Origin of the sequence: Shewanella bicestrii, assembly GCF_002216875.1 — a bacterium.
In the GTDB taxonomy this organism is placed as follows: Bacteria; Pseudomonadota; Gammaproteobacteria; order Enterobacterales; family Shewanellaceae; genus Shewanella; species Shewanella seohaensis.
In genome coordinates, this window is sequence record NZ_CP022358.1 from 3,919,488 (window position 1) to 4,150,173 (window position 230,686).

The 230,686-nt window shown below is 48.1% G+C and carries 207 protein-coding genes, 4 tRNA genes and 1 riboswitch (2 of these 212 only partly in view); of the genes, 76 read left to right on the forward strand and 135 right to left on the reverse strand.

Annotated elements, in window-relative coordinates; translation table 11 throughout:
• Positions 1-485, reverse strand: partial view of an ADP-ribose diphosphatase gene (nudF, locus tag CF168_RS17135; protein ID WP_011623974.1) — the 5' portion only. It extends 127 nt beyond the left edge of the window; 485 of the gene's 612 nt are visible here — the first part of the coding sequence; its start codon is at positions 483-485; its stop codon lies beyond the left edge, outside the window.
• Positions 486-728: 243 nt separating this feature from the next.
• On the opposite strand from nudF, the gene tolC reads away from it, so the two are divergent.
• On the forward strand, positions 729-2,036 hold the full coding sequence (gene tolC, locus CF168_RS17140) for an outer membrane channel protein TolC (protein ID WP_011623975.1): 1,308 nt from the start codon (positions 729-731) through the stop codon (positions 2,034-2,036).
• A 72-nt stretch (positions 2,037-2,108) separates the two neighbouring features.
• On the opposite strand, the gene CF168_RS17145 is transcribed toward tolC, so the two are convergent.
• From CF168_RS17145 to CF168_RS17155, 3 genes are read right to left on the reverse strand one after another with little or no spacing between them, the layout of a single operon-like run.
• Positions 2,109-2,846, reverse strand: a complete 738-nt coding sequence (locus CF168_RS17145; RefSeq protein WP_089068451.1) for a TIGR04219 family outer membrane beta-barrel protein — start codon at positions 2,844-2,846, stop codon at positions 2,109-2,111.
• A gap of 2 nt (positions 2,847-2,848) precedes the next feature.
• A complete protein-coding gene (locus CF168_RS17150; protein WP_011623977.1) occupies positions 2,849-3,817 on the reverse strand; it encodes a DUF2333 family protein in 969 nt (322 codons plus the stop codon).
• 11 nt (positions 3,818-3,828) lie between these two features.
• Positions 3,829-4,311: a copper chaperone PCu(A)C gene (locus CF168_RS17155; protein ID WP_011623978.1), complete on the reverse strand. Its 483-nt coding sequence runs from the start codon at positions 4,309-4,311 to the stop codon at positions 3,829-3,831.
• Positions 4,312-4,345: 34 nt separating this feature from the next.
• Here CF168_RS17155 and CF168_RS17160 point away from each other — a divergent pair, with 34 nt between their 5' ends.
• Positions 4,346-5,083 carry an enoyl-CoA hydratase-related protein gene (locus CF168_RS17160; protein WP_011625227.1) on the forward strand — a complete coding sequence of 246 codons (738 nt, stop codon included), beginning with the start codon at positions 4,346-4,348 and terminating at the stop codon, positions 5,081-5,083.
• Between the two features lie 138 nt (positions 5,084-5,221).
• Here CF168_RS17160 and CF168_RS17165 read toward each other — a convergent pair whose 3' ends face one another.
• The 8 genes from CF168_RS17165 to CF168_RS17210 form a co-directional block, all read right to left on the reverse strand.
• Positions 5,222-5,422: a PspC domain-containing protein gene (locus CF168_RS17165; protein ID WP_089068452.1), complete on the reverse strand. Its 201-nt coding sequence runs from the start codon at positions 5,420-5,422 to the stop codon at positions 5,222-5,224.
• Positions 5,423-5,567: 145 nt separating this feature from the next.
• Entirely contained in the window at positions 5,568-5,861 is a 294-nt protein-coding gene (locus tag CF168_RS17175; RefSeq protein WP_011623981.1) for a hypothetical protein, read from the reverse strand.
• A gap of 208 nt (positions 5,862-6,069) precedes the next feature.
• A complete protein-coding gene (gene dusA, locus CF168_RS17180) occupies positions 6,070-7,092 on the reverse strand; it encodes a tRNA dihydrouridine(20/20a) synthase DusA (protein WP_089068453.1) in 1,023 nt (340 codons plus the stop codon).
• Between the two features lie 373 nt (positions 7,093-7,465).
• Positions 7,466-7,951, reverse strand: a complete 486-nt coding sequence (locus CF168_RS17185) for a hypothetical protein (protein ID WP_089068454.1) — start codon at positions 7,949-7,951, stop codon at positions 7,466-7,468.
• Between the two features lie 2 nt (positions 7,952-7,953).
• Complete coding sequence (locus tag CF168_RS17190) at positions 7,954-8,481, reverse strand: type II TA system antitoxin MqsA family protein (protein WP_240520036.1); 528 nt, start codon at positions 8,479-8,481, stop codon at positions 7,954-7,956.
• A gap of 77 nt (positions 8,482-8,558) precedes the next feature.
• Positions 8,559-8,810, reverse strand: a complete 252-nt coding sequence (locus CF168_RS22735) for a hypothetical protein (protein WP_430980747.1) — start codon at positions 8,808-8,810, stop codon at positions 8,559-8,561.
• 1,077 nt (positions 8,811-9,887) lie between these two features.
• Positions 9,888-10,562, reverse strand: coding sequence for a Fe2+-dependent dioxygenase (locus tag CF168_RS17205; RefSeq protein ID WP_089068455.1), 675 nt, complete (start codon positions 10,560-10,562; stop codon positions 9,888-9,890).
• 75 nt (positions 10,563-10,637) lie between these two features.
• The gene (locus tag CF168_RS17210; RefSeq protein WP_089068456.1) at positions 10,638-12,833 is read right to left on the reverse strand and encodes a TonB-dependent receptor; all 2,196 of its coding nucleotides are present in this window, start codon (positions 12,831-12,833) and stop codon (positions 10,638-10,640) included.
• 569 nt (positions 12,834-13,402) lie between these two features.
• Here CF168_RS17210 and CF168_RS17215 point away from each other — a divergent pair.
• Positions 13,403-13,867: a chemotaxis protein CheX gene (locus CF168_RS17215; protein ID WP_086901993.1), complete on the forward strand. Its 465-nt coding sequence runs from the start codon at positions 13,403-13,405 to the stop codon at positions 13,865-13,867.
• A 154-nt stretch (positions 13,868-14,021) separates the two neighbouring features.
• Here CF168_RS17215 and alr read toward each other — a convergent pair whose 3' ends face one another.
• Positions 14,022-15,098 (reverse strand): alanine racemase, encoded by a 1,077-nt coding sequence (gene alr / locus CF168_RS17220; RefSeq protein WP_089068457.1) that lies wholly within the window; start codon positions 15,096-15,098, stop codon positions 14,022-14,024.
• 76 nt (positions 15,099-15,174) lie between these two features.
• Positions 15,175-16,581: a replicative DNA helicase gene (gene dnaB, locus CF168_RS17225; protein ID WP_011715877.1), complete on the reverse strand. Its 1,407-nt coding sequence runs from the start codon at positions 16,579-16,581 to the stop codon at positions 15,175-15,177.
• A gap of 125 nt (positions 16,582-16,706) precedes the next feature.
• Here dnaB and CF168_RS17230 point away from each other — a divergent pair, with 125 nt between their 5' ends.
• The 8 genes from CF168_RS17230 to hydF all read left to right on the forward strand — a co-directional run bounded on the left by CF168_RS17230 (position 16,707) and on the right by hydF (position 26,253).
• Complete coding sequence (locus tag CF168_RS17230) at positions 16,707-18,905, forward strand: S46 family peptidase (protein WP_089068458.1); 2,199 nt, start codon at positions 16,707-16,709, stop codon at positions 18,903-18,905.
• A gap of 635 nt (positions 18,906-19,540) precedes the next feature.
• Positions 19,541-20,773 carry an iron hydrogenase large subunit HydA gene (hydA, locus tag CF168_RS17235; protein WP_089068459.1) on the forward strand — a complete coding sequence of 411 codons (1,233 nt, stop codon included), beginning with the start codon at positions 19,541-19,543 and terminating at the stop codon, positions 20,771-20,773.
• Between the two features lie 12 nt (positions 20,774-20,785).
• Complete coding sequence (gene hydB, locus CF168_RS17240) at positions 20,786-21,106, forward strand: iron hydrogenase small subunit HydB (RefSeq protein WP_023268564.1); 321 nt, start codon at positions 20,786-20,788, stop codon at positions 21,104-21,106.
• Between the two features lie 13 nt (positions 21,107-21,119).
• A complete protein-coding gene (locus CF168_RS17245) occupies positions 21,120-21,803 on the forward strand; it encodes a cytochrome b/b6 domain-containing protein (RefSeq protein ID WP_089068460.1) in 684 nt (227 codons plus the stop codon).
• A gap of 70 nt (positions 21,804-21,873) precedes the next feature.
• Positions 21,874-23,313 (forward strand): [FeFe] hydrogenase H-cluster radical SAM maturase HydG, encoded by a 1,440-nt coding sequence (gene hydG, locus CF168_RS17250; protein ID WP_089068461.1) that lies wholly within the window; start codon positions 21,874-21,876, stop codon positions 23,311-23,313.
• Positions 23,314-23,952 (forward strand): hypothetical protein, encoded by a 639-nt coding sequence (locus tag CF168_RS17255; RefSeq protein WP_089068462.1) that lies wholly within the window; start codon positions 23,314-23,316, stop codon positions 23,950-23,952.
• Positions 23,952-25,031 (forward strand): [FeFe] hydrogenase H-cluster radical SAM maturase HydE, encoded by a 1,080-nt coding sequence (gene hydE / locus CF168_RS17260; RefSeq protein WP_089068463.1) that lies wholly within the window; start codon positions 23,952-23,954, stop codon positions 25,029-25,031. The genes CF168_RS17255 and hydE overlap by 1 nt, the downstream gene beginning before the upstream one ends.
• Positions 25,015-26,253, forward strand: a complete 1,239-nt coding sequence (gene hydF / locus CF168_RS17265; RefSeq protein WP_167373668.1) for a [FeFe] hydrogenase H-cluster maturation GTPase HydF — start codon at positions 25,015-25,017, stop codon at positions 26,251-26,253. Before hydE ends, hydF begins: the two co-directional genes overlap by 17 nt.
• Positions 26,254-26,416: 163 nt before the next feature.
• Here the strand turns inward: hydF and rplI are convergent, their stop codons facing one another.
• The 4 genes from rplI to rpsF are packed head-to-tail and all read right to left on the reverse strand — an operon-like array spanning position 26,417 to position 27,854.
• Complete coding sequence (gene rplI, locus CF168_RS17270; protein WP_011623996.1) at positions 26,417-26,869, reverse strand: 50S ribosomal protein L9; 453 nt, start codon at positions 26,867-26,869, stop codon at positions 26,417-26,419.
• A gap of 36 nt (positions 26,870-26,905) precedes the next feature.
• Positions 26,906-27,133, reverse strand: coding sequence for a 30S ribosomal protein S18 (gene rpsR, locus CF168_RS17275; RefSeq protein WP_006083042.1), 228 nt, complete (start codon positions 27,131-27,133; stop codon positions 26,906-26,908).
• Positions 27,134-27,144: 11 nt separating this feature from the next.
• Positions 27,145-27,450 (reverse strand): primosomal replication protein N, encoded by a 306-nt coding sequence (priB, locus tag CF168_RS17280; RefSeq protein WP_011073673.1) that lies wholly within the window; start codon positions 27,448-27,450, stop codon positions 27,145-27,147.
• Positions 27,451-27,458: 8 nt separating this feature from the next.
• Entirely contained in the window at positions 27,459-27,854 is a 396-nt protein-coding gene (gene rpsF / locus CF168_RS17285; RefSeq protein ID WP_011715868.1) for a 30S ribosomal protein S6, read from the reverse strand.
• A gap of 224 nt (positions 27,855-28,078) precedes the next feature.
• On the opposite strand from rpsF, the gene CF168_RS17290 reads away from it, so the two are divergent.
• Positions 28,079-28,822, forward strand: a complete 744-nt coding sequence (locus CF168_RS17290) for a DUF481 domain-containing protein (protein WP_041412545.1) — start codon at positions 28,079-28,081, stop codon at positions 28,820-28,822.
• Positions 28,823-29,003: 181 nt separating this feature from the next.
• Complete coding sequence (locus CF168_RS17295; RefSeq protein WP_089068464.1) at positions 29,004-30,428, forward strand: MFS transporter; 1,425 nt, start codon at positions 29,004-29,006, stop codon at positions 30,426-30,428.
• A 57-nt stretch (positions 30,429-30,485) separates the two neighbouring features.
• Here CF168_RS17295 and CF168_RS17300 read toward each other — a convergent pair.
• From CF168_RS17300 to zapE, 9 genes are all read right to left on the reverse strand, one after another.
• Positions 30,486-31,702 (reverse strand): IS3 family transposase gene (locus tag CF168_RS17300; RefSeq protein ID WP_089067288.1). Its coding sequence is split into 2 segments (ribosomal slippage): positions 30,486-31,354 and positions 31,354-31,702, totalling 1,218 coding nucleotides; the frame shifts between segments, so codons are not numbered across the junction.
• A gap of 103 nt (positions 31,703-31,805) precedes the next feature.
• On the reverse strand, positions 31,806-32,546 hold the full coding sequence (gene rlmB / locus CF168_RS17305) for a 23S rRNA (guanosine(2251)-2'-O)-methyltransferase RlmB (protein WP_086901989.1): 741 nt from the start codon (positions 32,544-32,546) through the stop codon (positions 31,806-31,808).
• On the reverse strand, positions 32,547-34,976 hold the full coding sequence (rnr, locus tag CF168_RS17310) for a ribonuclease R (protein ID WP_089068465.1): 2,430 nt from the start codon (positions 34,974-34,976) through the stop codon (positions 32,547-32,549).
• 39 nt (positions 34,977-35,015) lie between these two features.
• On the reverse strand, positions 35,016-35,672 hold the full coding sequence (gene motX / locus CF168_RS17315) for a flagellar protein MotX (protein ID WP_011715863.1): 657 nt from the start codon (positions 35,670-35,672) through the stop codon (positions 35,016-35,018).
• 108 nt (positions 35,673-35,780) lie between these two features.
• Complete coding sequence (locus CF168_RS17320; RefSeq protein WP_089068466.1) at positions 35,781-37,076, reverse strand: adenylosuccinate synthase; 1,296 nt, start codon at positions 37,074-37,076, stop codon at positions 35,781-35,783.
• 66 nt (positions 37,077-37,142) lie between these two features.
• Complete coding sequence (locus CF168_RS17325; protein ID WP_011715861.1) at positions 37,143-37,331, reverse strand: DUF2065 domain-containing protein; 189 nt, start codon at positions 37,329-37,331, stop codon at positions 37,143-37,145.
• Between the two features lie 111 nt (positions 37,332-37,442).
• Positions 37,443-37,835, reverse strand: coding sequence for a 30S ribosomal protein S9 (gene rpsI / locus CF168_RS17330; protein WP_006083052.1), 393 nt, complete (start codon positions 37,833-37,835; stop codon positions 37,443-37,445).
• 14 nt (positions 37,836-37,849) lie between these two features.
• Positions 37,850-38,278, reverse strand: a complete 429-nt coding sequence (gene rplM / locus CF168_RS17335) for a 50S ribosomal protein L13 (RefSeq protein ID WP_011073682.1) — start codon at positions 38,276-38,278, stop codon at positions 37,850-37,852.
• A 296-nt stretch (positions 38,279-38,574) separates the two neighbouring features.
• Positions 38,575-39,687, reverse strand: coding sequence for a cell division protein ZapE (zapE, locus tag CF168_RS17340; protein WP_089068467.1), 1,113 nt, complete (start codon positions 39,685-39,687; stop codon positions 38,575-38,577).
• A 455-nt stretch (positions 39,688-40,142) separates the two neighbouring features.
• Here zapE and degQ point away from each other — a divergent pair, with 455 nt between their 5' ends.
• Positions 40,143-41,495 (forward strand): Do family serine endopeptidase DegQ, encoded by a 1,353-nt coding sequence (degQ, locus tag CF168_RS17345; RefSeq protein ID WP_011624007.1) that lies wholly within the window; start codon positions 40,143-40,145, stop codon positions 41,493-41,495.
• A 125-nt stretch (positions 41,496-41,620) separates the two neighbouring features.
• Entirely contained in the window at positions 41,621-42,703 is a 1,083-nt protein-coding gene (gene degS / locus CF168_RS17350) for an outer membrane-stress sensor serine endopeptidase DegS (protein ID WP_011625166.1), read from the forward strand.
• Between the two features lie 165 nt (positions 42,704-42,868).
• On the opposite strand, the gene CF168_RS17355 is transcribed toward degS, so the two are convergent.
• The 3 genes from CF168_RS17355 to CF168_RS17365 are packed head-to-tail and all read right to left on the reverse strand — an operon-like array spanning position 42,869 to position 44,604.
• Positions 42,869-43,309 (reverse strand): PaaI family thioesterase, encoded by a 441-nt coding sequence (locus CF168_RS17355; RefSeq protein ID WP_089068468.1) that lies wholly within the window; start codon positions 43,307-43,309, stop codon positions 42,869-42,871.
• A 33-nt stretch (positions 43,310-43,342) separates the two neighbouring features.
• Positions 43,343-43,747 (reverse strand): hypothetical protein, encoded by a 405-nt coding sequence (locus tag CF168_RS17360; protein ID WP_089068469.1) that lies wholly within the window; start codon positions 43,745-43,747, stop codon positions 43,343-43,345.
• Positions 43,744-44,604, reverse strand: coding sequence for an alpha/beta hydrolase family protein (locus CF168_RS17365; RefSeq protein WP_089068470.1), 861 nt, complete (start codon positions 44,602-44,604; stop codon positions 43,744-43,746). The genes CF168_RS17360 and CF168_RS17365 overlap by 4 nt, the downstream gene beginning before the upstream one ends.
• Positions 44,605-44,684: 80 nt before the next feature.
• Between CF168_RS17365 and CF168_RS17370 the strand changes: the two genes are divergently transcribed.
• Positions 44,685-45,263: a TetR/AcrR family transcriptional regulator gene (locus tag CF168_RS17370; protein WP_089068471.1), complete on the forward strand. Its 579-nt coding sequence runs from the start codon at positions 44,685-44,687 to the stop codon at positions 45,261-45,263.
• Between the two features lie 98 nt (positions 45,264-45,361).
• On the opposite strand, the gene murA is transcribed toward CF168_RS17370, so the two are convergent.
• From murA to mlaF, 7 genes are read right to left on the reverse strand one after another with little or no spacing between them, the layout of a single operon-like run.
• Entirely contained in the window at positions 45,362-46,621 is a 1,260-nt protein-coding gene (gene murA, locus CF168_RS17375) for a UDP-N-acetylglucosamine 1-carboxyvinyltransferase (protein WP_011621482.1), read from the reverse strand.
• A 12-nt stretch (positions 46,622-46,633) separates the two neighbouring features.
• The gene (locus tag CF168_RS17380; protein ID WP_011621481.1) at positions 46,634-46,885 is read right to left on the reverse strand and encodes a BolA family protein; all 252 of its coding nucleotides are present in this window, start codon (positions 46,883-46,885) and stop codon (positions 46,634-46,636) included.
• Between the two features lie 16 nt (positions 46,886-46,901).
• On the reverse strand, positions 46,902-47,186 hold the full coding sequence (locus CF168_RS17385) for an STAS domain-containing protein (protein WP_089068472.1): 285 nt from the start codon (positions 47,184-47,186) through the stop codon (positions 46,902-46,904).
• A 5-nt stretch (positions 47,187-47,191) separates the two neighbouring features.
• A complete protein-coding gene (locus CF168_RS17390) occupies positions 47,192-47,845 on the reverse strand; it encodes an MlaC/ttg2D family ABC transporter substrate-binding protein (protein WP_089068473.1) in 654 nt (217 codons plus the stop codon).
• 11 nt (positions 47,846-47,856) lie between these two features.
• Entirely contained in the window at positions 47,857-48,330 is a 474-nt protein-coding gene (gene mlaD / locus CF168_RS17395) for an outer membrane lipid asymmetry maintenance protein MlaD (protein ID WP_011715852.1), read from the reverse strand.
• A 54-nt stretch (positions 48,331-48,384) separates the two neighbouring features.
• Entirely contained in the window at positions 48,385-49,170 is a 786-nt protein-coding gene (gene mlaE / locus CF168_RS17400; protein ID WP_089068474.1) for a lipid asymmetry maintenance ABC transporter permease subunit MlaE, read from the reverse strand.
• On the reverse strand, positions 49,167-49,985 hold the full coding sequence (gene mlaF / locus CF168_RS17405; RefSeq protein WP_011715850.1) for a phospholipid ABC transporter ATP-binding protein MlaF: 819 nt from the start codon (positions 49,983-49,985) through the stop codon (positions 49,167-49,169). Before mlaF ends, mlaE begins: the two co-directional genes overlap by 4 nt.
• A 561-nt stretch (positions 49,986-50,546) precedes the next feature.
• On the opposite strand from mlaF, the gene CF168_RS17410 reads away from it, so the two are divergent.
• From CF168_RS17410 to mgtE, 11 genes are all read left to right on the forward strand, one after another.
• A complete protein-coding gene (locus tag CF168_RS17410) occupies positions 50,547-51,524 on the forward strand; it encodes a KpsF/GutQ family sugar-phosphate isomerase (RefSeq protein ID WP_011715849.1) in 978 nt (325 codons plus the stop codon).
• The gene (gene kdsC / locus CF168_RS17415) at positions 51,524-52,075 is read left to right on the forward strand and encodes a 3-deoxy-manno-octulosonate-8-phosphatase KdsC (RefSeq protein ID WP_089068475.1); all 552 of its coding nucleotides are present in this window, start codon (positions 51,524-51,526) and stop codon (positions 52,073-52,075) included. Before CF168_RS17410 ends, kdsC begins: the two co-directional genes overlap by 1 nt.
• Positions 52,072-52,632 carry an LPS export ABC transporter periplasmic protein LptC gene (gene lptC, locus CF168_RS17420; protein WP_011715847.1) on the forward strand — a complete coding sequence of 187 codons (561 nt, stop codon included), beginning with the start codon at positions 52,072-52,074 and terminating at the stop codon, positions 52,630-52,632. Before kdsC ends, lptC begins: the two co-directional genes overlap by 4 nt.
• Positions 52,619-53,170: a lipopolysaccharide transport periplasmic protein LptA gene (gene lptA, locus CF168_RS17425; RefSeq protein ID WP_088211738.1), complete on the forward strand. Its 552-nt coding sequence runs from the start codon at positions 52,619-52,621 to the stop codon at positions 53,168-53,170. Before lptC ends, lptA begins: the two co-directional genes overlap by 14 nt.
• Positions 53,167-53,898 carry an LPS export ABC transporter ATP-binding protein gene (gene lptB, locus CF168_RS17430; protein ID WP_089068476.1) on the forward strand — a complete coding sequence of 244 codons (732 nt, stop codon included), beginning with the start codon at positions 53,167-53,169 and terminating at the stop codon, positions 53,896-53,898. Before lptA ends, lptB begins: the two co-directional genes overlap by 4 nt.
• A 105-nt stretch (positions 53,899-54,003) precedes the next feature.
• Complete coding sequence (locus tag CF168_RS17435) at positions 54,004-55,479, forward strand: RNA polymerase factor sigma-54 (RefSeq protein WP_089068477.1); 1,476 nt, start codon at positions 54,004-54,006, stop codon at positions 55,477-55,479.
• 28 nt (positions 55,480-55,507) lie between these two features.
• On the forward strand, positions 55,508-55,795 hold the full coding sequence (gene hpf, locus CF168_RS17440) for a ribosome hibernation promoting factor (protein ID WP_007650503.1): 288 nt from the start codon (positions 55,508-55,510) through the stop codon (positions 55,793-55,795).
• Between the two features lie 2 nt (positions 55,796-55,797).
• On the forward strand, positions 55,798-56,241 hold the full coding sequence (gene ptsN / locus CF168_RS17445) for a PTS IIA-like nitrogen regulatory protein PtsN (protein WP_011621469.1): 444 nt from the start codon (positions 55,798-55,800) through the stop codon (positions 56,239-56,241).
• Positions 56,238-57,092 carry an RNase adapter RapZ gene (gene rapZ, locus CF168_RS17450; protein WP_011073702.1) on the forward strand — a complete coding sequence of 285 codons (855 nt, stop codon included), beginning with the start codon at positions 56,238-56,240 and terminating at the stop codon, positions 57,090-57,092. The genes ptsN and rapZ overlap by 4 nt, the downstream gene beginning before the upstream one ends.
• A complete protein-coding gene (locus tag CF168_RS17455) occupies positions 57,079-57,354 on the forward strand; it encodes an HPr family phosphocarrier protein (RefSeq protein ID WP_011621467.1) in 276 nt (91 codons plus the stop codon). Before rapZ ends, CF168_RS17455 begins: the two co-directional genes overlap by 14 nt.
• Before the next feature lie 210 nt (positions 57,355-57,564).
• Positions 57,565-58,929, forward strand: a complete 1,365-nt coding sequence (mgtE, locus tag CF168_RS17460) for a magnesium transporter (RefSeq protein WP_011627202.1) — start codon at positions 57,565-57,567, stop codon at positions 58,927-58,929.
• A 74-nt stretch (positions 58,930-59,003) separates the two neighbouring features.
• Here the strand turns inward: mgtE and CF168_RS17465 are convergent, their stop codons facing one another.
• Both CF168_RS17465 and CF168_RS17470 read right to left on the reverse strand, forming a co-directional pair.
• Positions 59,004-59,831, reverse strand: a complete 828-nt coding sequence (locus tag CF168_RS17465; RefSeq protein ID WP_089068478.1) for a molybdate ABC transporter substrate-binding protein — start codon at positions 59,829-59,831, stop codon at positions 59,004-59,006.
• Between the two features lie 239 nt (positions 59,832-60,070).
• A complete protein-coding gene (locus CF168_RS17470) occupies positions 60,071-60,763 on the reverse strand; it encodes an OmpA family protein (RefSeq protein WP_089068479.1) in 693 nt (230 codons plus the stop codon).
• 655 nt (positions 60,764-61,418) lie between these two features.
• Between CF168_RS17470 and CF168_RS17480 the strand changes: the two genes are divergently transcribed.
• A complete protein-coding gene (locus CF168_RS17480) occupies positions 61,419-61,652 on the forward strand; it encodes a transposase (RefSeq protein ID WP_011621463.1) in 234 nt (77 codons plus the stop codon).
• A gap of 722 nt (positions 61,653-62,374) precedes the next feature.
• Here CF168_RS17480 and CF168_RS17485 read toward each other — a convergent pair.
• Together CF168_RS17485 and CF168_RS17490 are read right to left on the reverse strand one after the other, a co-directional pair.
• A complete protein-coding gene (locus tag CF168_RS17485; RefSeq protein ID WP_011715841.1) occupies positions 62,375-63,232 on the reverse strand; it encodes a PA4780 family RIO1-like protein kinase in 858 nt (285 codons plus the stop codon).
• Positions 63,233-63,502: 270 nt separating this feature from the next.
• Positions 63,503-63,844, reverse strand: coding sequence for a hypothetical protein (locus CF168_RS17490; protein WP_089068480.1), 342 nt, complete (start codon positions 63,842-63,844; stop codon positions 63,503-63,505).
• Between the two features lie 201 nt (positions 63,845-64,045).
• Between CF168_RS17490 and CF168_RS17495 the strand changes: the two genes are divergently transcribed.
• Positions 64,046-64,594 (forward strand): DUF2799 domain-containing protein, encoded by a 549-nt coding sequence (locus tag CF168_RS17495; protein WP_089068481.1) that lies wholly within the window; start codon positions 64,046-64,048, stop codon positions 64,592-64,594.
• Between the two features lie 52 nt (positions 64,595-64,646).
• Here the strand turns inward: CF168_RS17495 and CF168_RS17500 are convergent, their stop codons facing one another.
• Positions 64,647-65,417: a phosphatase PAP2 family protein gene (locus tag CF168_RS17500; protein ID WP_089068482.1), complete on the reverse strand. Its 771-nt coding sequence runs from the start codon at positions 65,415-65,417 to the stop codon at positions 64,647-64,649.
• A gap of 205 nt (positions 65,418-65,622) precedes the next feature.
• Here CF168_RS17500 and CF168_RS17505 point away from each other — a divergent pair, with 205 nt between their 5' ends.
• On the forward strand, positions 65,623-67,563 hold the full coding sequence (locus CF168_RS17505; protein WP_089068483.1) for a bifunctional diguanylate cyclase/phosphodiesterase: 1,941 nt from the start codon (positions 65,623-65,625) through the stop codon (positions 67,561-67,563).
• Between the two features lie 173 nt (positions 67,564-67,736).
• Here CF168_RS17505 and nrfA read toward each other — a convergent pair whose 3' ends face one another.
• The gene (gene nrfA, locus CF168_RS17510; protein WP_089068484.1) at positions 67,737-69,140 is read right to left on the reverse strand and encodes an ammonia-forming nitrite reductase cytochrome c552 subunit; all 1,404 of its coding nucleotides are present in this window, start codon (positions 69,138-69,140) and stop codon (positions 67,737-67,739) included.
• 241 nt (positions 69,141-69,381) lie between these two features.
• Here nrfA and narQ point away from each other — a divergent pair, with 241 nt between their 5' ends.
• Positions 69,382-71,175 (forward strand): nitrate/nitrite two-component system sensor histidine kinase NarQ, encoded by a 1,794-nt coding sequence (narQ, locus tag CF168_RS17515; protein WP_089068485.1) that lies wholly within the window; start codon positions 69,382-69,384, stop codon positions 71,173-71,175.
• The gene (locus tag CF168_RS17520) at positions 71,168-71,797 is read left to right on the forward strand and encodes a response regulator (protein WP_011621455.1); all 630 of its coding nucleotides are present in this window, start codon (positions 71,168-71,170) and stop codon (positions 71,795-71,797) included. The genes narQ and CF168_RS17520 overlap by 8 nt, the downstream gene beginning before the upstream one ends.
• Positions 71,798-71,885: 88 nt before the next feature.
• Here CF168_RS17520 and CF168_RS17525 read toward each other — a convergent pair whose 3' ends face one another.
• Complete coding sequence (locus CF168_RS17525; RefSeq protein WP_086901968.1) at positions 71,886-72,260, reverse strand: YacL family protein; 375 nt, start codon at positions 72,258-72,260, stop codon at positions 71,886-71,888.
• A 180-nt stretch (positions 72,261-72,440) separates the two neighbouring features.
• Here CF168_RS17525 and CF168_RS17530 point away from each other — a divergent pair, with 180 nt between their 5' ends.
• A complete protein-coding gene (locus tag CF168_RS17530) occupies positions 72,441-73,406 on the forward strand; it encodes a zinc transporter ZntB (RefSeq protein WP_089068486.1) in 966 nt (321 codons plus the stop codon).
• 54 nt (positions 73,407-73,460) lie between these two features.
• Here CF168_RS17530 and CF168_RS17535 read toward each other — a convergent pair whose 3' ends face one another.
• From CF168_RS17535 to CF168_RS17545, 3 genes are all read right to left on the reverse strand, one after another.
• The gene (locus tag CF168_RS17535; protein ID WP_089068487.1) at positions 73,461-74,576 is read right to left on the reverse strand and encodes a succinylglutamate desuccinylase/aspartoacylase family protein; all 1,116 of its coding nucleotides are present in this window, start codon (positions 74,574-74,576) and stop codon (positions 73,461-73,463) included.
• Between the two features lies 1 nt (position 74,577).
• Positions 74,578-75,933 (reverse strand): lysine-sensitive aspartokinase 3, encoded by a 1,356-nt coding sequence (gene lysC / locus CF168_RS17540; RefSeq protein WP_089068488.1) that lies wholly within the window; start codon positions 75,931-75,933, stop codon positions 74,578-74,580.
• Between the two features lie 143 nt (positions 75,934-76,076).
• A riboswitch (Lysine riboswitch) is annotated at positions 76,077-76,251 on the reverse strand.
• Positions 76,252-76,493: 242 nt separating this feature from the next.
• Complete coding sequence (locus tag CF168_RS17545) at positions 76,494-76,928, reverse strand: DUF3293 domain-containing protein (RefSeq protein WP_089068489.1); 435 nt, start codon at positions 76,926-76,928, stop codon at positions 76,494-76,496.
• A gap of 586 nt (positions 76,929-77,514) precedes the next feature.
• Between CF168_RS17545 and arcA the strand changes: the two genes are divergently transcribed.
• On the forward strand, positions 77,515-78,231 hold the full coding sequence (gene arcA / locus CF168_RS17550; RefSeq protein ID WP_007644695.1) for a two-component system response regulator ArcA: 717 nt from the start codon (positions 77,515-77,517) through the stop codon (positions 78,229-78,231).
• 333 nt (positions 78,232-78,564) lie between these two features.
• On the opposite strand, the gene CF168_RS17555 is transcribed toward arcA, so the two are convergent.
• Entirely contained in the window at positions 78,565-80,856 is a 2,292-nt protein-coding gene (locus CF168_RS17555; RefSeq protein WP_089068490.1) for a S9 family peptidase, read from the reverse strand.
• Positions 80,857-81,152: 296 nt separating this feature from the next.
• Between CF168_RS17555 and CF168_RS17560 the strand changes: the two genes are divergently transcribed.
• The gene (locus CF168_RS17560) at positions 81,153-82,145 is read left to right on the forward strand and encodes a class 1 fructose-bisphosphatase (protein ID WP_089068491.1); all 993 of its coding nucleotides are present in this window, start codon (positions 81,153-81,155) and stop codon (positions 82,143-82,145) included.
• A 309-nt stretch (positions 82,146-82,454) separates the two neighbouring features.
• Positions 82,455-83,660, forward strand: a complete 1,206-nt coding sequence (locus CF168_RS17565; protein WP_089066614.1) for an IS256-like element ISSod5 family transposase — start codon at positions 82,455-82,457, stop codon at positions 83,658-83,660.
• Between the two features lie 429 nt (positions 83,661-84,089).
• On the opposite strand, the gene CF168_RS17570 is transcribed toward CF168_RS17565, so the two are convergent.
• The 3 genes from CF168_RS17570 to CF168_RS17585 form a co-directional block, all read right to left on the reverse strand.
• A complete protein-coding gene (locus CF168_RS17570) occupies positions 84,090-84,839 on the reverse strand; it encodes a hypothetical protein (protein ID WP_089068492.1) in 750 nt (249 codons plus the stop codon).
• A 1-nt stretch (position 84,840) separates the two neighbouring features.
• Entirely contained in the window at positions 84,841-86,031 is a 1,191-nt protein-coding gene (locus CF168_RS17575) for an AAA family ATPase (RefSeq protein WP_089068493.1), read from the reverse strand.
• 515 nt (positions 86,032-86,546) lie between these two features.
• Entirely contained in the window at positions 86,547-87,116 is a 570-nt protein-coding gene (locus CF168_RS17585) for a DUF7010 family protein (protein ID WP_089068494.1), read from the reverse strand.
• Between the two features lie 743 nt (positions 87,117-87,859).
• On the opposite strand from CF168_RS17585, the gene CF168_RS17590 reads away from it, so the two are divergent.
• Together CF168_RS17590 and CF168_RS17595 are read left to right on the forward strand one after the other, a co-directional pair.
• The gene (locus CF168_RS17590) at positions 87,860-88,348 is read left to right on the forward strand and encodes a TIGR00645 family protein (protein ID WP_011621445.1); all 489 of its coding nucleotides are present in this window, start codon (positions 87,860-87,862) and stop codon (positions 88,346-88,348) included.
• Between the two features lie 407 nt (positions 88,349-88,755).
• On the forward strand, positions 88,756-89,226 hold the full coding sequence (locus CF168_RS17595) for a hypothetical protein (protein WP_086901960.1): 471 nt from the start codon (positions 88,756-88,758) through the stop codon (positions 89,224-89,226).
• 62 nt (positions 89,227-89,288) lie between these two features.
• Here the strand turns inward: CF168_RS17595 and CF168_RS17600 are convergent, their stop codons facing one another.
• The 5 genes from CF168_RS17600 to CF168_RS17620 form a co-directional block, all read right to left on the reverse strand.
• A complete protein-coding gene (locus CF168_RS17600; RefSeq protein WP_089068495.1) occupies positions 89,289-90,539 on the reverse strand; it encodes a dicarboxylate/amino acid:cation symporter in 1,251 nt (416 codons plus the stop codon).
• Between the two features lie 390 nt (positions 90,540-90,929).
• Complete coding sequence (locus CF168_RS17605; RefSeq protein WP_089068496.1) at positions 90,930-91,802, reverse strand: DUF7281 domain-containing protein; 873 nt, start codon at positions 91,800-91,802, stop codon at positions 90,930-90,932.
• A complete protein-coding gene (locus CF168_RS17610; protein ID WP_089068497.1) occupies positions 91,790-93,010 on the reverse strand; it encodes a phosphoenolpyruvate carboxylase in 1,221 nt (406 codons plus the stop codon). The genes CF168_RS17605 and CF168_RS17610 overlap by 13 nt, the downstream gene beginning before the upstream one ends.
• 42 nt (positions 93,011-93,052) lie before the next feature.
• Positions 93,053-93,706 (reverse strand): condensin complex protein MksE, encoded by a 654-nt coding sequence (locus CF168_RS17615; RefSeq protein ID WP_037422308.1) that lies wholly within the window; start codon positions 93,704-93,706, stop codon positions 93,053-93,055.
• Between the two features lie 11 nt (positions 93,707-93,717).
• Complete coding sequence (locus CF168_RS17620; protein WP_089068498.1) at positions 93,718-97,389, reverse strand: ATP-binding protein; 3,672 nt, start codon at positions 97,387-97,389, stop codon at positions 93,718-93,720.
• 557 nt (positions 97,390-97,946) lie between these two features.
• Between CF168_RS17620 and CF168_RS17625 the strand changes: the two genes are divergently transcribed.
• Entirely contained in the window at positions 97,947-98,846 is a 900-nt protein-coding gene (locus tag CF168_RS17625; protein ID WP_089068499.1) for an intradiol ring-cleavage dioxygenase, read from the forward strand.
• Positions 98,847-98,959: 113 nt separating this feature from the next.
• Here the strand turns inward: CF168_RS17625 and CF168_RS17630 are convergent, their stop codons facing one another.
• Both CF168_RS17630 and CF168_RS17635 read right to left on the reverse strand, forming a co-directional pair.
• Complete coding sequence (locus tag CF168_RS17630; protein WP_089068500.1) at positions 98,960-99,580, reverse strand: response regulator transcription factor; 621 nt, start codon at positions 99,578-99,580, stop codon at positions 98,960-98,962.
• The gene (locus tag CF168_RS17635) at positions 99,577-101,592 is read right to left on the reverse strand and encodes a sensor histidine kinase (RefSeq protein WP_240520038.1); all 2,016 of its coding nucleotides are present in this window, start codon (positions 101,590-101,592) and stop codon (positions 99,577-99,579) included. The genes CF168_RS17630 and CF168_RS17635 overlap by 4 nt, the downstream gene beginning before the upstream one ends.
• A gap of 217 nt (positions 101,593-101,809) precedes the next feature.
• Here CF168_RS17635 and dsrO point away from each other — a divergent pair, with 217 nt between their 5' ends.
• From dsrO to CF168_RS22665, 4 genes are all read left to right on the forward strand, one after another.
• Positions 101,810-102,565, forward strand: coding sequence for a sulfate reduction electron transfer complex DsrMKJOP subunit DsrO (dsrO, locus tag CF168_RS17640; RefSeq protein WP_089068501.1), 756 nt, complete (start codon positions 101,810-101,812; stop codon positions 102,563-102,565).
• Positions 102,555-103,649, forward strand: coding sequence for an NrfD/PsrC family molybdoenzyme membrane anchor subunit (nrfD, locus tag CF168_RS17645; protein ID WP_089068502.1), 1,095 nt, complete (start codon positions 102,555-102,557; stop codon positions 103,647-103,649). The genes dsrO and nrfD overlap by 11 nt, the downstream gene beginning before the upstream one ends.
• Before the next feature lie 50 nt (positions 103,650-103,699).
• Positions 103,700-106,807: a tetrathionate reductase subunit A gene (locus CF168_RS17650; protein ID WP_089068503.1), complete on the forward strand. Its 3,108-nt coding sequence runs from the start codon at positions 103,700-103,702 to the stop codon at positions 106,805-106,807.
• Positions 106,808-107,098: 291 nt separating this feature from the next.
• Positions 107,099-108,397 carry a methyl-accepting chemotaxis protein gene (locus tag CF168_RS22665; protein ID WP_089068504.1) on the forward strand — a complete coding sequence of 433 codons (1,299 nt, stop codon included), beginning with the start codon at positions 107,099-107,101 and terminating at the stop codon, positions 108,395-108,397.
• Between the two features lie 368 nt (positions 108,398-108,765).
• Here the strand turns inward: CF168_RS22665 and CF168_RS17660 are convergent, their stop codons facing one another.
• Positions 108,766-109,467 carry a DUF3581 domain-containing protein gene (locus CF168_RS17660; protein ID WP_089068505.1) on the reverse strand — a complete coding sequence of 234 codons (702 nt, stop codon included), beginning with the start codon at positions 109,465-109,467 and terminating at the stop codon, positions 108,766-108,768.
• Between the two features lie 259 nt (positions 109,468-109,726).
• Here CF168_RS17660 and CF168_RS17665 point away from each other — a divergent pair, with 259 nt between their 5' ends.
• Entirely contained in the window at positions 109,727-111,910 is a 2,184-nt protein-coding gene (locus tag CF168_RS17665; protein ID WP_089068506.1) for a TonB-dependent receptor family protein, read from the forward strand.
• A 68-nt stretch (positions 111,911-111,978) separates the two neighbouring features.
• On the opposite strand, the gene CF168_RS17670 is transcribed toward CF168_RS17665, so the two are convergent.
• The 11 genes from CF168_RS17670 to CF168_RS17720 form a co-directional block, all read right to left on the reverse strand.
• Positions 111,979-112,209 carry a hypothetical protein gene (locus CF168_RS17670; RefSeq protein WP_011715813.1) on the reverse strand — a complete coding sequence of 77 codons (231 nt, stop codon included), beginning with the start codon at positions 112,207-112,209 and terminating at the stop codon, positions 111,979-111,981.
• 118 nt (positions 112,210-112,327) lie between these two features.
• Positions 112,328-112,738, reverse strand: a complete 411-nt coding sequence (locus CF168_RS17675) for a DUF2391 family protein (protein WP_011621427.1) — start codon at positions 112,736-112,738, stop codon at positions 112,328-112,330.
• Between the two features lie 623 nt (positions 112,739-113,361).
• A complete protein-coding gene (locus CF168_RS17680) occupies positions 113,362-114,015 on the reverse strand; it encodes a hypothetical protein (protein WP_157705981.1) in 654 nt (217 codons plus the stop codon).
• 327 nt (positions 114,016-114,342) lie between these two features.
• On the reverse strand, positions 114,343-115,365 hold the full coding sequence (locus CF168_RS17685; protein ID WP_089067897.1) for an IS110 family transposase: 1,023 nt from the start codon (positions 115,363-115,365) through the stop codon (positions 114,343-114,345).
• A gap of 287 nt (positions 115,366-115,652) precedes the next feature.
• Positions 115,653-116,651 carry an alpha/beta hydrolase gene (locus CF168_RS17690; protein ID WP_089068508.1) on the reverse strand — a complete coding sequence of 333 codons (999 nt, stop codon included), beginning with the start codon at positions 116,649-116,651 and terminating at the stop codon, positions 115,653-115,655.
• Positions 116,652-117,260: 609 nt separating this feature from the next.
• Positions 117,261-117,698: a hypothetical protein gene (locus CF168_RS17695; RefSeq protein ID WP_089068509.1), complete on the reverse strand. Its 438-nt coding sequence runs from the start codon at positions 117,696-117,698 to the stop codon at positions 117,261-117,263.
• Positions 117,699-117,867: 169 nt separating this feature from the next.
• Complete coding sequence (locus CF168_RS17700) at positions 117,868-118,146, reverse strand: peptidylprolyl isomerase (RefSeq protein ID WP_011627235.1); 279 nt, start codon at positions 118,144-118,146, stop codon at positions 117,868-117,870.
• 77 nt (positions 118,147-118,223) lie between these two features.
• Positions 118,224-120,518: a penicillin-binding protein 1B gene (gene mrcB / locus CF168_RS17705; protein WP_011715809.1), complete on the reverse strand. Its 2,295-nt coding sequence runs from the start codon at positions 120,516-120,518 to the stop codon at positions 118,224-118,226.
• Positions 120,519-120,595: 77 nt separating this feature from the next.
• A complete protein-coding gene (gene hrpB / locus CF168_RS17710; RefSeq protein WP_089068510.1) occupies positions 120,596-123,103 on the reverse strand; it encodes an ATP-dependent helicase HrpB in 2,508 nt (835 codons plus the stop codon).
• 169 nt (positions 123,104-123,272) lie between these two features.
• Complete coding sequence (locus tag CF168_RS17715) at positions 123,273-125,279, reverse strand: TonB-dependent copper receptor (RefSeq protein WP_089068511.1); 2,007 nt, start codon at positions 125,277-125,279, stop codon at positions 123,273-123,275.
• A 205-nt stretch (positions 125,280-125,484) separates the two neighbouring features.
• On the reverse strand, positions 125,485-127,671 hold the full coding sequence (locus tag CF168_RS17720) for a putative bifunctional diguanylate cyclase/phosphodiesterase (protein ID WP_089068512.1): 2,187 nt from the start codon (positions 127,669-127,671) through the stop codon (positions 125,485-125,487).
• 170 nt (positions 127,672-127,841) lie between these two features.
• Between CF168_RS17720 and thpR the strand changes: the two genes are divergently transcribed.
• Positions 127,842-128,414, forward strand: a complete 573-nt coding sequence (gene thpR / locus CF168_RS17725) for an RNA 2',3'-cyclic phosphodiesterase (protein WP_089068513.1) — start codon at positions 127,842-127,844, stop codon at positions 128,412-128,414.
• 120 nt (positions 128,415-128,534) lie between these two features.
• Here the strand turns inward: thpR and CF168_RS17730 are convergent, their stop codons facing one another.
• Positions 128,535-129,314, reverse strand: coding sequence for a tetratricopeptide repeat protein (locus CF168_RS17730; protein WP_089068514.1), 780 nt, complete (start codon positions 129,312-129,314; stop codon positions 128,535-128,537).
• Between the two features lie 422 nt (positions 129,315-129,736).
• Here CF168_RS17730 and crp point away from each other — a divergent pair, with 422 nt between their 5' ends.
• The 4 genes from crp (at position 129,737) to CF168_RS17750 (ending at position 132,782) form a co-directional block, all read left to right on the forward strand.
• Positions 129,737-130,372 (forward strand): cAMP-activated global transcriptional regulator CRP, encoded by a 636-nt coding sequence (gene crp, locus CF168_RS17735; protein WP_011070954.1) that lies wholly within the window; start codon positions 129,737-129,739, stop codon positions 130,370-130,372.
• 82 nt (positions 130,373-130,454) lie between these two features.
• Positions 130,455-130,802: a PepSY domain-containing protein gene (locus tag CF168_RS17740; RefSeq protein WP_011621417.1), complete on the forward strand. Its 348-nt coding sequence runs from the start codon at positions 130,455-130,457 to the stop codon at positions 130,800-130,802.
• Entirely contained in the window at positions 130,783-131,457 is a 675-nt protein-coding gene (locus CF168_RS17745; protein WP_011621416.1) for a response regulator transcription factor, read from the forward strand. Before CF168_RS17740 ends, CF168_RS17745 begins: the two co-directional genes overlap by 20 nt.
• Positions 131,454-132,782: an ATP-binding protein gene (locus tag CF168_RS17750; protein WP_011627242.1), complete on the forward strand. Its 1,329-nt coding sequence runs from the start codon at positions 131,454-131,456 to the stop codon at positions 132,780-132,782. Before CF168_RS17745 ends, CF168_RS17750 begins: the two co-directional genes overlap by 4 nt.
• Positions 132,783-132,899: 117 nt before the next feature.
• On the opposite strand, the gene tnpA is transcribed toward CF168_RS17750, so the two are convergent.
• The 30 genes from tnpA to orn form a co-directional block, all read right to left on the reverse strand.
• Complete coding sequence (gene tnpA, locus CF168_RS17755) at positions 132,900-133,337, reverse strand: IS200/IS605-like element ISShes4 family transposase (RefSeq protein WP_089067186.1); 438 nt, start codon at positions 133,335-133,337, stop codon at positions 132,900-132,902.
• Between the two features lie 181 nt (positions 133,338-133,518).
• The gene (locus CF168_RS17760; protein ID WP_011621414.1) at positions 133,519-134,322 is read right to left on the reverse strand and encodes a DUF1338 domain-containing protein; all 804 of its coding nucleotides are present in this window, start codon (positions 134,320-134,322) and stop codon (positions 133,519-133,521) included.
• Positions 134,323-134,486: 164 nt separating this feature from the next.
• Entirely contained in the window at positions 134,487-135,950 is a 1,464-nt protein-coding gene (gene astD / locus CF168_RS17765) for a succinylglutamate-semialdehyde dehydrogenase (RefSeq protein ID WP_089068515.1), read from the reverse strand.
• A gap of 9 nt (positions 135,951-135,959) precedes the next feature.
• On the reverse strand, positions 135,960-136,979 hold the full coding sequence (gene astA / locus CF168_RS17770; RefSeq protein WP_089068516.1) for an arginine N-succinyltransferase: 1,020 nt from the start codon (positions 136,977-136,979) through the stop codon (positions 135,960-135,962).
• Between the two features lie 127 nt (positions 136,980-137,106).
• Positions 137,107-138,324 (reverse strand): aspartate aminotransferase family protein, encoded by a 1,218-nt coding sequence (locus CF168_RS17775; RefSeq protein ID WP_011621411.1) that lies wholly within the window; start codon positions 138,322-138,324, stop codon positions 137,107-137,109.
• 308 nt (positions 138,325-138,632) lie between these two features.
• Entirely contained in the window at positions 138,633-139,544 is a 912-nt protein-coding gene (locus tag CF168_RS17780) for an alpha/beta hydrolase (RefSeq protein ID WP_089068517.1), read from the reverse strand.
• Between the two features lie 55 nt (positions 139,545-139,599).
• Entirely contained in the window at positions 139,600-140,745 is a 1,146-nt protein-coding gene (locus CF168_RS17785; RefSeq protein ID WP_089068518.1) for an HDOD domain-containing protein, read from the reverse strand.
• A gap of 199 nt (positions 140,746-140,944) precedes the next feature.
• Positions 140,945-143,425, reverse strand: coding sequence for a S9 family peptidase (locus CF168_RS17790; protein WP_089068519.1), 2,481 nt, complete (start codon positions 143,423-143,425; stop codon positions 140,945-140,947).
• A 450-nt stretch (positions 143,426-143,875) separates the two neighbouring features.
• On the reverse strand, positions 143,876-144,457 hold the full coding sequence (locus CF168_RS17795) for an anthranilate synthase component II (protein ID WP_089068520.1): 582 nt from the start codon (positions 144,455-144,457) through the stop codon (positions 143,876-143,878).
• Positions 144,458-144,613: 156 nt separating this feature from the next.
• Complete coding sequence (locus CF168_RS17800; RefSeq protein WP_011715796.1) at positions 144,614-145,051, reverse strand: ClpXP protease specificity-enhancing factor; 438 nt, start codon at positions 145,049-145,051, stop codon at positions 144,614-144,616.
• Entirely contained in the window at positions 145,051-145,680 is a 630-nt protein-coding gene (gene sspA / locus CF168_RS17805) for a stringent starvation protein SspA (protein ID WP_011715795.1), read from the reverse strand. The genes CF168_RS17800 and sspA overlap by 1 nt, the downstream gene beginning before the upstream one ends.
• A 96-nt stretch (positions 145,681-145,776) precedes the next feature.
• Positions 145,777-146,475, reverse strand: coding sequence for a cytochrome c1 (locus tag CF168_RS17810; RefSeq protein ID WP_086904177.1), 699 nt, complete (start codon positions 146,473-146,475; stop codon positions 145,777-145,779).
• Entirely contained in the window at positions 146,475-147,689 is a 1,215-nt protein-coding gene (locus CF168_RS17815) for a cytochrome b (protein WP_011715793.1), read from the reverse strand. The genes CF168_RS17810 and CF168_RS17815 overlap by 1 nt, the downstream gene beginning before the upstream one ends.
• The gene (gene petA, locus CF168_RS17820) at positions 147,689-148,279 is read right to left on the reverse strand and encodes a ubiquinol-cytochrome c reductase iron-sulfur subunit (RefSeq protein ID WP_011715792.1); all 591 of its coding nucleotides are present in this window, start codon (positions 148,277-148,279) and stop codon (positions 147,689-147,691) included. Before petA ends, CF168_RS17815 begins: the two co-directional genes overlap by 1 nt.
• A gap of 367 nt (positions 148,280-148,646) precedes the next feature.
• Positions 148,647-149,540: a protease modulator HflC gene (hflC, locus tag CF168_RS17825; RefSeq protein WP_086904175.1), complete on the reverse strand. Its 894-nt coding sequence runs from the start codon at positions 149,538-149,540 to the stop codon at positions 148,647-148,649.
• A gap of 3 nt (positions 149,541-149,543) precedes the next feature.
• The gene (gene hflK, locus CF168_RS17830; RefSeq protein ID WP_011715790.1) at positions 149,544-150,689 is read right to left on the reverse strand and encodes an FtsH protease activity modulator HflK; all 1,146 of its coding nucleotides are present in this window, start codon (positions 150,687-150,689) and stop codon (positions 149,544-149,546) included.
• A 36-nt stretch (positions 150,690-150,725) separates the two neighbouring features.
• Positions 150,726-152,033: a ribosome rescue GTPase HflX gene (gene hflX / locus CF168_RS17835; RefSeq protein WP_086904174.1), complete on the reverse strand. Its 1,308-nt coding sequence runs from the start codon at positions 152,031-152,033 to the stop codon at positions 150,726-150,728.
• Between the two features lie 24 nt (positions 152,034-152,057).
• Positions 152,058-152,330: an RNA chaperone Hfq gene (hfq, locus tag CF168_RS17840; RefSeq protein ID WP_011070934.1), complete on the reverse strand. Its 273-nt coding sequence runs from the start codon at positions 152,328-152,330 to the stop codon at positions 152,058-152,060.
• Between the two features lie 92 nt (positions 152,331-152,422).
• The gene (miaA, locus tag CF168_RS17845) at positions 152,423-153,349 is read right to left on the reverse strand and encodes a tRNA (adenosine(37)-N6)-dimethylallyltransferase MiaA (protein ID WP_089068521.1); all 927 of its coding nucleotides are present in this window, start codon (positions 153,347-153,349) and stop codon (positions 152,423-152,425) included.
• On the reverse strand, positions 153,342-155,333 hold the full coding sequence (gene mutL, locus CF168_RS17850; RefSeq protein ID WP_430980679.1) for a DNA mismatch repair endonuclease MutL: 1,992 nt from the start codon (positions 155,331-155,333) through the stop codon (positions 153,342-153,344). The genes miaA and mutL overlap by 8 nt, the downstream gene beginning before the upstream one ends.
• Positions 155,290-156,681: an N-acetylmuramoyl-L-alanine amidase gene (locus CF168_RS17855; RefSeq protein ID WP_089068523.1), complete on the reverse strand. Its 1,392-nt coding sequence runs from the start codon at positions 156,679-156,681 to the stop codon at positions 155,290-155,292. Before CF168_RS17855 ends, mutL begins: the two co-directional genes overlap by 44 nt.
• 8 nt (positions 156,682-156,689) lie before the next feature.
• A complete protein-coding gene (gene tsaE / locus CF168_RS17860) occupies positions 156,690-157,148 on the reverse strand; it encodes a tRNA (adenosine(37)-N6)-threonylcarbamoyltransferase complex ATPase subunit type 1 TsaE (protein ID WP_011621395.1) in 459 nt (152 codons plus the stop codon).
• Between the two features lie 79 nt (positions 157,149-157,227).
• Positions 157,228-158,727, reverse strand: coding sequence for an NAD(P)H-hydrate dehydratase (locus CF168_RS17865; protein WP_089068524.1), 1,500 nt, complete (start codon positions 158,725-158,727; stop codon positions 157,228-157,230).
• Between the two features lie 244 nt (positions 158,728-158,971).
• A complete protein-coding gene (locus CF168_RS17870; RefSeq protein ID WP_011621393.1) occupies positions 158,972-159,427 on the reverse strand; it encodes a hypothetical protein in 456 nt (151 codons plus the stop codon).
• Positions 159,428-159,521: 94 nt separating this feature from the next.
• The gene (locus CF168_RS22335) at positions 159,522-159,665 is read right to left on the reverse strand and encodes a hypothetical protein (protein WP_157705983.1); all 144 of its coding nucleotides are present in this window, start codon (positions 159,663-159,665) and stop codon (positions 159,522-159,524) included.
• Positions 159,666-159,986: 321 nt separating this feature from the next.
• Positions 159,987-160,062: transfer RNA gene (locus CF168_RS17875), tRNA-Gly, on the reverse strand.
• Positions 160,063-160,106: 44 nt separating this feature from the next.
• Positions 160,107-160,182, reverse strand: a tRNA-Gly gene (locus tag CF168_RS17880).
• 123 nt (positions 160,183-160,305) lie between these two features.
• Positions 160,306-160,381 (reverse strand) — tRNA-Gly (locus tag CF168_RS17885).
• A gap of 33 nt (positions 160,382-160,414) precedes the next feature.
• A tRNA-Gly gene (locus CF168_RS17890) sits at positions 160,415-160,490 on the reverse strand.
• Positions 160,491-160,686: 196 nt separating this feature from the next.
• Positions 160,687-161,232 (reverse strand): oligoribonuclease, encoded by a 546-nt coding sequence (gene orn / locus CF168_RS17895; protein ID WP_086902935.1) that lies wholly within the window; start codon positions 161,230-161,232, stop codon positions 160,687-160,689.
• A 112-nt stretch (positions 161,233-161,344) separates the two neighbouring features.
• On the opposite strand from orn, the gene rsgA reads away from it, so the two are divergent.
• The 5 genes from rsgA to CF168_RS17920 all read left to right on the forward strand — a co-directional run bounded on the left by rsgA (position 161,345) and on the right by CF168_RS17920 (position 168,277).
• The gene (gene rsgA, locus CF168_RS17900; RefSeq protein ID WP_089068525.1) at positions 161,345-162,409 is read left to right on the forward strand and encodes a small ribosomal subunit biogenesis GTPase RsgA; all 1,065 of its coding nucleotides are present in this window, start codon (positions 161,345-161,347) and stop codon (positions 162,407-162,409) included.
• 80 nt (positions 162,410-162,489) lie between these two features.
• Positions 162,490-163,368, forward strand: coding sequence for an archaetidylserine decarboxylase (gene asd, locus CF168_RS17905; protein ID WP_089068526.1), 879 nt, complete (start codon positions 162,490-162,492; stop codon positions 163,366-163,368).
• Positions 163,369-163,436: 68 nt separating this feature from the next.
• Positions 163,437-164,267, forward strand: coding sequence for a DMT family transporter (locus CF168_RS17910; protein ID WP_240520101.1), 831 nt, complete (start codon positions 163,437-163,439; stop codon positions 164,265-164,267).
• 68 nt (positions 164,268-164,335) lie between these two features.
• On the forward strand, positions 164,336-167,539 hold the full coding sequence (locus tag CF168_RS17915) for a mechanosensitive ion channel domain-containing protein (RefSeq protein WP_089068528.1): 3,204 nt from the start codon (positions 164,336-164,338) through the stop codon (positions 167,537-167,539).
• Between the two features lie 15 nt (positions 167,540-167,554).
• Complete coding sequence (locus CF168_RS17920; protein ID WP_089068529.1) at positions 167,555-168,277, forward strand: glycerophosphodiester phosphodiesterase; 723 nt, start codon at positions 167,555-167,557, stop codon at positions 168,275-168,277.
• Positions 168,278-168,300: 23 nt separating this feature from the next.
• On the opposite strand, the gene CF168_RS17925 is transcribed toward CF168_RS17920, so the two are convergent.
• Positions 168,301-168,636, reverse strand: a complete 336-nt coding sequence (locus tag CF168_RS17925; RefSeq protein ID WP_011621386.1) for a DUF3392 domain-containing protein — start codon at positions 168,634-168,636, stop codon at positions 168,301-168,303.
• Positions 168,637-168,726: 90 nt separating this feature from the next.
• Here CF168_RS17925 and CF168_RS17930 point away from each other — a divergent pair, with 90 nt between their 5' ends.
• A complete protein-coding gene (locus CF168_RS17930) occupies positions 168,727-169,659 on the forward strand; it encodes a D-2-hydroxyacid dehydrogenase (RefSeq protein ID WP_089068530.1) in 933 nt (310 codons plus the stop codon).
• Positions 169,660-169,777: 118 nt separating this feature from the next.
• Here the strand turns inward: CF168_RS17930 and CF168_RS17935 are convergent, their stop codons facing one another.
• Complete coding sequence (locus CF168_RS17935) at positions 169,778-171,352, reverse strand: methyl-accepting chemotaxis protein (protein WP_089068531.1); 1,575 nt, start codon at positions 171,350-171,352, stop codon at positions 169,778-169,780.
• 247 nt (positions 171,353-171,599) lie between these two features.
• Here CF168_RS17935 and CF168_RS17940 point away from each other — a divergent pair, with 247 nt between their 5' ends.
• Positions 171,600-171,791 (forward strand): bacterioferritin-associated ferredoxin, encoded by a 192-nt coding sequence (locus CF168_RS17940; protein WP_011715776.1) that lies wholly within the window; start codon positions 171,600-171,602, stop codon positions 171,789-171,791.
• A 208-nt stretch (positions 171,792-171,999) separates the two neighbouring features.
• On the opposite strand, the gene CF168_RS17945 is transcribed toward CF168_RS17940, so the two are convergent.
• Both CF168_RS17945 and CF168_RS17950 read right to left on the reverse strand, forming a co-directional pair.
• Entirely contained in the window at positions 172,000-172,656 is a 657-nt protein-coding gene (locus CF168_RS17945) for a thiopurine S-methyltransferase (protein ID WP_089068532.1), read from the reverse strand.
• Positions 172,657-172,763: 107 nt separating this feature from the next.
• Positions 172,764-173,102 carry a hypothetical protein gene (locus CF168_RS17950; protein ID WP_086902944.1) on the reverse strand — a complete coding sequence of 113 codons (339 nt, stop codon included), beginning with the start codon at positions 173,100-173,102 and terminating at the stop codon, positions 172,764-172,766.
• Between the two features lie 247 nt (positions 173,103-173,349).
• On the opposite strand from CF168_RS17950, the gene CF168_RS17955 reads away from it, so the two are divergent.
• The gene (locus CF168_RS17955; RefSeq protein WP_089068533.1) at positions 173,350-175,158 is read left to right on the forward strand and encodes a protein kinase domain-containing protein; all 1,809 of its coding nucleotides are present in this window, start codon (positions 173,350-173,352) and stop codon (positions 175,156-175,158) included.
• 40 nt (positions 175,159-175,198) lie between these two features.
• Here CF168_RS17955 and CF168_RS17960 read toward each other — a convergent pair whose 3' ends face one another.
• The 3 genes from CF168_RS17960 to CF168_RS17970 form a co-directional block, all read right to left on the reverse strand.
• Positions 175,199-177,601: a zinc-dependent metalloprotease gene (locus tag CF168_RS17960; protein ID WP_089068534.1), complete on the reverse strand. Its 2,403-nt coding sequence runs from the start codon at positions 177,599-177,601 to the stop codon at positions 175,199-175,201.
• 83 nt (positions 177,602-177,684) lie between these two features.
• Positions 177,685-181,395 carry a response regulator gene (locus CF168_RS17965; RefSeq protein WP_011627269.1) on the reverse strand — a complete coding sequence of 1,237 codons (3,711 nt, stop codon included), beginning with the start codon at positions 181,393-181,395 and terminating at the stop codon, positions 177,685-177,687.
• Positions 181,396-181,615: 220 nt separating this feature from the next.
• Entirely contained in the window at positions 181,616-183,010 is a 1,395-nt protein-coding gene (locus CF168_RS17970) for a PhoH family protein (RefSeq protein WP_011627270.1), read from the reverse strand.
• A 402-nt stretch (positions 183,011-183,412) separates the two neighbouring features.
• Here CF168_RS17970 and rapA point away from each other — a divergent pair, with 402 nt between their 5' ends.
• Together rapA and CF168_RS17980 are read left to right on the forward strand one after the other, a co-directional pair.
• Entirely contained in the window at positions 183,413-186,319 is a 2,907-nt protein-coding gene (gene rapA / locus CF168_RS17975; RefSeq protein ID WP_089068535.1) for an RNA polymerase-associated protein RapA, read from the forward strand.
• Positions 186,320-186,557: 238 nt separating this feature from the next.
• Entirely contained in the window at positions 186,558-187,550 is a 993-nt protein-coding gene (locus CF168_RS17980; RefSeq protein WP_089068536.1) for a DUF3530 family protein, read from the forward strand.
• Positions 187,551-187,614: 64 nt separating this feature from the next.
• Here CF168_RS17980 and CF168_RS17985 read toward each other — a convergent pair whose 3' ends face one another.
• Entirely contained in the window at positions 187,615-188,421 is an 807-nt protein-coding gene (locus tag CF168_RS17985) for a crotonase/enoyl-CoA hydratase family protein (RefSeq protein ID WP_089068537.1), read from the reverse strand.
• Between the two features lie 578 nt (positions 188,422-188,999).
• Here CF168_RS17985 and CF168_RS17990 point away from each other — a divergent pair.
• On the forward strand, positions 189,000-189,995 hold the full coding sequence (locus tag CF168_RS17990; protein WP_089068538.1) for a response regulator: 996 nt from the start codon (positions 189,000-189,002) through the stop codon (positions 189,993-189,995).
• Between the two features lie 18 nt (positions 189,996-190,013).
• Entirely contained in the window at positions 190,014-190,988 is a 975-nt protein-coding gene (locus tag CF168_RS17995) for a GGDEF domain-containing protein (RefSeq protein ID WP_011621373.1), read from the forward strand.
• Between the two features lie 57 nt (positions 190,989-191,045).
• Here CF168_RS17995 and rraB read toward each other — a convergent pair whose 3' ends face one another.
• The 6 genes from rraB to CF168_RS18025 all read right to left on the reverse strand — a co-directional run bounded on the left by rraB (position 191,046) and on the right by CF168_RS18025 (position 195,653).
• A complete protein-coding gene (gene rraB / locus CF168_RS18000; RefSeq protein WP_011715766.1) occupies positions 191,046-191,453 on the reverse strand; it encodes a ribonuclease E inhibitor RraB in 408 nt (135 codons plus the stop codon).
• A 43-nt stretch (positions 191,454-191,496) separates the two neighbouring features.
• Positions 191,497-192,240 carry a 1-acylglycerol-3-phosphate O-acyltransferase gene (locus CF168_RS18005; protein WP_041412535.1) on the reverse strand — a complete coding sequence of 248 codons (744 nt, stop codon included), beginning with the start codon at positions 192,238-192,240 and terminating at the stop codon, positions 191,497-191,499.
• 183 nt (positions 192,241-192,423) lie between these two features.
• The gene (locus CF168_RS18010; protein ID WP_089068539.1) at positions 192,424-193,203 is read right to left on the reverse strand and encodes a metal ABC transporter permease; all 780 of its coding nucleotides are present in this window, start codon (positions 193,201-193,203) and stop codon (positions 192,424-192,426) included.
• Positions 193,204-193,207: 4 nt separating this feature from the next.
• On the reverse strand, positions 193,208-194,116 hold the full coding sequence (locus tag CF168_RS18015) for a metal ABC transporter solute-binding protein, Zn/Mn family (protein WP_089068540.1): 909 nt from the start codon (positions 194,114-194,116) through the stop codon (positions 193,208-193,210).
• Positions 194,100-195,281 (reverse strand): membrane protein, encoded by a 1,182-nt coding sequence (locus CF168_RS18020; protein ID WP_011715763.1) that lies wholly within the window; start codon positions 195,279-195,281, stop codon positions 194,100-194,102. Before CF168_RS18020 ends, CF168_RS18015 begins: the two co-directional genes overlap by 17 nt.
• An 81-nt stretch (positions 195,282-195,362) precedes the next feature.
• Positions 195,363-195,653, reverse strand: a complete 291-nt coding sequence (locus tag CF168_RS18025) for an ABC-type zinc uptake system zinc chaperone (RefSeq protein WP_086902952.1) — start codon at positions 195,651-195,653, stop codon at positions 195,363-195,365.
• Between the two features lie 255 nt (positions 195,654-195,908).
• On the opposite strand from CF168_RS18025, the gene CF168_RS22670 reads away from it, so the two are divergent.
• Entirely contained in the window at positions 195,909-196,034 is a 126-nt protein-coding gene (locus CF168_RS22670) for a hypothetical protein (RefSeq protein ID WP_011621366.1), read from the forward strand.
• Between the two features lie 80 nt (positions 196,035-196,114).
• Here the strand turns inward: CF168_RS22670 and CF168_RS22695 are convergent, their stop codons facing one another.
• The gene (locus tag CF168_RS22695; protein WP_011621365.1) at positions 196,115-196,444 is read right to left on the reverse strand and encodes a hypothetical protein; all 330 of its coding nucleotides are present in this window, start codon (positions 196,442-196,444) and stop codon (positions 196,115-196,117) included.
• Between the two features lie 220 nt (positions 196,445-196,664).
• Here CF168_RS22695 and CF168_RS18040 point away from each other — a divergent pair, with 220 nt between their 5' ends.
• Positions 196,665-198,320 (forward strand): mechanosensitive ion channel family protein, encoded by a 1,656-nt coding sequence (locus CF168_RS18040; RefSeq protein WP_089068541.1) that lies wholly within the window; start codon positions 196,665-196,667, stop codon positions 198,318-198,320.
• Positions 198,321-198,399: 79 nt separating this feature from the next.
• On the opposite strand, the gene CF168_RS18045 is transcribed toward CF168_RS18040, so the two are convergent.
• A complete protein-coding gene (locus CF168_RS18045) occupies positions 198,400-200,112 on the reverse strand; it encodes a formate--tetrahydrofolate ligase (RefSeq protein WP_089068542.1) in 1,713 nt (570 codons plus the stop codon).
• Positions 200,113-200,340: 228 nt separating this feature from the next.
• Between CF168_RS18045 and CF168_RS18050 the strand changes: the two genes are divergently transcribed.
• Complete coding sequence (locus CF168_RS18050) at positions 200,341-201,231, forward strand: aldo/keto reductase (RefSeq protein ID WP_089068543.1); 891 nt, start codon at positions 200,341-200,343, stop codon at positions 201,229-201,231.
• A 54-nt stretch (positions 201,232-201,285) separates the two neighbouring features.
• Here CF168_RS18050 and CF168_RS18055 read toward each other — a convergent pair whose 3' ends face one another.
• Positions 201,286-202,116, reverse strand: coding sequence for a MaoC/PaaZ C-terminal domain-containing protein (locus CF168_RS18055; RefSeq protein ID WP_084796712.1), 831 nt, complete (start codon positions 202,114-202,116; stop codon positions 201,286-201,288).
• 659 nt (positions 202,117-202,775) lie between these two features.
• Between CF168_RS18055 and CF168_RS18060 the strand changes: the two genes are divergently transcribed.
• Positions 202,776-203,561, forward strand: coding sequence for a methyltransferase domain-containing protein (locus CF168_RS18060; RefSeq protein ID WP_089068544.1), 786 nt, complete (start codon positions 202,776-202,778; stop codon positions 203,559-203,561).
• 159 nt (positions 203,562-203,720) lie between these two features.
• Here CF168_RS18060 and CF168_RS18065 read toward each other — a convergent pair whose 3' ends face one another.
• Positions 203,721-204,617: a TraB/GumN family protein gene (locus CF168_RS18065; protein ID WP_089068545.1), complete on the reverse strand. Its 897-nt coding sequence runs from the start codon at positions 204,615-204,617 to the stop codon at positions 203,721-203,723.
• A gap of 48 nt (positions 204,618-204,665) precedes the next feature.
• Between CF168_RS18065 and CF168_RS18070 the strand changes: the two genes are divergently transcribed.
• Together CF168_RS18070 and CF168_RS18075 are read left to right on the forward strand one after the other, a co-directional pair.
• Entirely contained in the window at positions 204,666-204,974 is a 309-nt protein-coding gene (locus CF168_RS18070) for a prephenate dehydrogenase (protein WP_086902958.1), read from the forward strand.
• 138 nt (positions 204,975-205,112) lie between these two features.
• Positions 205,113-206,864 carry a GGDEF domain-containing protein gene (locus tag CF168_RS18075; protein ID WP_089068546.1) on the forward strand — a complete coding sequence of 584 codons (1,752 nt, stop codon included), beginning with the start codon at positions 205,113-205,115 and terminating at the stop codon, positions 206,862-206,864.
• Positions 206,865-206,886: 22 nt separating this feature from the next.
• On the opposite strand, the gene CF168_RS18080 is transcribed toward CF168_RS18075, so the two are convergent.
• A complete protein-coding gene (locus tag CF168_RS18080) occupies positions 206,887-207,411 on the reverse strand; it encodes a DUF3016 domain-containing protein (RefSeq protein WP_089068547.1) in 525 nt (174 codons plus the stop codon).
• A gap of 270 nt (positions 207,412-207,681) precedes the next feature.
• On the opposite strand from CF168_RS18080, the gene CF168_RS18085 reads away from it, so the two are divergent.
• Together CF168_RS18085 and CF168_RS18090 are read left to right on the forward strand one after the other, a co-directional pair.
• Positions 207,682-207,990, forward strand: a complete 309-nt coding sequence (locus CF168_RS18085; protein ID WP_086902961.1) for a hypothetical protein — start codon at positions 207,682-207,684, stop codon at positions 207,988-207,990.
• Positions 207,991-208,139: 149 nt separating this feature from the next.
• Complete coding sequence (locus tag CF168_RS18090; protein WP_089068548.1) at positions 208,140-208,454, forward strand: hypothetical protein; 315 nt, start codon at positions 208,140-208,142, stop codon at positions 208,452-208,454.
• 6 nt (positions 208,455-208,460) lie between these two features.
• On the opposite strand, the gene CF168_RS18095 is transcribed toward CF168_RS18090, so the two are convergent.
• Positions 208,461-208,970 (reverse strand): DUF4240 domain-containing protein, encoded by a 510-nt coding sequence (locus CF168_RS18095; RefSeq protein WP_089068549.1) that lies wholly within the window; start codon positions 208,968-208,970, stop codon positions 208,461-208,463.
• A 125-nt stretch (positions 208,971-209,095) separates the two neighbouring features.
• Between CF168_RS18095 and CF168_RS18100 the strand changes: the two genes are divergently transcribed.
• The 4 genes from CF168_RS18100 (at position 209,096) to CF168_RS18115 (ending at position 211,753) form a co-directional block, all read left to right on the forward strand.
• Positions 209,096-209,479: a hypothetical protein gene (locus CF168_RS18100; protein WP_086902963.1), complete on the forward strand. Its 384-nt coding sequence runs from the start codon at positions 209,096-209,098 to the stop codon at positions 209,477-209,479.
• 74 nt (positions 209,480-209,553) lie between these two features.
• A complete protein-coding gene (locus CF168_RS18105; RefSeq protein WP_086902964.1) occupies positions 209,554-210,351 on the forward strand; it encodes a response regulator in 798 nt (265 codons plus the stop codon).
• Positions 210,352-210,497: 146 nt separating this feature from the next.
• Positions 210,498-210,770 (forward strand): HU family DNA-binding protein, encoded by a 273-nt coding sequence (locus tag CF168_RS18110; RefSeq protein WP_011621350.1) that lies wholly within the window; start codon positions 210,498-210,500, stop codon positions 210,768-210,770.
• A gap of 290 nt (positions 210,771-211,060) precedes the next feature.
• Positions 211,061-211,753: a TorF family putative porin gene (locus CF168_RS18115; RefSeq protein ID WP_089068550.1), complete on the forward strand. Its 693-nt coding sequence runs from the start codon at positions 211,061-211,063 to the stop codon at positions 211,751-211,753.
• Between the two features lie 43 nt (positions 211,754-211,796).
• Here CF168_RS18115 and rimK read toward each other — a convergent pair whose 3' ends face one another.
• From rimK to CF168_RS18135, 4 genes are all read right to left on the reverse strand, one after another.
• Positions 211,797-212,702: a 30S ribosomal protein S6--L-glutamate ligase gene (gene rimK / locus CF168_RS18120; protein ID WP_011621348.1), complete on the reverse strand. Its 906-nt coding sequence runs from the start codon at positions 212,700-212,702 to the stop codon at positions 211,797-211,799.
• 166 nt (positions 212,703-212,868) lie between these two features.
• Positions 212,869-214,587, reverse strand: coding sequence for a putative bifunctional diguanylate cyclase/phosphodiesterase (locus CF168_RS18125; RefSeq protein ID WP_089068551.1), 1,719 nt, complete (start codon positions 214,585-214,587; stop codon positions 212,869-212,871).
• A 9-nt stretch (positions 214,588-214,596) separates the two neighbouring features.
• Complete coding sequence (locus CF168_RS18130) at positions 214,597-215,031, reverse strand: response regulator (protein WP_089068552.1); 435 nt, start codon at positions 215,029-215,031, stop codon at positions 214,597-214,599.
• Complete coding sequence (locus CF168_RS18135) at positions 215,028-217,181, reverse strand: CHASE domain-containing sensor histidine kinase (RefSeq protein WP_089068553.1); 2,154 nt, start codon at positions 217,179-217,181, stop codon at positions 215,028-215,030. The genes CF168_RS18130 and CF168_RS18135 overlap by 4 nt, the downstream gene beginning before the upstream one ends.
• A 314-nt stretch (positions 217,182-217,495) precedes the next feature.
• Between CF168_RS18135 and CF168_RS18140 the strand changes: the two genes are divergently transcribed.
• Entirely contained in the window at positions 217,496-217,672 is a 177-nt protein-coding gene (locus CF168_RS18140; RefSeq protein WP_011621344.1) for a PA3496 family putative envelope integrity protein, read from the forward strand.
• A gap of 104 nt (positions 217,673-217,776) precedes the next feature.
• Here the strand turns inward: CF168_RS18140 and CF168_RS18145 are convergent, their stop codons facing one another.
• Complete coding sequence (locus tag CF168_RS18145) at positions 217,777-218,739, reverse strand: PDC sensor domain-containing protein (RefSeq protein WP_023268836.1); 963 nt, start codon at positions 218,737-218,739, stop codon at positions 217,777-217,779.
• A 280-nt stretch (positions 218,740-219,019) separates the two neighbouring features.
• On the opposite strand from CF168_RS18145, the gene CF168_RS18150 reads away from it, so the two are divergent.
• Complete coding sequence (locus CF168_RS18150; RefSeq protein ID WP_086902970.1) at positions 219,020-220,375, forward strand: flavohemoglobin expression-modulating QEGLA motif protein; 1,356 nt, start codon at positions 219,020-219,022, stop codon at positions 220,373-220,375.
• Positions 220,376-220,442: 67 nt separating this feature from the next.
• Here the strand turns inward: CF168_RS18150 and CF168_RS18155 are convergent, their stop codons facing one another.
• The 7 genes from CF168_RS18155 to CF168_RS18185 form a co-directional block, all read right to left on the reverse strand.
• On the reverse strand, positions 220,443-220,814 hold the full coding sequence (locus CF168_RS18155) for a hypothetical protein (protein WP_240520040.1): 372 nt from the start codon (positions 220,812-220,814) through the stop codon (positions 220,443-220,445).
• Between the two features lie 132 nt (positions 220,815-220,946).
• Positions 220,947-222,389, reverse strand: coding sequence for an MBL fold metallo-hydrolase RNA specificity domain-containing protein (locus CF168_RS18160; protein ID WP_089068554.1), 1,443 nt, complete (start codon positions 222,387-222,389; stop codon positions 220,947-220,949).
• Positions 222,390-222,507: 118 nt separating this feature from the next.
• Complete coding sequence (locus CF168_RS18165; RefSeq protein WP_240520041.1) at positions 222,508-223,377, reverse strand: DUF2927 domain-containing protein; 870 nt, start codon at positions 223,375-223,377, stop codon at positions 222,508-222,510.
• A gap of 7 nt (positions 223,378-223,384) precedes the next feature.
• Positions 223,385-224,647 (reverse strand): organoarsenical effux MFS transporter ArsJ, encoded by a 1,263-nt coding sequence (arsJ, locus tag CF168_RS18170; protein ID WP_089068555.1) that lies wholly within the window; start codon positions 224,645-224,647, stop codon positions 223,385-223,387.
• A 9-nt stretch (positions 224,648-224,656) separates the two neighbouring features.
• Positions 224,657-225,670, reverse strand: a complete 1,014-nt coding sequence (locus tag CF168_RS18175) for an ArsJ-associated glyceraldehyde-3-phosphate dehydrogenase (RefSeq protein ID WP_089068556.1) — start codon at positions 225,668-225,670, stop codon at positions 224,657-224,659.
• Positions 225,671-225,734: 64 nt separating this feature from the next.
• On the reverse strand, positions 225,735-226,754 hold the full coding sequence (arsB, locus tag CF168_RS18180) for an ACR3 family arsenite efflux transporter (RefSeq protein ID WP_089068557.1): 1,020 nt from the start codon (positions 226,752-226,754) through the stop codon (positions 225,735-225,737).
• A 35-nt stretch (positions 226,755-226,789) separates the two neighbouring features.
• The gene (locus CF168_RS18185) at positions 226,790-227,134 is read right to left on the reverse strand and encodes a metalloregulator ArsR/SmtB family transcription factor (RefSeq protein WP_011627301.1); all 345 of its coding nucleotides are present in this window, start codon (positions 227,132-227,134) and stop codon (positions 226,790-226,792) included.
• A 317-nt stretch (positions 227,135-227,451) separates the two neighbouring features.
• Here CF168_RS18185 and CF168_RS18190 point away from each other — a divergent pair, with 317 nt between their 5' ends.
• A complete protein-coding gene (locus CF168_RS18190) occupies positions 227,452-229,560 on the forward strand; it encodes a TonB-dependent siderophore receptor (RefSeq protein WP_089068558.1) in 2,109 nt (702 codons plus the stop codon).
• Positions 229,561-229,626: 66 nt separating this feature from the next.
• Here CF168_RS18190 and CF168_RS18195 read toward each other — a convergent pair whose 3' ends face one another.
• Together CF168_RS18195 and CF168_RS18200 are read right to left on the reverse strand one after the other, a co-directional pair.
• Positions 229,627-230,514 (reverse strand): radical SAM protein, encoded by an 888-nt coding sequence (locus CF168_RS18195; protein ID WP_089068559.1) that lies wholly within the window; start codon positions 230,512-230,514, stop codon positions 229,627-229,629.
• Between the two features lie 26 nt (positions 230,515-230,540).
• On the reverse strand, positions 230,541-230,686 hold the 3' portion of the coding sequence (locus CF168_RS18200; protein ID WP_011715727.1) for a putative quinol monooxygenase. 181 nt of this gene lie beyond the right edge of the window; 146 of the gene's 327 nt are visible here — the last part of the coding sequence; the start codon falls outside the window, past its right edge; the stop codon is at positions 230,541-230,543.

Here is a 230,686-nt window from a genome sequence, read left to right on the forward strand (position 1 = left end):
CGAATATCTTCGTGTTCGTCAGCTAATCCGTGCAGACCTTGCGCCTGGGATGAATCCACCTCGGCCCAATAGAAATAGAAACGTTCCGTACTGCCACCTGGACTTGCCAAATAACTATTCACAAAATGCATATTGCGAGCGGTTAAGCCTGTTTCTTCGAGCAGTTCGCGGTGTGCGACATCCTGTGGCGTTTCGTCGGGCGCAATCATACCCGCGACCAACTCCATTAGCCAAGGAGATTTAGAGGTCGCTAATGCAGGAAAACGAATTTGTTCAATCAAAACAATCTTGTCACGCGCGACATCATAGGGAAGAACCACCACGGCATGGCCGCGTTCAAACACTTCACGGGTCACAGGTTGGCTCCAACCACCGGCAAAAAGCTTATGCTTGAAAGTAAACTGCTCCAAGGCAAAAAAGCCCTGATACAGCGACTTTGTCTCGAGAATTTCAACATCTGTTTTCGAAAAACCAGCAGGCTTCATATTTCAATCCTTAACCGTTAAATTTTCGCCTATTATCAAGGCAATTTGGCGCATTTTTAAAATAAAATCTGTTACACTTCGCAGTTGACTTGAACGTGTGGGAGTTTTTAGACTCTACGACATTAAGTTTTAGCTGTATCGGGAAGCGTCGGGAAGCGCAAACCGCCTTGGTAAAGGCATTACTTAGTCTAAACGAAGTTACATATTTCTCCTTTTGGAGAATTTGTCTAATAAGGACAGCAAATGAAATTTAAGATCCGTTCTCTATGCGCAGCATTAACTCTCGCGGCTTCCGCTCAAGCGGTTCAAGCAGATGATTTACTGCAAATATATCAACAAGCACTGACGAGCGACCCGCTAGTATTACAAGCACAAGCTCAACGTAATGCCTTGTTTGAAAAGATCGAACAAAACCGTGCACCACTGTTACCGACAATCAGCGCTAACGTGGGTTATGACAAAGCATGGAATGATCCTAAGAGCGATACCAGTGGATTAACCGGTAGCCTAAAGCTGAACCAAGTGATCTATGATCACAGCGCTTGGGTTGGTTTAAGTCTGGCCGAAAAAGCCGCTTCTCAAGCCGATTCAAACTACGCTTCTGCCCTGCAAAATTTAATCACTCGTGTGACTAAAGCCTACTTTGATGTGTTAACGGCAAAAGATAACTACGAGTTCCAAGGCGCAGAGAAACGTGCGATTGAACGTCAACTCGAGCAGACTAAACAACGTTTTGCCGTAGGTTTAACTGCGATTACCGACGTACATGAAGCGCAAGCTCAGTATGACTTAGCCTCGGCTACTGAAATTTTGGCTGAAAACACGTTAGCCAACAGCTACGAAGCCCTGCGTGAAATCACAGGTATCGATCACAAGACCATTAACGTGCTCGACACCAACCGTTTCTCTGCGGTAACACCAGCACCTACCTCATCGAGTGAGTGGCTAAAGATTGCTGAAACCAACAGCGTCGATCTGATGACTCAACGCATCGGTAAAGATATCGCCCAAGAGACCATCAGCCTCTACAAAGCGGGCCATATGCCATCTCTTAGCCTAAACGCTGGCTATAACAAAGGGTTAGAGCAAAAAACGGGCGACGTCAATGAGCCTGATTTTGACAATGTGAACGTTGGTGTGAACTTAAGCATTCCTATTTTCGAAGGCTTTAAAGTCACCTCACAGGTCAAAGAAGCACAATTCCAATACGTGGAAGCAAGCGAGAAGTTAGAGCAAACCTACCGTAGTGTGGTGAAAAACGTTCGTAATAACTACAACAACGTAGGCGCTTCTATCAGCTCAATCCGTGCTTATGAGCAGTCAGTGATTTCATCTGAAAGTGCGTTAAAGGCTACACAAGCGGGCTTCGAAGTCGGTACTCGTACTATTGTTGACGTACTGAACCGTACCCGTGACCTGTACGACTCAAAACGTAAATTGTCGGATGCACGCTATAGCTACATCAACTCAATTATTGCGTTGAAACAAGCTGCAGGCACCTTAAATGAAGACGATGTTATCTCTATCAACAACGGTCTAAAAGCCGAATAAGATAGCGATACATCCCATAAAAAAACCGCCTAAATGGCGGTTTTTTTATGGCTGATTCATTAGCGTTAACGCTTAGAAATCAATTTCTACACCCGCGAAATAACCGTCAAACTTAGTATCGGCGCTGATGCCAGAGAAATTATTCACATCAAAGGCAAACTCACGGTAACCAACGCGCACACGGGTATCCACCGCCACGCCGTCAAACTCCCAGCCTAAGCCGATGGCATAGTCATGTACGTTAGACTCGTTTACCCCAAGCATTAAATCCGCAAAACCGAATAAGCCTAGGCCTGGCATGCTCACATGCGTGCTGGCATAACCCATCACAATGCCGCTATCGACGTCTTTCTCTTCAGGGTGACCTGCGTCTTGAACGCGCAGAGAGCCGTTCATCAGCTTGTAGGCGGCACCGAGATCCAAAGACAGAATGTCGTTATCCAGCAACTCGTAATACAGCACAAAATCGGTATTGCTCAGATCGGTATAGCTGGTCACATTGCCAGTAAAATCATGACCATTGAAGGTAAAGTCTGCATTCGTCAGACTGCCCTTCTGATCTAAGCTATTTTCACGAATTTTAAGGTTCGGGATAAATGGTAGCGGATGCTCAACCGCAACCCAATAGCTGCCTTGTGCCGATGAGCTATAGTCAAAACCTTGTTGTGGTTGACCTTTTTCGGCAAAAGTACCGCTGGTATCGGCGCGCCAGTAATCACCACCAATTTTGAATCCAACCACAGTAGCCGCTTGGGCTGAAGTGGCCATTAAGCATCCTAATACCGCACTGGCGAGGAGTGTTTTTTTCATAATTAACCTTGAGATAGCAAGTTCGTTAAATCAATCACCGCGGCATTTGCACGGGACACATAGTTAGCCATAACCAATGAATGATTAGCGACTAGACCGAAACCACTGCCATTAAGTACCACAGGGCTCCAAACCGTTTGTTGAGTTGCCTCCAGCTCACGAATGATCTGTTTCAGGCTGACCTCAGCATTTTTCTTTTTCAATACGTCAGCAAAGTCGACTTCGACTGCACGCATAAAATTCAGCAGTGCCCACGAGGCACCACGGCTCTCATAGAACACATCATCAATTTTCCACCAGCTGGTTTTCACCTGATGGCTGGCTAAATTCGGGGTCGATTGGCGCGCAGCATTGTCGCCGGCTAAATCGGTATTTAATCGCTCCTGCCCGACACTCGCCGATAAACGTTGAGACATGCTACCTAAACGTTTTTGGACTTCTTTGAGCCACTCGTTGAGGTTGTCGGCACGGGCGTAAAACTGAGCATCCTGATTGTTTGGATCCATCATACGCGCGCGATATAGCTTGAGCAGCTTAACGCCATCGCGGTATTCGCTCTCGGCGCTAGGCACTAACCAACTGGTATGGTCGATGTTTAGCTTAGCCTGCGCTTCACTTAGATCCTTATCCGCAGCGGATTGGGACTGGGAGCGGCTAAATTCTTTACGCATAATCAGTGCTAAATCACGAACTTGCTCTAAAGCGCCGTACTCAAACGCGGGCATGTTATCCATAAAAATTGAAGGGGGCATCACATCGTTTGATAACCAACCACCCTGCTTATCCAGCAATGTTTCAACGGTCAGGATCAACGACGTGGTGGTGGCATAACCCACGACATTCTTCTCTGTGGCCGTCAGCTGTTGTGGAGTCAGGGTATCAGGTTCGATACTCCACCACACACTAACTAGATAACCAATTAAAACAACAAATAAACCAACTCCGGTGACCTTCTTCCATGTTATTTGCATCAAGTGACTCCTTAATGATGGTGATGATGCTCATGTTCAGCAGCATTCTCGGCCTGCTTAGCAACAGGCAATGTAATCGTTAGATTCTCGCCATCGTCAAACGCTAACTGCAGTTTAACTTGCTGATCTAGGGCTAATGGGGCTTTGAGTCCGATGAGCATCACATGCTCTCCAGACGGCGAGAGGGTTAATTTTCCGTGGGAGGGAATATCGAAACCTTCAACATGGCGCATCTTTACCATGCCTTGTTCTTCGATGATGGTATGTAATTGTGCTTCCTTCGCGACCTCAGTCGTCACACCGGTGAGGCGAACCGTTTTATCGCTATGGTTCTCCAGCGTAAAGTAAGCGGCGGTATTTGGTACTGTATCAGGCATTGCACGGACATGACCTTCGGTCATCACTACGTTCGCGAAAACAGAAAATGAGGCACAGGATAATGCGACAAAATTAAACATCTGTTTGAATATCGGTTTCAATGTCTTAAACTCCATGTCTACCCAATGTCGTCGTAAAGGAAAACAACCCATGAGTCATATACAGGTTCGGGATGATCAGGGCGTTCGTATTATCAGCTTTAATCGCCCAGATAAACGCAATGCACTTGATCTTAATATGTATAAACAACTGACAGAATACCTGATCGAAGGTGAAGCAGACAACGACATTCGTGCCTTTATGCTCCATGGCGAAGATAATTGTTTCACCTCGGGCAATGATGTTGCTGACTTTTTGAAAAATAGTGACTTAGGTCCAAATCATCCTGCGGTGCGCTTCCTATTTTGCCTATTGGAACTCAAAAAACCGCTGGTTGCCGCCGTCTCTGGTGCCGCCGTTGGCATAGGCACAACGGTACTGCTTCACTGTGATTTGGTTTATGCCGACAACACAGCTAAATTCCAACTGCCCTTCGTGAATTTGGCCCTAGTGCCCGAGGCTGGCGCAAGCTTACTCTTACCCGAATTGGTGGGTTATCAAAAGGCGGCGGAGCTCTTATTACTCGGCGAAAGTTTTGATGCAAATACTGCACACAGGCTGAATATCATTAACGATGTGATCGCCCAAGAAGAGTTACTCGGTTACGCCCTGAGTCAGGCCAAGAAATTGGCGAATCAGCCACCGCAAGCACTGCAAATCACCCGTCAGTTGATGCGACCACATAAAAACCGCGTGCAACACCAGATGCATCAAGAATTAGAACAATTTAGTGCAAGACTCAAAAGCGATGAAGCAAAAGCCAGATTTCAGGCTTTTCTTAAAAAGTGATGCTCACTTAAACAGTGTTCACTATTGGCATGAGGGTCGATGTGCCCTCTTGTTGATAGCATCCCGATAAAGACTGTGTCCATAAACTTGCATCGGCAATTCCATTCACGTCCCCAGATTGAGGGAGTAAAACGTGGGTTAAATCGGTCTTTTCCATTGGTCCACAAGTAAGGCCAACACAAAGTAAACCAGCAGACTCACACCCGGCATAAACAGAATCGCGCCGGCCCACACGACACGAGTCCAAAAACAGGACCAATCAAATTGCCACGCCATACCGGAGGCAACACCACAAACTAAACGTTCTGAATTGTCCATTCGCATTTGCGCTCGTTTCATTTTGAACTCCAATCGATGAATAACTTATTTATCGCTGACACTGTGCCACTGAAACCAGCAGATAATTCCTGAAAACAACGCGAGGCTAATCACTGGTAGCAGTAGCAGAGTCATAAGAGGCGCTACAAACCACATAGGCAGCTCCTTACTTGTTTGCGCTGTATTCGCCTGAGGTGACAGACTCACCTTGGTTATCCGCGCTCAGTGTTAGCTGGCTATTGAAGTCGTAGATACTTTCAGCTAATTGTGTTTGCAGTGATAACACCAGTTCACGCTTAGTGTTAACCAACAACTCCTGCGCTTGGGTGCTTAGCGTTTGCTCGATGGCACCCACTACATCAGATACAGGTGCAGCTTCGGCGTGTACAGAAACACTCGCCATTAATGCACCAAATAACACACTCGCTTGAACTGATTTTTTAACGTTTGAAGTAAACATGATGTCGTCCCTTTCCGATTGATTAACTTGACATAGGGACTATTACAAAGGGCGTGCCAACTTATCAAATCACTCTTAACACACTAATTTAATTAGATTTAAAAATTTATTTTAAGCTATAACGAGATAAGCGGGATATTTAGGAAAGGTAAAGTGGTGAAAAATACTACAAGCATTAGTCAATCTCACCACTTTTTAAATCGAATAATTATTGAGCAGATATTTCACTCTGAATACTTTGGTAAGCCTGCTTGACCACCTCAATGCCAGCACCATTTTTATGGGCGTTCTCGCTCAAATAACGACGCCACGCACGGGCACCCGGTAAGCCTTGGAATAAGCCTATCATATGGCGAGTGATATGATTTAAGCGCCCGCCAGCCTGCAAGTGAGCCTCGATATAGGGCAACATGGTCTCAATCACTGCTTCACGGCTAATCACCGCCTTCTGGCTGCCGCAGAGCAGTTGGTCAACCTGCGCCAGAATATAGGGATTTTGGTAAGCCTCACGTCCAACCATCACACCATCTAAGTACTGCAAGTGGGTTTTGGCCTGTTCAAGGCTCGTTATGCCACCGTTAATGCTGATATTGAGCGTCGGGTAATCACGCTTAAGCTGATATACCCGATCGTAGTCTAAGGGCGGGATCTCGCGATTTTCCTTCGGACTTAAGCCCTGTAACCACGCTTTACGCGCATGGATAATAAACTCACCACAGCCTTTAGCCATGACAGTATCAATAAAGTGAGTCAAAAACTCATAGCTATCCTGCTCGTCAATGCCGATACGCGTTTTTACTGTCACAGGAATATCCACCATTTGCTTCATGGCATCGACACACTCGGCCACCAGCTCGGGTTCAGCCATCAAACAGGCACCAAAGCGACCATTTTGCACGCGATCGGAAGGACAGCCCACATTGAGGTTCACTTCATCATAACCGCGCTCGGCGGCAAGTTTGGCGCAGCGAGCAAGTTCAGCAGGATTCGAGCCCCCCAATTGTAATGCAAGGGGATGTTCTTCTTGGTTATAGGCAAGATAATCACCACGGCCATGCAAAATCGCCCCTGTCGTCACCATCTCGGTATACAACAAGGCATTGGCCGACATTAAGCGAGCAAAATAACGATAATGACGATCCGTCCAATCGAGCATGGGCGCAATGGAAAAGGTTCTATCTATTGATTTCTCTTGAAATTTATTAATTTCAATGGGTTGTTCTAAATTCATTGAATTCCGTTAATCAAATATTCTTACTAATTTTTGCTTATTTTTAAGTATTCTGCAGTCGTTTTACTGCATCGGGGAACCAATAGTGATCCCAAAAAAATTGGATTTTAAGGTTTAAAAAACAATAAAAAAGCACCAAATAGCATGCAAACACGCAAGAAAAGAGACGGTTCAATTCACCATCACTACTCAATACGCTTTAAAGAAAAAGGTAAAGTATTATACACGGGGCCGACTGCCTTTACCAAAATAGGAGCTACGATTGGGTTGGAGCAAACTCAGGAATTGCTTAAACCATGCTCACAAAAAACGGCTTAACCCAGAAACATAAAAGGCACCTTCATGGTGCCTTTTATAAAATGGTAAAGGCAATCTATCTAGTAGGGCTTTTAAAAAATGGAATCGCAAATGTAGGAATCTGAGCTTTTTGGCAAGTGCTAAAAACATGTTCTCTCCAGAATGACCAACAGTTATGCACAGCATTAAACTCACAGAATGCTTTAATAGATTCTTCTGGAATAGTCTTCTTTATTAGGTATTCAAGTCTGTATGTAGCACCAATTTTTGCTAGTTCAACAGCATCTTCATTAGTGTTTTGTGATGATTTTTCATTTGGTGATTTTTGAATATATCGAGTGCCAAAAGTAATTTCTACTTGCAGCATTTCAGCAGTTGAATTAGTTACTATGTCCCCTGCAAAACTTACCACTTCAGCTTCCACATGCCACAAACTTTGTTGTTGCATATCAGTTCTGACAACACCATCAATCGCATCTTTAACTTGGAACTCAGAACTCCTAAGCTTTATGTTCAAAAGCTCAAGATTATCTATAGCTTCTTTTACAGCTTCCATATCCATTTTTAAGTTCCGTATTGCAAATCACCAAAAGTAACAACTTTACGAACACCTTTAACTCCAGCAATCTTTGTAGAGAAATCAGGAATTTCACGATCTGATATAAACACATCTGCAATTTCTTTAGCTGAACTTCCAACATTACGCACAATTAACCGCATGTTCTTTTTTGGTGGAGCGAGATCAAGTCGGTTAATTAATTCTAAGTGCTTAATATAAATACTATTATCAGAGTAACAAAGCCTAACTAATTTATCTAAGCTGTCACTTTGAGTAACCTCACCTCGTTCGTATTTAGAAAATGAGTTAATTCCGCCGCCAAAAACAATGGCAGCTTGTTGTTGGGTCAGCCCTAAAGATATCCTGATGTTTTTCAGAAAATGCCTTCCTAGTAAACCATCATGCTCCTTCTTTACTTCACGCATTGCAATGTCATTTTCAGCTGCTTGTTCAGGCAGTTCAAATTCTTCACCACAGCTTTCGCATACAGTGAACTTACTTATGACATTTAGTTGAGAATTTTTGTATCTCATTGGCAGTTCTTCAGATAACTCTTTCAAATTCTTAGAGTTACAAGAAATGCAGGTGCACGTTTTCATATCTAGCCCGTTTATCTGTCACTGTGAAATGACAACACTTGAAGTATCAACTGTTGGTTTGAACCTATATAAAATTTGATATACAGATCATCAGGATGTTCCTGCCCATTCAGTAAATAAGAAATTTTGTAGGAGTCGGCCGGATGCGGCTCATAGTCATATGTCTTGTGAAACTGGTCTTCACTTAGACCAAGTATACACGCTTGGACATCAATCATTTCATAGCCAAGGTTTGTCCTATCTCTTCGGCTACTTCGGCTCATGACTATGTTAAGCGTGGAAATAGCCAATGCTTTTACTGTATTTAAATCATAGTGTGGCACTAGCTATCTCCAATATCAACCATAATGGTTGATTTTCGAACGTGAATTCTAGGCAGTTTTAAGAACATATGCAAACAGCCAAGGTAAATCACACAATTTTTACACAAGGTTAACGCCTGCGATTCAAAATTCAAGCAAAAATAACACATTGTAATTTAAGTAGTATGCACTGACTTGTTATCTAATATCTTCACGCAGGAGCTCAATCAGCCTATTAATCGAGGCCACCAGAGCAGCGGCTTTGCAGTGCAACCACTGGCATTTCCAGTGCCAAACTTTGTTGCCAAGTCGAGCCAGCTAAATTGTTATTGGCATATCGCCTACCATTCTGCAGATCACGGAACCTCTATTAGCGTCTAACAATAACCCGTTTGCGCTCACTCTCAGGCTTAGCAATCTCTCGCCCTACCCGTTGTCTGTCGATAAAGCTACTTTTCTATTGTTTACAGGAATCATCACAAGGGTCTGCCTAGTATTTACCATCGGCACATTTGTAGACTTCGGCATTCACCGAAAAAGAAAGGATTAGCGTCGCGATTGTTACAAGAATAGCAACCTGTACAGCTAGAGATTTTCTATCCATAGATCACCTCAACGTTGATAAAACCATCATATCATCAGCGGGGAACCATGAAACAACTATTTAAAATCGGGGAACCAATAGGGAACCACACGTTTTACGTATTAAACAAAATCAATTAGTTAAATTTAAATCTTACCTATCCAACATGGGCGCAATGGAAAAGGTGCGGTCGAGCTGTAGACCATCATTAAGATTATTTTTCAACACGTGACTATCGACTCAAGTAATTAGAATTTGCCAGTAAGTTCATGCTTTGAGGGATAAAGCGCCTTAATTTAAGCTGCAGATGAGCCATGCAGCGCCAGCGTAAAAATACAAAAACAGTAAACGAGTTAACGTTTACTGTTTTGTTGCCCCTCGGAGCTGGCGGGATTATACCCTAAACCGCCCGCTTTGGGGAGATGAAGCAGGGACAGAAGCCTAGCTTAGAATTACTACAACTCGCTCCAACGTCTTAGCAAGTTATGGTAAACCCCCGTCAGATTAAACAACTCTTGTTCTGGCGCGGCCTGTGCCGTCAGCGCTTGAATCGATTGGTCGAGTTGAAATAGCAAGCGGCGCTGCCCCTCATCGCGCACCATACTCTGCAGCCACATAAAAGCGGCGGTGCGTTCACCCGAGGTAACAGGAGTGACTTGATGCAAGCTCGTTGACGGATATAACACCAATGAGCCCGCCGCGAGCTTTATGCTTTGCTGGCCATAGGTATCTTGGATCACCAGCTCACCACCTTGATAAGTGTCTGGTTCACTTAAAAATAAAGTTGCTGACAGGTCGGTGCGTACCATGCCTTCGCTCGTCGAGCGAATCGCGTTATCAATATGATAGCCAAAGGTTTCGCCGCCTTGATAACGATTAAACAAAGGAGGATAAAACTGTAATGGCAGCGCCGCCGACACAAATAAAGGGTGGGCCAACAAACGCGCCATGATCAGCTCGCCGATTTGCAGTGCAACAGGGTCATCTTTGTCTAACTGCTGGTTACGTTTGCGGGTACTCGCCATCACGCCCGAGGTCTGATTGCCATCAATCCAAGTGCGGGCATCGAGCTCTTGCCTTAGCTGATTGACTTCTTCTTTAGAAAAAACATTCGGAATTTCAATAAGCATTTCAATATCCTATTGGAATAGCATAAACATCAAAGGCAGCCCTAGGGCTGCCATTCAGATCTCGATTAATATTGCTTAGAAGTGCATATCGGCACTTAACATCACTAAGCGACCAGCGGCCATATTGGCAAAGTGCGCGGTATACGCTTTATCGTAATAACGCTCATCCGTTAGATTTTGCACGTTCAGGCGTAAGGTCAAGAATTCACTCATTTTATAAGATGAAGTCAAATCAAAACGCCAGTAGGATGGAATCGACAGCGTGTTAGCCGTATTACCATAAACTTTACCCATGTAGTACGCGCCCGTACCAACAGTAAAATCCTCAGTCACATCGTAAGTCGTGAATAAACTTAAGCTATTTTTAGCGGTATTAGGGAAGCGGTTACCATTTTGTGCTTGGTTATAACCATTGCTTTCCAAGGTCGCATCCAAATAGGTGTAACCGCCAAAACCATGCCAATGCTCAGTAAAGTCACCGGAGAAGCCAAGTTCAAAACCTTTCACCTTTTGCTCACCGACGTTTTCCTGCGGCGAATTACGATCGCCAGAGGTCGCGACCCGAGCGTTGTTTTTCTCGATTTGGAATACCGAACCATTCAAAGATAAACGTCCGGCAAAGAAGTCCCACTTAGTGCCTAACTCATAGCTTTCAGTATCTTCTGGCTCTAGATCGGCGTTGGTACTGCCGAGACGATCCGCGCCATCACCATTTGAGGTCCCCGGAGGGTTAGAAGAAGTGCCCCACGCAGCATAAATACTGCCGTTTTCAGCGGGCTTATAAAGTACCGATAATTGATAGTTAAAGAAGTCAGTATCATTGCTAAATTGAGAAGTCGAGTTCTCAGCACTGGTGCTGTAATCATCCCAACGGATCCCGGCGTTCACCATCCACGCTTCAGTTAACTCAATGGTGTTAAAGGCATAAAGCGAGCGAGTATCGGTTTCTGTAACTGTCGCATCGGTGCCGAGGGTGATAGTACCAACCCAAGGATCGTGCGGATTTGGATTATCCAGCAGCGTACAGTTGTAGTTGTCCAGCATCGCCTGATCACAACCCGCGTTGCGGCCATTACCCGTATCGACGGTGTAACTTAAATTACTAGTACGTTCGTTACTGAGTTCAGTACCGACGGCAAAACGGTTAGTCATCCCCGCGAGTTTTGCTTCACCCGAGAGTTGTAATTGAGTGGCTAGTGTCTTAGTAACCGAATGGCGCGACTTAGTGTTTCGCCAAACATAACCATTAGCCACGTTGCCCGTAGTGTCGTCCGGGTTGGTCACAATATAGTAATTGCTGTTACGGCTATAGATGGAGGTCGAAGTGAACTGCATGTCGTTATTAAAATCATGGCTTATCAACACTGACGCCGTATCATCCATAGTGTCGCGGAAATCTCGAGACAACAGACCATAGAAGTTGTCGGGGTCGACATCGGCAGGCTCCCCCGAGGCCTGATCGTAGGGAATACCATAATCAGGAATGTCATGATTTTCAAAGTGATAATATTCGAGCGTCACTTTCGTTGGCGTGGTTAAACCAAAGGTCACCGAAGGTGCTACGCCCCAACGGTTACCCGTGACTTCATCGCGTCCAGGGGTATCGGCATCGTGGGCCATCATGTTAATACGGACCGCAGCCTCATCGGCAATCACATGGTTAACATCGACGCTGGCGCGTTTAAGGGAATCCGTTCCAACGGCAACGTCGGCATTAATAAAATCTTCGGATTGCGCTTTTTTGGTCACAATATTGATGCTACCACCAACGGCGCCACGGCCGTTGTAAACAGAGCTTGGGCCTTTCAGGACTTCAATTTGTTCAATGTTAAAGGTTTCGCGGCTTTGAGAGCCCACATTACGCATACCATTGATAAAGGTTGAAGATTGGGCATCATAACCACGGATGAAAGGTCTATCACCGTAGGGGTTGCCACCCTCACCTGTACCTAAGGTAATACCAGGAGTTGCACGTAGCGCATCGGTAAAACTTTGGGCGCCCATGTCTTTGATTAAATCTTGATTGATAACGGTAACGGTTTTAGCGGTATTGAGCAGGTCTTCGGTAAATTTACCCGATTGCACTTTACGGGTGTTGTAACCTAAGTACTCACCGTTTACTTCAATATGCTCGACTTTCTTATCAACGACTTGCGTTTGCCCTTCCGTTGCCATCGCGGGAGTGGCCGATACCGCCATCCCAATCGTTAACGAACCTAAAACATGAGCACCGAGTGCGACTCGGCCATTACGACGTTTTGCAAATTTCATCAAAAACATTCCTGTTGCGGACTAAACCTGTAACAGATGTCCCCCACCTGTTAATCGCCGCTAATATATTCAAAACACAATTTGCAATCAATAATTATTATCATTTACATTACAATTTAATCTTTATCACATTATCAACAGCGATTGAGTGCTAGGTCTCAATTAGCAAGATATGAGGAAAAACATTTGCACGAATTGAATTTAACAATATGAAAATAAAAGAAATTCAGTAATAAATGGGAAATGCTGCGCTTGCAAAGTGCTGAATAATCAAGCTTCTCTCGAAAAATGATGGCTAAATCATTGGAAAGGTATAAGAGGCCGAATGGACCCAAATCAACGGCCGTTGCGCTAAGCAGATGGATTCAGAAGCGCAAGATTAAAGGACAGAGTCTTGAGCCTCTGCACGGATAAACAACAATAAAATCGTGAAATTAACCTCACATTTCCATTTGTGTCATCTAAGCTGATAGAGTGTGATTAAGATTGCTGTGGTTCAGCCACTTTTCGTCTAACCTTAATGACATGGTGACCATAAGGCTTAAGTTCATAAGAGGAAACACTGAAGCATGAACGTCAATTTTATTAACCCTTTTCTGCAATCCCTGCTCAATGTCATTTCGACGATGGCAAGCATGGATCTCACTCCGGGCAAGCCCCAAATTAAAACTGACAACTTAGCCAAGGGTGATGTGTCGGGGTTAATTGGTATGGTTGGGCCGCAGACTAAGGGATCGTTATCTATTACCTTTGAACAAAAGCTGGCACTACAGATCATGCAAAATATGCTTGGGGAAAACCCAGGTAAGATAAACGAAGAAGTCACCGATCTCGTGGGTGAAATTACCAATATGGTCACGGGTGGGGCAAAAAATCTTTTAGGGCAAAAGGGTTATGAGTTCGAAATGGCAACCCCTATGGTGGTCTCGGGTAAAGGGCATACCATTTCCCATAAAGCGAACGGCACCAAAATTATCATGCCCTTCAGCAGCCCATTCGGTAACGCCTTTATTGAAATCTGCTTCGAGAATTAATTCATATCGTTCATGTCGCTCTGCAAGTTTGATTATCGCTTCAAAGGCTTAATAACCAAGTGCAGAATGGCGGGCAGCAAACCACTCAATCTCCCGCTTCTTAGGGCATAAAAAACGGCGCAAATGCGCCGTTTTTTATTTCTACTCTGATGGCTTATGCAAGACACACCGCCACCCTTGGGGTGAGTTTAGTCACTAACTCATAGGCGATGGTGCCAATATGTTCGGCGACTTCCTCAACGGGCAAGGCGGCGCCCCAAAGCAGGGCTTCATCGCCAACTTGGTCTGTCGCATCGGCGCCTAAATCAACGGTTAACATATCCATAGAGACACGACCAACAATCGGCACTCGGCGACCATTAACCCATACAGGCGTACCTTCTGGCGCATTGCGCGGATAACCATCGCCGTAACCAATCGCTACGACACCAAGGCGAGTATCTTGTTTCGCCGTCCAATAACAACCATAGCCAACGGGTTGTCCCGCCTTGTGATCGCGCACCGCAATCAAACGCGAGACTAAATTCATCGCCGGGATCAGGCCATGATTGGCGCCACAATCCCCCGTTACAGGTGAGACACCATAAAGTGCAATCCCTGGGCGAATCCAGTCCCCTTGGCTCTTAGGCCAATAGAGGGCGCCCGCTGAATTGGCTAAGGTTCTGAATCCTGGCAAATCCGCGGTTAACTGGTTAAAGGTTTGCATTTGCACTTGGGTGTAATGATTTTCAGGCTCATCGGCACAGGCAAAATGAGTCATCAAATGTATGGGCTTGGCGACATTTTCACAGGCCATCAAACGCGCATACACCTGCGTAAATTGCTCAGGCGTCACACCTAAGCGATGCATGCCAGAATCCACTTTCAACCATACGGTGACAGGTTTTGATAGCGTCGCCTGCTCTAACATCTCGATTTGCGACTCGTGGTGCACCACAGTATCGATATCGTGGGCCACCAACAGAGGTAAATCAGTGCTGCGAAAGAAGCCTTCAAGTAATAACAGGCGCGCCTTCACGCCACCGGCGCGCAGTTCTAAGGCCTCTTCTAAACGGGCCAAGCCAAAGCCATCGGCAGTGTGTAAACAGTTGGCGACATTTAATAATCCATGACCATAACCATTGGCTTTCACCACCGCCATCACTTGGCTGCGACTCGCCTGTTGACGCAAGACGGCGAGATTGTTTTGCAGTGCACTACTGCTAATTTCTGCTCGGGGAAAAGGTTTCAAAATTTGCCTTGTCTATTTGAAAAGTCGGGAAATAAAAAAGAATACATAAGCAGTGCTTAGCTTCTAACACCAGAAATTAATCTTCTTCAAACTGCGGGCCAGCGTAGTTATCAAAACGGGAAAACTGGCCTTGGAAGGTCAAGCGCACACGCCCAATGGGGCCGTTACGCTGCTTACCTATGATGATTTCCGCCGTGCCCTTATCGGGAGAATCGTTGTTATACACCTCATCACGGTAAATAAACATGATGAGGTCCGCATCCTGCTCAATAGAACCCGATTCACGTAAATCCGAGTTTACGGGGCGCTTATCGGCACGTTGTTCGAGCGAGCGGTTAAGCTGGGAAAGTGCAATAACGGGGATCTCTAACTCTTTAGCCAATGCCTTGAGAGAGCGAGAAATTTCGGCGATTTCTAGGGTACGGTTGTCCGATAACGCCGGCACTTGCATCAGCTGCAAGTAGTCGACCATGATCATCGATAAGCCGCCATGTTCACGGGCGATACGGCGGGCACGGCTGCGCACTTCGGTCGGGGTTAAACCTGAACCATCGTCGATATACATCTTGCCCTGCTCGAGCATGATCCCCATGGTCGATGACACCCGCGCCCAATCCTCATCATCAAGCTGTCCGGTACGAATTTTGGTTTGGTCGACGCGGCCCAAGGAAGCCAACATACGCATCATGATCTGTTCTGAGGGCATCTCGAGACTGAAAATCAGCACAGGCTTGTCTTCATTCATCGCCGCCTGCTCGCAGAGGTTCATCGCGAAGGTGGTTTTACCCATAGAAGGACGCGCTGCGACGATGATCAAGTCGCCGGATTGGAAGCCCGCAGTCATACGGTCAAGATCGCTAAAACCGCTCGACACCCCTGTCACACCGTTGTGCGGGTTGTTATATAGCTGCTCAATCTTATCGACGGTTTTTTCGAGAATGGTTTTAATGCCTTCGGGACCTTCGTTGGCATTGGTGCGCTGCTCGGCAATCTTAAAAACTTTACTCTCGGCTAAATCGAGCAAGGCGCTGGAGTCACGTCCCTCGGGATTGTAACCCGCATCGGCAATCTCATGGGCGACGCGGATCATCTCCCGCACCACGGCGCGCTCGCGCACAATCTCGGCATAGGAAACAATGTTACCTGCGCTCGGAGTGTTTTTGGCAATCTCGCCTAAATAAGCAAAGCCGCCCGCTTCTTCGAGTTGGTTTTCAACTTCAAGTTGTTCAGAAACCGTAATTAAATCGATGGGTTGACCACTTTCGACCAAACGGTGCATGGCCGCAAAAATCATTCGGTGGGAGCGGGAATAAAAATCCTCTTTCACCACAGTCTCGGCCACTTTATCCCAAGCGTCGGCGTCTAACATTAGGCCACCTAAGACCGATTGTTCAGCCTCAATCGAATGCGGCGGCAGCTTTAAGCTATCGACCTGCACATCTGTCGGCTTATTCTTAGGTTTAAACGCACCTTGTTGTGACATTAACACTCCCGATTTCCAACAACTTAACAAAATATGATATAAAACCCGCGTCAAGCAAACAGGCCGTTTACATTCGCCTGTTACTTCATTCCAACGGACACTCTAACTAAAAATAAGGAAAGAACATGCGTATTGCATTGGTTGCAGCCTTAGTACTGACCTCTGGCGTAGCAACAGCCGATGAAGGACAATGGCAACCTTATCAAATGCCTTCAATTGCAGACAAACTCAGCGCGCGTGGAATCGATATTCCCGCTGACAAATTAGCCGATCTCACCAGTTATCCAATGAATGCCGTTGTTGGGCTGGGCTATTGTACCGCCAGTTTTGTCTCGCCCCAAGGGCTAGTTGTGACAAACCATCATTGTGCCTACAAGGCGATACAATATAACACTAAGAAAGAACATAACTATCTCGAACAGGGCTTTTTAGCCACCTCGATGGATAAAGAACCGTCGGCAGGTCCGAACGAGCGTTTATACATCACCGAAGCCGTGACCAATGTCACCAGCGATGTCACCAAAGACCTAAGTCAAGATCCGCTCAAACGCTACGAAGACATTGAAAACCACAGCAAAGCCTTAATCAAAAGCTGTGAGGCCGATGATAACTACCGCTGTAACGTGCGCAGCTTCCACAATGGCTTGGAATATTACCTCATCAAGCAATTGATGATCCGCGATGTGCGCTTGGTGTATGCGCCACCAGAAAGCGTTGGCGCTTACGGCGGTGATATTGATAACTACGAGTATCCACGCCACTCGGGCGATTTTGCCTTCCTGCGCGCCTATGTAGGTAAAGATGGCAAGCCTGCGGCCTACAGTGAAGATAACATTCCTTACACGCCAAAGAGTTACCTGAAAGTGAACGCCGATGGTGTGAAAGCGGGCGACGGCGTGTTTGTGGCGGGTTACCCTGGCACCACCAGCCGTTATAACCTCACCAGCGAGCTTAAATTTGCCAGCGACTGGCTGTATCCAACTCAGGCAAAACGCTATCAATTACAGATTGATACTATCGAAGCCATGGGTCAGGAAGATGCCGATATCGCTATTAAATATGCAGGCAATATGGCGTCGATGGCGAACCGGATGAAAAAACTCAACGGTCTGCTGGCTGGCTTTAAAGCCACGGATATCGTTGGTATTAAACAGCAACGCGAAGATGATTTTCTGGCTTGGTTAAAGAAAAACCCTAGCCTTAATCAAAACCTTATCAGCGAGCTAGAAGTTTTATTGGCCGAGCAGCAACTGCAAACCCAAACCAATTATTACTTCACCAATGCCCAATCAAGCACACTGCTCACTGCGGCCAATAGCCTCTATCGCTTAGCCAAGGAAAAGCAAAAGAGCGACGCCGAGCGTGAAATCGGTTACCAAGAGCGTGATCTTGCCATGTTCAGCTCGCGCCTGAAGCGTATCGACTCCAGCTTTGACGTTAAAGTCGATAAAACCCTGTGGTTACAGGACTTAAATGCCTACTTGTCACAACCCAACCGCGTTGCAGCCTTAGACAATATGCTGAATCTAGACGACAAAAACGTCAGTCTAGAAGCAAAACTCGACGGCCTGTATTCGCTCACGACGCTGACAGACCAAGCGCAACGTCTGGCGTGGATGGATGCCGATGCGAAAGCTTTTGAAACCAGCAGCGATCCATTTATCCGCCTCGCTGTCGCGTTGTACGACACTAATATGGCTCAGGAAAAGGCAGAAAAAATTCTAGCGGGTAAACTATCTACCGCTCGCCCTGCGTATATGGCCGCCGTTATCGACTACTACAAAGCCAACAACTGGCCTGTGTATCCCGATGCAAACGGTACCCTACGTATCAGCTACGGAATGGTCGATGGTTATCAATCCCGTGACGCTCTGTACAAACAGCCATTTACTCGCCTCGATGGCATCGTAGCTAAGCACACAGGTGTTGAGCCCTATAACGCTCCGAAAAAACTGCTCGATGCAATCCATGAGCAGCGTTTTGGCGATCACTTAGTGAAATCTGTCTACCAAGATCCACGCGGCTGGATTTGCCGTCTGTTCTCTTGCTTGGACAAGCCTGAAGAATTTAACTCTGTGCCAGTTAACTTTCTGTCGAGTGTCGATACCACGGGTGGTAACTCTGGCTCACCAGTCTTTAACGGCAAAGGCGAACTAGTCGGCCTGAACTTCGATTCCACCTATGAAGCCATTACTAAGGACTGGTTCTTCAACCCCACTATCACCCGCGCCGTACACGTAGATATTCGATATATCCTGTGGATGATGGATGAAGTGGACCATGCCGATAATTTAATTAAAGAACTCGATTTAGTGAGAAATTAATATTTAATTAATATTCAGAATTAATTTATAATAATATTAGCTGATATTTATTCTATTAATTTAATCGACATAAATTAAGCATCTTTTAAAACCGTTCAAAGAATATTCTTTGGACGGTTTTTATTTTAAGCAATTTGCTAATTTGTGATCTATCACATTATCCATTCGCCATAATCATTCCTAAGCTATCTTAATTAGCATTATTTAAACCAAGAGCATTTATGGACAATTTGTCCAAACACAAAATCCAAACGAGTGATAACATCCTCATAATGCAATAAATCACACCGCAAGCCTTTAAAATACAACAAACAGTGTTAGGCGACCGACGACGTCACCATAACGCGCTGTATATAAAGAACAAATTAAATATAACCTGATAAAACACAAACACAAAAGTCTATTTTTATTTCTAAAAATTTATCAAAAACGTCTAATAAAACCATTAAAAACGCCTGTTTTATCAAAAAGAATAAAACTTGATCGTTCTCAAGTTTTTTCCAGAATCAATTTCCTATTATCCAGCCGTCTAAAACTTACCAATACGCTTTTGCCATAGGCATAAGCTGCCAAACAAATACATTAAATAACACTGAAAATATAATTCAGGTTGAAAATGAGGAACGCGAAATCCTATGACAGCGACAACTTATCAACCGGGAGAAATCCAAGGGCTGATCAAGATAAATGCATCTAAATGCAAAGGATGTGATGCCTGTAAACAGTTCTGCCCAACCCACGCCATTAATGGCGCCTCGGGTGCTGTGCACTCTATCGATGAAGATAAATGCTTAAGCTGCGGCCAATGTTTAATTAACTGCCCCTTTAGCGCCATTGAAGAAACCCACAGCGCCCTTGAAACCGTCATTAAAAAGCTCGCCGATAAAAATACTACCGTCGTCGGTATTATCGCCCCTGCCGTACGGGTCGCAATTGGTGAAGAATTCGGTCTAGGCACGGGCGAACTCGTGACGGGTAAGCTCTATGGCGCGATGAATCAGGCAGGCTTTAAGATTTTCGACTGTAACTTTGCCGCCGATCTCACCATCATGGAAGAAGGTAGTGAGTTTATTCATCGCCTCCATGCCAATGTCAAAGGTGAAGAAAATGCAGGTGCGCTGCCGCAGTTCACCTCCTGCTGCCCTGGTTGGGTGCGTTACCTCGAAACCCGCTATCCAGCGCTACTGCCTAACCTGTCCACCGCTAAATCTCCCCAACAAATGGCTGGAACGGTCGCCAAAACCTACGGCGCTAAAGTGTATCAAATGCAGCCAGAGAATATTTTCACTGTCTCTGTGATGCCTTGTACCTCGAAAAAACTCGAAGCCTCACGCCCCGAATTTAACTCGGCTTGGCAATACCATCAGGAACATGGGGCTAACACGCCTTCGTACCAAGATATTGATGCAGTGTTGACCACCCGAGAAATGGCTCAATTGCTCAAACTGCTCGATATCGATCTCGCTAATACCCCCGAGTATCAAGGCGATAGTTTGTTCTCTGAATACACTGGCGCGGGCACTATCTTTGGTACCACTGGTGGCGTAATGGAAGCGGCATTACGTACCGCCCATAAGGTACTTACAGGAACTGAAATGGCTAAGTTGGAATTTGAACCCGTACGCGGGCTAAAAGGCGTCAAATCGGCTTCCGTCAGCCTGTTTGATACACAACTCAACCAGAATGTAACCGTCAATGTCGCTGTAGTACACGACATGGGCAACAACATCGAACCCGTGCTGCGCGATGTAATGGCTGGTACTTCGCCCTATCACTTTATCGAAGTGATGAACTGCGCTGGCGGCTGCGTCAACGGTGGAGGTCAACCTATTGAAGGTAAAGGCTCTTCTTGGCTTGGTAACATTTAACAGGAAACAAAAATGAACAAGAAAAAACACCTATTTGCCGAGGACAGTTTCTTTCTGTCACGCCGTAAGTTTATGGCCGTAGGCGCTGCCTTTGTCGCCGCCTTAGCCATTCCTATTGGTTGGTTTACCAGCAAGCTTGAGCGCCGCAATGAGTACATTAAGGCCAGAAGCCAAGGGTTATATAAGGACGACAGCCTAGCGAAAAAGCGTGTCAGCCACGCCAACCCTGCGGTAGAGAAATACTACAAAGAATTCGGTGGCGAGCCATTAGGACATATGTCCCATGAGCTGCTGCACACCCACTTTGTCGACCGCACCAAATTAAGCTCTTGATTGGAGATGAAAAATGCATCAAGAACATGATATGAGACCCATTTTAAAACATCCGCTAAACATCAGGATCTTCCACTACATTCTGCTGCTCAGCTTTTTGCCGTTAGCCGCGACGGGGTTGTTATTGTTTTTTAAACCGCTTTCCCAGGAAGGCATGCAACTAACCTATGATGTGCACATCATTGCGGGGATTGTTATGGCCCTCGATGCCGTGGCATTTACCGTCATGGCATTCGACCGAGTGGTGCTATTTATCGCCCGAGTGTTCAGCTTCTCAGGGCGCGACGTGAAATGGTTTATGGTGTTAGGCGGTTACCCACAGAAATTCTTACTGGGTAAAAAAGTGCCAATCCCTCCAATGAATAAATACAACTCAGGCCAAAAGCTATTTGGTGCCTGCGTACTGATTGGCGGCACAGTGCTTATCCTCTCCGGTTTAGTGCTGTGGCTTACCCCCCACGCTGCGCCGCGGGATACAGTGTGGTTTTTAGGTCAAGCCCATTTGGTCTCAGGCCTAGTGTTAACCGCCTTCTTACCCGTGCATTTATTCCTCGCGGTGTACCGCTTCGATGATTTCAAAGCCATGATGATCCACGGTAATGTGCCCTACCATGATGCCGCCGAGTACACCCCGCTATGGGTCAAAAATGAAATTGCCCCCGTCGCCACTAACGGCGAACAACTGACCAGCAAATAGCAAGGTCTCCTGCGGCAGTTGCTCAACAACTGTCGCATTTTCGCATTCATATTCAAGGGCATAGATAACCATGAGCACACACGAGCATCATTCCATTACCGTCTCTGACTATAATCCCAACGTCAGCTTTATTGACGATCAGGCGATTTGGCAGGCCATTGAAGACGCAAGTCATCCGAGTCGCGACCAAATCCAAGCCATTCTCGAAAAGGCGCGCCAATGCGAAGGCTTAAGCATTCGCGAAACCGCTCTCCTGCTACAAAATCAAGATAAAGCCCTGGATGAAGCACTCTTTGCCGTCGCCCGTGAAATAAAAAACACCATCTACGGCAATCGTATAGTGATGTTTGCACCGCTCTATGTGTCCAACCACTGTGCCAACAGTTGTAGTTACTGTGGCTTTAACGCCGATAACCATGAGCTGAAACGCAAGACCTTAAAACAGGATGAGATCCGCCAAGAGGTCACCATCCTCGAAGAAATGGGCCACAAACGGATCTTGGCCGTTTATGGCGAGCATCCACGCAACAATGTGCAAGCCATTGTTGAAAGTATTCAAACCATGTACAGCGTTAAGCAGGGCAAAGGCGGTGAAATTCGCCGAATCAATGTCAACTGCGCGCCAATGAGTGTGGAAGACTTTAAACAGCTAAAAACGGCGGCGATAGGCACTTATCAATGTTTCCAAGAAACCTATCATCAAGACACTTACAGTAAAGTGCACCTAAAAGGTAAAAAAAACGACTACTTATACCGCCTCTACGCCATGCACAGGGCGATGGAAGCAGGAATCGACGATGTTGGTATCGGTGCGCTCTTTGGCCTGTATGACCATAGATTTGAGCTGCTCGCCATGCTCACCCATGTTCAGCAACTCGAAAAAGACTGTGGCGTTGGCCCGCATACTATCTCCTTCCCGCGGATAGAACCCGCCCATGGCTCTGCCCTTAGTGAAAAGCCCCCCTATGAGGTTGATGATGAGTGCTTTAAGCGAATCGTTGCTATCACTCGCCTAGCCGTACCTTATACCGGGCTGATTATGAGCACACGGGAGAGCGCTGCGCTGCGTAAAGAATTGTTAGAGCTCGGTGTTTCACAGATCAGTGCAGGCTCACGTACCGCCCCAGGAGGCTATCAAGATAGCAAACAAAATCAACATGATGCAGAACAATTTAGCCTTGGCGATCATCGCGCCATGGATGAGATCATCTATGAATTAGTCACAGATTCGGATGCCATCCCCTCCTTCTGTACGGGGTGTTACCGTAAAGGGCGCACAGGCGATCACTTTATGGGATTAGCCAAACAGCAGTTTATTGGCAAATTCTGCCAGCCCAATGCCTTGATCACCTTTAGAGAATATCTGAACGACTACGCCAGCGATAAAACCCGTGAGGCAGGTAACGCCCTGATAGAGCGAGAGCTCGCCAAAATGAGTCCATCACGGGAACGTAACGTACGCATCTGCCTGAAAAAAACCGATGCGGGTGAGCGGGATATCTATCTATAAATGACCCATTCTTTACTTTCAAAGCCCGGCGTGAAATTGCATTTTGGTTTGAATACGCACGCCTTACTCGAGGCAATAGCACAAGCCAATGACATAGTGTTGCACGCGGCCATTTACAGTAATTTTGCCGATAATGCCGTGGGGCAATTACTTTTACAGCGCTTACAAAGCGCAAGCTTCAAGCAACTCACCCTTATAAAGCTTGAGCCCACAGGTTCTTGGCGGGATGAATTCGCCACTATCCTACGTCCCGAAATGCCGCTTTGGGAAGTGGAACGACTCTATGAAAACTCCCGCCACTGGTGCGCCGAACTAAAGAGACAATTTCCTGAAACTGTCAATTTAGTCTCGACCCAAGCACTGCCACTGCAACCTATATTGCTGATTGGCGATAGACTCTTTGTCGGTCACTACGCCCATAGCCATACCACTTCGGCTCAGGGGCTTTGGATAGGGTTTGATGTTATTGCTTTAGGCCTTACACCCAACAGCTTAATCGATTGGTTTTATTCCGGCGTCACCACAGAGCAAGACTCGCCGGTGGCAATAACCCTTGGCCGTTACGTGGAAGAATGTCGCCGCGCCGTAGGCGATCTCTGGTATCAAAGTGTGATTGCGCTGGATAAGGAGCGTCACTGATGCATGCCTGTCATATCCCAACCATTCAGCAAACACCTTCCTGCACGCAACCCAGTTTGCTCAAACCTATAGCGCTCAGTTATGCGCAAATCCTTGAGCTACTCCAAGGCCAGGACGATGAATGGCTGTTTAGCCGCGCGCAGCTCGCCACTGAGCTCGAATTTCAGCTACAGGTTTATTTACGCGGCATTGTTGAATTCTCGAATCATTGCCGTAACCACTGCCATTACTGTGGACTGCGTAGCGAAAATAGGCAGGTAAAGCGTTATCGGCTCTCGAACGAAGCAATCCTCAGCGCGGTGAATAACATAGCTGCACTCGGCCTCGGCACTGTGGTGCTGCAATCGGGGGATGATTTTAGCTACAGTTGCAAGCGCATCAGTAGCCTTATCAGTGAAATTAAGCAGCGCCATAACCTGGCAATCACCCTCTCCCTTGGCGATCGCAAACATCATGAATTGGAAAACTGGCGAGAGGCGGGAGCCGATCGCTATTTACTCAAGATGGAAACCTTCGACCGCGCCCTCTTTGCTCGTTGTCGCCCGAAAGCCCATTTCGATGAGCGCATCGCAAGACTTGCACACCTTAAGTCACTCGGCTTTCAGACAGGTTCCGGCATCATTATCGATTTGCCAGGAATGACAGATGTTATCTTAGCCCGCGATATTCAATGCTTAACTGAACTACAGCTCGATATGTTAGCCTGCGGCCCCTTTATCGCCCATGCGCAAACTCCATTTGCCACATCGCCCAATGGCAGCGCCCTTAAGAGTCATCGAGTGAGCGCTATTTTGCGACTGATGAATCCTGGGGCGAATATCCCTGCGACCAGCTCCCTCGATGCCCTAGAAAAAGGCGCTCGAGAACAGGCACTAAAGCGAGGCTGCAATGTGATTATGCCCTCCTTCACCCCAACACAAGTGAGTGCCGATTACAGCATTTATCCGGGAAAAAACCAGCAACAACATCCGGCAGCAGAGCGACTTAATCAAGTCTGCCAGCAAATTCAAAGCCATGGGCTAATCCCCTCCTTTAGCCGCGGTGATTCCAAAAGGAGCCAATATGTGTCAAGGCATTAATCCACAAGAGCATTCCCAGAGCCAATCAGCACCACGGGGCATGCGTTACCATATTGCCTTAGTCGGTCGACGCAATGCAGGTAAATCTTCTCTGCTCAATATGATCGCAGGACAACAAATCTCCATTGTGTCCGATATTAAGGGCACTACGACAGATGCCGTGGCCAAGGCCTATGAGCTGCAGCCCCTAGGGCCAGTAACCTTTTACGACACGGCAGGGATCGATGATGGCGGAGAATTAGGTGCTATGCGGGTAAAGGCGACTCGCAAAGTGTTATTCCGCTCCGATATGGCACTCTTAGTGGTGGACGAACAAGGGCTTTATCCATCGGATATCGCCTTAGTGAACGAAATAAGGCAGATGCGAATGCCGATACTGGTGGTATTCAATAAAGCCGATATCTGTACGCCTAAAGCCGAGGATATCGCCTTCTGCCAACAGCAATCCCTGCCCTTTATTGTGGTCTCTGCCACCACAGGCCTTGCGACCAAAATGCTTAAGCAGCTGATTATCGATTTAGCGCCCGCGGAATATAAGCAAGAACCCATGCTTGCGGGCGATCTCTATCAAGCGGGGGACGTTATTCTCTGCGTCGTACCTATCGATATGGCGGCACCGAAAGGACGCTTGATCCTGCCGCAGGTGCAAATCCTTCGGGAAGCATTGGATCGCAGCGCGATCGCTATGGTGGTGAAAGAAACAGAATTAGAGAAGGCATTATCCGTCGTCACACCCAAACTGGTGATCTCAGATGCTCAGGCGATTAAACAAGTCGCCGCCCTAGTGCCAGCATCAATTCCACTCACGACTTTCTCAACCCTGTTTGCGCATTTTAAAGGGGATTTGGCCACCCTTGCCGCAGGCGCCGAGGCGTTGGATAAATTGCAAGATGGCAATAAAGTGCTCATCGCCGAAGCCTGCAGCCACAATGTACAGGAAGATGATATCGGCCGAGTCAAACTCCCCTACTGGATAAATAGCTACACGGGTAAGCAACTCGAATTTATCGTGACATCCGGCCACGATTTTCCCGATGATTTAGAGCAATATGCCCTCGTCATCCACTGCGGTGCCTGTATGTTTAATCGTAATGAAATGCTCCGTCGCATCCACGAATGCCAACGTCGTAGTGTACCTATCACTAATTATGGAGTTGCAATTTCAAAGCTACAGGGCGTACTGCCACGGGTGCTTGCGCCTTTTAATCGCAGTTCTCAGTAATAAAGTATTGAGCCTTAGCGTCAGGCTTGGCTGCAATGAAGTAGCTAAGCCTGTTTATCCTTGATGCTTGACAAACAACCACTTGCCCAGCAATTCGAGCTAAATCGCGCCCATAAAAAAACACCGCCGAAGCGGTGTTTTTTTAGTTTAAAGCAGTTGGTAATTAAGCTTCTGCAACAACAGATACTTTAACAACAGCTTTAACTTCAGTGTGTAACTGAACTTCAACTTCGAAGTCACCAGTAGTACGCAGAGCGCCTAATGGTAAACGAACTTCAGCTTTAGCCAGTTCAACGCCAGCAGCAGTTACTGCATCAGCGATGTCACGAGTGCCAACTGAACCAAACAATTTGCCTTCATCACCAGCTTTAGAAGCGATAACAACAGCTTCCAGAGCAGCGATTTTCTCAGCACGTTGGTTAGCAGCAGCCAGATCAGCAGCTAATTTAGCTTCTAATTCAGCGCGACGAGCTTCAAATACTTTAACGTTGCTTTCGTTAGCAACAACAGCTTTACCTTGTGGCAGCAGGTAGTTACGAGCGTAACCAGCTTTAACTGCAACTTGGTCACCCAGGTTACCCAGGTTAGCGATTTTATCAAGCAGAATAACGTTCATTATCAAATCCTCTATATTCGATTAGGAATACTGCAATTACTGATGTAAATCAGTGTATGGCAGTAGAGAAAGATAACGAGCACGCTTGATTGCGCGAGCTAGTTGACGCTGATATTTAGCACTAGTACCAGTGATACGGCTTGGAACGATCTTGCCGCTTTCAGTGATGTAGTTCTTTAAAGTAACGATATCTTTGTAATCAATTTCTGCAACACCTTCAGCGGTGAAACGGCAGAACTTGCGACGACGGAAATAACGTGCCATTTGACAGTCTCCTAAGTTTTCAATTCGACATTTTCGGCATGGATGACTAAGCGATTTTGGCCATTTCGCCCCTGTTGAAGCGTCATAAAACCTTGAACTTGTACTTCCACACCTGCTTTCAGATTGTCTGCCACGCTTTCAAAGCGTGGGCCACTCAATATCACTTGTATTTGTACGTAGACGTTGCGGAGCATATCTGCTTCATAACGCTGCGATTTGTGTTCTAGCATTATCACACTGTGTGCGATGCCTGCCGGGCTTTTAAAGCGTCTGGAACGGGTTATGGTTCCTGACAACACCAAGTTATTGGTGGTCACAGATAAACTTACTCAGCGATTTCTTCAGCGTTAGCTTCATCATATGAGCGGTCGCCAGCTGGGCCACGACGTGAATCGCGCTCATCTTTAGCTTTCGCCATTGGAGATGCTTCAGTAACGGCAACTTTAGTACGCATTACCATGTTACGCAGAACTGCGTCGTTGAAACGGAAAGCAGTTTCTAGCTCTTCAATCGTCTCTGCTGGTGCTTCAACGTTCATCAGAACGTAGTGAGCTTTGTGCAGGTCTTGGATTGGGTAAGCCAGTTGACGACGGCCCCAATCTTCTAAACGGTGGATTTTGCCGTTAGCTTCGGTGATTGCACCGGTGTAACGCTCAATCATACCTGGTACTTGTTCACTTTGATCTGGGTGAACCATAAATACGATTTCGTAATGACGCATTTATTGCTCCTTACGGTTATGTAGCCTCGTTATTGGCTCAGTCAGACCAAGTGGAGGCAAGGAACGAAAATAGTGACTGATTCGAGCGCGAGATAGTACAGAAAGCAGACGCGAAACTCAAGCAATAACTTTGCCTCAACCCTCAATACGGGTATGATGACGCCTCACCCCTATTCGGATATCAAACATCAGCCACTCAAGAACCCAGACTAATGTTACGAGCAATGCTAAAAGTTATCGCCCCTTTGAGTTTGTTTTGCCTATCTTTTCCGGCACTTGCGCTTGTACCTCCCGATTATCAGGAACCGCCAAGCGATTTTACTGCAGAAGTCGAAGCCGGCTTACAATTGAACACGGGCAATACCGAGTCGAGCAGTTTTAATGGTCGCACCCAGCTGATTTACGATGCCAAGCAAACGAAACAAGAAGCCACGCTAAAAGCGTATTTTGCTTCAGAGAAAAACCAAACCACCTCAGAGAAGTACGAACTCCAGCTGCAGAGCAACTATAAACTCACTAAGGGTTATATCTTTGGCCGTGGTGACTTTACTTGGGATCAGTTCGGTAGTTATACCCAAATCTCAACCCTTTCTTCGGGTTATGGTTTTAATGCCATCAGTACCTATAAGACCAAACTCAGCCTCGAAGTCGGTCCGGGTTATCGATACAACCTGCCTGCAGAATCGGTAGCTGAGCCCGATCCCGCCGCCGAAAAGGATGTGATTTTACGTACTGCGGCAAAGTTTTCGCAAAAATTGCAAGAATACACCAGTATCAATGCCGATCTCACCGCCGAGGTGGGCGAGAATAACAATACTCTCACCCTCGACATGAACTACAAGAACTTAGTGTTCCAGGATTGGGCATTTAAAATCGGCATGAACGTCAAGTACACCGAAGTGGTTCCCGAAGGCAGTAAGCAGACTGACACTGTCACCACCTTTAACTTGCTCTACACCTTTAGATAATAGAGGTACTCAGTGGTTTGGCTGAAAACAGGTTCATCCTCTCAGCCAAATCCCATTTCAGTCGAATTGAGTGACCCACACACAAAAATGATAACTCAGTCATTAAATCCCAACATATTGCAACACGGAATAAACACTAACTCCTGATATACTCTCCCTGCAACCATACAAGGAGTAGTTAATGGCAAATCCGCTACGCACTTTCGCCTCTTTATATAGCACGACTCTATTAACTGTATTGGCAGGCGGTTTACTCACCACCTATTTAGGCCTGCGCCTGTCGGTGATGCACGTTCCACAGCTATGGATAGGCGGCATGATGTCGGCCTATTACGTCGGTCTGGTGGCGGGCTCTAAGATAGGTCACCGTTTGATTGCCCAAGTCGGGCATATTCGCGCCTTTGTCGCCAGTGCAGGGATAGTGGCCGCCTCCGCACTCGGCCACGCCTTAGTGGATGAGTTAGCGGTTTGGATCCTTTTAAGGCTTATCGTCGGTATGGGCATGATGTGCCAATACATGGTGCTTGAAAGCTGGCTCAATGAGCAGGCCGAAAGCAGCCAACGCGGCACTGTGTTCGCCAGCTACATGATAGTCTCGTATTTCGGTTTGATATTGGGCCAAGGTGCCATCAGCCTCTATCCTGAACTCGGCCTAGAGCCGCTGTTACTGATCGCCATCTGTTTTGCCCTGTGTATTGTCCCCATTTCCTTGACCCGCCGTATTCACCCTGCGCCACTGGTACCCGCGCCCTTAAAAATCGCCCATTATTGGCGCAAAGCCCCGCAAGCACTGACGACTATTGCGATAGGTAGCATGATTGTCGGCTCCTTTTACGGCTTGGCGCCCGCCTATGCCAGTAACTTAGGTTTACCGCCCGAGAAAGTCGCCACCTATATGACGGCCACCATTCTCGCGGGTCTGCTAGCGCAATGGCCGATGGGGAAATTATCCGACATCATGTCCCGCAGTCGGCTTATCCGCATTAACTGCGTATTGCTTGGGATCTTAGCGTTAGCTATCGCCCTCACGCCTTACCATCCCACACTCTCACTGGTGATGACGTTTCTGTTCGGTATTCTTGGCTTTACCTTCTACCCTTTGGCAACAGCACTGGCCAACTCCCGTGTCGAGCAGAGCGAAAGGGTCGGTCTGTCGGCCACCATATTACTGACCTTCGGTCTTGGCGCCAGTATCGGTCCGCTTATCGCATCCACCCTAATGCAATGGCTCGGCAACAGCATGCTCTATGGTTTTATGTCGGCCTGTACCTTAATTCTGTTTTTACGCCTGCGTTATGTTCACTCACAACAAAAGGCCGAAACCAATGTGACTCAAGACTACATCATGGCAACTGGTGACTTAGTCTCATCCCCACTCGCGGCCGCGCTCGACCCAAGGGTTGATGTCGAATCGGTGCAGGAGCAAATGACCCCAACGCCCAGCGACGATGAAGAAGATTTAGGTGCCGATGCCCTCGAAGATGATGACACTGACAACGAACAACAGCTGACATTCGAGTTTGACGTTAATCCAGAGCCGACTTTTGTTGAGGCAAAAAGTCACGACTTAGAAGAGTCTAATCTCGATGCGGTGAAAACCGCTTAAGAGGGATTTCAGTAATTAGAGTGTCTCGTCCTGAAATAAGTTGACACTTATTTCCACCTAAAACGCTCGATGAACCTCATCGGGCGTTTTGTATTTTAAGGCCAAATGTGGCCGCCGTTGATTATAGATGGCTACCGCTTCTGTCACCATTTGTCGCGCCTCCTCCAGCGTTGCGGGCTTATGTGTTAAAAACTCCTGCTTCAAGATGCCATTCACTCGCTCTGCTAAGGCATTTTGATAGCAGTCATATCCGTCTGTCATTGAGCATGTCACGCCATGTTGTGCGTGAACCGCTTGATACGCGTTTGAGCAGTACTGTATCCCTCGGTCTGAGTGGTGTATCAGCGGTTTACTTTTATCTTGTCGCTGCTTCAGCGCCCGTTTGTAGGCCGTTAGCACCCCGTCTGTTTTAAGATTATCATCAACATGATAGCCCACGATTTTTCGTGACCAGGCATCGGTCACCAAGCTTAAATAGGCTTCATTATCTTGCAGTGGCAGATAGGTAATATCCGCCACCCAGACTTGCTCTGAGCGGCTGATGTCTACTTGCTGCTCGCTGGGCTTAAGCAAGTTGGGATGACACCTAAATCGATGATGGCTATGGGTCGTTTTATGGTACGCCCGCTTAGGCGTGACCAACAAACGATGCGCCCTAAGACAGCGAAATAACCGGTCTCGTCCTATCACTATTTGATGCATTTTGTTGAGTAAATACTGCAGTTTACGCGTACCGACTCGCGGTTGAAGTAGCCGTTCATATTGTACCATTTGCACCACCTGTTGCTCCCTTTGCTCCCATTCTGTTTGCCGCTGGCATTGTTGATAATACGCCTGGCGACTGATGCCAAGGTAACGACAGCATTGGGTGACGCCATAACCTATGGCCGTTTTTTCTTGGAGCGTTTCGCGGGTGGCTTTTTTACGACGGATATCCCGTAGTCAGTTCTGAGTTTTTCGACAATGGCTTCGAAGAACGCCGCTTTCATGCGGGTATCTTCCAGTTCGGCTTCGAGGGCTTTTATCTTTTGCTCGGGGGTGAGCGTGGTGGGTTCAGTCATCAACTGTCCTCGCATTGATGTTGGCGGCGTCCCTAGGGACCAATCCAGTTTGCCATGCTTGCGTAACCACACTAACACGGTGGAGCAACCTTGAATACCGTACTTGTCTTGCGCCTGCTTATAGGTCAGCTCGCCTTTTTCCACTTGGTCGACAACCGCCAATTTAAAAGCGAGGGAATAATCGCGTTGAGTTCGTTTAATTGTTGAAGTCATTACACTCTCCAAAATGAGTTTGAAAAGTGTCAACGCTATTTAGGACGGGTCAGAGACAATAAAAAAGACGGGCTAGCCCGTCTTTTTTATGGAAAGCTATCGATTAGCTACGGCGTTGACGCACGGCTTCGAATAGGCAGATGCCCGTTGCGACCGACACGTTTAAGCTAGAAACGCTCCCCGCCATCGGAATCGACACTAAAGTATCGCAACATTCACGACTTAGGCGGCGTAAGCCTTTGCCTTCGGCGCCCATCGCAATCGCCAGTGGCCCTTTAAGATCCGCTTGATATAGCTCGCAATCCGCTTCGCCCGCCGTGCCGACAATCCACACGCCCTTTTCCTGCAGATGACGCATGGTTCGCGCAAGGTTAGTCACTTGGAATAAGGGTACAGTTTCGGCGGCGCCGCAGGCCACTTTGCTTACCACAGCCGTTAAGCCAACTGAATTGTCCTTCGGCACAATAATGCCCTGCACACCCGCGGCATCGGCGTTACGTAGGCAAGCACCTAGGTTATGCGGATCGGTAACACCATCTAAAATCAAAAAGAATGGTAAGTCGGTCTTAGCTAACAACTCATCTAAGTCATGCTCACCAAGGATTTTAGCCGCTTTAACACGGGCAACAATGCCTTGGTGCTGAGCACTCTCGGCTTTATCATCCAACACTTTGCGTGAGGTCACTTGGATACTAGTGCCAAAAGCTTTGGCCTGACGGATCAGCGGCGTTAGACGCTCATCTTCACGGCCCTGCAACAGCCAAAGTTCAATAATGCGCTCTGGGCTATGTTTTAACAGCGCTTCAACTGCGTGGATCCCAAAAATAATATCTTGTTTCTTCATTTACTTCTTTCTCGTGCTCCGCTTCGCGGCCTTTGGCTTTTTCGCCGAATTTTTTACGCTTTTCTTAGGCTTAGCGCCTGCTTTAGACTTGGACTTACTCGCCCCAGCTTTATCTGAACCGGCTTTCGATTTCGCGCCTGTCGATTTAGCCGCCTTAGCCATTTTGGCGCCTTCACGGTTTACCCGCTCACGTGCCGTCATCGGTTTTTCTCGACTTGGCGCAGACTTACGGCGACCGCCTTTTCCGCTGTCGCCGAGCATGACTAAGTCAATCTGTCTATCATCCAAGTTTACCGCGGCCACTTTTACCGTGACGGGATCACCCACTTGATAGATTTGACCCGTGTGCTCACCAATCAATCGCTGACGCATAGGATCGAACTGGTAATAATCGCTACCCAGGCTAGAAATATGCACTAAGCCATCGATAAATAAGTCATTTAAGCGAACGAATAAACCAAAGTTAGTGACAGAGGCAATAACCGCCTCGAAGGTGTCACCCACATGGTCCTGCATAAATTCACATTTCAACCAGTCGCTTACATCACGCGTCGCTTCATCGGCACGGCGCTCGGTGTTCGAACATTCTTCGCCTAAGAGATCCAACTCATCGAGCTGATAATGGTAGCCACCATCGGATGTCCACTTTTCATTGGCTTCGCCTTTTTCCTTCGCCAATAAATAGCGGATCACGCGGTGAAGCACTAAGTCAGGATAACGGCGAATAGGCGAGGTGAAGTGCGCATATTCTTCGAGTGCTAAACCAAAATGACCTTCGTTATCAGGTGTATAAATAGCTTGGCGCATTGAGCGCAGCAACATCACTTGAATAAGCTCGGCATCGGGGCGATCGGCGATTTGCAGCATCACATTCTGGTAATCCGCAGGCGTTGGCTCAAGTCCACCGCCCATGCTTAAACCACGTTCGGCCAGAAACTCTTTAAAGTTTGCCAGCTTCTGCTCAGAGGGCGACTCATGCACGCGATAGAGGATTTCACCCTTGTGCTTTTTCACAAACTTAGCGGCCGATACGTTGGCCAAAATCATACATTCTTCAATGATTTTATGAGCTTGATTACGCGCTCTTGGCACAATCTTATCGATCTTGCGCTGGTCGTTAAAAATAAACTGCGTTTCTAAGGTCTCAAAGGCAATCGCACCACGCTCGGCGCGTTGTTCATCGAGCGCTAAATAGAGTGACTGCAAACATTGCAGATGCGGGAATAGCGCCTCATGCTCTGGCGCAATCGGTCCACCTTCGAGCATGGCTGCCACTTGGGTATAAGTGAAGCGCGCATGTGAATGCATCACCGCGGGATAAAACTTATAACCAGAAAGCTTACCGCGGGCCGAAATCGTCATCTCTGCGACCATACACAAGCGGTCGACATGGGGATTAAGCGAACACAGGCCGTTAGAGATTTTCTCCGGCAGCATAGGGATCACTTGCGACGGGAAATACACAGAGTTACCACGGGCACGGGCTTCGGTATCTAAGGCCGAATCGGTACGCACGTAGTAGCTCACATCCGCAATCGCCACCCACAGACGCCATCCACCACTAGGTTTGACTTGAGCATATACCGCATCGTCAAAGTCGCGGGCATCTTCGCCATCGATGGTCACTAAGGGCAGATCTCGCAGATCGACGCGGCCAACTTTATCGGCTTCGGTCACTTCATCGGGGATCCGGCGCAGTTTTTTCTCAATCACCGCCGACCAAGTGTGGGGTAAATCGTAATTACGCAGGGCAATTTCGATTTCCATTCCCGGCGCCATTTGCTTGCCGAGCACTTCAGTGACTTTACCGGCAGCTTTAACGAATCGGCCTGGACGACGGGTTAATTCAACCACGACCACATCGCCTTGACGGGCGCCATTGCGATCTTCGGTGGCGATTAAGATTTCTTGGGTAATGCGTTTATCATCGGCAATCACAAATGCCATGCCACTGTCGACATGGAATCGCCCCACAATGGCGGCACTGCGAGGTTGGATCAAGCGAACGATACGGGCCTCGCGGCGGCCTTTACGGTCCATACCGGCTTTTTGTGCCAGTACTTTATCGCCATGGAAATACATCAGCATGTCGCGATTTGAGATAAATAAATCGTCGCCACCTTCGTCAGGTTTAAAGAAGCCATAGCCTTCTCTGTGCCCAAGGACAGTGCCGGAAATCAGATCCATTTTTTCAGGTAAGCCGTAGCTTTGACCGCGGGTAAATACCAGTTCACCGTCACGCTCCATCGCCCGTAAACGGCGACGCAGGGCTTCTAACTGTTCTTCATCGTGGATCTGCAGTGCAACAGCAATGCTGTCACGGGTAATAGGTGATTTTTGAGAACGTAAGTACTCGATAATATACTCACGACTTGGGATAGGGTTTTCGTACTTATCCTGTTCACGCTCGAAATGAGGGTCTTTGATCATTCAATATCCAATATTTCTGTCTCAATCAGTAGAGACAACTCAACGGGTTCGCAAGTGCTCTTGCTGGGCCCGCGCCACTGCACTGGCGGGCATTTTAGCGGCTAACACCTGCAGTAATGACAAGGCTTTTTTCTTGGTCGCCTCATCGGTAAAAACATTGTTGTATAACCAGTTATAGGCCATTTCATAGTCCCTTGGACTACCATAACCTTCACCGTATAAACGAACCAGCATCATCCGCGCGGCTAAACTGCCGCTCGCCGCCGCTGGCAATAAATAATTGACCGCACGGTCTTTATTACGAATAACAAACTTACCATTTTGATAATATTCGGCAAGTTTCACCATGGCTTCGGGACTGCCCTGCTCGGCCGCCTCTTGCAATAATCCCATCCCTTTGACTGCATTGGCTTTTACGCAGGTGCCATGGTTGAGCATTTCCCCCCACAGAAACTGATACAGGGGCTGCTTTAAGACTTCAGCGCGCGCTTCGATATCTTGCACTAACTGACAGTCATCTTGCTTAACTCTTGCCAGATATTTCTCGCCGCGGATCATTTCAAGTAATTGATCTTGAGAATAAATATCCACCGCCTGTGTTTCAGCAAAGCACATTGAAGATACTAAGGGCAGCAGCGCAACTAAGGCAGTACGTAGCATAACGACTCTCAATGACAATAGGGTGAATACTTGCATCGGCAGTATAACCTATTTCTTGAGCTCAAGCCGAATTTCTAACCACAGAAAACAAACAGGAAGGAACAACAAAGGAAGAAAAGGCCGTGAAACACGGCCTCTACGATTTTAGTTAAATGGGCTAACTAAAATCATCGTTTCATTACGGTCTGGACCGGTAGAAATGATGTCGATCGGCGTTTCTAACAACTCTTCAATACGCTTGATGTAGTTGATAGCTGCTTGCGGTAACTGCTCTAAAGAGGTCGCTCCGAAAGTTGACTCGCTCCAGCCTGGCATAGTTTCATAAACAGGCGTGACCTGCTCATAACCTTCAGCCGCTAATGGCGTAACCTTAGAGATAGTGCCATCTGGATGTTGGTAACCCACACAGATCTTCACTTCTTTCAGACCATCGAGTACGTCTAACTTAGTTAAGCAGAAGCCACTTACACTGTTGATTTGTACTGCGCGGCGCATTGCCACAGCATCTAACCAACCAGGACGACGCTTACGACCAGTAGTCGCACCAAACTCATGACCTTTAGTACCTAAATGATCACCCACTTCACACAAGAGTTCAGTCGGGAAAGGACCAGCACCCACGCGAGTGGTGTATGCCTTCATGATACCTAAAACATAGTCTAAATGACGTGGACCAAAACCGCTGCCTGTCGCCACACCACCTGCGGTAGTGTTTGACGAAGTTACAAACGGATAAGTACCGTGGTCGATGTCTAATAGTGTACCTTGTGCACCTTCGAACAGAATTGGCTCACCCGCTTTACGCGCGTTATCCAGCAGTTCGGTTACGTCAACACACATGCTCTTCAGGTAGTCAGCTAAAGCTAACGCATCGCTCAGTGTTTGCTCGTAATCTACGGCGTCTACTTTGTAGTACTCTGTCAGCATAAAGTTATGATATGCCATAACTTCTTTCAGCTTTTCAGCAAATAGTTCAGCATTGAACAGATCGCCAACACGCAGACCGCGACGGGAAATCTTGTCTTCATACGCAGGACCAATACCACGACCCGTAGTACCAATCGCTTTGTTACCGCGCGCTTTTTCGCGAGCGATGTCTAAGGCACAGTGGAATGGTAGGATCAGCGGACATGCTTCAGAGATCAGCAGACGTTCCTCAACCGGAATGCCGCGCTCTTTAAGCATGTTGATCTCTTTCATCAGGGCGTCAGGTGCAAGCACTACACCGTTACCGATAATGCATTTCACATTGTCGCGTAGGATGCCTGATGGGATCAGATGAAGTACGGTTTTATCGCCATTGATCACAAGAGTGTGACCCGCGTTGTGACCGCCTTGGTAGCGAACTACATATTTTGCCTGTTCTGTTAGAAGGTCGACAATCTTACCTTTTCCTTCGTCACCCCATTGGGTGCCGAGAACAACTACGTTTTTGCCCATTGTTTGCTGCAAGGTTGTGGTTAAAAAAGAATTCTAACAGATTTTAAACCGCAAGTGGTAAGGCATTTATGAAAAAATAATCAAAATGACCAGCCCAGCGGTGACTAAAGAACCGCCAATCCGGCGTAAAACTTGCTGATTTTGATGGGAAAGCTCATTTAAATATCGGCGCCATTTATTGGGAAATAACAAAGGCCCCACGCCCTCTAAAATCAGCACCAATGCCACGGCCAGCATAAATAACTGTAAGCTCATCTTCCCCTCTCTTCGAACAGTCAGCAAAACACTTTCATTAACGCGAGCATAGCCAATTTTAGGCAATAAAAAACCCAGCATAAGCTGGGTTTTTTGAGATTCCAAAACGTATTAACGCTTAGAGAATTGTGGCTTACGACGTGCTTTACGTAGACCCACTTTCTTACGCTCAACTTTACGAGCGTCACGGGTTACGAAACCAGCAGAACGTAATGATGGACGCAGAGCTTCATCTAATTGCATCAGAGCACGAGTGATACCGTGACGGATTGCACCTGCTTGGCCAGTGATACCACCGCCCTTAACAGTTACATAGATGTCCAGCTTGTCAGTCATTTCAACTAGTTCTAATGGTTGACGAACAACCATACGAGCAGTTTCACGACCAAAGTATTGGTCCAAAGGACGTTGATTTACAACGATGTTGCCACTACCAGCTTTAGCGAATACGCGTGCTGTAGAGGTTTTGCGACGGCCAGTGCCGTAGTACTGAGTTGCAGCCATTTGCTTAATCCCGTTTAGATATCAAGAACTTGAGGTTGTTGTGCAGCGTGGTTATGTTCTGCGCCAGCGTAAACTTTCAGTTTACGGAACATGGCACGGCCCAGAGGACCTTTTGGTAACATACCCTTAACTGCTTTCTCGATGATCATTTCTGGCTTGTGAGCTTGCAGCTTTTCAAAGCTGATTTGCTTGATGCCACCAGGGAAGCCTGAGTGCGAGTAGTACGTCTTGCCTTGCGCTTTGTTACCAGTAACAGTAACTTTCTCAGCGTTGATAACGATGATGTAATCACCAGTGTCAACGTGAGGAGTGTATTCTGGCTTGTGCTTACCGCGTAAACGCAGAGCGATTTCGGTAGCGATACGACCTAAAGTTTTGCCGTCAGCATCAACGACGAACCAGTCACGAGTTACAGTTTCTGGTGTAGCAGTAAAAGTCTTCATTATTACAAAAACCCAAAGTTAATTTCTGTCTCACATGTTGCCTACAATGGTAAACAACACAAAATTGCCTTTCAGTACCCCTTCGAGTACTTAACTCGGCGTACAACTTCCACCTAGTTTGGTGGAGTAACGTGGGCAGGTGGCGGATTATAGACAAACGTGAGCTAAAAATCACCTGATATTTTGACAAAAATCATAAAAAATCGATCGGTGAGGCCGATTTTCACTGGGATGGATGAGTCACAGGAGGTTTGCGCAAAAAACGCGCTAACCTCCGATAAAACTCACTTGCTAACTTATGGTAAATGTTCTGATTTTAAGTAATCGTGGGATTGCATTTCGATTAAGCGAGAGCGGCAGCGTCTAAATTCAAAACTCAATAAGCCATCTGCATAAATCTCTTCCAGCGGCACCTGCGCGGAAACAATCAACTTAACGTTGCGCTCGTAAAACTCATCCACCATAGCTAAAAAACGTCTGGCGATATCATCACCCGTTAAAAACGCGCCCATTTGTTCGATGCCACTCACCAACACAGTATGATAAATCCGCGCCAGCTCCATATAATCTCGCTGACTACGGGGACCATCGCATAGGGCCCTGAAATCCGCGAGCAACACGCCTTGCGCCTGTTGACGTATGCTGATTGCGCGTCCTTCAATCTCTATCGCGTCGGTTGATACTTCGGCCTCGGGGGCTAACTGACGGAAATAACGCAGCAAGTTAGTATCTGCCTCTTCATCGAGTGGATGGTGATAAATCTCGGCCTGCTCCAGTGTGCGTAGACGATAGTCGATGCCCGAATCCACATTGAGCACTTCACAATGCTGATTGATCAAGGCGATCGCGGGAAGGAATCGCGCCCGTTGCAATCCGTTTTTATACAAATCATCGGGAATAATGTTTGAGGTAGCGACTAATACCACACCTTCTTTAAAGAGGGCTTGGAATAAGGTGCCAAGTAACATGGCATCAGTGATATCAGAGACAAAAAATTCATCAAAACAAATGACTCGGTATTTAGCCGCCATCTGTTTGGCAATCACTAACAAAGGATCGCGCGTACCTTTGAGCGCATCCAGATCTAAATGCAGTTGATGCATAAAGCGGTGAAAGTGCGCCCTTAGTTTTTGATTACCTGGCAGCGCATCAAAAAAAGTGTCCATCAAATAGGTTTTGCCGCGACCGACACCGCCCCAAAGATACAATCCCTTAGGCGCGACAGGCGCAGACTTAAGGCCAAAGGAGGTCAGTAACTTGCCAAATAGTGAGCTGGGCGCTTCGGCAGCGGTTAAATCCTCGTAGACGCGTTGCAGTGCCTTTACGGCCATTTCCTGCGCGGGATCATGGGAAAAACCATCACGAGTAAGATCTTTTTGGTAATGCTGCCAAGGGCTTAACTGGGGCACGTTATAATTCTCTTTTATCCTTTGGAAAAACTGCGTCGATATTACCACGGCCTCTCACACAGGGCATATATTTATCCCCCAACAAGCTAAGGATGCTGGATTCCATTTTTAGGCACTCGATGACGGAAAAGCCAAATTAGGCACAAAAGGATAAAAACTTATTTAGAAAGCGCTATGCTGTTAACTTATTTCACTCGACGATTGAAACATTTTAAGACTTGAAAAAGGCCTTAAAAGCCCACAGGTTTCACTTAAGTTACAGCCCATAAAATGCTGATAAAATAACCGTTAAGATATTAACCTTTGTTAATATTGATGAACTTTTTCAATGAGGTGCGTGTCCGAATGGTTACCTAGGCAAATAGCCGGTACCGATACAGATTCGATCTGGTGCGGACACAACTCACGACGCATTACATCCAGATCCTTGATCCCTTATTTGGAGTTATGAATAGATGAAAACGAAACTATCTGTACTTTCAGCCGCAATGTTAGCCGCAACTCTGACAATGATGCCCGCTGTCTCACAGGCCGCTATTCCGCAATCTGTTGAGGGTCAATCCATTCCAAGTCTTGCGCCTATGTTAGAGCGCACGACGCCCGCCGTGGTTTCCGTGGCGGTATCTGGCACGCACGTCTCTAAACAACGTGTACCAGATGTGTTCCGTTATTTCTTCGGCCCCAATGCACCGCAGGAACAAGTGCAAGAGCGTCCTTTTAGAGGCTTAGGCTCAGGTGTGATTATCGACGCAGATAAAGGTTATATCGTCACCAACAACCATGTGATCGACGGTGCCGATGATATCCAAGTCGGTCTGCACGATGGCCGCGAAGTCAAAGCCAAGCTGATTGGTACCGACTCAGAGTCCGACATTGCCTTGCTGCAAATTGAAGCGAAAAATCTAGTCGCGATCAAAACCTCAGATTCTGATGAACTGCGTGTGGGTGACTTTGCCGTCGCCATCGGTAACCCCTTTGGTTTAGGTCAAACCGTCACCTCAGGGATCGTCAGTGCCCTAGGCCGTAGCGGTTTAGGCATTGAAATGCTTGAAAACTTTATCCAAACCGACGCAGCAATTAACAGCGGCAACTCGGGTGGTGCGCTGGTTAACCTGAAAGGTGAACTCATCGGTATTAACACCGCCATCGTAGCGCCAGGCGGTGGTAACGTGGGTATCGGTTTTGCGATCCCTGCCAATATGGTGAAAAACCTAGTGGCACAAATTGCCGAGCACGGTGAAGTGCGCCGTGGCGTGCTCGGGATCTCTGGCCGCGACTTGGATAGCCAACTCGCCCAAGGTTTTGGTTTAGATACCCAGCACGGTGGGTTTGTGAATGAAGTCACCGCGGGCAGCGCCGCCGAAAAAGCCGGCATCAAGGCGGGTGATATTATCGTCAGCGTCGATGGCCGTGCGATTAAATCCTTCCAAGAGCTGCGAGCTAAAGTCGCGACTATGGGCGCGGGTGCCAAGGTTGAACTGGGACTTATCCGCGATGGCGATAAGAAAACCGTGAATGTCACCTTAGGTGAAGCAAGCCAAACCACTGAAAAAGCTGCAGGTGCTGTGCACCCCATGCTACAAGGTGCCTCGCTAGAAAACGCTTCGAAAGGGGTGGAAATTACTGAGGTGGCCCAAGGCTCGCCAGCAGCAATGAGCGGCTTACAAAAAGGCGATGTGATTGTCGGCATTAACCGTTCGGCGGTGAAAGATCTGAAATCACTCAAGGAGCAGCTCAAAGATCAAGAAGGCGCTGTCGCCCTGAAGATCCTCCGTGGTAAGAGCTTGTTGTACTTAGTGCTGCGTTAATCGGTACGCCGCTCTGATCTTTATCCCATTATCAGATGCGGATCAGCATAGGGAACGCGGGTTCCCTATGCTTTAACTTGTTAAACATGTTAATCTAACTCACCTTTTTCAATACTTAGCCTGCCATGACAATAAAAGAAACCCTGTTATATCTCGGTAAAGCCGTGCTCTTCGGCCTTATCATGGCGGCCATGTTTTTGTTAGTTACACACTACTTCGACAATAAAAATCTCGGCAGCTCGTTACTGCAAAACCGGGGTAATAACACGGTCGAACTCTCCTTTGCTAAGGCCGTACGCCGCGCCGCCCCTGCCGTAGTCAATATTTATAGCTTAAGTATCGATCAGAGCCGTCCACTGAACTCTGGCTCCCTCCAAGGCCTAGGCTCAGGGGTGATCATGAGTAAAGAAGGCTATATTCTCACGAATTATCATGTGATTAAAAAAGCCGATGAAATTGTGGTGGCACTCCAAGATGGCCGCAAATTCACCTCGGAAGTCGTAGGGTTTGATCCCGAAACCGATCTTTCAGTGCTTAAGATCGAAGGCGATAATCTTCCAACAGTGCCAGTCAATCTCGACAGCCCACCGCAGGTTGGGGATGTGGTATTAGCTATTGGTAACCCCTATAACCTCGGCCAAACCATTACCCAAGGCATTATCAGCGCCACGGGTCGTAACGGCTTAAGTTCTGGTTATTTAGACTTTTTACAGACAGATGCCGCAATTAATGCCGGTAACTCAGGCGGCGCCTTAATCGACACTAATGGTAGCCTGATTGGTATCAACACCGCCGCCTTCCAAGTGGGCGGCGAAGGTGGCGGCCACGGGATTAACTTCGCGATCCCGATTAAACTGGCCCACAGCATCATGGGTAAACTGATTAAAAATGGTCGGGTGATCCGTGGTGCTCTTGGGATCTCTGGCGAGCCGATTAACCCAGTTGTGGCGCAAATCCTCAACCTGCCCGATTTACGCGGCGTGTTAGTCACAGGTGTCGATCCCAATGGCCCCGCAGCACGGGCGCAGCTACAACCAAGGGATGTGATCATCAAATACGATGGTGAAGATGTGCCTGGGGTCGAAATGCTGATGGATAGAATTGCCGAAACCACGCCCGGCAAGAAAATCATGATGACGGTTATTCGCCAAGGCAAAGAGCAAGTACTGCCGGTGATTATCGATGAAAAAGTCGTCGTCGATAATTAAGCTCAGTAACTGACCTTGTTAATCTCAGAATGAGGTATGTATAAAACCTCATTCTGAGTCATCGTCCAAATCACCTATTACCTTATCCCTCAAATGGCAGAGCTATTTATCTCGCACTGCGATTTTTCACCGACTTTGCTCAAACAGTGACTCTTGTTATCGCTTTTAGAGGTTTGGTCTCTTGATAAAACAAGTGGCAGAACCACTCGCAAGTAGCTTACCTTCGCTGTTACGAATCGTACCTTCTGCAATGCCCAGCGAGCGAGAAATATGTGTCACTTTCGCTTCAGCAATAAGCTGCTCATTCATGGGGACAGGTCTCATCATTTTAACGGCTAAATCCACAGTCCCGTAGCTAACACCGGCTTCTAGCAGGCTATGTACAGCGCATCCGGTGACAGAATCCAATATCGTTGCAGCAAACCCTCCGTGTACGCCTCCCATAGGATTACAATGTTGTTCCGTTGCACAGCAACCCAATACAACCGCGCCGGGGCTCACTTGAAGATTAAACATACCCATAGTGTCAAAAATCGTTGGAGGTGGTATGTCGCCGTTGATGATAGCGCTTAAATGTTCCAATCCGCTGAGATGAGAGATATTCAATTTTTATCCTTGTAATAAATAATGCAGAGTGAATTAACGAGCAACAATACGAAGCGAATTTTTATAAAGCAGCAAGATGTAACCAATTAATATGCATCCCATTATTGCTTCTAAAGCGATAAACAAATGGATTTTCATCGCAATGCTATTTATCGGAGCGTAGTTGTAATGCCCAAGCGTAAGTATGTTGCATACCCCGTAAACGATAAGAATCGCGGCGCCTATATGATGATGCCCTTTTTTAATCACGTAGAATCCTAACGGCGCCAGAGGAGTCATAACAAACCAAAAGAGATCAACAAGTTTAGGATTTAACCAGTTTGGTTCAGGGTAATGGGCAAAAAAAAGTATGTTATCGACGTAATGCAGAACACTGCTCAAAAACGTAGCAATCAGTATCCATTTGAGGGGAATTATCCATGGTCTCGATGTGCTCATATTGCTTTATTTTCCTTATTAATCGCCGTGAACCAATCTAAACTGGCTTGCCATAGAGGAATCGCGTTTTTACGGAAGTACCCCATATGCCCAATCTTGCCGCCTAAGATCTTTGGAGAGAGATCAAGACGGGTTAATGGCGCATTACTGTAGTGCTGAATAAACGCATCTCGCGATTCAGGCATAGCCCAAAGATCATCTAGCGCATTGGCTGCAACCATAGGGGTCTGTACCGATTGGAAGAGCTTTTCAATTCCATCCATAGTGGGATCGTCAAAAAAGTAATGACGAAAACGACACCAGTGCCGCCATTGCTTAAACACGTTTTTTGGCAGATCTTCGCCCATTCCCAATAGGTTCCAAGCGCAGTATCCCTTCCACCATGTCAGGATCGGCAGAACGATATTCCACATCGTTAGTACTTTAGCTTGTTCAAACAAGGGCATATAACCATGCCACCCCGCGCCTGTACCAAATATATAAGCACCTGTGACTTTTTGATGATTTGGCAGTAAACCAAATGCATGACCACCATAGGAATGGCCAACAATAAAGAGTGGGGCGTCATCTTTACTCATAAACTGGACTGCGGCAGCGAGATCTTGTTTACCCCAGTCGAGAAGGTTCATTTCAAAACCCTCTAGCGTTTCAGGTTTGGATTGCCCTATTCCACGGTAATCAAAGGTTAATGTTTCAAATCCTTGTTCACTTGCAAATTGAGCAAAGCGGCGATAAAACGCCTGCGGCACACCAGTCGCCCCCGCAACAATGACTCGACCTTGCATAGCCTTTTCTGTGCAAAACAGCTGACCACGGAGTAAATAATGATCTTCCGTGTAAAACGATGTTGAGATCATAGCGCTCACTAATTATAACGAGTGTCTTAATGTGTTTTTGATGCTAGCCTATAACAACTGTTATAACAAGTGGGATTTTCATGGGCACAATCTCTAATGAGGGTCGTCAGCGGGTCATTGAAGCCGCCGCAATCATGCTTGCTTCAAGCGGTTTACGGGCCATAAGCATTCGTGAAGTGGTCAAGTTTTCAGGTACTCCGTTAGGTTCGGCGTATCACAACTTCCCCGGTGGAAAACAGCAGATAATTACCGAAGCCATTATTTGGGCAGGCGCTCAAGCATCCGCACAACTCAGTGCTTGTCTTGATAAAGATCCAAACAACGGCATTAATTTGTTTTTATCACTGTGGCGCCAACGTCTTGTTGGTTCACAATATCGTCATGGCTGTCCGATTGTTGCAGCAGCGATAGAACTGCCAGAAGAGGATGAAGCTTCAGAAATAAAAGCGGCAGTGGCACGAGTATTCAGTGACTGGCAGTCATTATTAGCTCAACACTTTGAGTCATTAGGTCACACAAAGACCTCTGCCAATGCCATGGCACTTAGCATTATTGCCTGCATTGAAGGCGCTGTTGTGATGTGTCGGGGATACCAAAGCATTGAACCCTTCGATGCAATTTTGGAATGTATCCCTAAATTAGTTGGGAAGACGCTCTAACTGACTCTAATTATTCCCCTGTCTTTTCAGCTGAATGAATATAATAAAAAACCAGCACTAGGCTGGTTTTTTTATTGGGAGCTAGTCCTACGCAAATGTTATTGAACACGTTCTACATGTGCGCCCAATCCTTGGAACTTCTGCTCGATATGCTCATAACCGCGATCTAAGTGATAGATACGATCGACGATGGTTTTACCATCGGCAACTAAGCCTGCGATCACTAAACTTGCCGAAGCGCGTAAATCGGTCGCCATCACCTGCGCACCACTCAAAGACTCAATGCCTTGGATGATGCAGGTATTGCCTTCAAGCTCCATGTTCGCGCCCATACGGATAAGTTCTGGCACGTGCATAAAACGGTTTTCGAAGATGGTTTCGGTAATGGTCGCCGTGCCCTGGGCTAATACGTTGAGCACGCAGAATTGCGCCTGCATATCGGTTGGAAAACCTGGGTATGGCGCCGTCTTGATATTTACCGCTTTTGGACGTTTGCCTTCCATGTCGAGTTCAATCCAATCTTCACCTGTAGTGATCTTGGCGCCCGCATCTTCAAGTTTCGCGATAACAGACTCTAACGAAGCTGGATCTGCCTTTAAGCAACGGATACGACCACGAGTCACTGCCGCAGCCACAAGGAAGGAGCCAGTTTCGATACGGTCTGGCATCACGCGGTACTCACAGCCCTGTAGACGCTCAACGCCTTGAATACGTAGTGTGGCACTGCCCACACCTGTGATCTTCGCGCCCATGGCAATCAAACAGTTAGCCAAGTCAATCACTTCTGGTTCACGGGCCGCGTTTTCAATCACGGTTTCGCCATCGGCAAGTGCCGCGGCCATCAACAGGTTTTCGGTGGCGCCCACGCTCACCATGTCCATGAAAATATGGGCGCCCTTTAAGCGACCATCGACACGGGCCTTGATATAACCTTCTTTCACTTCAATCTTGGCGCCCATCATTTCGAGACCATGTAAGTGAAGGTTTACTGGACGAGCACCAATGGCGCAGCCACCGGGTAATGACACATCTGCGGTGCCATAACGGGCTAATAACGGGCCAAGGATCAGAATAGAGGCACGCATGGTCTTAACGAGATCGTAAGGTGCGCAGAACTCGTTAAGGTTCTTGGTCGAAATACGGATTTGACCATTGCCTAATTCATCCACATCGGCGCCTAGGCAGCGCAGCAATTTACAGCTGGTGCTCACATCGCGCAAATTGGGGACATTCGACACAATAAAATCAGTCTCGGCTAACACGCCTGCCATCAGAATCGGCAACGCGGCGTTTTTAGCGCCGGAAATAATCACATCACCAGCAAGCGGAGGGCTTGCTTGAATCGCTAATTTATCCACTTTTCCTCACTACTAGCTGTTGAAAATTTTCTCGCGTTTCCATTGAGTCGGCGTGAAAGTTTTAATCGTTAATGCATGTAACTCACCGCTGGCGATATAGCTCATCAGGGGTGCATAAATGGCTTGTTGTTGTTTTACACGGCTCATGCCGTCAAAACATTCACCGACCGCGATCACTTTGTAGTGGCTGCCATCGGAGCTGGCGTGCACTTCATCGAGTGCTAACGCGTCACGTAAAATCTGTTCTATTAAGCTGCATTCCATGAAATTCGGTACCTTTTCAATTCGCTTCTTCGGTGAAGAAGGACTGTAAATCATATAAATCGATTAATTTTTTTAGCTGTTCCGACGCTGAGCATAGCTGCAGTGGCGTGCCATGCTGGCGCACTAACGCCAGCAAAAAAGCCACGCCAGCACTGTCGCTGTATTCCAGCTCAGTGAGCGACAAGATTTGGGTTTCTTGGCTTAACAGGCTTTGCCTTTGCGGCCATAACGCGGCCACTTGTTCCTGTGATAAACGCCCTTTTAGGTGGCAAATTTTACCCTGTTGCACAAATTCAACCACGGCGCTTACTTCCCTGCTTTAGGCTGTTTAGTCACTTTGTCTTTGGTGCGCTCTTCCAGCATCTTGATCACGGCATCAATCCCCTGTTGGCGGATAAGATTCGAGATTTCAGATTGCTTAGAGGACAGCAAACTCACGCCTTCAGCAACTAAGTCAAACGCCTTCCAAGAGTCATCCTTGAGGCGACGCACTTTAAACAACAGCTTAATCGGCGGACGACCCGCTTCGATAATCTGTACGTTTACGTCGACAATCTTCTCATTGCTGAAATCACTACCGGGAGAAAACTCCACTTTTTGGTTAGTGTATTCGGTAAAAGCTTGAGCATAGGTTGAGACCAAGTAGCCTTCGAAGGCATCGACGAAGCGATTGCGCTGATCTTCGGTCGACTCTTTTAAATACTGGCCTAACACTTTGTATGAGGCGTATTTATAGTCGATGTAAGGCATCAACTCTTCACGCACGATCACCTTAAGATGATCTGCATCGGCATCGATCAAGGCTTTATCTTGATGAAAGCGGTCGAAGGTTTTGTTGGCAACGGATTTCACCATGGCATACGGGTCCATAGTGTTAATCGTGGCATCATCCGCCAGTGCGGTCGTTGCAGTAAATATCCATACTAACGGCAGTAAAAAGCGCGATAAGCGTTTCAACATAGCGGTAACCCCTATTTATCCTTTGAACCCATACTATATAAGAACTGACCAATCAGATCTTCTAACACTAATGCGGAGCGAGTATCGTCAATCTTGTCACCATCTTTAAGCATACTCACGTCATCATCGACAAAGCCCGGTGTTAATCCGAGGAACTGCTCACCGAGTAAACCTGAAGTTAAAATAGCTAAGCTACTGGTTTCAGGGAACTTATCGAAACGCTTGTCCATCACAATCGTCACCACAGCCACCAGTTTGACTGGGTCTAAATCAATCTTACTCACGCGGCCAACCACAACGCCGCCGACCTTGACCGGAGAGCGTACCTTCAAGCCACCGATATTGGTGAAGTTGGCGGTGAGGGTATAGCTGCTGTCGCTGGTCTGCACTTCGATATTGGCGACTTTAAACACCAACACCAAAAAGGCCGCTAAGCCCGTTAAGAGAAACATACCCACTAATAATTCAATTTTTCGTGTCAACATGCTCAGTTACCACTCTGTTAATCCGTCTATCTGTATCCTTGGCGCTGCAATCCGTTAGCGGCCAAACATCAGGGCTGTTAGTAAAAAGTCCAATGCCAGTACGGCTAGGCTCGATTGCACCACGGTTGAGGTGGTTGCACGGCTGATCCCTTCAGGATTGGGCACCACTTGATAGCCGCGGTATAAAGCAATCCAAGTCACCACCACGGCAAACACGCCGCTCTTAATCAGGCAGTTCACTATGTCTTGGCGCCATTCGACCGAGGCTTGCAGAATCGACCAGAAAGCCCCGCCATCGATACCTTTCCATTCCACGCCCACTAAATGGCCGCCATAAATGCCTACCGCAGTAAACATCAGCGCCAACAGTGGCATGCTGATCACCCCCGCCCAAAAACGTGGCGCAATGATTTGCCTGAGTGGGTCAATCGCCATCATCTCTAAGCTAGATAATTGCTCGGTACTCTTCATCAGACCGATTTCGGCGGTCAGCGCCGAGCCCGCGCGGCCCGCAAATAATAGCGCTGTGACTACAGGACCGAGTTCACGCAGTAAGCTCAGGGCCACCATGGGGCCTAAGCTCTCCTCAGTACCGAAACCGACTAAGATGTTGTAGCCCTGCAGCGCCAACACCATGCCGATAAACAGGCCCGAGACCACAATAATGACCATAGATTGTACGCCGACCACATAGATTTGGCGCACTAATAATGGAAAACCTTTACGCACCCGAGGCCAGCGAAAAATCGCGCCCCAGAGCATCAGGCCAGCACGGCCAAAACCGAGCACTAACTCGATAGCGCTGTGGCCGAGGTCGGCAATACTGTCGAATAACTTCACTTGCCAGCTCCTTTAGCCATTAATTCTTGCTGATAATCCTTCGCCGGATAGTGGAACGGCACAGGGCCGTCAGGCGCGCCTTGAATAAACTGTTTGAGCTGCGGATTATCCGCATGCTTTAACTCCTCAGGCGTGCCATGGGCGATCACTCTTTTATCGGCCACTACATACACATAATCTGCAATGCCGAGCACTTCATCCACATCGTGGGACACCACGATCGAGGTCAGATTCAACGCATCGGAGAGTTCGCGGATAAGCTTCACCAGCACGCCCATGGAAATCGGGTCTTGTCCGGCAAAAGGCTCATCATACATCACCATTTCAGGCTCAAGGGCGATCGCACGAGCAAGGGCAGCGCGGCGCTGCATCCCACCGGATAACTCACTTGGCATCATCTGCGCGGCGCCACGCAGGCCAACGGCTTCGAGTTTCATCAATACGATTGAACGAATAATCTCTTCGGGTAAGCCCGAATGCTCACGCAGCGCAAAGGCGACGTTATCGAAGACGTTGATATCGGTAAATAAGGCCCCACTTTGAAACAACATGCTCATGCGCTTACGCAGTTCGAATAATTGGCTACGACTCGCGGCATGCACATCCTGACCATCGAACAACACTTGGCCGCTATCGGGCGTTAATTGGCCACCGATAAGCTTAAGCAAAGTGGTTTTACCTATACCACTGGGGCCCATAATGGCGGTCACTTTGCCCCGAGGGATAGACAGGCTAATATCTTCATATATGACACGCTGGCCACGGCTGAAGCCCAAATGACGGATCTCAACCAACGGCGTTTGTTCTTGAGTCATGCTTGATTCCGATATTTGAAAAGAGGTGGCCTACGCTTCCTGCCCAGACCAATCGAAGAGCCGCAAATTGTACGTAATTGCGCTTTAACCTACAACAGAATCGACACTATCGTCCTGCGATACTTTCAATTTGCCTCATTTCCAGCGAGAATGCGCCCTAAGTTTTCGCTCTGTGAAGATAAAGTGTTACTTAATGTTTTCATCCTTGTTGATTAATCAGCAGGATTGTTTAGTTAAGGCTAATAAGATAAGCGAAATAACACTGAACTAGGCATGACAACTTAACTCAAAAGCCATATTGAATGTCAAACTGGTTATCATGGCGGCCATAGCAGTAAAAGTGGCAGCACAAAACAACCAAGACGATGATTTTGCTCAAGGCATTCAATCGCTAAACAGGTTATCCTGCCCTATTGCCGCAAACCCTATAGGCAATGGCAGAACAATAAGACGCTACTCCGAGTAAGAAGCCGTTAATTTTATCATCTTTATCGCGTACCAAATTGTGCTATTCCAATCCCAGAACGGGGCGACAAAGACAATGCAAGAAGAGAGATAGACATGGTAGACCAATCACAATTGCGCCAGTGGGGCTGTAAAGTCATCGATATTGAAAAATCGGCCCTCGACAATCTTTATCAATATGTCGATTCCGTTGAATTTGCCCAAGCCTGCGAGTTAATTCTCAACTGCACCGGCAAAGTGATCGTGATGGGGATGGGGAAATCAGGCCACATTGGCAATAAAATCTCGGCCACCCTCGCCAGCACAGGCACCCCAGCGTTTTTTGTCCATCCAGGCGAAGCCAGCCATGGTGACCTAGGTGTACTCTCTGACAATGATGTGATTCTTGCGATTTCAAACTCGGGCGAATCGAGCGAAATCCTCGCGCTGATGCCAGTTATCCAACGTAAAGCCATCCCTGTGATTGCCATGACAGGCAAGCCAGAATCCACTATGGCGCGTCTATCTAAAATTCATTTATGTATTGAAGTACCAGAGGAAGCCTGCCCGCTTGGGCTTGCGCCAACCTCAAGCACCACTGCAACCTTAGTCATGGGCGATGCCATCGCCATTGCGCTGCTGCAAGCCAAAGGCTTTACCCGGGAAGATTTCGCCATGTCCCATCCGGGCGGCGCCTTAGGTCGTAAGCTACTGCTTAAAGTCAGCAACGTGATGCACAGCGGCGATGATTTACCACTGGTTAAACACGATATCTGCATCACCGATGCCCTGTATGAGATCTCCAAGAAAGGCCTTGGCATGACCGCGGTTATCGATGAACAAAACAAACTCGTGGGTATCTTTACCGACGGCGACCTGCGCCGCGTTATCGATGCCCAAGTCAATCTACGCACCACGCCGATTGCCGATGTGATGACGCGAAACTGTGTCACAATTACTGAAAACGTTTTAGCGGCGCAGGCGCTGCAAGTAATGGATTCCAAAAATATCAACGGCCTGATAGTGATAGATAAAGAACATCATCCTGTCGGAGCCCTCAATATGCTCGATATGGTTAAAGCGGGAGTGATTTAATGCCACTGCAAGGTTTTTATGGCCCCATCAGCGACGATGTTTGGCAAAGGGCGCAAAAAATTAAACTGCTGATCTGCGATGTGGACGGGGTGTTTTCCGACGGCCGCATTTATTTGAGCAACTCAGGGGAAGAACTCAAAGCCTTCCACACCCGTGATGGTTATGGCGTGCGCTCATTATTGACCAGTGGTTTTAATCTGGCGGTGATCACTGGCCGTCAGTCTAAAATTGTCGAAAACCGTATGACGGCTCTGGGTGTGACGCATATTTATCAGGGCGTGGATAATAAATTCGTTCCCTATGAAGAGCTGCTGTCGCTCTACAATGTCACCCCAGAAGAAGTCGCCTATATCGGTGATGATATTGTCGACTTGCCGGTGATGAATGTGGTCGGCTTGGCCGTCTGTGTTGCCGATGGTCATCCCTATGTCCGTCAACATGCCCATTTTGTGACTCACTTGAATGGTGGACATGGCGCACTCAGGGAACTCACGGATCTGCTCTTGCTGAGCCAAAATAAGTTCACTTCCGCCCATGGGATGAGCATATGAGTCGTGTGACCCTCGCCATTATCGCCTTTTTTGGTACTGCGCTGGTGCTATATTGGCAAGTGCAGCAAAAACGCGGTGGCGATACGGATGACAGCTTGAACGTCAGTGACAGACCCGATTACATTATCGAAGATCTGCGCAGCATTGAGTTTAATGAGCAAGGGCAAGTTAACAGTCGCGTCACGGCAAAGCACATGGAACACTATGAGCTGAAAAACCAAACCGACTTTACTGAGCCCGTCTATCTTGTCTATCCCGACCAAGGTAAAGCAAAATGGCAGATCCGAGCCGACCAAGGTCGACTCAATAAAGATACCGGCAAGGTTGTATTAGAAAATAATGTTATTATCGATGCCATCAGCCCTGGTGAACCCATACAGACATTGTCCACCAGTTTTTTAGAACTCGATCTCAACACTATGATAATGACCTCTGACCGCATCATTTACGTCACAGGGAAAGATTTTAATATTCAAGGGCAAGGCCTTTATGCCGACCTTAACGCGCAGGAAGTGCAATTGACCAGTCAGGTAGTAGGAACCTATGAAGCAAAATAACATATTACTTGCCGGCCTAATGCTAATCACCAGCATGAGCGCCTTCGCCAAGGTTGGTGACTTACAGCAAGAAGTGAAAATTAAAGCCGTTAGCCAAACTGCGGACATTAAAAACAACCAGATCATTTTCTTCGGTCCGGTTGAAGTCACCCAAGGATCGATCAAAATCCATGCAGATCAACTACGTGCATTTTCTGCCGAAGGGGAAAACAGCAAGATTTTAGTGGCAACCGGTAATCCTGCGACGTATAGCCAGATCCTCGACGATGGACGCCCAGCTTCAGCGAGCGCGAAAGAAATTCGCTACGAAATGGCGACCCGCACCCTAACTTTGACGGGCTCAGCGAGCCTAGACCAAGCGGGTAGCCAAGTGACGGGTAACCTCATCCGTTACGATATTATTCAGCAAAAATTGATCGCTGAGAGTACGGGTAGCGGTGATGATCGCGTGATTACCATTATTCAACCTGATAACTATCAGGAAGAGATCAAGAACCAGCCCGCGGACAAACCTGTGAAAAAACAGGACTCTAAATGACCCAAATCACCTTAAAAGCACAGAATCTCGCTAAGAGTTATAAGAGTCGTCAGGTTGTGAAAGATGTCTGCCTGACGGTGAAAACGGGTCAAGTCGTCGGCCTACTCGGCCCAAACGGCGCGGGTAAAACCACCACCTTTTATATGGTCGTGGGCTTAGTTAAAAGCGATAAAGGCCATATCTTTATCGACGATGATGATTTAACCGCCGATCCCATGCACCTGCGCGCCCGTAAAGGCATTGGTTACCTGCCACAGGAAGCCAGTATCTTTCGCAAGCTGACCGTGCACGACAATATCATGGCGGTACTGCAAACCCGTAAAGAGCTCAATCGCGATCAACGCGAAGAAGAGCTGGAACATCTGCTCGAAGAGTTCCATATCACCCATATTCGCGATAGCCAAGGCATGTCGTTATCGGGCGGTGAACGTCGCCGTGTCGAAATTGCCCGCGCCTTAGCGGCCAATCCTAAGTTTATTCTGCTCGATGAACCCTTCGCCGGTGTCGACCCGATTTCGGTTATCGATATCAAGAAAATCATCGAACAACTCAAGAGCCGAGGCCTTGGGGTACTGATCACAGACCACAATGTGCGCGAGACCTTAGACGTCTGTGAACATGCCTACATTGTTAGTCACGGAAACCTGATTGCCGAAGGAACTCCCGCAGAGATCTTAGACAATCAGCAAGTTAGGGCTGTGTACTTAGGTGAACAATTCAGGCTATAGTTACTGAAACAGAGCCAATTAGCCTTGAATTTTGGCTTATAAGCGCCATCAATATGATAACAAGCGGCCTAAATTCAAAATAATAACGTAGGGATCAGCGGTAACATGAAAGCGTCACTCCAGCTCAAACTGGGTCAACAGTTAACCATGACGCCACAACTCCAACAGGCCATTCGTCTGTTGCAATTGTCGTCATTGGAACTGCAGCAAGAGATCCAGCAAGCCTTAGACTCTAATCCTCTTCTCGAGCTGGAAGAGGAGCAATTCGACGCGCCTACCGAACGTAAGCAAGATATCGCCGATACCGACTTTAGCGAAACAACGGCCCTGCCACAGGAACAAGACAATTCCACCGTGGACATTGCCGAGTCGTTGACCAAAGAATCCCTGCCCGAAGAACTGCCCATGGATACTACCTGGGATGAAGTCTTTACCGCCTCGCCAAACTCAGGTTCTGGCGCCAGCCGTGAAGATGACATGCCCTTCCAAGGGGAAACCAGTGAAGGCCTGTACGAGCATTTAGAATGGCAGAAAAACCTCACGCCCTTCTCTGAAACCGATTTAGCCATCGCCACCGCGATTATTGATGCCATCGACGATCAAGGTTATCTCACTCAAAGTACTGAAGATATCCTCGAGGCCATGGGCAATCCTGAGATAGAACTGGATGAAGTCGAAGCAGTACTTAAGCGTATTCAACACTTCGATCCCGTTGGTGTCGCCGCAAGGGATTTAAGCGAATGTCTGCTTATCCAACTCTCCCATTTTTCGCCGGATACCCCACACCTCGAAAACGCCCGCATGTTGATCAAAGATCATTTAGATCTGATCGCTGCCCGCGACTTTAGGTTGTTGATGCGTAAGACCAAACTTAAAGAGGACGAGTTAAGGGACAGCATAGCGCTGATCCAAACCTTAAACCCTCGCCCCGGTTTGCTCATCACCCCTGTTGATGAAGAATATGTCATCCCCGATGTATCGGTATCGAAGAAAAACGGTCGCTGGGTGGTCGAGTTAAATCCAGATTACATGCCAAAAATCAATGTTAATCAGCAATATGCAGCCATGGCGCGTAGCACCAAAAGCCAAGCCGATAGCCAATTTATCCGCGGGCATCTGCAAGAAGCCAAGTGGTTTATCAAAAGCCTTGAAAGCCGTAACGAAACACTGCTCAAGGTGGCAAACTGCATAGTGCAATATCAACAGGGCTTCTTCGAATACGGTGAAGAAGCCATGAAACCTATGGTCCTGAACGATATCGCCGAGGCGGTAGAGATGCATGAGTCCACCATTTCACGGGTGACGACACAAAAATACATGCATACCCCAAAGGGACTTTTTGAACTAAAATATTTCTTCTCAAGCCACGTCGGGACTGATGATGGCGGTGAGTGCTCATCCACGGCAATCAGAGCCTTCATTAAGAAACTGGTTGCAGCGGAAAACCAGAAAAAACCATTAAGCGACAGCAAGATGGCACAGCTTCTGGCAGAACAGGGAATTAACGTTGCGCGCAGAACCATTGCGAAGTACCGAGAAGCGATGCTTATTCCCCCTTCCAATCAGCGTAAAAGTTTATAGCCTAAAGTGGAAATCGGAGGACGTTTATATGCAAATAAACCTGAGTGGACACCATATCGAGATTACTGAATCGTTACGGGCTTATGTTGAGGAAAAGTTTTCAAAACTTGAACGTCATTTCGAACAGATCAATAATGTGCACGTTGTGCTCAATGTTGAGAAAATGCAACAAATTGCCGAAGCGAGAATCAACCTCACCGGTGGTGAAGTCTTCGCGACTTCAGAGCATGCAGATATGTATGCTGCCATAGACGTCCTGATCGACAAGCTTGATCGTCAGGTTATTAAACACAAAGAGAAGTTAACAAAACACTAGCAATGGAACTTCGTACCATACTGCGGCCGGAATGCACGACCTGCGCCACTCCGGGCAGTAAGAAAAAGGTACTGGAACTTATCAGCGACTTAGCCGCTGCCCAGTACCCCACCCTCTCATCTCAAGAGATCTTCGAAAGCCTAGTGGCGCGCGAAAAGATGGGGAGCACAGGTATAGGTAACGGCATCGCCATTCCACATGGCCGATTAACCGATATAACACAACCCATAGCCATATTGGTGAAATGTGAGGAGCCGATAGCCTTTGATGCTATCGATAAACAACCTGTCGACATTTTATTTGCGCTGCTGGTGCCTGCTGACCAATGTCAACAGCACTTAAGCACTTTGTCCTGCATGGCTGAAAAGCTCAGCGACAAACAAATATTGAAGCAATTGCGCAAGACGCATGATGAAACGGAACTCTATCAGGTAATCACTGGATGAAACTGGTCATAGTGTCAGGGCGCTCAGGCTCAGGCAAATCGGTCGCACTAAGAGTGCTTGAAGATCTCGGCTATTATTGTGTCGATAATCTTCCGTTGCCGCTGATTGGCAGCTTACTCGAACAGCTCAAGGGCAGTAACGATCTCGTCGCCATCAGCGTTGACGTACGTAACCTGCCGGAGCAAGACAAGGTACTCGTCAAACAGCTCGCAAGCCTGCCAGAGGGCACTGAACTTACCAGCTTCTTCTTAAATTCCAGCGATAAAGTACTGTTAAAGCGCTACAGCGAGACTCGGCGCTTACATCCCTTATCTAAGAGCCGAGTATCACTGCAAGAAGCCATCAAACTTGAAGGCAAATTGCTCGAGCCCCTGTCACAGCAGATGGATCACTACATAGATACCTCAAATCTGAATATCTATGAACTCAGCGACCAAGTACGGCAAATCCTGCTTGGCAGTGTCGATAAGGAACTGGTGATCAACTTCGAGTCCTTCGGTTTTAAGCATGGTATGCCAACCGAAGCCGACTTTATGTTTGATGTGCGCTTTTTACCCAATCCCCATTGGGAACCCGAGCTGCGCCCTCTCACCGGCTTAGATGAACCCGTTGCCGAGTTTTTAAATCGCCAGCCGCTGGTTAACAAGTTCATCTGGCAAATTGAGAATTTACTCGAGACTTGGTTGCCCCACTTAGAGCGTAATAACCGCAGCTATCTGACCATCGCCATCGGCTGTACCGGCGGTCAACACAGATCGGTTTACGTGGCCGAGCAACTGGCTAAACGCTTTAGCAATGGCAAACACAAAGTGAATGCCCGCCACCGAGAGTTAAGCCATGCCAAAGCTTGAGCGCCAAATCACCATCTGCAATAAACTCGGCTTACATGCCCGCGCCGCGACAAAGCTCGTGGTGTTGGCCTCAGAGTTTGATGCCAGCATTACGCTGATCCAAGGTGAAAAACAAGCCTCTGCCGCCAGTGTTTTAGGGCTACTCATGCTGGAAACGGGTATGGGTAAAACCATTACCCTGATTGCCGAAGGTCCAGATGCGGAGCCTGCGCTCAATGCCATCTGCGCGCTTATCGACGCTAAGTTCGACGAAGCCTGCTAATTGCCTCGACATCTCATCTCGATGCCCCCTACCGTTATTCAGTACCCTGTTTGGTTTTGATTTCAGCACCTTATACCAGTAAAACACATTTGTGACTCGACGCCCTCCCGTGCGCTCAATTACAATATACTGCTGCGCTTTGGCTTAAGTCCTTTGGCTTAAGTCTTCAACAGCCAAACGCCCCATCCACGTCGCCACCTTGGAGGAAACATGCCTGTAGAAGCCTCAGACAGCTTACAAGTCGAACAACGTCTCGACCAACTGAGCCATGCCCTCAATAGCGGTATGTTTGTGCATGTCAGGCAAATGCTGCAAAACATGGCGGCGTCGGATATCGCATTGATTTTAGAGTCCTCGCCCCCTAAAGCGCGGCAAGTGCTATGGCAACTTATCGATCAAGATCAGCTCGGGGATATTCTCGATGAACTCAGTGAAGAGCTAAAAGATCCGTTGATCCGCGCCATGAGCCCTGAACGGGTCGCCAAGGCGACCGCCAGTATGGATACGGACGATCTCGCTTATATCCTGCGAAGCTTGCCGGATACCGTCTATAAGCAAGTATTGCAGTCTATGAGCCTGCAAAACCGCCAGCGGGTGGAGCAAGCGCTCTCCTACCCCGATGAAACCGCGGGCAGCCTAATGAACACAGATACTGTGACCTTAAGGCCCGATGTGAATATCGATGTGGTACTGCGTTATTTGCGCCAACGGGGCAATCTGCCCGACACCACTGACACCTTATACGTGGTGGATAAGCACGATCGCGTACTCGGCGGGGTAAAACTTGCGGATCTGCTCACCTGCGATCCCAATACTCATATCAGTAGCATTATCGATACCGATATCGAGAGCATTCCCGTGGGCATGTCCGACAGCGAAGTAGCGCAGCTGTTCGAGCGCCATGACTGGGTATCTGCGCCAGTGGTCGACAGTGAGGGCAAATTACTCGGGCGTATCACCATCGATGACGTGGTGGATGTTATCCGTGAAGACGCCGAGCACTCCATGATGGGGATGGCGGGGATGGACGATGATGAAGACACCTTCGCCCCTGTGGTAAAGAGTACTTTCCGCCGCTCACTCTGGCTGACGATTAACCTGTTTGCCGCCCTGCTGGCGGCCTCTGTCAGCAATATGTTTGAAGGCACAATCGAACAATTCGCCACTATTGCGATTTTAATGACGATTGTACCGAGCATGGGCGGGGTCGCGGGTAATCAAACCTTAGCTCTTGTTATCCGCGGGATTGCCTTAGGCCATATTGGCCAGAGCAATGCTCGCTGGCTGATTGGCAAAGAACTCGCCATTGGCTTTTTGAACGGCCTCATGTGGTCGATTTTGGTGTTTATCGCGGTATTAGTTTGGAAAGATGATATGGCACTTGCCAGCCTGATTGGCGGCGCAATGCTCATCAATATGACAGTCGCCGGACTGGCTGGCGCCAGTATTCCGCTAATCTTAAAACGCTTGAAAGTAGATCCGGCGTTAGCGGGCGGTATGGTACTCACCACAGTCACCGATGTCATAGGCTTATTTGCCTTCTTAGGATTAGCGACCCTGTATTTAATGCACTAGCACAGACCTAAGCCTTACTAAAACGAGCAACAAAAATGGCGCCATATGGCGCCATTTTTAATAGACGATTACCACTATTTTTTAGGCGGCTGAAAGCCATAGCCCGTTAAAATCGCCTGTCCCTCAGGGGATAAAATAAACTCGGCCAGAGGCGCGGCCGCACTATTGGCATCCTTTAACACCAATAGGCCATAGTCGGCGCCAACGGCTAACTCTGGCGGTAAATCGACAATCTTGAGGCTCGGCACTTCTTTTTGTGCCAGCACCGCATTGGTGCAATAGGTTAAGAACACGTCCGCCTGCTTATTTTCCATCACCCAAGCATAGGGATTGCGATCTTTGGGCGGTTTAGCACTCTCAGGCCCACCCGTTAGCTGCAATGCTTTGGTTTCTAATGTAGTTTTTGCATTAGCTTTTAAGGCCTCGGCTTTCGCAAACACGGCCCAAGCATAATCCCCCGCGGGATCGGCTTTTGGCGTTGATGTCCCAAGCTTAATTTGCGGCACGAGCAGGGTGTCTAATAAGTTCGCACTGGTGAGTGGTACATCCGCCTGGGCAATGGCACAGAGCTGGTTACGGGCAAACATTTGCACCTGTTGACCCGCTCCCGCATCGACTAAGGCCTGCGGGTGTTTCATATTCGCCGAAGCGAAGATATCCACTCGCTCACCCTCTTGGATCCGCTTGAGTAGTAGGCCTGAAGGCGCATATTGCGCCGCGACTTTAGCGTCGGATTTCGCTTGATAAGCGGCAATAATATCGTTCATCGCCGCCTTTAAACTGCCTGCGGCCCTCAGTTCAATAGGGGTTGTCACCTCAGCGCTCATTGGCGCGCCTTGTACCATTCCCGCCATCAATGTCGACCCTAAACTGATTGCTAACACTAAACCCTGTTTTGCCATGCTGTTATCTCCGTTTGCACAGGAAAATGTCCTAGTGCATACAAGACGGCAAAACCTTTAGCGGATCAAGTATTACCGCTGCTGGATAAATTCAAATCGGGACGATTGTGGCCAAGATCACTTAAGTCTTTTAGGTGAATGGACAAATTGTCCCCGAATGCAAATTGTTGCCTAATGCAAAGAGTCACCGAGTGCAGAGAGTAAAAAGTCGCCCGTAGGCGACTCTTATTTTATGGAAATTATTGCCCCGTTGGGGTTAACACAATTTCCACTCGACGGTTTTGCGCGCGACCTGCGGCATTCGCATTCGATGCAATAGGACTCGCCTCACCCATGCCCTTAGATTTAACGCGAGCAGAAGCCACACCTTTGCTCATCAGGTAATTGCCCACTTCGCTGGCGCGGACTTGTGATAAACGTAGGTTGTACGAATCTGAGCCGCTGCTGTCGGTGTAACCTAATATGTTCAGTTGAGTCTTGCTGTATTCCTTGGCCACCAGCGCCACTGAGTTAAGTACACGCTTAGCGCTATCACTCAGCTCAGTTTGGTCTACACCAAAGGTCACTTCGTTTGGCATATTTAGAATAATATTGTCACCGTCGCGGGTCACACTCACGCCTGTCGAAGCCAGTTGTTGGCGCAGTTTGGTTTCTTGCACATCCATGTAGTAACCAATCCCACCGCCGACGGCGGCGCCTGAAGCTGCACCAATTAAGGCACCTTTACCGCGGTCGCTCTTGCTTGAGGACGCAACCCCAACAGCCGCGCCGGCAACCGCACCAATTAAGGCGCCAGTAGTTGCTTTTGCCGTTTGTTGCTCATTGGTATAGGGATTGACTGTAGAACAGCCAGACGCAATCAAGGCGCCTGTCACCACAACAATCGCAAGCTTAGATGCTGGCAGTGATTTGATCAGAGAAGGCTTCATCATTTATGACCTCATAACATGATTGATGATGGTATTTGCCCGCCAAAAGGCAAAGGGCGTGGCAAGTCGCCAAAGGACACCATAAAAAATCGCAGTATATAAGCATTCTCTTTTGAGACAATCTTTAATCGCTTCTTTGCTCAGTTTATGACTGATCCAATCGAAAATAACACCAAATAAAAACATCTTAAGATCATCTACTCAACATTTAGAGTAAAAGCACTGAAATAGTGCAAGCTGCACCGTTTCAGACATGGCTTAAAAAAGTCACCGTTTGAAACATTTTAGTAAGACTATGATTTTTAATATAAATATAAATTTATAAATGTTGGCACGGATTTTACATACTAATAAATAGGTAGAAGAGCAGAGGCGCTCAAAGCCACTCACTCAACACCTTATGTAAGCTGTTTGACATCAATGGACGTTAATCTAAGTGCCCGTTGTGAGGCATGTAATCGAAGCACAATCCCTAAGTGGATTGAGGAGAATAGAGATGAAACATCTGATGAAACTTATTAGTCATTGTCGCCACGAATGGTTGTCCCTGCGCCACCTAGGACATAGCCAGTGGGATATAGAACAGCGTCACTAATCACCAAGGAAAGCACCGAAAGAACCAGCAAGCAGACAGAACATAGAGTAAGAGGGATAACCCATGGGAATCGCCAATCATAGTCTTAAACCTGACGTTATTTTTGAAGTAAAAGTCAAAGGCAGATTACTCTCTGATGTCGCACGACAGTACGGTATTTCGGCTAAAGCGGTTTACCAATGGGTAAGGGAAAGTGAGCAACAGCCGCAGCAAAGGGAGTGCGCTTTAATCTCTGAAATTGCGCAGTTGCAGAAACGTATTAAACAGCTAAACAGTGAATTACGCACTATAGGTTGAGGTAACCTCGCCCAGTGCCCTTATCGACAAGGCCGGACCCCATTGCATATTGCCCTGTAGGTCTAACGCGGTATGAAAGTTGTGCTAAAAACAATAATAACAGCGCCCTTTTACGTCCGGCCTTGTCATCCAATGAAGAGAATGCGTGATCAATAACAGTTTAGACAGGGTCGGATGGGTATCTATTATCGCTCCCCAACGACCTAAGATATAAATCGTACAAATAACAATAATAACTGTGCAGTTTACTATCCGGCTCTGTCAACTTAATGCTTAAAGGGTATGCAATAGCAAAAGAGGAAAGGTTTTGACAAGGCTTTAGAGGGAGCTATCTCCCCCAAAGATCAAATATGTGAATTGTGCTCCCCCAAGTCACGAACATATTACCCTCTTGGGTCTTGTCCTTTTATTCACGGATCAAAGACGATCCAGCGCTAGACTAGGATAGCGCGCCATGGATGGCTGTGTTGCTTGCAACACCAAAGGTTTCGGCAAGGCTCGAGGGAGTTGTCTCCCCCAAAGATTAATATGTCGATAGGGCTCTGTGACCCATCAATATATTTCTCCCTTAGGTCTTGTCCTTTTATTGAGTGGTTCAATGGAAAGGAAGGGACTGAGTGCCCATGCCAAGGACGGCAATGCCACTGTTTTGATGACTGCATCGAAAGGATTTATCCAATACAAAAGACGCCTATCTGGCGTCTTTTTTATTGGGATGTCAGCTAATAGTTTTCGTTAGCCTCTTGCAGTCGCAGCTTACGCTCCTGCGCCTCATCATAGGCGGCTTGGATCTCATCCAAGACAGAATTCACATCGGCATCGACTAATACTTCGGTAAATTTACCCGTGAGCGGCGTATCCGCTTTTAATTGCCCAGCTTCAAACAGTGCCCACATTTCTTTGGCATATTGGGTCTTGAGCAGCTCTGGGGCGTACTGACCGTAATATTGCGTCATGTTGTTAACATCACGCTCCAACATCCATTTCGCATGGTTGTTGGCCGCAGCATCGACAGCCTGAGGCAAATCGATAATCACAGGGCCATTAGCATCCACTAGGACGTTAAACTCGGATAAGTCGCCGTGAACTAAACCTGCGCAGAGCATACGTTTAACATAGGTCATCACTAACCCATGGTCGTGGATGGCTTGCTCGGCACTGAAACTCACATCATTTAGACGGGGCGCGACATGGCCTTCGCTGTCGGTGACGAGTTCCATCAACAATACGCCATCGAAACAGCCAAAGGGCGTTGGTACTCTGACGCCCGCATCGGCTAAACGAAACAACGCATCGACCTCAGCGCTCTGCCAGGCCTCTTCCATTTGTTCGCGGCCAAACTTGGAGCCTTTTTCCATCGCTCTGGCTCGGCGGCTATTACGGACTTTACGTCCCTCTTGGTAAACCACCGCCTGCTTAAAACTGCGTTTCTCCGCTTCTTTATACACCTTGGCGCAGCGAATATCCTCACCACAGCGTACCACGTACACTGTAGCCTCTTTACCGCTCATCAGTTGGCTAATGACTTCGTCAACCAGCCCTTCATCAACCAGAGGTTGGATTCGTTTAGGAGTTTTCATACCGACCTTATACCTTACTTAGGCGTAAGATGGAATGTGCCGGGCAAATCTTCATATAAAAGCAGCCTTATAAAGAGGATAGATAAAAAGATTCAGTTAAAGATACCTGACTTCAGTAAAAACTAAAGCACCTCGTGCAGGAACACAATAGCAAAACGCAGTGGATTTACCGTCAGTAAAGCTGCTGAAAATTAACCCTGATTGCCTGTACCTTGGCTTAACGAGCGCATCGATTGACTCAAGCAACAAGGCTATGAAATCCATCGTGATTTATACGAAGAGCGCAATCACACTGCCAACCGTTGCCGCAGCCTTGAGCAACTGTCCGGCTTTGTAATAACCTTGAACATTCTCTTGGGACGATGCTTTCGGCTCATGGACTGATTCACACCCCTGCGGCTCAGCCAGACCAAGCGCGCCATGGGCAAAGGATTGCAGGGCGCCGACCTCAGTCTGAGTCTTGTTATCGCTCGACTCTTGAGGTCCTGTACCACTCTTAAGTTCCGTCTTCAGCTCTTTTGCTGGCACAGAAGCCGTCTCATTGTGTGGCACAGACCGTTTTGTCCCCAAGGGCGAGCTATCTGATGAAGGTGGCAAAACCTGCATAAGCATATCCAATACAATGGGTTAAAAATTAAAACTAACATTAACTCAATGCCTTAGCATTATTGCATCGCGCGAGTTGTGACTCAGATAGGAAAAGCCAGCCAAAGCGCTGTGCCGGATAACCGTATTGCGGGCGCAATATTGCACTGGCTCTCCCCTCCCCTAAGCTTTATGCTGATGCCCTTTTGTGACTGATCTGATTTTCAAATGCGCTATCTTAATCTTGCTTTGGCTCTTACCGCCCTCTCCCTCACCCAATGCACGAGTCTCTCACTCGAGGAATGCCGAGATAATGACTGGTACGCCACGGGCTTAGCCGACGGTAATCGAGGCGCCAACGCGAGTCTGCTCAATCAATATCAGCAGGATTGTCATGAGTTTAACCTCAAGGTGGATGCTGCCCAATGGCAACAGGGGTATCAGCAGGGGCTTATCAGCTATTGTCTGCCCGAAAATGGCTACCGCGTAGGTTTAGCTGGAGAAAGTTACTACGGCGTTTGTAACAACAATCAGTTTGTTGAGCGTTATAACCAAGGACACGAGCAATATTTGGTGAATAAGCGTCTGGCTGAAATTGCCGACCGCCTAAATGCCATCGATATCGAAATCAGCAGCATCAACAACAAGCTGAACAATCTCACCGATAAAGCCGATCTGCTGCGGCAGAAGAACATCCTATTGAACGAGAAAAACCATCTCCTCGACGAAAGACTCAGATTGCGCCAAGGCGATATCCGCTTTGAGTTTCGCTTCTAAGCTTTCGCCTCAGGCTAGTTTGAGGGATAACAATGGCTTGAGGGATCAGCTATCACTTAGAGATGGCTTCTTTGGTATTGATAATACTGATTTTGTTGGCAACTTTAATCTTTTTGACCTTGGGCACACGAAGAAAGAAGCCATAGTAGAGCAAGCTGGCGGATGTCCAAGCGATAGCCAAACTCCAGAGGTCGTGGCTCAAGAAATGGGCACCACGAAGCTCCTGCGCGAAACCAAACACCGCACCTAATACTATCCCAAAGATGAGTCCCGCTTTGGCATAAGCAGGGCGATATTCCTTCAGCACATAATAGCTTGCTACCCAAGCAAAACCACCGCTCGAATGTCCACCGGGAAAACACTGACCAAACTCAGCGCCCTCAGGCAAGCGAGCAAACAAGGATGAATGCATCATGCGACCGCCAAACTCAAGCACATCCCAAGGGCAAGTCATATGAGTAAGACTCTTACCAAGGCGCACTAAAACCACGCTGGCCATCACACTGCAGAATAAATAGATAAAGCCTTTACGGTAGGGGCGCAGTTTGTCGACGCGAAAGCTTAAGCCAATGCAACTAACGACGACTACGGCAAGCAGAATCACCAGATTTCGCCCAGTGACATGCAGCAGCCCCTCTGTCAACCAATGGCCACGCAAAGGCCAAGAATCGACCCCACCCTGCCAGTGAAATAACAAGCTGGCGAACCGCATATCGGCATGGGTCAGTTCGAGCCAAAAAATAATCACCGCAAACACAAGCCAAGGTGTGAGCAAATGTCCCTTTGCAAAACTGAAAAATGTCGTCCTAACATTACTTTTCATAATGTAATGCACTTAGTTATCCACTCGCCAAAATACCCAGCACCAGACTACGGGCGAATTCTTATCAAAAGCTTAAGGAAACCAAAACACGGAAATTAACATAGTTTTTACAAAATAAGGCGAACTTAATCGTGCTGGAAAACTCGAAAACGAAGAAAAAGGCTATAGTGTATAAATAACAAAGTGCTTTTTGGATGAGCCTCAAATGCCCTACAAGTTTGCCCTCCAACAATCTCAAAAAGAACGTTTATTCGCGGATATCGCTATTGATACAGGCAAGATTACCGTGCCGCCTGAGATGCTAGAGAATTGGCAACAAACCTTAGATCTACTCTCCGAGATAGTGGATACGCCGGCTGCGCTTATCATGCGCGTTCACCCTACCGAGATTGAAGTATTTGCCTCAAGCCATAGTCAGGGAAATCCCTACAAGCCCCACGATAAAGAGCATTTGGGCCATGGCCTGTATTGCGAAACCGTGATGAAAGAATGCCGCGAGCTCCACATCCCCAACGCTTTGAAGGATACCGATTGGGATAAAAATCCCGACATAAAACTGGGGATGATTGCCTATTGTGGGCTGCCCTTGCATTGGCCCGATAACAGCACCTTCGGCACCATTTGTATGCTCGACAGTAAGGAGCGCAACTACAGCCAGCAGTTCCGCAGTTTATTGGCACGATTTCAAAATGCTATCGAAACCAATCTGATCACTCTGTTCCAACAGGCTAAGTTGCAGCTCCATAACCAACAACTCGAACAGAAAGTGCAGCAACGCACCCATGAACTGGCAGAACTCAGTGCCAAGTTAATCCGTGAAATTGAAACCCGTACGACGACCGAAAGCTCGCTTGAGTATCATAAGAGCTACGATCCGCTGACGGGGTTACCCAACAGACTCAATCTCATCAATACCCTAGCGAATATGCTGGAAGAGATTAATCGTAAAGAAAAAATCTCAGTATTTTACTTAGGGCTGCGTAACTTTAAGTCCATTAATGACAGCTACGGTTATCTTATCGGCGATAAGATACTCACTATCTTGAGCCAGCGCTTGCAGCATTGCACAGACGGCCATACCTTTATTGCCCGCATCGCAGGGGCGGAGTTTGTGCTAGTGCAAGCCCATAAGCCCTCGCAGCGCGAGACCCACAAACTGCTGAATCAGATCATCAACTGCTGTAATTCGCCCTTTGGTATCGCCGACTTCGTGATCACTATTCCCTCGTCAATCGGCATAGCGCAGGCACCAAGCGACGGTATCGATGCCGCGACCTTGCTGCAAAAAGCAGGTGCCGCCATGACCATTAGTAAGGCCGAAGGCACACCCTATAGCTTTTTTAATCAAGATACCCAAACAGCGCTGAGCCAGCGTTATCAGCTCGAGTCCCACTTAGTCGATGCACTGAGAAACAATGAATTAAGCCTGCACTACCAACCCTTTATCGAACTCAAGACCCACAAAGTGATTGGTGCAGAAGCCCTGCTGCGTTGGCACAATCCCGTGCTAGGACAAGTTCCCCCCGACCGATTTATCGCCTTGGCCGAACGTAATGGGCAAATCATGGAGATAGGTAACTTTGTGCTCCACAGCGCCATTAAACAAGCCGCCGACTGGTGCCGAATACTGCAACGGGACTTTAAAATCGCCATCAATATCTCCCCCGTGCAAATGCGTAATCCCCGCTTTGCCGAACATATTGCCGAGCTACTAACCCTGCACCAATTACCTGCCACGGCACTGGAGCTCGAGATCACCGAAGGAATGCTATTGCAGGACGAGCACTTAGCCCATAACGCTATTCAGCAATTGCAGGAACTGGGGATCCGCATCTCACTCGATGACTTTGGCACTGGCTACTCTTCCCTAAGCTATCTGCAAAAGTATTCCTTCGATACCTTAAAAATCGACCGCTGCTTTATCAGCAAACTCGAAAACAGCGAGCAGGACAGGGAGTTAACTAAGGCCATTATCGCCATAGGTAAAAAGCTCAAACTTAAGGTGATTGCCGAGGGAGTTGAAAACACCCATCAGGACAGTTTTATCCGCAGTGAAGAATGCGATTTAGGCCAAGGCTATCTCTATGGCAAACCCATGACGCCAGCGCAGTTTGAGCGGGATTTTATCCGCAAGCCAGAGGCTTAAATTCATTTTGTAAAGAAAGCACTGTGACTTGATGCCGTCATGCCTTGTTAATACCAAACAAACAAGCATCTAGCTTGAATAAGCACAAACAAATCGGCCATTAAAATAAAAAGCCCCCGCAACCTAAATTGCGGGGGCTTTGCTATGAGGGGTTAGCTCATATTCAAGGATGTTTACTTGTAAGTTGCTTCGCGTTTTTTCGCTTCTTCATCCCACTTAGGTAACACGTCTTTCTTGAATGCTTCTTTCTCTGCATTCATCTTGTCCATGTCCATACCCAGTGCAGCCTGTGCTTTAGCTTTAGTAGAGATATCTGGGATAGCAACAGGATCTGTTAAACCTTTTTTCGCTAACAACTGTGCTAACTTAACACGAGCATCAGCGGCTTTATTAACAGACGTACCCAACACTCGTAGTGCTTCTTCAGGCGCGTGAGCTGCAACACCGTGCGAAGCAATGGCTAAATCCCAGCGCCATTGAGCGTGGCGAATATCAGTTAAAATTGGCTTCATCTCAGCTTCGGTAGCACCTAATTCCCATGCTTTAGCGGCTTCGAAGTGCGCTTTCACTAATTGCTCTTCCGCTTTAAGTTTCATTTCTTTAACTTTAGCTTTGCGCTCATTAGTAACGCCAACTAAGAATTCTTTCGTTTGGCTATGGCAAGTTGCACAGGTTTCGTCGAAGCGATCGAACGGGTTACCGACTTTATGGTCAGTGAACTTCTTACCTTCAGGGCTAGTCACTTTAGGCATATGGCAGTCAACACAACTGACATTATTTTTACCATGAATACCCAGTTTCCAAGTTTCATACTCAGGGTGCTGTGCTTTTAACATTGGCGTCTTAGATAACGCGTGAGTCCAATCTGAGAACTCGATACCATCGTAATAAACTTCCATCTGGTCAACAGTGATGCCCATATCCCAAGGGAATTTTACGAAGTTCTTTCTGTCTTCTTTCTTCTCGAAATAGTATTCAACGTGACATTGACCGCAAACCATTGATTGCTTGTCTTTCTTCGAGGCTTTATCAAATGGCGTACCGATAGCATCCATTGCGCGGTCTACATAAGGACGAGAGATCCGCAGTTTTGGCGAACCTTTTTCATGGCAATCGCCACAGCCAATAGTATTGGTCACTTCCGGGCCACCTTTAGCCCACTTGCCTTTGAAGTAACCGTCTTCACCTTGTTCTTCGATCAGGCGAGGTACGTCAGGGCTCTTACAGCTCCAACAAGCCATTGGCATTGGGCCGTCTTCCGCGTTGGCAGGGGCGCCAGTACGTAGCGTATTACGCACATCAGTCACGGCATACATATGGCCGCGAGGCGCGTTGTAATCTTTAGCAAAACTATAACCCGCCCACAGAATAACCATATTAGGATCCTGTGCTAACGCATCAACTAGCTCTTCACTCTTTGCTGTGTCATGCCAGCTATTATATTGATTTTTAAATTTATCTTTATAAACTTCATTGCGAGGCTCAGTTTTATCACTCGCCATCGCACTCGCCGCCATGAAGCTCGCGGCAACCAATGCACTCAGTGCAAAGGACTTACCTGTCATCTTCTTCATCATCTCATCTCCGTGTTGCATTATTTTAATAAATCACGACATCTCCAGCGCCAAAGTTAGTGGCTTAACCCCTCCAAAGACATACCCCTTAGGAGGTATCTGGAGCGAAGTTTGGGCTAGATCAAAATGTAATAGTGTTGTTGTTCACACTTTTATGTTTTTGTTAATGTAGTACATTATTTTCTAATGTAAAACACGACTAAAGTGCTATTAAATCAACGGCCATATATTAGGTAATGGACATATGAAACGAGGCAGCCTTACCTCAAAAATTTTGGGTTTAATGTTAGTACTGATTTTACTTTCCAGCAGCCTAGCCATCTTCGCAATCATCAATTTGTCTTACAGTTTAGGCGATGCAAAGGCCATCAACGCCTCGGGTTCACTGCGGATGCAAAGTTACCGGCTGATGTTTTATGCCAATTCCGGCAGTGACGCCGCCCAAGAGAAAATTACCGAGTTTGAAAATACCTTGCATTCCGAGGCATTGCAACCCTCCACGGGTTGGCTTAGCCCGAAAAAGATCGCCGAACAGTATCAACTCGTTATCGATAAATGGCTGGTGATGAAGTACTACATTGAGCAGGAAAACTCCCGCGATTACGCCGCCTCGCTTAAAGACTTTGTCGATACCATTGATTTGTTGGTGTTAGAAATGGAGCACCACGCTGCCTTTAAGCTGCGCCTGCTTGCCGCGAGTCAGATTTTTGGACTCGGACTGATGCTCGCCATCGCCTTTTTAGCGGTACGTTTTACCAAGCGAAAAGTCGTAGTGCCCTTGCAGCAGTTAATGGAATCGGCCAACACCATTTCAAAGGGTAACTTCGAGATAGAAATGCCCGAGACCGAATATATTGAACTCACCGCCCTAACCCATGCGCTGCAAAAAACCGCCCGCGAGCTCGCGACCCTGTATGGCAACTTAGAATCCCAAGTCGCCGAAAAGACCCTAGCGCTCACTAGGGCAAATAATGAACTCGCGTTTTTATATGATAACCTATTGACGCTTAACGCGAATAAACTCGATTACAAGGCACTCAGAGCGGCGTTAAATCAATTAAAAGATTATGAGTCTATCGACTATTTACGGCTCATTATTCAGTACCCAGAGCAAGAGTTAGAAGTGGTTGAAGCCGATGGTGGTTGGCCGGAAGATGCCCAGCACAGCACCCGTTTTCCGCTGCAATTTGAGCAGGCCGATTTAGGTTACTTAGAACTGATTTCGGCGCAGGATACCAATACGCCGCTGTTTAAAAACTTCGCCATCATGCTCACTCGCTCCATCGTTATCCATAACGCCACTGAGCAGCGCCAGCAGCTGGCCTTGATGGAGGAGCGCGGAGTGATTGCCAGAGAATTACACGACTCCCTCGGTCAGGTACTGTCCTTCCTCAAAATCCAAATTAGTTTGCTACGCAAAAACTTAGACCATAGTTGCCGCAGCCCCGCGGTAGAGAGTCAACTGACGGAAATCAATGAAGGCGTCAGTACAGCCTACGTACAGCTCAGGGAGTTATTATCCACTTTCAGATTAACCATTAAGGAACCGAATCTGAAGAACGCGATGGAAGCCATGCTCGAGCAACTCAGGGCCAATACCGATATCAAGATCCATCTCGATTACAAACTCGCGCCCCAATGGCTCGAGGCGAAACAGCATATTCACATTCTGCAGATCACCCGTGAGGCCACACTCAACGCTATCAAGCATGCCAATGCCAGCCTGATCAATATTCGCTGTTATAAAGATGACAATGGCATGGTCAATATCAGTGTGAGCGATAACGGCATAGGAATTGGTTATCTTAAGGAGCGAGATCAACACTTTGGCATAGGGATCATGCACGAGCGTGCCAGTAAATTAGCGGGCACTGTTGTATTTAGCAGTAATGATACGCACACTAATAGCAAGGGAATTGCAGAACAAGATCAACAAATCCCAGGCACTCCCTCAGAGTCCAATAACGCATCACATTTGTCACAGGGAACTAAAGTTACTTTAGTTTTCCCTTCCCAACAGGAGCCTACACATGGGTAAGCCTTATTCAGTCCTCGTGGTCGATGACCATCCTCTCCTTCGCAAAGGGATCTGCCAACTGATCGCCTCCGATCCGGATTTTAGTCTCTTCGGTGAAGTCGGCGGAGGCTTGGATGCCTTAAGCGCCGTCGCCACCGATGAGCCCGATATTGTACTGCTCGATCTGAATATGAAGGGAATGACAGGACTCGATACCCTCAACGCAATGCGACAAGAAGGCGTTACCTCACGGATAGTGATCCTCACCGTTTCGGATGCCAAACAAGATGTGATCCGACTGCTGCGTGCTGGCGCCGACGGATACTTGCTGAAAGATACCGAGCCGGATCTGCTGCTCGATAAGCTCAAAAATGCCATGTTGGGCCACAGAGTGATCAGCGATGAGGTTGAAGAATATCTGTACGAGCTTAAAAATGCCGCCGATGAGCAGGAATGGATTTCAAGCCTCACCCCAAGGGAGCTACAGATCCTGCAACAGCTGGCAGAAGGGTTAAGCAACCGGATGATTTCAGAGCACTTACATATCAGTGAAGGCACGGTAAAAGTACACGTGAAAAACCTGCTGCGTAAGGCCAATGCCAAGTCGAGAACCGAAATGGCAGTCAGGTATTTGAACAACTAATACTTCAAACCTAGTGATTTAGCACTAAGCTCAAAAAATAAAGGCAATCAATCGATTGCCTTTATTTTATGCTTAGATTAAATCGGTATTATCGCCCTTTTTGCACAAACTCATACCAACTTAGCAATGCTTCCTCTAAGTCTTCTAAACCGCAATAGGCTTCCGATTCCGCATCGTAGAGAGACATTGCCTCTTCGAGTTCATATTCCTGCTCAAACCCTAAGGCATTGGCATAAATTCGTGCCTGCTCTTCATCCAGATCTAGGGTGAGATCGCCGCCGATTAACCGCCAAGAATCACGCTTACCCGCTTGAATATCTTTGATAATATCGAGCACTTGTTGAATTTTGGCTAACTCTGGCCCCAACTCTTCCGAAAACCATTGGCCCAGCACTTCATGGTCCATACTAAAGCTGGCTAAATAAGTGCCCGTCAAACTGTTACGCCGAAATTCATATTCCATTTTATCTTCTCAATGCATTACAACTAAGGCTAATTTTAATCTATTTCATCGTAAGTTGCTTGGCCAGCAATTTAGGCCCGCTAACCGTCGCAATTGTCAGCACAAACGTCGCCTAGACTTCATTTTCACAACGAAATCAGTTAGCTTGAGTCCATGATTTAGCAAGAGATGGAATGCGATATGCACGATGGATTTATCTACAGTTTAGTGCTTAGCGGCGCGAAGGCGGGTTCAAGCTTAAGCCCAGAAGAGCTTGAAAACTGGGATCCCAATGATGGGCTGATCTGGATACACCTACGTTATCGCCACAAAAAGGCCCGTCACTGGGTGTTAAATAGCGGCCTGAATAAAGTCGAAAGCGACGCCCTGCTCGCTCAGGATACTCGCCCGCGGGCCGTACTGGCTGGCGAAGGCGTCTTGCTAGCACTGCGCGGGGTTAACTTAAACCCTAATTCGGCCCCAGAAGACATGGTCGCGGTACGTATTTATGCCGATAAACAGCGGATTATCTCTACCTGCGATCGCGAGCTGCTCTCAGTCAAAGATGTCGCCGAACTCATCATGGAAGGCGCAGGCCCCACCACCACGGGGGACTTTATCGTCGCCGTTTGTGAAAGACTCACCACCCGTAAAGTGGATTTTATCGACACACTCGAAGAGCAACTATCTGAGTTAGAAGAACAAGTGGTCTCTGGCAATGTGAAAGATTTACGCACTGATATCGCCGAGCTACGCAGGCAAACCGTGGCACTGCGCCGCTACTTAGGCCCGCAGAAAGAAGCCTATCTCAAGATGCTCGCAGAACAATTTGTGCTGTTTAACGAGCCCGAAAGACTCAAGATGCGCGAAACCACGGATAAGCTGATCCGCACCATTGAAGACTTAGACGCCCTGCGTGACCGAGCCAATGTGACCCAGGAAGAGCTACTCAGCCAACAATCGGAGCAGCTAAACAAGCGCTTGTATTTCTTATCCTTAGTCTCGGCGATCTTTTTACCGCTAGGCTTTTTAACCGGATTGCTAGGGGTGAATATTGGCGGCATTCCCGGTGCGGATAACACTTGGGCCTTTGCGACCTTCTGCGGCATTCTTATCTCTCTGGTCGCCCTGCAAATGGCACTCTTCTATCGCTTTAAGTGGTTGTAGACTGGAATAAAAAACGCCAATCTTATGATTGGCGTTTCGTTTTACCCATTGCCGTTACTGTGGCAACTCAAACAGATTTGTCATGACTTTATAAAGCTCAGTGCCTTGATGCACGGACGCCGAGGCAAAATGGAGTATGGGCACACAATCCTGCGGCAAGCTTAGCGCCGTCAACTCCTGCTCACTGCCATATAAGTCGAGCCGCAGCAGATTGACTAAGGTCTCACCCGCCGCCAGTGGCTCTCCCACGGGCGCCACATATTCCACCAATCCTGCCATGGGGGCATGGTACTTTTTGTAATCCTTAAGATAACAGCCAAAACGTGGCATCTTTGCGGGTGCGACTCGCTCGGCGATCACCCCACGATGACTCAAGTAGGCCAAAATCCCCTGAGCATCGACTAAAGCATCCTCAAGGCAAATGCGTTCTTGGCTCGCCAGTTCCAAGGTAAAGGCCGAAACGGCAATCTTAAGTTCTCGCCCCTGTGCTTTGGCGACTTCACTCAATTGCCACCAAGGGCAAAATGCCGCTTCATCCATAGCACCGCCAAAACTATTGGGGATCACTAAGGTGTAAGGAATCGAGAAAAACTGCGCCGCCGTAAGGTCATATTCAGGGCAATACAAGTGTTTACAGGATTTAGGCCCAGTATGCAGATCGAGTACTATATCCGCCTCGTGGGCCATGGCCTGCAGGTTAACCGCTAATCTGTGGCCCGTGGTCACGCCCCACTCGTTGCGCAATCGCTGCTGACACGCTTCGACTAAGGTACTGCGATAAGCTTGGATAAGTTCGCTATCACTAAGCTCGGCATGTTCACGGTACCAAGTGGGTAAATCAATCAAGTGATTTAAGTACTCGCGGTTCCAGTTTGCCCCTGTAATAGGGTCAAAACGCCCCAGCGTAAACTCACCACTCTTTTGATTTATCCCCAGCGGATTTGCCAAGGGCACTAAGGTAATTTCCCCTAAGATGTCGCAGCGCTCAAGCTGCTTCATCAATTGGAAAATCACCGCGTTCCCCTGCACCTCAGCGCCGTGGACATTGGCCTGAATATACACTTTAGGGCCAGAAGCATGACCACTTGGCTTGAAGTGGTAAATCGGCAGAGTGAGTGCTTGCCCTGCGGCAAGCTCCCCAATGGTTAAATACGACGCAGTCGGTTGCATATTACGCGCCTTCGAACAGGTTTTCGTGCAGTGCTTTAACCACTTGCGCCGCTTCTGATTCGGCTACCAATACGCACAAGTTATGCGGACTGGCGCCTTGGCAGATCATGCGCACATTGTGGGGCTCAAGTACTTCAAACACCCGGCGGCAGATACCGGCTGTGGTGGCAATGCGATTACCGATAATCGCCACCAGTGCCAAACCATCTTCAACACGTACACGGCAATGCTGTGATAATTCCTGCAGCAACGCCTCGCTCAACAGCCCTTGGCCGCTTGAATCAGAGCCGGTTTTATCTAGGGTCAGCGATACGTTAACTTCTGAAGTGGTGATCAAATCCACACTGATCTTATGCCTTGCCAGTGTGGCAAAGGTTTCAGCCAAGAAGCCCTGTGCATGCAACATTTGCAGGCTGTGTAAATTGAGTAGCGTTTGGTCGCGGCGCAGTGCAACCGCACGAAACACAGGCGCATCTTCAACCTGATGACGGATCCAAGTGCCGCCCTTTTCAGGCTCCTTACTCGAACCGACAAACACTTGAATTTGTTGGCGCACCGCAGGCAGGATCGTCGCAGGGTGCAGCACTTTGGCACCAAAAGTCGCCATTTCGGCGGCTTCGTTAAAACTGATTTCGGCAATAGGATGGGCGTTTGGCGCAAGGCGCGGATCGGTCGTGTAAATCCCGGCCACATCGGTCCAAATCTCAACCGCAGAGGCTTTTAAGGCTTCGGCTAACAATGCCGCAGAATAGTCGCTACCGCCACGGCCAAGCGTGGTGGTTTGTCCGGCCTCATCTGAACCAATAAAGCCTTGAGTCACAATCACTTGCTCAGACAACAACGGCAGTAAATGCTCACGTGATAGAAGCGCAATTTGCTCAACCTGTGGCTCGGCGCGGCCAAAATGACTGTCGGTGCGCAGCACACGGCGCACATCGAAGGCACTCGAGTTGGCGCCTTTTTCGCGCAATACCGCCGCAAATAATGCCGACGAACACTGCTCACCAAGGGACAATAACTCATCCATGGTGGCCTTGCTGCGTTGGGATGCAAGCGCTTCGCTCAATACTGCCATACGGCTTAACAGCTTATCCAATGCCGCAGCTACATCGTTGGGGCGACCCAGTTTATCTAAGATAGCGTATTGAATTTGGGCGATTTGCTTTAAGCGCTGTAAACGACCATCGTCGTTCATCGACTCTTGAGTAAGTTCAACCAAGAGGTTAGTCACGCCACTGGAGGCGCTAACCACTACTAAACGGCAATCGGGATTGCCCAGTACGATATCGGCGCAGCGATTCATTGCACCGTAATCGGCGACTGAGGTACCACCAAATTTTGCGACAACAAGAGACATTATCGTACCTCCGCAGAAGCAGAAGACACGGCACAAACTAGGATAAGATCTTGATTAACTAACATGATTACGCTCCGAACCAACTTCGTTCGAAGAGCCTGGTGCTCAATGATACGCACCCCAAAAGAAGGGAAACAGCAATCGTCACCAGAAGCTCTCCACCAATTACAGGTGACAATCGTTAGGATTCAGCCTAAGCGACCGACATAAACATGCAGCAACCACATCTATGCCTCGGCGTTAATCTCCCTCATCAATCATCGCTGGAGTTTGTGCTCCTCTGACTGACTACCTAGTTAACGCTCCTCTTCTGTTCCTTTCCGCCGGAAAGGGACGAAAAAAGTAGCAATAAACCCCTAATGAAGTCAATGCTAATTTCACATCGCATAAACAAATTCAATAAACGCTTTTAAAAACAATGAGCAATTTAGCGGTAAAGCCAAAGCAAAAAATGGCGGCGAGGTATCATGCAGGCATTAACAGGATTAAAAAATAACTGACCTAGCCTTGCCCTTTACGGGCAAAGCCGGATAAGAAAAATAGCAATAAACTCGCGCGAGTTAGGTCGCTAGATCGGGCAGTTCGTAAACCAAACGCACGTGATCATTAAACAGGCCTAAACACACTTCATCATGCCCGGTGATGGTGCAAGGCACTAAACTCACCTCGCCATTTTCCACCATGTAGATGGCGTATTGATTGAACTTTTTCCCCAACTGCAGCGCCATGCTTCTATCGACAAACACCGCCCAGCTCTTTTCCATATGGGATAAATCTGGCGATGCGCCCACCATTGCACGATAGGGGCTGCCGATTAATTCAATATCACGGAGAAGTTGGCGGTCGAGTAAGCGGTTTTGGCTGGGACTGAGGAGGGTTGAAGCGGGATTATGGGCGGTAATTACAGCAAAGGAAAAATCACAGGATAATGCTTGAGTAAGCAAAAACAACGGCTTCTGGTAATGCTGCCACAAATCTTGAGTCATGTTGTCCATTGGTAGTCTAGTCGAAAAATGAACCCGAGCTAGTGTAGCAGAGCGCCTCCAAAATCCAAAGAGGCGTGAACTAGGTCACAAGAATTAAAAATACATTAGTTATACTAATCAATGACTAAAGTAAATATCATGGTAAATCAGGGCCTCATCCAGAAATTTGTTAACATTTCATTTGTTAACAAATGCCTAAAACGAGTACAATGACGCCATTGGCTAGTTGAGCAGATAACATTAAGTTTGCTTAATCTTGACAAGGGTTTGTTAGATTCCTCTGTGAAATCACCCAAGGCTAGCCAGACATCTTTTAAAATGTGTTCTACATTTGAGTTATCATTTAAACATTTTAAAAAAAACAATAGTTAAGGAACTATTTATAACTATTGCTTATCGAAGTTGATACTGGTTACGTTTTATCGTATTACACTTTAAACGTGCACTTTATATACATCCTGATGTGTCGCCGTAAAGATCTTTCCTTTGAAGCACAGAGCAGTTAGAGGAAGTATCAACATTTTATGAATATAAGGATCCGATGTAAGCGGTCCTTATGGTTAGAATAAAATTGGTTAAAATTTAGGTAATTAATATGCAAAATCCGCACATTCTGATCGTTGAAGATGAAGCCGTTACCCGTAACACGCTGAGAAGTATTTTCGAGGCAGAAGGGTATGTGGTAACTGAGGCCAATGATGGCGCAGAAATGCATAAGGCTATGCAGGAAAACAAAATTAACCTAGTGGTTATGGACATTAACCTACCAGGTAAAAACGGTCTGTTGTTGGCGCGTGAATTACGTGAAATCAACAACATCGGTCTGATCTTCCTGACAGGCCGTGACAACGAAGTCGACAAAATCCTTGGACTTGAAATTGGCGCGGACGATTATATTACCAAGCCGTTCAACCCACGTGAATTGACGATTCGTGCTCGCAACCTTCTGACTCGTGTGAATAGCGCTGGTAACGAAGTCGAAGAAAAGAGCTCTGTCGAATACTACCGTTTCAACGATTGGAGCCTAGAGATCAATAGCCGTTCTCTGGTGAGCCCACAGGGTGAATCTTACAAACTGCCACGTAGCGAATTCCGCGCTATGCTGCACTTTGTTGAAAACCCAGGCAAAATCTTAACTCGTGCCGATCTGCTGATGAAGATGACTGGCCGTGAGTTAAAGCCACACGACCGTACTGTTGACGTGACTATCCGTCGTATCCGTAAGCACTTCGAAAGCTTGCCAGATACGCCAGAAATCATCGCGACTATCCACGGTGAAGGCTACCGTTTCTGCGGTAACTTAGAAGACTAATCTTCTCAGTCCGTTTGAATAATAAAAAACCAGATCCTCGGATCTGGTTTTTTTATCTCTGCAATATGGCAAATCCTCTGCCCCGCTACTTGAATCGCTAAACTTGAATAACCGAGCTTAAATAGCCATCACAAACCTTAAGCGCATCGATTGGAATGGAGCACTTGACCAAGTGCTATCCACAGCCTTAACTCAGGTGCTAGCTAAGGTGGTAGCTAAAGTATTAGCCAAATACCGAGTGTAAAAAAAGAGTGAGGTGTTAGCCTCACTCTTGGATAATTGCATGCGCTAGTTTAACTGCATACGCTTGGTTAAACAGCGCCCTGCTGCGGGTTATTTGCCGCTTTTAAGCTGTCTATCGAGGAAATCCGCCAGCGAGCGATATAAGTGATTACGCACTTTCTCACCGCGCATCGAATGCTTAGAACCAGGGTAATCAATCATCTGGAACAGTTTGCCTTCGTCCTGCAACGCCTTATACACGCGAGTACTGTTTTCAAACAACACGTTATCGTCGGCCATACCGTGGTACATCAATAGCCCCGACTGATAGTTTTTCACATAGGGGAACACGCTACTGGATTCGTAACCTTGTTCATTATTCGCGGGATGGGCAAGATAACGCTCGGTGTAGTGAGTGTCGTACAAGCGCCAATCGGTGACGGGCGCGCCCGAAATCGCCGCCTTAAAGTAATCCGGTGCCTTAAACAGACTCATCAAGGCCATATAACCGCCGTAACTGTGGCCATAAATCGCCACATTATCGCTATCGACAAAGGGAAGGCTGCGCAGATAATCGACGCCAACCTTTTGGTCGTTCACTTCCGCCTCACCCAAGTGACGGTAAATTACCTGTTCGAACTGAGTGCCTCTGTGGGCGCTGCCACGGTTATCCAGTTGAAATACCACATAACCTTGCTGCACTAAGTATTGGGTAAAGTAATCCTGCTCACTCCAGCTATTGGTTACCAATTGCGCATGTGGGCCGCCATAAACGCGTACTACCACAGGGTATTTTTTGTTCGCATCGAAGGGCACAGGTTTAAAGAGGCGCGTTTGTAAGATTTGGCCATCTTCGGCTTTAAGCTCTTTAAACTCAGGCAGTTGCCACAGGCCAGCATAGTCATACAGAGGATGACCTGCTTTGACTTGGTTCTGCTCAACCCAGGCCAAATGCTGGCCCTTATCGCCGTGCAAACTGATCTGTGGCGGCTGAGATAAGCTATTGAAATAATCCAGATACACGCTTTGACTATCGGCAAATACCGGATTGTGCATCCCCGCCTCGCTGCTCACGCGCTCAACCTTGCCACCCGCTAACGGCACTCGGTAGAGATACTTTTCGATGGGGGTATCTTTACGGCCGGTGAAATACACCCAGCCTGCGGTTTCATCGATATATTCCAGCTCATCGACTGCCCAATTGCCCTTGGTCAGTTGCGTCTTCAGCTTACCTTTTAGGTCAAACAAATAGAGATGATTAAAGCCGTCACGCTCCGAGGCCCAGATAAACGCCGATTGCTGCTTTAAGAAGTGCAGGTCATTGTTAAGATTTACCCAAGCATCGCTGCGCTCTTTGACTAAGGTTTTCGGCTTGGTCAGCGCATCGAGAGCCACCAGTTGCAGATCTAATTTTTGTTGATCGCGGCTCTGCCACTGGAAGGATAAATGCTTGCTGTCGGGTAACCAATCGACGCGAGGCAGGTAAATATCCTTATTTTTATCATCGCTTAAGGTGACCCAATTGATGGCTTTATTATTAAGGGTCACAACACCCAGTTGGATCTCGACATTGTTTTTACCCGCCGCCGGATAACGCTGCTCGGTAAGCTTAATGCCATCGGCGTAGATTTCATTACGGGTGACTAACTCAACGCCAGACTCATCGATACGGGTAAAGGCGATGGCCGACTCATCGGGCGCCCACCAGTAACCCGTCATGCGATCCATTTCTTCCTGGGCGACAAATTCCGCCATGGCATTTTTAATCGCGCCGCCACCGTCTGTGGTCATGGCCTCAAGCTTTTTAGTCGCTAAATTGAGCACATACAGATTTTGGTCCCGCACGAAGGACACAAAATTGCCCTTGGGCGATAGGCGCGCATCGGTGGCAAAGCCCTCGCCTATCGGCAGTTGGCTGACGCTGTTATCCGCTAAGGAGAAGTAATACAGATTACCCGAGGCAGGGATCAACAGCGCCTTGCTATCGTCCGCCCAGAAATATTCCATAATGCCTTCGCCATAAATACGTTGGCGCTCGCGGCGGGCCTTTTCTTCATCGGATAACTCATTGCTCGCCAGCTTATCGGCGTTTAGCAACAGGCTAGATTCGCCCGTCTTCACGTCCATCTGCCAGAGATCGTAAAAGTTCTGGTTGTCTTTACGTCCCGCAAGATAGGTCACTCTTTGACCATCGGGGGATAACTTTAATCCACGGGGACTCGTGCCCGCCAAGGCAGGCGAAGCATTCATGCGCTCGATAGTCAGCGGCGTTGTGCCGCCTTCAAGCGCATAGGCGGGGGTCAATATCGCGCTAGAAACCATGGCCAGTTGACTCGCTATCAGTAGGGATGAGGCGCCCAATGTCACCGAGCGCAGGGAAGAAGCTAACCCATTTTTAGTCATTATTATTCCTTGGAAGCACATTCGCCTTAAGGTGGCGATCAAAAACTGCCGTCATTGTGCCAAGGCAAAGCCTAAATAAAAAGCGCAGGCAATATACAGATACAAATTAGCTGGCAAACTCCTTAAGTTCGCTCAATTTTCAAGATAACCCACTCAGTCTGACACAAAGGGATAACCCTCTTGGCTTAAATTGATTAAAACCCACAGCAACATCGCTGAAATTGTCGACTAACTGAGTTATTATTCGCGGCAAATAATGAAATTGACCTCAATGTTGAACCCCTAAAGGACCTAACATGCAGACTCTTGCCCAGCACTTAACCTCAAAGGCAGTGAACGAATCCCTCTCGCAACTGATTTTGACCTTAGCAGACACCTCCAAAGCCATCAGCCATGCCGTGCGCCACGGTGCCTTAGCTGGCGTGTTAGGCGCGACCGAACAGGAAAACGTGCAAGGTGAAACCCAGAAGAAACTGGATATCATCACCAACGATATGCTCAAAGATGCATTAAAAGCCGACGGCACAGTGCGCGGCTTAGCCTCTGAGGAAGAAGATCATGTGGTGGAAGTCAGCGCCAATGGTCAATATCTGGTGTGTTTCGACCCTCTAGATGGTTCATCGAATATCGATATCAACTCGCTGGTCGGCACGATTTTCTCTGTTCTTCCCGCCCCTGCTGGCGAGTTGACTGAAACCAGCTTTTTGCAATCGGGCCGCAATCAGTTAGCCGCAGGTTATGTGCTCTACGGCCCATCAACCATGCTCGCCCTCACCACAGGCCAAGGCGTGCAACTCTTTACCCTGCACCCAGAAACCAACGAATTTTTACTGACCAACGCGGCCATGAGCATCAGCCCAGACACCCAAGAGTTCGCCATTAACATGTCGAACCAACGTTTTTGGGAAGCGCCAATGCAGACCTATATCGCCGATTTACTGCTAGGCAAAATTGGCCCGCGCGAAAAATCCTTCAACATGCGCTGGATTGCCGCCATGGTCGGTGATGTGCACCGCGTACTTTCTCGCGGCGGTATCTTTACTTACCCAACCGACAATAAAGATCCGAAAAAGCCATACAAGCTGCGTTTAATGTACGAAGCCAACCCAATGGCTTTATTAGTCGAGCAAGCCGACGGTAAAGCTTCTACCGGTTATGAAACCATTTTGGATATTCAACCGACGCAAATTCACCAACGCGTTGCGGTTATCCTAGGTAGCGCCAATGAAGTGGACGCTTGCCTAAGCTACCATGGTTTGGATTACAGCGAAGAACCCAGTCTAGACTAAGCCGAATCGCTTAAGCTTTGATTTTTTTATGATAAAAGCCACTGACCACAGTGGCTTTTTTGTTGTCGCTGAATGCGACATTTGGGTTTTGATTGCGAAATCAGGGATCAGTAAAGTTTTAGCGATGGGTTTCACATTTGGAGTTTATGCGGCCTAACGGCCGAGATAAATCAAAGTCGTGGGGCTTCACCCCACACCCGACCAAGGAGGACTGCTCGTCCTATCCTCCTTGGATGCTCCAAGACGCCCCTAGGGTAGTGTTCAAATTTCTGTGTCATTTCTTTAAGCTATACCAAAAAGAGATGATTTATGACCACACCTACTTTTGATATCAATGCTGCCATTCAAGCGCTGCGTGAAGGTAAAGACCTCACCGGCAAGGATGGCATCTTAACCCCTTTGATTAAGCAACTCACTGAAGCGGCCTTAGCCGCAGAGTTGGATGGCCATTTGGCGAGCACTGAAGGCGCTAATCGTAAAAACGGTAAAACCACTAAAACAGTTAAAAGCCCCATTGGTAACTTTGAGTTGAACACGCCCAGAGACAGAGCGGGCACCTTCGAGCCTCAATTAGTCAAAAAGCACCAAACCCAGCTTACCGATGAAATGGAGCGTAAAATCATTGGCTTATTTTCATTAGGCACCAGCTATCAAGATATTCGTGCACATATCGAAGACATGTACGGCATGTCGGTGTCCAACGGCACGGTGAACGCCATTACTGACAAGTTACTACCTGAGCTTCAGGCATGGCGGGAACGCGAGCTAGAGCCGCTTTACCCCGTCATATGGCTCGATGCGATTCACTATAAAATCAAAGAGAATGGTCGCTTTATCAGCAAGGCGGTTTACACCATTCTGGCCCTTAACGTCGAAGGCAAGAAAGAGCTATTAGGCTTATATCTGTCTGATAATGAAGGGGCTCACCATTGGTTAAGCGTACTAACCGACCTGTATAACCGTGGGGTGAAAGACATCCTCATCGCCTGTGTGGATGGCCTTAAAGGCTTTCCTGAAGCGATTGAAACCATATATCCACAGACGGAAGTACAGCTGTGCGTCATCCATCAAATTCGCAACTCAATGAAGTATGTCGCGTCCAAGCACCAAAAAGCCTTCATGGCCGATTTAAAGTGTGTTTATAAGGCTGCCACCTTGAATGCGGCCGAGATGGCACTGGATGAACTGGAGACAAAATGGGGTGATAAATACCCTGTAGTGATTAAGTCATGGCGCAACAAGTGGGCACTGCTATCGGTTTATTTCAAATACCCTGACTACGTTCGGACCGCCATCTACACCACCAATGCGGTTGAAGCCGTGCATCGCCAATTCAGAAAGTTAACTAAAACCAAAGGTGGTTTTGCTAACGAGAACAGTTTACTCAAGCTGCTTTACGCGGGTATATTGAAGGCCTCTGAGCGCTGGACTCACCCCATCCAAAATTGGAATTTGACGCTATCACAGCTCTCAATCCATTTTGAGGGGCGCTTAGAAAACCATATCGATCTGTGAAATTAACCTGACACAGAATTATGAACAGCCTCGCCCCTAGCGAAGTTACATGCATTAGAAGACTGGCCTTGGTCTTATGGATAAATTGCTATCGCTTCCGATGGTACATCCCCTTGATGTTAAACAGAGAGCCCGAAAGCTAGCGAGGCATCCATGCCTCGCTCACGCGATTTCCTTCAACGCCCTTCAGCAACTTCGCAGGGGAGCGTGTATTCCTGTCACTACAGTGCGAACTATTAACCAACACTCCATCATTCTAAAAATTAACAATTGATACTGCAATAAATTGAACTTCTGTCGTCAGTGTATTGGTTGTAAATCGAGAAATAGTTGTATATGCCAATATATCTTTTTATCTAACAACATCTAAAGAAAGTTATTAAAAGTATTTTAGCTTTGAAGGATTTGTGTATCCCATGTGAAACACTTTCAAATTAACTTTTCTATTAAGAAGGACTGAAGATGATTAGCTTCTTTGCATCGTGTGGCTACGTCAATAAAATTCGCATGAACCCTATCAGCATAACCAATATATTCTGACTCTTTTTTAGCTAACTTTTTAATTCCTTTTTTTGTTTTATAAGAGTACCCAATAGAAACAAGTCTTTGCTCTAAGTCAATAATTTCCTCGTAATTAAATGGCTTAGCTAAATCATCAAACACATTGACTTCCGGAGCATGTGTCGCTAATAACCATGTTTCCATTGAAAAACTTGGTAACAATAGAAAAGGTTTATCAGCCACTTCATCTGACTCCCCTATCCAAAAATAAATAGCAGATTGGCAATAATTTCTTCTTTCTTCATCACTTTCAGTAAATTTAATTGGTAAATCGCTAATTTGCTCAGCGATATCAGTATCCATTTGTATAATCAAGCCATCAGCACCACTAGTCGCAACGAGAGCTTTCCAATTACGTCTTTTAGCTAATTCAATAAAATGATTTTGAATTTTGCTCAAATCATCCTGAGTTTTAATCTTCCAAGATTTGCACCATGATCTAACCTCTGTCCATCCATGGGCTGGCCAAGTGCCTGTTGTAGCATCTCTTTGAGGTGCCAACTCCACTACTTCTACAGATTTCCCCAAATCTGCACCAAGTTTATTTATTAAGTGTTTTAAAAAAGTTATATCCGTAGGGCCTTCGCAGACAAGTAAATATTTATATTTTTCTTTCATATTAAAAACCCAAAGTTATGCCACCCAGTGCACCAGACAACCAGATTTCTGATAACTTCAAACCAAAATATTGATTTTCCCAATCAGATTTCGTCATTCCTTTAGGTGGTAAAATTGGGTTTATCAGTGTTTGACCATCAGTACCACGGCTGACAACAAATAAACGATGCTCGGGGTTGAAAATATCTAGGGCATCTAGTGTTGTTGGGTTATGAGTTGTTAATAAAATCTGTTTTTTATCGTAGCGATCAATATACTCCGATATGTGTACCATTAAATTTCGAACCAAGCCAGGATTTAGTGCACTATCTACATTGTCTAATGCAAAAAAATCAGGAGAATCTTTGTGTGCAAGTAATACTAATACAAATAAAATATACAAAGCCCCCTCACTTACGTCATAAGCATATAGATCATTGAAGTTAGTCTTCATAAATTTATCTTTATATGTTACGACTCTTCGTCCTAAACTAACATGTTCAGAAATTAACTCAGAGCTTGGTTTGTCAGTTGTTCCTACAGATTTAAACCAATCTAATAATTTAAAAAAATGCTGTAATTCATTTCTTTTAGATTCGTCAGAAATTATTTCTCTAAGCGCCTCAGCTAATCGCCCCCCATAAAGGCCAACCGGAGACTTATTACTATTATCAGAAGCAAAACCTCTTAGTATCGGCGTTGATGGCGCATAAATCGAAAAGTTTTCTAAATTGAATAATTCATCCACTTCACTTTTAAATGTTTGGTATAGAGGTATTATACTTTTTTCACGATCAATTTTATTTCCTAAGTTGCTTCCAAAAATAGTTGCACCACTATTTGATCTTCCACAGACTATTTTCCCAAATCTTTTGAGTGATTCGGCATTATATGAAAAGCCATCAACAGCATTAACACTCATTTTATATGTAATTGAATCTGTTGACGCTTCTATTGAGAATGTATTTTTTCTGTTTTTATTTCTAAATGCGCTTCTAAAAATTTGAGGGGATGATAACCGAGCCCCTCTTCTAGAAAGCCTTTCATAATCAATTCCACCTTCTATGGAGGCTGACAACATGGCAATTGCTTCGAGTAGGTTGCTTTTACCAGCACCATTAGTACCAATAAAAACATTTAATTTACCTAATTGGATATCTTGGTCTAAAATCGACTTAAAGCCTTTAATTGATATCTTTTTTACATATCCCATAGTTATTTCTCTATTGAATTCAATGGAAATTTACATGAAATTATACACTAAACTCAGAACAAAAATACTAGAATGACGTGGCAAGTGCTGTTCTTTATAGCTTAATTACCCTGACACTTCCAACAGAAGTTCACCTCCCCTCGGAGTAGTTGCCGCAGGGCATTTGCGGTCGTTGCGTGAGCGAGGCATGGATGCCGAGATAGCGTCAGTTGAATCAGGGACGAGCGTCTGACGCGATAGCATAAGGACGCTTAATGCCCGAGGGGCCTTCAACTCCGTTGAGGACGCCGGGGGATATCCAAAAGGGGAACAGGCGTTTTTCCCCTCTTGGTCGGGTGTGGGGTGAAGACCCACGACTTTGATTTACCTCGGCCGATAGGCCGCAAGACTCATATAACCACAGCGATAACCTTACCAATTCAAACGCCAAACAAACCAGCATTATTATCGGGTGTGGGGTGAAGCCCCACGACTTTAGCCGACCTCGGCCGTAAGGCCGCTAAACTGACGAACAACTAACTAGCAACACAAAGATTTTGCTGAATCTTCCAACGACGTTCCATGAGTGGAATCGAGAACCCATAACACACCACCACAATCAAAGGTTGAAGCTGAAAACTCAACTCAGGCCACAACATAAAGGCAGCTACGCAAGCCACAGTGCGCATTATTGCATGCACAATCGCCACCTTTTGCGCCGCTAACACGCCGAAAACCAACCACATTAATCCTGTTTGCACAGCAAGGGCGAAGGGCAAGGCTAAATAGTTTTCCATAAAAAGGGGAATACTGATGCTAAAGGTTAAAAAACTCATCCCCATCGCAGCCAAAAACACTGTCTCAAACCAATTACGCTCAGTGCTTTTCTTAAAGGAGATATTCTCACCGGTGAGACGCGAGACTCCCATAGCAAGATAGACAATAGAACCCGTGCCGATAAATGTTGCCATCACCATTTGCGATACTGGCAGAATAAAACTCAAGATAAACAATAGCCCCCAGACCATCATGCCAGATAAGGGCATAGCTAAAGCACGTTTTTGGCGGTATTCGATAAGTTGTTGATCCAGTGATTGATATTGCATGATTAAGCCTCCTTGTTGGTATGGCTTAAGTATCCCTGCATCCGCTAAATCACGGCAGTGTGAGTTGTCAGCAAATACGGATGACAAATGTCATTCAAAAAACAGGAGAGGGGAAAGATAGGCAGGCACAAATCTTTTGGACTAACAGCTAACACCAAGGCAACAGAAGTTCACCTTCCCCTGCGAAGTTGCCGCGGGGCGTTGGAATAAATTGCGTGAGTCCGGACATGGATGTCCGGCTAGCTTTCGTAGGTACAAGGACGTTACCTTCGGAAGCGATAGCAATTTATCCATAAGACCAAGGCTAGTAATCAATGCATGTAACTTCGCTAGGGGCGTCTTGGAGCATCCAAGGAGGATAGGACGAGCAGTCCTCCTTGGTCGGGTGTGGGTTGAAGACCCACGACTTTGATTCACCTCGGCCGTAAGGCCGCAATGACTCACATACTCACTCCGATAACCGGCCAATTAAAACACAAAACAAACCAACACTATTATCAAATGTTGGTTGAAGACCCACGACTTTGACTTACCTCGGCCATAAGGCCGCATTAGATAACCACTAAATTGATTCACTAAACCGCAAATCTAGTGTTGTTCAAAACATATCAGCCTATACAGGCGAACCTGCATATACCTCACGCCTTTGCGATTGGCCGATAGCGCGGCATTAACCCAGTATGTTATTGTTTTGGCTTCATAGATTCGATTATTAAGCTTTAACCACTAAGGATTTGCTCCATATGGAAAAAATATTTGAAAGGCTAATGTACGCATCACGCTGGATTATGGCGCCCATCTACTTGGGACTGAGTCTAGTGTTGTTGGGTTTAGGCATTAAATTCTTCCAGGAGATCTTCCATATTCTGCCGATTATTTTTGAGATGACCGAAGTGGATCTGGTGCTGGTCACCCTGTCCTTAATTGATATCACCCTAGTGGGCGGTCTGATTGTGATGGTGATGTTTTCTGGCTATGAGAATTTTGTCTCGCAGCTGGATGTCGGCGAAGACAGTGAGAAGCTCAGCTGGTTGGGTAAATTGGATTCGGGCTCACTAAAAAACAAAGTGGCCGCCTCCATTGTGGCGATTTCGTCAATTCACCTGCTGAAAATCTTTATGGATGTGAAGAATATCGATAACGACAAAATCATGTGGTACTTGCTTATCCATATCACCTTCGTGGTGTCGGCCTTTGCCATGGGCTACTTGGATAAGATGACTCGTAAATAAACAGCGACGTCGCCCCGTAAGCGGCATTGCTGTTTGAGAGTGAGTGCTAAGCGTCACTAAACCAGTCATTGCCAAACAATGCCGAGAGCCAAAAATTAAAACAAGCCACTGATAATAGTGGCTTTTTTATTTTCTGAACAAAAAATGTGCCTCGCACTTTGGTATTAATTTAGTCGGCATTGCATAAGTGCATGTTTGAATTGAAATTATTGCTTGAGATAATAGCCCGAGTTTCAACCTAAACGGCGTTTGATACCAAAGGCTAACCTTTTGAATCAAATTCAAGACCAATTAACCCAAAAGGGTTATTAAAATGCGTCAATATTCTTTATAATCGCCAACATTTTGACAATGTAGCAACACAAATCATCACCTGTATTCGTCCGCACAATTAACAAGGTAGTAAAGTGAAAACACAGTTACTGGCCCTCATGCTCGTCAGTCATTTAGGCTACGCATATGCCAAGGAAGATTTAGCCACAAGCTTAGACACCGCAGAGCCCGCCCCTAAAAGCCATAGCATCGACTTTATTGATAAAGGCCTCAAGCTGAGCTTGAGCTGCTCCGTTGGCGAAACCCAACCCATTTTAAACGTCACTATGGGTGAATCCTTTGCATTTGGTAGCGATCCGAGCGTGCTAATTATTCGCAGCGACAAGCAGCACAGTGTGAAATTTCGCGGCACCGCGACCTTGATGAACTTTACCAGTTTGCCAAAGGCTGACGACGATCTGTGGCAGGCGTTAGCTCAGCTGCAAACTCAAGAGCTAAGCCTTGAGGCCGTTTCGTTTCGCTCAAGCAAATACACTAGCTCAACCTTAGTGGCCGTGGGATTTAGTGAAGCGGTCAGCCAGCTAAAACAGAAGTGTAGCCAGTAAGGGCATGTCTCGTCCTGATACAAAAAAGCCACTGTAATCAGTGGCTTTTTTAGTTGTGCGATTTAAGACTCGCTATCGACTAGCTCGACTTGATGGGTCTTTTCGGTTTGGTCGACTATGGTCAACACCGCCGTATCCCCCACCACATTGCAGGAGGTCAGCACCATGTCGATGATGCGATCCAGCGCGGCCACAATCGCAAAGGCTTCAATCGGCAAGCCCATTTGATGGATTAATACCCCAATCATCACCATGCCGCCACCGGGCACACCGCCCGCGCCAACGGATAACAGGAAGATACTAAACAGCAACGATGGCAATTGCTCGCTGGTGATTGGCATGCCGAAGGCATTGGCGACAAAGAAAATCGCAATCGTGATATAAATCGCCACACCGCCCATATTCATGGTCGCCCCAAGCGGCACACCAAAACCAGCAACGGCGCGATTAACCCCAAGCTTTTCGGTTAGGGTGCGCATAGTCACAGGAATCGTGGCATTAGAGCTGGCAGTAGACAGGGAAAACAGCACTTGCTCTTGGGTTTTCTCGCGAAAGCTCTTGGCCGAAATCGGTGTAAAGAACCCCACCGCCAGCGGATAGACCACAAAAATCCACAGTAATAACAGCGCCAGAATGATCACGACATATTCGAGCACACTCATAAATACTGCCGCATCTAAGGTAGCGCCTAACTTAAACATCAGCGCAAACACGCCATAAGGCGCAAGGCTCATCACCACAGAAATCAGTTTCATCATGATTTTATTGGCGGTTTGAAAACCTTGTACCGCGCCAGCCACATGCTCGCCAAGGGATTTAATCACCCCGCCGAGCATCAGCGCCATAAAGATCACTTGCAGCATATTGCCCGACATAAAAGCCGCCACCGGGTTGCGCGGCACTATATCAATCAGCAGCGCCATTAAGCTGGGGAGTTCGGTCGCGGTAATCGCCACACCATCGGTGCTGCTCATATCGACGCCTTTACCAGGGTCGAGCAATAGCACCACTAACAGAGCGGTTGAGATAGCGACCACGGTATTAACGATGTAAAAGCCGAAGGTTTTGCCGCCAAGGCGCCCAAAGCTTTTTAAGTCCTGCAGCTCACACACGCCGCAAACGATACTGACAAACACCAGAGGCACGACCAGCATCATGATCATATTGACGAACATAGTGCCGACGCCGCCAGCCAGTTCGACTAAATTGCCAGAAAAGAAGCCAATATCGTTTAGAAAATATTGCACTAAGGTGCCGAGAATAAGTCCCGCAAACAGACCGATAAAGATCCGTGTCGAAAGTGATTTAATCATGCTTATGGTTTCCCCAAATAGCTCATCTTTTATTCTTCATCTTCCTTGATGAGCAAAATCGCCATTCCCTTTTCGGTTCAGGCGGGGATAGTGAAACATGCTGGCTGTAAATTCAATGAATAAATTTACTTATTTCATTTTCAATTAAGCCAAACCCATCACAAAAATTTTGTATTCATATGATTTTTATTAAAAATAAAATTATCGATTAATAATTACGCTATCTAGATGCAAGTTAAAAAATCAAAATTTAAACAGTATTTAAACCAAATAAACACAATTAATCGATTCAGCTTGAATAATGCTAGATTTAAAAACCAAATAAACATTTTAATTAGAGTTAAAAACCACATTTTAATGCATTTATAGAGAGATGGGGAAGAATTACGACTAACAATATGCCAGTAGCACTAGCTCAAGCCGATGCGCCAGCAGGTGCTGCTGTTTAATGCTAATGCGTTGCTGAATTAACCAAAGGCTTAATTGCTGCCAATTTTTTAAGTCGGCTGACTGTAAATATTTAGCCTGAAGCGCTTGCTTGGCAAAGTCATCAGCGGAATTAATCTGGGAGATAGCGAGTAACTCGCTGGGCGCAAAAAGCGCTAACTGCGGCACGATACAATGGGTCATGCCCGTTAAGGTATGGGCAATTTGCAGCCCTGCGGGGTCGAGATCGGTAAAGGCAATGATCGGCATTTTACCCGCCATCGCCTGTAAAAACTGGCGCACCCCAATGGGTGAATGGTGGCCGCTACCACGGTAAATCACCATAACGCGGCTAAGTTCGGCGGGTAAGCGCGCTTGGGTTATTGCATCGAATATATCTAGGTTTTCAACCACTAAGATGGCGTTAACATTAAGCTCATGGCAAAGCTGCTCTGCTTCATCTAAGGGAGTGCGTAACGCAGAACGCGCAGACATCCCCATAGGAGGCGATTCAAAACCGAGATACTTCAACAAAACATACTCGGCTTCGGGGCGGATACTCGCCAGCTTTTCATTCTGGCTTTGGGCGGACATGGCGATACGGTTTAGATTAAAGTCCAGCGCCTGTAAATCCACGCCCTCTTTTGCCAATACACCTTTGCGCAGCAACTCAAAATCTCGCGGCGCAAAACACAAATATTTTTCCGCGCCATCCAGCTCGCCCACTTCTAACTCGCGGTAAATCGTTCGCCAATTCGGGCTGAGTTTTACCCTTGGAGAGCGATTAAGATAAACGCCCTCCAAGAGTTGCAACTGCTGCTTGCCTAGGCGAGCCATAATTCCACATCGCGGATAATAAAGTTACCGCTGTAGATGGGGTGAGGTTCGCCTAAGGGTTCTAACTCAAAGTAAGCCTTATGCTCATCGGGTAAACCTTCGTAGCCGCCAATCACTTGATAAATCCAGCTTTCGGCATCCCATGGCAGGGCTTTTTCGGCTAAGTAATCGAGCGCCGACTGGCGTAAGCCCGACTCAATCACATCGACAAAGTAAGTGTCGACCGCTTGCTTGAGTGGATTATCAGGAATATCAAAGTCTTCATTCTGCGTCAGCGGCACAGCCACATCCTGCTCGCGCACAGTCTCGACTATGCCCTGACGGCTAATCGCCTTGATATGGGCGACGATGTTCATCAGCTCAAACTCTTGGCTGGCGTTATGCACATCCACAGACGCTGGGGCCAACAGCACTTCGGCACGATTGAATAGACTCGGGATATCCTTGTGGGACACATGGTCCGCAGGGCGATAATCCGGATGCAAATCGGTGTACAGTAACCACCCCTTAAGCAAGCGGGTACGGCCGCGAATTTGCCTAAAGCGACCGAGAAGTTCCAGCAACCTGCCCTGCACCACACTGAGTTCCTGGGCGCAGTCGCTCATGGTTTCCTGCAAAGTCGTCACCAGCAGCTTACGCAGCTCACGGATATCACCGGCGATTTCACCTAATTCGCTAAACTGGAACATCTCCAAACCATTAAGCAATTCTGACACTTGGCTTTGGGCGAGTTCGTTTTCACGGATCTTAGCGTTAATGGTACCGACATAACCGAACTCGTTGTTGATGCGCCCCCACAACACGCGGATGGAGTAGCGTAAACTGTCGGCAAAGCTATACACATGCTCACTTAAATCAGACAGATACGCCTCGGCGGCGCTGTAATCTGAGCTGTGACGCGCTTCTTTATAATGGTCGGCCAAGGTCTTAATGGTGGCGAGCGCTGAGCCGATGTTGGAGTCGATTTGGCGATTGCGTTCATCACTTAGGCCCTCTTCGAGCAAGGCACGCACCGAGCGTTTAAGGCGCAGCTCTTGGTCTGGCTCTGGGCGCCATAAAATCCCTGCCAGCTTGAGTTTTTCAACTACGGCGGGGTCATGGCTCTCTTCCTTGAGTGAGCCAGCCAGATAGGCGTCCATAATGATGTCAGCATGGCGACCTAACTGCTTGAGTAGCTTTACCCCAGCCTGATGTAAGTTACTGCTCATCACGGCCTCCTTGGTTGATGCTGTGCGTTATCGTCCAAGGCATCATAGTAAATCCCGCTGCGTCGCCGTTTCCGCCTGCGCTTCTAGGCTGAGGCCTTCGGTCTCGTCGATAAAGCGGATCACTTCGTACAGATAATCCAACTTGCCAGTGGCGATATAAATTTGTTTTTCCACGTTGGGGCGCACCAGATACCCAAGCTCCACTAAGCGCTTGAACACTAACTTAATTTGCGCATCGCTATTGGTACTGGTTGAACCGAATAAGCGGTATTGGCTGAGTTTAGCCAACTGCTCACGAAACGCGGGCGTATCTTCAATTCGGCTTTGCAACTCGGTTAAGCGCACTGGCGCGCCTTCGCTTAAGGGAGCATCTTGGCCGCTGGCTTCTTGCACTAATACCAGCCACTCCACCATAGGGATAAGTGCCTGACAAATATCCTTAAATTGTGATGAAATCACCTTGCGTTCGCTTTCGCCTAACTGCAAATAACCGCAGAAAAACACATCGCCCTCGGCGGCCGAGGCCACGGTGCGGTTGATTTGATTGAGATACGCCTCGACCCGCTCGCGGGTGCTGTTATTTTTTAATGCGCGCCAGCCATCTTCATTGGTGGTGCGGCAAATAAACTCACCTTTTAGCAAGAGTTCGATAATGGCGCCCGTGCCGACTAATACAGTTTGGTTTGACTCATTCATGGCAGCACTCATTAGATGGCCTCCTTGCTCAGGCGTTTACTCAACATATCGGCAATCGGATTGGCTTTGGGCTTCACCACCTGCAACTTCTTGGTTTGTTTATTAATAATGTAACGGTTCTCGAACAGGTTCAGCACTTCTGACTCAGGGTTCGGGAAGGCGCCTAACACGCTGATATTGTTGTTACCACAGGCATCGAAAATCTTCTTCACGTTGGTGTGGTGCAGCGTGCCCAGCTCGTCGATCGGCCAGTGAATGGTCACATCGGCACGGCCACGTAACAAGCGCGTGAATGCCAACAGGAACTTACACAGGATCAAATAAGCCATACCGTGGCTCGAGGATTCGTTCAGCTGTCTGTCGGTGCGGATAATCAGGTCGCTATTACCCTCTTTAAGGCGCAACTCGATTTCCAGCAACTTAGCAATGCCGCCGGTTAAGGCCGCGCGGCCAATAATGTCTAAGGCGCGGCGCATACTGTTGGTGTATTCCTCATCGGGCAGACCATTAAAGCCGTCGGCCTTCCACTGTTTGAAGGCTTTAACAAACTGCTCAAGCTCAGGCCAAAACTCTAATTCACTGATCTTAGAGCGAATACGAACCGCAGACTCGGATACGCCATCGAGGAATAACTCTTCGCCCACTTCGCGGGTAATGCGCGCACTCTGGGAGGCGATGCGACGGTCGATATCGGCAAGTACATCATAGAAGGCGGTTAAGTCAACCCCGAAGATCCGCCCCTGTTCACGCAGCGCCATAATGGATTGCGGCACAATCACATTGAGTAACTGTTCTAGCTGCGGCACTAGCTTACGGTAATCCAGCAGGCGAATACCTTTGTCGTTGATAAAGCTCGACTCTTCGCGAGCGCGCTCCCAAGTCTCGGCTAAACCTGAGCCTGACTTGCTGGCAATCACAGAGTCGAAATGCTCCACATATTGCTTAACCGAGCCCATCAAATAATCGCGTTTTAACAGTAAATCTTCGCCCTGACGCAGGCGCTCACCAAGGCTGCCCTGAGCTTCTTCATTGTTGGCGGGCAGTTTCAGCTCGGCCAACTTACGCATCACGGCGCGCAGTTTGGTTAAGTTTTCAGAGGCTTCAATCTGCGCCGCATCCGAGGCCTTACGGTCGGTCTCGAGTTGTTGACGGCGGGTCTTCACTTCTTGGGTCTTGGCTTTAAGCTGCTGATCGATTTCTGAGGCGGCACGTTTCACGTCGCTCAATTGAGTCTGCAACTTAGGCTTACGCAGCAACCAAGTGTGTTGATACCAATCGTCGAAGCGCAATACTTCACTGCGACGCTGCTCGGCGCGGCTGATTTTGGTTTCAAGCTCACGGATTTGTTGCTTGAGTTTAAGGATATTATCCTCATCCACACCGCGAGACTTAAGCTCGTTTTTGTACCAAGTTTCGCAGGCTTTCTGCTCGGCCTTAGCGCTTTCGCGGCGGGCGTCGATAGTGGCCTTAATTTGCCCGAGTTGATTGTCGAGCGCGCCAATGACTTCCTGCCAGTAGGCTTGTTTTTCCATCCGCGCTTCGAGCGCCTGCTCTTTTTGCTCTTCGAGCCAGAGCTGATGTTGATGCTTAAGCTGCTTTAGCTCGCCATCGAGTTGAGTTAAGCGCTGCTGGGCAAAGGCTTTACGCTCGGCCAGCGCCTTGTTGATCTTGTCCTGCTCACTGCGTTTTTCATCGAACAGACGACGTAAATCATCGCGGCTATTTTTGTAAGCCGTGCGGGCAAAGGTCAGTTCACGACTGAGTTTATCCAGCTCTCCGTTAATCGCCACCAGCTGTGATTCGGCCTCGGCCTGTAATTCCTGCGCGCCTTGCAGCGCTTCTTCGGCCTTGCTTAAACGAATACGCAGCTCCTGCTCGGAGGCGGCATATTCAGGCACATCAATGGCTTTAAGATCCAAATGCACCCCAAACAGGGTGTCGCTCGTCCCCGTCACGCTCGGATGCAAATCGGTGCGGTGCAGCAACTCGGGCGCAATCACTTTACCCAGACTCTGCTCCCAACCTTGGGCTTCCTTACGTAGGAATTCGAGCAAGGTATGGGACTGAGGGAACAGCATATGGTGCAGTTCATCGAGCGATGTTTGGCGCTCGTTTACGCGCAGGCTGGCGATACGCAACGCTTCATTGGCTTGGTCGCGTTTGGCGCGCAGCTTACGCTCTTCACTACTTAAACGTTCCACCTTAGCGTTGCAGCTTTCTTGCTCTTCGTCGGCGCGGTGAATCCGCTCGTCGAAAATCGCAAGGCTTAACTTTTCTTCCTCGGTGTAGGTCACGCCATCGACACGTAATTTAAGCTCGGCAGCATTGAGTTTGAATTGATATTCCTGCTCGCTAAAGCTCGCCTTGCCCGCATCCATTTGGCTGCGCCATTGGGCTTCGAGGGCATCGAGATCGGCTCTTGCCACTTCACGCTGTTTGTCGCGCGCTTCGCGTTGTTTGTCCTGATCCGCGTGTAAGCCTTCCAGCTCGCGGTTTAACTGCTCGCCAATTTTGCTGCGGCGGGCATTGTAAGCCGCTTCAATATCTTGGTGTTTTTCGGTTTGTAACTTATGGCGCTCGCTTAAGTTTTCCATGTCCGCACGCCAGTTTGGCAGCATGTCCAAGTCGGCCTTGGCTTGCTCGATATTGGCATCTAAAAAGGCGCCGTGCTGATCTTCGATCGCATCGAGTTCGTATTCGCACTTGGCCACGTCGCCCTTGGCGGCGGATAGGTCGAGGTTAAGCTCGTCACGCACTTCTTTCCATTCGTCGTCCAACATCCGAAGCTTTAAATTCAGCTCCTTAGACAGGGTTTGTTGGATCTCTAAACGATCGGCCTCTAGGCTTTCATCGTTGCGATAACCACGGGACAAGCTCGAGAGACGCATCTCGGCGCTGAGTAATTGGTTAAATTCCTGCTCGAGCTTTTCAAACTCGGGGCGGATCACTTCAAAGCCTTGGATTAATTGACTCTCGCGGATCCACGCCTCGACACGTTGTGGATTGAGGCGTGAGCTAGGTGGATTCACCCCGTCTTCTTCCAAAATGGCGGCGATCATGGATTTGACCGTTTCCATTTTGCCTTCTTTGGAGTGCACCGCCTTGGCGAGTTTCTCGATATGGCGCAGTGAATGCTCACCTTCACACAGGGCGAATTGGTGCGCATAGGCTCGCAGTTCGCTGCGGTTGCTGCCCGTGCTTAATAAAGTGCGATCGTTTTGAATAATCGCGCGGTATTCGCGGGTATTCAGCAAGTTAGTGGTGGCTACGCCTTGGCGTTTTAATTCGCGGCCGAGTTCTGCCATGGTGTGGCATAAAATGGTGTCACCATTTTGGGTTTTAATATAATCGCTTAGCTCGAAACCTTTGCCGATAAAGCGGTAGTTCACCCCTTTGCCATCGCCCGCAGACGCCAGCACGGCTTGATAGAGCAAGCCATCGGCCTTTTGATATTCGTAAATGATGTAGCTTGAATCGTGTGGCAAGTACCAACGCTCGAAACTATCACGGGTTGAAGGCACCACGCGGCTAGGATATTCGCCATAAAATACAGGCACTAAACGTTGCAGAGTGGTTTTGCCCGAGGCGTTAGTACCACAAATATTGGTATGGCCATTGAGGGCGAGTTCCACAACGCCCGGAAGGTGCGTATCAATCAGCACAATACGAATCAAGCTTGGCATTTCATTCCTTATCCAAACGGGGTCAAAGCTAACCCAGATAAATCGAGCCCAAATCGAGACCATAACTCAAGATTAAACGCCGAGGCGTACAACCTAAGCTCAACACACCTAAGATCTACACAATAAAGGGGCGGTCAGTCTCAATGGACAAAAGCGTGTGACGGGTAATCATCCTTGCGAAATCATCTTTGCGAAAGTTGCGAGGTAAAATCCCATTTTGTGCCCCTAAAATAAGGTAAATAGGGGGCATAAGCAATCGAGCACCCGAGTCTTTCACCTCCACGAAACAAGTCTGCTCAATGTTACCTCAATTCCCGTCCATTTAACGGTTAACAAAACGTCAGTAGATCACAATTGGGCATAAAAGCTTAGGGGAAAACGGCCGATGTCGGCGCTCCAAGCTAATACTGGGGCATTGGCCGCCGTTAACATTTTCAGTAACTGTCAACTTGGGTAAAACAGTGAAAGACTCGGCCTCGCAGCCGAACCAAAATCACATTTCATTCACTAATCACAGCAAGCGTTAACAATAAAACCCAGCTAAGTGAGTAGCCTAAATGACAAAAAATACCCGCCCCCCTTCAGCGCTTAAGACGGCGCTAAACACCACGATAGACAACGCCCCACGCCGCACCTTACTCAAAGCCATCGGCTGGACATTGGTCGCAAGTCCCTTGGTCGGCTTAGTCGGCTGCGGCTCGGAGTCCGAAGAAAGTACCAACGACAGTAGCAATAGCAACACGGATACCGGCTCAGGTGCCGATGTGACGACCCCGAGCGATTGGGCCAGTGGTGGCACCGCCAGCATGACGGTCAACTTCCCCGATACCAGCCTCTTCACCGCCAGTGGTGCCTGTGCCTTGGCATTAACCCAATCGGCGGTGGAAGGGCCATGCTATTTCCAAGTCGATAATCGGGATGATATTTCGGACGCAGAATCGGGTTTGCCTATGCAGATTTGTTTTCAAGTGATTGATAAAGATTGCAATCCATTAAGCGGATTAGAGGTGGAAGTCTGGCATTGTAATGTCGCTGGCGTTTACTCAGGCGACACCAGCGGCAGCGCGGATAAGAGCCGCTTTAACAGTGGCTACTGCACCGGAAACTCGAGCAAGGCCCTGCAATCCCAGTGGTTTAGGGGCACCCAAGTGACTGACAGCGAGGGGCGAGTAAATTTTAAATCCTGCTTTCCGGGCTGGTACTCGGGGCGCACTATCCATGTGCACTTTCGGATACGCAACAACAATAACGACCAGTTGGTCTCCCAACTGGGCTTTAGCGAGAGTTTGACGACCGAGATTTGCACCAGCCATCCCGAATATCTGACCCGTGGCCAGCAAGATACCAGCCTCAGTCGCGACAATATTTTTGGTAGCAATTACAGCGCGTTTCTATTTAATACCAGCCAAAATGACGATGGCTCACTCCTCGCGTGGCGCACACTCCAGTTGAATTAATCGTGTCGAAAGAACTAATTCGGTATGAATGATTAAGCATGATAGAAAAAGCGCATCTTTCGATGCGCTTTTTCCTGTCTAATCTTTGGGGAAAAGGGCTTATTTTCGCGCCATTAATCAGAGTCCAAGGTCTTTAAATGTTCGGCGATACGACCATAGATTAAGATCATCTCGGCGAGCGAGCCGACCTGCATGCCCCGCATGAGATTGGAACGGTGAATCTCGACCGTGCGCATAGCGATGCACAACGCATCGGCAATCTCCTGATTCTTAAAGCCTTTAGCGATAAGAGAGAGGATTTCCCGCTCCCGCGGCGTAAGCGCCAGATAGGTTTTTACATATTGATTATCTTGATAATGCGCCTTGGCATGTTCTAGCGCTTTGACTACCGCATCGGCCAACTTGGCGCCATCGGCGGGCTTTTGGAAAAAATCCACCGCCCCGAGTTTTAACGCCTCCACCGCCATGGGCACATCGCCATGACCAGTCAAATAAATCACCGCCAGCGGACTATTGTGCTGCACTAATTGCGCATGTAACTGCGACCCGCTAAGGCCCGGCATACGCACATCGACTAAGGCACAGCCCGGCTCGCTCAAGTCGATGGCGGTAAAAAACGCCTCGGCACTATCAAAATCGTGGATAGTCAGGCCATAGCTTTCGAGCATAAACCGCAGCGAGCGGCGCACCGACTCATCGTCATCGATTAAATACACGGGCAATTCGTGGCTCATGCTGGCGCTCCATCTAGCTTACGGGGTAAAGAAACCTGTGCTTGGCAGCCGCCACCGAGAGCGGTTTCTAGGCTAAAGCGGCCACCATGACTCTCGGCAATATCACGGCAGATCACCAGCCCCAGTCCTAATCCCTCGGACTTAGTCGAATAAAATGCCTGCATCAGCAGATTGGCATCCTCGGTCAGCCCTGTGCCATTGTCTGTCACCGTGAGCAGTATCTTACGCTCAAGATACCTAAGATCGATATCGATAGTGGGCAGATAAGGTTTTGCTGGGTCAAGCTCAGCCTGCTGACGCTGCACACAGGCATCGGCGGCATTCTTCAATAGGTTGAGCAGTAGCTGCTGCATGCCGACTTCATCTAAAGGCAATTGATAGGCTTCGCCACTGATATTGGTGGAAAGCTGGATCTGATGCTGCTCCAGCTCATAGGCGAGTAGCGGCGCAGTGTCGTTCACAAGCTGGTGCAAATATAAGGGTTGTTTAGAGACTGGCCGCTTTTTCAATAAGTTACGCAAACGGCTGATAATACTGTCGGCGCGGCTGACCTCTTGCTGAATTAAGTTCAGCACAGCTTGTAATTCTTCAGGACGGGTTCCACGCTGCAAACGCACCTCGGCGCCATGGCAATAATGGCCAATCGCCGCCAGCGGTTGATTGAGTTCATGGGATAGGCTCGCCCCTAACTCCCCGGCAATCGCGATGCGCTGGGCATGTTCCAACAGGGCACGGTTTTCACTGAGTTGTCGCTGGGTGTTTATCAACTCGCGGCCACGACGGCTAAAGCGATATTCGAGCCAGAAATGGTACACGTTGAGCAGCACTAAAATCGCCAACGCTAGCCAAGCCCAATGCTGATGCAGCTTCACCCATAGCCATGCTCGCTGCCACCATGGAGTTTGCAGGGGATGCATATCGAGATCTTTGAGCAGTTGATCAATCGCAAGTTGGCTCACGGCCGTGGTCCAACCCGCGGATTCGGCGGCTCTGGCAGCGGGACTGTCTTCGGGTAAGGCCAGTAGGGCTTGAGTCACCTGCTTGGCTAAGGTTTGTGTCGCACGATTGGTCTTAGCCATCGACCAGTTGGGATAGAGCCGACTCGACACTTGGCAATGAAACCCAACGGGCGCCTGATTATCGAGCACCCGATAATCCTTTATGTTAATCAAGCCTTCGGCCTGCATTTGCTCAAGTTGGCAGACGGGCACAATCGCCGCATCTAAGCCTAGAGCTTTAACGCTTGGTGCTTTACCGCTTGGCTCATCTGTAGCACTAAGCTCATTTGTCCCACCCTGCTGACCTGTACCGCCAAGCTGATACACCAGATTATCGAGTGGAAATCCTAAGGGAATGATATCTCCCACTAAATGGATTAAATCTATGCCCTTTAGCTGCGCCTCGTAGACCATAGTGAGATAACCACCGAAGGCATTTTTGGAGACTATACCAAGGCGCTTGCCCTTGAGATCCTTTAAGGTCTGATAGGGGGAATCGGCCCTGACCACCAGCGCCGACCCCACCTGCATGGCCGCACCATTATTGATAGGGCTTCGTAGGGTAGCGAGCCAAGACAGGGAATACTGCCGCGCCAGCATCACAGATTGTCCAGGGTTAGTGATTACAAAATCGAGGGCCTCGGTTTCAACCCCTCTGGCTAACTCTTCAAGGCTTAATGGATGTAACCTAAAGTAACTATTGGGAATTTGTGACTCAAGCCATCCCATCAGCGGTTGCCAACGATTGATGGTGCCCTTGTAGCCTCGAATGGCCAATACACCCACATCAACCACTTGATAGTTCGCGGCGTCATCCATCTGCTGCGCGGCAGGCGCTAAGCTTAATACACCAGTCTGCGCCATTTGAGCGACCGATTCCTCGGCCACCACACTCAAACTCAACAAACCAGCTAAGGCGATGATGAGCCTTACTTTCGATAGTCTGCCCCAGCTCCAGCCATTGCTTGAAACGGATACGACAGTTGATACGACAACACTCAACACTGTGCCCATACTCCTTAGCCCTAGGATTGCATCCATTTTGTTGCTAAATCATAAACCCTATGTTTTGAGAGGTCATTCTAACTGATATTTGTTGCGCTAGATCAAGTCCCTATCCGATATGTGGAAAACCACTATAGAGATGCCACCCCGCCTTTTACAGAATGCGCCTAACGCTAAACCTTAAGTCTTTCGACCCGTTTTATCTGTAAGAGTGAAGGAAATTCCTATGGACAAGAGTAAACGTCAGTTTCTCGGAAAAATGGCCAGTGTGAGCGTCGGCGCCGCGCTCATTCCCGTCGTGCAAGTGCAAGCCCAACCGACTCAAACTGCAGCTACGGGCAAACGCTACGGCATGGTAATTGACCTGCGTCGCTGTGTCGGCTGTCAGGCCTGTACCGTGGCGTGCACCTTCGAAAACCTGCCGCCCTTGGGGCAATTTCGTACCACAGTGCAGCAGTACGAAGTGTCGCAACAGGATGCTGTTACGCCGCCCGCATTTTTGATGTTGCCAAGACTGTGTAATCACTGTGAAAACCCACCTTGCATCCCGATTTGCCCCACGGGTGCCACCTTCCAACGCCCTGATGGCATAGTGGTCGTCAACAACGAATGGTGCGTCGGTTGTGGCTATTGTGTACAAGCTTGCCCCTACGATGCCCGCTTTATCAACCATGAGACCAACACCGCCGATAAATGCACCTTCTGTGCCCACAGGCTAGAAGCAGGACTGTTACCCGCCTGTGTCGAAACCTGTGTCGGCGAAGCGAGGGTGATTGGCGATCTGAACGATCCTCACAGCCACATCAGCCAGCTACTCAAAGCAAATCAAGCGGATATCAAGGTGCTCAAGCCCGATGCCAACACAGCACCTAGAGTATTTTACATCGGCATGAACAGCGCCTTCGAACACAGGATCAGCGGCCAAGCCCCCGTTCGCACCCTACTGACAGACACTGGCGAGGAGATCCACCATGGTCATTAAAGAAATCTTTACCCCAGATATCGCCATCACTTGGCTACCCTGGGCGGTGCAATACTTCTTTTTGATGGGTTTGGCCTACGCCAGTGTGTGGGTGGCGACCATCCATTTATTTAGCGCGAAGCAAACCGATGCCAGACTGCTCAAGCTCTGCGCCTGTTTGATGCTTACCGCTGGCATAGTCGCGCCGATTGCGCTGCTTGCTGACCTGCACCAACCGCTGCGGGCATGGCATTTCTATGCCCAAATCAGACCGCATTCGTGGATGTCGTACGGCGCCTTTTTACTGCCGATATTTTCCGGTGCGAGTGCCCTTTTTGCTTGGCTATTACTGCGCCAATACTTGCCAACTAAAGCCTCGACACAAGGGGAGTCATCCCAAGATTGGGTGAGGCGTATTGCCCAACTTATCCGCCTAGGAGACTGGGATAGTGATAAATGGATCAAGCCAATTGCACTGATTGCTAGCCTAAGCGCCTGCAGTATTGCGCTTTACACCGGAATGGAGACCATGGCGATCAAAGCGCGGCCGCTCTGGCATACCTATTGGTTGCCGCCATTGATGGCGACCAGTGCCCTACTCGCCGCCTGCGGCACTCTCGCCCTGCTCAATCGTGTTTTGCACGGTTATCAAGCCAGCACCCAAGACAGGTTGCTGCAATGGGTCAGAGCAAGCTTTGGTCTCTTCGCCCTGTGTCTTATCGGCTGGGCCTTATTCGATAAAGGCTCTGCGCACGAAGCGGCGCTGTTATTAGACACCAGCCCAAGCTGGCAACTCGCCGCCATCTGGGTATTGGTCACCCTAGCCCTGCAGGCATTGGTATTAGCAGTGCGCCGCCTCCCCTCGGTATTGATGTTAGTCGTCAGTTTAACGGCGGTGCATCTGGCATGGGGATTTCGCTGGATTGTACTTATCCAAGCGCAAACCGACCCTAAATACGGCGCGGGCACTTATTTCTACCAACTGCCATGGGGGCCAGAGGGCCTATTGGGTATCGCTGGCACCTTCGGCCTCTGGCTCGCACTGATGGTATTAGTGTCTGAATTTATTCGCCATCAACCACGCTCAACTCAGTTGTCCTCTTGAGCCACAGCACCGTCCCTATTAAGAAAAGTTACCGCATTAAGGAGTCAGTAATGGATAAGAGTAAACGTCGTTTTATCAAAGGCGCAGCTGTGACGGGTGGCGTGGGATTATTTGCCGCAGGTTACAGCCATACCTTAGCGCAAATGGGCAAAGGGGTCGTGAATGGCAGTTCAGGCAAAACCACCCAAGATCCCATCCATGGCAATTCGCTAGCCCCTGAATATAAAGTGGATTTAACCTCAGGCCAGCTGATTGGCAACGATGAACAACGCATCGCCAATACCATGTGTCTCGGCTGCTGGACCAAGTGTGGCGTGCGCGCCCGTATCGATAATAAGACAGATAAAATCCTTCGCATCAGCGGTAATCCCTATCATCCGCTCTCGGCGCGGGAACATATCGACTTCGATACGCCGATCAAAACCGCCTTTGTGGGCTTGAGTGCTTATCAAGAGCAAGGCTTACAGGGACGTTCAACCGCCTGCGCCCGTGGTAATGCCATGTTGGAACAACTAGATAGCCCCTATCGCGTTACCCAATGCCTTAAACGGGTCGGGCCACGCGGCAGTGGTCAATGGCAAAGCATTAGTTTCGAGCAACTGCTGACCGAGGTCGTCGATGGCGGTGACTTATTTGGCGAAGGCCATGTCGAAGGCTTAAGAGCGATTCGCGATATCAGCACGCCACTCGATGCCAATAATCCTGAGTATGGCCCCAAGGCTAACCAGCTATTGGTGTCGAACGCTTCGGATGAGGGCCGAGACGTCATCATTAAACGCTTTACCTTCAATAGTTTCGGTACACGAAATTTTGCCAACCACGGCGCCTATTGCGGCTTTACCTATCGCGCAGGTGCAGGTGCCCTGCTCGACGATTTAAAAAAGTACGCTCACCTTAAGCCCGATTGGGACAATAGCGAGTTTCTGCTGTTTATCGGCACCTCGCCGCAACAGTCGGGCAATCCTTTTAAACGCCAAGCGCGGCAGTTGGCCAACGCTCGGGTCGACGGGCGAGAATTCAGTTATGTGGTGGTGTCGCCCATGTTGCCCAACACCTCAAACCAAGCCTGCGCGGGCAACAATACTTGGCTGCCCATTCGCCCCGCAACCGACTCCGCCCTCGCCATGGGCATGCTGCGCTGGATTATCGATAACCAGCGCTACGCCAGTGCATTTTTAACCGCACCCAATGCCGAGGCGGCGAAAGCTGCGGGTTATCGCGGCTTTAGTAATGCCAGCTTCTTAATCATCAGCACGCCAAATCACCCCAGATACGGCCAATATTTGTATGCCAGTGATCTCGGCTTGCCCTTCGAAGGTAAAGCCTACAGCGAGCAGGATTCACCACTGGTTGTCGATGCCGCCACAGGGCAGATCCTACCAGCCGGACAATGCGCCAAGGCGCAACTTGAGGTGGAACAAAGCGTAACAACGCCAAAGGGCGAGCTGAGCGTGAAATCGAGTTTTCAGCTGCTCAGTGAAGCCGCGCGCATCGTCGAGATGGCCGACTACGCCAAGGAGTGCGATATCAGCGAGGCGCAAATTGCTGCCCTCGCCCACAAGTTTACTAGCCACGGCACTAAGGCGGCGGTGATCTCCCACGGCGGCACCATGAGCGCCAACGGTTTTTACAGCGCATGGGCGATCATGATGCTCAACGCCATGATAGGTAACCTAAATCTTAAGGGCGGTGCAATGGCTAAGGGCGGCACCTTCCCCGCCTTTGGGGCTGGTCCAAGGTACAATTTGCAGGAGTTTGACGGCATGGTCGAACCTAAGGGCGTATTCCTTTCCCGCTCTAAGTTCCCCTACGAGAAAACCTCTGAATACCGCCGTAAAGTCGAGGCGGGAGAGTCGCCCTATCCGTCGAAGGAGCCTTGGTTCCCCATCTCATCGCCCCTGCTCGGTGAGCACTTGACTGCGGCGGTGCATGGTTATCCCTATCGACTCAAGGCGTGGATCAACCATATGGGTAATCCGATTTATGGTCAGGCGGGTCTCGGCGAAGCCATTGGTGCACAATTAAAAGATCCCAAAGTATTACCGCTATTTATCAGCATCGACAGCTTTATCAATGAGACCTCGGCGCTGTCGGACTACATAGTGCCCGACACCTTAACCTATGAATCTTGGGGCTGGAGCGCCGCTTGGCATGGCACGCTCACCAAAGAAGCCACCGGGCGCTGGCCAATTGTCGAGCCGAGGGTCGCCAAAACCGCCGATGGCGATGTGATTTGTATGGAATCCTTCCTTAGCCAAGTGGCGATAAAGCTCAATCTGCCCGGCTTTGGCGCCAATGCGGTCAAGGCCGCCGATGGCAGTTTGCATCCCCTGAGCCGCGCGGCCGATTTCTCGCTCTACGGCGCGGCAAACGTGGCTTACCTTGGTAAACCCGTTGCCGATATCAATGCCGAAGATATGTACTTCAGTAGTGTTGGGCGCATTCAAGCGGAACTCAATGCCAGACTCAAACCCGAAGAGGCCAAAAAAGTCAGTTACTTATTTGCCCGTGGCGGCCGCTTTGAGAATATCAGCGCGGGACGCGATGAGGCGGGCAACCCCAGCAAGGTTTGGCCAAAACCTTTAATGTTGTGGAACCCAGAGGTCGGCAGTCGGCGCAATAGCTTAAGCGGTGAATATATGAGCGGCTGTCCACGGCGTTATCACCCTGCGCTCGCCAACAGCACGCCCTTGGAGCAAGCATTCGATAAGTCACAGTGGCCGCTGCTGATCAGCAGTTATAAGTCGCATACCATGAGTTCGATGAGCATAGGTTCGGACCGTTTACGCCAGGTGCACCCCAATAATCCGGTGCGCATCAATGAGCAAACCGCCGCACGTTTTGGCATCAAGACCGGAGATACGGTCAAGATCAGCACGCCTAATGGCAGTGTGGTGGCCTTGGTGGAATGTGTGGCGGGCGTGCATCCAGACTGCATTGCCATCGAACACGGTTATGGCCATAAGGAGTTAGGCGCGCGGGACATAATCATCGATGATAAAAAGATTGCCGCCAATCTGCTGATCCGCGTCGGGGTCAATATGAACGACTTGAATCTGTTCGATCCAAGCCGCCATGGGCGCTATCCGCTGGTGGACTGGGCCAGCGGCGCATCGGCGCGGCAAGGACTGCCCGCCAAGATAGAGAAAATCGCTTAACCTAGGCTCGCCATCCAAGGCGCTTGCAGCGGCGCCTTGGATAAATAACCCGCCTTTGAAGCGCGACACATGTCGCTCTTTTTTATCCTCAGCGTGATCTTATTTTGACGATAATTGGTATCTATCTCGCAGCATTAAGTTTCGTTGAAATACCTCTTACGAGTAAAATCATGGCTATAGTTACACTATATTGCACTATGCCGAACGCTAAGAGCCTAATGCTATGTGCCTAATGCTCAGCTTAGGCTATTAACGCCGTCTTTGAGTTAACCCACTCATCAGGAGTATTCAGTGTTTAATTCTTCACTACGTAAAGACCTCGCAGAAAGCGAAACCAAACGCAGGGAAGCCGAGGCCGTTGTCGATTCAATCAAGGCGAGTATCGCGACGATTGAGTTTACCCCCGATGGCATCATCCTCGATGCCAATCCCCTGTTTTTGAAGGCTGTAGGCTACTCACTGGACGAGATTGTCGGTAAACACCATAAATTATTTTGCGCCGCAGACTATGTAAATACCTCTGAGTATCAACAGTTTTGGCGCGAATTAAAACAAGGACTGGCGAAGGAAGGCAAATTCCCCCGCGTACACAAGAATGGTCAAGAGATCTGGCTCAGGGCGACCTATTTTCCCATCAAGCAGGATGGCAAAATCACTAAGATCATGAAAACTGCGGCGGTGATCACCGAGGATAAATACCAGCTAGATGCTCAGGCGGCGCTATTTGCCGCCCTGCAAAAATCCCAGGCGATCATCGAGTTCAGCCCCGAGGGTAATATCCTCAATGCCAATGCTAACTTCCTCAGAACCATGGGGTATAGCAAGGAGCAACTGCAGGGTAAGCATCACCGCCTGTTCTGCTTCGATAACTTCTATCAGGATAATCCGCATTTTTGGGATGACCTGCGACGCGGGCAATACAAGAAAGGCCTATTCCAACGTAAAAATGCCTACGGGGATTCGATTTGGCTTGAGGCCGTTTACAACCCTGTGATGGATGATCACGGCAAAGTGGTAAAGGTGATCAAGTTTGCCAGCGACATTACCCAGAGAATTATCAAGAGCCATGCGATTCGGGATGCGGCCAATATCGCCCATGCCACCTCGCAGAGCACGGTGGAACAGGCTAACCGCGGCGTGCAGTTACTCGATGCGACGGTAAACACCTCAAACGCGATTGCGGCGCAGACCAATAAAACCACTGAGTCTATGTTGAAGCTCAACGAGCAATCCCAAAGTATTCAAGCAATTGTGGCAACAATCAGTGCGATTGCCGATCAAACCAATCTACTGGCCCTCAACGCCGCCATCGAAGCTGCCCGCGCGGGCGAACAAGGCCGAGGCTTTGCAGTGGTGGCCGATGAGGTGCGCCAGTTAGCGGCGAGAACCAGTAAATCGACCGGCGAAATCGCCGCTGTGGTTGATAAGAACAGCCAACTGACCGCCAGCGCCACCAGCATGATGAATGAGGTTGAGCGCATCGCCGAGGAAGGCAAACAGCAATTAGCAGAAGTCACCGCCGTAATGGGCGATATTCGCACCGGCGCGGAGAATGTCGCCGAGACAGTCTCGCAACTTTCTATTGATTAACCCATTTTGGCCAAGCGTTAAGGGATAAGCGTGATGCTTAACCTAAAGGCTAAATTGCATGGCTGAGTTAATAAGTGAAGTATGAAAACTGCTGGGAAGCGAGGTTAGCAGGCTTAAGCGGCAAGAATGAGCAAGCTTAAGCGATTAGAAAGTTAAGTTAGCAAGCTTCAATGGTTAGACAGTTAAGTTGTAGAGCCAAGCTAAACCCTTGGGATTACGGGCTTTAAAGCAGTTGTTATTCCAAGTGTTTTGAATTGAGTCTTAGCCGTTATCGGCGCCTTGGTTTTCCCTCGGCGCCTTACTTACCAAATCACTCAGGTTTTACTCGAAATAGTTCTGACTCGAAACATGTCGACTCAAAATACCGCTTAAAAATCGGTTTTGCGCCCTTCATAGGCGGCGCACATTTGTTGCATTTGCGCCTCTTCGTAGGGGCGCAGGCCACTCATGACTAAGGTTTTAATCCCTGTGCCAACGAGGGTATCGCCGCTATGCAGCTCAAAGTGCAGCGTCACATCGCCACGCTTACCATCAATTTTAAGCTCTTGTTGTACAAGCGATAACTTCACTTCCACAAAGTCGAGGCTGGTTAAGTCGAATGACATGCTCTCGTAGATCACTAAGGGACGCTCGGGGTTAATCATCACTTGATGCTGTTTCATCAAAGGCACCAAGATATCGATAAAATTGTGTCCCGAAAACGCCACATAGTTGCGAATAAAGGATTCGGTTTGCGCGTCGCAGCGACTCACATCGCCATGACGACTCACCTGCAAATAGGTTTTTTCGCGGTTATCGCAAATCGAAAAACTGTCGCTCACCTGCTCGGGAAATTGCAGCTCGACGCCATCACCGACCATGCCAGCAAAGGTAAACTTCATGTTCTGGCTTAAACCGTACTGGGTTAAGACGAGGGCAAACAGCAAGTCGCCGGGCACACAAAAGCGCTTAGCACCCACATCGTGGATAGGGTTAAAGTCTTGGGCGATTTTCTTGGCGAAGTCACTGGCTTGTTGTGCAGAAACAGAAATTGATTGATTTTGCTTAGAAAAATACGGCGATAGGAACATATAAACTCGATCTTAACTGGCTCAATATTGGGCGAATAACAAAGGTGCAACGAGTCTACCTCAGTTTCGGCATTTCACTCACCCGATGACTTATCCTCTTAGGGTAACGAACAAAGTAACATCTGACTTACATTTGTAAAGATAAAGAATTTTAAGTTGGTTTTAAGTTAATAAAACTAAGCTCCGCGGCCGCAAACGAGAACAATTCCTGTTTGCAAAAAAAATAAAGACAAGCACCATGTCCGATTCGGAGAGCCCAATGACCCAACTTAGCCCAATGCGCCTTACCTTATTGGCCTGCGCATTAACTACCGCCTTCAATGCCCAAGCCAATTCGCCCACCCAAGCCCCCGCAAAAATAGAACAGATCAGTATTTTCGGCAGTAAAAATCCCCTCGATACCACACCAGGTAGCGCCCATCAAATTACCGAAGCCGAATTAGAAACCTTTAAATATTCCGATATTATGCGCACCTTGGCCTCTGTGCCCGGCGTTTATATTCAAGAAGAAGATGGTTATGGCCTGCGCCCGAACATTGGTATGCGTGGCACGGGGCAGAATCGTTCTGAAAAGATTACCGTGATGGAAGATGGTGTTCTCGCCGCTCCCACCCCCTATGCCTCCCCAGCGGCTTACTACTTCCCCACCTCAGGTAGAATGCAATCGGTTGAAATACTTAAGGGAAGTTCAACGGTAAAGTATGGCCCACGCACCACGGGTGGGGTGATTAACATGCTGTCTCGGCAAATTCCTCAAGAGGCATTAGCCGGCAAAATTGATCTTGCCTTAGGCCAAGATGGCTTCGGTAAATTACACACCTATGCGGGCGGACAAGGCGAACGCATTGGCGCTGTGGCCGAGATTTATCGCTATCAAGCCGACGGATTTCGAGAGATAAACACGGTCGGCGGCGACACTGGCTTTACTAAAAATGATGCCTTAGCCAAGGTCAGAGTGAACACCGACAGCACGGCCGCATACCAGCAATCCCTTGAACTCAAATTGAAATTTGCCGATGAGACCTCTAACGAAACCTATATGGGTCTGACCGATGCGGATTATCAGGCCTCGCCCTATAGTCGCTATTCGGCCTCGCAAAAAGATCAGATGACCACAGAGCATAAGCAAGTGCTGCTCAACCATATTATCGATTTTAGCGACACGCTAAGCCTTAGCAGCATTGGCTATTACAATGATTTTCATCGAAATTGGTATAAGGCCGACAAGGTGGGTGGCGAGTCATTAAGTGGCAAAGGGATCCAAAATGCTGCCGACTTTGATGCGGGTCTGCTCTCTGAGCTTGAGGTCAATGTCAAAGCCAATAATCGCAGTTACCTCGCCCAAGGGATACAAACGGAACTCAATTGGTTACTCGGGGATCACGACCTCGCCTTTGGTCTTCGCTACCATGAAGATGAAATGGACAGATACCAATGGGCCGACAGTTATGCCATGGACGCCAACAGTGTCATGTTACGCACTAAGAGTGGTGTCCCGGGCACCGACTCTAACCGTGTCGATAGCGCCACGGCATTTGCGGCCTATGTGCAGGATAAAATCAGCCTAGACGCGCTCACCATTACCGCTGGCCTGCGCTGGGAAGATGTCGAAACCCAACGCCGCGATTGGGGTAAGAAGAATCCGGGCCGCGAGGGGAATCCCGATAAACAGGTTGAAAGCCAGTTCAATGCACTGCTGCCTTCGTTATCAGCAACTTACCAGATTAATGAGCAAGTATTACTTCTGGCTGGAGTACAAAAAGGCTTCTCGCCCGCCGCGCCCGGCAATGCTAAGGGGCAAGAAGAACAGAGCTGGAACTATGAGGCTGGCGTTCGCTACCATCAAGATGCATTTAATGCAGAGTTAATCGGTTTCTATAGTGATTACAGTAACATGCACGGCAATTGCACGGCGGCGCAGGGTTGTGATGACACTAAACTCGACAATCAGTACAACGCAGGCGAAGTAGAAGTTAAAGGCCTCGAACTCAGCCTCGCCCACGAGTTTAACCGCGCCGGAGCGATGAGTTTTCCAGTCAAGCTCGCCTACACCTACACGGATGCCGAGTTTGGCAATAGTTTCGAATCTGAGTTTGAAACTTGGGATAAGGTTGAGGCGGGTTACAAGTTAACCTATCTACCTGAAAACCAATTATATATTTCAGCAGGTGTGCAATCGCAACACTGGCAAATCACAGTGGCGGCACGTTATACCGATGAGATGCGAACAAAAGCAGGTGCAGGCGCTATTCCCGCAGATGAAGTGATTGAGGCCAAAACCTTAGTAGACTTGTCGGCGCGTTACTTTGTCACCCACAGTCAGGAAGTGTACTTAACCGTAGACAACCTCTTAGATGAAACCTATATGACGACGCGAGTACACGGCTCTATTTTTGCCGGAAAACCTCAAACGGTCACACTCGGTTACAGCTATAAATTTTAATCCCTCGTAAAACGAACAAGGGCAAACCCAGTTTGCCCTTGTAAATCATCGGTCAGCAATCACTGCGACTAAACTCGCTTAAATTCGCGCTTTAACTGAAAACTCTCGTCGGTCACCAGTTGTTCTAACACCTCTACCCGTTCGCGCAGTTTATCAAGCTCAATACGTAACAGTTGGTTTTCGGCCTGAAGCTTAGTACTGACCGAATTGCCGCGCTCGCGGATCTTCATAATCGCGACTGTATATCCGCCGACAATGGCAAAAATAGGGATAAGTAATGCAAGCGTTGCTGCGTTCATAACGGGTCCTTTTCGAATTTTTCTCTTAATCCAGTATGTGCAACATAACCTAAATGCACCAGTGACAAAAGTCATGAGTTGTCACCAAGCAGTTGAGCGGCTCTTTATCAAGTCCACGCTATTCCTTATCGAAACTATCCACCACAATCGCCCCCATAGAAGCGGGCATGGTAATCACGATAATCCGTTTAATGGAGGTCAGAGGATCATCAATAAAGGGCAGCTTATCGAGGCAAAGGAGCACCAAACTCACCACACAGGCACTAATCAGATAGGCCATAACAATCCGAAAAATAAATACCGGCAGGCGGTGACGAATGTTTTGTTGGAACACACTCTGGTAAGTAAATACCCCAAGGAACAGCAGCGACAAACTCAATAACATCAGCAGATTCAGTAGCGGCAAGGTCTCTCCGAGTTGCCATGCCTCCTCCGAAAACCCAATAGGCACAGCAAGCGCAAAGGCACCGACACAGACTTGAATCGCATCTTCAGTGTTAAAACGGTAGGTATCAAAGTTAAAGCTCATCTCGCCTCCCTGTAATTTCACGGCACATCATAGCCGCACATCGAATAAGCAAATCATAACCCGTAAAATATCACCCATTGTTGCTACTTTGGCTGCGCTTTTAATGCGTCGGATAGTATCTTAAAGGCTACGATAGCATGGCTGCCAGAAGCAGCCTTGAGGTGGACTGTCGTCTCGCTAATCACCATGGTTCTCCTGTTTAACATCGATGTCGCCTGTTTGTTTTGAAGGAACATTAGTAACTCGTTTGTGGACAGAAGAGTGTTAAATATTGAAAGACTTATATCATTGCTTGGTTATTGAATGCAGACCTTATTAACGGCGAACCATGGTATTTGCTCAACGACACGCAGCAAGTCCTTCCTTGGATGCTCGACCGCCCCGTCCATGGGGCGGACGGTCGTTTCGCTAATCACCATGGCTCACCTGTTTAGCATTAGCGTGGTCTGTAAGTTTTAAAGAAATATGAAGCATGCTTTGGGACAAAAGCATGTTAGATTCCCAACTCTAATTATTGAGTTTCGGATTAAAATTTCTATGGAGATAACGCCAACGTAACCGGCGCGACGGAGGAGCGTCCGGCGCCGCAGGGGCGTAGTTGACGTTTTTGTTAGGCATGTTGTCTATATCCGAATATTCAGAGGGAAGCTGATTTCACCTTCAGAGTACAGCTCACCCTCCTTGGTCAGCACCATACCGTTCCGAAGCCATAGATAGGAGGAGTCTCCCTCAGTGACGTCAAAATCCATCGCCAGTAGTGGAAAACCCAGTGCCATGTGTACATTAGCCAACTTTTCACCAACAGACACAATTTCAAGTAATAAGGTGCCATCAGCAGCTGAAATCACCTCGATTCTATGATGAGCTTCGAGGTCACGTAGCCAATTTAACATGCGGTCTTCCTGCATGAGTTCTAGCACGAAATATTCTGCTGGTTCACTAGTACCAATTGTAACGAGGCATGGCTGTAGTAAAATTCTATCGTTAGAAATAAACGTTAAGGTTTTATCAACGCCGTCAACAACGAACCAACCGGTGACATTCTGTACAACCTCACGTTTATCAATTCGTGATTTGATTTCAATAGATCCATCAATATTTTGCGCGTGAACAATGCCGTGACATTCTCGACATAGAAGAACACACTTATCAACCTCCTCAATTTGCTCAGTTGATAACGTTCTGTTCATCAGCGCCGAGTATTGAGGATGTTTTTCAGATGGATCTACATGGTGAAATTCGAACATACGGTTAAACGTGCCATAACGCGCCACCATTTCCTCAACGGATTTTCCACATTGAGAACAGCGATTACCTCGATACTTGTATAGTTGCGACCGGTTTACCATTTAATGCCCAACATCTATGGACACCCCATTTTTTGCAAGAAAAATCAACCGATAACAAATGTGGTTTTGCAGCCATCTATTCGGATTCCTTGTAAGAGACTAGCTCTTGATCCCCGATGAACTTCGCTGACTTGGCTCTAATCATTTTATCGTTTTCTAAGAAACGATGTTAGGCACAGAGTTTCCAAGTCACGGTCTAACCTGTCTTGTCATCACTTGCTTTCACTTAGCAAAACTGGATGTACTTTTATTTACTTAATAGGTTCGTCCTGCGCTAAAACTTTCTTCTTTGGCTAATATGGCCCAAGAGATACGAACCAGTTTATTTGCTAATGCCACTATCACTTTGTTTTTATGCATTCTCTTGAGCAACGAGGTTACCCATTCAAAGAACGGTTTTCCTTCTTTTAAATGCCTAATCACCGCTCTAGCACCATGGATAAACATGCGTCTTAAGTAGGTATCTCCTCGCTTACTGATACCTAGCAGTAGTGACTTACCTCCGCTAGAGTGCTGGCTTGGTACTAACCCCATCCAAGCGGATAACTGACGCCCTGATGAAAACGCTTTTGCATCACCAATACTGGCAATTAATGCGGATGATGTTAAGCGACCAACACCTGGGATCTGCCTTACTTTCTGACACTCATTACTGACTTCACTCGTGAGATCTATCTGCTTATCCAAATATTCTGCATACTGTTCGAGCTCCCTCAAACGTGTTTGCATTAAACTAATGTGCTCAACTAGCAGCTTTGGCAACTTATGCTCGACCAAGCTAAAACCTTCTCTAAACCATTTTCTTAGCTGAAATCTTCCAGCAGGAACACTAACACCAAATTCTTGAAGGCTTGCCCTGATTCTATTGATTAATGCAGTACGGTCTCTGATTACGCCTTCTCTTTCTCGATGAAGCAGCAATAAAGCTTGTTGCTCTTCACTTTTAACAGAAACAAATCGCATCGTGGGGCGACGAACCGCTTCGCAAATCGCTTCAGCATCAGCCATATCGTTCTTATTTGTTTTTACATAAGGCTTAACATACTGAGGTGGCATGAGTTTGACTTCATGACCCAGCTTTTTTATTTCTCGTGCCCAATAATGAGAACTAGAACAGGCTTCCATTCCAATCAGACAAGGAGCAATATTGCTCAAAAATTTAATGACTTGGTTTCTTCTTAGTGATCTATTAATCAGTTTTTTCCCTGTCTTATCAAACGCACATAATTGAAAAACAGACTTTGCTAGATCAATTCCGATTGTATAAATATCACTCATGGCGGTCTCCTTTTAAACTGACTTCCTCAGTATAGAAGGGGTGTCCATTTCATTATTTTATTAGTGCGCATGTGCGTTTACCAAACCTATTAACTAAATAGTGCACCAATAATGAAGCTATCTAAAGATTGGTAGATGCTATCAATACCTTAGTTACCTAGCTAAAAGAAGTGGTCATTCAGTGATTATTATTGAATCTTGAGTAATTCTTATCCTAATTGGCATTAGCATTACCCAAGCAATTTTTAGTACTCGCCTACCCAGCTATCTGAATTAACACTATTCAATTAGGCTCCAAAATCTTTCCTTCGAACCAGTGTTAACCATCCATTCTTGATAGGTTCTCTAGTTGGAATAACTTCACGATCAAGATCTCCTTTTAATGTTTCAAAAAGATCAACTGTAAATAACTTATTTCCAATATGCCAAGAATGTTCAAAAGTTCCAAAAGTAAAAGCTTGGTCATTTTTTTTAGTATTCGAATCATCCTTTAACTGCAGAAAATAGTTCGAACAATCAACATTGACAGCTTTATAAGGAAAATTATCAGGTAGACCTACGCGACCCACTCTAGGAGCAACGCCAAGTCGTTTAGCATTTGATAATTTTAAAACGGAGTCATGTTTATTTGAGTAATTTGTAAGTCGATAGCAATGTCTATATAGGGAGTCTGTAGAAGAATTACCCTCACCCATTGACCCTGAAGACACATCTGCAGCAATAAATACAATCTGGCTCACAGACCATGAGTTATTAGGTAGCGCGGTATCATCTGCATCATCAAATGCCTCTCGTATAACGTATGCTCCTGTGGAATGTCCTATAAGATGCATGTTAAGCGTACAATTAGGCTTCTGATGTGCAGAGAGAATCTTGATACCATCAGTGACAAGACGCATTGCGCTGGCTTTTGCATCATGCCTGTCCTCTACATAGTTAAGAGTTTTATCATTACTTGGCCAGCAAAATGTCATGACCGCCCCTTTAAAACCGATAGCTTTCAGATCGGTTTCTAAGCATTCGTGCCGTTTTGTTATTATTTCTAGATCATTATTATAACCATGAACAAAAACAAGCAAATCTCCTCGTTCGTGGTAATCTCGTCTAGAATCCGTATCCCAAGTTGCTGCTAACCTTAACTCTTTGACCCATTGAGTCCTTGCCATAGCATGCTCAGGCTTAGGAAGCTCCCCTTTAGGGACCTTTAGATATTTAGTAGGACCAGGTTCAGGAATGAAAAATCCATCTTTTGTTGCGCGAGTGCATAGAATGTAATTATGACTCATAGTTTTTCCTCCATATAAATAACGGTATTCCCTTACAACCCAACTACAAGGTGTATTAATAATCAGTGTATTGCAGAAAAGTACATCTGATTACTTAAATTCAGGCGTGTTTCCCACAAACAACTCTAGTTCAAATTGCGAATTTTACAACTTTTCGAAATTATAGTATTGAACTAACCTTCTTCGGAAGCTATATACATTTGAGGGAGCTAAATATCGACAATGGATATCATGCTGCGTAGAACAGGTTCCTTCGTTCAGTCGCAGTTTGAGAATGTAATATCACCGATAACGAAGAAATCAGCTCATCAATGTTTGAAACTTAATGAGCTTGGTGCGCATGTTCAAACTATGGTTGCTAATGACATAATAGTTGGAGCAGTCAGTCTTTGACATTACAAAAATTTTGCCTTGTGAATTAGTTATAACCGACAAGCTCACAGTGTTCGTACCGCCGAATGGGGCAAAAACGCGTTAATTTTTACTCTAAGTCGTTGGCTTTAGACTTTTATGGATAACACCCAAAATTTAGGGTAAGAATATGAGCCGTATTCACCATGCGGCCCCATATTTTGTCCCTGCGTCGAAGGGAGTGACTAGATCAGATTGTTAGCTTTTGGCTGGTCCCAAATAATCAAACAAGCGGTTCCTTTGCTCTTTATTTAACGCGTAGTAACTAAACTCTATATGTTCGCCGTTAGCCTCTAATAGCTGTATTTTCTTTGGATACTGCGAGGTAACTTTATAGCCACAATATGAAGCTTTATCTATCTTCTGGACTTCTTCATAGGTCGAAACAAGAATTTTCTGGTCGTCTATTATGATTGAAAATGAATCAATTTTTGAATTCCCAGTATTGAAGATAAGTAACCATACGGGAATGAGAATATTCAAAGCTAGAAAAGCAATAAACATTAGCAAAAAAGTATATTGATCACTTTTTGAACCAACGATGGTGAGTAATCCTAATTGTGGGAGGAGTAGTGTCAACGCAGTCTTATAGAGCCTGTCGAGAATGCTCTGCAAATTTGTTTGTTTTAAATCCATTTATACATACCAGAAGCTAACGTCTTATTAGTGCGTATGCGCGTTTATCCGTGAGAACACTGGAAACGCGCACTGTGAACTATTTTTTGAAAATAAGCGTTTAGATTGGTGTTGAGATGCAGTTTAATGCGTCGATAAGTAGCTTATTGACTCAATCAACGCAGCCTGATTAAGTGCGATACAACACCTTCACTACATGCCAACCAAACTTGGTTTTAACGAGATGTGGCACCAGCAGTTCACCGGAAAAAGCGACTTTATCGAACTGCGGCACCATCTGCCCACGCTTGAATTCACCGAGATCGCCGCCCTTTTTCGCCGACGGACATGAGGAATAGCGCTTGGCTAACGCGCCAAAATTCGCGCCTTTATTCAATTGCTTAATAATATCTTCCGCCTGCTCTTTGTGTTTAACAAGGATATGCACTGCGGCTGCGGTTTTATACATCTGGTACTCTCTTTTTAAAAGACAGCGGTGCCATTTTGCGGCACCGCTGTTATCGCTTTACCTATCAAGAATAAGTATTACTGACCTAAAATCTTCTGCCACCACTGCAACGGCTCACCGCAGTTTTTCGCAGGATTATAGGTACCTCTAAGGGCTGGCAATGCCTCGGTATTGCGGCATCCCGCCTCCTTAGCTTCACCGGTATCACGGTCAAAGTAACCTTGGATCACACCCGTTGGCGGAATCGAGCGCAGCCCAATCGGTGGACGCTCCTTCAAGAAGGCTTGATACACCGCCATGGCGCCACTGCTACCGTAGAGGCTGGTCTTGCCGTTATCGTCGCGTCCGACCCAAATCGCCGCGACGTTACGCTCGTCAAAACCGGCGAACCAAGAGTCACGGCTATCGTTACTGGTACCGGTTTTACCCGCCAGAGCAACGCCTGGGAAGGCATTGCCTAAGCGCGTTGCCGTACCCGAGCGTACCACTTGCTGCATGGCATATTGCACCAAGAAATCAGTATCCGGCGTAATAGCTTGCTCCTTCGGTGAGCGAGTCACTGGTAACGGCTGATTGTGACTGTCGAGCACCGCCGTCACTGTAGTGAGTTTGCGATAGGCACCATAATCGGCCAGCGTTTGATAAACCTGCGCCACCATTAACGGCGAGCCATTCACGGCGCCCAGTAGCATAGACGGGTATTCGTTAAGCGGCTCTTGCCAGCCAGATTTCGCCAGCGTGGTTGCCACTGCATCCACACCCACGGCAATCCCGAGGTTCACCGTAGGTACGTTCATCGACTTTTTCAGTGCCGTTAACAAGGAGACTTGTCCGCTAAACTTCTTATCAAAGTTCTGCGGTGACCAGGTTTTGCCCTGCTCATTCTTTAGGGTAATCGGCTGATCTTTAAGTGGCGAAGCCAAGGTAAACTGGCTATTCGGTGCCAATGCGGTCGCATACACGAATGGTTTGATGAGCGAGCCTATGGGTCTACGGATCTCAACCGCGCGGTTATAGCCATCAAAGCCAGGCGTCTTATCACCCACCATAGCTGCGATACCGCCAGTGTATTTGTCCGTCACGACCATACCAATCTGCAACGACTTATTGCCTTTATCTAAGCTCTTAAAGGTTTGAGTCACGGCGATTTCGGCGGCTTCCTGCGCCATTGGATCGAGTGTGGTGTAAATCTTCACCCCAGATTGCTTTAATAACGCATCGCCATAACGCTCGTTAAGCTCTTGTTTAACCAAGGCATAAAACGCAGGTAGCTTTTGATGCACGGGTTTATTGGGATTACGCAAGCCTAGTGGCGACTCTACCGCAACCTTGTATTGCGCAGTGCTCAGCTCACCCGACTCCATCAAGAGACGCAGTACTAAATCGCGACGCTCTTGGCTGCGCTCAGGATAACGCCATGGGTTGTAATAGGAAGGCCCCTTAATCGCCGCCACTAAAAACGCTTGCTGCGCCGTGGTTAGCTCGCCGATGGGACGACCAAAATAGAACTGTGAAGCCAGCCCCATCCCATGCACGGCGCGGGATTTATCTTGCCCCATATACACTTCGTTGAGGTAGGCCTCGAGGATTTCTTCCTTGCTGTAACGAAAATCGATAATCACCGCCATTAAGGCTTCGCGAATTTTACGCAGCAAAGAGCGCTCGCTCGAGAGGAAGAAGTTTTTCGCCAACTGCTGGGTCAGTGTCGAGCCGCCCTGTACGGTACGACCCGCACTGATATTCACAAAAGCGGCGCGCAGAATCGCGAAGGGGTTGACCCCATGGTGCTCGTAAAAACTGCGGTCTTCCACCAGCAGCAAGGCTTTTACAATCGCCTTAGGCATTTCTTCTGTGGGGACAAACAATCTGTCTTCGCCGTCACCCGCAATAATGCGGTCGAGCAATACGGGTTCTAAATGGAATACCGCCAACTGGCGCTTATCTGACATACGCGCAATCGAGCTGATCCCATCGCTGTCGAAGCTAATCATCACCCGCTGCTCAGCCTGATCGCCCTCAGGATGTAAGAAGGGACGACGCCATAATTCGATTTTGGTGCTGGATGCCGAGAACTCACCCACCTCACGGGGATTGGCGACTTTGCGATAACCTAAGAGTTTGAGTTCGGCCATTAACTGTGGATGACTCACGGCTGCGCCGGGATATAAGGCCATCGAGCGGCTAAATACCTGTGCGGGTAAGTGCCATTTTTGCCCCTCAAACTTACGGGCAATAATTTGATCGAGGTAAATACTGTAGAAGGTCACAACGGCTAGGCCGATTAAGGCTAGTTTCCAAGTGAGCGACCAAATTTGCCCAAACAGGCCACGGCTGCGCTTCGCTTTCGCTTTTTTTGTCGTCTTAGTTGTCATATCTACTTCATCATTTATGCGTTAACGGCATCAGTCACAGGCACAACACAAGGTTGTAAATCAAAGCAGTCTAAAGGCTATGACTGAGATAAACCTAAGGTTTTCTTCTTGGTAAATTTTGTGGGCTGCGTATTGGCGGGGTCGTCCGGCCACAGGTGTTTAGGATAACGCCCACGCATTTCTTTTTTTACTTCCACATAGGGCCCTTGCCAAAAACTGGCGAGATCCGCCGTCAGCGCCAAGGGGCGCTGCGCCGGTGACAGCAATTCCATCGTCACCTTCAGCTTACCTTGGCCCAGTAGCGGGCTGTCTGCCATGCCAAAGGTTTCCTGCAAACGTACCCGCAGCAAGGCTCGCCCCGAAGCATCGTACAATATCGGCGCGAAGGTGCCCGTGGCTAACGGCCATGAGGTGGGCAGCAGCGCATCGAGTGCCTGTTGCTGTGACCAAGTTAATTGGTTTACCAGCAAACTAAAGCAATCGAGTTTTTGTAATTGCGGCAGATTATTCACATTTTCAAGGTAGGGCGCCAGCCATGTTTCAAGGTTTGCCAGCAGCGCGGTATCGCTCATATCCGGCCAATCAGCATTCGGATCTAAATCGCGCGCTAACTGTAATCGAGCCTGAAACTGCGCTAAGTTATAGTGCCAATTGAGGATTTGTAACCCCTGCTGGCGAATGTAACTCAGTAATGCCGCCACAATTTGGCCGCGATTCGGATTAGCGATAGCCTCTGATTTCAGTAAAATCTGCCCGACTTTGGTTTGGCGTTCGGCCACCGCGCGGCCTTTAGCTTCGTCCCAGCCGCATTGGTCATAACGCTCCACCAACTCGGCCAACTCCTCATCGAACTGACTTGGCGATAATGGACTAGCGAGATAAATCCGCCCGGCATTCTTGCCTTCGGTTTCTTGAAAATCTGCCACCACCAACCAAGGCGTTTGCGCTAAGGCATCTTCGGCGTTGAGCACCACGCCCGTTCCATTGGCCAATTGATACCCCTCAACGCCACGGGATTTGGCAATCCGGTCGGGATAAGCCAGCGCCAACAGCAAACCGACATCCTGATGATGGGAATGGGAGGCGACGGCCACTAAATCGGCCTGAGTACATTGCTTATCTAGCGCCAGCTTTTTAAGCCATTGTTTGGCCTGCTGCCCCGCACTGCCTTGGGTGGCAAAGTGCAAATAATTCATAATATCGGCGCCTTTGCGCGGCAATCCCCGCGCCTCTAAAATCCCCGCCAGTAAACAGGCTAAGGCCGCCAGTTGATGTTCGTCACGAGATTTGGCCACCAATAACATATGGGCGAGGCGCGGATGACACCCCAGCTCATAGGCCGCTTTGCCATGCGCCGTTAGCTTGTTTTGTTCATCGACCATGCCTAAACGCTGAAGCAGTTGCCAAGCTAATGCCTCGTTCACCGTGGGCGGCGCAGTCAATAACAGTAAGTCGCTGAAGGATTTCGCGCCCCAGTAGGCACAGTCGTGGGCCATGGCGACTAAGTCGGCTTGGCTGATTTCGGGTTCATCGGCCTTGAACAGACGTTGATGCTCCTCTTGGCCCCATAAACGGATACACTCGCCCGCCGCCAAACGCCCCGCACGGCCAGCACGCTGGGTTGCCGAGGCTTGGCTGATGCGCTTAAGGCTTAAACGTGTCACCCCAGTTTTAGGATTAAAACTGGCTTGGCGTTTATAACCGCTGTCGATAACAAGGCCAATGCCCTCGATGGTCAGGCTCGACTCGGCCACGTTAGTGGAGAGCACTATTTTGCGCCTGCTGCTGTCGGCCTTTATCGCCCTGTCTTGTTCCTGCGCCGATAGCTCGCCATAGAGTGGGCACACTGCCACACTGCTGCTATCGAGGCGCTCTTCTAGATACTGCGCCACTCGGAGGATTTCGGCTTTACCGGGCAAAAACACCAAAATATCCTGCGGGCCCTTATCGCCTACGGATGTCGCGGCATCGAGCACAACACGGCTCAGATGATCGAGCCAATGCTGCTGCCCTGCAACGGGGCGATAGCGAATGTCGACCGGGAAACTGCGCCCTTCACTCTGTAGCAGAGCGGCATCGGGCATCAACTCGGCCAATGTCAGGCCAGATAAGGTTGCCGACATGGCGAGGATTTTTAAGTCATCCCGCAGCGAGCTTTGCACTTCGAGCGCCAAGGCTAAACCGAGATCAGTGGTCAAATGCCGCTCGTGGATCTCGTCGAAAATGATCATCTCGATGCCTGTTAATTCAGGATCTTGCTGGATCATGCGAGTTAAAATCCCCTCGGTGACAATCTCAAGTCGAGTTTCACCACTGACCTTTGACTCGCCGCGCACGCGATAACCTACCTCTTGCCCTACCGCCTGTTGCCGACAACTGGCAATAAATTGCGCCACGCTACGGGCAGCAACACGTCGAGGTTCCAGCATTAAAATCCGCCCAGAAATCTCAGGCCAATCCAGCATGGCTAAGGGCAATGCGGTCGATTTACCCGCCCCCGTTGGCGCTTCGAGGATAACTTGCGCATGTTTCGCAAAGGCATCGCGCAGGGATGGCAATAAGGAATGAATGGGTAGATTGTTCAATGCAACAGTATCAACAGGGAAAAATGATGGGGAAGTTTAACATAGGCCTTAGGCAGTGTCCCTCCCGCGGCCTTAGCTTTAGCACGTCGCAGTTTGGCATTGGCTTGCTAAAAATAGCATCGCCCCGACAGCAAGGCTCTCGGGGCGCCAATAGTACAAATAAGCCGAGTTAGAACTGATAGGTCAGCTTAGCCCACAGATTTCGGCCCGGCTCATTGACCCTAAACATGGCCTCACTGCCCGGCAGATCGTTCCCCGTGCCCGCCTTACTCACATGCTCGGCATAGGCGGTATCAAACAAGTTTTCGACACCCAAAATTAAGGATAAATCCTTGCTGTATGACCAAGAGGCATTGAGCGCCAAGGTACCAAAACCGCTGCTCGGGCCTAAGTCTTGGCCAACGATATTGCCATGACCTAAGGTGTAACGGTCTTGCGCGGCCACCACACGCCACTGCGCCGCCATGGTCCAACTTTTCCATTGGTAGTTAACGGTTAATCTAGCCTCTAACGGTGATATTTGCCCAAGCGCGACCTTGTCGGTATCGTTTTCGCCATGGGTATAACTCACCGTGAGTTGGCTCGACCATTGCTCATTCAGCGCATAATCTAGGCTGGCCTCACCACCGTAGAGACTCGCATCAATATTACGGGCAAGGGTGGCTTGGCCGCTGGAATCAATCAGAATATAGTCCGCAATCTCACCATAGAAGAGTGACACCGCAGCCTCGACAGGCCCCTGATAAATCCAACCTATATCGAACTGATTGGTGGTTTCCGCTTTCAGGTCAAAGGCTTTTTGTGCGGGGTTATCGGCGCTGGCCTTCATAATCTCCCAATAATCCGGCATCCGCTGCGCCGAGCCAAAGCCTGCATAATATTGGTGCTGCGCGGTTTGAAACTCATAACGCAGGTATCCACTGTAGAGGGTATCGTCCCGCTCGCCCTGCTGAGCAATCAAGAGCTCGCTATTCCAGTCGTCGAGCCTCAATCCTGCGTGCAAGCTACTGCTGCCTAGGTCACTCTCTTCGAAACGATAGCGCGACTCGGCAAACAGCCCATAGTTTTGATAGCGCATATCCTCTTTAAAGGGTTTATTGAGCAAGTCGTCTAAGCCGACATCGCCGGGCGCCATGCTGCGACCATCGTGTTTGCTCGACATATAATCCAGCCCAAGAGTGACATCCAGAGTATCGAGTGGCGCTAACTCGAACCACAAATGGCCGCCCTCTGTCATCCGCCGCACATTGGCACCTGAATTAACCCCTTCATCGAACCTATCCATAATGTGGTCGTTTTTATTGCTAAAGGCTTGCAGTTCGACCGCCGTTAACCAGCTCGATTCAAACTCGTGTTGTAGCAGTAGCGCCGCATCACGATTATCGATTTGACGCGCCTTATTTAACCTGTCGGCATACTCGGCTTCGCCGCTCGACTCACCGTAGGCCAGTTCAAGTACAGTGCGCTCTGTCGGTGTCCACCCCAAGGCGAGATTGGCGTTTTGGCGATCGTAACTCGATTGTACTTTGTTGCCATTTCCATCTTCATAATGGTCACTACTGGATTGATTCATATCGAAATCAAGGTAGTAATTCTTATCCCCAGCGCTCAGCTCAACCATGGCATCTCGTCTATCGAAACTGCCGCCCGTAGCGCTGGCTCGGCCTTCAAGATCCGCCTGGTTAAAACGATGGCGGTTTTTCTCAAATAGAATTGTGCCCGCAGTGCCAACGGGGCCGTACTTCACCGTCTGTGGCCCTTTGATTACCGTTATCTGATCGTAGCTTTCGGGATAAATATAGTTTGTCGGTGGGTCCATACGTCCACCACAGGCGCCATACACATGCTGACCATCATCGACTATGTTTAAACGCGAGCCGCCCAGCCCCCGAAACATAGGGTCGCCACCGGAGCCGCCTTTGCGGGTGATATTAAATCCAGGAATAGAGCGTAAAAATCCCGAGCCATCGTAGGCTGGCAATGGCAAACGGTTCTGTTTAGGATCGCTCACTAGATGAACAGGCTGGCGCATTACATCGCCAGATACCCGCAGATAATCATTACATTTTTTATCTTCACCACAATCGCTCGCCTCAGAAGACCAGCTTAATTGAGGTACAGCGGTGCCCAGCACTCCCGCTAAAATAACGGCTAATTTGATAGGTTGATACAGCACGATATTCCCCTACATATTGTTTTTAATGATTTTTGTGGGGGTATTGTTGTTACTGGCGAGGGAAGCGCAATCAAAACTCGGCTGGGCGCGACAATCTGTCGCAGCCCAAATGGCGAGGGATCACAATTAAATAAATAGTGGTAAATGAGTCGCTTAGCCCTTAAGAATTGCAGATTTGCGAAAACTCAGCGCAAGATAACCTAAGTTAGCGTAACCAAGGTTCGGCCAAGCCAGAGGTTAAGGTCAGTAACGGCATAGGCTTGTTGATGGCATAACCTTGGGCATAATCCACGCCTAGGCTTTTTAACTTAGTGGCAATTTCGGTGGATTCAACAAACTCCGCCACCACATCGAAGCCCATATCTTGTCCTAACTGACAAATGGCTTTGATGATGGCTTGGTCAGCCTCGTCTTCGCAGAGATTAATCACAAACTGGCCGTCGATTTTGACATAATCCACGTTCAAGCGTTTAAGGTAGGCAAAGCTTGAAAATCCCGCGCCAAAGTCATCCAACGCGAGTTGGCAATTTAATGGCCTCAGCACTTCAATCAATTTAGTGGCCTGATCTAATTGGCTCACCGCGGCGGTTTCGGTGATCTCAATGCAGAGCTTATCCACCAGCTCAGGTTCGGTCATCAGGCGCATTTCGAGCCAATTCATAAACTCGCTGTCACCTAACGAGGTCGCCGACAGGTTGACCGAGACCAACTCTAGCTGTTGCCAAATATCCAAATGGCTACTGCCCCATTTCAGCAGATTATCGATCACCCACAGGTCGACCTTGGCCGCCAAGTTGTAACGCTCCGCCGCGGGGAGAAAGATCGCCGGCGAAACAATAGTGCCATTGGCCTGCACCATCCGCAGTAGCACCTCTAAATGCAGGCCAGATTCTTCGCGACTTAACGGGACAATTCTTTGGAAATACAGCTCAAATTGATTTAGCGCGAGGGCGCTGACGATATCGACAGAGGCCATCATCTCGGTATAGAGGCGGGTCATTTTAGGATCTTTGGCACTGTACAAATGCCAGCCATTGCGGCCCTTATCCTTGGCGAGACGACAGGCCGCATCGGCCTGACTCATCACAGTGTAAATATCCGTCGCAGACTTTTCGAGCTTAGCGATCCCCATGCTGACACTGACATTGTGGCAACGGTTTTCCCAAATAAACTCGTGAGTCGCTAACTGAGTGCAGATCCGATTAGCGATATGCTGCGCCGAATCCACATTGCAATAATGCATTAAAATCCCAAACTCATCGCCGCCCAAACGCGCGACAATATCGCCCTTACGCACCAATTGCTTGAGACGTAATGCAAGCTGGCACAGTAATTTATCACCGGCCTGATGGCCGCTCACATTGTTGATCACCTGAAACTGATCGACATCGATAAAGGCAACGCAGGTGGGCATCTCATCTTTGGTTTGCAGCAGATTTTCGAGTAAGGCCTCAAAATGCAGCCGGTTCGGTAACCCAGTCAAAGCATCATAATTGGCATGGAAGGACAGCTCATCGGCGAGGCGATATTTTTCACTAACATCCTCGGCAATCATCACTAGGGTGTCTTTATTGCCGTGAATTTGGCTAAAGCTCAGCCTCAGCCAATCCAACTGCAGGTTGGATTTTAAGGGTAACTCACACCAGGCTTGCCCCAATACGCCTTCGCGCACCATGTGCAGCGTGTCGGTGAGCATGGCATGCTCCTCTTCGCGCACCATGCTGAATAAATCGTATCCATGCTGCACCGGCAAGGTTTGCAACGCGACTTTGTTCAGCATGGTCAGTTGGTTCTGTTTATCGAGCAGGGCGCAGGCTAAAGGCAGTTGATTAAAGACTTCGCGATATTTGTGCTCACTGGCCAACATATCGTGGGCGATACGGGTCAGTTCCATCGCCGAGCCAATCATCACGGCGGCATGTTGAAACTCCCGAATAAACTCCGCACTCCATTCACAGCATTCGGAACAATTGACCGCGCCGAGGGCGATACGGGTTTCGCCAAACACCACAGGCGGTAACACCAATAGGCTTTTAACGTTCCAATCACGAAGTAACGCCCGCTCCGCTTGGGCCTCTGCGGGCAAGGTATCGACATCGGGAAGATTCAGCAGTGTGGGGGTTCTCACTAAGGAGCGAAAAAACGGCATACGCGCGAGCGGCCAGACCCGTGTCTGTTGGCCCTGGCTAAATTGCGGTTTTAAGTACAGATTACGGGTACGTAGATGGTCTAGGGCTAAACTGCCCGTCAGCACAAATACACCATCACAATGCAACTGCAGCGTGATGGCCTCTAAGGCTTGATCAACATTTTGCTCTAGGGTTTCTAGCGGCGTTTCGCTAAAAATCGTCACTAATGCCTGTTGGAGTGGATTTGCTAAACCATCTGACATGAAAAGGGATTTCCTTACCTACAATTCCATTTAAGGTATTATTTCTACGCTGACCTCGGATAAACTCAAGTCATCGAAGTCCATCATGGGGACTACCGCAGAAATGTCTGTATTACCAAACAAAAGCATAGCTTATGTTTGGCATTTGAGCAGCTGATGGAGATAAACAGGTGTTACAACGACTCTTCCTTGGGTTTGCCCCCACAAGCATACAGCGTCAACAACTGCTGCAATTGCAGCAAAGCTTGGCACCGCATTTAGCGCCACATGCTAAACCCGTCACCCAAAGCAATTTACACTTAACCCTCGCGTTTTTAGGGCTCGCCAATCCGACTCAAGTGGCGCAGTTGCTCGACGGTGTCGATAAGCTGGCTAAACCAAGATTCAGTGTCACGCTGGATAACATCGCCGTGTGGCCTAAGGCGCAGGTCTGTTGTTTAAAGGGCGATAGCATCAGCCCTGAGTTAGCTCTCTTAGCATCTCAGGCACAGAATTTAGCCCAACAGTTACAGTTGCATCTGAGTGAGCATCCGTTTCGGCCCCATATCAGCTTGTTTAGAAAGGCAAAGCCGTCAGGCATCTTGGCGAGTGAGCGAACGCTTAAGGAGTTGGTCCAGCAGAACGTCATCCAAGCTTCGATGCTTGAACTCACGCTCGCACCCGAGCAGCTGCATTTGTATCTTTCCGCCAGTGGCGGACGCGGCGTGGAATATCAAATCTTACATTCTTGGCCGCTCGCATAAGCCCAATCCGCTAACGCGAATAAACGATGCACTAGAAGTAATCAGTAAAAATAATCCTTAAAAAACAATCAGCCCGAGCATGGCTCGGGCTGATAACAAGACAAGCAACCACAGACGAGGTTAATCGAGTAAACGCAAGGTCTCACGGTAAGCGCGCTTTTGCTCATAGCTGTGCAGGCGCTGCTGAAACTCGTCAGTCTTAGTGGCTTCGGCCGTCATCTTTAAGGCAGCTATCGCTTTTTGCTGGGTCGATACCGCGGCGCCAAAATCACCGACTTCGGCATAGGCGGCCGCCAAGTTATCGAGGTTGGTGGGATCGTTCTCGTTCACTTTCAGCAGCTGCAAGGATAATTCGAGCGCTTTATTACCATCGCGATATTCGGCTTCGGGGCAAGTCGCTAAAATCCACGCCACATTGCCAAGGGCAACATCATCCCCCACTCGGGTAAATTGCTCCACGGCTTTACCGCAGTTACGCTCAATGCCATCGCCACCCGAGGCATAAATAAAGCCTAAACGGAACTGCGCCCAGCGATTACCACGCTCGCCCATATCCTTATACCAACGTTCGGCCACGGCTAAGTCACGCTTTACTAGCTGCCCCTCAAAGGAGAGATCCGCTAAAGTTTGCTGCGCCTTTTCGTGTTGCTGCTCAGCGGCAAGGGTCATCCAATGTAATCCGGTCGGCACTTCTTGCTGTACATAACGTCCAGAGAGAAACATCAGCCCCAGTAAAAATTGTGCGTCGGCATCGCCCTGCTCCGCCTGCACTTGAATGTGCACAAATTTACTCGCCGCAACTTCATTGGCTGGCTGTGGAATAGAAAATGCGTGCGCGGCAGCACTCATCCCTAGGGATAAAGTGAATCCGGCGCCTAAAACCCATTGTCTGTATTTCACCTGGTAACCTCTTTACGAAAAACAACCGCGCCCTCAAGTTAGCCTGAATTATTCCCATAAGTCGAGCCTAAATCGGCGTAATCGAACCTATATTAAATAGAAATAACCCTTAAGGGGCAGCAATTATCCCATTCCTTTGATTCATTAGTCGCAATTGAGGTTATTTTCTTCGCAAAAAACCTTAAAAGCCTTTATAAGATGTGATTAACTCTACAGAGTTAAGTGAATCCAGTGAGTTTGGCACCGATTTAGTTGACTAATATCACTAAAGTAGCAAAATAAGCTCTAATTTTAGGTGGTTAATTGCATTTATTCACTCATTCTAAACTAAGAGGTGTATCAAGTTTTTATGAGTGTAATTGACGTAAAATGCTTATTTAGAATATTCTTACTTTCGTTTTAATCAATCGAGGAACATCGACATGGCTCTGATTGGTAAGCCAAAACCAGACCCAACTTTGGAATGGTTTTTATCACACTGTCACATTCACAAGTATCCCGCTAAAAGCACCTTGATCCATGCTGGTGAAGACTCAGATACCCTTTATTACATCGTAAAAGGTTCTGTAGCGGTATTGATTAAAGATGAAGAAGGTAAGGAGATGATCCTTTCTTATCTTAATCAAGGCGACTTTATCGGTGAGTTAGGATTGTTCGAAGAACAAGCTGAACGTACTGCTTGGGTTCGTGCGAAACAAGCATGTGAAATTGCTGAAATCTCTTACAAGAAGTTCAAGCAATTAATTCAAGTTAACCCCGAAATTCTGATGAAGCTATCGGCTCAAATGGCATACCGCCTACAAAGCACTAGCCAGAAAGTGGGTAATTTAGCGTTCCTCGATGTGGCTGGCCGTATTGCCCAGACATTGTTGCACTTAGCTAAGCAACCCGATGCCATGACTCACCCAGACGGCATGCAAATTAAGATCACTCGCCAAGAAATTGGCCAGATCGTCGGTTGCTCCCGCGAAACTGTGGGTCGTATTTTAAAGATGCTTGAAGAGCAGAATTTGATCCAAGCACACGGTAAAACCATTGTGGTATATGGTACCCGTTAAGATAGACTTCAGCTTGATTTAAGCCTGTTTCATTAAAGTGGCCTAGCATAAAATCTAGGCCATTTTTTATTGGGGAGCATAAATGAAACGGCTGTTTTTTATCTGTTTTTTCAGTCTGTTTACGCTGGTGCATCCAACAATAATTCACGCCGAACCGATTGAATTAGAACATTATCAAGCCAAGGCTTTAGTCAACTCCGGGCAAATTTTATCACTCAATGGCACCCTTGCCGTGGTGAATCAATTTTGCCAAGGCGAACTAATTGACGCCCATCTCTATCAAGAAGATCATAAATGGCGCTATGATTTACAAATCAAAGTGCAACGCGGCCAAATAGTGAATCTGAGTATTGATGCCACCAATGGTCAGCTCGAACACTCCACCGCACTACCGAGCGAATGTCGAAAACATGAAACTGCTACTCGTTGAAGATAATCCGATGTTGGTCTCCGAACTGGAGAAGCAACTCAAACAGGCTGGCTACGTTACCGATATTACTGACAAAGCAGTTGAAGCCGATTACCTCGTTAAAGAAACCCAATACGACTGCGTGATCTTAGATATTGGCCTCCCCGACGGCAATGGACTGGAATTACTCGAAGGTTGGCGTAATCAAGGCATTAGCACACCGGTTATCATGCTAACGGCCCGCAGCCAATGGCATGAAAAGGTCGAAGGCTTTAATGCTGGCGCCGATGATTATTTAGGTAAACCCTTCCATGCACAGGAATTACTGGCGCGTATCCAAGCGCTTATCCACCGCGCGCACGGCCGATTAAATAATCCCAGTAAACAGTTGAGCTATGGTGGCGTCACCTTAGATGAAGCCGAGCAGACGGTGAGCGTTGGTGAGCATTTGTATGAGTTGACCGCCATGGAGTTCAGGCTGTTAAAAATCTTCCTCATGTCGCCTAAGAAGCTGTTATCTAAGGCACAGCTGACGGACAAGCTCTATCAGTTTGATGACGAGAAAGAGAGTAACGTGGTTGAAGTTTACGTGACTCACCTGCGTAAAAAACTCGGCAAAACCGCGATTGAAACCCGCCGCGGCCAAGGTTACATCTTCCACGGCCTGACTGCATGATCTCCATTCGCACTAAGCTCAGTTTATGGTTAACGAGCTTATTAGTGTTAGGCACAGTGATTGGACTCATATTGTTTGAGTCCATGCTGCGCCAAGCGTTTCACGACTCCATTATCAACCGCTTAGAAGAAGATCTTGAGCACATCATGTTGGCGACCCATATCAATAATGGGGAGATCAATATCGATCAGAGCCAACTGTCGAGCTTCTACCGCCCCGCCTATTCGGGGCGTTATTTCCAGCTCAACCTCCCCAATGAAGTGATCCGCTCCCGCTCTCTGTGGGACATGCAGCTCGATATCGAACCTTTGGCGCCAAACCAGACCCGCGTCTGGCAGGCAAAAGGGCCGAAAAACAATGATATGCAGCTATTATCCCTAGGGCTAAACTCCAGCAGCGCCAATGTCACTGCCACCCTGACGGTAGCGCAGGATTTGAGTATCGGCCGGCGCGTGTTTAGTGAGGTCTATGGCACTAAGCTTGGGATTAACCTCGCCATGTTAGTGGCCATGATCGCGGGGATCTTCTTGATCCTGCGTCAATCCTTTAAACCGGTAAAACAAATCCAACATGCGCTCTCCCGCCTGCAGGAAGGCGAGATTAACGCCTTAGAGCTGAATAACATTCCGCCCGAAGTGCAACCGCTAGCGAAGACCTACAACGAGTTATTGGAATACACCGCCAAGCAAATTGAGCGTAGTCGCAATAACTTAGGCAACTTAAGCCATGGGTTAAAAACCCCACTGGCGGTGATGCAGCAACAGGTTGAAGCCTTGGGGCTGAAAGATCCCGACACCGCCATGGCGCTGCAACAGCAACTCGACGCTATCCATAAAATGGTCGAGCGTAAACTTGCTGCGGCGCGGATCACCGGTGATATGTTACCTGCCGCCCAGTTAGTAGTACCGAGGGATCTTCACAGCCTCGCCAATACCCTCAACAAAGTGCATAGAAGCAAAAGCATCAATTGCGACTTTGAGCTCGACCCCAGTATCCAGCGCCTGCCCATCCATAGGGAAGATGGCATGGAGCTCTTAGGGAATCTGCTCGATAACGCCTTTAAATGGGCGGGCAGCCAAGTCGCGGTCAAACTGTGGAAGGCGCAAAACAAACTCTGCCTTAGCATTGATGATGATGGCCCAGGTGTTGCTGACGATGAACTCGATAAACTCACCCAAAGAGGTACACGCCTCGATGAATCCGTTATGGGTCATGGCCTAGGGTTATCGATAGTGAAAGAGATTGCCGAGCAATATGGCATTGAGCTTAAATTTAAGCACAGCAGCCATTTATCCGGTCTCAGCATTGAATTAGTGTTTAGCTAACAAGTGCTTAGCGAGCCAACTATATGCTCTGAGTGTTGCTCTAGAGCCGCCAGTAAAGAATCCGCCTTCTTAGAAGGCGGCTTTGATTTGCCCCTGGAAGGGGCTATTTCCTTACACCTACTTCATCTGTAGCGACAATTGAGCATCATGCTCTAGATCTTGCTTATCTTGATGGCGAACATAGCGTCTTATGATTTCCTCATTTACGCCTACCGTATCAACAAAATAACCCCTCGCCCAAAAGCTATTTCCCCATAACTTCTTGCGAACATGAGGGAATTTGTTAAAAAGCCTTATTGCGCTCCTACCCTTCAATATCCCCATTAATGTGGATACTGACAACTTTGGGGGAATTATCACGACTAGATGCACATGATCTATCTGGACATTTAATTCTAAGACCTCACAACTTTTCATATTGCATAGAATATAAATCGACCTGTAGGGCTCTTTACCAAGGTTACCTTTTAGAATTTTGAATCTGTACTTAGGCGTCCAAACGATATGATATTTACAACGCCAGTAAACATGTGATGAACTTCTGTAATCGCCCATGTTTCTCGTTTCCTCTTACTTGTGGTGAATAAGAAGGTCTCTTTTAACATGGGCGTTATTCAGGCTATAGCCTTAAGGGACAATCACCACCGCCAGAGGCGGTGGTTTTGGGATGACAATAAAAAACGCCATCGAACGATGGCGTTTTTGTTTAAAATGAGTCTGCAACCGCCTTAATTCATTAGGCCTTTTTCGCGTTGGTGCTCTCAAAAATCTTATCGGCTGATGCGGCCACGAACCCAGTGTACAGCTCGCCATTCGCCTTGGGGTAACGCAGGGCAAATTCATAGAAGCAGCTTGGGATCTCAACCGTTGCATCGCTAAATTCTACAGCGATTTTATCGGCCATGGTCGATGATTGTTCCAGTAACACCTCTGGTGAACCTTTGATTTCGCCACCTGAGCTATTGAGCACAAAGCCGGCTTGCTTAAGCGCATCGTTTACGGACTCTAATGTCTCGAAGCCCTCGAGGTGATTGATAGAGACTGTAAAATGGTTGGCGCGGTAACCAAAAGCCGCCACCCAAGCCGCATATTCGCTCTCTTCGAGCAGCGTCTCATAGGTCTTAGCATCCAGTGACCAATGGCGACCCGAATAGATAAAGTTATCCGCTTTAGTCGCTTGCTCATCCACTTGGGCAATCAAGCCTTGGATGGTGCTTTGCAGTGATGGGCTAAATTCTTCCACCAAAAGCTCAGAAATAAACACCTTAGGTTGAGTCGCATCTGGGTGCTCAAAATGCTTAGCCACCAGCTTTTTCTGTTCAAACTTATAATCACCACAAGCCACATAACCTAAAGAGGTAAAGTGCTCGGCCAATACGGCTAAATTCACCTTAGCGATGTTAAAAGTACGCAGGGCGATATGGTCGTTGATAATCGGCTTGCCGTGACCGAGTAGCTCGTGCACCTTGGCCGCAGATGGGGTCATTTGAATATAGTCTTGCCAGAGGGCGGCAAATAACGCATTGATATCTGTATGCATAAAAACTCCTTTTATTGTGCTGCGACTATAGTGCGTATTGTTTTGCCGCTCGCACTCAATGTAACGACCCTAGCCACTTGCTGCACAACGGCGCTCAGTAGTAGCCCAAGTAACGTTACTGCTTGTGATGAAAAAGGAAGAACCTAGGTTCTTCCTCAATGATGTCACTCTAAACTTAACCCTGGGCTTAAGCTTGCGGGTAAGCTCACCGCATCCGCCTCAACGGAGGCGACGGGATACGCACAGTAATCGGCGGCATAAAATGCACTCGCCCTGTGGTTACCCGAAGCACCTACGCCACCAAAGGGCGCAGCACCCGAAGCACCAGTGATCTGCTTGTTCCAGTTCACAATACCCGCACGAATGCGGGCGAGGAAATACTCATAATCATCATGGCTATCGGCCAAGATACCTGCGGATAAGCCATAACGGGTTTGGTTAGCAAGCTTAATCGCCTGATCAAAATCGCTGTAGCGCACTAATTGCAGCAATGGTCCGAAGTATTCCTCATCGGGTAACTCGCTCACCGCAGTCACATCGATAAGCCCAGGTGAGACTAAGCCCGTCCCCGCCTGCAAATGAGTGAGTTCAACCAGCGACACACCGCCTAAGTTCTGCAAGTTAGCCTGCGCCGCAACCATACCTTTCGCTGCGCCTTCGGAAATCATTGAGCCCATAAATGGCTGTGGCTGCGCGTTCCAAGGACCGACTTTAATCTGCTTCACCGCTTCAACCAGCTTGGCGACTAAGGCATCGCCCTGCTCGCCTTGCTCAACATAAAGCCTGCGGGCACAGGTACAACGCTGGCCAGATGAAATATAGGCCGATTGCAAAATATCGTGCACTGCCGCTTTAATATCGGCAACGCCTTTAATAATCAGCGGGTTATTACCGCCCATTTCTAAGGCGAGGATCTTACCCGGATGACCCGCATATTGCTGGTGTAACAGGTGACCAGTGCGAGAGCTGCCGGTAAAGAACAGGCCGTCGAGTTGTGGGTGCGACGCCAGCGCCTTACCCGTATCGACTTCACCTTGCACTAAGTTGATAACACCCGCAGGCAGACCCGCCTTTTCCCACAGAGAGACCATTAACTCGGCCACTTTTGGAGTCAATTCTGAGGGCTTAAACACCACGGTATTGCCCGCGAGCAGCGCTGGCACTATATGACCATTGGGTAAATGCCCCGGGAAGTTATAAGGCCCAAACACAGCAACCACACCGTGGGGCTTATGGCGCAGTACCGCACGCCCTGCTGGCGTGTCATTGGCCTCAGTGCCGGTACGCTTGTTGTAAGCGGTGGCCGACAGGCCAATTTTACCAATCATGGCAGCGACTTCTGTCGCGGTTTCCCATTGAGGTTTACCGGTTTCTTGAGCGATCGTCTCAGCTAATTCGGCTTTGTTCGCTTCGAGTTGGCTGCGATAGGCCTCGACTATCTTTAAACGCGCATCAAAACCTAACATAAACCAATCGAACTGAGCTTCACGGGCGGCATCGACGGCGGCGTTGACTTGCTCAGCCGTTGCCGTTTGGCCTCGCCAAATGATTTCGCTATTTGCTGGGTTGCTAGAGGTCACATCATGACCCTTGCCAGCTTGCCACTGGCCTTTAATAAAATGTGTCATTTGCTATTCCTACATTGCCAAAATACGGATTTGATCGCCTTTTGCGAGTAACAAACCCTCGGCGAGTTCTGGACTAATTACCACCTGCTCAGTTTTGTCATCGACAGCAAGACAAGCGGAGGTCGCACGGTAATTGGCTAATTGAGTGTTAGAGACAATAAATTGCTTATCGGATTCAGGCATTTCACCAATATCTACGGTCAGCAGACGGCTCTCTCGCACGGCGCGGATATCCGTGAGACGGCATTCCACCGTTGGACCGCCATCGAAAATATCCACATAACCACGGCATCTAAAGCCTTCCGCCTGCAACAGACTCAAGGCCGGACGCGTATTGGTGTGCACTTCGCCAATCACTTTTTGCGCTTCTTCGGGCAGCAAGCAAACATACACAGGATTGCGGGGCATCATCTCCGCCATAAAGGCTTTTTTGCCAAGACCCGACAAGTAATCTGCTTGAATAAAATCAATGCCTAAGAAGTTTTTCTGCAACCAGCAGTAGAAGGGAGAATTGCCATCGGAATCGCTAACGCCACGCATTTCGGCAATCACTGTCTCACCAAAGCGTTTAGCGTGCTGTGCCAAAAATAGAAAACGGCTGCGGGACAACATCCGGCCATTGTTCCCTTTGCGATAACCCTCACGCAAAAACAGGGTACAAAGTTCGGCAGCGCCAGTGTAATCGTGGCACAGGGTTAAGGTTTCCACCTCGTTGCGAACTTCGATTTGCTCAGAATGATAGACCTCGGTCCCGAGGCGATAGTGGTAGAAGGCATCTTCCATACCCACGGCAGCTTCAATGGCACAGGTCCCGACCACTTCGCGGGTCGCAGTATCCTCGAGCACCATCAAATAGCCTTCATCGAAGGGCTTATCAATCACCTTAACGAATGAGGTTTCTGCGCGGGCAATTTTATGCCTTAGCAAATCGGCATTGACTGGCAATGAGGTAAAGCCATGGCCAGATTCTTCGGCGATTTGATATAGAGATTCAAAATCGCCTGCCTGAATAGGACGTATGATTAACATCTTAGTGTCTCCTCACTTAAGCTTGCTGTGCAACAAGGCGCCTATCTTGAAAAAGACAGGATGGATGCACGCAAGTATTCCCTGACAAAAAAGGAGTGCGAATAAGATTCAGCACTCCTTTGGTCGCTTAGGCAGCAGCGATGCTCGCCACAGCACGCTCAAAACGTGCTAGGCCTTCTGCAATATCTGCCTCAGGGATCACCAGTGAAGGAGCAAAACGTACCACGTTAGCACCCGCCATCAGGCTCATTAAGCCTTCTGCAACAGACGCTACTAAAAAGTCACGTGAACGACCTTGGTACTGTTCGTTTAGAACCGCCCCTAACAGCAAGCCTTTACCGCGAATTTCAGAGAAAACATGATATTTTTCATTAATTTTGTTCAGACCATCGCGTAATAACTGCTCGCGATGTTTCACACCGTTCAAGACTTCTGGTGTGTTAACTACGTCTAATACCGCGTTACCGATAGCACAAGCTAATGGGTTACCACCGTAGGTTGAACCGTGAGTACCCACTTTCAGGTGCTCAGCAATTTCAGCGGTAGTCAACATAGCAGCGATAGGGAAACCGCCGCCCAGCGCTTTAGCTGTGGTCAGGATATCCGGCACTATGTCGGTGCCCATGTAAGCGTAGAGTTCACCAGTACGGCCGACACCAGTTTGTACTTCGTCGAAAATCACCAGTGCGTTGTGCTTGTTGGCCAGTTCGCGAACCGCTTTTAAGAATGCAGGATCGGCATCGATAATACCGCCCTCACCCTGCAGTGGCTCAAGCATAATGGCGCAAGTTTTATCCGATACGGCCGCTTCTAATGCCGCAACATCGTTATAAGGTAAGTGGGTGATGCTTTGTGGTTTTGGACCAAAACCATCTGAATAGGCCGCTTGACCGCCAACGCTCACGGTGAAGAAAGTACGACCGTGGAAGGCTTTATCGAAGGCGATGATTTCATCTTTCTCTACGCCGAATTTTTCTAAGGCGTAACGACGAGCTAATTTCAGTGCCGCTTCGTTGGCTTCGGCACCAGAGTTAGCAAAATACACACGCTCAGCAAACGTGCTGTTAACCAACTTAGTTGCAAGCTCAAGCGCTGGCTCGTTGGTCATCACGTTAGACAGGTGCCATAATTTTTCGCCTTGCGTTTTTAAGGCATTCACTAATGCGGGATGACAGTGACCTAAGCAATTTACCGCGATACCGCCGGCAAAATCGATAAACTCGTTACCCTCTTGATCCCATACTCGGCTTCCTTCGCCACGTACAGGGATCACGGCAGCAGGCGCATAGTTAGGCACCATAACCGCATCAAACTGGGCACGATTCAACTTCATATCAACGCTCATTCTTCTTCATCCTTTGTTTAAATGTAACGGCCTCGGGAGCCGTCTGAGTCCCCAACGTATCTTTATCTTGAGTTAGTGATACAGGGTATGCTTGTGTCTATTAATAGCCATTATTAGCGAAATTGTGATCAAAATACCAGTTTTTCACAAACAACATTCGCCATGCTTTGGGTCAAAGTGCATAAAGATTGTAGTTTAAGAACTATACAAGCGTTTACGCCAGAGGCCTTTAGCATATTTAGTCAGAAAAAAAGTTATTTACCCCTATTTTTGCTAGCTATTCACTGAATATGAATAACTACACAATTTTAACGAATCAGCTGTGAAAGCACAAAATCTGCAATTTGTTCCCTCGCCTCAATCGCTTCTGGCAACAGATGGAACAGGGGAAAAACATGGGGCATGTTGTGATAAAAGCGCGATTCTACCGCACCACCACAGGCCTTAATTTGCATAACCAGTCGTTCTGAGTCCTGTAAAAGCAACTCGCGCGTACCGGCAATCACTAAGAGTGGTGGCAAGTCAGCCAAGTTCCCCTGCAAAGGCGAAACCCGTTCAGACATAGGATTCGCCCCAGCAAGATAAGCGCCGCGCAGCCGCAAAAGCGACTCAATGGTAAAGAACGGATCGTCCGCCCCTAAAATCAGCTCGGTATCGCCGGTAATGGCTAAATCAAGCGCGGGTGACAACAACACACAGGCTTTAGGCATGGGCTGATGGCGCTTTTTCAGTTCGAGCAGCAGACTCAAGGCTAAATTGCCGCCGGCAGAATCGCCCATCAACACCAGATTATCGCTGCCTTTCAACGCTATTAAGTGCAGGTAAGCCTCGAGCACATCGTCACAGGGCGCAGGATATGGATGCTCCGGCGCTAAACGATAATCAGGGATAAAAGTATCGAGGCGACAACGCTCACTGATATCGGCCACCAGTCTTGCGTGGGCATGGGGAGTTTTAAAACAAAATCCGCCGCCACGAATATAAAACAGATTGCCCAAACGCGGCGTGTCATTCAGCAGCACATAATGCAACAGGGTGGAATGTTGTAAGGGAATCGAGGCCGTAACGAGTTTTTCAGGCCACGGCAACCAGCGCTTATCCAGCTCTAATAAGCGTTGTCGCACTTGATTTAGGGGGAGTTTAGCCTTACCACGGCTGATGGATGGCCGTGCCACATAGGATAAAATAGTATTTAATACAGATGCTTGCCAGCTTGGCATTTCCCGTCCTCCACATCAGTGCCGCAATAGGACACCGATGGGAACGGCGTGCAGATCACAGCAGATCCAACTTCCGATAATTCTGTGCTTTTAGGCGCAGCACTTCCTGTTCGCTCAGCTCGTAATAATCGAACATTAAGCGTTTTTCCTGCGGCTCGATTTGGCGCATCTCCTCGAGCAACAGCACCTTAGCATAACAATTCGCCCGTGCCACTATGGCGGCTGGCATCGAGAGTTCGCGGTAAGTTAAGGTTTGGTCTAGTTCCTTTAACAACAGGGTTAAGGGGTTATGCTCAAATTTCAGTAACTCTAATAGCTGCCAATTGAGTTTGTGCCCGTGAGCCAGCACTTGCTCAAACACCGCCTTAGCCGGAAACTCAGTGGCAATCACCGCATCATACACTTCTTTATCGCGACTCGAGCTGGCCTCGCGGATCCAATTTCCCCAAGTCTTATCAAATAAACGCGCGCTCAAACTAAGCACAACCGAGGTGCCTAACTGATTCATTAATGCAGCACTATAAACTAGGGCTGAGTCAGTATTATGAAGCTGCGCTAACGCATTCGCTGCTATTCCGCTGACGATGCTGTAGCGCCACAGCTTGCGGGTGGTCCAGAGTAACTTAGCGTTGCCACTGGGCAGCCAATTGCGCAGGCAAAAGTAAGGAATAATGGTGCGCAGGTTTTCGATGCCAATGTAATTCATCACTAATTTGATATCAGTAACGCGCACATCGGAACTTTGCGGGCGACGCGCCCGAAATGCCGGGCTATTGACCATATTGGTTAAATCGCGGCATAACCAACTTAAATTACTGATTAAAGGCCTTAACCGCGTCGCATCTAGATTTTTGGCTAGTAAAAGCTCGAGCAACAGGATCTGTGATTCGTTAATCTCCGACTTCGCCAGCACTAACTCTGGGGATGCCAGTTGATGTTCAATGGCGTTATTGACCGTTTCGGTGAGTTGATTTGAGATGGCCTCAAAGACTTCGCGGGCCTGAATTTGTTTGAGTAGCCGCGACAGAATCGCCTCTCGCTCGACATCGAGCTTATTGGCATCGGCCTCAAGTTCTCGGTCTAAATCATCCAATAAGGTAGGACCGGCTTTTTGCTTACCGAGAATAAGTTGCTGATAGAGCCTATGCTCTATCTCTATAATTTTGCCGGGTCTAACGCCGCCCGCTACCGATATCGCCACAGTTTATCTTTCCTATCTCGCCCGTGCTAAGTGGCGCGCATACGCTAAAATCGTTAAAAACATGACAATTTCAGCATATAGGTTAAATCTTGGCAATAAGCAAACCGCTTACTATTTAACAGTCCAGATTGGATTCACAGACGCTGAAATCCACACAACAAAAAGGCCTCATATTGAGGCCTTCATATTGTCGCGAGATTTACTTAAGCTCTTGTTCAAACAGCTTATAAATACGGCGATATTCGTCCAACCAGCTCGATGGCTGACGGAAACCATGGGGCTCAACCGGATAAATCGCGGTTTCGAACATAGGTTTTTCCAGCTCGATAAGGTGCTGCACCATGCGCACGCTATCTTGGAAGAACACGTTGTCATCCATCACGCCACTCATAATCAGTAGTGGCTTAGTCAGACCTTGGGCATGCTCGATAGGCGAGCTACGCTCATACGCGATAGGGTCAACATCCGGTGTGTTTAAAATGTTGGAGGTGTATGGCGCGTTGTAATGTGCCCAATCCGCCACAGGGCGCAGTGCCGCGCCTGCTTGGAATAATTCCGGCTCAGTAAACAAGGACATAAAGGTTAAGAAGCCGCCGTAAGAACCGCCATAGGTACCGACGCGCTTAATATCCACGTTGGCATTTTGGCCCATCCAAGTTACACCGTCTTTTAAGTCTTCAACTTCAGGGTGACCCATGTTGCGATAAATCGCCGTGCGCCAGTCGCGGCCATAACCTTTAGAACCACGGTAATCCATGTCCATCACCACATAACCTTGTTGAGTCAGTAGGTTGTGGAACATAAACTCACGGAAGTAACCACTGAAACCATAATCGGCATTCTGTAAGTAGCCCGCACCATGGTTGAAGATAACGGCGGGGTATTTATCGGCGCGGGATTTGTCGTAACCCTGCGGCAAATAAACCCGCGCATACACTTGGCCAGCGCCATGGTTAGAAGGTACGGCGACCACTTCGGGCGCTTGCCATGGATATTGCTTAAAAGCATCGCTGGTGTATGACGTGAGTTGTTTTAACTCACCGCCAATCGGTTGAACATACAGCTCATTCGGCTGAGTACGGCGAGAGGCATTCAGCAGCAACTTAGTGCCATCGGGGCTTAAGCTGTAATCTAAGTTACCGTCCCACTGGGTTAATTGCTCATTTTTGCCCGAGGCGATATTCACACGGTGAACGTTGTAAATACCAGGGTGACTTTGGTTAGCCTTGTAGTAGATATAGTTTGCATCGGGCGAGAGAGTAATATCGCTCACCACAAACTTACCTTGAGTCAAAGCGCGGGGCTTTTCGCCGCGGGCTTTGATATAAAGCTGGGAATAGCCTGTTTCTTCAGAGAGATAGTACAGAGTGTCCGTACCTGGTAACCAGCCAAATTGGTTATAGTCGTAGTTCACCCAAGCATCATCATGCAGGCGATGCTCGGTAATAAACTTGCCCTTTGCCAGATCGACGCTGGCAATCCAGCGGTCTTTGTTATCGGTCGCTTCGACCATCACCGCCAGCTTGTCCTCAGACTCATGCCATTGAATCGCGCTTTGAGTCCAGCCCCAATCCTGCATCAGCTGGATTTTACGGGGAGCCTTAGTACTTTGATACGACTCACCTTTTGCCTTAGCGTTTTCACTCTTAACCTTAGCTAAAACGTCCTCATCGAAGCCAGCTAGACCTTCGATAGTCACATCAATCTGTTTATGCTCATTGAGATCGAGTACCACAAAGCGTTGGCCAGGCGGCGTATCTTCTGCAACACGGGCGCGTACGGGCACAGGATCGATATAACCTTCGCTACCGAGGTAGTTTGGCATAATGTCATGCTCACTACTGCCGGTGTAATTTTTATCGGTAAGGGCGACAAACAGATAGCGACCGTCTGGCGACAGACTTAGCTCAGACACCACCTCGGCATCCCCTAGATACCAAGTGTTAGCGGCGAGGGTTGGATCGCTCTTTTGCAGCTCGTTCTTAAACTGTTCTTTGGCTTTAGCATTTTCTTGCTGCAACGCCACATATTGGATGAGTCTGTGCTGCTGCTTGGCTAAGTAGCTGCTTGGCTCTTTCACGCCCTCGGGCGCTTTCGCCATTTTGATTTCAGCCAGCTGTTCCACTAATCCACTGTCTTGATGGATTTGGAAAACATTATCCCCTTGCCAATAGGCGATATCGCCATTGTTAAGGTAACGCAGGCCACTGATGGCAGTGCGCTGGCGGGTAAGCTGGGTGATTTTGCCAGAGCTTAAATGCTTAACAAAAATATTGCCTTGGTAGAGATACGCCTTATTGGCCTTAGCACTGTCTAACACACCAAACTGTTGGTCCGCCGCGTGTAGTTTATCTATGGCCAGTTCAACGGCGCGGCTGTCATTAATACCCTGCTGATAATAATTGCGTAGCGGCGATGCGCTAGGTTGGCGGGCGAAGAAAACGCTCTGGCTGTCATCGCTCCAGTAAGCTTCCTTAGCGAAAATCCCCATCCAATCGGGGTTCGCCATAATTTGATTCAGCGTAAGGGGTTGTGAAACTTGGGGAGGCTGAGCTAAAGGGACTTGATAAGCCTGTGGTGTGGTCGCGGGAGTCGCCGTTTCAGTTGAGGTGGCGGCGCAACTCGTCAATACCGCAACGGCTAACGCACTTAAACCCAAATTTCGCATTACGCTGTTCATTAGTCCTTCCTTTTATTGTTATCGCAATCCTGCAAACGCAGCGGACTATCCCCACAACGCTCGCAGCTAGACGTAGTTTGGCGGCATTTATATCACACTTAGGCGACATGTTTGCTTAAAAGGAGGAGAAATCTTGTAACAAAGCTTAGGGCGTGTTGACGTTTCGAAATTAAATTTTGTTCGCTCAGGCAAGCTCGTGCTCGCGAAACGAGGAATGAAATGTAGTGATTCTACTCAAATGACGAGCAGCTCTAATTACCGCAAGTAAGAGCAAGAGCTTGCCAGACGAACCCTTCGGGCAGCGTTTGGCGGGCGTTTCTGCTGCGTTATCGTCCGTTTATGTAGAATAACTACACTACGCGGACTTTGCCTTGCATAAACACCCGCCACATAGCTGCAAAAATAACCCTGAAACGTAAACACGTCCTAGAACTGAATGGATCTTTTCGATTAAGCCAAAGCCGATTGCGACAAGAAGTTTGCCAACAATTCATGGCCTTGCTCGGTCAAAATTGACTCGGGGTGAAATTGCACACCAAAGAGTGGCAGCTGCTTATGACTCATGGCCATAATTTCGCGTCCATGGATTGGGTCGTCAAACCAAGCATCTAACACAAATCCCTCAGGGACAGCATCGACCAACAATGAATGGTAGCGGGTTACCGTTAATGGCTGATTTAACCCTTTAAACAGACGCTCGCCTGTATGGCCAATCGCACTGACTTTGCCATGCATCACTCGTTGCGCTCGCACAACCTTAGCACCAAACACCTGCGCCATGGCTTGATGCCCTAAACACACCCCTAGGATAGGTAAACGCGTAGCAAAATGCTCAATCGCCGCGAGGGAAATCCCCGCTTCATTGGGCGAACAAGGCCCGGGAGAGATGACTAAATGGCTCGGTGCCAGCGCCTCTATTTCCGCTAAGCTGATTTCATCATTGCGTTTAACCACGATCTCTTGCCCTAACTGCTGAAAATACTGCACTAAGTTAAAGGTGAAAGAGTCGTAATTGTCGATCATTAGCAACATACAAAATCCATTGGCTCAAATGGTAAGTCGATGCATTCCACGGCTGAAATGCGGCGCAAATGCTACCACAGGCCTTTGCGCGGATTAAACCTTTATCCAATAAAAAAGCCAGTCGACAGACTGGCTTTCAAGAGTATAGAACAGGGCGCAATTAACCTATTTAACTAAGGTTAAATGACTGCGACGCTTAGGAGGCTCATCGGTAGGTTCGGTTGGCTTCTCGTTTGTCTCGATAACAGACAAGGTCGATTCTGCTTCCTCTTCGACTAAGTATGCATCTTCAATATCGAAGACAGTCCCTGCGCCATTTTCACGGGCGTAAATGGCCACAATCGAGGCCATTGGCAATAATACCTGTTGAGGTACACCACCGAAACGCGCATTGAACTCCACAAATTCATTACCAATTTGCAAATTGCCCACCGCGCTGGCCGCGATATTTAATACGATCTGGCCATCCTTCACGTACTGCTGTGGTACTTGGGTGCCTTTCACAAAGGCATCCACGACAACGTGAGGCGTTAATTGGTTGTCCATCAACCAATCGTAGTAAGCCCTGAGTAAATAAGGACGATTTGGAGTCAACGCTTTCATTACATTCCCATGCGCATTTCGCGTTCAGCTTCAGTCAACGAAGCTTTAAATGATTCACGCTCGAAAATACGTGTCATGTAGGCTTTGATGTCTTTCGCTACGCGGCTGTCTAACTCGATACCTAGTACAGGTAAACGCCATAATAATGGGCCGAGGTAGCAATCCGCTAAACCGAATTCTTCGCTCATAAAGTAAGGCATTTCACCAAATACTGGAGCGATTGAAAGTAAACTTTCAGTCAGTTCTTTACGGGCAGCTTCAGCGCGATCGCCTTTGCGAATACGGTCAACGAGTGAGTACCAGTCAGTATCGATGCGGTGCATCATCAAACGGCTTTGGCCGCGAGATACTGGGTAAACAGGCATCAACGGTGGATGAGGAAAACGCTCATCCAAGTATTCCATGATGATACGTGATTCATACAGAACGAGCTCACGATCTAACAAGGTTGGCACTGAGTTATAAGGATTTACTTCAAGTAAATCTTCAGGCATTTCGTTTGGGTCGACCTGTAAAACATCAACAGTAACCCCTTTCTCAGCTAACACGATACGCACTTGATGGCTATACAGATCATCAGCACCTGAAAACAGTGTCATGACAGAGCGTTTGTTGGCAGCAACAGCCATTGATACCCTCCAGAGTCGAAATAAAACAAAAGTAAACGAGGGGCAATGCCCCCCGTTTACACTATGCGGATACTATATTTTACCCGTTATTGGTGCCTAGTGTACATCTTTCCAGTACTCTTTCTTCAAGAGGTAGGCCACAATAAAGAAGATAAACAGGAATCCAAGTACCCACCAACCTAGCGCTTTACGCTCTAACTTAACAGGTTCAGCCGAATAGACTAAGAAGCCAGTGATATCACGAACTGCTTGGTCGTACTCTTCTGCATTTAACTTACCACCAGAGACCACAATAGTGCCATCTTCTTGCTTAACAGGTGTGCCTTGCAGTTCTTCAAGAACATGTGGCATGCCCACAGATGGGAAGACAGTGTTGTTTACGCCGAATGGACGGCTTGGGTCTTTGTAGAAGCCTTTGAGGTATGAATACACCCAATCTTCGCCACGAACGCGTGCTACTAAGGTTAAGTCTGGTGGAGTTGCACCGAACCACTTAGCCGCATCTTTGTGTGGAATCGCGTTTTGCATCAGCTCACCGATTTTGGCATCGGTAAACATGTACTTGCTACGCATATCATCGGCAGAAATACCGAGATCGTTCGCCACACGCTCATAGCGTTGATACTGAGTGCTGTGACAACCAGAGCAATAGTGTTGGAACATATCCAAACCACGCTCTAAAGAAGCCTTATCATGCAGATCAACATTGGCTTTTTCTAAATGTACATTGTGTCCACTCGCGGCCATTGCCAGCGTCGGGATCAATGTAACTAATGCAATCAGTAATTTTTTCATTAGTGTGTCAACCTCGCTGGAACAGGCTTAGTTTTCTCATTTTTGCTGTATAACCACAGTAATAAGAAGTAGCCGAAATACGTCACAGTGAAGATACGTGCAACAATAGTCAGCTCTGGTGTTGCAGGTACAGCGCCTAAGTAACCTAAGACGATGAACGATACAGCGAACTGAGCGATGTTCAACTTGTGCAGCGTGCTGCGGTAGCGAATTGACTTCACTTTACAACGGTCTAACCAAGGCAATACAAACAGTACTGCAATCGACAGACCCATCATTACCACACCGCCCAATTTATCGGGAACAGCACGTAAGATGGCGTAGAACGGAGTGAAGTACCATACAGGTGCAATGTGCTCTGGTGTCTTCATTGGGTTAGCCGCTTCAAAGTTTGGCTTCTCAAGGAAGTAACCGCCGCCTTCAGGGATGAAGAACAGTACGTAACAGAATACGATCAGGAAGCCCGCAACACCCATAATGTCTTTAACTGTGTAGTATGGGTGGAATGGAATACCATCAACTGGCCAGCCATTTTCGTCTTTGTTCTTCTTGATTTCGATACCGTCTGGGTTGTTTGAACCCACTTCATGCAGAGCGATTAAGTGTAAGAACACTAAAACCACTAACACTAATGGCAGTGCAATAACGTGAAGAGCGAAGAAACGGTTCAGTGTCGCGCCAGAGATCACGTAGTCACCACGGATCCACAGGGTTAAGTCATCACCAATAACAGGGATAGCACCGAACAGAGAAATAATTACCTGCGCGCCCCAGTAAGACATTTGTCCCCATGGAAGCAAGTAACCCATAAAGGCTTCAGCCATCAGCACGAGGAAAATCAACATACCGAATAGCCACAGTAGCTCTCTAGGCTTTTGATATGAACCGTAAATCAGACCACGGAACATATGTAAGTAGATCACCACGAAGAATGCAGACGCACCAGTTGAGTGCATATAACGCAATAACCAGCCGTACTCTACGTCACGCATGATGTATTCAACAGAGGCGAACGCACCTTCTGCTGTTGGTACATAGTTCATGGTCAACCAGATACCCGTCAGTAATTGGTTAACCAATACCAACATGGCTAATGAACCGAAGAAGTACCAGAAGTTAAAGTTAGTTGGCGTCGCATACTGACCCACGTGACGGTTATAAGTCGCCGTCATTGGGATACGCGCATCGATCCAATTAATTAAATTCTTAACCATTACGCCACTCCTTTATCTACACCGATGATAACGGTGCCATCATCAACGTATTGATGTGGAGGGATAACTAGGTTCAATGGAGCTGGAACGCCTTGGAATACGCGGCCCGCCATATCGAACTTAGAACCATGACATGGACAGAAGAAACCAGAAGTCACGCCTTGAACTTGCTCACCAAATGAATCTGGTAAATAAGTTGGTGAACATCCTAGGTGGGTACAAATACCGACGGCAATAAAATACTCTGGCTTAATAGAACGCAGAGGATTTGTTGCATATTCAGGTTGTTGCATTTCTGCAGACGCTGGATCTCTTAGCTTATCGTCGTGTGTTGGCAGTTCATTAATCACTGCTTCTGTGCGACGGACAACCCATACAGGTTTTCCACGCCATTCAACACGGATCAGCTGACCTGGCTCAATTTTACTGATATTTACTTCTACCGGCGCACCTGCAGCTTTCGCCTTGGCACTCGGATTCCATGACTTGATGAAAGGAACCGCTACAGCGACGGCACCAGCACCACCTACTACGGCGGTTGCGGCTGTCAGGAATCTGCGACGTCCGGTATCGACTGGCGCATTGCTCATCCACTTATCTCCCAGAGGGTGTTGGAATTTTTGTTTTTCAAAGACTTTCTGCCCCCTAGTTATCACCATGGGCAAAAATCGAAGTTTGAAGCGGGGCTCATTATAGCTAAAAATTAGAAGCAGATCATAGTGAAAACACTCAACTAAGTTAGGGAGATTGCGTGTTTTTTATAAAACGGACAAAAAAAGCACAACTATTAAGCGATTTTAATCGTTTTGATATACTTTTTGAGCAAATGGTCTGTGAGGTCGGCATAATCCATGCATCGCTAATATAACTCCAACTCTCATTTTGCAACTTTACGTTTTCCTGCAGATAAAAAAAAGGGCCCTTTTTCAGGACCCATTTCAATACATTTCTGATTGCTTACTTCTTAGGTGAAGTGCTCTTCATATATTTGAAGAATTCGCTATCTGGTTCTAATACCATCACATCAGAGTTACCGGAGAAGCTCGCACGGTAAGCATCTAAGCTACGTAAGAAGCTGAAGAACTCAGGATCTTTACTGTAAGCGTCAGAGTAAATCTTCGCAGCTTGCGCATCACCTTCACCACGGATGGTTAAAGCTTTACGCTCGGCTTCGGCAATCTTCACGGTCACGTTGGCATCAATCGTGGCGCGAATGATTTCAGACTGCTCTTTACCCTGTGCTCTATGCTCTTTGGCAACCGCTTGACGCTCGGCACGCATACGTTGGTAAATACTGTTACTCACGTTTGCGGGTAGGTTGATTTGCTTCACACGCACGTCAACCACTTCAATACCTAAGTCTTTAGCGCTTTCAGAGGCGTTTTCTAACGCATCATTTTGCAACTCATCGCGTTTACCAGAAACGATTTCCTTGATAGTGCGACGACCAAACTCGGTACGTAAATCGTTGTTGATCTTACGTTGTAGTAAGGTCTCAGCATTCGACTTAATCCCGCCGTTAGTGGAGAGGTAGTATTTTTCGAAGTCGAAAATACGCCACTTCACATAGGAGTCGACCATCAAATCTTTTTTCTCAGAGGTAACAAAACGATCGGCCGCACCATCTAAGGTTTGGATACGCGCATCGAGTAACTTCACTTTATCGATCACAGGCACTTTAAAGTGTATGCCTGGGGCGAAAACGCGGGTCACTGGTTTGCCGTCAACGTTGTCTTTAACGATTTCACCGAAACGCGCCACAATCGCTCGCTCGCCTTCGTTAACCACCATCACAGATGACAGACCTATGCCTAATACGATGGCAATCAGAACAATACCTAATCTACCCATGGATTACTCCCTCCCTTGGCGAGCACGGTCCTCGCGAGAAGGGCGTCCACTCAAAGGCTCACCAATGCGAGTCGTTGACATAGATGAAGAATTGACGTTCTGCTGAGCCTTATGCTCAACCTCTGGCGTAGTCACAGGCTTCTCTTTCATTAACTTGTCTAAAGGCAAATACATTAAATTGCCATTGTTCTTGGCGTCGATAAGCACCTTGTTGGTATCTGTCATCACCTGCTGCATTGCATCGAGATACAAACGCTTACGGGTCACTTCAGGTGCCGCTTGGTACTCTGGTAACAGCAACTCGAAACGAGCCACTTTACCGCGAGCCTCAAGAATTTCACGCTCTTTATAGGCATTCGCTTGTTGCGCCATACGCTCAACTTCACCGCGCGCTTTAGGCTCAACTTCACGAGCATAAGCTTCGGCTTCACGGATAAAGCGTTGTTCGTCTTCTTGCGCCGCAATCGCATCATCGAAAGCATCTTTCACTTCTTCAGGTGGACGAGCAGGCAAAAAGTTAACGTCAACAATGGCTAAGCCTAATTTGTACGGCTCAATGATGCGCTCGAGTTCTTTCCAAGTATCGCGACGAATCGCATCACGACCTGTGGTCAGAATATCGTCCATCTTGTTGTGGCCAATGACATAACGCAGCGCACTGTCTGTGGCTTCACGTAAGCTGGCATTCGCATCAACGGCACTGAACAGATAAGAGTACGCATCTAGAATACGATACTGTACGTCCAACTCGACCTTCACGACGTTTTCATCTGAGGTCAACATGCTGCCAGAAGCAGGAATGGAGCGAACAGACTGCACATCAACGGGATAAATCTGGTCGATAAACGTAGCCTTCCAATGCAGACCAGGTCCCACCTCACCAATGTGCTGACCAAAACGCAGCGCAACACCACGCTCAGCTTCTTTAATGGTGTAAAAACCCGAGAGTCCCCAAACAACAAAAGCGATGGCAAGAATGATGATTAAGCTGAACGAACTAAAGCTCTGGCCTGATGAGCCATTGCCTTTGCCGCCAAAGCGTTTTGAAAGATTACGAAAAACCTCATCAAGGTCTGGTGGTCCTTTGTCGTTACCACCTTTATTTCCCCAAGGATCATTACCCTTGTTACCGGGCTCGTTCCAAGCCATTTAGCACTCCATAAGTGGATGAAATAAATTAGATTATTAACAAACAGCCTTTTCTGTCGACGGATCGAAGATAAAGGTTTCTAACTCACCCTGACTCTGTTTAGCTAATCGGCGCCAATCGGCATCCGATAAACGAACAGACAAAATACAGTTCCCCAGATCGTCGTACTCTTTCTGCTGTATCGCATCCAGTCGATAAAACTGGCCAAGATAATGTCCAGCAGTTGCCGGAATCTTAAGTGTAAACTCATGAATGACTTCACCAATTAACTCGGTGATCGCCTTCAGGAGCAGATCAAATCCCAAACGTTTTTGTGCCGAAAGCCAGACGCGTACCGGCTTACCACGTTCATCGTATTCAATGCGCGGCGCAACATCCTCAAGCAGGTCGATTTTATTACAAACGACCAACTGCATCACTTCGGCAGCATCAATATCTTCGAGCACGTTTTGCACCTGCTCGAAGTTATCCGCCATGTTTTCATCAGCACAATCAACAATATGAAGCAGCAATTCCGCTTGACGCGTTTCCTGCAATGTTGCCTTAAACGCGGCAACCAGATCGTGTGGTAAATGGCGAATAAAACCTACAGTATCCGCTAAAATCACGGCACCGTCGGGCAGATCTAACTTTCTCAATGTGGGATCGAGTGTGGCAAATAGCTGGTCGGCTGCATAAACATCAGATGAGGTTAAGGCATTAAACAGCGTTGACTTGCCCGCGTTGGTATAACCCACTAATGAGACTGTTGGCATGTCACTACGCTTACGGGCGCGGCGACTCTGCTCACGTTGTTTATCAACACGCTCTAAGCGTTTATTGATATTTTTAATGCGGCCCCTGAGCAAACGTCTATCGGTTTCTAGCTGGGTTTCACCCGGACCACGTAAACCGATACCGCCTTTTTGGCGCTCAAGGTGAGTCCAACCACGCACAAGACGCGTCGACATGTGGCGCAATTGCGCTAGCTCCACCTGTAACTTACCTTCATGGGTCCGAGCACGTTGAGCGAAAATATCCAAGATCAGCGTGGTTCGGTCCAATACTCGGCACTGACACACCTGTTCAAGGTTTCGCTCTTGAGCAGGACTCAAGGCGTGATTGAAAATAACCACATTAGCCTCAGTAGCAGCCACTAATGCAGCTAACTCCTCGGCTTTACCAGAACCAATAAAAAACTTACGGTCTGGTGAGCGTCGACTTCCAGTAATGACCCCGACTGAGCGTGCTCCAGCTGATTCTACTAATAGCTGTAACTCGACTAAGTCTTCTCGGCGTTCCTCATCGGAAAAGTCGATATGGACAAGAACCGCTGTTTCTCCCGCCTCATAACGATCAAACAAGAAGCAAACTCCTCAAACTAAAACTTATTCGCCACTTGGCATATCGTCTTGCGCGCCATAACCGCCCTGGGCATTTTGATGGCCAGCAACGTTAAATGGACGAGCAGGTACTACGGTAGAAATAGCGTGTTTGTAAACCATTTGGCTCACTGTGTTTTTCAACAGAATGACAAACTGATCAAACGACTCTACCTGTCCTTGGAGTTTAATGCCGTTTACCAAGTAAATTGATACAGGAACGCGCTCGCGGCGTAGTGCGTTCAAAAATGGGTCTTGTAAAGATTGCCCCTTAGCCATTTTATTATTTCCTTTTTAATTTATATAAAAATAAATCGTTATCAGTGAAGTTTTTTGTTTAGTTTTAGTATTATACAGCAAGGGCTAATAAGCTAGCGGCATTGACGCATAAGTGTAACTAAATTCCCCTCAGCACCACTTTCAAGCCAATTCAACTCTGGCCAACTACGCAACCATGTTAATTGACGCTTAGCTAATTGCCTAGTAGCGGCAACGGCTTTTTCGACCATAGTATCATAGTCAAATTCACCATCGAGATACTGCCAACATTGTCGATATCCCACGCAACGCATTGAGGGCAAATCTAAATGTAGGTCACCTCTCGCTTTCAGCTGGGCGACTTCATCAATAAAACCTTGCTCTAACATTATCCGAAAACGCTGCCCGATTAACTCATGCAGCACTTTGCGCTCACGGGGCGCAATGGCAAATTGCACCACATCGTAGGGTAAAGGAGCCGACTTGGTTTGAGTTAACTCGGTCAGACTCTTACCGCTTATTCTATATACTTCTATCGCTCTTGAAAGCCTTTGTGGATCATTAGGATGAATTCTTTCTGCCGATACGGGATCTATCTCCCTTAATTGCGCGTGCAGTGCTTCCCATCCGTTTGCGTCCGCTTCGGCTTGAATATCGGCCCGAATCGCCTCATCGGCACTCGGTAACGGCGATAATCCTTCTAATAACGCCTTAAAGTACATCATGGTGCCGCCCACTAATACGGGGGTCTTTCCCATGCTAATAATCTGTTCAATCTCGCGCAGCGCATCGGCTCTAAAATCGGCGGCGGAGTAGCTCTCTGCCGGATCGCGGATGTCGATCAGTCGATGCGGACCTCGCGCTAATTCCTCGGCAGAGGGCTTAGCACTGCCAATGTCCATGCCACGATAGATCAATGCTGAATCAACCGAGATAATCTCACAATTATGCTTTTCGGCTAATTCGAGTGCTAAAGCGGTTTTTCCGGACGCCGTTGGTCCCATCAAAAAAACCACTTTTGGCTGTAATTCTTTATTCAATTGCTTGCTCTTCTAGCCACGATTGCCAAGGTAAGGATACTGCTTTATCGGCAATTTGCTGTCTTTTCTCTTCAGTTAACTGACTATAGGCCGCCCAAATATCCGCAGCCGAGGTAAATCCAGTTAAGCTCTGCTCTGCCAGCCACACAGCCAATGCATTAGGTGCTGGTGCTTCAAAACGTAGCGATTGCAACCACTCGGGGATCACCTTCGCTAACTGGCTATCCCTGAGATATGGGGGCACTTTTTTGATTATCAACTGCTGATAGCGAATTGTTAGTTCTAATCCTAATTGCCGGATAAGTGTTTCATGTTCTTCGAGTAATGCTGGCCAATCCGTATCGGCGGCTATCGACACTGGCATCAATAATGGCTGACCTATCAAACCAGTTGCCAGCTTTGTTTCTATCTCATGGCTACGTGTCGCTAACGCCACAGATTGAATCGGCAACAGACTCAAGTTTTGCCCCTGCGCTAATACCCAATATTGACCATTGAGTATGGCGGGCATTGCAAGCACGGGTTGATACGGCTTGTCCTGCACGCTATAGGATGGCGTTTGCAATAATTCGCCGTAACTGGCGATAGCCGCCTTAGAAGGAAGCTCGGCTCGGGCACGATTTTCCCCTGTCGAACCACTGCGAGACTCCCGCGGAACCGCCATACTGCCGTAGGCATTGCTTTGCACGCCAGAATACGGACGCGCGCTAGCAATATCCCGAGTACGCTCAGTAAGCTGAGAATCCCGTGATATCTCGACGCGAGAAGTATCAACACGTGAAGCTTCATTCCTAGTTGAATGCGTTTTAGACTCAGGCGATTGCAGCTCGAAGGCATGATGCTCTGTTTGTGTCTGCGTCCCAGATTCGGAGAGAGAGACCTCATCCCTAACCTGTGGCGAACTTGGCTCGAAAGGATGCTCAAAACCCAGTTCACCCGCTTCTTCGAGCGCCGATTGCAGTGCCTGCAGAATATAATCATGCACATAACGGCTCTGATGAAAGCGCACTTCGTGTTTCGCCGGATGCACGTTCACATCTACCTGATGGGGATCGATATCCAGCATCAACACATAACCCGGCTGTTCGACCTCGGCTTTTTGGGCAAATGCTTGGCGCACCGCATGATTGACTAAACGGTCGCGCACTAAGCGGCCATTCACATAAAAGTAATGGGTGTCGGTTAACACCGTTGACCAAGGCGACTGTAAATAACCACTTAAACGTAGGTCGTCGTGTTGGCATTCTACCCGCAACGCCTCATCGGCAAATTGGCGTCCAGCAACCTGAGTCAATCGCTGCAAATACTGCGGCTCATTCATCGCCGGACGATAGTTACGTACGGTTTTGCCATTGTGGGTCAAGGTAAAGTGGATATCCCCACGCACTAACGCAATGCGTTTTAACCATTCATCGATATGGGTAAATTCGGTTTTATCGCTTTTAAGAAAACGTCTACGGGCGGGCGTATTAAAGAACAGGTCGACAACTTCGATAGTTGAACCAACAGGATGGGCGGCCGGCATCACCTTAACCGCCATGTCGACGCCTTCGGCATAAGCCTGCCAGGCTTCCGTTTGCTCGGCCGTACGCGAGGTCAAGGTTAAGCGGGACACAGAGCTGATACTCGCCAATGCCTCGCCGCGAAAGCCAAAGCTGAGGATGGCTTCAAGGTCGTCAAGGGAATGCAATTTCGAGGTAGCATGGCGCGACAAGGCTAAGGCCAGCTCATCCTTTGGGATCCCCGAACCATTGTCGCGGATCTTAATCAGCTTGCTGCCGCCCTTATCGATTTCGATATCGATACGCGTCGCCCCAGCATCTAGGCTGTTCTCGACAAGTTCCTTCACCACAGAAGCAGGCCGTTCGACCACCTCTCCGGCGGCGATTTGGTTGGCTAGTTGCGGCGGAAGGATCTGGATCCCCATAGACTTCATCCTATTAACTCTCAGGAATGACGAGTGTTTGCCCGAGTTGTACCACATCCGTCTTCATGCCATTGGCGCGCTTAATGCTGGCCATAGGCACTTGATAACGCTGAGCAATTGCCGAAAGCGACTCGCCGCGGCTCACCTTGTGTTTAATATTTCCCGAGGATGATTTCGCGCTCGTGCTGGCCGTTGTGCCACCGCTATTACGCTTCGCGAGCAAGGTGTCTGCTGGCGGGTTATTGTGGAAATAACGGCTAACGCCCTTATGGATAGCGGTTGCGATACTTTCCTGATGGCGACTGCTGTTGAGCAAGCGCTCTTCCTTCGGATTCGAGATAAATCCTGTCTCCACCAGAATGGAGGGAATATCGGGGGATTTTAATACAGCAAGGCTAGCAGACTCAGGGCGACTCTTATGTAGCTCAGTCACAGACCCGAGATCCTTCAAAATATCCCCAGCAACAGAGTGACCTATAGCCATCGAACTGTTCATAGACATGTCGAGCAGAGTCATTGCAAGATACTGTTCATTATCGGTATTTTGGATAATTTCCCCTGCACCACCCAAGAGTTCTGAGTGTTTCTCTTTTTGCTCTAACCAACGACCAATTTCACTGTTCGCGCGGCGCATCGACAATACCCACACTGACGCCCCCTTTGGCTGGGGCGAGGTAAAGGCATCGGCGTGGATAGAAATCAGTAAATCGGCTTTACTGTTACGGGCAAGCTCGGAGCGCTTGTTCAAATTCACAAAGTAATCGCCGGTACGGATCATCACGGCGCGCATACCCGGCGTGTCGTTGATCTTACTGGCCACTCTTTTTGCTATTTCCAGTGCGACTTTTTTCTCGTAAACACCTGAAGGCCCAATAGAACCAGGATCATCACCACCATGACCCGCATCAATGGCCACCACAATATCGCGGGACGATTGCGCCGATTGAGTCACCGTTTTAACGGGAGTTGAACTGACGACAGCGGTCGCCGTGGTTAAGGTTTTATCCTCGAGATCGACCACCAGACGATTACCATATGGCGCCGTCACTGGTAGGGAAAACAGGTTAGCATTTAATGGCTTAACCAGATCGATCACCAAACGTAAATCACCTTTAGTGGGTGATTTGCTGACGCGAACCCCTCTAACCAATTTACTGTTGTTATCGATATTTTTCAGGCTCAGTTTTGTCGAAGCCTTTTTCAGATCGACCACTAAACGATTGGGTCCTTCGAGGGAAAAATAAGTGTAATTAGGCGCTTCGCTCAAATCGAACACCACCCGAGTCGACTCGGGGGCAGCCCAAATACGCACGCCCTCAAGCTGGTTAGCCGCGTGGGCTGCTACAGCAAAAAAAGCGCACAGGAAAAAAGTAATAGTTTGAAAGTAATGCTTATTTTTAGTCATCTTTGTTTTTATTTTATTGCGGCTAATAGCTTTTTACCTGATTCTGTTAAGGCTCGAATTTGGATTTCACGTCCTTGGTTAACATAATTTAAATGCAGGTGAATATCGGCATCGGGCAAGAGTCCATGACCTTTGTCGGGCCATTCCACAATGCACAGGCTGCTATCGGTAAAGTAATCACGGATCCCCATGAACTCGAGTTCTTCAGGATCGTTTAAACGATACAAATCAAAATGATAAACTTCGACACCATCTAGCTCATAAGGTTCAACTAAAGTGTAGGTCGGGCTCTTTACCGCTCCTTTATGCCCTAATCCTTGGATTAAACCGCGGCTCAGAGTGGTTTTACCCGCCCCTAAATCCCCCGTCAAATACAGAGTCAAAGGCGCTTGAATATGGCGGGCCAGTTTTTGCCCAACCGCAATAGTCTCGTCTTCGTTATTTAATTGAAAGGTTAACTCTGTCATTTCCGCTTTTATCACTGCTGTTATGGATGGAGGAGGCAACTTAAGCGCGGAAATGTCCTGCGCTTAAGTTTTACAGCGCCTAGAGTAAATCACTATTTACTAATTGGCGAATAAAAGGCATCAAATCGCTGGCTAACATACCCCGTTCACCCTGCACTGCAGCCAGATCCGCCGCGCAGCCATGAACGACAACCCCAACAACGGTCGCCTGCATGTTATCCATTCCTTGAGCCATAAGTGCGCCTATAATACCAGATAACACATCGCCGCACCCACCACTCGCAAGCCCAGGATTTCCAACAGGTGCCACGACCATCTGTTTTCCATCAAAAATGACTGTGCCCGCGCCTTTGAGCAGCACTACGCCACCATATTTTTGCTGCAGAGCACGCACGGCAGCGAATCTATCCAGCTCAATGTCGGCGACACTGCATCCCAAGAGCCGCGCAGCTTCCCCAGGATGAGGTGTGAGTACCCAGTTAGTTTGCCTTCGCGGTTCTTGACTGAGCAGATTCAGGGCATCGGCATCGAGCACACAGGGTTTATCGCTTAAGCCAGCGGCTTTAAACAAGTTATAACCCCAGTCGTGTTTTCCTAAACCTGGGCCAAGTACCACCACCTGTGCCCAACCTAGGCGCAGATAGACTTCCATATCGACCAGTTCACAGCCCCAAAACATCAATTCGGGGCGCGAGACGTTGACTGTCAGTTGATGCTCTGGCCTGCTGATCACTGTCACCAATCCGGCGCCCGCACGTAAGCAGGCTTCACTGGCGAGGCGAATGGCTCCAGCCATACCAAAGTCACCACCGATCAGCGTTACCTTACCCGATTGTCCCTTGTGGCTGTCCCGTGCTCTTGCGGCAAAATGGCTTTTTAACATTTCACCGCCGACTCGCGTTGCACTCTCTGCGTCGAAAAATGGCGTTAATCCCAGATCGGCAAAGGCTAAATGGCCGCAGTGGTGTCTCGCCTTGCTGGTCAAAAGCCCCTGTTTTAATCCACCAAAGCACAGAGTGACATCCGCCATCACGGCAACCTGAGCGACAACACCAGTATCGGCAACGATCCCCGAGGGCAGATCTAAACTCAGCACCCAAGCTTCACTCTGATTGATGGCATGGATCAGTGCAGCAATATCCTCACGCACGGCGCCGTTAACTCCCGTGCCCAGTAGACCATCGATAATGACTGGCGCCTGTTGTATCGCTTCGATACTTGGGGAATCGATAACACCGCCCAGGTTTAGATAGGCAGAAAGTGCCTGCTCGAATTCAGCTGTACCTTGGGTCTTCAGCAAGTACACCTTGACCTGATGACCTGCTTCTAAGGCTAGGCGCGCGCAGACTAGCGCATCGGCGCCATTATTGCCGCTGCCGGCTAATACCAGTAAAGACATTCCTTCAAGCTGAGGATGCCGTTCACTCTGTTGAGTAAAGCATTCAAATGCCGCACGACCAGCACGTTCAACTAATTGATATAAAGTGGTTTCCCCTTCTGAAACAGCGAGCAATTCGGCGGCTCTCACCTGCTGCTGCGTATAAAGCGCCGTGGGTAAACTCGATAAATCTTGTGCCATAGAGGATCTCCTGCGCGACAAATAATCAAAAGGACTGCTCACCTAACACACCCTGTGATTGGTGAGAACCAAGCATTACAAGGTCAAATCAACCAATGAGATCAAGAAAGTAGCAAAAACCGCCCCAAAAAATTATGACGTAAATCAGTTGCCATGCAAAAAGCGTCCAAAGTGAAAAATACTCATCCGGTAAAGACAACAAAGCCAGCATTACGCTGGCTTTGAAAGGTCATTCTGAATCGAATTAGATATCGTCCATCCGAATTGTGCTATGCACCAAACGTTGCTGCTGAGTTTTCTCTACTCGAATCAGGCCCTCTAATGCGGTGCGAGCATCTTCGGCAGTAGTTGAGTTAACGGTTTTTTCCAATAAGCCAATCAGTCGATTTTCTAAATCGAGGTGCAGATTCAGCACATCATCTTCGGTCATATTGGCAGGCAACATGGTGTCTTGGCAGCGCTTAGTAAAGTCTTCAAATACAAAGTCTTTATACCAAGTATCTAATACTCTAACGGGCGCCTCATCCATATAATCACGCAATTTTTCAGCCACATGTTTTTGGTGAGACTCAAAATATTCCAGCATCATCTTCACGCGGGCAGAATCGGCCTGATTGTTCAGTCGGCCATAGAGTTGCGCCATATCTAAGCGGCAGTTCGCCACATACTCAAGTAAATCACGCAATTGTTGAATACGCATATAATGCACTCCAGTGTTAAGCCAACTACTTGGCGCTATTAACTTTGTCTGGATTCATTATGTAAGTAAAAGCGTTGCGAATATTTGAACAAGGTCATAATTTAACTTTCGCAACGCCATCTAATTTAGGAAATCTTGAAGAAACAAGGCGCAGATCACGCATTAACCTTGCTGTTTTATTTTTTACAAAATAGAAAACATCAGCGACAACAGCCGTAGAGCAGGCAAAGTTTGCCATACTTCACCGCATTAGCATTAAAAATAACCGTGCAAACAAAGGTTAATAAATTACAGCGATGAAAGAGCTAAAAAACGCTTGGAGTAATCAAGCACGAAACAGGCATGCTAAGCAAATAGAAAAGCAAAATAGCACTGCGTAAGTTGCGATATATCTGTTTGAAATAGAGAAGATTTTATGAGGGAATGACGAGAAAAATTGGAGCGACATATCGGGTTCGAACCGATGACCTATACCGTGGAAAAGAAAGGTATCGCAATATCAAAAGCACAACTGAGCTAATGCTAATTGAGTACTTGATTATGGGGAGATTTAGAAAATTGGAGCGACATATCGGGTTCGAACCGATGACCTATACCTTGGCAAGGTATCGCTCTACCAACTGAGCTAATGTCGCATAATTCTGTATTTAATGACTTGGTGAATCACTAAATTTGTATTTGGAGCGACATATCGGGTTCGAACCGATGACCTATACCTTGGCAAGGTATCGCTCTACCAACTGAGCTAATGTCGCATAACTATCGCTGTCACATCCGCCTTCAACATTCACAAAGATATCGTCTATCAACCTTTATCAACTGAGCTAATGTCGCATAATTCTGTATTTAATGACTTGGTGAATCACTAAATTTGTATTTGGAGCGACATATCGGGTTCGAACCGATGACCTATACCTTGGCAAGGTATCGCTCTACCAACTGAGCTAATGTCGCATTTACATTTTAAGACTGTAACCGTCTGAAATTTGGAGCGACATATCGGGTTCGAACCGATGACCTATACCTTGGCAAGGTATCGCTCTACCAACTGAGCTAATGTCGCCTTTTGTATCGCTGCCACATTTGCCTTGAACATTCACAAAGGTATCGTCTCCTAACCTTTATCAACTGAGCTAATGCCGCAATCACTAAATCACTTATATGAGCAGCGCTTCGTGTCCGCATCAAAAGTTGAGGCCGCATTATATGAAAAATTTATGCGGCTGCAACCCCTTCTTGCAGATTTATCTGCTGATCGGTCAAATTTTAAATACTTTGCTGCGGTAATACTGTAATTCCGCGATCGACTCTTGGATATCTTGCAGCGCTTGGTGAGTATTTTGCTTTTTGAAACCCGCCATGGTTTCAGGGCTCCAACGCTTCACTAACTCTTTTACCGTGCTCACGTCGAGATTACGATAATGGAAGTAGTCCTCCAGTTCACGCATATAACGATTTAAGAAACGACGGTCCTGGCCCACACTGTTACCACACATAGGTGAGGCGCCCTTAGGTACATATTGCTCTAAAAATGCGATGGTTTGCGCAACGGCCTGTGCTTCGTTCACTTGGCTGGCACGCACTCTATCGATCAGACCCGATTCACCGTGGTGTTTTTGGTTCCAATCATCCATGGCCGCCAGCACATCATCCGATTGATGAATAGCAATTACAGGCCCCTGACCGATAATATTGAGTTCTTGGTCTGTTACTAAGGTAGCAATTTCAATGACTCTATCGACATCGGGTTCTAACCCTGTCATTTCGAGATCGATCCAAATGAGATTATTCGCGTCCGCCGCCATAATTCAGCCTTATCATGTCAGTTAGCCTAAATTCAGGCTTTTTTATTCAAGAGCGTGTATCATACTGCTTTTTTCAGACACAAAAAATCATCTAATTGACGAAGACAAATCAGTGAGTAAAAAGAAACCCCTAAGCCAAGGCCAATTACGCCGTATGCGCGCCAATCACGAGAAACGTCTCAATCGTGACAATGGTGATAAAAATGCGCCTGAGTTACAGGATAGCTCACTCGGCCCAGAACAGAGCGGAACCGTGATCTCCCGCTTTGGCCAACATGCCGATATTGAAACCGAAGATGGCCAAATCGTGCGCTGCAATATTCGCCGCACCATTAAAAGCTTAGTTACCGGCGATAAAGTGATTGTACGCCTCGCCATTGAAACCCAAGCCAACAGTGGCATTGCCGGCATTGTAGAAGCGGTACACCCAAGACGCTCTTCGCTCTCGCGTCCCGACTTATACGATGGCGTGAAAATTATCGCCTCGAATATCGACCAAATTTTGATTGTGTCGTCCGTGCTGCCTAGCTTTACCACCCAGATTATCGACCGCTACTTAGTGGCAGCCGAAGACACGGATATTCCGCCGATCATCATTTTGAATAAAATTGATCTGCTAACGCCAGAAGAAGCCCCCGCCATCGAAGCCGCCTTAAAACGTTACGAAGATATCGGTTATCCCGTGTATAAGGTCAGCAGTAAATTAGGCGAGGGTTTAGATACCATTAAAGCCCTTCTGAAAGATAAAGTGAGCGTATTTGCAGGCCAGTCCGGTGTAGGTAAATCTTCACTGGTTAACGCCTTACTGCCCGAAGCCGAATTATTGGTGGGCGATGTCTCCGACAACTCGGGGCTGGGTCAACACACGACCACCACGGCTAAGTTGCTGCATTTACCTAGCGGTGGTGATTTAATTGATTCCCCCGGTGTGCGCGAATTTGCACTCTGGCACTTACCCGCCCAACGTGTCGGTTGGTGTTTTATCGAATTTAGAGACTTTTTAGGTGGCTGCAAATTCCGCGATTGTAAGCATGGCGATGACCCTGGCTGCGCCTTAAAAGCCGCTGTCGATGCTGGTAAGATTAGCGAAGATCGCTTTAATAACTACCATCGTATTATCGCAAGCCTTGATGAACAGCGCCACGCACGGCATTTTCGCGCCCAAAGCGATGAATAACTAACGCCATCGCCTCGCATAAAATTAACGTAAAACAAGTCTCAACCTAAGTTGAGCAACATAAAGGAAAGGAACATAAATTGGATAAAGTTAAAATTGCGCTGCAGTACATGCTGCCAAAGCACCTGTTATCTCGTTTAGTCGGTAAACTTGCCGCTTCCGAAGCTGGCGCATTAACGACTGCCGCGATTAAATGGTTTATCAAGCAATATAAAATCGATATGAGCGAAGCGGCTCAGAGCGAACCCGAAGCCTATAAAAGCTTTAACGACTTTTTTACCCGCGCACTAAAGCCGGGGATTCGCCCAATTAATACTGCGGCCAACATCATGGTGCATCCCGTTGATGGCGCCGTCAGCCAACTTGGCCCCATCAAGGATGGCCGTATTTTCCAAGCTAAAGGCCATCACTATTCTTCACTCACTTTGCTGGGCGACCAAGCCGAAGATGCCAAACGCTTCGAAGGCGGGGATTTTGCGACTATTTATCTGGCTCCCAAGGATTATCACCGCATCCACATGCCGATAAAGGGCACGCTGTCGAAGATGACCTATGTACCAGGTGAGTTGTTTTCCGTTAATCCCTTAACGGCGCGCCATGTGCCAGGCCTGTTTGCTCGCAACGAACGTGTTGTGGCGATTTTTGAAACCGAGCTTGGCCCGCTAGCTATGGTATTAGTGGGTGCGACCATTGTGGCCAGTATCGAAACCGTATGGGCAGGCACTATTACGCCGCCAACGGGTAAGCAAGTGTTCACATGGGAATACCCAACAGTAGGTCCAGACGCCATTACCTTAGATAAAGGCGAAGAAATGGGCCGCTTCAAGCTTGGCAGTACCGTCGTCATGCTGTTTGCTAAAGATGCTATCGACACCTTCGCCGAAGGCGTTGAGCCAGAAGCCGTAACGCGTATGGGTCAAGCCTTTGCTAATCTCAACAATCAGGCGTCAGCCGACTAACTACGGCTACCCAATTGAGCCAGACCGCTAAACCTTCGGGATTAATCGAATTACATTTAGCTGTGCTGATGTTTGGCGGCACAGCTTTGTTTTCAAAGTTAATTCCTTTAAGCGCACTCGATATCACCTTCCTACGATGTGTTGTCGCGGCCTTGGTCTTGGCATTACTCATCAAATTCCGTGGTAAATACTTAAGCCTTGCCAGCAAACAGGATTATCTGGTTGCTATCGGCTTAGGTGTGATAGTCAGCTTACACTGGGTCACCTACTTTGCCGCGATGCAACTCTCATCGGTCGCCATCGGCATGATTGCCTTCTTCACCTATCCGGTGATGACAGTCATTGCCGAGCCGTTATTAACTGGCAATAAAATCAAGCTGATGGATATTATCAGCGGTGTTTTAGTGCTGATAGGCGTAGTGCTATTGATCCCCGAAGCCAATCTTGGCAACGATACAACCTTAGGGATTGTGGTCGGGATTGTCTCGGCGATGCTATTTACCGCCCGTAACTTACTGCAAAAACGCTATTTTTCTCAATATAGCGGCCCCCATGCCATGTTTTATCAGACCTTAGTGGCTGCGGTGTTTCTTATGCCTTGGCATCAAACCGAGTTACAGACTATCTCCCTCGAGACCTGGGGCTTGATTGTGCTGCTCGGGGTGGTATTTACCGCGGCGCCCCATGCACTCTTCACCTCGGCATTGCGCCAATTAAGCGCTAAAACTGTCGGGTTAGTCTCCTGCCTACAACCCTTCTACGGGGCCATGTTGGCATTAGTGATCTTAGGCGAAGCGCTGAATCTCAACACCCTGATAGGCGGAACCATCATAGTCGCCACCGCCATCTTCGAAACCCATCAATCCCACCAGTCACAACGGCGAAAAAAGAACGCCTGAAACATACCAATCTTGGCCTAAGTTGGCTAAGATGAGTGCGTCTTTCGCCCCTAATTGCTTTTGCTTATATGCCACGTATTTTATTGTTCGTTATTGCTTTTTTCTCTTTTTCTCTCCATGCCAATTCGCCACTGCAATTGGACAAGCGCCTTGGCTTAAACAACCAAAATCAGCAACAAAATATTAGCATTGACGATCAAATTGTTGAGCTTAAAAACAACATTGATAGATTGGCAGCGAATGCGAGCAGTTTTCAGCAGGCTCAGCTAGATTTTGAAGAAAACAAAAAGGTCATCGACCACGGCTTAAAAGAAGCCGCCAAGCCCTTAAAGCTGGATAAAGCCACGGATCTCAACCAGCAAGCCTCAATGGCTTATTTACGACTGTCGGAATTAAAAGAGAGCGAAACGGCCCTAGGCAATCAAGTCAGCGAACTGTTGCAACGCCACAATCAGCTGCCCTCCGTCATCGCCAACGCAAGACAGAATGTGCTGCAAAATAAGAAAACCGACTTAGCCCCACTGGATACGCCAACGGGCGAGTTACAGCAAACACAGCGGATTTTCTTCGAACAAAGCCTCGCCACTAACGAGGCCGAGCTGGCCAGCAGCCAAAAGCGTATCGAACTCACTCAGTTGCAGTTACAGTTGGTTCGCCAGCAATTGAGCCAACAGGAAGCCTTTATTGAAACCATCAATAAGGCGATGAATAAACAGCGTCAACAACAAACCGATGCAACCCTGGCGAAGAATTTAGTGGATACCGCTAAGGTCGTGGATCCCGTGACCCGCAATATTGCCGACACAAACCAGATCTACGGCCAAAAACTCCAAACCTTAACCTTGCAAATCAACAATGTGGTTGAACAGCAAGAGCAGGCCGAACTGCAATATCAATCCCAAGCCAAACAGCTAGCGAATATCCAAGAGCAAATCACTTGGGTCAAAATGAACTCCGCCTTTGGCGAGCGTTTTTTGCAGATGTTGCAATCTCTGCCTAAGCCGCCAAACCATGAGAAGCTACAAACTCTAATCGCCGATGCTCGCCTCGATAGGTATCACCTCGAGCAACAACAGGCGCTCAACGAACAAGAGTTAGAGCAAACCAACCTCTACAACGAGGGACAAATTAAGCTATTGCGCTCACAACAAGCGCTGCTGACGCAGCTGATGCAGAGTTATGACCAATATTTGAGTGAGCTTGGCAAACTCAAAGTCAATTATCAGCAACTTAGCCAGCAACACCTGACCTTAAAAAACACCCTCAACGAGCATTTGTTTTGGGTCCCCAACGCCGCGAGCATGAACAAACTCTGGCTCACCGATGTGCAGCGCAGCGCTCTGTGGCTCATCCAAGAGGCGCAGTGGGGACAATTAGGCAAAGCCTGGCAGGAGCAAAATGACTACTGGTCCTGGTGGATCATTCTGTTAGTGCTCTGCTTGGTCATCCAAGATTTAATCCGTCCTAAGTTCAAACGCTTACTCACCCACTATGTCACCTATGTGGGTAATGTGACGCAGGATAAATTTATCTACACCTTTAAATCCTTAGTCCTGAGCCTTGGTTATGCCCTGATCAAACCGCTACCCATAGTGGCGGCGGGATGGATTTTCTATCAATCCGAACGTAACTTTGTGCAGGCCGTCGGCATGGGGATTTTAGCGATAGGATTAGTTTACCTATTGTATCGCTTGATATTTATTCTCGCCCTCGACAAAGGGGTCTTGGTTGGCCATTTCAAACGCCCCTCAAAACTCATCCAAGCAGGCCAGCTCAGACTCAAACATTTTGTGTTTGTCGCCAGCCCCCTGCTCGGCATTATGGGTTTTACCGAAGTCCTCGACGCATCCCTAATCCGCAATAGCATTGGTCGCGGTGCATTTATCTGTTTTTGCGTGGTTTTATTCTTGTTATACAAGGATATCTTGGTGCTAAGCCGCCAAAATAGCGACACCCAAAAGGATGGCAAAAACAAACGACTGCTGCAAAAAATGCTCTGGGCGCTATTGATCTCTGTGCCCCTGCTCAGTGCCGGACTCGCCTTCAGGGGTTACTACTTCACCGCCTTCCAAATGCTGTTGCAGTTACAGCTTTCCATCGTATTGGGATTAAGTTTCTTACTGCTTTATCAATTAATTAAGCGTTGGATGTTGATCGAGCGCCGCCGTATTGCCTTCGATCGTGCCAAGGCCAAACGGGCCGAACGGTTAGCGCAGCGGGAAAAGGGCGAGACTCACCATGTATCTAGCGATGGCCTAGATACCTACGAAGAGCCAGTCGTCGACCTCGAAACCATTTCGAGTCAGTCACTCGGGTTAGTGCGCTCCCTATTGCTATTGGCGTTTTTAGCGAGCTTGATTGGCCTGTGGACGCAAACCCATACGGCGCTATTTTCCTTCTTAGATGGCATCACCCTCTGGACGACAAATACCAGCGTCAATGGTGTCGAGCAGCAGCTGCCTATCACCATGAAATCGCTGTTATTGGGCTTAGTCATCGTTGGCTTCTCACTGATGATTGCGACCAATTTACCCGGTCTGCTTGAGCTGATGATCCTACAACGGCTCGATCTGACACCCGGTACCGGCTTTGCCATCACCACGGTAAGCCGTTATTTAGTGGTGTTTTTAGGCCTGCTGATTGGCTTCTCGAATCTTGGGATGGAATGGTCAAAGCTGCAGTGGTTGATTGCCGCCTTGTCATTGGGTCTAGGTTTTGGTTTGCAGGAGATTTTTGCCAACTTTATCTCGGGCCTGATTATTCTGTTTGAAAAGCCAGTGCGGATTGGCGATACGGTGACGATCCGCGATCTGACGGGAACCGTGAGTAAAATCCAGATCCGTGCTACCACCATTATCGACTGGGACAGAAAGGAAATTATCATTCCTAACAAGGCCTTTATTACCGAGCAATTGATTAACTGGTCACTATCAGACCCCATCACGCGGGTGATAGTGCATGTGTCGGTTGCCCGCGACTCAGATCCAGCCAAAGTCGAGGCGACCCTGTATCAAGCGGTGCAGGAATGCGAAGATGCGCTGCCGAATCCAGAGCCTGAAGTCTGGTTTGCAGGCTTTGGCAAACATACCCAAGATTACGAAGTTCGTGCCTATGCAAAAGAGATGTCGGCCCGTTGGCCGCTACGCCACGATCTGCATAAACGCATCACCCGTAAGCTTAAAGAAAACAACTTAGAACTCGCCTATCCGCAAATGGAAATCCATCTTAAAAATGGCCAGAATCGCGATCAGGTCGGCATAATCCGCAGTTAATAGGACGATAATCAGATGCTTATTTTTGCTCACCGTGGTGCCAGCGGTTATGTGGCAGAAAATACCTTAGCCGCCATGGCCAAAGCCATCGAGTTAGGTGCCACAGCCATTGAGCTGGATGTGCATAATGTCGAAGGGGAGTTAGTGGTATTTCACGACCGCAGACTCGACAGTAAGAGCTCGGGCCAAGGTATCATCCACTTAGTCAACAAAGAGTATTTAGGCAAGGTCACAGTCAAAGGTGAGCCTATTCCCACACTCTGGCAAGTGCTCGAACTGGTTGCTGGCCGCGCCACAATCAACATTGAACTTAAAGGGGTGAATACGGTAGCGCCGCTACTCGAGCTTTATCCTAAGGCGATTGCCGAGCTGGGATTCAGCGCGGAGCAATTGCTGATCTCATCGTTCAATCACCCCTATTTACAGCAAGTCAAACAGGCGTTGCCACAGGCATTAGTGGCGCCCTTACTTGCCAGTATTCCCCTCGATGGTGCGGCGGTGGTGAGCGAGTTAGCCGCCTATTCCCTGCATTTAGACGTGAGTTTTATCAGCAAGGCCCTAGTAGATGACGCCCACCAGAGGGGCGCTAAGGTGTATGTTTACACTGTCGATCATAGTGATGATATCCATGCCCTTAAGCAGTTAGGGGTCGATGGGATCTTTAGCAATTACCCCGACCGTGCCATGCAGGCGCTGTTACAACCCAGCAATACGGATTATTGCGGCTACTTCGAATAACCCCATGGCGTGGATTTAGCGGCTTAGGCTTGGCTATTTCGCTGCGCCCAATAACCGATAAAAATGAACATGGCGACGATCAGCAAAAACATCCAATGGGATGGCATGGCAACGATTTGCCTTGCCACCCAAGGCGTAGCTTTAACGATAAGCAGCCCATAGCCAAAGGCATTCACAATAATAAAAACAAAGGTTCGCAGGATAAACGAATGGCCAAGTAAATGCCGTCTGAGGATACGATTCACATCGGCTGAAAACACTAAAATCAAACACACGACCATGGCCGTGGCGATATCGAAGGACCAAGGGCGAAGCATATTTCCTAAATGGCCAATAATGGCGACTAACTGATCAAACATAATCACTCAACCTAAAATGACGCTGCAAAATCAAAACAACTACAGCAGCGTATTGAAAAATAACGACAACCAAGCATAAAGGGAGACGACATGGGGCACAAGTTACTCTTACTGACCAAGGCGAATGAGCAGTATCGCCAGCTCATTGAGGCGCAGCAGTTACCAGGTCTTGAGTTGCTCGATGATAATCCCGCGAATATTGCACAGGCCAATATTTGGCTTGCCGAACCTAAGCTTGCCGCGCCGCTGGTGCCCCATGCCAAACAGCTAAAATGGCTGCAATCCAGTTTTGCAGGCATTGATTCCCTAATGGGCCCAAGAGCAAGAAAAGATTATCAACTCACTAACATTAAAGGCATTTTCGGCCCCTTAATGAGTGAGTATTTGTTTGGTTATCTACTTGCCCACGTGCGAGGACACCAGTTCTACCAAGCGCAGCAAAGGCAAAAATCTTGGCAAGTGCAAAGTGCTACGCGCAGCAGCTTGCAAGGGATGCGATTATTGCTCTTAGGCACAGGTTCTATCGCCCAGCATGTGGCCAAGACAGCTAAGCACTTCGGCATGCATGTTACTGGGATAAACCGCAGCGGCCGTGAGGTCGAAGGCTTTGATGCGATCCAGCCGCTCTCGCAGCTCGCGCAATGCTTAAGCCAAAGCGATGTGGTAACCAATTTACTGCCCAGCACCCCTGAGACACGTTTGCAGCTAAATGCAGACATGCTCGCCACGCTCAAAGCCGATGCCATTTTAGTGAATGTGGGCCGTGGTGACGTGCTCGACCTCGATGCCCTCAATACCCAGTTGATTGCGCGTCGAGAACAACATGCCGTTCTCGACGTGTTCACGCAGGAGCCACTCCCTGCGAGTCATCCGATTTGGGAAAGACCCAACGCCATCATCACGCCCCATATCTCGGCGCCGAGTCATCCTGAACAAATCGTGCGTATTTTTAGTGACAACTATCGCCGCTATATTGCAGCCGAGCCACTGCAAAATCAGGTTAATTTTACTCAGGGTTATTAATTTATGGGCGAGTTTGGCGGTTGAATGAAAAGCGGCAAATCCCAACTCTTGCAGGAAAAAAAATAAAAGGCAATCAGACTGCTGATTGCCTTTTGATTAAGGATTCTTGCGATAAAAGTTAGACTTTAAAACTGCGCTTTAAAAACTGCCCAACCAGTACAGTATGAGAGTCCATTTCACCTATCACTTCATCGTTGAGACTCACCATTTCGCAGCCGAGTTGATGACTGGAATGGGTAAATTGCGACACATTCACTACGCTGCGATTCATTTCGTTCGCCACGCTCGATTGCTCCTCCACCGCACTGGCAATATGGTGGGTCATATCCGTGATGGTAGTGATAGCTTCACGTATGGTACGCAGCGCCGCGCCCGCAAGATCCGCCGTGGTAATACATTCGCCAGCCGCATCAACGCCCTCCTGCATACTGCGCACGGCCTTGTGAGTGCCCTGCTGCAACAGATTGATCATTGTGTGGATTTCTTTGGTGGCATCATGGGTGCGCTGCGCTAATGCCCGCACCTCATCGGCAACTACGGCAAAACCTCGCCCTTGCTCCCCCGCCCGCGCCGCTTCAATCGCCGCGTTCAGCGCCAATAAATTCGTTTGCTCGGCAATGCCTTGGATCACATCCAGCACTGTGCCTATGTCTCGGCTGTGCCCTTCTAACTCAGTGATCACCTGCGAGGTTTCCTGTAACTGCTGCGCCATGGTCTGAATCGACTGAATGGTGGTGACGACGGTTTTATCGCCGTTGATTGTCTGCTGCGACGCCATTTGCGAAGCGTTCGCCGCATCGGCGCAGTTTGAGGACATATCCCCAAGCGTCGCCGTCATCTGTTGCATAGCCGTGGCAACCTGTTCAATCTCAGCGAGTTGTGACTGACTTGTTCCTTGAATTTCTTCGCCTTTCGCCGCAGAAATCTTGGCTTGCTTACTCACTTTATCGCAGGAGTCGCGGGCGCGACCCAACACTGACTTTAACTCTGAGGTTTGCATTTGCAGCGCCAGATCGACAGCGCCCAAATCGTCGGATTGCCCCGTATAAATATGTGCCATCAAAGGGTTATCGTAGATTTTCTTTGCCTTAGCAACCAGCGCCCGATAACGCCCTAAGACCAAATTACCGCCGATGAACAGCACGAGGGCACTGATGGCAAGCGCCACAAATCCCACTGCCCCAATCTGCAACGCCAAATATAACATGGGCAACAGGGCAACGAAGGCGAGTAGCATCAACTTAGTCGGCATCTCTAAGGTGCGTTTTAACGCTTTAACATTACCGCTTTTATTCAATTCGGCGTAGGCAGCTTCTGCTCTGTTGATCTGGTCACGGCTGGGTTTAGTGCGTACCGATTGAAATTCGGCCACCTGACCATTAACCATAATTGGCGACACATAAGCGTCGACCCAATAGTGGTCGCCATTGGCGCAGCGATTTTTGACTATGCCTTTCCAAGGCTCGCCTTTACGGATGGTTTTCCAAAGATCTTCAAATGCTTGGGGAGGCATATCGGGATGGCGCACCATATTATGAGGTTGTCCCAACATGGCACTCAGCTCGTATCCCGCAACGGTACAAAACGATGGATTGGCGTAGGTGATATGACTCTTAGTGTCCGTCGTAGACAATAAAATCCAATCGGCTGGATAGTCGTATTCCCGCTGTGTAACTGGCAAATTCTTTCTCATGATAACCCTTGGATCTATTGTAAATTTATTATTCCATCGTCCATGAGTTATCCATCCTTGATCGCGTCCAACTACCCGTAATCGCTAAATCATCCCTCTTTTTCTTGTCTCCTGAGCACTGAGCATAGACTAGAAAATGTGCGATGTGTAACAAAACAGGAAACCAGCACAACAAGTTTACTACTAGGATTGCATTTGATAAGCGTTTTCATTTAGAATTAGCTCAATTCGTTTTGGAGTCCAAAAAATGTACGTTTGTCTCTGCCATGCCATCACAGATACGCAAATCAAAAACGCAGTAAGTCAGGGTGACTCTAGCCTTGCTGACGTTAAAAAGCGTTTAGGCGTTGCCGATCAATGCGGCAAGTGCGCAAGAATGGCCGTACAAATTATTCAGAACCAATTAGAAATTGAACCTAATTACTACGAAGTGGCTTAACTTCGAGCCTCCAGCTCCTTTTCTGTCAAACTAAACCTGTATTTCAATGCTTGTTCCTTGAGCTATGCCATCGCTTTAAAGGGGCTGTCACAAATCTCAGCGCAGATGCCTATTTTGCGATAATTGTATGACCCCTTAATGACACATCCCACGTCCCCCAAAGCATTAATTCTTTGAGTTCAATGGGATGCATATTTTTATCGGCGAATTATCTGCGTGTTAATAAATACGCGGCTTCATTCAGCCAAGGGACTTCTTTCTTAACGAATCTCGGGTTGTCCGCAAGCACGTCCTGACAATCCAAAAGTTGGATTTCAAAATCGTCACTTAAATGTGTTTCAACCCAAGTTGGCGACACCGCAAAAGGTGGCCCACTTAAAGCGTCCTGCGGGTAATCTAAAGTCACCAATAAACCCACACTGCCCGAAGGCAATAACTGCACTAATTGCTTGGCGTATTTCGCCCGCATACTCTCAGGCCAGGCAATCAAGGCCGCGCGATCATAAAAACCACTTACCTTGGCCGTAATCGACTGGGGTAAAGTGAAGATATCCCCTTGATATAAACTAACCTGTTCAGTGTGGTAATGCTGATGCTCGCCCAGCACACTTTGCTGCATAGGTAATTGGTTATCTTCGAAAAACTGCTGCACTGCGAGTTCATTTAACTCACAACCAATCACTTGATGCCCTTGCTCGGCTAAAAAGCACATATCTAAAGATTTACCACACAGGGGAACGAAGACTTGAGCCTCGGCGGGCAATGCCAAGGTATGCCAATACTTTACGAGAAAGGGATTGATATCTTGCTGGTGAAAACCAATCAGCTGTTGCTGCCACTTCTCATGCCAAAAACCGGGTTCCATAGGTATATCTCAAATGACTAAAGTTATCCTTACTCTAATGGCATTCACGGGTGGATGCAAAATCTCAGATACCGTATGTTAATCATAGAGATGTAAACAGTTAATGACTAAGCCAGTGCCGTTTGTACCCGGCGGAGCCAAACGCAATTCTCACACTGGCATTGACGGCGCGACAAATGATGCGGACTTAGGGATGAATCAATAAAGTCGACGGCGATCAGCAACTGCTGCTTAAGCTCGGCGACGGATTTTTGCTCGACGGCTACCAGCTCATCGTTCTGGTTCATCCAGATACATTCCATGCCCTGGTGGCAAGTGAGACACTGCTCATCGCGATCATTAAAAAATACCGCATGTGGACAATGGGTCACCTCCATTGACTGCAAAATTCGCTTACGCGGAAACTCTAACAACTCGATCAATAAAGCCTTATCTTGGGCGGGCATATGCCCTCCTTTCATCCACTTTGTCCACGGGAAATTTAACAAAAATGTATCCCATCCAATGTGCTTAAGATTACCTAGACTCCATACGATTTAACTTGATATAAATCAAAGTCAGCGACGAAATGATGGGATAGGTAAGCCCTAAAAATCACAAGTTTATCGCAGGCAACACCAGCCACAGCATCCTAAGCCGATTTGCTTATCAGCCTCGCTTACTGTTTAAATAACCAAAACAAGGAGTCGCGCATTGCAAACACCCCAATTACAACATTTTTACATTTCCGAAGAGCAATCCATTTACTTGCTCAAAGCCAACGATGCCCGTAAACACAAGGCGTGGATCCGTTTATGTAAACAGCAGTTAAGTAAGTTGGGTTATCGCGACATTGAGTTTATCGGTAAGGGGGCTTACGGCTTTGTGTTTGCGGGGATTAATCAGGCCGACGAAGCCCATGTATTTAAATTCTCAAGAATTAATCTGCCGCAGCATATTCAAGATCGCTTAGAGGAAGAAGCCTTTATGCTGTCCTTACTCAAACACCCTAACATTCCGGGGGCGATCAAATTTGAGCGGGTCGGCAAACAAGGGATCTTAGTGATGGAGCGTGCTAAGGGCGAAGATCTCGAACAGCTTTGCCGCCGCTTAGGCGCCCTCCCCCCCGCCATGGTGATGAGTATTGCCCGCCAACTGGCCGATATTCTCTACTATCTGCGAACGGGCAAACCCTTAGTGCATGGCGACATTAAGCCTTCAAACCTTGTCTATGATATTGAAAGCCAACATTTATCCTTAATCGACTGGGGCTCGGCGGTATTTGCGCAACGGGATGAATATAACAAGGCCGTTGAAGACAATGTAATGACGCTGATGTCGAGCGATCAACAGCATACTAACGCCCGCATGGGGGACGTGTATTTTATCGGTGAAGAACAGCTAAATGGCGCGCTCTCCAGCCCGCGTTTCGACGAGCAAGGCGTGGCAGCGACCTTGTATGCCTTGGCCTCAGGACAGGCAAGTCGCTTCGGCGCACAGGTAATCCCGCCCACCAGCATAGGCTTACCCATGGAGTTGGCGCGCACCTTGGAAGGCATGCTCAGTAGTGATGCAGTGCAGCGCAATCTGGCGGGGGATTATTTTCTCAAAAGTATGCGCCACAGCCATAGAATACACTTACCCGAGCTGCCTAAAACCGAACTGCTGGGTGAAATCCCAGTCTGGGTGCAATCCCGCGAAAAAGATGTCGAAACCGTCAGTTACAGCTCGCGTAAATCCTTCTTAAAGGAACATAACGCGCAGGATCCCATCGCTAAGATGGATGACATTCAACTCGAAAAATACTATCGCAACTTCTTAGCCGGCATGGGCGATACCGAAAAGGGCTTTATCGCCGCCGTGGGTCGCCTCGGTCAATACCCTATCGTGGGTGGCCTTGCTATCCATTGGCAGGAAACGGGCGTGTTTATCGACTCCAACCTCGCCATCTACGATGCTAAACAAAAGAGTGCGCTTATCATCGCCGTTAATAATATGGTGACACTCGCGCGGGGAATTAAGCGTATCGGGGTGTTTAAGGCCTGCTTCTTTAACGCTAGGGACACGTTGCATATCGAGCGCGAAAACACCAGCGAACCCTTTGTCGCCAGCGCCGGTCTCCAACTGCCCTTCGAAGTCGGAGATGTGCCGACCCTCGAAGATAAATCTCGGCTGCACTCTTACTTTGAAGACGGTAAGGATCCAGATGAAAACCTCGAATTACCGAGTGAAATCATGGAGGAATTGGCGCGTATCAATCAAATCCACCACACGGGCTGCATCATTTTCGAGGCGCTGCCGAATCACTTAAAGATCCACAGTTACTTAAAACTGCTCAATCCACGTAAACAGGCGGCGTTTCGCGCTAGCCTCGACCGCATTTTGCATTATGTAGGTAAAATTCAAGGTCATGGGGTATCGGGCTTTATGAAACTGCCCTATAAAAATACTCGCCGCTTTACCCATATTGAGCGTAAAGCCGAACATTTTTATCCTAGAAACCCAAAAGAAATAGGCGCATAACGAATCACCTCGTTAGCGCCTATGATGCTGAAAACTAAACCTAGATAGGTGAACCCGGTGGCAGTTTCAAGGGGTTAGGGATCAGTTTGCTGTTGGCATCAGTAAGCCCTGCACTCAGCCCCTGTTGCAACCAAGTGTAGTGGGAGGCCACCTTAGCATTCGCCCGATTCGCTTTGGCTTTAAGCTGTTTAATCACGAATTGGGCGCGCTCGTAAATTGCCGCCTTCACCTCTGCTGAGGTTTGCGGATTGTGATACGCAGACAAGAGTTCATCAATCACCACCGCATTCACCCGCATCCACACACCTTCAATCAGAGCGAGCTTATCTTCTTGATAAAGGGTCGCGGCAAACAGCTTATTGAGTAAGGTTTCAACCGAGAGCTGTTCATTATCTGCCATTGCCCCTTGGCTGACGCGATTTAAGCGCTGTGGCATTAATAACTGACCCACAGTATGGCGCGCTAACACTTCCGCCATGCCGAGGGGATCGCTCACGACTCCAAGCCCAGACTCGAAGGACTCCCGCGTCGCTTGATAATTGCCCGCTTTAGGCACCAGCGTATCGAGCAAGGTTTGCGGAACCGTTAAACTGGCCGCATCTAAGGTGCTGAGCAGCGCATCGAGGGCCGACAATTGTAACTGCGGCGCAATATAGCTCCAGCGACTGCCCTCACCGATAGACAGATAGTTATAGTCAGTGCCGCCAATAAACTTAGTGACCGCATCGATTTGATAACGGTTAAGCAAATAGATAGGCACAAAGGCATCGGCTAATTCACCCTGTGGCTCGCCCGGCAACAGTGCTGTGCTGCTAAAACCTTCGATGGCCTTAGCGCGAATACGGTTCAAATCCAGCAGCTGCGCGATAGGGTCGTCACCGCTGTCCCACAAACTCGCATAGGCTTGGCTGGCATCCGCTTGGCGCGAATCGGCTTCGCCAATATAGCGCAGCCCTTTTCGAGCTACTTCGGCCAGTAACTGATTTTGCAGCGCCTGCTGCGCCGTTGCATCGCCTTCATCGCTATAGCCGTAAGCGATAGCAAAGTTATCCCACGGCCCGACACCTACGCCATAAGGTGCTGATATATCGATGTCATTGCCTTTCAGCATGATCTTAGGATGGGGATAATCCATCACTGAGGCATCCTGATTTGTCGAGGCGGCAAAGTTATGATCTAAGCCTAAGGTATGGCCGACCTCATGGGCGGCAAGTTGGCGAATACGCGCCAAGGCTAAGTCATTAGCCGCTTGCTCGGCGGCGCTTCTATCTCGCCAGCCTGCAGTTAAGCCTTTGGCAATCAAGTAATCTTGGCGCACTCGTAAGCTACCTAAGGTCACTTGGCCTTTGATGATTTCGCCAGTACGCGGATCGGTTAGCGCCGCGCCGTAGGACCATCCGCGCGTGGCGCGGTGTACCCACTGGATCATGTTGTAGCGAATATCCTGCGGATCGGCATCGGGCGGCAAGAGTTCAACCTTAAAGCCGTTGATAAATCCCGCTTGGGTGAAGGCCGTTTCCCACCAGCGTGCGCCATCGAGTAGCGCCGAGCGGATTGGCTCTGGCACACCTGGGTCGAGGTAATAGGTGATGGGCTTGACTACTTCGCTCGGCGCCGGGCCAGGATTCACCTTTTGCAGGCGGTGGCGCAAAATAAACCGCTGCACCAATGGCGCCGAAAACGGCGTGGCATAGTCGCGATACTCATCGGATAAATAGCCGCTCATAGGATGATAAGCGCGGGGTTGATAGCCCTCATCGGGCAGCTCGACAAAGGAGTAGCGCATCCGCACCGACATTAAGGTGCCATCGGGCGTGACCTTAGCCACTTGCTCACCCGCCGCATCGGCTTTGAAGGTAAGCTGCACATCCACATCACTATTCTTTTCAAAGGATTTCACCCCGGCGGGTAAAATCGCCGAGCGGGTTAAATCGAGGCGATAATTCCCTTGTCCGCGATGCAGGAGAGCATCTGCGACCCCGTGCAGATCGTTGAGTACCAACTCGCTGATCGCCACCATATCTGGCTTACCATCGAGTAACTTACCCTGCCACAATACCGAATCGGCAAAGGCCTCATCCACGGCGCGCTTTTCGGCGGCGTCTTGGGTATTAGCGCGATACTGGGTGTTTAGTTGCTTAAGCTGAATGTAAGGACCTTGGCGCTCAAACTGCACCATGCGGGTTTGACCTAATTGACCACGGTCGAGACCGATATCGTTAGAACCGACCCCTTCAGGCAAGCTAGTCACCAATAAAAAAGGCTGATTTAAACGGCTCACCTCGAGGTATAACTCTCCCTCGCTTGGCTCATAGTAAAGATTAAGAAATCCCTTAGCGGCTTGGCTCTGCTTAACGACTTTAGTGCTCGGCAGATCCGCGGCGACACTCAGCGCGGGTAAACCTAAGAGTAGGATGGCGAGGGCTAGGCTATGGGGTTTCATCTTTCCTCCTGACAGGGCTGTCTACGTGGTCATGTTACACAAAACTAAACCACGCGGGGCCATCATTGGCCCCGGGCAAACAATTAATGATGATTATTCTTGTGTTTTATCCAATGCGATAAGGTTTCAAACAGTTCAGTTAACACTATCGGCTTAGTGATATGGGCATTCATCCCTGCCGCAAGACTCTTTTCTCGATCGCCCGACATCGCATGGGCCGTCATGGCGATAATAGGCAGCACGTCGGCACTAAAGCGTTCACGCAGTGCCCGCGCCGCGGTTAACCCGTCCATCACTGGCATTTGAATATCCATTAATACCGCATCGAAGGGGCGTGAGTCGATAATATCGAGGGCAATTTGGCCATTCCCTGCAACAACGACTTCGTATCCTGCGCTCTTTAGCAGCTCAGTCGCCACCTGTTGGTTGATAAAGTTATCTTCCACCAAGAGCACAAGCCCTGTATGTTCGCCCTCTTCTACCGGCACTTCATCAATAGGCTGCACCACATTAAGTCTTGGCTCATCGGCAAAGGCGGCGATAATCTCATCGAACAGACTCGATGCCTTAAAGGGTTTTTGCAACACGGCAAACACATTGGCACTGTCGACTTCGTGCTGTAAAGGTTCCGCCGCATAGGCGGTCATCATGATGATAATGGGCCGTTTCGCGATGCGGCCTTCGGCCACCATGGTATCGATGGCGCTGATCACATCGCCACCATCCATCTCTGGCATCATCCAGTCGAGCAATAATAAATCAATAGGATCCCGCGACAACTTATACAGCGCCTCGGCGCCGCTTGCAGCAGTATCCACCTCGAAGTGGAAATCGCGCATCAATGCCGAATAAATTTGCAGTGCCGTTGGGTTATCATCCACCACAAGTGTGCGTAAATTATTGAGTTTTTCAGGCACCACTAAGGGTTCAACCTTGGCCTCTTCAGCAATCTCAAAGCTGATGGTAAAGCTGAAGGTGCTGCCAACGCCTAACTCACTCTGCACCTGCATCTTGCCGCCCATCATGGAGACCAAATGCTTACTGATCGATAAACCTAATCCCGTACCACCGTACTTACGGGTCGTCGAACCATCGGCCTGAGCAAAGGCATCGAACAGTTTTTCCTGCTGATCTTTACTGATCCCAATACCCGTATCCCGCACCCAGAATTTTAAGGTAATTCGATGGTCGCGCTCGCCCACATCTTCGCAACCCAGTTCAATTTCACCAGATTGGGTAAACTTCACCGCGTTCGATAATAAGTTAATCAGCACTTGGCCTAGACGCAGCGGGTCGCCCTTAAGAATGAGGCCTGCCGTGACTGGCGCATACAGTAATAACTCGACACCTTGCTCCTGCGCCTTAAGCGCATTGAGATCGAGGGCATGGTCGAGCACTTTATCCAGCGGGAATGGCACCCGCTCCAGCTCTAACTTACCCGCCTCAATCTTAGAGAAGTCGAGAATATCGTTAATAATCCGCAGCAACGACTGCGCCGAGAACCCGGCCTTTTCGAGGTAATCCTTCTGCTGCGCCGTCAGCGAGGTGCGCTGCGCTAACTGCAACATACCGATAATGGCGTTCATTGGCGTGCGGATTTCGTGGCTCATGTTGGCCAAGAACTCACTCTTATACAGGTTCGCCAGTTCTGCGTCCTGCTTCGCCTCCAGCAGTGCCACTTCGTTACTCTTATGGCGCGTGATGTCCTTATGGGTACCGACCATACGCTTAGGCTGACCATCGGCGGTAAATTCCACCACCCGACCGCGCGAAAGCACCCAGTGATAGCTGCCGTTTTTGCCTAAGATCCTAAACTCGATCTCATAGGCATCGACGGGATTTTGCAGATACTGATTACGGTATTCTTCGACCCGAATTCTATCGTCGGGATGCGTCAGCTGGTCGATAGCCGACACTAACGCAGGGAATTCATTGGGTTTATAGCCCAGCATCGAATAATAGGATGGGTTGCAAATAATATGCTCTGAATCCAGATACCAGTCCCACAGACCGTCTTCTACCGCGTCCATCGCTAAATGGTAACGCTCCTCCGATAGGCGTAACTGCTCGGCGGATTCGTACTCACGCGTCACGTCGCGCCACACGGCAATCAAGCCTTGCAGCTCGCCACGGCGGTTATAGAAAGGCAGTTTCAAGGTGTCGAGCAATACAGGTTTGCCCGCTAACTCAACCTTCTCTTGATAACGCAGCGGCGTGCGATCTTTTAAGATCTGCTCATCCTCGGCGCGAATACGAATGCCCATCTCCGGCGAGGTTAAATCCTCCGACGACAGACCAATCATCTCGCTTTCGGTGTAACCCAGCATCCGCTCGGCGGCCTTGTTACAGCCGAGGTAATTGCCTTCTTTATCTTTAAAGACAATGGCTTCTGGGATGGAGTCGAGTAAGGAGCGCAACAACGCATATTCCCGCTCGCGCCGCTCGGTCGCATCTTTTAAGCGCTCGGTGCGGCGCGCCACCAGTTTGTCGAGTCGCTTATTTTGCTCGGCCAAATGATGGGTGTATTGCTTGTTTTCCTCAAAAATGCGGCTCACCAGCAGGAACCAAGGTTCCCACCCCGGAGTGATTTTTTCCGGCGGTTTACGCGGCTCTTGGGAGCAGCCCTCTAAGTGCGACAACAGACGCGATGCAGGGCTCACGAAGGAGCGGCGCGTTTGCCAGTGCACTATGGTGACTAGCACCGACAGAGCGATGACAACGAGGATAAAGGTCAGCTGCAGTTTTTCGACCGAATCTTGGAACAGGTCGTCTTCATTTTGCAGATACAACAAGCGCCACGGCGCGTTGTGCAGCGCGACCGAGTGAATATAATAACCGTTACGAATAATGCCTTCATGGGCATCGAACAATTCGGACTCGGGGAGCGAATGCAGCTCAGACGGAATACGCTGGCTGATGTGATATACCCGATTGATATCTGAGCCATCGAAGTCGCTGTGGGACAAAATATTGTTCTGCTGATCGAGCAGGATCACAGTCCCAGGCATTTTGAAGTACACCCGAATTTGCCGCGCCAATGAGGCCAAGGTCATATCGAGGTTGATCGAACCCATAAACTCATCGTCAAGATAAACGGGCACACCTAAGGTGGTCAGCAAGCCTTTACCCGTCGAATCGACATAGGCCTCACTCCAAAACACGCTGCGCTGCGGGTTCATCGCCGGGGTAGCGTATTGGAATTGTTTCTTATTGAGCAGCTCATCCCTAAAACGCTGGTCACCGTTGGTCCAAGGGAAGTAGGACATCATCCGTTGGCGCGATAAATAATAAATCGCCGAGGCTTTAGGTGCCGCTTCTTTGGCGACGGGGAAAGACAGCGACAACTCGAACAGCATTTCCAGCTCTTGGTAGAACTTATCGCTGCGACCATCGAGGGAACCCGCGCCCGTGATCCGCCCCATGTTGGTAAAGGGTTTACCACCCTTGGCGTAGTTAGGCTCTAAGGTAAAATACTGACCACTCTCGTTAAATTTGCCGTATTGCGGTAAACGCTCCTTACGCACTAGTTCACCTAAACGTAGGTGATCCACGGCCACATCCCGCAGACTCTTGACCGCGCGGATGCTCGATTCCAACAGCAAGTCGATTTGCAATACGTGGCGCTCAACCTGCTCTTCGCGCTGCTCCATCTGCTGGGTTTTCTGGCGATCGAAAAACATCCACGCCGTCAGCAACGACAGGACAATCACGCCGATATAAGTATAAAAAACAGCACGGTTATAATTCTTTTGGATCGGCGATTTTAGCTGGAGATCCGGCTCACTCGATTTCATCCACTACCCTTGATTGCAGCGCTTGATTTTAGCCATCGGTGGCAAAAGTGACTGAGTACATTTATGGCTTCATATATTAGCAGGAAGAAACCCCGAGTCGCATCAAATAATTGCCGTACGAAGGCTGTCAAAGTCTATGATTAGTTGCTTGAAAAATCATAGAAATGCGTAAAAACAAAGGTCCCACGAGTGAGACCTTTTGTAACAATAAAGTAAATAGCTAGAGATGTTCTTCGGCGTATTCGGCCAAGCGTGAACGCACCACCCCATTCAAGTACAGGTTGGCGCTGCCTTCAAAGTCTTTAAAGCGTTCAACAATGTAGGTTAACCCCGAGGTTACCGCGGTGAGATAATTCGAATCGATCTGCGCTAAGTTACCGCAACAAATCAATTTTGTGCCTTCTCCCATCCGAGTGATCATGGTTTTGATCTGCGACGCCGTCAGGTTTTGACATTCATCCAAGAGCACGATGGAGTTTTGGATCGAGCGGCCGCGCATAAAGTTGATCGACTTAAATTGGATATTCGCCTTCTCCATGATGTAGTTCAAACTGCCAGTCGGATTCACATCATTCTTATGCAGCACTTCCAAGGTATCGGTAATCGCCGCCAGCCATGGCATCATCTTCTCTTCTTCGGTGCCGGGTAAGAAGCCGATGGACTCGGCAATTTCTGGCGTATTACGAGTCACAATTACCTTATCGTAACGATTGCGCTCCACCACTAGCTCAAGCGCCGCCGCCATTGCTAATAAGGTTTTACCGCAACCCGCGGGTCCCGTTAAGATCACCAGATCGATATCGGGATCGAGCAGCGCCTGCAACGCCATACCTTGGTAAACATTCTTAGGTTTAACGCCCCACGCCTCGAGGTTTTTTAAGCGCTCACGGCCCAGATCTAAAATATGCAGATGGGTATCGCTACGCTCGGTGACGCGGCCACAAAAATCAGATTCGGTATCAATCAGGTATTGATTAATGTAGAAGGGTTCGTTGTCTAAATCTTTCAGTGGGACTTCGTGAATCGTATGACGACCATGGCGCTCGGTGGATACCTTGTTTAAATGCTCCCAAAAATTCCCTTCGAATTGATAAAAGCCCTTGCTGAGGAAACGAATATCATCGATCAGCTGGTCGGTTCGATAATCCTCAACCAATTGAATGCCCGCGCCCTTGGCCTTAAGACGCATATTGATATCTTTGGTAACTAACACCACGGTACGTGGATGGTGGAGGTTTTGCAGGTGCAGAGCGGTATTGATAATGCGGTTATCGTTGCCATCCCCCGGCAGGGCGCCTAGGGTAAAATCGACAAGATGGTCAGGGAAAATAGACAGCGCCCCTATCGCATCGGCATGCCCTTCTCGACTCGGTAAAGGGACACCATTAATGATTTGTTCCGGTGTTGTATCACCGCCTAGGGTATCTTCCAGCGCCCGTATGGCAACCCTAGCATCCCGACTCACATCACTCTTTCGATCTTTAATCTGGTCTAGCTCTTCTAGCACTGTCATCGGAATGACCACATCGTGCTCTTTAAACGAATAGATCGCCAAAGGTTCATGTAGTAACACATTGGTATCCAGTACAAACAACTTTCTGTCGTCTTGTTCCATGGCGCCTCCAGAGTGCTCGATTGTTTTTATGCTACATCTCTTTCCCGGTGAGTGGATATGGCTCCTATGTCAGTTGGCGAGGTAAAGAATGATCTTAAAGTTCAAGCCTCTACTTAATAAAGACGGCTAGCGGCTTAAACTAATATTGGCACCATTCTCTCTGAATGCCAACCGAACGAACCTGTGTTTAAGTCGGTGACTCGAGGGCAGTGTAGGTCCCTCGATATGACAGTAGCATGACAAATCATCGTACGACTATAGAGATTTTTCTTCACTGTTCAATTTGTAATCTAGTGTGTGGGGAATTAGGCTCTAACGGGTGAGAGGGCGATTCAAATATCCCTAGTATTGATATAACATACGCGCCCTTTGTTAGAGTCCGCCCAGAGATGAGAATTTAAGATGCCGTTTGCCTTAGGACAACGTTGGATAAGTGATACCGAGTCAGAACTTGGTTTAGGAACAGTCGTACAAGTTGAAGGCCGTATGGTCACAGTGTTATTCCCTGCGACTGGTGAGAACCGTATGTTCTCGCGCAACGAAGCCCCCCTGACCCGTGTCATATACAACCCTGGCGATACGGTTGAAAGCCATGAAGGCTGGAGCCTCTCGGTTGAAGAACTCACCGAAAAAGACGGCCTCGTCGTCTACCACGGTATCCACAGCGAAACAGGTGAGAAAGTCAGCCTGCGCGAGACCCTGTTAAACCACAACATTCGCTTTAACAAACCGCAAGATCGCCTGTTTGCTGGTCAGATTGACCGCCTAGACCGTTTCGGTATTCGTTACCAATGCCAGTTACTGCGTCATCAACTGGCGACCTCAGATTTACTCGGCTTACAAGGTCCACGCGTCGGCCTTATCCCCCACCAGATGTGGATTGCCCATGAAGTGGGTCGCCGTTATGCGCCGCGTGTATTGCTGGCCGACGAAGTGGGTTTAGGTAAAACCATCGAAGCGGGTCTGATAATCCATCAACAACTGCTCACTGGCCGCGCCGAGCGGGTGCTGATTATTGTGCCGGATACCCTGCGCCATCAATGGTTAGTGGAAATGCTGCGCCGCTTTAACCTGCGCTTCTCGGTATTTGATGAAGACCGTTGTGTCGAGGCCTTTGCCGACCATGACAATCCTTTCTACACCGAGCAGTTAGTGATTTGTTCCCTCGAATTACTGCGTAAAAAGAAACGTCTCGACCAAGCACTCGATGCCGACTGGGATCTGCTGGTTGTCGACGAGGCTCACCACTTAGAGTGGACCGAAGAAGCCCCGAGCCGTGCCTACCAAGTGGTTGAAGCATTGAGCGAAGTAGTACCTGGCGTATTGTTATTAACGGCAACGCCGGATCAACTCGGCCATGAGAGCCATTTTGCGCGCCTGCGTTTGCTCGACCCAGATCGTTTCTACGACTACGATGCCTTCCTCGCCGAAGAAAACAGCTACAAAGATGTCGCCGTTGCCGCCGAAGCCTTAGCGGGCGACGCAAAATTATCCGATGCTGCCATCAACAGCCTCACCGAATTACTCAGCGAGAAAGACATAGCGCCGAGCATTCGGTTAATTCAAGCCGAAGATATCGACAGCGAGTTGCAACAAGCGGCCCGCAGCGAACTGCTGCAAGAGTTACTCGATCGCCACGGCACAGGTCGCGTGCTGTATCGCAACAGCCGCGCCTCGGTAAAAGGTTTCCCGAAACGTATTTTCAACGCCTATCCCCATGCAATGCCTGAGCAGTATCTTACCGCTGCCCGCGTAAATGAGATGATGGGTGGTCGTAAGACCTTAGAAGCGAAAGCGGCTCAAGCCCTTAGCCCTGAAAAACTCTACCAAGAATTTGAAGATAACAGCGCCAGTTGGTGGAAGTTCGATCCTCGCGTGGATTGGTTAATCGAGTTCTTAAAGTCGCACCGCAGCAAGAAAGTGCTGATCATCGCCAGTGGCGCCGATACCGCCCTGAGCTTAGAAGAAGCCCTGCGTACCCGTGAAGGCATCCAAGCCACCGTATTCCACGAAGGCATGTCGATCATCGAGCGCGACAAGGCGGGTGCCTACTTCGCTCAAGAAGAAGGCGGCGCCCAAGCGCTGATCTGTTCAGAAATCGGCTCCGAAGGTCGTAACTTCCAGTTTGCCAGCCACTTAGTGCTGTTCGATCTGCCATTAAACCCAGATTTATTAGAGCAACGTATCGGCCGTTTAGACCGTATCGGGCAGAAGAACGATATCCAAATTCACCTGCCTTATCTGCAAGATACGGCGCAGGAGCGTCTGCTCAACTGGTATCACCAAGGTCTGAATGCTTTCGAGCTGACCTGTCCAAGTGGCCATGTGCTGTACAGTGAATTTGCCGAAGATCTATTGAATGTTCTCGTCGGTGGGGATGAAGATGAGCTAACCAATCTGCTCAACCACACCCAAAGCCGTTACAAAGAACTGAAACACGCTATGGAGCAAGGCCGCGATAAGCTGCTGGAAATCAACTCCCACGGTGGCGATAAAGCTAAGGCGATTGTCGAGCGTTTAGCCCAAAGCGATCAGGACACTAAGCTGATTGGTTCGGTGATCCGCTTGTGGGACATTATCGGTGTCGATCAAGAAGATAAAGGTGAAAACTCTATCATCCTGCGTCCAAGCGAACACATGATGTTCCCAACCTATCCGGGTCTACATGAAGATGGCGTGACGGTCACCTTCGACCGTGATACCGCGCTCTCCCGTGACGATATCGCCCTGATCACCCAAGAGCACCCGTTAGTGCAGACAGGCTTAGATCTGATCACTGGCTCTGACACAGGCACGACGAGCGTCGCGATTTTGAAAAACAAAGCCTTACCCGCAGGCACCCTGTTCTTAGAACTGATCTACATGGCGGATGCCTCGGCACCTAAATCGAGCCAGTTATATCGTTATCTGCCACCGACGCCTATCCGCGTACTGCTGGATAAAAACGGCAACGATTTATCTGCTAAGGTGGATTACACCAGCTTTGACAAACAGTTAAGCGCGGTTAACCGCCATATTGGCAGCAAGTTAGTCACAGCATCCCAACCGATTCTGCATCCGTTATTTGCTAAGGGTGAAGAATATGCCCAAGCCGCAGTGAACGAGTTAGTGGCGCAGGCGCGTGAGAAAATGACCAGCCAACTGACGGGCGAATTAGACCGTTTAGAGTCCTTGAAAGCGGTTAACCCGAATATCCGTGAGGAAGAGTTGGAATACCTGCGTAATCAAATGCAGGAACTGAGCACTTACCTCGACGCAAGTCAGCTACAGCTCGACGCGATTCGTATGGTTTTGGTTAGCCATGTCTAATCCGCAATGACGGTAAGCAAGAGCCTCCTTAGGTTCGCTTAAGCGAATATGCAAACGCCCAGCAAATGCTGGGCGTTTTTATTTTGTCTTCACGATAAGTATGGCTGTAGGCTGAGCCTAGACACTGCTGTGCGCGGTCGCCGTCACGAGCTCAAGCAAAAATTGCTTCTGCTACGCCGCTTCAGGTTATACTCTAGCTAATTGAATTTATGAGACTACACAGGTGGTTATCAATTCTATGGCGCGTATTATCCCCTCGGTATTGAGCCTAGCCTTAGCTCTCGCCAGTGCGAGCTTATTCGCCGCCGATCCCAGCACTCAGGCGCCAGAAACAAATACTCAAGCTCCTGAATCTGCACCTGAATCCAGCCCGCAGGCACCAGAGACGCCTCCCCAGAACGCCGAGACGAACCAAGCTAGCAAAGCGCCCAATGGGCAAGCTGCGGCGAAAAGAACGAGCAGTTATTTACCCGCGAGTGAAATCAAGCAGATCACCATAGATGATCAACCGCTCGAACTCTTAGTCCGTTCATGGGAAGGCCGCAAAAAACTCGGCGCCGCAATTATCTTACCCGCCACCAATGGCACCGCCGATGCGCCCGGATTAATGGCTTTTGTCAGACGTAATATCAATGCTGCTGGCTGGGCCAGTTTAAGCCTTACCCCGCCCGCAGAGCCGCCCGCCCCCAACTTTGCCACTCCGGCGACCGAAGTGACCTCCGCAGGGGCGGCGCAGTTAAGCAGTCCTTCGAATAAACCGAGCCAAAAAGTGAAACCCGAGCAGAGCAATAAGCATTTGCTTGAGCAGGAAGACTTTTTAGTCAAAAGCATGTCACAGCTCGACAGCGTAGGCACCGACTTTCCCGGTAAAAGGGTACTGATCACCGCCGATCAAAGTGCGGGATTATTGATAAGTCTATTAAGCCAAAAGAAAATTGCCGATCCCGATGTATTAATCGTCATCAACCCCTACAGCGAAGATGAGGCGCGTAACCAAGCCATTGCCGAGAAACTGGCCAAGCTCACTATGCCAATACTCGATATTCAATCACCCGATGGTCACCCCGCATCGTTAGAAACGGCGGAGCAACGCAAAAGCCTCGCCGTGACGTTAGAGGCGCCGAATTATCGGCAAACGACATTAGCATTAAATCTGGATAACGAGAGTGCATGGCAGAACTGTTTGAGCGCCATAAGGGGATTCGCCGCCCGTATGAGCGGCGCCAATTGAGGTGCAAGCCTTTCTAAAGCTTAAGTAATCCGTTATGGGGCGTTATCGAAATAGAGTTACGCTGCTACCAACCCGATTGGCGATCTTGATAGGCTTTGTTGGGATCCTTTAGCTGACGCGTCGCTGCAATCGCGCGATTTTTACCAAGTAACAGTCTGACTTGGCTCCACGACTCACGGCAAAGAAGTGCACGAATCGAAGCCGTCCAGCTACGATTGATGCTCAACTTGATCGCCGCTGCGGCATCGGGGGAGGTATTGAGAAGCTCCTGAGCCAATTGCTGCGCGCTTAACATCGGATGATCACTTAGCTGAGTCACTAACCCTAAGCGACTCGCCTCTTCGCCCGACAACACTTTGGCCGTAAGGCTGAGTAACATCGCCTGATCCTTGGGCATTATTTGCCTCAGCGCCACTAAGCCTGCCATGTCCGGCACTAGCCCCCATTTGGCTTCCATAATAGATAACTTGCTGTCAGGGCAAGCAATTCTAAAATCAGCACCTAAGGCGATTTGCATGCCACCGCCATAGCAGCAGCCTTCTAACACCGCGATGACAGGCACGGGTAAACGTTGCCACCCAAGGGAGACTCTCTGCGCTAAGTTGGCATTGCCAGGCAGCCATTTAAACAGCAATTTGAATGCTTGCATCGGTGCCGACATCACACTCTTTACGTCCAGCCCCGAGCTAAAATGGCCTCCAGCTCCAGATAAAATAACCAGTCGAATCCGAGTATTTGATTTAATACGTTTGATCGCTCTGTCCAACTCGCTAAACATTAAATAATTAATTGCATTATATTTTTCTGGTCGATTGAGCTGGACATATGCAATGCCATTCTCAATCGTTACTTGCACACAAGGCTCACTCATGAAATATTCCGTTACTGGTCAGGCCAGAACAAATGTTAACACGTTTGGAATAATTCACCAAAGGATGTAACATAAGCCTAAATTTTGACATACGTCAAAATACTGTCGACTGTCATTAAGTTTTAATAGGTGAGTATGCTAGGCTTGCGCTGAAGCATGAGAACCTCAAAAGTATTAACCCCTTATGTTCAACCATGGGTGCAACTTGTCGTTTTAACGAGTCATCTTCTCTGAACATCGGTTGCATCACCAACGGCGCGGCTTACCCACAAATTTGCATAATAGTGTCGAGATGGGTCCCGTGGGGAAACAGCCTATTGCAGGATTGAGCATCGAGCTATTCGCAAAAATCGATGCCCTGCTTACGACAAATTCGCGAAATTTGATTTAATTCTCCAAGGCTTTTTACTGCCAGCGCCTCGCGCTCGAGAGATAAATAAATTGAATTAACAAATAAAATCTATAGGTTACATATAGATGTTATAAATCAAACTTGCCCGAAGAGCTTAATTCGTCATTCAAAGATTTAGAATTAGTGTTATCTTCAATAAATGGGCAATTAAGGATCAGTAGTCAGCATGACAATCTCTGTACTCATCTGTGACGACTCCGCCATGGCGCGCAAACAAATGGCTCGTACCCTACCGAAAGAATGGGATGTCGAGATCACCTACGCTACCAATGGCGCCGAAGGTTTAGATGCCATTCGCGCAGGTAAAGGCGAAGTTGTCTTCCTCGACCTTAATATGCCAGTCATGGATGGTTATGAAGTGCTGCAAACCGTGCAGCAAAACGATCTTCCCGCGCTGATTATTATGGTCTCGGGTGATATTCAGATCAAAGCCCATGAAAGAGTTAAAGCCTTAGGGGCATTGGATTTTATTCAAAAGCCCGTCAGTGCCGACGCCATCAGTAATATCCTGCAGGAATACGGCATCCTCACCTTAACGCAGAAAGATCAGGCGGAAGAAACGCCGATGCTCAAAGTCGATATGCGTGACGCCTGCCAAGAGATCGCCAACGTCGCCATGGGGCGCGCCGCCGATCTGTTAGCCAAACTTCTCGATGTTTTTGTCCTCTTACCTATTCCAAACGTGAACGTGCTCGAAGTCAGTGAGCTGACGATGGCGCTCAAAGCGACGGAAGAAAGCTCCACGGTATCAGCCCTCTGCCAAGGATTTATTGGTGCGGGCGTGGCGGGTGAAGCCCTGCTGCTATTCCACGATTCGAGCTTTCAAGACATGGCAAAACTCATGGGGCTAGCCAATCCAGAGGACATTAGCACCGAGATTGAAGTGTTGATTGACACAGGCAACGTATTGATTGGCGCCTTCCTAAACGGGATCTCAGAGCAGCTCGACATGAAGTTCAGCCAGGCTCACCCTGTAGTGCTAGGCCGCCACTGTACGGTGAATGATCTTATCCATGATAACTCGGAAAAATGGCACAGAACCTTAGCAATGGAGATTAACTATCGTATTGAAAACCATAATGTTCAATGCGATTTGTTACTGTTATTTACCGAAGACTCTATTCCGACGCTCAGTTATAAGCTCGGTTATTTACTCGATTAATCAGTTGGATTTTACCTTATGTCAAACGATCAAAGCGCAATGAACGAACTCCATTGGCTTATCGATATGGTGCAAACCATCGAAGTGGGTCTAGTGGTATTAGATCGCGATTATAATATCCAACTGTGGAACGGCTTTATGGAAAATCATAGCGGCGTATCCCCTAATTCGATTAAAGGGCAAAACCTGTTCACCCGTTTTCCTGAGCTGCCTGCGACTTGGTTAAAGCAAAAGATGGAATCGGTTTTTATGCTGAAAAATCGAGCCTTTATCAGCTGGGAACAAAGACCCTACGTGTTTCAGTTTAAAAACTACCGCCCCATTACCGGACGGGCCGATTTTATGTACCAGAACGTGACCCTGTTGCCTCTGGCCTCATTAACCGGAAAAATCACCCATATCAGCGTGATTATTTATGATGTCACCGACATCGCCGTTAACAAGTTACAGCTCAAGGCCGCCAACGAGCAGTTAGAACGCCTCAGCCAGACCGATGGCCTAACACAGCTCCACAATCGCCGCCATTGGCAACAATGTTTAGAGCATGAGTTTGACCTCCACGCCCGTTATTCGGGAATGTCGAGCTTGGTCATGATAGACATAGACCATTTCAAAAGAATCAACGATACCTACGGCCATGTCGCGGGTGATAAGGTAATTCAGCATATCGCCCATATCCTAAGCCATTCATTACGGGAGACCGATTGTGTCGGCCGCTATGGTGGTGAGGAGTTTGCGGTGGTTATGCCTAATACCTGTGGCGCCGATGCCCTCAACTTTACCGAGCGTTTGCGGGAAAGAATTGCCGACTCCACCATAGTGTACGAAGGGCTGAAGATAAAAGTCACAGTAAGCCTAGGCGTGTGTGAAATCGGCAAACATATCACCAGCAGCTCTGGCTGGATTTCTTGCTCAGACAAAGCCTTATACGAAGCCAAGCAAAAGGGACGTAACTGTAGCGTCCTGCACACCGCACAAACTAGTGGTTACTAAAACCAAAAAGCCCATCGATGATGGGCTTTTTGTTACTGAAATCTCAATGGTCGCGAATTAGTGCGGGAAACCGTCATCTTCTTCGTCGTCACCTTCTTCATCGTCGATATCGTCACCAACGAAGTAAGTGCCCCAACCGTCGTAATCCACTTTCTGTTTAGCCGCGAGTTGCAGCAACTGCTCGGTCGCTTTGTCCAGTAAAGCCACTTCCAGCTTGTGGTAAGCGATAGCATCAAAACAGAAAATCACTGAGCCATCTTCCAGCTCCATCTCTTCGGCGTCGTTGACTTCAAAACCGAGTTTGAATGCATCAACGGCGGCTTTTTCTAAGCGGTCGAAGTTGCTAGATGAGAAATGGTGCTCAATGGTGTATTCCGCATCTGGCTCTGAGCCATCGTCAAGCAGGGCTTGCACTATGTCACGATTCTCGGCAAGTTGGGCTTTTAATTGACTTTCAATAGACATGGATTTGTCTCCGTTAAGGTAAAACTGGCTCAAATTGGCGCTATTATACGTCATCGCCTTCGAGAGTTTTACCCATTAATGTTGCCGCTTCACGATTTATCTCGTTAAATTTGGCTGACATAGTCTCATACACTTGAGCAGAAAAGGCCTTTACATCGGCTTTATCTAACCCTTCGGTCGGGATAGGCGCCATCATCTCAATGATCACCACCCCGTTATCCCAACGGTTTAAATTAATATGGCTCTGACAAGAGGCAAGCACTGGCACTATCGGCACCCCTGCGGCAATCGCCGTATGGAACGCGCCAGCCTTAAAGGGGAGCAAACCGCGGCCACGTGAGCGGGTCCCCTCAGGGAAAATCCACACAGATAAACGATTCTGTTTAATCTTTTCGGCGGTTTTAGCCATGGTATCGAAGGCACTGTTGCGATTTTTTCTATCGATCAGAATATTGCCCGATAACCAGTAGATCTGCCCGAATAGCGGGATCCACACTAAGCTCTTTTTGCCTAAGCTGACGGTGCTTTTCGGCACGGCTTTAGTATGAGTGAACAGATCGAAGTTATTTTGATGGTTTCCTAAAAAGATATAAGGGCCATCCTGAATTTCTTTATGCCGACGCACTATGACTTTAAGCCCTAGAATAGGGGCGACGGATGAGAAGATCTTGGCGAACATATGTACATTGTCACGGTGACGGGGCCGCAACAAGCAGACCAATCCACCAAAAATAAACGCGAGTAACAATGACACAGCCAACAACACAGATCTGACGAGTAACAGCACGACATACTCCAAGGATGAAAGTGGCGACAGTATAGCCACCCAGCCCTAGGGACTCAATATAATGTTTACATCTGTAAGCTGAGTTGCTAACAATCCAAACAAAAGCCCATCGGTACTCGCGCAATCATGCACGACGATGGGCTTTTAAATCAATATCTAAGCTTAAACAGCTAAACTAAAAACCTAGTTTGCGACCTGGCGCACTGCCGCGGTTTTACTTAAGCCTAAACGGAAGACCAAGGCACTAAGGGCCAAAGTCGCGACAATTGCCGCGCCGCTCGGTAAGTCCAACGTTGCCGAGAGCACCAGCCCCAGCAAGTAACCCATAAGGCCGACCAGATAAGCGTAAAATAGGCCGTTCTTACCTTGGTACTTGTTGAGTGCAAGTGCTGGCAAAATGAGTGTACTAAACACTAAATAGACCCCAACCAGCTCTACCGACAAGGTGATCACCAGCGCAAATAGCAGATAGAATCCCGCACCATTTAAGATCTGCGGCCGCAGAAAAATCACTGCTAACACAGCCGCATAAACCACGGTCGGCAACACTAATTGCGACCAACTCACCCAAAGGATCTGGCCCGACATCAATTGCTTTAACAGTTCAGTCCCGTGGGGATCGTTCGCCAACAATAGCATGGCCGCCACCGCCGACAATACGTAAAAGCACCCTATCATCGCCTCTAACTCACCCGCCATCCGCTTAGATAACCAAGCGATAAAACCCGCCCCCGCAAGGGCGAATAAGGCCGGCATCCACACATTAGAAAATGGCATATCTTCTAACCTGTGGTCCATGTGCGCCACAATCGCCCCCAACGCGGCGACTTGCGCAATGGCTAAATCGATAAAGATGATCCCACGCTTAAGCACTTGTTTGCCAAGTACAATATGCGTTGAGAGCACTAAGATCCCCGCCGCCAATGCTGGCAGCAGGATCGACATCAGTTCCAGATCCAACATAGGCTTATTTCACCCCGTTTAAGAGGGCAATCGCGCTGTCGTAGAGGCTGAAGAGATCTTGACTCGCATCATTGCCACCTACCGACATTGGCAACATAAGCACAGGTAGATTGGCCTTTTCACCCAACCACTTAGCACCACGCTCATCCTGATAGGACGCCACAACTACCGCCAGAATATCGCCCTGCTCAGCGCGGCTCAGCAAACTGGCTAAATGGCCGCTAGTCGGTGCCAGACCGGGTTTAGGCTCAAGATCAGCAGCTTGTTCAATCCCCAACCAGTTGAACAGATATCTAAAACTGGTGTGATAGGCGATGACCTTTTTGCCTTTTAACGCTTTGGCCTGCTCTTCCCAGCGGGGGATCGCCGCCTGCCAACGAGTGCTAAAGTCCGCTAATGCCTTTTGGTAATTTGCCGCCTCACTCGGGTCGAGTTGGCTCATCTTAGCGCTGAGCGCATTCGCCACGCTTAGCAAACGCGTCGGATCGAAGTGGATATGCGGATTTCCCTGAGCATGCACATCACCCATGCTGCGGTCCACACTCGCTAACTTATCTAAGGTATCGATTTGATCGGCGGCGAAAAACAGCCCCTGATCGGTAGAGCGAACCTTAGCGTTAGCCGACTTCATTTGCAGCATTGGCAACCAACCGATTTCTAAATCGGCGCCCGCACAGACCACCAGATCCGCTTGGCGCATTTTGGCGATCAAACTCGGACGCGCCTGCACTTGATGCGGGTCCTGTAAGGCCGTGGTTGCCGAATAAATGCTGGCGTTTGGAGCCAACTCTTTTGCCAATGCGGCATATTCGGGTTCACAGGCAAACACATTCAGCTCTGCATGGGCAAAGCCTGAACAGGCGAAAGACAGGGCCGCTGCGGCCGCTTTAACAAAATTAGAATTGATGCGCACCGTGAGCCCCCAGAGACATAATGTATTGAACAGTGAAAACATTGTCGTCTTCGATTCCATCGAAGTTAGTTCCCTTCTGATTGGTGTACTGGAAACGTACCGTCGAGAAATGGCTCGAATGCCACGCCAGACTCACCTCAGATTCCTTTAACTTCTGTCCATGGAAATGATCGCCATGGAGCTCTTGGGTATCCACCTCGCCGTAACGCACACCCGCAGACCAGCTAGGCGTGAATTGATATACGCTGCTCAGATACCAACCTTGATGATAATCCTTGCTCGGTGCATCTTCGGGATGAAGGTCGCTCGGCACAAAGTCAGTCACACGGTAATACTCGCCGCTCAGGGTCAGGTTTTGGTATTTATAGTTGCCATTTGGCGCCCATTTATACACAAAATCAGCACCATAGGTGTTTTTACCAGTGTAAGATGCCGCATGGCTGTGGTCATGGCCTTCCTCGGCGGTTTCGTCTTCGTGCTCATCGCCCTCTTCATGGGCTGTGACTTGGCCATTTTCGTTACGTAGGTAACTTAGGCCCGCCTGCCATGAACTGTTATCACCAATGTCACCACCGATTTTGGTGTAAAAGGTGTATACGCCCACATTTTTAAACTCACGTTCGCCGTGTTCATCGGCAGCGCGCATGCTGTCCCCCTTGAAGGCTTCGGCGCCTAAGGTCCAATACAGATCCGTAGGGGCAACAAAGTTTAAGCGCACACCGTCGTCAAAGTAATGGCCACCGAAAAATGCACGGTAAGCAATAGGACGGTCGGTGAATGAATCCGTGTGCAAATGCTGGTTATTTAAATAACCGATATCCGATAGGAAACGTCCACCACGGATAGAAAAGCCCGCTGGCATCGCCATGGTTTGGATAAAGGCTTCTTCGAGATTAAGCTCAGTTTCACCGTCGTGCATCTCAACAACGGCAGTGACTTTGCCGTAGAACATGTCGTCAATGTTGGCGCTCATCGCCAGCTCAGTTTCGCCTAAACCAAATCCTTCGGCGGTTTCGGCCAATGGACGCTCGGCCGTTTGATAATAGCCATTCAGCACTGCGCTGATCGCCGGATTAGTTAAACTTGAGTCAGCGGCAAATAACGTCGGTGAAGCAAATGCGCACGCCAAAGCCACCAAAGAAATTCGGTTGTTAAAAACAGTCATGATATCTCCAAAATACAACTAGCGCTCGATGACTCATCCAAGTCATCAAGAAATACAATAAGTTAAAATGTAAAAGTTGATTTAGCGGAGAACAGGTGGCGCGCGGCTTAGGTAAACACTGACGTGTTTGGAGAAGCTAACGGGTAAGACAAATTCACAGACATCGAACCGCTGTACCGCTAAATCGAGCTTAAGCGGTTGGGTGAGCAGAATTTTATTCAGCTGATGTTGATGGAAGCACAGGGTACAGTGCGTCTTTGCCCCATCATCAAGGTGGGTCACACTATGGGCTGAGGCAACAAAAGACAGCAACACCAATACGGCGGCAAGCCATATCGAAATTGTGCGTCTTATGTGACTGTGCAGTCTCACTCAGTCGTCCCCATAGTAAAAAAGTGGCACAAGTTTAAGTCAGGCCACTAGCAAGTTGCAATAAGGTAATAGGCGCCCAATGCGTTACAAGATATTTACCATTGCAACTTTAGGATGAAAAACGCACAACAAAAAACCGGCTCAAGTTGGCAAAAAGAGTTATTTAAGATTAGCTTAAGTCAGTAAAACTATGATGTGCCCAGTGTAATACTGGCTAATATGTCATTCTATTCAATCCAGCAAAAGGCAACCAAAATGCTAGCATTCTTTCGTGAAAACTTAGGATTAATCTTAGGGATAGTGATTTTCGGCGCAGTAATTTTGGGCGGGATTTATTACGTAGAACACTCACTCGAGAGCCAAGAGCAGGTTATCCAATAACTCAGCCCTAGCCTAAACCAAGTTGAGCCAGTGCGATAACCCCTGCGCGGCTCGACTCGGTTAATCTAACGCCCTCACCTCTAGCGATACTTCTGCCGTTGATCACTATCGTCTTGCTTCTCTGGCGCCTCAATCGTTTGTAGTTGATCCATAAAATGGCTCACCAGCAGCAACATCACACAGAAGATCATCACTGGGATCAAAAAATGCCGCGTCGAGGCATCGAAATAACTGTATAAGCCCGTGAGCACACTCGCATAAAAGCCAAATAATTTTAATTTCAACAGTTTAGGATTGTGTCCCAGCCACGCTGAACAATGAGGACATTGCACTTGAGCGTGAAAGCCCTTTCCGCGCTGTTGGGTAATTTGGGCAATTTTGATCGACTGATGGCAATGGGAGCACAGCATTTAGAGTAGGTTCCTCGACATGGGGCGCTAAGTTTATCAGAATTTCCCGCCACTCAGTCGAACTAATTAGCGCAGCGGTTTAAAACCTCACTCCCATAGCGAAAGCTGCAAACCAGCGCACAAATTTTATACTCAGATAGCATTTTATGCGGTTCTAATTTTACAGTGTTTAGCGCAGCTCCTATTATGTACCTACCTATTTTTATTGAAGATAACGCCTATGCGCCGCTCACTCATATTCATGTTCGCCCTCAGCTTTCCCCTGCTATTGAGTACCGAGGTTTTCGCGACGGATGCAGCCGAACCCGTTGCAGCCACTCAAACCGCTACCGTCCCTAACGAAGCCCAAAACGAATTAATTACGCTAAAGTCAGCGATTAAAGAGGATATTGCGCGCTTATCCCAATCCCAAGGTGAGTTGCGCACCATTGTTGAATATCGCATTCAAAACAAGACATTGCAGTTACGCAATAAGATTAAAGTGCTGTTAGAAGATGAGAACTACGATAAAGCCTTTATGTTGGCATTGGTGCAAGAGCAGCTGACATTTAATCTTAAAATCAACGACTACTTCAATGATATCGTCACCAAGTTGTCCCATAAACTCGGCTCGGCGGATGACGAGTCGACCTTACTCGAAATCTCTAAACGTGAGCTCGATAAGGACAACAACTACAAACAACGACTCGAGACCTTAAACTGGCTCGGCCAAATGGGCGAAGATGTCGCAGCGCAGAAAGCGGAGCTGACCCAAATTCTCTTAAGCCGCGCCGATAACTTCGATAGCTTTGTCACTTTTACCCAGCAGCAGTTACAAAATGCAGTTAACGCCGCCACTAATGCCGGTAAAGATGTGACCGCCGCGCAAACCAGTCGCGTCATGCAGCTAAAGGACAGATTGGCGCTCAACAGCCAGAGCCTTAGCATAGATATCGACTTACTCGATGCGCTCGAGCAAAACACCGCCTCGCTGAAAAAGACCCTGTTCAGTATCTCAGGCGATATCACTCAGGATGTCTTGAGTATCGATGTGGCCTCAAGCTTAGTCGAACAATGGCTGCATACGGCCAAAGAACAGTCCATCAACCATGGCCCGACTTTAATCTTTAAGCTATTTATCTTCTGTATGATCCTGTTTGTCGCAAGCCTTGCGGGCAAACTGGCGAAGAAGATTGTGAGCAATACCGTCAGTAACTCTAAGTTAAATTTCAGTAAGTTACTGCAAGACTTCTTTACCTCGCTCTCGGGCAAAGCGGTCTTCACTATCGGTGTACTGATTGCCCTCTCCCAGCTTGGCATTGAGTTAGGCCCGTTATTGGCAGGCTTTGGTATCGCCGGTGTGATCATAGGTTTCGCCCTGCAGGATTCACTCTCGAACTTTGCCTCGGGCATGATGATTTTGATCTATCGTCCCTACGATGTGGGTGACTTGATTAGCGCCGCTGGCGTAACTGGTCGAGTTAGCCATATGAGCCTAGTCTCCACCACAATTAAAACCTTAGATAACCAAAGGCTTATTATTCCAAACAACAAGATTTGGGGTGATACCATTAACAATATTACCGCCGAGCACCAACGCCGCGTCGACATGACCTTCGGCATTGGCTATGGCGACAATATTGAGCACGCCGAAGCCGTGCTTAAGTCGATTGTTGAGGCGCATCCTAAGGTGCAAAAAATCCCTGCACCGCTCATTAAGCTGCACGTTTTAGGGGAGTCCTCGGTCGACTTTATCGTCCGTCCTTGGGCTAAACCCGAAGATTATTGGGATGTGTATTGGGATATTACCCGCGAAGTGAAAATGCGCTTCGATGCCGAGGGCATCAGCATTCCTTTCCCGCAGCACGATGTACATATTTACCAAACCAGTAAATAACGCTTCGCCAAGGCGAGAAGTAAACAAAAGGCGCAATCCTAGATTGCGCCTTTTTCATGATATTCGAACTGCTAATCGATTAACCTAAACCGGTAATCTCACCATCGGCGCCGATATCAATCTTTAAATAGCCAGGAACTAATCCAAGCCCTGGCATAGTCATCACATTCCCCACCAGCGCGGTAATAAATCCGGCCCCAGCATTTAACACTAACTCGCGCACAGGCACGATAAAACCTTGCGGTACGCCTTTAAGTTGAGGGTCATGGCTAATGGATAAGGGTGTTTTTGCCATGCAGACGGGTAAATGGGCGTAACCAAGGGCACTGAGTTCTTGTAATTGCAGCTTAGCCGCCTCGGATAAACTCACCCCAGCAGCACCATAGCCGACTTCAGCTAAGGTCGATAATTTCGCCTCAAGCGCCATGTCATCGGGATATAGCAGGGTAAACTCACTTGGCTGCTCACAGGCGCGCATGACGGTTTGCGCCAAGGCCAATGCCCCCGCCTCACCTTGGCTGAATGCCTCGCTAAGCTCGCAGCCAAAGGCGGCAGTGCCCGCAACGGCCTCAATCAACCAGTTAAGCTCGGCATCCGTATCACTTGCAAAGCGATTAATAGCCACCACAACTGGAATACCGTAACGCGCCACATTGTTGATATGCCAGTTTAAGTTGGCAAATCCCGCCTCGAGACGGGCTTGGTCGGGCGCATTGATATCCGCATCCGAAGTTAAGCCGCTATTGGCCTTAAGTGCCTTTAAGGTGGTCACTAACACCGCGGTGCTCGGGGCCAATCCCGACTGGCGCGCCTTGATATTACAAAATTTCTCAAACCCCATATCGGAGCCAAAACCGCCTTCAGTCACCACAAAATCGGCCAGTTTTAAGGCGATATCGTCGGCAATCACCGACGAGTTGCCATGGGCAATATTCGCAAATGGCCCTGCGTGGATAAGACAAGGCGCACCGTTTAAAGTCTGCATCAAGGTGGGTTTTACCGCATCCGCCATGATCGCCGTCATCGCGCCGGCAACCCCAAGGTCCTCCGCGCTAATCGCCGCACCTTGGCGATTGACTGCCAGCACAAGCTTGCCAATACGCGCGCGCATATCCGCCAGATTACGACTGAGTGCCAGAATCGCCATTAACTCAGAGGCGGCGGTAATATCAAAGCCTGAGGTGTAAGCTGGGCCATTATTTTCCCCCAGCCCGACTTCAATCTCACGTAAACAGCGATCGTTATGATCGACCACCCTGTGCCAACGGATCCCATTTGGCGCTATATCTAAGTAACTCAGCCCGGACTGCTGCTCAAATTCGGCCTTACCTAAACGTGTTTCATGATATAGCCGAGAGGCTATCGCCGCCGCGCCAAGATTATGGGCACTGCTGACGGCATGAATATCACCCGTTAAATGCAGATTCAGCTCCTGCATGGGCACCACTTGGGCGTAACCGCCACCAGCAGCGCCACCTTTCACCCCAAAAACCGGGCCCATACTGGGCTGTCGAATACAGGCGCACACCTTGTTACCGAGCGCTTTGAGGGATTGGGTTAAGCCAATGGTGGTGACGGTTTTGCCTTCGCCGTGGGGCGTAGGTGTCACGGCGGTGACAATGATCAGTTTGCCCTGTTGCTGCTCGGCTAAGCGCTGCTGCGCACGTAAATCGACCTTGGCTTTAGTCTTGCCAAAGAGCTGCATCTCATCGGGCAATAACCCAAACTCGGCGCCAAGCGCTGCGATATCTTTTAGGTGCGCACGGCGCGAAATATCCATATCGGTTAGCATGGGGTCATCTCTCCCTTGAGTACCTTGCTCTCTAGACAAGGAATACAAAATAGGTATGCAAAATCGGTTGGTATCAGCAACGGCTGATTGAATATGGCGGATATTAGGTGATTAGCTTTAAGATATATAGCCATCGAAAGGGTTAATGAGCGATTCCTTAATCTGCATCAAATAAATCGACTCGGGTCCTTTCCCCTACAAAATACAGATTCCCAAAAGAGAAACAACATGAGCGGATCCCCTTTTAGTTTTTCAGAGTTTGTTGCTGGCTTTTGGCGAATGCACAGTTGGCAAATGTCACCCTCCGAGCGGCTTAACCTGATAGAACAATACCTAGACCTAGGTGTGACCACTATGGATCACGCCGATATTTATGGCCAATACCAGTGCGAAACCCTGTTCGGCGAGGCGTTAGCGCTAAAACCCGCCTTAAGACAGCAGATGCAATTGGTCAGCAAATGCGGCATTAAGCCCGCCTTCGATTGTCGTCCCGAGCGCTATGTAAACCATTACGACACCTCCAAGGCGCATGTTATTGCCAGTGTTGAGCAATCACTAAAGCAGCTGAAAACTGATTATTTAGATCTGTTGCTGATCCACAGACCCGATCCTTTAATGGACGCCGATCAAGTGGCCGAAGCTTTTGCTGACTTAAAACAGGCCGGAAAAGTGCAACACTTTGGGGTATCTAACTTCACCAACGCGCAGTTTTCATTATTGCAGTCGAGATTAGCTGAGCCTTTAGTCACCAATCAAATCGAAATTTCACCGCTAACAATGGCGAGTTTGCACGATGGTACTCTCGATTTATGTCAGGAGCGGCGCATTAGGCCTATGGCTTGGTCATGTTTGGGCGGCGGTAAGATCTTTGATAATAACCATCCACAGGCCATTCGCCTGCAACAAACCTTAGCGGTCATCGCCGATGAGATTGGTGCCCAAGATATCAGCCAAGTGATTTATGCCTGGGTACGGATGTTACCGAGTCGGCCCGTGCCGATTATCGGCAGTGGCAATATCGCGAGGATAAAAACGGCGGTGGCCGCACAGTCACTCACCCTAGACAGGCAGCAATGGTTTAGTATCTGGCAAGCATCAACCGGACACAGCGTGCCTTAGCGCTGCAAACAACACCAACAAAAACGGCGCCTTAGGCGCCGTTACTCATCATGCTTAAAGCTGCACTTCACCACTGAGGTGCGGTCTACGACCTTTACTGTCACGCAGCTCAAACACCCACTTGTCTTGTGATTTTTCGTAACCAAATCCCACTTCTGCGGGCATCAGTAACGGCAGCTTAAAGGCCACATCGACCACGAAGGGACGCTCACCAATCTCAGGCATTAATTCCGCTAAACAGCGCGCCTTAGACCACATACCGTGGGCCAGTACACGGTCAAAACCGAAACGTTTGGACAGCACGGGATGCAGGTGGATCAGGTTATAGTCGCCTGATGCTTTGGCATAACGACGACCTAAATCTTCACTCAATTCCCATGATTGGGGTGAGTCCCAAGCCATCTCGAGCGCCTTAGGAGGGCGAACACGGCGGCCCGCGGTCTCGATACGATAGAGGTAAGTCGACAGCGATTCCCACACCAGCTCTTCGCCCACAAAGGCCTTAGAGACAAATTCAAACTCTAAGCCTGAATCGGTTTCACGGCTGGTCGTTAACGCGCATTCGAGGGAGAACACTTCATCGACTGTCGTCGGACGATAGACTTGGATACGGTTCTTTAAATGGATCATCCCCAGCAGCGGGAAGGTAATACCATCGTGGGTAAAAATCACCGCGTGCAGGCGAAATGCCATTACATACAAATAGGTTGGCGGTAATATTTTACCGTCGAAATTAAAGCCACACACTTGGGCATATTGGCTAACTTTGGCCTCGGACACTTGCACATTGGGCGCCGACACCTTGATATAAGGTAAGGGCTGTTGATCCCAACCGGGCTTACGACCAAAGAAAATCTTGCGATAAAGAGAAAACAGCGAGGGCATCGCGTTCAATTCAACACAATATGCATTATTCAAGTCTGAGTACCTTTTAATTAACTATCCCTACGCACGAATAACCAGAAATACCCCGTACAGATGCATAACATCTGAAAAATCAAAAAGCTCACGAGTGTAAAACAGGCAAAACTGTGTCTAAAAAGGGCTGATGCTGACTCACCGAATGGACAATTATACCCAAACAACCTGAAGATGAGGATTCAGCGGGAATGTAACGCTCTTTAGGCAAGGCGGTTATTTGCGGACCTAGTGGACTAAGTTAAAAATAACCAACACAGCATAAAGAGCGTTAAAACCCGCCGAGACGGAGCGCCTAGGGCACTCCACTTCGGTGTTGCATCAATTCACAAGGTGTTCACATTCCTTCATTGATGCGCCTTGAATTGAAGCCCCCTAGACGCTCTGAAACTCATATCTTCAGGTCGCTTGGGTATATTAGAGTCAGGTTTATCGAAAACGGCGTGATTATACCCCAGCGGATAGAGTTCTGGATATCCCCAACTTTACTGTGATTTTTTATCCTATTAAAAATCAATATATTATAAAATCATGGCCCTGCATGACTTTGCCTTATCCACACAGCGAGTGCGAAAATATTACGCCTGTGCCACACTATCGCCCCCAGTCTTTAACTTAGTTAACCCGTGCAAGATAAGAATTTCGATAAACTCGCGCAAAAGTTCGCGAAGAACATTTATGGCACCCCTAAGGGTGAAATCCGTGCTGCCGTGTTATGGCGCGATCTCGCTCCCGCCTTGGCGCAATTGGGCGATAAAAAACTGCGGATTTTAGATGCAGGCGGCGGCTTTGGTTATTTCAGCCAAAAGCTGGCACGTCTGGGCCATGAAGTGGTGCTGTGCGATATTTCCGCCGAAATGCTCGCCCAAGCGAAAGCACAAATCGATGCCAGCGACACCCCATTGGCAATCCGTTTGGTTCATGCACCGATTCAGGATCTATCAGTCGACGAACATGGCAAGTTCGATCTTATCCTCTGCCATGCCGTGGTCGAATGGCTGGCCGATGCGAAAACCACCATGGAAGGTTTACTGACCATGCTTAAGCCCAATGGGCTGTTTTCACTGATGTTTTACAATAAAGAGGCTATGCGCTTCCATGCGTTAGTATCGGGTAATTTCGACTATGTTGCCGCCGATCTAAAGGTGAAGAAGAAGGTGCGCCTCACGCCAACGCACCCGCTTTATATTCATGATGTTAAACAATGGTTTGCCGAATGGCACATGACCCTGCTGCGCGAATCTGGCGTGCGAGTCATTCACGACTATTTGAAAAAACATCAGCCTGCGGATTTTGACTATCAAAAGTTGCTGACGATGGAGCTCGAATATTCCCAACGCGAGCCCTATATTTCGCTCGGCCGATATGTGCATTTTCTGGGGCAAAGCGCCGCAACCGACACATCCGCATAAGCTCGCGAAACAATAAAGGACGCCAAGGCGTCCTTTATTGTTTAAAAGCCGTTGATTAGACTCTAGCTCTACGCACTAAGTGTGTTCACCCCCAGTGCGTTTAACACCTGTGCTTTCAACACCAGAGTGCCAACCCCAATCATCCGTCACACAGCGATATCAATCACATTGCTCACGCCAACAGGCGATTACGGTGGCGCCCTTCTGTTTAAGCAGTTGCACCACACTCTTATCACCCACCACATGGCCGGCGCCTACTACCACAAATAATGGCTCGCTGGCGGCTTCTGCGGTCATCAATCTCATCATGCCATCGGCCATGACCTTATTACGCTGCCAAAGAATTTTATCCAGCATCAGGGTATCGCCCTCACCGCCGAGCTGCTCCTGCATCAAGGCATCTAGCGCAGTTTCATCACCGGAGCGCCACGCCTCAACCAGTGAGAGTAGTTCGGCATCTGAGGCATTAATGGCTTCGCGCACCATAGACCACTGTGCTTGGCTATCGAAGGAGGCCAGCAATTGGAACTGCGACTCTGCCGTCTCGAGCTGATACACAGGCTTACCCGCACGACCAAGCAACTGCATATCGACACCATAGTCGGTGCTAAATCCTAAGCTATTGTAACGTAGTAAATTAAGTTGAGATGCCTGCAACCAAGGCGCAAAGGCTTGAATCGACTGGCATAAGCTTGCCTTGTCTTCACAATAGTGGCGCATCACCTCTACCGTTTGCTTATCTCGGCTCTGCCAATCGAGCCCCTGTTCATGAGTCGCCATACCATACTTTTGCAATAGGGCGCGGCTGTCGATTTTATTAGTATCGATTTCAACCACTAATCCCTTTGATTTGGTAAATGCCGCCTCCACTTGCTCTGGCATAGGATAAAAATCGGCACGGCCAATATGGATTGAACCCAAAAGGTAAGCGGATTTCCCCTGCCATTGCACCTGATAAAACGGCGGTTTATCCGTTTGCGCCGCCCAACTCGGCCCGCAGGTAAACATTGCGACGCCACACAGTGCCAGTAATAGTCGCCACCGACTTGTTGCCATATCCTTTGCCCCTTATAATTCCTGCAAATTTTGCAATGAGACGCTGTTATGCCACACACTAAGGTTATAGAGCAACTGAAAGAAAACCTTCAAATCGCCTATCGCCAAGCCATAGACGCTGACACTAAGTTAGATGAGTTGAAAAAAGCGGGCCATGGGAAATTCACTAGTATTTTCACAGCCGAACAAGGCTTTATGGTGTCGAGCAACCGCTTTTTGCCCTATGTGCAAGAATTAGTGGATGACCTCACTAAGCTGCAACAACAGAGCAGCCTAGACCCCGCCGCCCTAGAAACCTTAGTGCGCCAACTGGCCACCCTACTCAAAACCTTGCACGCCTTTAAAAAGCAGAGCTAATTCAATAAACGCTGAAATATCATCAATTTCAGCGTTTGCTCTCATTTCCAACCTACGGATTTTCGGCAAACAAAATTGTCATCATTTTGTCATTTCTAAGTCATAGACTCCGCAAACATTGTCGTGGGGGCTGAAGTAATGACGAGTTTAGATCTGGCAAAAGAGCTTGATAAGATAATCGCAAAGGGGGCAATCAGCCCGCTTTTTCAGCCCATATTCAATATCTTGGAACACAAGATCCACGGATTTGAAGCCCTGAGCCGTGGGCCAGAGCACAGCCCACTCTACTCACCCATTCCGCTGTTTAAAACCGCGGAGCATCAGGGCAAATTGAGCGAGCTTGAGACCTTATGCCGCCGTATTTCGCTGGAACAATTTAAACTGCGCCAGTTCCAAGGCCGTTTGTTTATCAATATTTCCCCTAAGGCCCTGCTCGATCCCACCCATCCTAAGGGCATGACGCTGCAACTGTTACAGCAGCTTGGGATCTCACCTTCACAGGTGGTGATTGAGTTATCGGAGCAATATCCCGCCGACGATATCGACTTACTGAAATCTTGCCTAAATCACTATCGCAGCCAAGGCTTTATGACCGCTATCGATGATTTAGGTGCGGGCTATTCGGGTTTACGGCTCTGGTCTGAGTTATCGCCCGACTATGTGAAAATCGATCGCCACTTTATTCACCAAATCGATTCGACCCCGGTTAAACAAGAATTTGTGCGCTCGATTGTCGAACTGTGCCAGAGCCTCACCTGCAAAGTGATTGCCGAAGGGATTGAAACCCAAGAAGAACTCGCCGTACTCAAACAGCTAGGCATAGTCTATTGTCAGGGGTATTTGCTCGGACGCCCCGAGGCGCAGCCAAGCCGCGCAATGAAAGCGACCTTAGTGCCAAACAATACCCAAGTTCAGCCCAGATACAGCGAATCCGCCGAAAGCCTCTGCACCAGCGCCATTACTGTGGTACCAACACTTAAGCTTAAGCACTTAAGCGACACTTTTAGCTCTCAACCCGCCTTACAAGCCGTGGTTGTGGTGCAAGATCAACTGCCACTGGGGATTATTAGTAGAGCGACTTTGCTGGAGCTTTTTAGCACGCCCTATGGTCGAGCCCTGCATGAAAACCACGCCGTCAGTGAAGTGATGGACCCGCAAGTGTTGCAGATTGAAGCCAACGAGCCCCTGTCGATTGTGAGTCAATTACTGACCTCGGAGAGCGCCAATACCGTCGCCCAGCAATTTATCATTCTGCGCCGTGGCAAGTTGCTCGGCATTGGCCACACTAAAGATTTGCTACAGCGGATCACCGAGCACAGGATCAAGATGGCAAGGCATGCCAATCCGTTAACCGATTTACCCGGTAATGTACCAATCCAGGAAGAGCTCAAACGCCTCAGAAACCAACAAAAACCTTTCTACTTGGCCTATTTTGATCTCTGTCAGTTCAAGCCCTATAACGATATTTACGGCTTTTGCCGCGGCGATGAGGTGATCTGTGAGGTCGCCAATCTGTTAGTGAAATACAAGACTGACAACTGCTTTATCGGCCATGTCGGTGGCGATGACTTTGTGGTGATCAGCACCTGTGAGCAACTCATCGACCGCTGCCTACGGATATTGACGGATTTTGAGGCCAATAAGTCGCTCTTTTATAGTGCAGAGCATTGGCAAGCCCAAGAAATGCTCGCCGATGATAGGCAAGGACAAGCCTGTTATCACAAGTTAATCAGCCTCTGTGTCGGCGTACTTACTCCCGCCCATACCTATAACTGTAATGAACATAGCCTATCGACCTTAAGTGCCAAGGCAAAAAAACAGGCAAAATCCGCGAGTAACGGATTTTGCCTGTTAGAAGAACTCAATATAACCCAAGCCCTAAGCGCTTAGGCGAGAGTCGTGACAGATGCGCCTAGAGTTTAGGTGCGACGGTTTTCTTTAACCAATCGCGCAGCATTTCAGTCTCATACATAAATGGCTTGTCAGTGATAGGTTGAATGCCCGTCATAAAGCCCATGTCTGACAGCTTTTCGTCCCCGGTGATGATGACTTTGTCATTCTCAAGCACTTGATAACTAAAGGTCATGCGCGGTGGGTAAATCTCTTTGATCACCCGTAAATCATCGGCTGTAGCACCAAAGGTTGGGCGCATATCACCGGCTAAGTCGACATCGGTCACTGTCATCTCTAACTTTTGATTCGGTTTTAAAACCTTTGTCGCTTCTTTATTGATATTGGTGGTTAAGGTATCGAATAAACGCTTTTCATAACGGGACTGAATTTCACCCGATGATTTAATATCACGGAAATCCTTTGGATTTTGCCAAACAATCTTAACCACCCCATCTTCTGTCACTGGGTCGGTTTTCGCCTCGTCTGCGGCCCATACAGCACTGCAACTCAACACGCTGGCGAGTAATAAGAACTGAACTTTCATATTTGCCTCCTAGGCCTAATTGTTTCTGCCATATACCGTACAAAATCTAACCTGAACTTCAGCTTAATGTAAAACAAAACTCAATACAGCATCACTAGCGTAAGCTTTTGTATAGATTAGTAAATACTTTAGATAATGTTAGGGAAACTCGTATCTTTTTGTATCCAATACCCCATAAGGGATAAAGTTATTAATTTGTGATCATTTAACGCGCATATTACGCCAAAAAGTATTATCCTTCGCACACTATTTTATGACCACGAATGAAAAATGAAATTCCCCGTTGTACCTGTGTTTGTGTTAATCCTGTTCACTTGTTTTGCCAGCGCTATTTGGTTTATCTCCTCGGGAGAGAAAGACACACGCCCCGAAACCTGGTCATCTTTTATTTATACCCATGGTTATGATTCTGGGAAGTATAAGAAAATGGATAATTTCGACAGCTACGAAGCCTGCCGAGACTATGCCAAAGAGCAATCTTCCTTCTACGATGATGTGCCTTGGGAATGCGGTTTAAAATGCGGTTTTGATGCCCGTAAACAGGGCTTTCAATGTCAAGAAATGCGAAACGAGCAGTAAGATAGCGGTTCAGCCAAGGTTCAAGATCCCTCCGGTAAGCTTAATTTTTCAGCAATACCTTTGGTTTTGTTTGTCATGGATGCACGATGAAAGCCAAACGACGATTTAACAATCGACCGAGTTCCGGTGATTTTAATTTGGAGTTATCTATGAAACTAACAACCGCAAATCTACAGCAACCTTTAATGGCAAAGTTGGCCTTACTGGCGCCCCTCACCCTAGGCACACTTATCAGTTTACCTAGCCATGCCGCCACACTCAGTGCTGCGCAGCAACAAGTGGTAAAGTCACACTTTGATAAACTGGCTCTGTCACAACAGCAGGCAGAAGAGCGCATGACTGAGCAGCTCGATCAAGAATTTAGCCGTCAATTAGCGGAGCAAGAGCATCAGCTGATGCGCCAAGCTTGCCCTCGCTATGGTATGACCTTCGATATTAGCAGCAATGCCTGCTTACGCTCTTAAACCGAATTAAAACGGAAAACGCGCACTAAGTTCAGGATATTGCTGCTTTAAATCTTTGGGCTTAGTGCTAAATTTTTTACCCGCTGGCGTAGCCTTACCTGAAGGCATAAAAGGCAACTCCTTACCTGTTCTGTCTTCAAATAGTTGACCCGCGATCAAGTCGTAATCTTCGATAAAAGGATAGGCGTAGCCGTCCTTCTCAGGCCATGCCGTTAACTGCGCCAAAGTGTCTGGATTGGCAATCGCCGCCTCGTAACGGGCCTGTCCAAGTGAGATCAGAAACGCGCGAAATTCAGCAAAAGCATAATCGGAATCACAGCCAGTGATGATATAAGCCGCTCCCCATACCGACCATAAGTAGCTACGACGCATCTGTTGGCCAAACAATTTATCGAAGGCTTTTAACTCCTCGTCACTCAGCTCTGCCAACTTTTGCTTTAATGCCTGCGCTAAAGATTCCTGGGATTGCGCGGGTTCACTGCGGGTCACTAAGTCCCAAAATTCTACTTCTATCATCACTTAACCTAATATTGAATGCCTAAGCAAAGGCGTATTCTACATGATAATACGGTTATGCTGGACTCAGTTCAGGGCTTTTCCTACACTTGCTCCACTTAAAATCAGCCATAAACGCTAACCCTATGCCTAAACGCCTTATTCTACTGATTGCCCTCTACACCCTGTTTGCTGTGGCAGCACTACTACGTGCCGTTGCTACCGGTTCGTTCGACCTCTTTAGCTTAGGTGTATTGCCGGTTTTGTTTGGCATACTCACGCAGGCACCTTGGTCTAGCTTAGTGCTGAAAATTTATATTGGATTACAGACCTTAGGTTTGTCGGCACTGGGGATTACCGCGATTATCGCCTATCAAATTACCCCGCAAGACGTCAAAGTGGTGGTTGAAGGCCACAACATCCCTATGTTGCCCTTAGTCTTAAGCATCATTGCCTTATTGTTAGTGCAGTATTGGGTAGCCTTTTCCCGCATCACCCATCATTATTTAACCGCAAAGGTAAAAGCGTAAGCTTGTTTATTGCTAAGCCCTTGTTTCTAGCCTAAGTTAACGGCTCCCTAAAAGACCTGATAAAGCCAGCCACTATGACTCATTTATCGCCTAGCGAACTCTCGATTCTCATTGTTGAGCCATCGGAAACCCAGCGCCGCATAATCATCAAGCGTTTACAGCAAGAAGGCATTATCAGCATCCAAAATGCCGCAAGTTTGACCCAAGCAAGGGAGTTGATTGCCCGCCACAAACCGGATCTCATCGCTAGCGCCATGTATTTTGAAGATGGCACCGCGACCGAGTTTTTAAGCTACCTGCGCACCAACAGCGAATATAAAGACATTCAATTTATGTTGGTTTCGAGCGAATGTCGCCGCGAGCAATTGGAAATTTTCCGCCAGTCTGGCGTAGTCGCGATACTGCCAAAACCTTTTAATGCCGAACACTTAGGCAAGGCGCTGAATGCGACCATCGATTTACTCAGCCACGATGAACTCGACCTAAGTCACTTCGATGTGCATGACGTGCGTGTGCTCGTGGTCGATGACAGCCGCATGGCGCGCAATGTGATAAAACGTACCATTGGCAACCTTGGGATCAAGCAGATCACCGAAGCGGAAGATGGCGCTCAAGCCATTGAGTTAATGCGTAATAATATGTTTGACCTGATCATTACCGATTACAATATGCCCAGTGTTGATGGCCTAGCACTCACTCAATTTATCCGCAATGAAAGCCAGCAATCCCATGTACCTATCCTCATGGTGTCTTCGGAAGCGAATGATGCTCACCTGAGCAATGTCTCTCAGGCGGGAGTCAATGCCCTGTGCGATAAACCCTTCGAACCTAAATTGGTGAAGCAGCTCTTATATCAACTGCTCGAAGAATAAAACCTAAGTCACGAATGGGGTAAATATTCTGCATTTTTGTTACTTATAGGACACAAGCCCGTAGCAAAGGGCTTTCCAATGGCTAAACCTTGTGGCATGTTAGGCACGCTGACTTAATAAATCTACGGAAAGAAGAGACAATAAAGATGAACAAAACTGAACTTATTGCCAAGATTGCAGAAAATGCCGATATCACTAAAGCTGAAGCAGCACGTGCATTGAAATCTTTCGAAGCAGCTATTACTGAATCAATGAAAAACGGTGACAAGATCTCTATCGTTGGATTTGGCTCTTTTGAAACCTCCACTCGCGCAGCTCGTACTGGCCGTAACCCACAGACAGGTAAAGAAATTCAGATCGCTGAAGCCACTGTGCCTAAGTTTAAAGCGGGTAAAACCTTGCGTGATAGTGTGAACTAATTCGCTCGACATTGATTTTATAAAACGCCTCCTCTGTGAGGCGTTTTTTTTGCCCTCACGAAAGCATGAAAGATGATTTTTTGCACAAACACAGTGCGTTCACCGCTCAATTTTTGAGCACTTTAAAACATTTAATTAACATCGATTATGTAACCAATTGTTTTTAAAGATGTTCAAATAATGGCATGTGATTAGCAATTCCCTTATCAGAAAAAACCATGATGCACCAATGTCACCCACCCTGTGGTGACGTGAGTGAATCGATAAATAAGTCAATCGAGGGGATGAGAATGAGAAAATCACTGTGCAGCGTTTTGGCATTATCGACGGGATTGTTATTAACGACCAACGCCTTTGCGGCGGTGTCCGGCAATATTGGCGGCACCTCAAACTATCTATGGCGCGGGGTCACTCAAACCAATGATGCGGTCGCCATCCAAGGAGGCATTGACTATAGCCATGACTCCGGATTCTATGCCGGCACTTGGGCCTCAAATGTCGACTTTGGCGACGATACCAGCTATGAGTTGGATCTCTACGCAGGCTACGGCGGCAACATCACCGAAGACCTAAGCTACGATATTGGCTACCTCTACTACGCTTACCCCGATGCCGAAGGCAGCATCGATTTTGGTGAACTGCACGGTGCAATCACTTGGAAATGGTTTGAACTCAGTTATTCCCACGTGATCAACGCTGGTGATGATGTCGCGGCCGAGCCATTAGATAACAAAGATATGAGTTATCTTGCGGCCACTGCGTCTTTCCCACTGACGGATAAACTGAGTCTGTCATTACACTACGGTTATTCTAGCGGCGATGTCGTCGAATCTTGGTTCGATGAGGATAACTACGCAGATTACAACGTCACACTCAGTGCCGATACCAGCATGGGTACAGTCTCATTTATGGTGTCGGATACCGATCTGCAGGGTGATGATGCCAAGGTTGTTTTAGGCTATTCCTACGGCTTTGATTTATAAAATTAAACGCTAAAAAAACGCCGCGATAATCGCGGCGTTTTTGTTAGGCTATCACGGCGCGGTTCGATTTACGCGCCAATACCATCTTCTCAATATATTCCACGATAGGCTCAGTCACCGAAATCCCCGTGGTCTGCTCAATGCCTTCAATACCGGGCGCCGAGTTCACCTCTAGGATCAAGGGGCCGCGATTCGATCGTAAAATATCAACCCCCGCCACCACTAACCCCATAGCCTTCACTGCGGCAACCGCCATCTTGCGCTCTTCGGGCGTAATTTTTACTTTCTCGCCGCAGCCGCCTAAGTGCAGATTAGAGCGAAAATCCCCTTCGGGCCCTTGACGCTTCATCGAAGCCACCACTTTATCGCCGACCACAAAACAGCGAATATCGCTGCCGTTGGACTCCTTAATATATTCCTGCACCATGATATTGGCTTTCAGCCCTAAAAAGGCTTCAATCACGCTCTCGGCGGCGGTTTTAGTTTCGGCTAACACCACACCAATCCCTTGGGTGCCTTCCAACAACTTAATCACTAAAGGGGCACCGCCCACCATGTTAATCAAGTCGGGAATATCATTGGGTTTATTGGCAAACCCCGTCACTGGCATGCCGATACCTTTGCGGGACAGCAATTGCAGTGCGCGTAACTTGTCCCGTGAACGTGCGATTGAAATCGAGTCATTGGCAGCAAATACGCCCATCATTTCAAACTGGCGCACCACGGCACAGCCGTAAAAGGTCACACTCGCGTGGATCCGCGGAATAATGGCATCGAATCCCGTTAACTCTTGGCCTTGATAATGAATGCTCGGCTTGATGGAGTTGATATTCATGTAGCAATTCAAGGTATTAATAACCACGGCTTCATGGCCACGGCTCTCGCAGGCCGCCACTAAACGTCGGGTGGAATACAACTCAGGGAACTGGGATAAGATACCTATTTTCATTGCCAAATGACCAAATTAAACACTGTGATTGAAGCTCTGAGCACACTGCATCAGAAAGGGGCGCAGATATTTGTCTATTGCTGAGTGTAAAGCAAGAAAATATTCCTCACCAGACGAAAACCTCGGCACTAGCCAAACGTAAGATAATCTTCACAATTTAGGTTCGCTATTTAGGAAGTAAGGGAGTGATGTACTTAGCTTCAAATTCACTCGCCTCTATGGGGCGTGAGAAAAGATATCCCTGTAACACATTGCAATGCCTTTCGGTGCAAAACTCGGCTTGCTCGACGGTTTCAATCCCTTCCGCTACCGCGGTGACGTTAAAACCATAGGCAAAATTGAGTAATGCGGCGAGTAAACGAGTGTCTTTTTCGTCCTTATCGTAGGAGGCAATAAAGCTCTTATCGATTTTTAATACACTGATTGGAAAGAGTTTAATATGCTCTAATGATGAAAAACCTGTGCCAAAGTCATCGAGGGCAAAGCGCACCCCAAGTTGCGCAATCTTATCCAGCACCTTGGCATGCTCATGGGGTTCTTCAATCAAGCAGTTTTCAGTGATCTCTAACTCCAGCGCCGTGGGGGCAAGCCCAGTTGCATCCAGAGTTTTCACTATCTTCTCGTATAAGTCGATATGACCAATTTGCGAGGCGGACAGATTCACCGCCATAGTAAAACTGCGCCCGGTCGGCGCTAAGAGGCTCAACCATTGCTGCGCCTGTCGACACGCCTCAAGCAGGATCCAATCCCCAATCTCCTCCATCAGTCCGATTTCTTCGGCAATGGGGAGGAACTGATCCGGTGAAATCAGTCCATCTTGGGGATGTAACCAACGGATCAGCGCTTCCATACCAATCACTTTGTGGGTTTGAGCGTCGACTTGTGCCTGATAGTAAACTTTCAGCTCGTTCTGCCTCAACGCCATTCTCAGGCTAGACTCGATATGATTGCGATAGCGCACCTCACGGTCTAAGGCTTCGGAATAAAACTGAATTTGGTTACGGCCCATTTTTTTCGCGCGATACATGGCGATATCGGCGCATTTCATCAGCTCAGAGCTATCGGATGCGGCCTCGTTATAAAAGGCCACCCCAATACTGGCACCAATCATCACGTCGTTATCCCCAAGCTCAAATACGTCTTCAAAGGCCTTGAGCAGCCGATTAGCCACTATCATGGGAAAATATTTGTAGTCATTGTCGGTCACCAGCACCACAAACTCATCCCCACCTAAGCGGGCAATCACGTCACCATCGCGCAATACCGAACTTAACCTCGACGCCACCTTTACGAGTAAGATATCACCCGTTTGATGCCCTAAAGTGTCATTAATCGCTTTAAAATCATCTAGATCTAGCAAGATCACCGCTAAAAAATCGTTGCTGCGTTTCGCCCTCGCGATGGCGCGATTGAGGCACAACTCAAATCCATAGCGATTCATTAATTTGGTGAGCGAATCGTGCTCGGCGAGTTCTTTGAGTTTTTGGTGACTGTTGCGTAAAGCCAGAGCCATAGAAGCCCGTTGCTTAGCGTAACGAATTGAACGGCTTAGAATTCTTGAATTGACTTCATCCTTCAGTAAAAAGTCCTGCGCGCCCAGCTCGATACAGCGCTGCGCCAGTTTTTCATCTTCGTAGCGACTCAGCATTACCACTACGGTTTGCTCTTGAGTCATAGAGTTAAGCTTGATCAGCACTTCTAAGCCGTTAGCATCGGGCAGCAAATAATCGAGTAAGATACCGTCAAAATGACGCTCTAACGCAAGATTTAAACCATCAAATGCACAATTAGCCTCAATGACATTAAAGGCTAATTTCGACTGCCGCAGCGCCCGAATAATGGCAGTTCTATCGACTTCATCATCATCGATCAGTAGTAAATCCATATACACACCCTATACGCTTGGAAGCTCCACGATGCGCCAGTAGCCTTCCAACATATTAAAAATGTTATTAAAACCGTCTTTAATATCCGTTTTCACCATGTAGCCTGCAACGTGGTGACTGTACGCCCTCATTCTGTCTTCATCAGCGCTCGAGGTCGTGAGCATAAAAACCACAGAGGAGGACAACACCGGATTGGAGCGAATATGTTCGAGAAATTCGAACCCATTCATGCGGGGCATATTGAGATCGAGCAGAATTAAATAGGATCCTTTAATGGCATCCGAATGAGTCAGAATAGAGAGCGCTTCGAGCCCATCCCTCGCCCGAACGAGCGGATTCAGTAAGCGCAGCTGCTTCATCGCCCTCTGTACCGCCATATAATCCACATCGTCATCATCCACTAATAAAATGGTGACTTGTTTATAGTCATGACGATTGCTCATATCCCCTCCTTGTTGACTATGTGCATTGGCCAGCTAAACCGGAAACAACATCCTCGCCCTTCTGATTCTAGTTGAATTTTTCCGCCAAGACTTTCTACTGTCTTTTTAACTAATGACAGGCCTAAACCACTGCCTTCAACCTCATCTCTTGGTCTAAGGGTCTGGAACATTTGAAACACCTTTCCATGGAAACTACTGGCAATCCCAGGACCATCATCAATGACGCTAAACCAATAATGATGATTCGAGGTTTCACATATCACTTTGATGACACCTTCACCTTTATCATGGTGTTTAATCGCGTTACTGATTAAGTTGCGGATCACCAGTTCTAACAAGGTTTTCACTGTCTTAAGCGTTGGGAAATTCCCTTCAAGCACTAAACAGAATCCCTGTGGCGGGGCCACTAAGGCAAACATATCTTCCACAAGCAGCCGAGTGTCGACTTCAACAATCTCGGTATCGACTCGACCAATACGCGAAAACATCAGTAATCCGTCGAGTAGCAACACCATCCGCTGAATACGGCTTTGGATTAAACCTAAATATTTTTGAACATTTTCGTCGGTGTTCTCGGACAGATCTTCACTGAGCCAGTTAGTTAATTGCTCTATGCCGCGCAGTGGTGACTTCAAATCATGGGAGGCAATGTAGGCAAACTGGTCAAGTTCCTTATTGATACGCTCAAGCTCCTTAGTATGTTCAATGCGCTGCGCTTCTATCCGCTTACGCTCCGACACATTGTTTATCGTCGCCAATATCGACACGCCATTACTGAAGTGAATTGGTGTTAGCCCGACTTCAATCGCCAGCCGCGTCCCATCCTTACAGCATCCGAACAAGTCATCCCGCAACGACATGTTTTTCGCGATCGGTTGGGCAAGATAAGCGCCCATATGCTGTTGATGTATTTCCCTCAACCCTTCGGGCAGTAACATATTGATTGAACGACCGAGTAACTCATCCCGTGCATATCCAAATAGGCGTTCGGCATGGGTGTTCACTAAGGTAATGACGCCACTTCTATCCACCATAAAAAGCGCGCTGGGTGAAGCTTCAATCACGAGGCGGAAGCGTTTTTCGTTGGCAATTAACTCTGCCGTTAATCGCGACTCTTGATAGCGATTTCGCGCCATCGTCAGCACTGAGTAAAACAAGGCTAAGATAAACGCACTCCCAATCACCTGAAGCCACACACTTTGGGTTTGTTCTGCACTTGAGATAAAGCGTGACTCGGAGGACACCTCTAAACGCCAAACTTGGCCTTCCATGGTTTCTAGCTGGGATTGATAAAACACATCATTTGTAGAGGGCAAGGCTTTATGACTGCTAAACATCAGGCTCTCGTTATTGGCCTCCATACCATCGTAAATCGCCAGTTTTAATCCCGAGAAACGTTTCCCCATAATCCCTTGCATCAGATCATTCATACGAAATGGGGCGTACACCACGCCGATAGCCTGCTGCTTACGCTCTTCCTCCGTCATCGGCTGACCACGGTATAAAGGGACATACATTAAAATGCCAGCCTGAGCATCATCCGGGGTTTCTTGCACTAAGGTGACCTTACCCGATGCGGTAGGAAGCCCTGTGGCAATGGCATGTAAGATGGCCGTTCTGCGGGTAGGCTCTGAGCACATGTCAAAACCAAATGCCCTTTGATTGCGCCAGTCAAATGGCTCTAGATATTTGATGGCGCAGTAGAACTCCCGCTCACCTGTGGGAGTGACTCGATAATCGCTAAAACCTTCCTGTTGCACCTCTTGCGTAAAGGAATCTAAGTTGGCTGGAGTTAAGAGCTGCGCGAAGCCTAGACCTTGAATTCCTGGGTAATACTCGGTTAAGCGGGCATTAGAAACATAGAGTTGCCATTCATGGCGCGTCACCCCATCAGAAGCTAGAAATAATCCAACTCCGCCGCGTAATACTTGCTCATAGGCGGTCATACGACTGCTGACGGCAGCAATAAGATCTTGAACATTATTGTTAAAACGCTCTTCACCCCGGTCTCGTAAATATTCTTCGAGGACATACCAGGATATCCCCATAAAAAAAACGGCGGCGAGTAACATCAACCAACTGGAACTGATTACGCTGGCATAAACATTTTTTGAGGGGCTGAAAGAATCGGGGAAACTATCCATGTCCATACACGCTAAATCCCTAGCACCAAGTTGATGATAATGACTTCTCCAAGTGTTGTTGGTGTTTTAGGCAAATTCAAGTCAATCCGACCATTTAAGTAGGAATTAACTTAGAAAATAAAAATAATGAGTTATGCGCTTAATCACAAAATTCAGCATTCGCTGAAATAGCCCAAAATAGCGCGATAATATGACAAGCCTACGACGTCGCGTTTCGGCACCACGGGAAGAAAATTTTACGTTGACTCGCAAAATTTTTTGCTTTTCTGCCACACTCTTTTTAGATAGAAAGGCGTTAGGAACAACATGAGGAATTCGTTATGGCTCATATTACTGAAGTCGTGCCCAACGATACTGAAATTGAGGCAATGACCACCCCTAGAAACAGCAAAGCAGCCGAGGCAATGCAACATAAGCGCGAAATTAAGAAACGCTTAGAAGATTACCTTGAACGCGCCGAGTTAAGACGTGCATTAGGAGATGACGACTTTTTCTAAGCTGCCCGTTCCCTTAAGGCGTTAGGTGACTCAAACCCGACGTTTTTCTAAAAGCCTCACCCAGCTCCTAGGGGCTGGGTGTACAATTTACTATTCTTTTGATGCTACTTTTTACCACTCTTATAAGCCTGAGTTTTAATCAGCAGCCATTCTGCTTTTGCCCCGAGATACACATAAGCCCCTAAACCGACTAATAACCCTACCACGGCCAACATCATCCAAATCGCTGGCTCGATATATTGTTTCTCGCCCAGTGACGCCTTAAACATGGTCAATAACGCCTCAATCGAAATGGCGATCAAGATCGTTGAAACAAAGCGAGTGATGGTTCGGCGGGTGGAGCTGTGGCGAAAAATATCCTTATGCATTAACACTTCTTCCTCGAGAATGGTTTTACCAAGGTCAAAGATCGCTAACGCTAGAGTCATAAAGATTATGATCCCAAAGGGTTGCAATGGATCTTGCCCGACATGATCCACCACAAATAACCCATAAATATCCCTAAGCGCCGTCCAAAGTAGCACCATCACCAGCACAAAAAGCCCTGCGACTATCAAGCCATACACGGCTTTAAAGGCTGGCGTTACTCGCCGACGAGCACTGTCGCCCATCATAAACTCAATCATTCGCGTCAAATCCACATCGACGACCAGATAACCCAGCTTTTGCTCCTGCTGCACAATCGCTAAGGAGGCTGATAGACATAAGTTCCCGCTGGCATTGGATAGGTAAGGGCGAGTGATATTGACGCCATCGGACTCATCCCGATTAGTAAAATAAGGCCGCTGACTGCGATCACGATTACCGCCAAGGGGCACTAACTTGATCTGCTGATCGACCACTGTGATATTTTGGCTTATTTGCACTCCTTGGGTATCGAGCAAATACATCAGCTCGACAAAGGGGTAACTGCCCGCAATGCCTTTCATGGCCTTGATATCGACTTTAGGTTGGTGAAACAAATCCGCATCTGCAATCCCCGTTAAAATGGACTCCATCAGCTCATGCACTGTGGCCTCGTATTCGTGATAACGCTCAATCACACTCAAATAGCTCATTGCAGCCATAACTCTCTCCATTCGACGTTATCCCATTGCTCAAACACGCAAAGCAGCTTTGATGCCAGCTAAATAAGTTAATGTTTAACAGTGGGTTATGAGATTAGGTTAACGCTGTCTCGCGCTAAAATAAGCCGCGTTGCACCAAAATGATTCATTAAATCGATAGTGTTTAAGGTATTTAATCGACAATATTCAATTGCTTGGGGGAAGAAACCTATAAATACAGCGGCTTTACCGCTATGATTAAGCTAATTTTTATCGTCCAAGTAGCAACAGGATTACGGGAATGTCAGAGTCGTTAGCCCAGTATCAAGAAGATTTACGCCGCCTTTCCGATGAGCTTATCCGCATCCAAACGCCGATTAAAATTTTAGATGCCATCAAATGGCCACGGGAAATGGAAGAGCGCTTTCTCTCCAGTAAAGGCACGGTTCTGCCAGCGATTAGCCAAGATTTTTATCAAAAAATTGCCTTGCCCTTCGATCCCGTTAAAACCCAAGCCGAACTGCTTGCCTTAAAACAAGAAATCCACCGCCGTTTGGGTAAAAAAGACAAGCTGGGTAAGATCTTAGTTGCTAACGTCGACCAATATCGCTTAGTTGTCGATATGCTGGGTCATCGAGGAACCCCTGTCTTTGGTCAGCTGAGCCAAGAACTCTACGGCAGCGCCAGCCACAGATTACATGGCGATCGCCACACCCTGCGCCAATTGGGCGATAAACTCAGTTATATCTTCTCCCTGCCCGCCGCGCGGCATATGAATAAGCATCACCCCAAAATCATCAGTGCTCCCGAAGCCGTGAATGTGCTGAGCCAGCGATTGGAAAAATACTTTCACAGTGATGATATGCGGGTGCGTTTGAGTGACGGGATTGTGTCTGACGCCGCAGTGGGTGGCGATACGGTCAAACTCAACAGCAAAGCCATGTTCAGCGAGTCAGATCTCAATGTGTACGAAGTCCATGAAGGCTGGGTACATGTAGGCACCACCCTCAATGGTCGGGCTCAACCCCATGCGACTTGGCTCAGCGTCGGTTCTCCCCGCGTAGCAGCCACCCAAGAAGGGCTTGCCGTCTTACTTGAAATGCTCACCCTAAGTTCTAACCCAGGCCGCGCCCGCCGTATTAGCGACCGTGTTGCTGCGGTAGATATGGCGGAAAATGGGGCAAACTTTATTGAAGTATTTAACTATTTTAGAGAGTTAAATCTTAGCGCTAAGGATAGTTATCGAGTCACACAAAGGGTGTTTCGTGGCGGCATGGTCGAAGGTGGCAGCTTTTTTACCAAAGATATTTCCTATGTGCGTGGTTATGTCGAAAACATCAACTTTATCCGCAGCGCCATCACATCGGGTTTACCCGAACTGATCCCTATGCTGTTTTTAGGCAAACTCGCCATTGAGGACATCCCCGTGCTCTATCAAGCTTGCCAAGAAGGAATTCTGACGCCACCTAAGTATTTGCCGCCGATGTTCGACAACTTCAGCGGCTTGTATGCTTGGTTTGGTTTCGCCTCAGGATTAGCAGGAATCGATCTGAAAGGGGTGCAACGTCACTTCACCCGCTTATTTAAAGACGTGCCCAGTATCGACCCAAGCCTCGAGTTACTCGACGACACTGAATTTGATAATAACTCTGACTAAACCCCCATTAACATTGAAGGCTCACAAACAATGTGAGCCTTCAATGTTAAGACAGAGTTTTTAAGGTTTAGTTTTCGATTTCGAATCCTTCACCATTGCACTCTAAATACTGCTGGCAAGCAGGATAGATCCCCTTGCCACACTCGTAGAAAATAATCGCATTACCACCTAATTTCTGTACTTGAAGCTTTAAATCCTTTTTCAAATCATCAATATCAACTTTTACCGTTGGGTCGATCTCACTTTTACAATAGGTTGCAGACACTTCACCCAATCCTACGTATTTATGTCGCGATAACTCCGCCATTGTGTACACTTCCACAGTGCCAGCAATCGCATTATTTAACGCCACAGATCCGACATTGGTTCTAAACGTTGCCCCGCTACATCCGGCAAGTAAAAGAATACATACGAGCAAATAGCTTTTTCGAATTATCATTATTTCATTCCATTGAGCCTGTCTATCACAGCGAGATACAGTAGCTATAACTAAAGTGCTTAAAGGTGTAAACCAAGCATGCTTCAATGTCAATAATGCAACAAAATTAACTAATTAAGAACGTTATCTTGTCTAGTTAGTCACCCAAACTAATTTGGGTAAGGCATTTAAATCCAACATATCGCCACGGCTGGCGATGGCAAGCGCTTTAGGTTTGGTTTTCGTGTCTTGATTCATCACAGCGACTAATCCCTGCTGGGCTTCGGGTTCGCCGTGAACAAGCACCAAGGGCGGCTGCGCTTCAAAATGTCGATACCAACGTAATAACTCCGCCTGATCCGCGTGGGCCGATAAGCCACCGACAGTGTGCAATTTAGCGGCAACTTTGATGCTATTACCATGGATAGTGAGTTCCTCGGCGCCATCGACTAAGGCGCGTCCCGGCGTACCAAGTGCTTGATAGCCGCAGATAATCACATCGCATTCTGGGCGCCATAGATTGTGCTCTAAATGACTGCGAATGCGCCCACCGTTACACATGCCACTGCCTGCAATAATGATCAACCCTTTGTGCACATCGTTAAGGGCGATAGACTCCTCAGTCGTTTGGATAAATTCTACATTCGACAATAATGGATGTTGCCCCGGATGCTGGCGCGTAAAGCGCTTAAAATCATCGTCCATTAAGGGATAGTTATTGACATACACCCGCGTTGCCTCAATCGCCATAGGGCTGTCGAGGCAGACTTTCCAGCGGGAGAGATCCCATTCTTTGGCATACAGATGAAATAGATACAAAAGCTCCTGCGCACGCCCCACGGAGAAGGCCGGCAACAGAATATTGCCGTGGCTCTCGGTCACCGCCTTGGCGAAAATCGCCTTTAACTCGGCCAGAGTATCGGTCCAACTGCGGTGAAAACGATTACCGTAGGTGCTTTCCATTAGCACTAAATCGGCGGTGTCGACTAAGGTGGGATTACGTAATATCGGCATGCCAGCACGGCCAAGATCGCCACTAAATACCAGTTTTTTCTGCGCTTTCCCTTCTCCCAACCAAAGCTCTACCAGTGCCGAGCCTAAAATATGCCCCGCATCCGATAAGCAAATATCCACATGGGGGATCACTTGGGTGACTTGGCCATATTCAAGCGACACAAACTGAGTAATAGCCTGCTCCGCATCCTCTACTGTAAATAGCGGTTCTAAAGGCTCCAACTCATGCTTAGCGCGCTTTTTATTGGTTCTTTCGGTATCGCGCAACTGCAACATGGCGGCATCTTTCAGCATGATGGCACACAGCTCTGCCGTCGCTTTATGGGTAAAAATCGGCCCGGTATAGCCAGCCTTAACCAACAGGGGTAAGCGGCCCGAATGATCAATATGGGCATGACTCAAAACAACGGCTGAAATCGCAAGGGGATCGAAGCTAAAAGGTTCGTGATTACGTAACTCATCGGCCTTGCCACCTTGGATGAGGCCGCAATCGAGCAGCATTTGCTTACCTGCCACTGTGAGTAAGTGGCACGAGCCAGTCACTTCCTCGGTCGCGCCCAAAAACTGCAATGTCATCTGCATAGCCTGCCTCCAGCATGTTTATCTCTTTTAAAGATAGACTATGCCCTTATTCCTAAAAGAAAAAGGAATAATTGGTAAAGCATGATCAAAGCCAACTTTCGATGTAAAACCTTGGGGATCAATAACCTAACAGTGGGTACAACTGGCCCTGACGAACCGCTTTATCGGCTTGTGTCAGCGTGCCATCCCGCAGCCATTGCTCCAGCAGTTTCTGCAATATGGGCTGCACTTCGGCGGCCGTCATGCCGGCATGAATATCCGCACTGTAGAGCAGTTTCAGCAAAATATAATCCAGCCCTGTGAGTAAATCCTGCGGTGTTTTATCGTTAAAAATGGAAGGAAATACTTTCACCGAATCATTGGGTAGGCCCAGCACTTGGGTGATTTCTTCCACCACGCAGGCCACCAATTTGCCATGCATTTGCGCTTGGTCGACGGGTATAACCACCCAAGCACGCTCAATTTCATTCTGGGAATTAAGCGCAAATTTGCCCATACAAACAGAGCCATGAATATTACTGGCCGCACTTGCCCCCATAAGACGCATCACCACATCGGCCCATTGGGATTGACGGGTAAAGACTAAGTGTAAATTGGCCTCTTCGAGCGAATCCACTTTGACAATACTGTGGCCGGTGATTTGTGCTAAATGGCTTAAATGCATCTGCACCAATTGTGCATGCAACCCATTATCGCCCACTTGATGCTCGACAAAGACACGCACGGGCTGACGCCATTTCCGAACCCGATGTTTATCTTTATCGTATTCATTTTTAAGGGCTATCTCATCGAAGGCTTGGATAATATAGGCGGGATTTTTCCAATCTCGAATAGGTTTTGGCACCAGGTTAAGTGTTGCATCGGACGTTATCGCAGCGCTTGGTGTCGAATCGTTCGCGGCCTTCGCGGGCACGATAACGAATGGCAAAAACAGGGCGATTAAACCAATGACACCATGATTTTTGAAACGCTTTAACTCCGAGAGCATCCTATTCCTATCCTTGTCGAGGCAGCTTGATAGAGATCAGTGCCGTCATTGCAATAAAGGCCGTCGAAATCCACAAACAGGCCACCAACCCATAACTCTGATACACCCAGCCCGAGAGCACGGTTCCGACTAAACGCCCCATGGCATTGGCCATATAATAGAATCCCACATCGAGGGATACCGCCTCTTCACTGGCGTAACTCACGATTAAATAGCTGTGCAGTGAAGAGTTAATCGCAAACAGTCCGCCAAATAACATCAGCCCCAAGATCAGACTGAGCTGTGGTGAGAAATCCAGGTACAAACTGAGTGCGATTAACGCGGGAATAAAAGCTAATAGGGTCGACCAAACTAAGGCGGTATAACCATCGGGGATACGCTGCGAAGTGCCAGCTTCCCCTTTGCTCGCACCGGTAATCTTCGGTGCTAAGGTTTGCACTATGCCGTAGCCTATCACCCAGAGCGCCAAAAAGCCGCCCACGGCCCAATGATCCCAGCCCCATTGGCTCGCCAGATACACGGGCAAAGCCACCACAAACCACACATCCCTTGCGGCAAACAAAAACAGGCGCGCCGCCGAGAGAATATTCACGCTGCGGCTTTTAGAAAAAATCTCGGTGAACTTAGGTTTGTTCTTCGCTTTCCCCAGATCTTTTTTCAGCAAGGCCAGACTCATTAACCACACCAGTGCAAGCACGGCCATCATGGCGGCAATCGCCATATTGAAACCTAATCCCGCTAACAAGGCGCCACCGAGGAAAAAACCCGCCCCTTTTAGGGCATTTTTAGATCCGGTTAACAGGGCAACCCAATGGTAAAGCTTGCCCTGCTCCCCCTTTGGAACCAGCAATTTAATCGCGCTTTTGGCGCTCATCTTGTTGAGATCTTTAGCAATGCCAGAAAGCGCCTGCGCCGCCATCACCCAGGGCACGCCCGCGAGCCACAGCGGTAAACTGGCCGCTGGCACCAATAACATCCCTAATGCCAACACCTGCATGCCAAGGCCTAGATTCATGGTGCGATTTAGCCCTAGGCGAGCGCCGAGATAACCGCCCACCAGATTAGTTACGACACCAAAAATCTCATAGAACAAGAACAACATCGCAATCGCGAATGGCGTATAACCGAGATCGTGAAAATGCAGTACCACCAACATCCGCAGCGCACCATCGGTTAAGGTAAAACTCCAATAATTGAAGGTGATCAGCAAATATTGCCGCACAGCTGCGGGCAATTGCATCAGTTGTTCAAATAGCTTGGCGGCAGGCACTGTGCTCTCCTAACGCGGCAAATCAAGCTGGCCGACTAAGCGGGCGAGCTCTGCCGTACGGTTGGCATATCCCCACTCATTGTCGTACCACACGTAAAGTTTTAGCTGAGTACCATTCACCACCATGGTCGAGAGCGCATCGACAATGCTCGAACGGGGATCGGTTTTATAATCAACCGAGACTAACGGCCGCTCCTCATAACCTAAAATGCCTTTGAGTTCACCTTCGGCGGCGGTTTGTAGCAGTGCATTCACTTCCGCTTCGGTCACGCTGCGCTCAAGCTCAAATACACAATCGGTGAGGGATGCGTTGGCGAGCGGCACCCGTACCGCATGGCCATTCAGCTTGCCCTTAAGCTCAGGGAAAATATGGGTAATTGCCGTCGCACTGCCTGTGGTAGTGGGGATTAAACTTAACCCACAGGCGCGGGCGCGGCGCAGATCCTTGTGCGGCGCATCCAGAATCGTTTGGGTGTTAGTAATATCATGGATAGTGGTCATGGAACCGTGCTTGATGCCAATCTGCTCATGGATCACTTTCACTACCGGTGCAAGACAGTTGGTCGTGCAGGAAGCCGCGGTCACAATCGGATGAATAGCCGGATCGTATAACTGATGATTCACGCCCATCACCACATTTAACACACCTTCCTCTTTAACTGGCGCCGTTACCACCACCCGCTTCACACCTTGCTCTAAATAGGCTTGCAGTAAGGCTTTAGTTTTCATCACCCCGGAGGCTTCAATCACCACATCGCATCCCGACCAATCGGTCTCGGCAATCGTTTTATTGCCTGTGGTGCGAATGGTTTTATCTTGGATTTGAATGCCATCCTGACTCGCCGTTACCGGATAACGCCAGCGACCATGGACTGAATCGAACTCAAGCAAATGGGCCAAGGTAGCCGCATCCCCAGCGGGATCGTTGATTTGCACAAACTCAACATCATCCCATTCCCACGCCGCACGAAGAGCCAAACGCCCCATGCGCCCAAATCCATTAATTCCGATTTTAATTGCCATGATTTATAAATACCCAATTAAATTACAATTTGTTGATTTAAAATATAATTATTTTGAAAACAGATTAAGTCGTAAACCAATGGCGAGTGCGATTGGCAAAGTAAACTAAAGACAACATCACTGGCACTTCAACCAACACGCCCACCACGGTCGCCAGCGCGGCCCCCGAATGCAAACCAAAGAGCGAAATTGCCACGGCTACGGCTAATTCAAAGAAGTTAGAAGAACCTATCATGCTCGCGGGCGCGGCAATGGCATGGGTCAATTTGAGCTTTAGCGCCAACCAGTAAGTCAAAATAAAAATGCCATAGGTCTGAATAATCAAAGGAATAGCTATGAGTAGAATATTTTGTGGCTGTGTCACTATAGTCTTGGCTTGAAAACCAAATAACAGCACAACCGTCGCCAGTAGCCCTATCACAGACCAAGGTTTGAGTTTAGCCAATAACTGCGGCACCGCGCTGGCACCATGGCTTGCCTCGAGGCGTTTTCGAGTCAACACGCCTGCGACTAAGGGCAATAAGACATACAACACCACTGAAAGCAGCAGGGTTTCCCACGGCACTTGAATATCACTCACCCCCAGCAACAACGCGCAGAGCGGCGCAAACAAAAACACCATAATGATATCGTTAACAGAGACTTGCACTAAAGTGTAGTTAGGATCGCCCTTCGTCAGTTGGCTCCAAACAAACACCATGGCGGTGCAAGGGGCGACGCCGAGCAGAATCATCCCCGCGATATACTCACCCGCCGTTTGCGGGTCGACCCAAGGAGCAAACACCCATTTGAAGAACAACCAACCGAGCAAGGCCATGGTGAAGGGTTTAATTAGCCAGTTAATAGTGAGTGTCAGCAACAACCCCTTGGGGTTTTTACCGACATGTTTAACCGCCGAAAAGTCAATCTGCACCATCATGGGATAGATCATCACCCAGATGAATAACGCAATAATCAAATTCACATGGGCCAACTCGACAGCCGCGATAGCGGAAAATGCCTCTGGCGCCAGATTCCCAAGCGTGACTCCAGCAAGAATACTCAAGCCAACCCAGACACTTAAATAACGTTCAAAGATCCCCATCACGACCTCGACTCACAAATTGCATTGTTTGCGATTCAGCAGCAGGCTTTAGCACGTTCGGGACGAGCCCCCATGCTGCACAGATTCTGCATACTTTCAGCTAAAAACGGGCTATTAGCCTCACAACTTTGCGCTAATACTTGCTGACACCAAGCACTCAGCTCAGGATTAATTTGATAAAACACCCATTGACCTTGGCGCCTATCGACTAAGATCCCTGCTTTCTTTAACTGCGCTAAATGCCGGGAGATCTTAGGTTGGATCTCCGACAGCGCGGCCATTAATTCACAGACGCACAGCTCCCCTTCCCGCTGGATTAGCAGTAAACATTTCAGCCGAGTCTCATCGGCAAGAGCCTTAAAAAATGCCACGGGTTGCATCGAGTGCTCCCAAAACAATCAGGTTACATATGGAATAAAGTATATATGAAAAAACATATATACATAATCATCATAATCAAAATAAATTCTGTCTATAGCCTATTTAAATTTAAGAAGGATATTGTTTGAACAAGATCACATCAGCTAAATGGATATAAAAACCATCAATTGCAAATGATAATAGTTGCCATTAAAATCCGTACTAAGCTAAAAGTTATGGTGCAATATGTTGTTTTCTCTCCTCTACCACATCATCAAACCAAAGCTCTGTAATCATAAAAACATTAGATAATTGCCAAACTCCGGAGCCAATCCATATGTCTACTAGAGGCATTTTTCGTGTATCCCTTATTCAAATCGCCATCTTAAGTGTGCTTACTCAAACAGTTTATGCCGAAGAGTCCACGCCCAATATCGAACACCTCGAAGTCAAAGGTATTCGCCAACCATTTCGAGGGGATGTGCCACTGAAAGCTCAGCCACAGGCGGTAGAAAGCCTGTCGATGGAGCAAATTAGCGATGCAGGTATATCGACGCTTATGGATGCGCTGGATTTATCGAGCTCAGTCAATCGTCAAAATAATTTTGGTGGTATGTGGGATAGTTTCGCCGTGCGCGGCTTTGTGGGCGATGAAAACGTTCCCTCGGGTTATCTAGTTAATGGTTATGATGCGGGACGTGGTTTTGGTGGTACCCGTGATACTGCGAACGTAGAAAGTATCGAGATTATGAAAGGTCCAGGATCTGCTCTTTATGGCCGTGCAGAACCTGGCGGCACCATCAATATCATCACCAAAAAACCTAAATTCTTCCAAGAAGGCTATCTGCAAGCCAGTGCTGGTCGCTGGGATAATTACCGTCTTGAGGGGGATTATACTAACGCCATTACCGACGATTTAGCCTTTAGGGTTAATGGTGCAATTGAAGATAAGGGGAGCTTTCGCAATCCTGTTGATTCGGAAAAACGGATTTTAACCCCCTCTTTGCTTTGGGTAGCCAGCGATACTACGCGCCTAAGCTATGAACTGGAATATGCAAACCAAAAAGTCCCCTTCGACCGCGGGATTGTGGCTATTGACGGCGACATTAAAGCCATACCCATTGATAGATATCTAGGTGAAGCCAGCGATGGTGCAACCCAAATAGATTTGTTAGCCCACCAATTTACCTTAGAACATGACTTTGGTAACTGGAGTTTATTATCGGGTATTAGCTACCGCGACACTGGACTTGAAGGCTACTCAAGCGATCCAGAGCTGGTGAAAAGTCGTCAAATGCTCAATATCGACGGTGAAACCCTAAGCCGTCAACATAACTACCGTAACTTCACCTCAACGGACTTATCGGGCCGCATTGAGTTAAGCGGTAAAGTCGAGACTGGCGATATTAGCCACCACCTTCTCATTGGCGCAGACGGTTATCACTTCCATTTTGACAAATATTGGGAGCGCTTCCGCCCAGCAGCTGGCGATACCACTTACAGCATCAATGTTTACAATCCAGTCTATGGACAAATTGCGCCCGAAGGCGCCCTGCTCTACAACCAAGTAGAGACTCAGGATAACTATGGGATCTATCTTCAGGATCAACTCGATCTCAGCGAAAAATGGAAACTCACCTTAGGTGGCCGCTTTGACAGTTTCGAGCAAAGCATTGAAAACCATAAAAATCAGACAGAATCCAATCAAACCCAAAATGTCTTTAGTCCAAGAGCTGGTATCGTTTACGAATGGCAACCTTGGTTAAGCCTCTATGGCAGTTACTCTGAAGGTTTTCGCCCTAACACCGGTTCTGATTATCGCGGTGTCGCATTCGAACCCGAAGAGAGTAAATCCTATGAGCTAGGTACTAAGTTTGAGTTAGAAAATCTGACAGGCTCTATCGCCCTCTTCCGCGCCGAAAAGAGTAATGTGCTAACTGCAGACCCTGTGAATTCAGCTTTTTCAGCGGCACTAGGTAAAGCCGATAGCCAAGGGGTTGAGCTGGATTTGGCTGCCTACCTAACAGCCAATACTCAGCTGTTGCTATCCTACGCCTATACCGATGCCAAGACAGCTAACGATATTCTCAACGCAGATTGGGGCGTGAGCATTCCCGAAGGCAGTCGTTTAATCAACATTCCAAAACACAATGGTCATCTCACGCTAAAACATGATACTTCATTGTTTGGTTCCGATGCCTCCGCGGGAGCGACAGTGCTTTATGTGGGCGATCGCTTAGGTGAAACCATTGATCCAAACTACATACTGCCGGCATATACCTTAGTGAATTTATTTAGTACCTACGCGTTAAATCAAGATGTTAGCCTGCAATTTAATATCACTAACCTATTCGACGAAGTTTACTATCAAAGCTCTTATTCATCGATGTGGACTATGCCTGGCGAGCCACGCAGCTACAAAGTCAGCGTTCGTTATAATTTCTAAGCACTGCTGATCCGTTTACAATAAAAAAGCCCCAGCATCTTCCTGGGGCTTTTTACTCGGCCTCAATTACAAACCCCGCTGCCATTCCTGCCTTAAGGGAATGCTGCGCGGCGCGTTAATCGCCTGCTCAACCTGTGCCAGCAATTTGGCCTTGTCCTTACCTAATACTCCTTTTAGCACAAGGTAATTAGAGGCATGATCGGAGCGAAAAATCGTTTGCTCCAGCTCTAAATGGCTAAGCAGGGTTTGCATTTCTTGGAATAATCCCAATTGGTCCGGCAACTGAAACTGACCATCAAACACGGCATCCATCCGCTCTGTACCGAGCGGCAAAGTAACCACCAATGTGGATAAATAATCGGGCTGGGCAGCATTCATCAACTTGGCCGAGTTGATGGCATGTTGCTGCGATAATGCTACGCCACCTAAGCCATTGAGGATCATGACAGAAGACTTCATTCCCGCCGCGCGAATTTTTTGTAATGCCGCCAGCGATGACTCGAAAGTTTCGCCTTTTTTAATCTTGGTCAGCACTTCGTCATCACCACTTTCGCAGCCAACGTACAGTAGACTTAGGCCTAACTCCCGCAGCCGAGCGAGCTGCTCAGGAGTTTTATTATTCAAGTTACGCGGCAAACAATAACTGCTGATCCGCGTAACCTGTGGTAAGTGCTTATGGATTAACTCGCAAATCGCCTCTAGCCGTGCAAAGGGTAAGCTCATAGCATCACCATCGGCCAAAAACACCCGCGATACTGGCATACCAGTTTGGGCAATTGCGAGAATATCTTTTTCAATCTTATCGAGTTTTTGTGCTCTAAAGGCTTTTTGCGGCTGAGTGTACATATCGCAAAAACTGCACTGATTCCAACTACAACCGTTAGTCACTTGCAGTATTAACGACTTCCATTCTGATGGCGGTCTAAATACAGGTTCAATGTAGTTAATTAACACTGCAAACTCCTGTTAAGCCAGATAAATTAAGCGATGACTTGATGGTAAGTTTCCACATGGAAAGACTCGACTAACTCGGGCATCACCTGATGGAAATAATGCTGAATGGCATCCTTAGCGCAGTGCTCATCGAACGCGGCGATATCGACAAACTTCTCCACAAAGGTCACGC

Bases quoted from the DNA above. Each gene is read 5' to 3' on its own strand.
- tolC (WP_011623975.1), top strand. From the start codon at position 729: ATGAAATTTAAGATCCGTTCTCTATGCGCAGCATTAACTCTCGCGGCT.
- CF168_RS17145 (WP_089068451.1), bottom strand. From the start codon at position 2,846: ATGAAAAAAACACTCCTCGCCAGTGCGGTATTAGGATGCTTAATGGCC.
- CF168_RS17150 (WP_011623977.1), bottom strand. From the start codon at position 3,817: ATGCAAATAACATGGAAGAAGGTCACCGGAGTTGGTTTATTTGTTGTT.
- CF168_RS17155 (WP_011623978.1), bottom strand. From the start codon at position 4,311: ATGGAGTTTAAGACATTGAAACCGATATTCAAACAGATGTTTAATTTT.
- CF168_RS17160 (WP_011625227.1), top strand. From the start codon at position 4,346: ATGAGTCATATACAGGTTCGGGATGATCAGGGCGTTCGTATTATCAGC.
- CF168_RS17165 (WP_089068452.1), bottom strand. From the start codon at position 5,422: ATGAAACGAGCGCAAATGCGAATGGACAATTCAGAACGTTTAGTTTGT.
- CF168_RS17175 (WP_011623981.1), bottom strand. From the start codon at position 5,861: ATGTTTACTTCAAACGTTAAAAAATCAGTTCAAGCGAGTGTGTTATTT.
- dusA (WP_089068453.1), bottom strand. From the start codon at position 7,092: ATGAATTTAGAACAACCCATTGAAATTAATAAATTTCAAGAGAAATCA.
- CF168_RS17185 (WP_089068454.1), bottom strand. From the start codon at position 7,951: ATGGATATGGAAGCTGTAAAAGAAGCTATAGATAATCTTGAGCTTTTG.
- CF168_RS17190 (WP_240520036.1), bottom strand. From the start codon at position 8,481: ATGAGATACAAAAATTCTCAACTAAATGTCATAAGTAAGTTCACTGTA.
- CF168_RS22735 (WP_430980747.1), bottom strand. From the start codon at position 8,810: ATGAGCCGAAGTAGCCGAAGAGATAGGACAAACCTTGGCTATGAAATG.
- CF168_RS17205 (WP_089068455.1), bottom strand. From the start codon at position 10,562: ATGCTTATTGAAATTCCGAATGTTTTTTCTAAAGAAGAAGTCAATCAG.
- CF168_RS17210 (WP_089068456.1), bottom strand. From the start codon at position 12,833: ATGAAATTTGCAAAACGTCGTAATGGCCGAGTCGCACTCGGTGCTCAT.
- CF168_RS17215 (WP_086901993.1), top strand. From the start codon at position 13,403: ATGAACGTCAATTTTATTAACCCTTTTCTGCAATCCCTGCTCAATGTC.
- dnaB (WP_011715877.1), bottom strand. From the start codon at position 16,581: ATGTCACAACAAGGTGCGTTTAAACCTAAGAATAAGCCGACAGATGTG.
- CF168_RS17230 (WP_089068458.1), top strand. From the start codon at position 16,707: ATGCGTATTGCATTGGTTGCAGCCTTAGTACTGACCTCTGGCGTAGCA.
- hydA (WP_089068459.1), top strand. From the start codon at position 19,541: ATGACAGCGACAACTTATCAACCGGGAGAAATCCAAGGGCTGATCAAG.
- hydB (WP_023268564.1), top strand. From the start codon at position 20,786: ATGAACAAGAAAAAACACCTATTTGCCGAGGACAGTTTCTTTCTGTCA.
- CF168_RS17245 (WP_089068460.1), top strand. From the start codon at position 21,120: ATGCATCAAGAACATGATATGAGACCCATTTTAAAACATCCGCTAAAC.
- hydG (WP_089068461.1), top strand. From the start codon at position 21,874: ATGAGCACACACGAGCATCATTCCATTACCGTCTCTGACTATAATCCC.
- CF168_RS17255 (WP_089068462.1), top strand. From the start codon at position 23,314: ATGACCCATTCTTTACTTTCAAAGCCCGGCGTGAAATTGCATTTTGGT.
- hydE (WP_089068463.1), top strand. From the start codon at position 23,952: ATGCATGCCTGTCATATCCCAACCATTCAGCAAACACCTTCCTGCACG.
- hydF (WP_167373668.1), top strand. From the start codon at position 25,015: ATGTGTCAAGGCATTAATCCACAAGAGCATTCCCAGAGCCAATCAGCA.
- rplI (WP_011623996.1), bottom strand. From the start codon at position 26,869: ATGAACGTTATTCTGCTTGATAAAATCGCTAACCTGGGTAACCTGGGT.
- rpsR (WP_006083042.1), bottom strand. From the start codon at position 27,133: ATGGCACGTTATTTCCGTCGTCGCAAGTTCTGCCGTTTCACCGCTGAA.
- rpsF (WP_011715868.1), bottom strand. From the start codon at position 27,854: ATGCGTCATTACGAAATCGTATTTATGGTTCACCCAGATCAAAGTGAA.
- CF168_RS17290 (WP_041412545.1), top strand. From the start codon at position 28,079: ATGCTAAAAGTTATCGCCCCTTTGAGTTTGTTTTGCCTATCTTTTCCG.
- CF168_RS17295 (WP_089068464.1), top strand. From the start codon at position 29,004: ATGGCAAATCCGCTACGCACTTTCGCCTCTTTATATAGCACGACTCTA.
- rlmB (WP_086901989.1), bottom strand. From the start codon at position 32,546: ATGAAGAAACAAGATATTATTTTTGGGATCCACGCAGTTGAAGCGCTG.
- rnr (WP_089068465.1), bottom strand. From the start codon at position 34,976: ATGATCAAAGACCCTCATTTCGAGCGTGAACAGGATAAGTACGAAAAC.
- motX (WP_011715863.1), bottom strand. From the start codon at position 35,672: ATGCAAGTATTCACCCTATTGTCATTGAGAGTCGTTATGCTACGTACT.
- CF168_RS17320 (WP_089068466.1), bottom strand. From the start codon at position 37,076: ATGGGCAAAAACGTAGTTGTTCTCGGCACCCAATGGGGTGACGAAGGA.
- CF168_RS17325 (WP_011715861.1), bottom strand. From the start codon at position 37,331: ATGAGCTTACAGTTATTTATGCTGGCCGTGGCATTGGTGCTGATTTTA.
- rpsI (WP_006083052.1), bottom strand. From the start codon at position 37,835: ATGGCTGCAACTCAGTACTACGGCACTGGCCGTCGCAAAACCTCTACA.
- rplM (WP_011073682.1), bottom strand. From the start codon at position 38,278: ATGAAGACTTTTACTGCTACACCAGAAACTGTAACTCGTGACTGGTTC.
- degQ (WP_011624007.1), top strand. From the start codon at position 40,143: ATGAAAACGAAACTATCTGTACTTTCAGCCGCAATGTTAGCCGCAACT.
- degS (WP_011625166.1), top strand. From the start codon at position 41,621: ATGACAATAAAAGAAACCCTGTTATATCTCGGTAAAGCCGTGCTCTTC.
- CF168_RS17360 (WP_089068469.1), bottom strand. From the start codon at position 43,747: ATGAGCACATCGAGACCATGGATAATTCCCCTCAAATGGATACTGATT.
- CF168_RS17365 (WP_089068470.1), bottom strand. From the start codon at position 44,604: ATGATCTCAACATCGTTTTACACGGAAGATCATTATTTACTCCGTGGT.
- CF168_RS17370 (WP_089068471.1), top strand. From the start codon at position 44,685: ATGGGCACAATCTCTAATGAGGGTCGTCAGCGGGTCATTGAAGCCGCC.
- CF168_RS17380 (WP_011621481.1), bottom strand. From the start codon at position 46,885: ATGGAATGCAGCTTAATAGAACAGATTTTACGTGACGCGTTAGCACTC.
- CF168_RS17390 (WP_089068473.1), bottom strand. From the start codon at position 47,845: ATGTTGAAACGCTTATCGCGCTTTTTACTGCCGTTAGTATGGATATTT.
- mlaD (WP_011715852.1), bottom strand. From the start codon at position 48,330: ATGTTGACACGAAAAATTGAATTATTAGTGGGTATGTTTCTCTTAACG.
- mlaF (WP_011715850.1), bottom strand. From the start codon at position 49,985: ATGACTCAAGAACAAACGCCGTTGGTTGAGATCCGTCATTTGGGCTTC.
- CF168_RS17410 (WP_011715849.1), top strand. From the start codon at position 50,547: ATGGTAGACCAATCACAATTGCGCCAGTGGGGCTGTAAAGTCATCGAT.
- kdsC (WP_089068475.1), top strand. From the start codon at position 51,524: ATGCCACTGCAAGGTTTTTATGGCCCCATCAGCGACGATGTTTGGCAA.
- lptC (WP_011715847.1), top strand. From the start codon at position 52,072: ATGAGTCGTGTGACCCTCGCCATTATCGCCTTTTTTGGTACTGCGCTG.
- lptA (WP_088211738.1), top strand. From the start codon at position 52,619: ATGAAGCAAAATAACATATTACTTGCCGGCCTAATGCTAATCACCAGC.
- lptB (WP_089068476.1), top strand. From the start codon at position 53,167: ATGACCCAAATCACCTTAAAAGCACAGAATCTCGCTAAGAGTTATAAG.
- CF168_RS17435 (WP_089068477.1), top strand. From the start codon at position 54,004: ATGAAAGCGTCACTCCAGCTCAAACTGGGTCAACAGTTAACCATGACG.
- hpf (WP_007650503.1), top strand. From the start codon at position 55,508: ATGCAAATAAACCTGAGTGGACACCATATCGAGATTACTGAATCGTTA.
- ptsN (WP_011621469.1), top strand. From the start codon at position 55,798: ATGGAACTTCGTACCATACTGCGGCCGGAATGCACGACCTGCGCCACT.
- rapZ (WP_011073702.1), top strand. From the start codon at position 56,238: ATGAAACTGGTCATAGTGTCAGGGCGCTCAGGCTCAGGCAAATCGGTC.
- CF168_RS17455 (WP_011621467.1), top strand. From the start codon at position 57,079: ATGCCAAAGCTTGAGCGCCAAATCACCATCTGCAATAAACTCGGCTTA.
- mgtE (WP_011627202.1), top strand. From the start codon at position 57,565: ATGCCTGTAGAAGCCTCAGACAGCTTACAAGTCGAACAACGTCTCGAC.
- CF168_RS17465 (WP_089068478.1), bottom strand. From the start codon at position 59,831: ATGGCAAAACAGGGTTTAGTGTTAGCAATCAGTTTAGGGTCGACATTG.
- CF168_RS17470 (WP_089068479.1), bottom strand. From the start codon at position 60,763: ATGATGAAGCCTTCTCTGATCAAATCACTGCCAGCATCTAAGCTTGCG.
- CF168_RS17480 (WP_011621463.1), top strand. From the start codon at position 61,419: ATGGGAATCGCCAATCATAGTCTTAAACCTGACGTTATTTTTGAAGTA.
- CF168_RS17485 (WP_011715841.1), bottom strand. From the start codon at position 63,232: ATGAAAACTCCTAAACGAATCCAACCTCTGGTTGATGAAGGGCTGGTT.
- CF168_RS17490 (WP_089068480.1), bottom strand. From the start codon at position 63,844: ATGCTTATGCAGGTTTTGCCACCTTCATCAGATAGCTCGCCCTTGGGG.
- CF168_RS17495 (WP_089068481.1), top strand. From the start codon at position 64,046: ATGCGCTATCTTAATCTTGCTTTGGCTCTTACCGCCCTCTCCCTCACC.
- CF168_RS17500 (WP_089068482.1), bottom strand. From the start codon at position 65,417: ATGAAAAGTAATGTTAGGACGACATTTTTCAGTTTTGCAAAGGGACAT.
- CF168_RS17505 (WP_089068483.1), top strand. From the start codon at position 65,623: ATGCCCTACAAGTTTGCCCTCCAACAATCTCAAAAAGAACGTTTATTC.
- nrfA (WP_089068484.1), bottom strand. From the start codon at position 69,140: ATGATGAAGAAGATGACAGGTAAGTCCTTTGCACTGAGTGCATTGGTT.
- narQ (WP_089068485.1), top strand. From the start codon at position 69,382: ATGAAACGAGGCAGCCTTACCTCAAAAATTTTGGGTTTAATGTTAGTA.
- CF168_RS17520 (WP_011621455.1), top strand. From the start codon at position 71,168: ATGGGTAAGCCTTATTCAGTCCTCGTGGTCGATGACCATCCTCTCCTT.
- CF168_RS17525 (WP_086901968.1), bottom strand. From the start codon at position 72,260: ATGGAATATGAATTTCGGCGTAACAGTTTGACGGGCACTTATTTAGCC.
- CF168_RS17530 (WP_089068486.1), top strand. From the start codon at position 72,441: ATGCACGATGGATTTATCTACAGTTTAGTGCTTAGCGGCGCGAAGGCG.
- CF168_RS17535 (WP_089068487.1), bottom strand. From the start codon at position 74,576: ATGCAACCGACTGCGTCGTATTTAACCATTGGGGAGCTTGCCGCAGGG.
- lysC (WP_089068488.1), bottom strand. From the start codon at position 75,933: ATGTCTCTTGTTGTCGCAAAATTTGGTGGTACCTCAGTCGCCGATTAC.
- CF168_RS17545 (WP_089068489.1), bottom strand. From the start codon at position 76,928: ATGGACAACATGACTCAAGATTTGTGGCAGCATTACCAGAAGCCGTTG.
- arcA (WP_007644695.1), top strand. From the start codon at position 77,515: ATGCAAAATCCGCACATTCTGATCGTTGAAGATGAAGCCGTTACCCGT.
- CF168_RS17555 (WP_089068490.1), bottom strand. From the start codon at position 80,856: ATGACTAAAAATGGGTTAGCTTCTTCCCTGCGCTCGGTGACATTGGGC.
- CF168_RS17560 (WP_089068491.1), top strand. From the start codon at position 81,153: ATGCAGACTCTTGCCCAGCACTTAACCTCAAAGGCAGTGAACGAATCC.
- CF168_RS17565 (WP_089066614.1), top strand. From the start codon at position 82,455: ATGACCACACCTACTTTTGATATCAATGCTGCCATTCAAGCGCTGCGT.
- CF168_RS17570 (WP_089068492.1), bottom strand. From the start codon at position 84,839: ATGAAAGAAAAATATAAATATTTACTTGTCTGCGAAGGCCCTACGGAT.
- CF168_RS17575 (WP_089068493.1), bottom strand. From the start codon at position 86,031: ATGGGATATGTAAAAAAGATATCAATTAAAGGCTTTAAGTCGATTTTA.
- CF168_RS17585 (WP_089068494.1), bottom strand. From the start codon at position 87,116: ATGCAATATCAATCACTGGATCAACAACTTATCGAATACCGCCAAAAA.
- CF168_RS17590 (WP_011621445.1), top strand. From the start codon at position 87,860: ATGGAAAAAATATTTGAAAGGCTAATGTACGCATCACGCTGGATTATG.
- CF168_RS17600 (WP_089068495.1), bottom strand. From the start codon at position 90,539: ATGATTAAATCACTTTCGACACGGATCTTTATCGGTCTGTTTGCGGGA.
- CF168_RS17605 (WP_089068496.1), bottom strand. From the start codon at position 91,802: ATGGCTCGCCTAGGCAAGCAGCAGTTGCAACTCTTGGAGGGCGTTTAT.
- CF168_RS17610 (WP_089068497.1), bottom strand. From the start codon at position 93,010: ATGAGCAGTAACTTACATCAGGCTGGGGTAAAGCTACTCAAGCAGTTA.
- CF168_RS17615 (WP_037422308.1), bottom strand. From the start codon at position 93,706: ATGAATGAGTCAAACCAAACTGTATTAGTCGGCACGGGCGCCATTATC.
- CF168_RS17620 (WP_089068498.1), bottom strand. From the start codon at position 97,389: ATGCCAAGCTTGATTCGTATTGTGCTGATTGATACGCACCTTCCGGGC.
- CF168_RS17625 (WP_089068499.1), top strand. From the start codon at position 97,947: ATGACAAAAAATACCCGCCCCCCTTCAGCGCTTAAGACGGCGCTAAAC.
- CF168_RS17630 (WP_089068500.1), bottom strand. From the start codon at position 99,580: ATGAGCCACGAATTGCCCGTGTATTTAATCGATGACGATGAGTCGGTG.
- CF168_RS17635 (WP_240520038.1), bottom strand. From the start codon at position 101,592: ATGGGCACAGTGTTGAGTGTTGTCGTATCAACTGTCGTATCCGTTTCA.
- dsrO (WP_089068501.1), top strand. From the start codon at position 101,810: ATGGACAAGAGTAAACGTCAGTTTCTCGGAAAAATGGCCAGTGTGAGC.
- nrfD (WP_089068502.1), top strand. From the start codon at position 102,555: ATGGTCATTAAAGAAATCTTTACCCCAGATATCGCCATCACTTGGCTA.
- CF168_RS17650 (WP_089068503.1), top strand. From the start codon at position 103,700: ATGGATAAGAGTAAACGTCGTTTTATCAAAGGCGCAGCTGTGACGGGT.
- CF168_RS17660 (WP_089068505.1), bottom strand. From the start codon at position 109,467: ATGTTCCTATCGCCGTATTTTTCTAAGCAAAATCAATCAATTTCTGTT.
- CF168_RS17665 (WP_089068506.1), top strand. From the start codon at position 109,727: ATGACCCAACTTAGCCCAATGCGCCTTACCTTATTGGCCTGCGCATTA.
- CF168_RS17670 (WP_011715813.1), bottom strand. From the start codon at position 112,209: ATGAACGCAGCAACGCTTGCATTACTTATCCCTATTTTTGCCATTGTC.
- CF168_RS17675 (WP_011621427.1), bottom strand. From the start codon at position 112,738: ATGAGCTTTAACTTTGATACCTACCGTTTTAACACTGAAGATGCGATT.
- CF168_RS17680 (WP_157705981.1), bottom strand. From the start codon at position 114,015: ATGGTGGCGCGTTATGGCACGTTTAACCGTATGTTCGAATTTCACCAT.
- CF168_RS17685 (WP_089067897.1), bottom strand. From the start codon at position 115,365: ATGAGTGATATTTATACAATCGGAATTGATCTAGCAAAGTCTGTTTTT.
- CF168_RS17690 (WP_089068508.1), bottom strand. From the start codon at position 116,651: ATGAGTCATAATTACATTCTATGCACTCGCGCAACAAAAGATGGATTT.
- CF168_RS17695 (WP_089068509.1), bottom strand. From the start codon at position 117,698: ATGGATTTAAAACAAACAAATTTGCAGAGCATTCTCGACAGGCTCTAT.
- CF168_RS17700 (WP_011627235.1), bottom strand. From the start codon at position 118,146: ATGTATAAAACCGCAGCCGCAGTGCATATCCTTGTTAAACACAAAGAG.
- mrcB (WP_011715809.1), bottom strand. From the start codon at position 120,518: ATGACAACTAAGACGACAAAAAAAGCGAAAGCGAAGCGCAGCCGTGGC.
- CF168_RS17720 (WP_089068512.1), bottom strand. From the start codon at position 127,671: ATGTCAGATGGTTTAGCAAATCCACTCCAACAGGCATTAGTGACGATT.
- crp (WP_011070954.1), top strand. From the start codon at position 129,737: ATGGCTCTGATTGGTAAGCCAAAACCAGACCCAACTTTGGAATGGTTT.
- CF168_RS17740 (WP_011621417.1), top strand. From the start codon at position 130,455: ATGAAACGGCTGTTTTTTATCTGTTTTTTCAGTCTGTTTACGCTGGTG.
- CF168_RS17745 (WP_011621416.1), top strand. From the start codon at position 130,783: ATGAAACTGCTACTCGTTGAAGATAATCCGATGTTGGTCTCCGAACTG.
- CF168_RS17750 (WP_011627242.1), top strand. From the start codon at position 131,454: ATGATCTCCATTCGCACTAAGCTCAGTTTATGGTTAACGAGCTTATTA.
- tnpA (WP_089067186.1), bottom strand. From the start codon at position 133,337: ATGGGCGATTACAGAAGTTCATCACATGTTTACTGGCGTTGTAAATAT.
- CF168_RS17760 (WP_011621414.1), bottom strand. From the start codon at position 134,322: ATGCATACAGATATCAATGCGTTATTTGCCGCCCTCTGGCAAGACTAT.
- astD (WP_089068515.1), bottom strand. From the start codon at position 135,950: ATGACACATTTTATTAAAGGCCAGTGGCAAGCTGGCAAGGGTCATGAT.
- astA (WP_089068516.1), bottom strand. From the start codon at position 136,979: ATGTTAATCATACGTCCTATTCAGGCAGGCGATTTTGAATCTCTATAT.
- CF168_RS17775 (WP_011621411.1), bottom strand. From the start codon at position 138,324: ATGAGCGTTGATATGAAGTTGAATCGTGCCCAGTTTGATGCGGTTATG.
- CF168_RS17780 (WP_089068517.1), bottom strand. From the start codon at position 139,544: ATGCCAAGCTGGCAAGCATCTGTATTAAATACTATTTTATCCTATGTG.
- CF168_RS17790 (WP_089068519.1), bottom strand. From the start codon at position 143,425: ATGAACAGCGTAATGCGAAATTTGGGTTTAAGTGCGTTAGCCGTTGCG.
- CF168_RS17795 (WP_089068520.1), bottom strand. From the start codon at position 144,457: ATGTTGCTAATGATCGACAATTACGACTCTTTCACCTTTAACTTAGTG.
- CF168_RS17800 (WP_011715796.1), bottom strand. From the start codon at position 145,051: ATGAAAGCGTTGACTCCAAATCGTCCTTATTTACTCAGGGCTTACTAC.
- sspA (WP_011715795.1), bottom strand. From the start codon at position 145,680: ATGGCTGTTGCTGCCAACAAACGCTCTGTCATGACACTGTTTTCAGGT.
- CF168_RS17810 (WP_086904177.1), bottom strand. From the start codon at position 146,475: ATGAAAAAATTACTGATTGCATTAGTTACATTGATCCCGACGCTGGCA.
- CF168_RS17815 (WP_011715793.1), bottom strand. From the start codon at position 147,689: ATGGTTAAGAATTTAATTAATTGGATCGATGCGCGTATCCCAATGACG.
- petA (WP_011715792.1), bottom strand. From the start codon at position 148,279: ATGAGCAATGCGCCAGTCGATACCGGACGTCGCAGATTCCTGACAGCC.
- hflC (WP_086904175.1), bottom strand. From the start codon at position 149,540: ATGGGTAGATTAGGTATTGTTCTGATTGCCATCGTATTAGGCATAGGT.
- hflK (WP_011715790.1), bottom strand. From the start codon at position 150,689: ATGGCTTGGAACGAGCCCGGTAACAAGGGTAATGATCCTTGGGGAAAT.
- hfq (WP_011070934.1), bottom strand. From the start codon at position 152,330: ATGGCTAAGGGGCAATCTTTACAAGACCCATTTTTGAACGCACTACGC.
- mutL (WP_430980679.1), bottom strand. From the start codon at position 155,333: ATGTGGTACAACTCGGGCAAACACTCGTCATTCCTGAGAGTTAATAGG.
- CF168_RS17855 (WP_089068523.1), bottom strand. From the start codon at position 156,681: ATGACTAAAAATAAGCATTACTTTCAAACTATTACTTTTTTCCTGTGC.
- tsaE (WP_011621395.1), bottom strand. From the start codon at position 157,148: ATGACAGAGTTAACCTTTCAATTAAATAACGAAGACGAGACTATTGCG.
- CF168_RS17865 (WP_089068524.1), bottom strand. From the start codon at position 158,727: ATGGCACAAGATTTATCGAGTTTACCCACGGCGCTTTATACGCAGCAG.
- CF168_RS17870 (WP_011621393.1), bottom strand. From the start codon at position 159,427: ATGCGTATTCAACAATTGCGTGATTTACTTGAGTATGTGGCGAACTGC.
- CF168_RS22335 (WP_157705983.1), bottom strand. From the start codon at position 159,665: ATGGCAAACTTTGCCTGCTCTACGGCTGTTGTCGCTGATGTTTTCTAT.
- orn (WP_086902935.1), bottom strand. From the start codon at position 161,232: ATGGCGGCGGACGCGAATAATCTCATTTGGATCGATCTCGAAATGACA.
- CF168_RS17910 (WP_240520101.1), top strand. From the start codon at position 163,437: ATGTTTGGCGGCACAGCTTTGTTTTCAAAGTTAATTCCTTTAAGCGCA.
- CF168_RS17915 (WP_089068528.1), top strand. From the start codon at position 164,336: ATGCCACGTATTTTATTGTTCGTTATTGCTTTTTTCTCTTTTTCTCTC.
- CF168_RS17920 (WP_089068529.1), top strand. From the start codon at position 167,555: ATGCTTATTTTTGCTCACCGTGGTGCCAGCGGTTATGTGGCAGAAAAT.
- CF168_RS17925 (WP_011621386.1), bottom strand. From the start codon at position 168,636: ATGTTTGATCAGTTAGTCGCCATTATTGGCCATTTAGGAAATATGCTT.
- CF168_RS17930 (WP_089068530.1), top strand. From the start codon at position 168,727: ATGGGGCACAAGTTACTCTTACTGACCAAGGCGAATGAGCAGTATCGC.
- CF168_RS17935 (WP_089068531.1), bottom strand. From the start codon at position 171,352: ATGAGAAAGAATTTGCCAGTTACACAGCGGGAATACGACTATCCAGCC.
- CF168_RS17940 (WP_011715776.1), top strand. From the start codon at position 171,600: ATGTACGTTTGTCTCTGCCATGCCATCACAGATACGCAAATCAAAAAC.
- CF168_RS17945 (WP_089068532.1), bottom strand. From the start codon at position 172,656: ATGGAACCCGGTTTTTGGCATGAGAAGTGGCAGCAACAGCTGATTGGT.
- CF168_RS17950 (WP_086902944.1), bottom strand. From the start codon at position 173,102: ATGCCCGCCCAAGATAAGGCTTTATTGATCGAGTTGTTAGAGTTTCCG.
- CF168_RS17960 (WP_089068534.1), bottom strand. From the start codon at position 177,601: ATGAAACCCCATAGCCTAGCCCTCGCCATCCTACTCTTAGGTTTACCC.
- CF168_RS17965 (WP_011627269.1), bottom strand. From the start codon at position 181,395: ATGAAATCGAGTGAGCCGGATCTCCAGCTAAAATCGCCGATCCAAAAG.
- CF168_RS17970 (WP_011627270.1), bottom strand. From the start codon at position 183,010: ATGGAACAAGACGACAGAAAGTTGTTTGTACTGGATACCAATGTGTTA.
- rapA (WP_089068535.1), top strand. From the start codon at position 183,413: ATGCCGTTTGCCTTAGGACAACGTTGGATAAGTGATACCGAGTCAGAA.
- CF168_RS17980 (WP_089068536.1), top strand. From the start codon at position 186,558: ATGGCGCGTATTATCCCCTCGGTATTGAGCCTAGCCTTAGCTCTCGCC.
- CF168_RS17985 (WP_089068537.1), bottom strand. From the start codon at position 188,421: ATGAGTGAGCCTTGTGTGCAAGTAACGATTGAGAATGGCATTGCATAT.
- CF168_RS17990 (WP_089068538.1), top strand. From the start codon at position 189,000: ATGACAATCTCTGTACTCATCTGTGACGACTCCGCCATGGCGCGCAAA.
- CF168_RS17995 (WP_011621373.1), top strand. From the start codon at position 190,014: ATGTCAAACGATCAAAGCGCAATGAACGAACTCCATTGGCTTATCGAT.
- rraB (WP_011715766.1), bottom strand. From the start codon at position 191,453: ATGTCTATTGAAAGTCAATTAAAAGCCCAACTTGCCGAGAATCGTGAC.
- CF168_RS18010 (WP_089068539.1), bottom strand. From the start codon at position 193,203: ATGTTGGATCTGGAACTGATGTCGATCCTGCTGCCAGCATTGGCGGCG.
- CF168_RS18020 (WP_011715763.1), bottom strand. From the start codon at position 195,281: ATGACTGTTTTTAACAACCGAATTTCTTTGGTGGCTTTGGCGTGCGCA.
- CF168_RS22670 (WP_011621366.1), top strand. From the start codon at position 195,909: ATGCTAGCATTCTTTCGTGAAAACTTAGGATTAATCTTAGGGATAGTG.
- CF168_RS22695 (WP_011621365.1), bottom strand. From the start codon at position 196,444: ATGCTGTGCTCCCATTGCCATCAGTCGATCAAAATTGCCCAAATTACC.
- CF168_RS18040 (WP_089068541.1), top strand. From the start codon at position 196,665: ATGCGCCGCTCACTCATATTCATGTTCGCCCTCAGCTTTCCCCTGCTA.
- CF168_RS18045 (WP_089068542.1), bottom strand. From the start codon at position 200,112: ATGCTAACCGATATGGATATTTCGCGCCGTGCGCACCTAAAAGATATC.
- CF168_RS18050 (WP_089068543.1), top strand. From the start codon at position 200,341: ATGAGCGGATCCCCTTTTAGTTTTTCAGAGTTTGTTGCTGGCTTTTGG.
- CF168_RS18055 (WP_084796712.1), bottom strand. From the start codon at position 202,116: ATGCCCTCGCTGTTTTCTCTTTATCGCAAGATTTTCTTTGGTCGTAAG.
- CF168_RS18065 (WP_089068545.1), bottom strand. From the start codon at position 204,617: ATGGCAACAAGTCGGTGGCGACTATTACTGGCACTGTGTGGCGTCGCA.
- CF168_RS18070 (WP_086902958.1), top strand. From the start codon at position 204,666: ATGCCACACACTAAGGTTATAGAGCAACTGAAAGAAAACCTTCAAATC.
- CF168_RS18075 (WP_089068546.1), top strand. From the start codon at position 205,113: ATGACGAGTTTAGATCTGGCAAAAGAGCTTGATAAGATAATCGCAAAG.
- CF168_RS18080 (WP_089068547.1), bottom strand. From the start codon at position 207,411: ATGAAAGTTCAGTTCTTATTACTCGCCAGCGTGTTGAGTTGCAGTGCT.
- CF168_RS18085 (WP_086902961.1), top strand. From the start codon at position 207,682: ATGAAATTCCCCGTTGTACCTGTGTTTGTGTTAATCCTGTTCACTTGT.
- CF168_RS18090 (WP_089068548.1), top strand. From the start codon at position 208,140: ATGAAACTAACAACCGCAAATCTACAGCAACCTTTAATGGCAAAGTTG.
- CF168_RS18095 (WP_089068549.1), bottom strand. From the start codon at position 208,970: ATGATAGAAGTAGAATTTTGGGACTTAGTGACCCGCAGTGAACCCGCG.
- CF168_RS18100 (WP_086902963.1), top strand. From the start codon at position 209,096: ATGCCTAAACGCCTTATTCTACTGATTGCCCTCTACACCCTGTTTGCT.
- CF168_RS18105 (WP_086902964.1), top strand. From the start codon at position 209,554: ATGACTCATTTATCGCCTAGCGAACTCTCGATTCTCATTGTTGAGCCA.
- CF168_RS18110 (WP_011621350.1), top strand. From the start codon at position 210,498: ATGAACAAAACTGAACTTATTGCCAAGATTGCAGAAAATGCCGATATC.
- CF168_RS18115 (WP_089068550.1), top strand. From the start codon at position 211,061: ATGAGAAAATCACTGTGCAGCGTTTTGGCATTATCGACGGGATTGTTA.
- rimK (WP_011621348.1), bottom strand. From the start codon at position 212,702: ATGAAAATAGGTATCTTATCCCAGTTCCCTGAGTTGTATTCCACCCGA.
- CF168_RS18125 (WP_089068551.1), bottom strand. From the start codon at position 214,587: ATGGATTTACTACTGATCGATGATGATGAAGTCGATAGAACTGCCATT.
- CF168_RS18130 (WP_089068552.1), bottom strand. From the start codon at position 215,031: ATGAGCAATCGTCATGACTATAAACAAGTCACCATTTTATTAGTGGAT.
- CF168_RS18135 (WP_089068553.1), bottom strand. From the start codon at position 217,181: ATGGACATGGATAGTTTCCCCGATTCTTTCAGCCCCTCAAAAAATGTT.
- CF168_RS18140 (WP_011621344.1), top strand. From the start codon at position 217,496: ATGGCTCATATTACTGAAGTCGTGCCCAACGATACTGAAATTGAGGCA.
- CF168_RS18145 (WP_023268836.1), bottom strand. From the start codon at position 218,739: ATGGCTGCAATGAGCTATTTGAGTGTGATTGAGCGTTATCACGAATAC.
- CF168_RS18150 (WP_086902970.1), top strand. From the start codon at position 219,020: ATGTCAGAGTCGTTAGCCCAGTATCAAGAAGATTTACGCCGCCTTTCC.
- CF168_RS18155 (WP_240520040.1), bottom strand. From the start codon at position 220,814: ATGATAATTCGAAAAAGCTATTTGCTCGTATGTATTCTTTTACTTGCC.
- CF168_RS18160 (WP_089068554.1), bottom strand. From the start codon at position 222,389: ATGCAGATGACATTGCAGTTTTTGGGCGCGACCGAGGAAGTGACTGGC.
- CF168_RS18165 (WP_240520041.1), bottom strand. From the start codon at position 223,377: ATGCTCTCGGAGTTAAAGCGTTTCAAAAATCATGGTGTCATTGGTTTA.
- CF168_RS18175 (WP_089068556.1), bottom strand. From the start codon at position 225,670: ATGGCAATTAAAATCGGAATTAATGGATTTGGGCGCATGGGGCGTTTG.
- arsB (WP_089068557.1), bottom strand. From the start codon at position 226,754: ATGGGGATCTTTGAACGTTATTTAAGTGTCTGGGTTGGCTTGAGTATT.
- CF168_RS18185 (WP_011627301.1), bottom strand. From the start codon at position 227,134: ATGCAACCCGTGGCATTTTTTAAGGCTCTTGCCGATGAGACTCGGCTG.
- CF168_RS18190 (WP_089068558.1), top strand. From the start codon at position 227,452: ATGTCTACTAGAGGCATTTTTCGTGTATCCCTTATTCAAATCGCCATC.